The organism is Marinomonas primoryensis (assembly GCF_013372285.1).
GTDB lineage: Bacteria > Pseudomonadota > Gammaproteobacteria > Pseudomonadales > Marinomonadaceae > Marinomonas > Marinomonas primoryensis.
The window spans coordinates 3,882,501-4,068,722 of sequence record NZ_CP054301.1 but is presented as its reverse complement, the minus strand read 5'-3'; the positions used below and the strand labels follow the sequence as shown (position 1 = coordinate 4,068,722).

Annotated in this window: 157 protein-coding genes and 1 tRNA gene (1 of these 158 cut by a window edge); 80 read left to right on the top strand and 78 right to left on the bottom strand. The window is 43.9% G+C overall.

Annotation, left to right across the window (positions count from 1 at the left end; translation table 11 throughout):
- Nucleotides 1-512 precede the first annotated feature (512 nt).
- The 4 genes from rpmH to mnmE all read left to right on the top strand — a co-directional run bounded on the left by rpmH (nucleotide 513) and on the right by mnmE (nucleotide 4,336).
- Nucleotides 513-647: a 50S ribosomal protein L34 gene (gene rpmH / locus MP3633_RS18895; RefSeq protein WP_084035504.1), complete on the top strand. Its 135-nt coding sequence runs from the start codon at nucleotides 513-515 to the stop codon at nucleotides 645-647.
- 8 nt (nucleotides 648-655) lie between these two features.
- Nucleotides 656-1,054 carry a ribonuclease P protein component gene (gene rnpA / locus MP3633_RS18890; protein ID WP_112135447.1) on the top strand — a complete coding sequence of 133 codons (399 nt, stop codon included), beginning with the start codon at nucleotides 656-658 and terminating at the stop codon, nucleotides 1,052-1,054.
- Between the two features lie 94 nt (nucleotides 1,055-1,148).
- A complete protein-coding gene (gene yidC / locus MP3633_RS18885; protein WP_176336671.1) occupies nucleotides 1,149-2,807 on the top strand; it encodes a membrane protein insertase YidC in 1,659 nt (552 codons plus the stop codon).
- Nucleotides 2,808-2,956: 149 nt separating this feature from the next.
- Nucleotides 2,957-4,336: a tRNA uridine-5-carboxymethylaminomethyl(34) synthesis GTPase MnmE gene (mnmE, locus tag MP3633_RS18880; protein ID WP_176336670.1), complete on the top strand. Its 1,380-nt coding sequence runs from the start codon at nucleotides 2,957-2,959 to the stop codon at nucleotides 4,334-4,336.
- A 30-nt stretch (nucleotides 4,337-4,366) separates the two neighbouring features.
- Here mnmE and MP3633_RS18875 read toward each other — a convergent pair whose 3' ends face one another.
- From MP3633_RS18875 to MP3633_RS18850, 6 genes are all read right to left on the bottom strand, one after another.
- Complete coding sequence (locus MP3633_RS18875) at nucleotides 4,367-5,536, bottom strand: glycerate kinase (RefSeq protein WP_176336669.1); 1,170 nt, start codon at nucleotides 5,534-5,536, stop codon at nucleotides 4,367-4,369.
- A gap of 89 nt (nucleotides 5,537-5,625) precedes the next feature.
- Complete coding sequence (locus MP3633_RS18870; protein ID WP_176336668.1) at nucleotides 5,626-6,984, bottom strand: GntP family permease; 1,359 nt, start codon at nucleotides 6,982-6,984, stop codon at nucleotides 5,626-5,628.
- A gap of 189 nt (nucleotides 6,985-7,173) precedes the next feature.
- A complete protein-coding gene (locus MP3633_RS18865) occupies nucleotides 7,174-8,331 on the bottom strand; it encodes a sugar diacid recognition domain-containing protein (protein WP_176336667.1) in 1,158 nt (385 codons plus the stop codon).
- Between the two features lie 124 nt (nucleotides 8,332-8,455).
- Nucleotides 8,456-9,436, bottom strand: a complete 981-nt coding sequence (acuI, locus tag MP3633_RS18860; RefSeq protein WP_176336666.1) for an acrylyl-CoA reductase (NADPH) — start codon at nucleotides 9,434-9,436, stop codon at nucleotides 8,456-8,458.
- 84 nt (nucleotides 9,437-9,520) lie between these two features.
- Nucleotides 9,521-10,186 carry an acrylate utilization transcriptional regulator AcuR gene (acuR, locus tag MP3633_RS18855; protein ID WP_244959749.1) on the bottom strand — a complete coding sequence of 222 codons (666 nt, stop codon included), beginning with the start codon at nucleotides 10,184-10,186 and terminating at the stop codon, nucleotides 9,521-9,523.
- Nucleotides 10,187-10,270: 84 nt separating this feature from the next.
- A complete protein-coding gene (locus tag MP3633_RS18850) occupies nucleotides 10,271-11,149 on the bottom strand; it encodes an AraC family transcriptional regulator (protein WP_112135458.1) in 879 nt (292 codons plus the stop codon).
- A gap of 184 nt (nucleotides 11,150-11,333) precedes the next feature.
- On the opposite strand from MP3633_RS18850, the gene MP3633_RS18845 reads away from it, so the two are divergent.
- The 14 genes from MP3633_RS18845 (at nucleotide 11,334) to MP3633_RS18780 (ending at nucleotide 24,895) form a co-directional block, all read left to right on the top strand.
- On the top strand, nucleotides 11,334-12,389 hold the full coding sequence (locus MP3633_RS18845; RefSeq protein ID WP_112135460.1) for an NAD(P)-dependent alcohol dehydrogenase: 1,056 nt from the start codon (nucleotides 11,334-11,336) through the stop codon (nucleotides 12,387-12,389).
- 950 nt (nucleotides 12,390-13,339) lie between these two features.
- Nucleotides 13,340-15,229, top strand: coding sequence for a tRNA uridine-5-carboxymethylaminomethyl(34) synthesis enzyme MnmG (gene mnmG / locus MP3633_RS18840; RefSeq protein ID WP_176336665.1), 1,890 nt, complete (start codon nucleotides 13,340-13,342; stop codon nucleotides 15,227-15,229).
- 53 nt (nucleotides 15,230-15,282) lie between these two features.
- Nucleotides 15,283-15,909 (top strand): 16S rRNA (guanine(527)-N(7))-methyltransferase RsmG, encoded by a 627-nt coding sequence (gene rsmG, locus MP3633_RS18835; protein ID WP_176336664.1) that lies wholly within the window; start codon nucleotides 15,283-15,285, stop codon nucleotides 15,907-15,909.
- Between the two features lie 3 nt (nucleotides 15,910-15,912).
- Nucleotides 15,913-16,680, top strand: a complete 768-nt coding sequence (locus MP3633_RS18830; RefSeq protein ID WP_112135465.1) for a ParA family protein — start codon at nucleotides 15,913-15,915, stop codon at nucleotides 16,678-16,680.
- A 47-nt stretch (nucleotides 16,681-16,727) separates the two neighbouring features.
- The gene (locus MP3633_RS18825) at nucleotides 16,728-17,612 is read left to right on the top strand and encodes a ParB/RepB/Spo0J family partition protein (RefSeq protein ID WP_176336663.1); all 885 of its coding nucleotides are present in this window, start codon (nucleotides 16,728-16,730) and stop codon (nucleotides 17,610-17,612) included.
- 161 nt (nucleotides 17,613-17,773) lie between these two features.
- On the top strand, nucleotides 17,774-18,181 hold the full coding sequence (locus MP3633_RS18820) for an ATP synthase subunit I (protein WP_176336662.1): 408 nt from the start codon (nucleotides 17,774-17,776) through the stop codon (nucleotides 18,179-18,181).
- Nucleotides 18,182-18,229: 48 nt separating this feature from the next.
- On the top strand, nucleotides 18,230-19,078 hold the full coding sequence (gene atpB, locus MP3633_RS18815) for a F0F1 ATP synthase subunit A (RefSeq protein ID WP_176336661.1): 849 nt from the start codon (nucleotides 18,230-18,232) through the stop codon (nucleotides 19,076-19,078).
- 65 nt (nucleotides 19,079-19,143) lie between these two features.
- Entirely contained in the window at nucleotides 19,144-19,401 is a 258-nt protein-coding gene (atpE, locus tag MP3633_RS18810) for a F0F1 ATP synthase subunit C (protein ID WP_012072127.1), read from the top strand.
- 57 nt (nucleotides 19,402-19,458) lie between these two features.
- Nucleotides 19,459-19,929, top strand: coding sequence for a F0F1 ATP synthase subunit B (locus tag MP3633_RS18805; protein ID WP_176336660.1), 471 nt, complete (start codon nucleotides 19,459-19,461; stop codon nucleotides 19,927-19,929).
- Between the two features lie 11 nt (nucleotides 19,930-19,940).
- Nucleotides 19,941-20,477, top strand: a complete 537-nt coding sequence (locus tag MP3633_RS18800) for a F0F1 ATP synthase subunit delta (RefSeq protein ID WP_176336659.1) — start codon at nucleotides 19,941-19,943, stop codon at nucleotides 20,475-20,477.
- Nucleotides 20,478-20,515: 38 nt separating this feature from the next.
- A complete protein-coding gene (gene atpA / locus MP3633_RS18795; RefSeq protein WP_176336658.1) occupies nucleotides 20,516-22,060 on the top strand; it encodes a F0F1 ATP synthase subunit alpha in 1,545 nt (514 codons plus the stop codon).
- Between the two features lie 85 nt (nucleotides 22,061-22,145).
- On the top strand, nucleotides 22,146-23,006 hold the full coding sequence (atpG, locus tag MP3633_RS18790) for a F0F1 ATP synthase subunit gamma (protein WP_176336657.1): 861 nt from the start codon (nucleotides 22,146-22,148) through the stop codon (nucleotides 23,004-23,006).
- 29 nt (nucleotides 23,007-23,035) lie between these two features.
- Complete coding sequence (gene atpD / locus MP3633_RS18785) at nucleotides 23,036-24,412, top strand: F0F1 ATP synthase subunit beta (protein ID WP_176336656.1); 1,377 nt, start codon at nucleotides 23,036-23,038, stop codon at nucleotides 24,410-24,412.
- Nucleotides 24,413-24,475: 63 nt separating this feature from the next.
- Nucleotides 24,476-24,895, top strand: coding sequence for a F0F1 ATP synthase subunit epsilon (locus MP3633_RS18780; RefSeq protein WP_176336655.1), 420 nt, complete (start codon nucleotides 24,476-24,478; stop codon nucleotides 24,893-24,895).
- 82 nt (nucleotides 24,896-24,977) lie between these two features.
- Here MP3633_RS18780 and MP3633_RS18775 read toward each other — a convergent pair whose 3' ends face one another.
- Nucleotides 24,978-25,718, bottom strand: a complete 741-nt coding sequence (locus tag MP3633_RS18775; RefSeq protein WP_176336654.1) for a TrmB family transcriptional regulator — start codon at nucleotides 25,716-25,718, stop codon at nucleotides 24,978-24,980.
- A 94-nt stretch (nucleotides 25,719-25,812) separates the two neighbouring features.
- Here MP3633_RS18775 and tcdA point away from each other — a divergent pair, with 94 nt between their 5' ends.
- On the top strand, nucleotides 25,813-26,604 hold the full coding sequence (tcdA, locus tag MP3633_RS18770) for a tRNA cyclic N6-threonylcarbamoyladenosine(37) synthase TcdA (protein ID WP_217909028.1): 792 nt from the start codon (nucleotides 25,813-25,815) through the stop codon (nucleotides 26,602-26,604).
- On the opposite strand, the gene MP3633_RS18765 is transcribed toward tcdA, so the two are convergent.
- A complete protein-coding gene (locus MP3633_RS18765; protein WP_176336652.1) occupies nucleotides 26,576-26,974 on the bottom strand; it encodes a SufE family protein in 399 nt (132 codons plus the stop codon). The genes tcdA and MP3633_RS18765 overlap by 29 nt on opposite strands.
- Complete coding sequence (locus MP3633_RS18760) at nucleotides 26,974-28,191, bottom strand: aminotransferase class V-fold PLP-dependent enzyme (protein ID WP_176336651.1); 1,218 nt, start codon at nucleotides 28,189-28,191, stop codon at nucleotides 26,974-26,976. The genes MP3633_RS18765 and MP3633_RS18760 overlap by 1 nt, the downstream gene beginning before the upstream one ends.
- A 207-nt stretch (nucleotides 28,192-28,398) precedes the next feature.
- Here MP3633_RS18760 and MP3633_RS18755 point away from each other — a divergent pair, with 207 nt between their 5' ends.
- Nucleotides 28,399-29,997, top strand: a complete 1,599-nt coding sequence (locus tag MP3633_RS18755; protein ID WP_176336650.1) for a GntR family transcriptional regulator — start codon at nucleotides 28,399-28,401, stop codon at nucleotides 29,995-29,997.
- A gap of 49 nt (nucleotides 29,998-30,046) precedes the next feature.
- On the opposite strand, the gene eptA is transcribed toward MP3633_RS18755, so the two are convergent.
- The gene (eptA, locus tag MP3633_RS18750; protein WP_176336649.1) at nucleotides 30,047-31,681 is read right to left on the bottom strand and encodes a phosphoethanolamine--lipid A transferase EptA; all 1,635 of its coding nucleotides are present in this window, start codon (nucleotides 31,679-31,681) and stop codon (nucleotides 30,047-30,049) included.
- Between the two features lie 346 nt (nucleotides 31,682-32,027).
- Between eptA and MP3633_RS18745 the strand changes: the two genes are divergently transcribed.
- Entirely contained in the window at nucleotides 32,028-32,852 is an 825-nt protein-coding gene (locus MP3633_RS18745; protein ID WP_162690101.1) for a phosphatase PAP2 family protein, read from the top strand.
- 26 nt (nucleotides 32,853-32,878) lie between these two features.
- Here the strand turns inward: MP3633_RS18745 and MP3633_RS18740 are convergent, their stop codons facing one another.
- The 3 genes from MP3633_RS18740 to MP3633_RS18730 form a co-directional block, all read right to left on the bottom strand.
- Nucleotides 32,879-33,505, bottom strand: a complete 627-nt coding sequence (locus tag MP3633_RS18740; protein ID WP_176336648.1) for a DsbA family protein — start codon at nucleotides 33,503-33,505, stop codon at nucleotides 32,879-32,881.
- Nucleotides 33,506-33,661: 156 nt separating this feature from the next.
- Nucleotides 33,662-34,858, bottom strand: coding sequence for an amino acid aminotransferase (locus MP3633_RS18735; RefSeq protein WP_176336647.1), 1,197 nt, complete (start codon nucleotides 34,856-34,858; stop codon nucleotides 33,662-33,664).
- Nucleotides 34,859-35,159: 301 nt separating this feature from the next.
- Nucleotides 35,160-35,354 carry a PA3496 family putative envelope integrity protein gene (locus MP3633_RS18730; RefSeq protein ID WP_176336646.1) on the bottom strand — a complete coding sequence of 65 codons (195 nt, stop codon included), beginning with the start codon at nucleotides 35,352-35,354 and terminating at the stop codon, nucleotides 35,160-35,162.
- Nucleotides 35,355-35,537: 183 nt separating this feature from the next.
- Between MP3633_RS18730 and uvrD the strand changes: the two genes are divergently transcribed.
- From uvrD to MP3633_RS18715, 3 genes are all read left to right on the top strand, one after another.
- The gene (uvrD, locus tag MP3633_RS18725; protein WP_176336645.1) at nucleotides 35,538-37,751 is read left to right on the top strand and encodes a DNA helicase II; all 2,214 of its coding nucleotides are present in this window, start codon (nucleotides 35,538-35,540) and stop codon (nucleotides 37,749-37,751) included.
- A gap of 82 nt (nucleotides 37,752-37,833) precedes the next feature.
- Complete coding sequence (locus MP3633_RS18720; RefSeq protein WP_176336644.1) at nucleotides 37,834-38,892, top strand: Gfo/Idh/MocA family protein; 1,059 nt, start codon at nucleotides 37,834-37,836, stop codon at nucleotides 38,890-38,892.
- Nucleotides 38,893-39,127: 235 nt separating this feature from the next.
- Complete coding sequence (locus MP3633_RS18715; protein ID WP_176336643.1) at nucleotides 39,128-40,240, top strand: TRAP transporter substrate-binding protein; 1,113 nt, start codon at nucleotides 39,128-39,130, stop codon at nucleotides 40,238-40,240.
- Between the two features lie 94 nt (nucleotides 40,241-40,334).
- Here the strand turns inward: MP3633_RS18715 and MP3633_RS18710 are convergent, their stop codons facing one another.
- From MP3633_RS18710 to MP3633_RS18700, 3 genes are read right to left on the bottom strand one after another with little or no spacing between them, the layout of a single operon-like run.
- Nucleotides 40,335-41,822, bottom strand: coding sequence for a tripartite tricarboxylate transporter permease (locus tag MP3633_RS18710; protein ID WP_176336642.1), 1,488 nt, complete (start codon nucleotides 41,820-41,822; stop codon nucleotides 40,335-40,337).
- Nucleotides 41,822-42,262 carry a tripartite tricarboxylate transporter TctB family protein gene (locus MP3633_RS18705; protein WP_176336641.1) on the bottom strand — a complete coding sequence of 147 codons (441 nt, stop codon included), beginning with the start codon at nucleotides 42,260-42,262 and terminating at the stop codon, nucleotides 41,822-41,824. Before MP3633_RS18705 ends, MP3633_RS18710 begins: the two co-directional genes overlap by 1 nt.
- A gap of 17 nt (nucleotides 42,263-42,279) precedes the next feature.
- The gene (locus MP3633_RS18700; protein WP_176336640.1) at nucleotides 42,280-43,257 is read right to left on the bottom strand and encodes a Bug family tripartite tricarboxylate transporter substrate binding protein; all 978 of its coding nucleotides are present in this window, start codon (nucleotides 43,255-43,257) and stop codon (nucleotides 42,280-42,282) included.
- Nucleotides 43,258-43,377: 120 nt separating this feature from the next.
- Here MP3633_RS18700 and MP3633_RS18695 point away from each other — a divergent pair, with 120 nt between their 5' ends.
- Genes MP3633_RS18695 through MP3633_RS18685 form a run of 3 tightly spaced genes read left to right on the top strand, consistent with a single transcriptional unit; the run spans nucleotide 43,378 to nucleotide 46,461 of the window.
- The gene (locus tag MP3633_RS18695) at nucleotides 43,378-44,046 is read left to right on the top strand and encodes a response regulator transcription factor (protein ID WP_176336639.1); all 669 of its coding nucleotides are present in this window, start codon (nucleotides 43,378-43,380) and stop codon (nucleotides 44,044-44,046) included.
- Nucleotides 44,033-45,424 carry a sensor histidine kinase gene (locus MP3633_RS18690; protein WP_176336638.1) on the top strand — a complete coding sequence of 464 codons (1,392 nt, stop codon included), beginning with the start codon at nucleotides 44,033-44,035 and terminating at the stop codon, nucleotides 45,422-45,424. The genes MP3633_RS18695 and MP3633_RS18690 overlap by 14 nt, the downstream gene beginning before the upstream one ends.
- Nucleotides 45,418-46,461, top strand: coding sequence for an ABC transporter substrate-binding protein (locus tag MP3633_RS18685; protein ID WP_244959745.1), 1,044 nt, complete (start codon nucleotides 45,418-45,420; stop codon nucleotides 46,459-46,461). The genes MP3633_RS18690 and MP3633_RS18685 overlap by 7 nt, the downstream gene beginning before the upstream one ends.
- A 67-nt stretch (nucleotides 46,462-46,528) precedes the next feature.
- Here MP3633_RS18685 and MP3633_RS18680 read toward each other — a convergent pair whose 3' ends face one another.
- The 6 genes from MP3633_RS18680 to MP3633_RS18655 all read right to left on the bottom strand — a co-directional run bounded on the left by MP3633_RS18680 (nucleotide 46,529) and on the right by MP3633_RS18655 (nucleotide 54,562).
- Nucleotides 46,529-47,212, bottom strand: a complete 684-nt coding sequence (locus MP3633_RS18680) for a 1-pyrroline-5-carboxylate dehydrogenase (protein ID WP_176336637.1) — start codon at nucleotides 47,210-47,212, stop codon at nucleotides 46,529-46,531.
- A gap of 14 nt (nucleotides 47,213-47,226) precedes the next feature.
- Nucleotides 47,227-50,349: a bifunctional proline dehydrogenase/L-glutamate gamma-semialdehyde dehydrogenase PutA gene (putA, locus tag MP3633_RS18675; protein WP_176336636.1), complete on the bottom strand. Its 3,123-nt coding sequence runs from the start codon at nucleotides 50,347-50,349 to the stop codon at nucleotides 47,227-47,229.
- Between the two features lie 313 nt (nucleotides 50,350-50,662).
- Nucleotides 50,663-51,436, bottom strand: coding sequence for a helix-turn-helix domain-containing protein (locus MP3633_RS18670; RefSeq protein ID WP_112136015.1), 774 nt, complete (start codon nucleotides 51,434-51,436; stop codon nucleotides 50,663-50,665).
- Nucleotides 51,437-51,631: 195 nt separating this feature from the next.
- Nucleotides 51,632-52,594, bottom strand: a complete 963-nt coding sequence (locus MP3633_RS18665; RefSeq protein ID WP_176336635.1) for an NADPH:quinone reductase — start codon at nucleotides 52,592-52,594, stop codon at nucleotides 51,632-51,634.
- A gap of 58 nt (nucleotides 52,595-52,652) precedes the next feature.
- Nucleotides 52,653-54,041: a TRAP transporter large permease gene (locus MP3633_RS18660; RefSeq protein ID WP_112136012.1), complete on the bottom strand. Its 1,389-nt coding sequence runs from the start codon at nucleotides 54,039-54,041 to the stop codon at nucleotides 52,653-52,655.
- Nucleotides 54,041-54,562 carry a TRAP transporter small permease subunit gene (locus MP3633_RS18655; RefSeq protein WP_176336634.1) on the bottom strand — a complete coding sequence of 174 codons (522 nt, stop codon included), beginning with the start codon at nucleotides 54,560-54,562 and terminating at the stop codon, nucleotides 54,041-54,043. The genes MP3633_RS18660 and MP3633_RS18655 overlap by 1 nt, the downstream gene beginning before the upstream one ends.
- Before the next feature lie 629 nt (nucleotides 54,563-55,191).
- On the opposite strand from MP3633_RS18655, the gene MP3633_RS18650 reads away from it, so the two are divergent.
- The 6 genes from MP3633_RS18650 (at nucleotide 55,192) to MP3633_RS18625 (ending at nucleotide 62,556) form a co-directional block, all read left to right on the top strand.
- Complete coding sequence (locus MP3633_RS18650) at nucleotides 55,192-56,160, top strand: PstS family phosphate ABC transporter substrate-binding protein (protein ID WP_112136007.1); 969 nt, start codon at nucleotides 55,192-55,194, stop codon at nucleotides 56,158-56,160.
- A 133-nt stretch (nucleotides 56,161-56,293) separates the two neighbouring features.
- Complete coding sequence (locus MP3633_RS18645) at nucleotides 56,294-58,555, top strand: ABC transporter permease subunit (RefSeq protein WP_176336633.1); 2,262 nt, start codon at nucleotides 56,294-56,296, stop codon at nucleotides 58,553-58,555.
- Nucleotides 58,556-58,566: 11 nt separating this feature from the next.
- Nucleotides 58,567-60,267, top strand: a complete 1,701-nt coding sequence (gene pstA / locus MP3633_RS18640) for a phosphate ABC transporter permease PstA (protein WP_176336632.1) — start codon at nucleotides 58,567-58,569, stop codon at nucleotides 60,265-60,267.
- Between the two features lie 20 nt (nucleotides 60,268-60,287).
- A complete protein-coding gene (gene pstB, locus MP3633_RS18635) occupies nucleotides 60,288-61,118 on the top strand; it encodes a phosphate ABC transporter ATP-binding protein PstB (RefSeq protein WP_176336631.1) in 831 nt (276 codons plus the stop codon).
- Between the two features lie 14 nt (nucleotides 61,119-61,132).
- Nucleotides 61,133-61,846, top strand: a complete 714-nt coding sequence (phoU, locus tag MP3633_RS18630; protein ID WP_112136001.1) for a phosphate signaling complex protein PhoU — start codon at nucleotides 61,133-61,135, stop codon at nucleotides 61,844-61,846.
- Nucleotides 61,847-62,055: 209 nt separating this feature from the next.
- Entirely contained in the window at nucleotides 62,056-62,556 is a 501-nt protein-coding gene (locus tag MP3633_RS18625; protein ID WP_176336630.1) for a GAF domain-containing protein, read from the top strand.
- A 5-nt stretch (nucleotides 62,557-62,561) separates the two neighbouring features.
- Here MP3633_RS18625 and MP3633_RS18620 read toward each other — a convergent pair whose 3' ends face one another.
- From MP3633_RS18620 to MP3633_RS18585, 8 genes are all read right to left on the bottom strand, one after another.
- Nucleotides 62,562-62,894: an Hpt domain-containing protein gene (locus MP3633_RS18620; protein ID WP_176336629.1), complete on the bottom strand. Its 333-nt coding sequence runs from the start codon at nucleotides 62,892-62,894 to the stop codon at nucleotides 62,562-62,564.
- The gene (locus MP3633_RS18615) at nucleotides 62,887-64,710 is read right to left on the bottom strand and encodes a sensor histidine kinase (RefSeq protein WP_176336628.1); all 1,824 of its coding nucleotides are present in this window, start codon (nucleotides 64,708-64,710) and stop codon (nucleotides 62,887-62,889) included. The genes MP3633_RS18620 and MP3633_RS18615 overlap by 8 nt, the downstream gene beginning before the upstream one ends.
- Before the next feature lie 4 nt (nucleotides 64,711-64,714).
- Complete coding sequence (locus MP3633_RS18610) at nucleotides 64,715-65,224, bottom strand: putative pterin-binding protein (RefSeq protein WP_176336627.1); 510 nt, start codon at nucleotides 65,222-65,224, stop codon at nucleotides 64,715-64,717.
- 180 nt (nucleotides 65,225-65,404) lie between these two features.
- Nucleotides 65,405-66,406 carry a murein tripeptide/oligopeptide ABC transporter ATP binding protein OppF gene (oppF, locus tag MP3633_RS18605; RefSeq protein ID WP_176336626.1) on the bottom strand — a complete coding sequence of 334 codons (1,002 nt, stop codon included), beginning with the start codon at nucleotides 66,404-66,406 and terminating at the stop codon, nucleotides 65,405-65,407.
- Nucleotides 66,406-67,395: an oligopeptide ABC transporter ATP-binding protein OppD gene (gene oppD, locus MP3633_RS18600; protein WP_176336625.1), complete on the bottom strand. Its 990-nt coding sequence runs from the start codon at nucleotides 67,393-67,395 to the stop codon at nucleotides 66,406-66,408. Before oppD ends, oppF begins: the two co-directional genes overlap by 1 nt.
- A gap of 9 nt (nucleotides 67,396-67,404) precedes the next feature.
- On the bottom strand, nucleotides 67,405-68,331 hold the full coding sequence (oppC, locus tag MP3633_RS18595) for an oligopeptide ABC transporter permease OppC (RefSeq protein ID WP_112135992.1): 927 nt from the start codon (nucleotides 68,329-68,331) through the stop codon (nucleotides 67,405-67,407).
- Between the two features lie 12 nt (nucleotides 68,332-68,343).
- Nucleotides 68,344-69,264: an oligopeptide ABC transporter permease OppB gene (oppB, locus tag MP3633_RS18590; protein WP_112135990.1), complete on the bottom strand. Its 921-nt coding sequence runs from the start codon at nucleotides 69,262-69,264 to the stop codon at nucleotides 68,344-68,346.
- A 147-nt stretch (nucleotides 69,265-69,411) separates the two neighbouring features.
- Nucleotides 69,412-71,022: a peptide ABC transporter substrate-binding protein gene (locus MP3633_RS18585; protein ID WP_176336624.1), complete on the bottom strand. Its 1,611-nt coding sequence runs from the start codon at nucleotides 71,020-71,022 to the stop codon at nucleotides 69,412-69,414.
- A 328-nt stretch (nucleotides 71,023-71,350) separates the two neighbouring features.
- Between MP3633_RS18585 and cysZ the strand changes: the two genes are divergently transcribed.
- Nucleotides 71,351-72,130, top strand: a complete 780-nt coding sequence (gene cysZ, locus MP3633_RS18580; RefSeq protein WP_112135987.1) for a sulfate transporter CysZ — start codon at nucleotides 71,351-71,353, stop codon at nucleotides 72,128-72,130.
- Nucleotides 72,130-72,972 (top strand): response regulator, encoded by an 843-nt coding sequence (locus MP3633_RS18575; RefSeq protein ID WP_176336623.1) that lies wholly within the window; start codon nucleotides 72,130-72,132, stop codon nucleotides 72,970-72,972. Before cysZ ends, MP3633_RS18575 begins: the two co-directional genes overlap by 1 nt.
- A 137-nt stretch (nucleotides 72,973-73,109) precedes the next feature.
- On the opposite strand, the gene phoR is transcribed toward MP3633_RS18575, so the two are convergent.
- From phoR to MP3633_RS18530, 9 genes are all read right to left on the bottom strand, one after another.
- Nucleotides 73,110-74,453 carry a phosphate regulon sensor histidine kinase PhoR gene (phoR, locus tag MP3633_RS18570; protein WP_176336622.1) on the bottom strand — a complete coding sequence of 448 codons (1,344 nt, stop codon included), beginning with the start codon at nucleotides 74,451-74,453 and terminating at the stop codon, nucleotides 73,110-73,112.
- Nucleotides 74,450-75,145, bottom strand: coding sequence for a phosphate regulon transcriptional regulator PhoB (phoB, locus tag MP3633_RS18565; protein WP_112135983.1), 696 nt, complete (start codon nucleotides 75,143-75,145; stop codon nucleotides 74,450-74,452). Before phoB ends, phoR begins: the two co-directional genes overlap by 4 nt.
- Nucleotides 75,146-75,229: 84 nt before the next feature.
- Nucleotides 75,230-76,084: a 4-hydroxybenzoate octaprenyltransferase gene (ubiA, locus tag MP3633_RS18560; RefSeq protein WP_176336621.1), complete on the bottom strand. Its 855-nt coding sequence runs from the start codon at nucleotides 76,082-76,084 to the stop codon at nucleotides 75,230-75,232.
- Nucleotides 76,081-76,632, bottom strand: a complete 552-nt coding sequence (locus MP3633_RS18555) for a chorismate--pyruvate lyase family protein (protein ID WP_244959743.1) — start codon at nucleotides 76,630-76,632, stop codon at nucleotides 76,081-76,083. The genes ubiA and MP3633_RS18555 overlap by 4 nt, the downstream gene beginning before the upstream one ends.
- Before the next feature lie 15 nt (nucleotides 76,633-76,647).
- A complete protein-coding gene (locus MP3633_RS18550; protein WP_176336620.1) occupies nucleotides 76,648-77,916 on the bottom strand; it encodes an HDOD domain-containing protein in 1,269 nt (422 codons plus the stop codon).
- Nucleotides 77,917-78,011: 95 nt separating this feature from the next.
- The gene (locus tag MP3633_RS18545; RefSeq protein WP_112135976.1) at nucleotides 78,012-78,791 is read right to left on the bottom strand and encodes an amino acid ABC transporter ATP-binding protein; all 780 of its coding nucleotides are present in this window, start codon (nucleotides 78,789-78,791) and stop codon (nucleotides 78,012-78,014) included.
- Nucleotides 78,792-78,813: 22 nt separating this feature from the next.
- The gene (locus tag MP3633_RS18540) at nucleotides 78,814-79,914 is read right to left on the bottom strand and encodes an amino acid ABC transporter permease (RefSeq protein WP_112135974.1); all 1,101 of its coding nucleotides are present in this window, start codon (nucleotides 79,912-79,914) and stop codon (nucleotides 78,814-78,816) included.
- Between the two features lie 10 nt (nucleotides 79,915-79,924).
- Complete coding sequence (locus MP3633_RS18535) at nucleotides 79,925-81,100, bottom strand: amino acid ABC transporter permease (protein ID WP_112135972.1); 1,176 nt, start codon at nucleotides 81,098-81,100, stop codon at nucleotides 79,925-79,927.
- Nucleotides 81,101-81,215: 115 nt separating this feature from the next.
- Nucleotides 81,216-82,238, bottom strand: coding sequence for an amino acid ABC transporter substrate-binding protein (locus MP3633_RS18530; protein WP_176336619.1), 1,023 nt, complete (start codon nucleotides 82,236-82,238; stop codon nucleotides 81,216-81,218).
- A 541-nt stretch (nucleotides 82,239-82,779) separates the two neighbouring features.
- On the opposite strand from MP3633_RS18530, the gene lrp reads away from it, so the two are divergent.
- On the top strand, nucleotides 82,780-83,256 hold the full coding sequence (gene lrp / locus MP3633_RS18525) for a leucine-responsive transcriptional regulator Lrp (RefSeq protein WP_112135968.1): 477 nt from the start codon (nucleotides 82,780-82,782) through the stop codon (nucleotides 83,254-83,256).
- 40 nt (nucleotides 83,257-83,296) lie between these two features.
- On the opposite strand, the gene MP3633_RS18520 is transcribed toward lrp, so the two are convergent.
- From MP3633_RS18520 to MP3633_RS18510, 3 genes are all read right to left on the bottom strand, one after another.
- Nucleotides 83,297-83,983: a ComEA family DNA-binding protein gene (locus tag MP3633_RS18520; RefSeq protein WP_176336618.1), complete on the bottom strand. Its 687-nt coding sequence runs from the start codon at nucleotides 83,981-83,983 to the stop codon at nucleotides 83,297-83,299.
- A gap of 136 nt (nucleotides 83,984-84,119) precedes the next feature.
- A complete protein-coding gene (gene recG, locus MP3633_RS18515) occupies nucleotides 84,120-86,201 on the bottom strand; it encodes an ATP-dependent DNA helicase RecG (protein ID WP_176336617.1) in 2,082 nt (693 codons plus the stop codon).
- An 8-nt stretch (nucleotides 86,202-86,209) separates the two neighbouring features.
- Entirely contained in the window at nucleotides 86,210-87,115 is a 906-nt protein-coding gene (locus MP3633_RS18510) for a hydrogen peroxide-inducible genes activator (RefSeq protein WP_176336616.1), read from the bottom strand.
- A gap of 164 nt (nucleotides 87,116-87,279) precedes the next feature.
- Here MP3633_RS18510 and MP3633_RS18505 point away from each other — a divergent pair, with 164 nt between their 5' ends.
- On the top strand, nucleotides 87,280-88,131 hold the full coding sequence (locus tag MP3633_RS18505) for an NAD-dependent epimerase/dehydratase family protein (RefSeq protein ID WP_176336615.1): 852 nt from the start codon (nucleotides 87,280-87,282) through the stop codon (nucleotides 88,129-88,131).
- 116 nt (nucleotides 88,132-88,247) lie between these two features.
- Here MP3633_RS18505 and MP3633_RS18500 read toward each other — a convergent pair whose 3' ends face one another.
- The 4 genes from MP3633_RS18500 to gmk all read right to left on the bottom strand — a co-directional run bounded on the left by MP3633_RS18500 (nucleotide 88,248) and on the right by gmk (nucleotide 91,773).
- Nucleotides 88,248-88,634, bottom strand: coding sequence for a RidA family protein (locus MP3633_RS18500; RefSeq protein WP_176336614.1), 387 nt, complete (start codon nucleotides 88,632-88,634; stop codon nucleotides 88,248-88,250).
- A gap of 53 nt (nucleotides 88,635-88,687) precedes the next feature.
- Nucleotides 88,688-90,805, bottom strand: coding sequence for a RelA/SpoT family protein (locus MP3633_RS18495; RefSeq protein WP_176336613.1), 2,118 nt, complete (start codon nucleotides 90,803-90,805; stop codon nucleotides 88,688-88,690).
- Between the two features lie 62 nt (nucleotides 90,806-90,867).
- Nucleotides 90,868-91,092: a DNA-directed RNA polymerase subunit omega gene (gene rpoZ, locus MP3633_RS18490; protein WP_112135958.1), complete on the bottom strand. Its 225-nt coding sequence runs from the start codon at nucleotides 91,090-91,092 to the stop codon at nucleotides 90,868-90,870.
- A 57-nt stretch (nucleotides 91,093-91,149) separates the two neighbouring features.
- Nucleotides 91,150-91,773, bottom strand: a complete 624-nt coding sequence (gene gmk, locus MP3633_RS18485) for a guanylate kinase (protein ID WP_112135956.1) — start codon at nucleotides 91,771-91,773, stop codon at nucleotides 91,150-91,152.
- A gap of 315 nt (nucleotides 91,774-92,088) precedes the next feature.
- Here gmk and MP3633_RS18480 point away from each other — a divergent pair, with 315 nt between their 5' ends.
- On the top strand, nucleotides 92,089-94,290 hold the full coding sequence (locus tag MP3633_RS18480) for an EAL domain-containing protein (protein ID WP_176336612.1): 2,202 nt from the start codon (nucleotides 92,089-92,091) through the stop codon (nucleotides 94,288-94,290).
- A 4-nt stretch (nucleotides 94,291-94,294) separates the two neighbouring features.
- A complete protein-coding gene (locus MP3633_RS18475) occupies nucleotides 94,295-96,184 on the top strand; it encodes a sensor histidine kinase (protein WP_176336611.1) in 1,890 nt (629 codons plus the stop codon).
- Nucleotides 96,185-96,301: 117 nt separating this feature from the next.
- Here MP3633_RS18475 and MP3633_RS18470 read toward each other — a convergent pair whose 3' ends face one another.
- On the bottom strand, nucleotides 96,302-97,519 hold the full coding sequence (locus MP3633_RS18470; RefSeq protein WP_176336610.1) for an MFS transporter: 1,218 nt from the start codon (nucleotides 97,517-97,519) through the stop codon (nucleotides 96,302-96,304).
- Nucleotides 97,520-97,626: 107 nt separating this feature from the next.
- On the opposite strand from MP3633_RS18470, the gene MP3633_RS18465 reads away from it, so the two are divergent.
- Complete coding sequence (locus MP3633_RS18465) at nucleotides 97,627-98,433, top strand: AraC family transcriptional regulator (RefSeq protein WP_176336609.1); 807 nt, start codon at nucleotides 97,627-97,629, stop codon at nucleotides 98,431-98,433.
- 228 nt (nucleotides 98,434-98,661) lie between these two features.
- On the opposite strand, the gene MP3633_RS18460 is transcribed toward MP3633_RS18465, so the two are convergent.
- The 3 genes from MP3633_RS18460 to MP3633_RS18450 form a co-directional block, all read right to left on the bottom strand.
- Nucleotides 98,662-100,305 (bottom strand): sensor domain-containing diguanylate cyclase, encoded by a 1,644-nt coding sequence (locus MP3633_RS18460; RefSeq protein ID WP_176336608.1) that lies wholly within the window; start codon nucleotides 100,303-100,305, stop codon nucleotides 98,662-98,664.
- 111 nt (nucleotides 100,306-100,416) lie between these two features.
- Nucleotides 100,417-102,126, bottom strand: coding sequence for a sensor domain-containing diguanylate cyclase (locus tag MP3633_RS18455; RefSeq protein WP_176336607.1), 1,710 nt, complete (start codon nucleotides 102,124-102,126; stop codon nucleotides 100,417-100,419).
- Between the two features lie 363 nt (nucleotides 102,127-102,489).
- Nucleotides 102,490-102,687 (bottom strand): 3-keto-5-aminohexanoate cleavage protein, encoded by a 198-nt coding sequence (locus MP3633_RS18450; RefSeq protein ID WP_217909026.1) that lies wholly within the window; start codon nucleotides 102,685-102,687, stop codon nucleotides 102,490-102,492.
- On the opposite strand from MP3633_RS18450, the gene MP3633_RS18445 reads away from it, so the two are divergent.
- The gene (locus MP3633_RS18445; RefSeq protein WP_280526388.1) at nucleotides 102,613-102,882 is read left to right on the top strand and encodes a helix-turn-helix domain-containing protein; all 270 of its coding nucleotides are present in this window, start codon (nucleotides 102,613-102,615) and stop codon (nucleotides 102,880-102,882) included. The genes MP3633_RS18450 and MP3633_RS18445 overlap by 75 nt on opposite strands.
- Here the strand turns inward: MP3633_RS18445 and MP3633_RS18440 are convergent.
- Nucleotides 102,879-103,196 (bottom strand): DMT family transporter, encoded by a 318-nt coding sequence (locus tag MP3633_RS18440; protein ID WP_176336606.1) that lies wholly within the window; start codon nucleotides 103,194-103,196, stop codon nucleotides 102,879-102,881. The two genes, MP3633_RS18445 and MP3633_RS18440, sit on opposite strands and share 4 nt — an antisense overlap.
- 35 nt (nucleotides 103,197-103,231) lie before the next feature.
- Between MP3633_RS18440 and MP3633_RS18435 the strand changes: the two genes are divergently transcribed.
- The 9 genes from MP3633_RS18435 to MP3633_RS18395 all read left to right on the top strand — a co-directional run bounded on the left by MP3633_RS18435 (nucleotide 103,232) and on the right by MP3633_RS18395 (nucleotide 114,176).
- On the top strand, nucleotides 103,232-104,191 hold the full coding sequence (locus tag MP3633_RS18435; protein ID WP_244959740.1) for a LysR family transcriptional regulator: 960 nt from the start codon (nucleotides 103,232-103,234) through the stop codon (nucleotides 104,189-104,191).
- 108 nt (nucleotides 104,192-104,299) lie between these two features.
- Complete coding sequence (locus tag MP3633_RS18430) at nucleotides 104,300-104,593, top strand: helix-turn-helix domain-containing protein (protein WP_176336605.1); 294 nt, start codon at nucleotides 104,300-104,302, stop codon at nucleotides 104,591-104,593.
- Nucleotides 104,583-105,872 (top strand): type II toxin-antitoxin system HipA family toxin, encoded by a 1,290-nt coding sequence (locus MP3633_RS18425; protein ID WP_176336604.1) that lies wholly within the window; start codon nucleotides 104,583-104,585, stop codon nucleotides 105,870-105,872. The genes MP3633_RS18430 and MP3633_RS18425 overlap by 11 nt, the downstream gene beginning before the upstream one ends.
- Nucleotides 105,873-106,107: 235 nt before the next feature.
- Nucleotides 106,108-106,416 carry a hypothetical protein gene (locus MP3633_RS18420; protein WP_176336603.1) on the top strand — a complete coding sequence of 103 codons (309 nt, stop codon included), beginning with the start codon at nucleotides 106,108-106,110 and terminating at the stop codon, nucleotides 106,414-106,416.
- A 438-nt stretch (nucleotides 106,417-106,854) separates the two neighbouring features.
- Nucleotides 106,855-108,117, top strand: a complete 1,263-nt coding sequence (locus MP3633_RS18415) for a DNA cytosine methyltransferase (protein WP_176336602.1) — start codon at nucleotides 106,855-106,857, stop codon at nucleotides 108,115-108,117.
- Nucleotides 108,104-110,434 carry an McrB family protein gene (locus tag MP3633_RS18410; RefSeq protein WP_176336601.1) on the top strand — a complete coding sequence of 777 codons (2,331 nt, stop codon included), beginning with the start codon at nucleotides 108,104-108,106 and terminating at the stop codon, nucleotides 110,432-110,434. The genes MP3633_RS18415 and MP3633_RS18410 overlap by 14 nt, the downstream gene beginning before the upstream one ends.
- Before the next feature lie 37 nt (nucleotides 110,435-110,471).
- Nucleotides 110,472-112,814: a DUF2357 domain-containing protein gene (locus tag MP3633_RS18405; protein ID WP_176336600.1), complete on the top strand. Its 2,343-nt coding sequence runs from the start codon at nucleotides 110,472-110,474 to the stop codon at nucleotides 112,812-112,814.
- Nucleotides 112,815-112,938: 124 nt separating this feature from the next.
- Nucleotides 112,939-113,073: a hypothetical protein gene (locus MP3633_RS19065; protein ID WP_280526387.1), complete on the top strand. Its 135-nt coding sequence runs from the start codon at nucleotides 112,939-112,941 to the stop codon at nucleotides 113,071-113,073.
- Between the two features lie 269 nt (nucleotides 113,074-113,342).
- Nucleotides 113,343-114,176 carry an ion transporter gene (locus tag MP3633_RS18395; RefSeq protein WP_176336599.1) on the top strand — a complete coding sequence of 278 codons (834 nt, stop codon included), beginning with the start codon at nucleotides 113,343-113,345 and terminating at the stop codon, nucleotides 114,174-114,176.
- 10 nt (nucleotides 114,177-114,186) lie between these two features.
- Here MP3633_RS18395 and MP3633_RS18390 read toward each other — a convergent pair whose 3' ends face one another.
- A complete protein-coding gene (locus MP3633_RS18390) occupies nucleotides 114,187-115,053 on the bottom strand; it encodes a YicC/YloC family endoribonuclease (protein WP_176336598.1) in 867 nt (288 codons plus the stop codon).
- A gap of 178 nt (nucleotides 115,054-115,231) precedes the next feature.
- Between MP3633_RS18390 and rph the strand changes: the two genes are divergently transcribed.
- The 4 genes from rph (at nucleotide 115,232) to MP3633_RS18370 (ending at nucleotide 120,157) form a co-directional block, all read left to right on the top strand.
- A complete protein-coding gene (gene rph / locus MP3633_RS18385) occupies nucleotides 115,232-115,951 on the top strand; it encodes a ribonuclease PH (RefSeq protein ID WP_176336597.1) in 720 nt (239 codons plus the stop codon).
- Nucleotides 115,952-116,159: 208 nt separating this feature from the next.
- On the top strand, nucleotides 116,160-116,954 hold the full coding sequence (locus MP3633_RS18380; RefSeq protein WP_176336596.1) for a substrate-binding periplasmic protein: 795 nt from the start codon (nucleotides 116,160-116,162) through the stop codon (nucleotides 116,952-116,954).
- A gap of 19 nt (nucleotides 116,955-116,973) precedes the next feature.
- Nucleotides 116,974-119,388, top strand: coding sequence for a sensor domain-containing protein (locus tag MP3633_RS18375; protein WP_176336595.1), 2,415 nt, complete (start codon nucleotides 116,974-116,976; stop codon nucleotides 119,386-119,388).
- Between the two features lie 253 nt (nucleotides 119,389-119,641).
- Complete coding sequence (locus MP3633_RS18370; protein ID WP_176336594.1) at nucleotides 119,642-120,157, top strand: hypothetical protein; 516 nt, start codon at nucleotides 119,642-119,644, stop codon at nucleotides 120,155-120,157.
- 100 nt (nucleotides 120,158-120,257) lie between these two features.
- Here MP3633_RS18370 and ushA read toward each other — a convergent pair whose 3' ends face one another.
- The 9 genes from ushA to MP3633_RS18325 all read right to left on the bottom strand — a co-directional run bounded on the left by ushA (nucleotide 120,258) and on the right by MP3633_RS18325 (nucleotide 133,218).
- The gene (gene ushA / locus MP3633_RS18365; RefSeq protein WP_176336593.1) at nucleotides 120,258-121,865 is read right to left on the bottom strand and encodes a bifunctional UDP-sugar hydrolase/5'-nucleotidase UshA; all 1,608 of its coding nucleotides are present in this window, start codon (nucleotides 121,863-121,865) and stop codon (nucleotides 120,258-120,260) included.
- A gap of 246 nt (nucleotides 121,866-122,111) precedes the next feature.
- Entirely contained in the window at nucleotides 122,112-123,191 is a 1,080-nt protein-coding gene (locus MP3633_RS19085; RefSeq protein ID WP_342356106.1) for a hypothetical protein, read from the bottom strand.
- Between the two features lie 12 nt (nucleotides 123,192-123,203).
- A complete protein-coding gene (locus tag MP3633_RS18355; RefSeq protein WP_176336592.1) occupies nucleotides 123,204-126,191 on the bottom strand; it encodes a phospholipase effector Tle1 domain-containing protein in 2,988 nt (995 codons plus the stop codon).
- Nucleotides 126,192-126,407: 216 nt separating this feature from the next.
- Entirely contained in the window at nucleotides 126,408-127,517 is a 1,110-nt protein-coding gene (locus MP3633_RS18350) for an ABC transporter ATP-binding protein (RefSeq protein WP_176336591.1), read from the bottom strand.
- A 90-nt stretch (nucleotides 127,518-127,607) separates the two neighbouring features.
- The gene (locus MP3633_RS18345) at nucleotides 127,608-128,492 is read right to left on the bottom strand and encodes a carbohydrate ABC transporter permease (RefSeq protein WP_112141418.1); all 885 of its coding nucleotides are present in this window, start codon (nucleotides 128,490-128,492) and stop codon (nucleotides 127,608-127,610) included.
- 10 nt (nucleotides 128,493-128,502) lie between these two features.
- A complete protein-coding gene (locus tag MP3633_RS18340; protein ID WP_112135285.1) occupies nucleotides 128,503-129,432 on the bottom strand; it encodes a carbohydrate ABC transporter permease in 930 nt (309 codons plus the stop codon).
- A gap of 92 nt (nucleotides 129,433-129,524) precedes the next feature.
- Nucleotides 129,525-130,772: an ABC transporter substrate-binding protein gene (locus tag MP3633_RS18335; RefSeq protein WP_176336590.1), complete on the bottom strand. Its 1,248-nt coding sequence runs from the start codon at nucleotides 130,770-130,772 to the stop codon at nucleotides 129,525-129,527.
- A 255-nt stretch (nucleotides 130,773-131,027) separates the two neighbouring features.
- Entirely contained in the window at nucleotides 131,028-132,494 is a 1,467-nt protein-coding gene (locus tag MP3633_RS18330) for an ATP-binding protein (protein ID WP_176336589.1), read from the bottom strand.
- Complete coding sequence (locus MP3633_RS18325) at nucleotides 132,484-133,218, bottom strand: response regulator (protein WP_112135280.1); 735 nt, start codon at nucleotides 133,216-133,218, stop codon at nucleotides 132,484-132,486. Before MP3633_RS18325 ends, MP3633_RS18330 begins: the two co-directional genes overlap by 11 nt.
- Before the next feature lie 227 nt (nucleotides 133,219-133,445).
- On the opposite strand from MP3633_RS18325, the gene MP3633_RS18320 reads away from it, so the two are divergent.
- The 7 genes from MP3633_RS18320 (at nucleotide 133,446) to MP3633_RS18290 (ending at nucleotide 142,570) form a co-directional block, all read left to right on the top strand.
- Entirely contained in the window at nucleotides 133,446-134,417 is a 972-nt protein-coding gene (locus MP3633_RS18320) for a carbohydrate kinase family protein (protein WP_176336588.1), read from the top strand.
- Nucleotides 134,418-134,874: 457 nt separating this feature from the next.
- The gene (locus tag MP3633_RS18315; protein WP_176336587.1) at nucleotides 134,875-136,227 is read left to right on the top strand and encodes an ABC transporter substrate-binding protein; all 1,353 of its coding nucleotides are present in this window, start codon (nucleotides 134,875-134,877) and stop codon (nucleotides 136,225-136,227) included.
- Nucleotides 136,228-136,331: 104 nt separating this feature from the next.
- Nucleotides 136,332-137,342, top strand: a complete 1,011-nt coding sequence (locus tag MP3633_RS18310) for a carbohydrate ABC transporter permease (protein WP_176336586.1) — start codon at nucleotides 136,332-136,334, stop codon at nucleotides 137,340-137,342.
- A 1-nt stretch (nucleotide 137,343) separates the two neighbouring features.
- A complete protein-coding gene (locus tag MP3633_RS18305; protein ID WP_176336585.1) occupies nucleotides 137,344-138,486 on the top strand; it encodes a carbohydrate ABC transporter permease in 1,143 nt (380 codons plus the stop codon).
- Nucleotides 138,487-138,558: 72 nt separating this feature from the next.
- Nucleotides 138,559-139,659, top strand: a complete 1,101-nt coding sequence (locus MP3633_RS18300; protein ID WP_176336584.1) for an ABC transporter ATP-binding protein — start codon at nucleotides 138,559-138,561, stop codon at nucleotides 139,657-139,659.
- A 97-nt stretch (nucleotides 139,660-139,756) separates the two neighbouring features.
- Nucleotides 139,757-141,376, top strand: coding sequence for an alpha-glucosidase family protein (locus MP3633_RS18295; RefSeq protein ID WP_176336583.1), 1,620 nt, complete (start codon nucleotides 139,757-139,759; stop codon nucleotides 141,374-141,376).
- Between the two features lie 117 nt (nucleotides 141,377-141,493).
- Complete coding sequence (locus tag MP3633_RS18290; protein WP_176336582.1) at nucleotides 141,494-142,570, top strand: LacI family DNA-binding transcriptional regulator; 1,077 nt, start codon at nucleotides 141,494-141,496, stop codon at nucleotides 142,568-142,570.
- Nucleotides 142,571-142,584: 14 nt separating this feature from the next.
- On the opposite strand, the gene MP3633_RS18285 is transcribed toward MP3633_RS18290, so the two are convergent.
- From MP3633_RS18285 to MP3633_RS18235, 11 genes are all read right to left on the bottom strand, one after another.
- Nucleotides 142,585-143,286, bottom strand: coding sequence for a 3'-5' exonuclease (locus tag MP3633_RS18285; protein WP_239495636.1), 702 nt, complete (start codon nucleotides 143,284-143,286; stop codon nucleotides 142,585-142,587).
- A 15-nt stretch (nucleotides 143,287-143,301) separates the two neighbouring features.
- Nucleotides 143,302-145,158, bottom strand: coding sequence for a putative nucleotidyltransferase substrate binding domain-containing protein (locus tag MP3633_RS18280; RefSeq protein ID WP_112135262.1), 1,857 nt, complete (start codon nucleotides 145,156-145,158; stop codon nucleotides 143,302-143,304).
- A gap of 27 nt (nucleotides 145,159-145,185) precedes the next feature.
- Nucleotides 145,186-145,752 carry a TMEM165/GDT1 family protein gene (locus MP3633_RS18275; RefSeq protein WP_176336581.1) on the bottom strand — a complete coding sequence of 189 codons (567 nt, stop codon included), beginning with the start codon at nucleotides 145,750-145,752 and terminating at the stop codon, nucleotides 145,186-145,188.
- Between the two features lie 298 nt (nucleotides 145,753-146,050).
- On the bottom strand, nucleotides 146,051-147,640 hold the full coding sequence (locus MP3633_RS18270; RefSeq protein WP_176336580.1) for a BCCT family transporter: 1,590 nt from the start codon (nucleotides 147,638-147,640) through the stop codon (nucleotides 146,051-146,053).
- A 432-nt stretch (nucleotides 147,641-148,072) separates the two neighbouring features.
- Nucleotides 148,073-149,242 carry a radical SAM family heme chaperone HemW gene (hemW, locus tag MP3633_RS18265; protein ID WP_176336579.1) on the bottom strand — a complete coding sequence of 390 codons (1,170 nt, stop codon included), beginning with the start codon at nucleotides 149,240-149,242 and terminating at the stop codon, nucleotides 148,073-148,075.
- Complete coding sequence (gene rdgB / locus MP3633_RS18260) at nucleotides 149,239-149,847, bottom strand: RdgB/HAM1 family non-canonical purine NTP pyrophosphatase (RefSeq protein WP_176336578.1); 609 nt, start codon at nucleotides 149,845-149,847, stop codon at nucleotides 149,239-149,241. Before rdgB ends, hemW begins: the two co-directional genes overlap by 4 nt.
- 78 nt (nucleotides 149,848-149,925) lie before the next feature.
- A complete protein-coding gene (gene metW / locus MP3633_RS18255) occupies nucleotides 149,926-150,516 on the bottom strand; it encodes a methionine biosynthesis protein MetW (protein WP_112135253.1) in 591 nt (196 codons plus the stop codon).
- Nucleotides 150,516-151,673 carry a homoserine O-succinyltransferase MetX gene (metX, locus tag MP3633_RS18250; protein WP_176336577.1) on the bottom strand — a complete coding sequence of 386 codons (1,158 nt, stop codon included), beginning with the start codon at nucleotides 151,671-151,673 and terminating at the stop codon, nucleotides 150,516-150,518. Before metX ends, metW begins: the two co-directional genes overlap by 1 nt.
- Nucleotides 151,674-151,907: 234 nt before the next feature.
- The gene (locus tag MP3633_RS18245) at nucleotides 151,908-153,794 is read right to left on the bottom strand and encodes a methyl-accepting chemotaxis protein (protein WP_176336576.1); all 1,887 of its coding nucleotides are present in this window, start codon (nucleotides 153,792-153,794) and stop codon (nucleotides 151,908-151,910) included.
- 218 nt (nucleotides 153,795-154,012) lie between these two features.
- Nucleotides 154,013-154,612 (bottom strand): 16S rRNA (guanine(966)-N(2))-methyltransferase RsmD, encoded by a 600-nt coding sequence (gene rsmD / locus MP3633_RS18240; protein ID WP_176336575.1) that lies wholly within the window; start codon nucleotides 154,610-154,612, stop codon nucleotides 154,013-154,015.
- Entirely contained in the window at nucleotides 154,609-155,925 is a 1,317-nt protein-coding gene (locus MP3633_RS18235; protein ID WP_176336574.1) for an insulinase family protein, read from the bottom strand. Before MP3633_RS18235 ends, rsmD begins: the two co-directional genes overlap by 4 nt.
- Before the next feature lie 174 nt (nucleotides 155,926-156,099).
- On the opposite strand from MP3633_RS18235, the gene ftsY reads away from it, so the two are divergent.
- From ftsY to rpoH, 4 genes are all read left to right on the top strand, one after another.
- Nucleotides 156,100-157,317 carry a signal recognition particle-docking protein FtsY gene (gene ftsY / locus MP3633_RS18230; RefSeq protein ID WP_176336573.1) on the top strand — a complete coding sequence of 406 codons (1,218 nt, stop codon included), beginning with the start codon at nucleotides 156,100-156,102 and terminating at the stop codon, nucleotides 157,315-157,317.
- A 48-nt stretch (nucleotides 157,318-157,365) separates the two neighbouring features.
- Nucleotides 157,366-158,037 (top strand): cell division ATP-binding protein FtsE, encoded by a 672-nt coding sequence (gene ftsE / locus MP3633_RS18225; protein WP_112135244.1) that lies wholly within the window; start codon nucleotides 157,366-157,368, stop codon nucleotides 158,035-158,037.
- On the top strand, nucleotides 158,038-159,045 hold the full coding sequence (gene ftsX / locus MP3633_RS18220; RefSeq protein WP_176336572.1) for a permease-like cell division protein FtsX: 1,008 nt from the start codon (nucleotides 158,038-158,040) through the stop codon (nucleotides 159,043-159,045).
- A 130-nt stretch (nucleotides 159,046-159,175) separates the two neighbouring features.
- The gene (gene rpoH, locus MP3633_RS18215) at nucleotides 159,176-160,042 is read left to right on the top strand and encodes an RNA polymerase sigma factor RpoH (RefSeq protein WP_112135240.1); all 867 of its coding nucleotides are present in this window, start codon (nucleotides 159,176-159,178) and stop codon (nucleotides 160,040-160,042) included.
- Between the two features lie 94 nt (nucleotides 160,043-160,136).
- On the opposite strand, the gene MP3633_RS18210 is transcribed toward rpoH, so the two are convergent.
- From MP3633_RS18210 to metK, 5 genes are all read right to left on the bottom strand, one after another.
- Nucleotides 160,137-160,997 (bottom strand): energy transducer TonB, encoded by an 861-nt coding sequence (locus tag MP3633_RS18210; protein ID WP_176336571.1) that lies wholly within the window; start codon nucleotides 160,995-160,997, stop codon nucleotides 160,137-160,139.
- A 7-nt stretch (nucleotides 160,998-161,004) separates the two neighbouring features.
- On the bottom strand, nucleotides 161,005-161,952 hold the full coding sequence (gshB, locus tag MP3633_RS18205; protein ID WP_176336570.1) for a glutathione synthase: 948 nt from the start codon (nucleotides 161,950-161,952) through the stop codon (nucleotides 161,005-161,007).
- A gap of 294 nt (nucleotides 161,953-162,246) precedes the next feature.
- Nucleotides 162,247-163,749 (bottom strand): TolC family outer membrane protein, encoded by a 1,503-nt coding sequence (locus MP3633_RS18200; RefSeq protein WP_176336569.1) that lies wholly within the window; start codon nucleotides 163,747-163,749, stop codon nucleotides 162,247-162,249.
- Nucleotides 163,750-163,859: 110 nt separating this feature from the next.
- Nucleotides 163,860-164,591 (bottom strand): 16S rRNA (uracil(1498)-N(3))-methyltransferase, encoded by a 732-nt coding sequence (locus MP3633_RS18195; protein WP_176336568.1) that lies wholly within the window; start codon nucleotides 164,589-164,591, stop codon nucleotides 163,860-163,862.
- 120 nt (nucleotides 164,592-164,711) lie between these two features.
- Nucleotides 164,712-165,875: a methionine adenosyltransferase gene (gene metK / locus MP3633_RS18190; RefSeq protein ID WP_112135230.1), complete on the bottom strand. Its 1,164-nt coding sequence runs from the start codon at nucleotides 165,873-165,875 to the stop codon at nucleotides 164,712-164,714.
- A 367-nt stretch (nucleotides 165,876-166,242) separates the two neighbouring features.
- Here metK and tkt point away from each other — a divergent pair, with 367 nt between their 5' ends.
- From tkt to serA, 11 genes are all read left to right on the top strand, one after another.
- Complete coding sequence (gene tkt, locus MP3633_RS18185) at nucleotides 166,243-168,243, top strand: transketolase (protein ID WP_176336567.1); 2,001 nt, start codon at nucleotides 166,243-166,245, stop codon at nucleotides 168,241-168,243.
- A gap of 113 nt (nucleotides 168,244-168,356) precedes the next feature.
- Nucleotides 168,357-169,388 (top strand): type I glyceraldehyde-3-phosphate dehydrogenase, encoded by a 1,032-nt coding sequence (locus MP3633_RS18180; RefSeq protein ID WP_176336566.1) that lies wholly within the window; start codon nucleotides 168,357-168,359, stop codon nucleotides 169,386-169,388.
- A gap of 34 nt (nucleotides 169,389-169,422) precedes the next feature.
- Nucleotides 169,423-170,586: a phosphoglycerate kinase gene (locus tag MP3633_RS18175; protein WP_176336565.1), complete on the top strand. Its 1,164-nt coding sequence runs from the start codon at nucleotides 169,423-169,425 to the stop codon at nucleotides 170,584-170,586.
- Between the two features lie 277 nt (nucleotides 170,587-170,863).
- On the top strand, nucleotides 170,864-171,931 hold the full coding sequence (gene fba, locus MP3633_RS18170; RefSeq protein WP_112135224.1) for a class II fructose-bisphosphate aldolase: 1,068 nt from the start codon (nucleotides 170,864-170,866) through the stop codon (nucleotides 171,929-171,931).
- 137 nt (nucleotides 171,932-172,068) lie between these two features.
- Nucleotides 172,069-172,153: transfer RNA gene (locus tag MP3633_RS18165), tRNA-Leu, on the top strand.
- A gap of 268 nt (nucleotides 172,154-172,421) precedes the next feature.
- Complete coding sequence (locus MP3633_RS18160) at nucleotides 172,422-173,456, top strand: substrate-binding domain-containing protein (RefSeq protein ID WP_244959737.1); 1,035 nt, start codon at nucleotides 172,422-172,424, stop codon at nucleotides 173,454-173,456.
- 32 nt (nucleotides 173,457-173,488) lie between these two features.
- Entirely contained in the window at nucleotides 173,489-176,038 is a 2,550-nt protein-coding gene (locus MP3633_RS18155) for a nitrogen regulation protein NR(II) (RefSeq protein WP_244959735.1), read from the top strand.
- Nucleotides 176,035-176,730 carry a 5'-methylthioadenosine/S-adenosylhomocysteine nucleosidase gene (gene mtnN, locus MP3633_RS18150; protein ID WP_176336562.1) on the top strand — a complete coding sequence of 232 codons (696 nt, stop codon included), beginning with the start codon at nucleotides 176,035-176,037 and terminating at the stop codon, nucleotides 176,728-176,730. Before MP3633_RS18155 ends, mtnN begins: the two co-directional genes overlap by 4 nt.
- Nucleotides 176,731-176,733: 3 nt before the next feature.
- A complete protein-coding gene (locus MP3633_RS18145) occupies nucleotides 176,734-177,729 on the top strand; it encodes a hypothetical protein (protein WP_176336561.1) in 996 nt (331 codons plus the stop codon).
- Between the two features lie 130 nt (nucleotides 177,730-177,859).
- On the top strand, nucleotides 177,860-178,963 hold the full coding sequence (trmA, locus tag MP3633_RS18140; RefSeq protein ID WP_112135217.1) for a tRNA (uridine(54)-C5)-methyltransferase TrmA: 1,104 nt from the start codon (nucleotides 177,860-177,862) through the stop codon (nucleotides 178,961-178,963).
- 158 nt (nucleotides 178,964-179,121) lie between these two features.
- Complete coding sequence (gene serA, locus MP3633_RS18135; protein ID WP_112135216.1) at nucleotides 179,122-180,351, top strand: phosphoglycerate dehydrogenase; 1,230 nt, start codon at nucleotides 179,122-179,124, stop codon at nucleotides 180,349-180,351.
- An 89-nt stretch (nucleotides 180,352-180,440) separates the two neighbouring features.
- Here the strand turns inward: serA and MP3633_RS18130 are convergent, their stop codons facing one another.
- On the bottom strand, nucleotides 180,441-182,327 hold the full coding sequence (locus tag MP3633_RS18130; RefSeq protein ID WP_176336560.1) for a methyl-accepting chemotaxis protein: 1,887 nt from the start codon (nucleotides 182,325-182,327) through the stop codon (nucleotides 180,441-180,443).
- Between the two features lie 419 nt (nucleotides 182,328-182,746).
- On the opposite strand from MP3633_RS18130, the gene MP3633_RS18125 reads away from it, so the two are divergent.
- From MP3633_RS18125 to MP3633_RS18110, 4 genes are all read left to right on the top strand, one after another.
- The gene (locus MP3633_RS18125; RefSeq protein ID WP_112135212.1) at nucleotides 182,747-183,859 is read left to right on the top strand and encodes an extracellular solute-binding protein; all 1,113 of its coding nucleotides are present in this window, start codon (nucleotides 182,747-182,749) and stop codon (nucleotides 183,857-183,859) included.
- Nucleotides 183,860-183,936: 77 nt separating this feature from the next.
- The gene (locus MP3633_RS18120) at nucleotides 183,937-185,019 is read left to right on the top strand and encodes an ABC transporter ATP-binding protein (RefSeq protein ID WP_176336559.1); all 1,083 of its coding nucleotides are present in this window, start codon (nucleotides 183,937-183,939) and stop codon (nucleotides 185,017-185,019) included.
- Nucleotides 185,012-185,899, top strand: coding sequence for an ABC transporter permease (locus tag MP3633_RS18115; RefSeq protein ID WP_112135209.1), 888 nt, complete (start codon nucleotides 185,012-185,014; stop codon nucleotides 185,897-185,899). Before MP3633_RS18120 ends, MP3633_RS18115 begins: the two co-directional genes overlap by 8 nt.
- Nucleotides 185,896-186,222 carry the 5' end (the start) of an ABC transporter permease gene (locus MP3633_RS18110; protein ID WP_112135207.1) on the top strand. The gene runs 471 nt beyond the window's last position, so the window shows 327 of its 798 coding nt (coding positions 1-327); it begins with the start codon at nucleotides 185,896-185,898; the stop codon falls past the right edge of the window. The genes MP3633_RS18115 and MP3633_RS18110 overlap by 4 nt, the downstream gene beginning before the upstream one ends.

Here is a 186,222-nt window from a genome sequence, read left to right as displayed (position 1 = left end):
TGTAGACGTACTCCCTGGTTGAGTGACAGATAAGAAGCGGATTTTACCTCGCCCATTTGAAGTTATCCACACATAAATAGAAAAAATGGAACAACTCAGCCGAAAAGAAAGAAATGTTAATAACAGCCAATGTTATACACACCCGTAGATAACGTTTTTATATGTGTATAAATTGATAGGTTATGCACATGTTTATAGTGAATTATTTTTACGTTATGCACAAGGGTGAGTAGAATTATCTTTTTGATTTTTATGTACATTCGCAAAGTAAAAACTATCCCTGTGGATAACAAAAAATATTCTAATGTCGTTTATCCACCAATAGGGTAAAACTCTGTGCGTAAGTGTCTAATACTTTAGAAGGTCATTTTTTAAATAATAAAACTGTGTTAAGCATTGAATTAACCAGAGAAAGGCACTAAAATCCGCGCCCTGATTTGACGATCAATTGTAGAGGCTTGGCGGTCGCTAACCCTCAAAACTCAAACACTGCATTCAGTGAGAGAATAAAGATGAAAAGAACTTTCCAACCTAGCGTTTTGAAACGCAAACGTAACCACGGCTTCCGTGCTCGTATGGCAACTAAAAGCGGACGCCAAATTGTCGCTCGCCGTCGTGCCCGCGGCCGCAAGGTATTAAGCGCATAAAACCGCTGATGACCGATTATTGTTTTCCCCGGCATGTCAGACTACTGAATGCCGGGGATTATCAATCCGTCTTTAATGACACATCCTCCAAAGTCTTCGCAGGCGAATTCCTTTTATTGGCACGAAAACGAGATGATAACCAAACACGGTTGGGTCTTATTGTGTCTAAGAAAACGGATAAACGTGCGGTGGGCAGGAATCGTATCAAACGCTTGGTACGGGATTCCTTTCGCCATAATAAAACGCTCCTTGAAGGTCTAGACATTGTTTTTCTAGCACGACAAGGTATTAAAGAGTTAGACAACCCTGATCTGCACAAACGCTTGGAAAAAGCATGGGATCAACTGGCGAAAAAAGCACTAAAACCCACTCAAAATAAAAAACGCGATCACTCTAAGCAGAAATAGGCTGAAAAAACTGCCAAAGGCTGGTTTAATAGCGCGTGATTTTAATCAGGGTTCTGTGAACCTATTGTCCAACCAAACAAATTAGTTGAATACCATGGATTTCAGACGTTACTTTTTATGGGGTGCGCTTTTTATCAGTGGCTACCTACTGTTTCTACAGTGGAGCCAAGATTATGGTCCTCAGTCCACTCAAAGCGTAGCTCAAAGCTCTCAATCTCAATCTGAGACAAACACTCAAATGAGCGATGATTTGCCTTTGGCAATTCAAAGCACGACGACCGATGCCAATATCGAAATTCCGCAAAGTGCAACTAATATTGCACCTGGGAAATTGATTGTAGTAACAACCGATACATTACGTGTTGCTATTAACCCTATTGGCGGTGACCTTGTTGAAGCAGCACTTCTTCAGTACAAAAAAGAATTAGACAAACCTGATCCTTTTGTTATCTTAGAAGACGGCCCTGAGCGCACATACGTGACGCAAAGCGGCTTGGTTGGTCAAAATGGTCCCGATGCTTCTACCGAAGGTCGCCCAGTTTACCAAGCAGAAAAGACGTCTTATAATTTGGCTGACGGTGAAGACTCACTTGATGTGAATCTGTATTACACTGATGCGAAAGGTGTGAAATACACAAAAACCTTCCGCTTCATGAAAGGCAAATACCGTATTCGCCAATTGATCACTGTAGACAATACGACGTCTTCAACATGGCGTGGTAATTTGTTTGCGCAGATCAAGCGTGATAACACGCCAGATCCAAGCCAAGCTACCAGCATGGGCCTACAGCCTTATTTAGGTGGTGCGCTATCGGATGAGCAAAACAAGTACAACAAAATATCTTTTTCGGATATGAAAGAAGAACCGGTCAAAACAACCACAACAAAAGGTTGGATTGCCGTACTGCAACATTACTTTGTGACCGCTTGGGTTCCAGAACAAGGTCAAAAAGTAACCTTGCAAGCACGTACAAATGGTGATTTCAACATCATCGGTTTCACGGGTTCTCCTGTTGAAATTGCACCTGGTAAACAAGGTACTTTGAGTTCAACGTTCTACGTTGGCCCAAAACTACAAGATCATCTTGAAAGTACCGCTGAAAACCTAGATTTGACTGTCGATTACGGCTGGTTGTGGTGGTTGGCTAAACCACTATTCTGGTTGCTAACCTTGATCCAATCTTTCGTGATTAACTGGGGTATTGCCATTATCTTGATCGTTGTTTGTGTGAAAGCCATCTTCTTCAAGTTGTCTGCCACAAGCTACCGTTCAATGGCGAAAATGCGTAAATTCGGTCCTGAAATTGCTAAACTGAAAGAACAGTATGGTGATGATAGACAGAAGATGTCGCAAGCCATGATGGCGCTGTACAAAAAAGAGAAGATTAACCCTCTGGGTGGCTGCTTACCTATTTTGGTTCAAATGCCAGTTTTCCTTTCTTTGTACTGGGTATTGATGGAATCGGTTGAGTTACGTCATGCACCATTCTTCCTTTGGATCAATGATTTAGCGGTAATGGATCCGTATTTCATACTGCCTATCTTGATGGGTCTAAGTATGATGGGACAACAAATGTTGAACCCTACGCCTCCAGACCCAATGCAAGCTCGAATCATGAAGATTATGCCTATCGCATTTACCTTCTTCTTCTTATGGTTCCCTGCTGGTCTCGTTCTGTACTGGGTAACCAACAACAGCTTGTCGATCATACAGCAGTACATCATTACCAAACGTATCGAACGAGAAGTGTAACGTACTCGCGTTAATCTGCTCTTCGATAAAAAAAGGCTTCCCAATGGGAGGCCTTTTTTACGTTTAGATTGCCATGATTTCCCTGCTAATAGACAATGGCGATAATTTCTACTCATTCCTTTTTCCAGTTCACCGCACAGAGTTTGATTATGACCGATTTCCAATACGCCACAGACCAAGACACGATCGCCGCACAAGCCACCGCTCCCGGCCGAGGTGGCGTAGGGATAATTCGTTTATCTGGCCCAAAAAGCCTCGCGATTGCCAAACAGATCGTCGGCTTTGAACCTAAACCTCGTTACGCCCATTACGTCCCCTTCAAAGACGCCAGCGACGATCAGCTCGACATGGGCTTAGCGCTGTATTTCCCTGGGCCAAACTCCTTCACAGGCGAAGATGTTTTTGAACTACAAGGACATGGCGGTCCAGTGATTATGGACATGTTGTTGAGTCATTGCGTTGCCCTTGGTGCACGTTTAGCCCGCCCAGGAGAGTTTTCAGAACGCGCCTTCATGAACGACAAAATGGACTTAACCCAAGCGGAAGCCATTGCCGATCTGATCGACAGTACATCTGAACAAGCGGCTAAATGCGCACTGCGTTCCTTGCAGGGTGCCTTTTCAAAACGCGTTGACGAACTGGTCGAAGCCCTGATTCATTTGCGTATTTACGTGGAAGCCGCCATCGATTTCCCAGAAGAAGAAATCGACTTCATCGGTGACGGCAAAGTCGCCGCGGAATTGGCTGGGATTCAAGCCAAGCTGCAAACCGTTTTAAAAGAAGCCAACCAAGGCGCCTTGATTCGTGAAGGCATGAACGTCGTAATCGCAGGACGTCCAAACGCCGGAAAATCCAGCTTGCTAAACGCCTTATCAGGGAAAGAATCCGCCATCGTGACCAACATAGAAGGCACAACGCGTGACGTCTTGCGCGAACATATTCATCTAGATGGTATGCCGCTGCATATTATCGACACCGCTGGCTTGCGCGACAGCCCAGACGAAGTAGAGCGCATCGGTATTCAGCGCGCGTGGGACGAGATCAGCAAAGCCGATCGTATTTTAATGATGGTCGATAGCCAATCTATTGATTCAAAAGACCCAAGCGAGATTTGGCCAGAGTTCATGGAAAAACTCGGCGGTACTCAGCATTTAACATTAGTTCGAAATAAAGTCGATTTAACCAAAGAAAGCACTGGAATCGAAATGGTCTCAGGCGTCCCTGTGATCTCCTTGTCAGCTAAAACAGGTGATGGCATTAATGATCTTACCGATCACCTAAAAGAGGTTATGGGCTTCGACAGCACGACAGAGGGCGGTTTTATCGCTCGTCGTCGACATATCGAAGCGCTCAACAAGGCAAAACGCTTTTTAGACGCGGGGGACGAGCAACTTCACGGCTACGGCGCAGGGGAATTACTGGCAGAAGATCTCAAAGAAGCGCAACAAGCCCTGAGTGAAATCACCGGCGCGTTTACCAGTGATGACTTGCTTGGCCGCATCTTTGGCTCGTTTTGTATTGGGAAGTAGTCATTAAGACAGCGCCTTAGTTGGAAGGCGCTAAGGCTTTTTTCCGAACTGGCCTTGTCCTAATTTAATGGCGGCGGCGATGTTTCGTGATGAATTGATCAGGTTAATTTTCGCTTGAGCTAGCACGTTATCAAGACTATCCAGCGCGGGAATAATCGGAAAAATAGCCAGCATGCCATGGGCCAAAATAGCCTCTGCATCTGTTCCCAAACTACCAGCAATACCAATGGTTGGAACCCCATTTGCGTTGGCTTGTTTCAACACGCCCATTGGGGTTTTTCCAAATACCGTTTGGCCATCGATTCGACCTTCACCAGTAATGACCAAATCTGCGCCTTGAAGCTTTTCAGCTAAGCCGACGGTTTCCATAACAATCTCGATACCCGGTTTTAGTGTCGCATTGAGAAAGACTTTCGCGCCCAATCCCATACCGCCTGCAGCACCTGCACCGGAATCTAATCGGTAATCATCAAAACCATGTTGTACTAAAACATCCGCGAAATGGGCTAACGACTTGTCTAATTGCTCGACCATATCGGGCGTGGCGCCTTTTTGCGGCCCGAAAATAGCAGACGCACCACGTTCACCGCACAAGGGGTTATCGACATCACACGCAACATCAAAGCGACATCCAGCCAAAAGAGGGTGTACTTGGCTCACATCAACATAACTCAATTGCGCCAATGCAATTCCACCAAACGGCAATTCTTGCTGTTTATCGTCTTTAAATTGAATGCCAAGCGCTTGAGCTAAACCTGCACCGGCATCGTTCGTAGCACTGCCACCCAATCCAAGCACTATGTGTTTTATGCCCCGATCAAGTGCGTCTTTTATCAATTCACCAGTACCAAAACTGGTGGTATAGAAAGGTTTACGTTGATCCCGCGGCACCAAATGCAAACCAGAAGCAGACGCCATTTCGATCACGGCAGTTGTCGGTTCTTGATCGTCCTCCGCACCCAAAATGCCATATTGCGCCTTAACTTGATTGCCCAGCGGTCCTGTCACTTCAAGATAGACCAAATGACCTTGCGTCGCGTCGACCATAGATTGCACCGTGCCTTCACCGCCATCTGCCATCGGCACTTTGATGTATTCTGCCTCAGGAAAGACATGGCCAAAGCCCGTCTCAATCGCGATAGCGACGTCAAGCGCAGTTAAGCTTTCTTTAAAAGAATCCGGTGCAATAATAATTTTCATACTTGTCCTTTTGAGTCATTGAGCTTTTGAATCAATCAAAGCAAGAAATGCGCCTATTCGTTCGCCAAGATAAGCGCAAAAGTAATCCTTTAGAGTAAGAACAAGCTAAGAACATACACAAGGCACATTGCAGTGACGCCCTGAATCAGGGTCGCCATCGTTTGCGCTTTATAAGCTTGTGATACGCTCATACGGCTAAATTGAGTCACTACCCAGAAGAAACTATCATTGGCATGAGAAACCGTCATAGCACCCGCACCAATAGCCATTACGGTTAATACGCGGCCCATTTCACTGGCTAAACCAATGTCACCCAACATAGGCGCAACCAAAGCCGATGTTGCGACTAAAGCGACCGTAGAAGACCCTTGTGCTGACTTTAACGCTGCGGCGACAATAAATGGCATAAAGATACCAATACCAAGCGCAGACAATGACGTACCAAGAAATTCACCAATCGGCGTCGCTTTAAGAACCGCACCAAAGGCACCACCGGCACCTGTGATTAATAAAATAGGAGCAGCAACAACCAAACCTTGGCTAATGCGCTCGCTAAACTCTTCTATTTTTTTATCACTTTTTAACAGCAATAAAGATAAAAACAGGCCAATTAACAAGGCATTTACAGGTTGTCCTAAAAACACTAATGCATCATATAAAGTCTCTTTTCCCAGAGGTGCGGAAGGAAAACCAGCAATAGATCCAAAACATATTAATAAAATAGGTACAAAGATCGGCGCAAAGGCTTTAAATGGGCTTGGCAGCGCACCGTAACTTTGTTTTAACGCTTCGTAATCTTCATTTTGAGTTTTTAGTTCATCCGCGCCTTCGCCATCAGGCTCGATATTAGCAAAGCGATTTGCCCACAACATTCCCGCCAAAGCCGCAACAGCAGCGACAAAAATACCCACTAAGATAACCAAACCCAAATTTGACTCTAGGCCTAAGTTCCCTGCCGCCGCAATAGGACCAGGCGTTGGCGGTACAAAGGTATGTGTCGCATAAAGCCCAGTGGCCAGAGCCACACTCATAGACACACTGGAAACTTTCATGCGATTTGCCATGGACTGTTTCAATGAGTTTAAAATAACAAAGCCAGAATCACAGAACACGGGGATGGAAACGATATAACCAATCAAGGACATGGTTAAAGTAGGAAAGCGTTTTCCTAGAAGCTTAATAACGCAATTGGCCATGGTAATGGCTGCACCGCTTTTTTCTAAAATGGTTCCAATAATCGTACCTAGGACGATCACTAGTCCTATGTACCCAAGAATCCCGCCAAAGCCTGATGTAATCGTTTTAGCAATGGTACTGCTAGGTAAACCATAAGCAAACGCTGCAATAAACGCCGCTAATATCAGGGTTAAGAAAGGATGAAGTTTAAATCTGGACGTTGCCAGTACGATAAAGGCGATTACCCCTATCAAGATAAGTACTAAATTCATTGAGTCTGTCCTTTTTATTTTTAGTTTTTGGAGTCAATAACACCAATTTTAAGGACTTTTATTATTCAATAAACAGCCGACTTAAGCTTTAGCCACTTAGCTGGATATAACGTTCTTTTGTATGCTTTTTTTGTTCATTTGCACAAAATTATCGGATTTTATACTCTCAATAAGTAACTTTACTGTCATTTAATCCGCAATTAATTGGCCTAAATAGAGTCTAAAAAGACCATCTAATGCATGAATGTCTAATTGGGTAATGTGTTGAATTTTATCTAAGCGATACCGCAATGTATTACGGTGAATGTGTAAGGCATTAGCACACTGCTGTAAATCCCCAAAATGAGTAATGTAGGCAGCGAGCGTTTTTCGTAACGATCCTTTATTATCAGCGGATTGAAGTTGTTGGTAATGACTAGATAAAATCTCACCACGCCAATTGTGTTTAAGACCAGATAATAAAACCTGCAAAGAATAATCCTCAAACAAATACTTCCTCTCTTCATTGTTAAACTGCTTACCAATGACCAAGGTTTCCTGAGCCGTTTGATAGGAATGCGCTATGCCATCTATATTTGGAAAATAATGCCCTAGGGCAATTTTTGTACAGCCTTTGATATGATGAGGTAAACGTTTTAAGAGTTCATCAATACGCGCACTTTCTAGGGTAGGATCCCAGTTATGTCCATCTAGAAAAGCGGGTTTTAGAATAACCAGTTGATTCAGAGACGTCATAGCGACTAAATTTCCACGCTCAGGATACTGTAGAAGGTGTAATACCTCTTTCAGATTGTTCGCATCATGACCGTTATTCAAAGTTTTAGAGTTTATGTCACTCACTTCTATAATCGCTGCAACTCTAGGCGTTTCAAGTGAAATACCTAATTGAGAAGCCCATTCGATGAGCTGGGATTTATCTCGGAAATCCCCTTTAATCAATTGCAGAATAAACTCTTCTTTTTGGCGATTTTCCCATTGCAGTTTGTCTTGTAAATTGGCTTGCTCAACGATTATCTCAGCGGTCATTTTTAATAACTGCCCGTAAGGCGTTATTTCTTTGAACTCCCCTGTGATACCAATAACACCAATAATTTGACCTTGATAATGAAGAGGTAAATTAATACCGGGTTTTACCCCTATAAGTCCTGATGCAGCTTCTAAGGTAATTTCTACCACTCTATTTTGAGTAATCGCTAATAACGCCCCTTCATGAATAGCACCAATACGCAGATTATCGCCCGAGCCAAGAATCACACCACGATTGTTCATTACATTCACATTGTGTCCCAAAATACTCATGGTACGGCTGACTATTTGCATGGCGATAGCTGGGTCTAAAACGTACATTGAGGCTCCAATCAATAATAAAGGCGAAGTCATGTTACTGAAGTTGAGAAAGGAAAACAGCCAAGATGGCACCACTGATCGTACTTTTACTCGACCATAAACTAAGCTGCTTTCATCACAGAACCTATCTTATTACGACAATCACTCGACCACGTACTTGGCCATCAAGCAATTTATAGGCTGTTTCTACAACGTCCTCTAATACTATTTCTGTGCTTATTACATCAAAATCTTGTGGTTGTAGTAATTCACTTAGACGCTGCCAAGCTTCAATACGATCCGCTTTAGGGCGCATAACGCTGTCGATGCCGATGAGTTTGACGCCACGCAGAATAAACGGTGCGACGGACGCAGGGAAGTCCATACCTTGCGCTAAGCCACAAGCCGTTACGACACCACCATATTGTGTACTCGCACAAGCATTGGCTAAGGTATGACTGCCGACGCAATCAATCACGCCTGCCCAACGCTCTCTTTGCAATGGTTTACCTGGCTCTGAAAGCGTACTGCGATTAATAACCTCACTCGCACCAAGCGCTTTTAAATAATCAACTTCTTCCATTCGCCCTGTTGATGCCACTACGTGATAACCAAGACGATTAAGCAAACGAATCGCAAAGCTGCCCACACCACCATTAGCACCTGTGACAAGAATTTCTCCAGAACCTGGAACAACACCTTGTTTTTCAAGGGCTAAAACCGAAAGCATGGCGGTGTAGCCCGCTGTACCTATTGCCATGGATTGCTTAGCTTCTATACCTTTTGGAAGCGGGATCAACCAATCACTTTTTAAGCGCGCTTTTTCAGCAAGTCCACCCCAATGCATTTCACCCACCCCAAAACCATTCAATAATACCCAATCCCCTTCAGAAAAAGCGTCTGAGTCACACTGAGTCACTTGGCCAACCAAATCAATACCAGGCACCATAGGAAAGGATCGAACAACGGGGGATTTACCAGTAATGGCTAAGCCATCTTTATAATTTAACGTGCTGTAATAAACATCAACCAAGACATCGCCTTCAGGCAACTGGCTTTCATTTAATTCTGTCACAGACGCTGAATTTTTTTTATCTTCTTGAGTAATCAATACACCTTTAAACATACTACCTCCACTTTTAGACCGATCGTCTAGTTAAATAACTAAAAAAAGCCAAGTAATGATGCTTGGCTCCAGCGGACAACAAGGCTATTTCACCTTAATCGCCTGTATAAAGAATTCTAGGAAAAGACTTAAGGGCTGAGTGTCTTTCATTAATCGTGTGCGGTGAACCGCACCTTCCCAGCCAATCCAAAACGCTTGAGAAGTATCTTCAATAGAATTATGCAGGGTAATCTCACCCGCTTTCAATGCCAGCAGAAGGCACGCAGCGACACGAATTTGCCAGCTTTGATAAGTCTCTTGAAGCTGCTCACGAAACACATCGGATAAATTCGGTGATTCTTGCTCTAAATTACCTACTAAACAGCCTCGTTTAAAGTCATGTCGCACAATACCGTCCTGAGCATCCTTTGCAAACCGTTGTAATCGCTCTAAAGGAGAAAAAGCTTCATCTAATAAAAAACAGTCTAATTTGGCTTCAAAGTAACAACGATAGCGCTGAAGAACGGCAAGACCAAACTCCTCTTTACTAGAAAAATAGTGGTAAAAAGACCCTTTAGGAACCCCTACAGATTTTAAAATGGGGTCAATACCACTTCGAGAAAAGCCGATTTCCGTCAGCATTAACATACCTGCTCTTAACAAAGATTCACGCGTATCAACAGAATCAGCTGACAGCTTTTTTGGTCGTCCTCGGCGAGGCTTGCTGGGAGCATTTATTATTAAATCTTGTTCATTAATGAAATTGTGCAAATTGCCACACCTATACTGATAAAACACGAGAGTAATAAATTTAGACCAGTCGTCTACTAAAATCAAATTTCTATATAATTTAATTCACACCGCCACTTCTTCTCTTTGCTTGTCTTTGGTCGGTGGCGCACCAAAATACCGTTTATAATCTCGACTAAATTGATGGATGCTTTTATAGCCGACAACTAAGGCAATTTGGCCAACATTTAGGTGACCTTGATTAAGTAACATTTGCGCTTTCAAAAGGCGGAGTCGCTTTAAATATTGCAGAGGAGAAGATCCAACAATGGCTTTAAAATGATGATGAAAACTGGAGACACTCATATTGGCGCTTTCAGCGAGTTGCTCAATTCGCACCTCTTGATCTAATTGCAGCTGTAACTGTTTCAAAGAGTGAACAATTTGAGAAAAACGGCCTTGGTTTACAACAAGAGCCCGTAAAGCATCGCCTTGTGGGCTTTGTAATGCTTCAAAAATGACTTCTCTCACTCGACTCTGTCCCATGGTTTTTGCGGTTTTTGGATCATGTAGCGCTCTAATAAGCCGTTTAACGGCTTCTTCCATGTCTGGACTCATCGCAACAGATGACATGGGAAAATAAGGTACAGACAGCTTCAAGTCACTTTCAGTAGTATCAGAAACCAACTCAGATAATAATGCAGGATCTATATTAATCGACACGCCAAAAAGTGGTTCTTCTTTACTGGCAAAGGTTTCACATTCAAAAGGTAAAGGAAGGGTTTGTACTAAATAATGACCCGAATTGTAGTGAATTTCACGATCACCTAAATAACCAATTTTTCGACCTTGAACTATGATGGTCAATCCTGGACTGTAAATAAGCGGCATCCTCGGAAATGATTTTTCACTGCGCATTAATCTAACATTGGTAATTGAGGTATCTAAAAAGCCATCCTCTATTACCAGAGGTTTGATCAAATCAACTAAGTTCCTATCGGTCATGTTCGATCCGCCTGTCTATGAAAATCAATGAATTTAGTATCCACTCAAGATTGTGTAGGAAAAGTTAAATTTTCTTTATTTAGAGGAATAGGCAAAACTATAACAAAAATGCACAACATAAATTGAGAAAAATTACTCTAGACTAGATGTCACCTATTTCATGTTAAACACTGGAGTAACATTGATGAGTCAAACAAAAGCGTACGCTGCAAAATCAGCAACAACCCCTTTAGTTCCATTTTCATTTGAACGCCGCGATCTACGAGACAATGACGTCAACATAGACATTCTTTATTGTGGCGTCTGCCATTCAGATATCCATGTGGCAGAAAGTGATTGGGGTCCAAGTGAATACCCTGTCGTTCCTGGCCATGAAATTGTTGGTCGAGTTACAGACATTGGTAATAAAGTGAGTAAGTATAAAGTCGGTGACTTAGTTGGCGTCGGTTGCATGGTCGATTCATGCCAAACATGTTCATCGTGCAAGCAAGATTTGGAACAATATTGCGAGAATAGCTTTGTCGGAACCTACGGTTTTAAAGACTTAATCGATGGTACTTTAACTTATGGCGGTTACTCTGATCATATTGTGGTCCGTGAAGAGTTTGTTTTGTCCATTCCAGAAGCACTTGATGCCAGTAAAGCGGCACCATTATTATGCGCTGGTGTTACCACGTATTCGCCACTACGTCATTACGGCGTCAAAGCAGGCGATAAAGTAGGTATTCTAGGCATGGGCGGCTTAGGTCACATGGGTGTTAAATTCGCCAAAGCATTGGGCGCGGAAGTCACTATTTTTACTCGCTCTGAAAGTAAAATAGCAGAAGCAAAGAAACAAGGCGCCGATCACGTTATTGTTTCAACCGATGATGCTCAAATGCAAGCAGCGGCGATGAATTTTGATTTTTTACTAGACACCATCCCTGTTCAGCATGATTTGAACCCCTATCTAAATTGCTTAAAAGTTGATGGTATGCATATTTTAGTAGGTTTGATTGAGCCTATGGAACCTGCTGTTCATGCTGCAAATTTGGTATTAAAGCGCCGTATTCTGACAGGCTCTTTGATTGGTGGTATCGCAGAAACTCAAGAAGTATTAGATTTTTGTGCAGAACATAATATTGAATGCGATGCTGAGATGATTAATATTCAAGATATTAACGACTCTTATAAACGCATGAAAAAAGGCGATGTGAAGTACCGTTTTATCATTGACATGAAAAGCCTTAAAAACAGCTAATCGTTAAATCTCTTCGTTCTTCTTAGGAACAAAAATCTAGCAACAAAAAGCGTTCTCTATCAAATGTAGAGGGCGCTTTTTTATTTGTCTTTCTCCCCTCAAAACATACCTTCATTTTTACGTGACTTTTTTGTAAGACACGCCCACTAAGAAGGAGCCTTCATTGCTAGTCAGTTACATTCCTATCAATCACGACTCATTCAGCCTTCCTTTCCGACCGACAAGTAGCCATTTTTTATTGCTCTATACAAACGAGCCTTCATTCTGGCAGTAAACCTTCATTGAAGTCACTTTTAAAGAGTCAAAAAATTTAACTTATTCACAGAGTGGCATTTTTAAAAAATTGTCTTTCTTTCTCCACAATGCTTCAAACCCTTTGAAAACCTACATCTATGGAAACTATTCACATTTTGAAGTCATAAAAAAAACAATTAATTAGGTTTTTTTTATTTTTTTGCTTGTGGATTGTTTTTTTTAAACAAAGGCAAAAAAACGCTTATAAAATAAATTAAACTGTTAATAATCAGTAACTTAAATTCTAATATTTTTTAAAAAACACCTGTTGATAAGTATGGTAATAGGTTGATAAGAAGTTTTGCACAGTTTTTAACAACTTAGAGGTAAAAATCAGGTCGTGTATAAGTGGTACTTTTATACACAGGAATAGGTTACCCACAACACAGGAAGAGAGGGGGGTCGTTAACAAGATGTTATCGCTGTATCAATATGATTTATATGTATAAAAAATACTTACTAACAGATTTTTGCTTCCTATATAAACATAACAATAACAAAAGACCTTATATACTACTTATATATATTAATATTGATGACCGGGTAAATCAGATTTCGCTCACTTTCTTTTTAGAATTTTGCCTATATACTAAGCGGCCTTATCGATAGTTGATCGTTTTTCATTCATTTTTCTATTTAGTAATACCGAGGTTCCTGTGGATTTCCCGAGTCGCTTTGATGTGATTGTGGTTGGTGGTGGACATGCTGGTACAGAAGCTGCTTTGGCTTCAGCACGTATGGGCGTTAAAACATTGTTACTTTCCCACAACATTGAAACTTTAGGACAAATGTCCTGTAACCCTGCTATTGGTGGCATTGGCAAATCCCATTTAGTAAAAGAAATTGATGCTTTGGACGGTGCCATGGCGTTGGCAACCGATAAAGCCGGCATTCAATTTCGTACTTTGAACTCTCGAAAAGGCCCAGCTGTTCGAGCAACTCGTGCTCAAGCTGACCGCATATTATATAAAGCGGCTATTCGTTATAAATTAGAAAACCAAGAAAATCTTTGGCTTTTCCAACAATCCGTAGAAGATCTTATTGTTGAAGACGGTGCCGCTCGAGGTGTTATTACCCAGACTGGTATTCGTTTTAATAGCAAAACCGTTGTATTAACCGCGGGAACTTTTTTAGGTGGCATCATACATATTGGTTTACAGAATCATTCTGGTGGCCGAGCTGGAGATCCACCTTCAATCGGTTTGGCCGAAAAATTGCGCGCGCTGCCATTTCGAGTTGATCGTTTAAAAACAGGTACACCACCTAGAATTGATGCACGTTCAGTTGATTTTTCTCAAATGCAAGCACAACCCGGAGATGACACTACGCCCGTTATGTCGTACATGGGAAATAGAGCTATGCATCCTCGTCAAATTGAATGTTTTATTACCCATACGAATGAGCGAACTCACGACATTATTCGTGCTGGTATGGATCGGTCTCCTATGTATACCGGTGTGATTGAAGGGGTAGGGCCGCGTTATTGTCCTTCTATTGAAGACAAAATAGTGCGCTTTGCGGATAAAAATTCACATCAGATTTTCATTGAGCCAGAGGGTTTAACGACACACGAACTTTACCCCAATGGTATTTCGACGTCCTTGCCATTTGATGTTCAAATTGAGCTAGTTCGCTCGATGAAAGGCATGGAAAACGCGCATATTATGCGTCCTGGTTACGCCATTGAATACGATTACTTTAATCCTCAAGATTTAAAATATTCTTTAGAAACCAAACACATGCCTGGTTTGTTTTTCGCCGGACAAATCAACGGTACGACCGGTTATGAAGAAGCGGGGGCGCAAGGTTTATTGGCGGGTTTAAATGCGGCATTACTGGCACAAGATAAAGACGCTTGGACACCTCGTCGTGATGAAGCCTATCTTGGTGTATTGGTAGATGATTTGATTTCTATGGGAACCAAAGAACCTTACCGTATGTTTACTAGTCGTGCGGAATATCGTTTGATCTTACGTGAAGACAACGCCGACATGCGCTTAACAGAGAAAGGCCGTGAATTGGGTCTGGTGTCTGATGAACGTTGGGCCGCGTTTTGTAAAAAACGCGAAGCGATTGAACTTGAAACACAACGATTAAAATCAAGCTGGATTGTACCTAATTCACCGGAATCAGATATTATTAATCCAAAATTGGAAACTCCGATTACGCATGAGTATAACTTGCTCGATTTGCTCAAACGACCCAATATTGTGTATTCCGATGTGGCTGATTTAAAAAATGCGCTTGATGAACCGGTAGATGAACAGGTGTCTGAACAAGTTCAAATAGCGGTAAAATACGCGGGCTACATTACTCGTCAAGCGGAAGATATCGAGCGACTACGTCGTCAAGAAAATACTGCATTACCGGATGATTTGAATTATTCAAAGATGGAAGGTTTGTCGAATGAGATCAAGCAAAAGCTGACTCAGTTGCGTCCTGCGACATTGGCAGCGGCGTCTCGAATCCAAGGTGTAACACCAGCCGCGGTGTCCTTACTGTTAATTCACTTGAAAAAACGTGCGATTGCGCGCAAAAGTGCCTAGAATCATCAGCCGATAATCCCTAATTACTCATTCTTTATAGAAATGGATCGACTGTGACACACTTTGACACCATTCAAAAAGGCGCCCAACAAATGGGCGCTGTTCTCTCTGATGATACCATTCAGATTCTTGTTCGCTATCTTGCTATGCTTGAAAAGTGGAACAAGGCTTATAACCTGACCGCCATTCGTGATGTTGAGCAAATGATTTCTTTGCATTTGTTTGATAGTTTGGCGACGTTACCTTATATCACCGGTGAGCATATTATAGATGTCGGCACAGGCCCTGGCTTACCTGGTATGGTGCTTGCTATATGTTGTCCTGAGAAACGTTTTACTTTGCTTGACAGTAATGGCAAAAAAACACGCTTCCTAACCCAAGTTAAAATGGAACTGGGGATTCATAACGTAACGGTAGAAAATGAACGGGTTGAAAAGCATCCTCATCAAGGTGAATACGATCACGTTATCTCTCGAGCCTTTGCTTCTCTACAAGATATGATTCGGTGGACTCTGCCTCTGCCTAGTAATACGGGTAATTTTTTGGCCATGAAAGGGGTTTACCCTAGTGAAGAAATAGCGGCACTACCGAAAGAGGTTGATTTAGTATCAGTAGAGCCTCTTAATGTGCCAAATATTCAGGCAGAGCGTCACATGGTAGTAATGACGCGTAAAGGATAAAGCATGGCAAGAATCATCGCAGTTACAAACCAAAAAGGTGGTGTTGGTAAAACCACCACCTGTGTCAATTTAGCGGCCTCTCTTGCGGCGATGAAGCGCCGAGTTTTATTAATTGATTTAGATCCGCAAGGTAACGCTACGACAGGAAGTGGCTTGACCAAAGAAGAATTAGACACCAGTGTTTACGATGTATTAATTGGCACTCATGGCGTAAAAGAAGTCATGAAAAAAACCATGCCTGGAGATTATTGGGTATTACCCGCTAATGGTGATTTAACTGGTGCAGAAGTTGTTTTATTAGACTTACCAAGTAAAGAAACACGGCTACGAGCAGGCTTGTATGAAGTCGATAATGACTTTGACTTTATCTTGCTTGACTGTCCTCCTGCATTGAACATGTTAACCGTCAATGCGCTTGCCGCCTCTCAAGGTGTGCTTATTCCTGTACAGTGTGAATATTACGCTTTAGAAGGGTTAACGGCCTTACTGCAAACCATAGAGCGTATTACTCAAGCGTTAAACCCATCGCTAGTGGTCGAAGGGATTCTACGAACCATGTATGATCCTCGTCCAAGTTTAACTCACGATGTTTCCAATCAGCTTCATAAGCATTTTGGGGATAAGGTTTACGACACAGTTATACCTCGAAATATTCGCTTAGCTGAATCGCCAAGTTATGGCTTACCTGTTTTACACTATGAAAAACAATCTCGTGGCGCCATCGCTTATCTTGCTTTAGCGGGTGAGTTTATTCGAAAAACTGTTGTGTGATGATTGCTTAATATAGCGTATTTATAATACCAATTAGGGTTAATGAAATGACGATGAAAAAAAGAGGTCTAGGTCGTGGCTTAGATGCATTATTAGCGCCGCAAAAGGCGGCGACTCACGATGTTGATCGTGGCGCCAATAATGAAGAAATAAAAGGCCTGACTTACTTGCCTGTCGAGTGGCTTTCGAAAGGAAAATTTCAGCCTCGTCGCGACATGAACCCTGCGCAATTAGAAGACTTGGCATCGTCGATTCGCAATCAAGGTATTATGCAGCCTATTGTAGTCCGCCCCAGTGGTCATAACCAATATGAAATTATTGCGGGTGAACGTCGTTGGCGTGCTGCCAAATTAGCTGATTTAACCCAAGTACCTGTTATTGTTCGTCATGTTGAAGACGCCGACGCGGTCGTATTGGCGTTGATCGAAAATATTCAGCGTGAAGACTTAAACCCAGTAGAAGAAGCGTTAGCGTTACAGCGTTTGGTTGAGGATTTTCACCTCACGCAGCAAGAAGTGGCTGATACTGTGGGTAAATCACGTTCAACCGTGGCAAATTTATTGCGTTTATTAGGATTAACACCCGAAGTTCGTCGTTTATTAGAGCATGGCGATATTGAAATGGGTCACGCTAGAGCGTTACTCCCGTTAGAGCATGACAAACAAATCCAGGCAGCATCACAAGTTGTGACTAAATCTTTATCTGTCCGTGAGACAGAAAGATTGGTGAAAAACTTTCAAGTGATTGAAAAAAATGAAGATAGTAAACCTGTCTTGCCTGATTTAAGTGCAGAGGCTGAACGTATCAGTCAAAAAATGAATGCCGCTGTTAAAATTCAGCCTTCCTCCAAAGGAAAAGGTAAGCTTATCATTGAGTATCGTAACCCTGAACACCTAGAGCTCTTGATTAGTGAGCTACTCACCGGAAAATAAAGTAATTATGATTGAAGCTTTTCTATTTAGACAAGATGCTCTGAAAGTGATCTTGCTGTCTAGTTTAAGTTGAACACAGTCGCCATTACCCATATAATGCCTCGAATTTTGTAAATCATCACATTGATTGCACTTTTAGAGTGCAGCTAGAGAGTTAGGTAATGGAGACAAATAAGCCGTTAAGCGCGAGTGCAATCATCAGCGCCAGAAAGAAGGCTGTATTTCGTTTTCTCTTGTTACAATTATTTTTAACTCTTTTTGTATCATTGGGAATTTTTTACATTGCGGGTTGTCTGTATGGGTACTCTTTTATATTGGGTGCATTGACCAGTATATTACCCAGTATTTATATGGCATGGCGGATTTTTGGTTATAGGGGTGTCCGCCCAGCAAAAGATGTTGTTAGATCATTCTATCGAGGAGAAGCCGGTAAGTTGGCTATGACAGTGGTTTTATTGTCGCTGGTTTTTCTTCTGATAAAACCATTAGCTGCAGGTGCTTTTTTTGCAGGTTTTGGAGGCGCAATTTTGAGTCATTGGCTCAGTCCTATCGTGCTAAGAAATACTTAATACGATAGAGAATAGAATTTTAATCATTGAGAGAGCGTGGATATAAGTATGGGTATTGAAAGTCCAACAGCTTCTGCATATATAAAGCATCACCTTCAGAATTTGACTTATGGTCAACATCCTGACGGTACATGGGGTCTTGCCCATGATGCAAAAGAAGCAGCAGATATGGGATTCTGGGCAATTCATGTAGACACTATGGCGGTTTCAATCGCCTTGGGTATATTGTTCTTGTGGTTGTTCCGTAAAGCAGCAAAGAAAATATCAACAGATACACCATCAGGACTGCAAAATTTTGTAGAGCTTATGGTTGAATTTGTTGATAACAGCGTTAAAGAAACCTTTCATGGTAAGAGTAAGGTCATTGCACCTTTGGCTTTGACCATCTTTGTTTGGGTTTTCTTGATGAACTTCATGGATTTGATCCCAGTTGACTTTTTGCCAGCTGTTGCTAAGTGGGTGGGAGTGTCTATATTTGGCGCGGATCCTCATAATGTGTATTTCAAATTTGTTCCTACAACAGACATTAATGCCACGTTAGGTATGTCACTCTCTGTTTTTGCGTTGATTGTGTTCTATAGCATCAAGGTAAAAGGCATTAGTGGATTTGTTGGTGAACTGACGTTACAGCCTTTCGGCAAATGGATGATTCCTTTCAACTTCTTGCTTGAAGGTGTAGGTCTACTTGCTAAGCCTGTTTCATTAGCATTGCGATTGTTCGGTAACTTGTACGCTGGTGAATTGATCTTCATTTTGATTGCTATCTTACCTTGGGGTCTACAATGGGCTCTGTCGGTACCATGGGCAATCTTCCATATTTTGATTATCGTGCTTCAAGCCTTCATCTTTATGATGTTGACTATCGTCTATTTAAGTATGGCGCACGAAGATCACTAAAAGTGTGTTCTTTAAAGTAATATTTTTTAAACCTTATCTAAAACTGTGAAAATGTAGGAGTTAAAATGGAAACTGTAGTTGGTCTTACTGCGATCGCTGTAGCCCTTCTAATCGGTCTAGGTGCCCTAGGTACTGCGATTGGTTTTGGTATATTGGGTGGAAAATTCTTGGAAGGCGCAGCGCGTCAACCAGAAATGGTTCCAATGCTGCAAGTTAAAATGTTCATCGTAGCGGGTCTTCTTGATGCCGTAACTATGATCGGTGTAGGTATCGCATTGTTCTTCACTTTTGCGAATCCTTTTGTTGCTTTGGTCGCTGGTTAATATTCTGCAAAATTCTGCGGGAATGATTTTTAAACGACTAAAAGCGAGGGTATTAGCGTGAACTTAAATCTCACACTTCTAGGCCAAGCTATCTCGTTTGCCATTTTTGTCTGGTTCTGCATGAAATACGTGTGGCCACCAGTAATTGCTGCGCTCGAAGAGCGTAGTAAAAAAATTGCAGACGGTTTGGAAGCAGCGAACCGTGCTTCACGTGATCTTGAGTTGGCACAAGAACAAGCCTCTCAAACTCTACGTGCAAGTAAAGAGAACGCGGCCGAGATTATTGAACAAGCCAACAAACGTGCGAACCAAATTATCGACGAAGCAAACGAACAAGTAATTGCCGATGGCAAACGCTTGCGCGAAGCAGCTCAAGCAGAGATAGAACAAGATGTATTGCGTGCTAAAGAAGCATTGCGTTCACAAGTTTCTGTCCTTGCCTTTGCTGGTGCCGAGAAGATTTTGGGAGCCACTATTGACGAAAAAGCACATAGCGAGATCGTTGAAAAACTCGCTAAAGAGCTTTAAGCGAGGGTCTAATGGCTGAACTAAAAACAGTCGCGCGACCGTACGCTAGAGCAGCTTTCGAAGTTGCCCGTGAGCAAGGCCACGTTACAGAATGGGCTGATATGCTGAGCATATTAGCCGCTGTAACAGTGGAATCTAAGCTTAAGGTGGCACTTGGAAATCCAGCTTTTAGTGCGGAAGAGAAGGCAAACGCTCTAGCGGACGTTTGTGCGGAAGTAACAACAGAGCAGGGCAAAGCATTTTTGCTAGCCCTAGCTGAGAAAAAGCGTTTGACGCTTATTCCAGCGATCTCTGTGTTATATCAACAGTTCAAACTGAATTTTGAAAAAGCAGTGGATGTTGAATTTACCTCTGCTTTTGAATTATCAGCAGAACAGGCACAAGCATTGGCCGCAGCATTGGCGAAAAGGTTGGATCGTACTATCAACCTAACCAATGCAACAGACGCGAGCCTGCTTGGTGGCGTGGTTATCCGTACAGGTGACTTAATCATCGACGGTTCAGTTCGCGGTAAACTGGCGAAACTGTCCGAGGCGATAAACTCCTAGTGTTTCGTTAAATCGAAAACAGGGTTGAGGAATTTAGCATGCAGCAACTGAATCCATCTGAGATCAGCGAGATTATCAAGAAGCGCATCGAGAATCTCGATGTCACTTCTGATGCCCAAAATGAGGGCACAATTGTCAGTGTAGCAGACGGTATCGTTCTGGTTCACGGTTTGGCAGATGTTATGTACGGAGAAATGATTGAATTCTCCGGTGGTGTTTATGGTATTGCTTTGAACCTAGAGCGTGACTCTGTAGGTGCGGTAGTACTAGGTAAATACCAAGACCTTGTAGAAGGTCAAAAAGTTAAATGTACCGGTCGTATATTGGAAGTTCCAATCGGTCCTGAATTGCTTGGTCGTGTTGTTGACGCATTGGGTAACCCAATCGACGGCAAAGGCGATATCAATGCAAAATTAACGGATAAAGTTGAAAAAGTGGCACCAGGCGTTATCGAACGTCAGTCAGTTGATCAACCTATCCAGACTGGTTACAAAGCCATTGATGCCATGGTACCAATTGGTCGCGGTCAACGTGAGTTGATCATCGGTGACCGTCAAATTGGTAAAACGGCGTTGGCTATTGACACCATTATTGCGCAGAAAGACAGTGGCATTAAGTGTGTGTACGTAGCGATTGGTCAGAAACAATCTACTATTGCCAACGTTGTACGTAAGCTTGAAGAAGCGGGTGCAATGAGTTACACCACAGTGGTAGCGGCTGGTGCTTCTGATCCAGCGGCGATGCTTTACCTAGCGCCATACACTGGTTGTACTATGGGTGAATACTTCCGTGACCGCGGTGAAGACGCTTTGATCATTTATGATGATTTGACCAAGCAAGCTTGGGCTTACCGTCAGATCTCTTTGCTTCTTCGTCGTCCACCAGGTCGTGAAGCTTACCCAGGTGATGTATTCTATCTTCACTCTCGTCTTCTTGAGCGTGCTTCTCGTGTAAACGTTGAGTATGTTGAGAAATTCACCAATGGTGAAGTGAAAGGCAAAACCGGTTCTTTGACTGCGTTGCCAATCATCGAGACACAAGGTGGTGACGTATCTGCATTCGTACCAACCAACGTTATCTCCATCACAGATGGTCAGATATTCTTGGAAACGAGCTCGTTTAATGCGGGTATTCGTCCAGCGATGAACGCCGGTATTTCGGTTTCTCGTGTTGGTGGTGCAGCTCAAACTAAGATTGTCAAAAAACTTGGCGGTGGTATTCGTCTTGCTTTGGCTCAGTATCGTGAATTGGCGGCTTTCGCTCAGTTCGCATCTGACCTAGACGAAGCGACTCGTAAGCAGCTAGAGCACGGTAAACAGGTTACTGAACTGATGAAACAAAAGCAGTTCTCTCCTATGGCTGTAGCTGATATGGGCGTAGTTCTTTACGCTGCTAATGATGGCTTCCTTGTAGATGTTGAAACAAGCAAAATTGGTAGTTTTGAAACAGCATTGTTAGGTTATATGAACAGCGAACACGCTGATCTTATGGCTGACATCAACAAAACTGGTAATTTTAACGGCGAGATTGAAGCGACACTTAAAGCGGCAATCGAGAAGTTTAAAGCGACGCAAACTTGGTAATGACTTTGGTGACAAGCTACTAATCTAGCCTGTCACCACTTTCTTGCAGTTTGTGAAATAACATTCTCACAAGGGCAGTTCTATTATGGCAGTCGGAAAAGAGATACGTACTCAGATTTCGAGCATTAACAATACGCGTAAAATTACTCGTGCTATGGAAAAAGTAGCTGCTAGTAAAACGCGTAAAGCTCAGGATCGTATGGCCGCTTCTCGTCCGTATGCGGAACGAATTCGCCAAGTAGTTGGTCATTTGGCCAACGCGAATCCTGAGTATAAACACCGTTACCTTACCGAACGTGAGGCGAATCGTGTTGGTTATATCGTAATCTCTTCTGATCGTGGTTTATGTGGTGGTTTGAACGTTAACGTGTTCAAAAAAGCCATTAAAGATATGAAGCAGTTCGCTGATACGGGTGTTGAAATCGACATCTGTGCCATTGGCGGTAAAGCCGTTTCATTCTTTCGTAACTACGGCGGAAATGTAACAGCAGCGTTCACCGGTTTAGGTGATGCACCCAAAGCTGACGACTTAGTCGGTAGTGTAAAGGTGATGCTAGACGCATTTGACGAAGGTCGCATTGATCGTTTGTATGTGGTTTCTAATGAGTTCGTGAATACGATGACTCAGGTACCAACGGTTGAGCAACTTTTGCCACTGAAAGCGGAAGAGAATACAGAGTTACAGCACCACTGGGATTACATTTATGAGCCAGAAGCCGTTGAAATTTTAAACGAATTATTGGTTCGCTATATTGAATCTCAAGTATATCAGTCAGTCGTTGAAAACATTGCGTGTGAACAAGCATCTCGTATGCTTGCGATGAAAAACGCAACGGACAACGCCGGCGATATCATTGATGAATTGCAGTTGGTGTACAACAAGGCTCGTCAAGCAGCGATTACTCAGGAAATTTCTGAGATAGTCAGCGGCGCGGCAGCGGTTTAAGGTATTTAGGTATTTAAGAGGATCCGAACATGAGTAGCGGACAAATCGTACAAATTATCGGTGCTGTTATCGACGTGGAATTCCCACGTGATAGCGTGCCAAAAGTATATGATGCCCTAACCATTGAAGGCAAAGAGTTGGTGTTGGAAGTTCAACAACAACTAGGCGACGGTATTGTTCGTACCATCGCAATGGGATCTACCGATGGTATGAAGCGTGGATTGGTTGTAGAAAATACAAACAAACCTGTTTCTGTTCCTGTTGGTATTAAAACACTAGGACGTATTATGGACGTTCTAGGTAATCCGATTGATGAAAAAGGCCCAATCGGCGAAGAAGAGCGTTGGTCAATTCACCGTGCTGCGCCTTCTTATGCTGAGCAGTCTTCTAGTAACGAATTGCTAGAGACAGGTATCAAAGTAATCGACCTTGTTTGTCCTTTCGCGAAAGGCGGTAAAGTTGGTTTATTTGGTGGTGCCGGTGTTGGTAAAACCGTAAACATGATGGAGCTTATCCGTAACATCGCTATCGAGCACAGTGGTTATTCTGTATTCGCTGGTGTTGGTGAGCGTACTCGTGAAGGTAACGATTTCTATCATGAGATGACTGACTCGAACGTAATCGACAAAGTATCTCTTGTATACGGTCAGATGAACGAGCCACCAGGTAACCGTTTACGTGTTGCTTTGACTGGTTTGACGATGGCTGAAAAGTTCCGTGACGAAGGTCGTGACGTACTTTTCTTCGTAGATAACATCTACCGTTACACGCTTGCCGGTACGGAAGTATCTGCATTGCTAGGTCGTATGCCATCTGCGGTAGGTTACCAGCCTACACTTGCTGAAGAGATGGGTGTTCTTCAAGAACGTATCACTTCTACTAAGACTGGTTCTATCACGTCTGTTCAAGCGGTATACGTACCTGCGGATGACTTGACTGACCCGTCTCCAGCAACGACGTTCTCTCATTTGGACGCAACCGTTGTATTGTCTCGTGACATCGCATCTTTGGGTATCTACCCAGCGATCGATCCTCTTGACTCTACTTCACGTCAGCTTGATCCTCTTGTTATTGGTCAAGAGCATTATGACGTAGCGCGTGGCGTACAAATGGTATTGCAACGTTATAAAGAGCTTAAAGACATCATCGCGATCTTGGGTATGGACGAGTTATCTGAAGAAGATAAGCAAACGGTTAACCGTTCTCGTAAAATCCAGCGTTTCTTGTCTCAGCCTTTCTTCGTAGCAGAAGTATTTACAGGCTCTCCAGGTAAGTATGTTTCTTTGAAAGACACTATTCGTGGCTTTAAAGGCATCTTGGATGGTGAGTTTGATGATCTTCCAGAGCAAGCGTTCTACATGATTGGTAGTATCGACGAAGCGGTCGAGAAAGCTAAGAAACTTTAACCATCACACGTAGTAAAAGTGCTGTAAGGCACTTTTACTAAGTATGACTAAGAGAGGCAACTTATGGCTATCACAGTACACTGCGATATCGTAAGCGCTGAGCAAGAGATTTTTTCCGGTACGGTTCAATCTCTTGTGGCTGCAGGCAGCTATGGCGATCTAGGTATTATGCCTGGTCACGCGCCATTGTTGACGACTCTGAAAGCAGGCCCTGTTCGTGTGGTTAAAGAAAATGGTGACGAAGAGTTTATCTTCGTGTCCGGTGGCTTCCTAGAAGTTCAACCGCACCGCGTCACCGTCTTGGCTAATACAGCCACTCGTGCAAGAGATCTGGACGAAGAGGCGGCACTAAAAGCTCAGGAACACGCAAGAGAGCTTTTGGCTGACCAAAAACCTGACGTCGACTACACTCGTGCGACAGCGGAACTAGTGCAAGCTATGGCCCGTTTGCGTACTATTCAACAGTTCCGCAATAACAAATAAGCGGTAATGTTGAGTTTGAAAGTCAAAAAAAGCAGCCTAAGGGCTGCTTTTTTATTGTCTTACACTTCTTTAATTTGCTGATTTAAAGCATTTTCCACAGTGTATCGAAGATAATTTGCTGGGCTTTGGCGATGTCTTTGGATTCTAATACGACAGCGGAAGGAAAGTTGTTACTTGCCAATGAGATGATTGCACATTTAGGTGGGTAAATTGCGATGTAGCTCGCGTCCACAGCGCCTTCTGTTTTAATCCACTTACGTTCTGATAATTCTGCTTCTTCGCCGCCATCACCCAGCGCGATGACTTTTACATTAATTCCCAGTTTGACACGTTGTTTTGTGTAGTTTGGAAAAGGACGATACAAAAAGGGACGAATCGGCTTAGACGAAAATACGCAATATTCTTTATGGTCTTGTTCGGATACGACGTTTAAAATATCGCGTAATACCCATTCAATGCCATCATCGCCCTCGTAATAACGCACATTGGTCTGATGATACTCTGGCTGCTGCTGATGCAAGTTAGGAATGATGGTGTTCTTCAGGTTTTCGATGGTTTTGTCGAGGCGGTTGCGTTTTTCTTCCGCTAAATTCAGTAAAATATCGGGATTTTCAGCGCTAAAAAAGCGGCGTTTTCCTTTAGGAAAATAACTAACAACCCCTTTACCCTGTAACTGTTTTAGGGATTCGTAAGCCGTTCCTCGGTTGATACCACTGTGTTCGGCAATATCCCGAATAGAAGAAGGGCCGAGTTTTAATAGAGTTTGGTAAAGTTGAGTTTCTCTTGGCGTTAAACCGAGTTGTTCAAAAGCTTGCTCAATCATAAGGCTCACTGTGCATGTCAGTATGTTTACAGAGTCAAAGAATACACTTATTGAAAGAAAAAGCGCAGGGCGATCTCCCTGTGAGGAGAGAAAAGTGACAGACGAACAACGGTTTGGTGGTATTCGGCGTTTGTATGGAGACGCAGCCTATGAGATTTTTTCTCAAGCTCATGTGTGTGTCATTGGTATTGGTGGTGTAGGTTCTTGGGCAGCAGAAGCTTTAGCTCGTTCAGGTATCGGAAAAATTACACTAATCGACATGGATGACATTTGCGTTACCAATACAAATCGTCAGATACATGCTCTAAGTGACACTATTGGTGAATCTAAAGTCGATGTAATGACTCAAAGAGTTAAACAAATAAACCCGAACTGTGAAATCACTTCGATAGAAGACTTTGCAACTGCCGACAACATGTCTGAGCTCCTCGCTGAGCCATTTGATTATATTATTGATTGCATTGACAGTATCAAACCAAAAGCCGCTCTAATGGCGTGGTGTAAGAGCAATAAGCGTTCTGTTATTACGATTGGTGGTGCCGGCGGGCAAACCGACCCGACTAAAATTCAGACGGCCGATCTGGCTAAAACCGTTGGTGATCCATTAGCGGCTAACCTACGCAATTTTCTACGTCGTTATTATAATTTCAGCCGAAATACCAAAAGGCGTTTTTACATTGAATGTGTGTTTTCCATCGAGCAATTGAATTATCCGCAAGGTGACGGAACCGTCTCTAAGCAAAGATTGAAAGGGGACACAGAAACTAAAATGAACTGCGATACGGGCTTTGGTGCCAGTACCGCAGTAACGGCGACTTTTGGTTTTGTGGCGGTATCGAGAGTATTGGATAAGCTGATTAAGGCTGCTGAAGTTGAGATAAAATAGCCAATACCCCATTGGTTCTTGAACTCGTCAGATAACTGGTGAGATTCAGTGCTGCTAATTCAGATTTAAGGTTTATTTTCTGAATGTTTTCTACGCTTTTTCCTTCTACCAAGCTCAATATCGCGACAAGGACTCCACGCATCAGTTTGGCGTCGCTGTCGGCGTTGAAGTGACGGATACCGTTTGATTCTTCGACGATAAGCCAGACGGCGCTTTCGCAGCCTTTCACCTTGTTCTCTTCGGTTTTTTCTTCCGATGATAGTCGCGGCAATGTTTTGCTCAAGGTAACCAAGATTTTAAACGTTTCTTCTTTGCTGCGGCAAGCTTGCAGCTGTTCTTTTATGGTTAGTGTCTGGTTCGAGTTGTTCATTACTCATCTCCTAATATATCAATCGCGTCGAGCAGAACATCGCAGAATCGGTTAGCTTCTTCCAGGGTGTTGTAACAAGCAAATGACGCACGAAGCGTACCGGCAACGCCGAGTTGTGCCATTAAAGGATGGGCACAGTGACTCCCAGCACGAACACCGATGCCTTGGCTATCTAGATACGCATTCAAATCCAAAATATGAATATTGGGTACACTTAATGATACTAACGTGGTGTTTTTTTCGGGAGAGTAAATATCGATACCGCCTTCCTTATGTAGGCGAAAATAAACGTGCGCAGCGAGGGATTGTTCCCACGCCAATAACGCAGGTCTATCTTGAATATTGAGAAAGTCACACGCAGCCGCTAAACCGATAGCACCTTCGATGTTCGGTGTCCCTGCTTCCAATCGATAGGGTAAAACATTGAACTCTGTCGCTTGGTACGAAACATGACGCACCATTTCTCCGCCCGTTTGGCAGGGTAGTAAAACGTCTAATGCATGACTTTTTCCGTATAAGACGCCGATGCCTGTGGGCCCATACATTTTGTGGCCAGAGAAAACATAAAAATCACAGTCTAGTGCTTGTATATCGATAGGATAGTGCGCCACGGCTTGAGCACCATCTACAAGAGTAAAAGCGCCTTGTAGCTTGGCATTATCAAGCATGGTTTGCAGTGGGGTGCTGGTGCCAATGGCATTGGATATTTGCGTCGCGGCAAAAATACGCGTGCGATCGGTGAAGTAATGACTGAACTCCGACTCCCATTCACCCTTAGAGGTTAATGGTAAAACGCGCAATCGTGCGCCGGTTCGAAAAGCCAATTGTTGCCAAGGAACAAGATTCGCATGGTGTTCTAGGCTAGTAATAAGGATTTCATCACCTTCTTCCAACAGATGTTCTAAGCCAAAGGCCACCATATTAATGGCTTCTGTGGCACCTTTTGTCCAAATAATATGACTTTGCTCAGGTGCATTGATAAAGCGCGCAACGGTGTCTCGTGCTTGTTCAAAACGATTGGTTGCTCGATCGCTGAGGAAGTGTGCGCCGCGATGAACATTGGCGTTGGTGTTTCGATAGTAATCTTGAATGGCATCCAATACAGGTAGCGGCTTTTGCGTAGTGGCTGCGTTATCCAAATAGGTCAAAGGATGATCGTAGGCCTGCAGCGACAAAATAGGAAAAAGGTGACGAAGCGATGAAGGATCAAAAGCCATGGATACTCTACTTTGTATTTGAATAATCAGGGTGTTTAAAGGGCTTCCGGCTTAAGAAAAACCGTAAAAATAGCCGTAAACAGAGTGAAATTGTACCTTAACTCCCATCAACATCGCGAATTATTGGCCTTTTACTTGCGTTTTCTTAAGACAGCTATAATGATTGATAACAGATACTAGATAATAAACTAGAAAAGGTACAAAGCGGTGGCGGATTTTTTATACAAAGGTGTGGTGGATTGGTTTTTGGATCAATTGTCGCAAGACGCGATTTTGCCTGGCGATCGGATGCCATCCTTACGTGTTTTATCGAAACAATTGGGTCTGAGTTTAAACACCATTATTCATGGTTATGAATTGTTGAGTGAAGACGGTTGGATCGAATCACGACCTAAATCTGGCTACTTTGTTTGTCATCGCAGTGAGACGAAGCCCGCCCTTTTACTGACGGGCGAAGCATTAAGAACGTTAAGTCGTGATGGCACTAAGCCTGCGTGGTCTTGCCTTGCTCACCGCGGCGCTTTAGTCGATCAAAGTGATACATTCTTAGCGCCAACGGTTCGCCAAGAAGAGGTGCATTTACCTGTGTTGGGCAAGGGTCATTTAACGGCGCGTGAGTCGGTCAGCGACTATTTAAAAGGACTGGGTATCAAAGCACATGCGTCGCAGCTTTGGTTAGGTCATTCGCCTTTGGCAATGTTTACGCAGAGTGTGCAAACGCTGACGCAACGAGGTGATGCGGTTTTAGTATTGACGCCGTGCGATCCAAGAATCACCACCACATTACAAAGCTTAGGTAGACACGTTATTACTTTAGGAGCGGGCGAGCGTGGTGTCGATTTGGATTTAGCGATTCGTTGTTTACGCGATGACTCGATTCGTTTGATTGTCTTACCGAGCCAGTTCTCATTTCCCGCAGGGCAACTGATTAGTAATTTAAGCCTGCGTCGTTGGCTTGCGATTATTGAAGAAACCAAGCTCCCAGTGATTGAGTGGGATATGTGCTCGCATTTGGCCTATCGCGCGGGCTCTATTATGACTTACAAGTCACTGGATTCGTCTGATCATATTGTTTATATCGGCGGTGTGGAGTCGAAAGGCGTGGGTCGGTCGGCTAGTTGGTGTTTGCCTGGCCGACATCATGGGTTGTTGGAAGGAGCTTTTTTAGGCGCCGATATGTCTTTGAGTGATGCTCAACAGGTGGCATTAAGCGATGCATTGCAGCCAAATAGTAAGCGATCATTAACTCGACGAGCGAGAGAAGTCTGGGCCAATTCAGAGCGTGTTAAGGCGCACCTGGAAGCACGTCTTGGTGAACACGTCAGTTTTGTTGCAAGCAAAGGGGGAATGTCTCTTTGGATGCATTTGTCTACGCCATTGGGCATTGCAGGCACCACTGCCTTATTAGCCAATTTTAGACATGCTTTTGTGCCGGGGACATTGGTGAGTCATGAACCTGATGCGAAACATTGGTTAGCGGTGAATGTTACGTTAGACGATGTACAGCCGTTGGCAAAAGCTTTGGCTGAGCATTTAATCTCTGATGATAATCAACCTGTTGGAAAATCGCTTGATGAGGTGGTTTCCGAGACTATTGAAGCAAGTAATCCTATTGAAGAGACCAAGCAAACAGAAGAAATAGTCGAAGCCATTGAGAGTGATTTAGCGCCGTCTGACGCTATTGAAGTGGAAAAAGAAGAAAAGACCGTTGCCGCTACAAAAGGGGAAGATAAAAAACCTCGAAATGCGACCACGGAGCCACTTTATAACCCGATGCTGGACTTAATCAATCACGATTTTGGTTAAGTTCTAAACGCTAAGGTCAGTAACCGTCTGACCTTGGCGTTTCGACGTGTTATTTATTGGCTGCTGCTTCGAACATGTCTAAGTCTTTATTGTAAATCTCGCTGTCCATATCAAAAGCCCCCATTACGCTGTGGAAGATATTGGCTTGGGTGCTTTGCTCCCTTTGCTTGAGTTTATCGACTGAAATGTGCTTTTGGTCGATAAAGGATTGAGACATCCACACAAAGAAAGGCACTTTCAATTGTTGATCAGGCGCGATGGTGTGGGGCGTTCCATGCAAGTAAATACCGCCTTCGCCAAGAGATTCTCCATGATCAGAGACATACAGGTAAGCGCTAGAGGTCTGTGATAACCCGTCTAAAATTTGCCGTAAGTTATCCAAAAAGTGATCGTTGTATAGGATGGTATTATCGTATGCATTGATCAATTCTTTTTGTGTGCAGTTATTTAATTCAACCGAACGACAGACGGGTTTAAATACTTCAAATTCTTTTGGGTATTTACTGTAATAAGATGGGCCGTGGCTGCCTGTTTGATGCAAAACCACAAACACTTTTTGTTTGTCTGAGGCTCTAATCTGTTCAGTAAGATTGGTTAACAACACGCCATCATAATCGCACTCTAAACCTTCACAGTGTTTTTTCAAATCCCCTGACGTTAGGTAGCTCGACACCTTGATTGGGGCTTCTCCCCAGTTTTTGGTACGCCAGATAACATCAATACCTTGTCTTTGTAAGTAACTAGGCAAGGTCTCAAAGTTTTCGGAAAACACACCACTTGTATTCACATGAGAGAGAATGCATTTTACTGATGCAGTGGTGTAAGTGGCGCAAGATGTGGCCTTTTTTAAGGTAATAACATCGGACGCTGTCAGTAATGGATTCGTCAGTCTATCGTATCCATAAAGCGAGAAATTTTCAGCGCGTGCGGACTCACCGATAACCAACACGACAACGGTCTTTTTATTTGAGCGGAAGGTCGCGTCCGGTAACAACGTTTGTACTATGTTCTGTTTTGCTCGATCACTTTGATAGCGCGCCGCATTTCCCACATAAGACCATGGCATGATCCTACCACCCAACTGCTTGGCATGATCGTCAATCCAAAGCCAGTGACTCTGTGACTGCCAAACCCAAGTAGACGCTACTATGACGGTGATTGTTAGATGCAAAAACAAGCGCACCCTTGATGTTTTTTGAATCGACGTACGAATAATTAACCAAGCTGGTATCAGGCCTAAGACAATAAAATAGGCAATCAGCTTTAGGCTTAAAAACTGCTCGGACTCCGAATATTGGGTATTGAAAATATTTCCCATCATCGTCTTATCTAAGATGACGTTATAGGTCACCACGAAATACGTCGCCAATGAATTGCCTATGGCAAAGATAACGCAAACGGCCTTACCTAAGCGCCTTGAAAGGATAAACAACGGATAAAGAACCAGCGCGGTTACAAGGTAAATGACGGCGAACACGGTCAGTAATGTTTGCATGCCATTTAGTGTCAATATCGCTAGATTCTTGTTAGCAAAAGACAATAATGGCCAGTGATACAATGCCAAATTTAGGATCGTCATTAAGAGAACAAAGGTAGATGTTCTCGGTTTTGATTTTGAAATTTTTTTGAAAAAAGTACATAAATTCGCCGACAATAGCGAAAAAATAGTGAAGTTACTTTTCATTTTTGAATTCGTTCCTATTGACCTTGCTGTTATCTAGAGAAGAAAAGCAGCGGGTATTTCTTCATCATTACGGGGGTGACATCAGCATCGCGAGTGTCTCTTTATGATGTTATTTACTCATTTATATGTGTCTATTAACAGATATCTAGCTTATTCCATCAGTCTACTTTTTTGCATTCCATCTGCTTATCTTACACAAGAAAAAATATAAAGATCCTCTTTCCTTTTTCCATATATCGAAAATATACGTTTCACTATTTTTTCACTCACTGTGCATACAATGTGCAGTAATTCAAAAAAATCCACTTTATTGAATATCTATTATTACCTGAAGAGAAGAGATTTTATGCGTTGCCAATTGATCAAAATGTCGACTAATTATAAATCATTATTAGATCAAGCTAGAACAACCGAGATGGTGGTTCCTCAATTTAGTATTCAAATCTTACTCTTGGTGGCGGTACTATTGGCAAGTATGGCGATGATTGGTGAAGTGGTCGGCGGCTATCAGTTTGCCTTTATGGAGATAAACAGTCTTAGCGTTTATATCCCTGTTGTTATCTTAGAAAATATGACAGTTTTCGGAGATGGGGTGTTTTTATTAGTCTTGGTATTATTATTTTCTTGCCGACACATACGTTTTCATTGGGCGGTTTTATTTACCAGTTTGCTTGGCGTAATCGTAGTGAATTTACTGAAAGACTATTTTGCCATGCCGCGTCCGCCGGCGGTGTTGGATCCTGAGACCTTTAACCTTTTGGGTAGAGCCTATAAAGCGCGTAGCTTCCCGTCTGGACATAGTTTAACGGCATTTCTTTTAGCAAGTGTGTGCTTTTGCTATACAAAAAATGTGTTCTTTAAAGTGGTCCTTATTACACTGGCTGTCTTAGTTGGCCTAAGCCGAGTCTTGATCGGTGTCCATTGGCCAATGGATGTATTGGTTGGCGGTTCATTAGGGATCGTATTGGGTGTGGGTGGCGTCATGATCACCGCGAAATGGAAGTTTGGCTTGTGTGCCTATGTCCATCTATTCATGCTGAGTCTGATGGTGATTGCCTGCATTGCTGTCTTTGTTGCGGGCAACGATTACACACTTGCGTTGCCATTGCTTTACGCCGCTGCTGGAGCGGCTTTGGTTCAGGCGGTGAGAGATTATATTTTGGTTAAATAATGTATAGAAATACAATAAAAAAGGCGCTAAGACAGCGCCTTTTTTATGGCATTCAACATGCTTGAGTGATCTTTATAATCTAATGGAATCGAGGTGAGTTTATCGCCGATGAGTAATGTGAGAGAAGGAAATGAATTCAGTCCAAGATGTCTGGCTTGTTCTATTTCTTCTTCCAATAATCGCTCACTTTTAACGTGCTGCATATTTTTCTGAAAGCCGCTCGGGTTTAGCCCTATGTGTTCTGCGCACTCTGTTAATGTATCGAGATCCGACGGGTTTTTCGCTTTCAAGTAATAGGCTTCTTGAATAGCGTGGTACATCTCTTCTTCCAATCCCATGTCTCTTGCTACATAACACGCTCTGCAGGCGGGGTAAGTGGAGCGACGTGGTGACGCAGTTTGCCAAAAATCAAAATTGAATTCCGTTCCCAGAGACGACTGAATGTTTTTCCAAGTACCCTCTAGTTTATCTTTCATTTCTTCTGCCATAGTTGCATTGGAATCAATCGCGAGGCCACCCAGCATTGGTTGAATGGTTAACTGGTCTGAATCAATCAAGCTCTGCAACGCTTTTTGCAGCTTTGTCCACGTTGGGCGGAATCCCCAGCACCAGCTACACATTGGGTCATAGCAATAAATTAGTGTGGCGGTCATCGATGGCTCCATTATTGAATTGAGTTTAAAAAGGCGAGGCCATAAGGTAACAGCCTCTTTGGTGATAAAACAACTGACAGAAATAATAGTCGTAAAAAAACGGCGTCAGCTCGCGAGCTGAAACCGTTTTTATTCACAACCTTAAAAGACTAAATATTAATCTTTCAAGATGGCGGCAATGGCGTCACACAGTGGGCCCATATTGTCATGAGTCATTCCTGCCACACTAATGCGCCCAGAACCAACAATATAAATACCATATTCTCTACGCAGCTGAGCAACTTGGTCTGGCGTAAGACCAGAAAAAGAGAACATGCCTTGCTGCTTTGAGATAAAAGAGAAGTCTTGCTTAACACCCTTTGCTCGCAGCGTATTCACAAACAAGCTACGCATTTCATGAATACGCAGACGCATGCCTTTCAGCTCACTTTCCCATAGGGCATACAGCTCTTTATCATTGAGTATTTCAGCAACGATCGCTGCGCCATGAGAAGGTGGATTTGAGTAGTTTGTACGAATACAACGCTTGATTTGCGTGAAAGCGGTTTCCGCTTGTTCTTTTGTTTCACACAAAATAGTGAGCGCGCCAACACGTTCGTTATAAAGACCAAAGTTCTTTGAAAATGAGCTCGCTATCAACATCTCTGGAACGTGCTCTAGGAAGGTACGTAACCCTTGAGCATCTTCTGTTAGTCCTTGACCAAAACCTTGATAAGCAAAATCAAACAATGGTAAGAAACCTTGTTTGCTGCAAAGCTTCGCCAATTGATACCATTGCTCTGGCGTTGGGTCTATGCCTGTTGGGTTGTGGCAGCAACCATGAAACAACACCACGTCGCCTTCAGGGATTTGCGACAAGCTAGCCAACATGGCTTCGAAATCTAAAGATTTAGCATTGGCGTCGTAATAGGCGTAGCTACCTACTTCTAAACCAACAGATTGGAAAACAGACTGATGATTTGCCCAGGTTGGGTTACTGACCCAGATGGTGGCTTCAGGCAAATGTTTTTTAATGAATTCTGCTGCGACGCGTAGTGCGCCTGTGCCGCCAGGAGTGTGAGCTGTTTGAGCAAGCTGCTTGGTAATAATGGGGTGATCGTTACCAAATAAAAGCGTTTGCACGGCGGATCGATAAGCGGGTGCGCCTTCGATACTGAGATAACTTTTGGTTTTTTCTTCAGCCAACAAACGCTCTTCTGCTTGTTTTACGGCTTTTAAAATTGGTGTGTTGCCTTGTTCATCTTTAAAGACACCAACGCCCAAGTTGATTTTATTGGGATTTGGATCTTTTTTGTAAGCGTCATTCAGACCAAGAATTGGGTCTGCTGGTGCGGCTTGGATATGTTCAAACATAGTAACTCCCCCAAGAGGGTTATTTTCTTTTTTTATTATGGATTAGAAGATTTAAAAAATCAGTGCGTATGGTACTCCAAGACGTGAATAACCGCCATAAGTTGAGAAAACGGGGAGGTAATTACGGTGTAAAAATGCGGTAATAAATGACATAAAAAGATTTTTCACCCACAAATAGACAGATTACGAATCTATTCATGGGGAAGGCAGTTTGTTTTTTTTGAGTGAAACGAATCTCTAGACCTAGCCATAAGCTAAGTCGAGTTGATTCCGCTGACTGTTGTCGTTTGGTTAGATAACGTTAATCATCCCAACCATTCGATATATCATGGTACAAACGCTTTTGCTCTAAATGCTGCTCAATGGCACGTCTGGCTTTTAACAACCGTAGTGCCTCTTCCTTTTTACTCAGCTCTTTTGTTTCATTTTCTAAGCTAATGGAAGCGTGCATTATGTCGGTTTTTACTTCAGTTAGTGTTTCAGTAAAATAGTTCATCGTTATACCCTTTTGGACGTTCGACGACATGAAGTGCATAGATCACTGTCATCGACAGATAAAAAAAGTCAAAATAGACAGACAACTCATTTCAAGCTAATAAAAAACGGAATCAGATTAAAAATCAACCTATTTTTACACGCTTGATATGACAAAAATATTAATTAACCATGGCAGAATGTAATGGACGTTTCTTTTATCCTCGACTCACTGAATGACAAACAGCGTGAAGCCGTCGCCGCGCCGTTGCAAAATAGCCTTGTTTTGGCGGGGGCTGGGTCAGGTAAAACCCGTGTCTTGGTGCACCGTATTGCGTGGTTGATGCACGCTTATGAATTATCTCCTTACAGTTTGATGGCGGTAACGTTTACCAATAAAGCCGCGCGTGAAATGCAAGGACGTATCGAACAACTTGTTGGCGTTCCTCCTCAAGGCATGTGGGTTGGTACTTTTCATGGTTTGGCTCACCGTTTATTACGCGCTCATTGGCGTGACGCAGGACTGAAAGAAAACTTTCAGATCATGGACAGTGATGACCAATTACGTCTCATCAAACGCATTATGCGCGAACTCAGTATTGACGATACTCGCTGGCCACCGAAACAAGTGTCTTGGTTTATCAATGGACAAAAAGACGAAGGCCGTCGTGCGGCTCATGTGCCAGACAGCCATGACCCTTTCACCAAAGGTATGCGAGAGCTGTATTACCACTATGAAGAAGCCTGTGAACGCAGCGGCTTGCTCGATTTTGGTGAGTTACTGTTGCGTGCTCATGAGTTGATGCTCAGCACACCAGCGTTACTTCGTCATTATCAAGATCGCTTCCGCCATGTGCTGGTGGACGAGTTTCAAGACACCAACACCATTCAATACGCTTGGCTACGCATCATGGTCGGTGACCACGGTACGATTACCGCAGTGGGGGACGATGATCAGTCTATTTACGGCTGGCGTGGCGCGAAAATCGAGAATATTCAAAGCTTTACGAAAGATTTTAAAGACGTTGGTACGATTCGACTAGAGCAAAACTACCGCTCTACTGGCCATATATTGAACGCGGCCAATGGGCTGATTAAGCATAACGACGATCGCTTAGGAAAAGAGCTTTGGACCGAAAGCGGCGAAGGCGATCCTATATCGCTTTATGCGGGGTTCAATGAACAGGATGAAGCACGTTTTATCGTTGGCATTATTAAACAGTGGCGCGACAAGGGATCGTCGTTGACTGGCATGGCAATCCTCTATCGTTCCAATGCACAATCTCGTGTCATCGAGGAATGCTTAGTTAGGGAACAGATTGCTTATCGTATTTATGGTGGGCACAGGTTCTACGACCGTCTCGAAATTAAAAACGCCTTGGCGTACGCTCGTTTAGCGCTTGATCCTAATGACGACGGCGCCATGGAGCGTGTCGTCAATGTACCGCCGCGCGGCATTGGCGAGCGCAGCATTGGAACGTTACGAGAATTCGCCCGTGATCACGGTTGCTCTATGTGGAAAGCCGCGCAAGAAGTGGTTAGTCAGTCTTTGATGACGGCTCGTGCAACCAATGCGATTAAAACGTTTCTGCATCTTATCGAAGGTTTGAGCACCACAGTGCAACAGCCAGATTTGAACTTGAATGACATTTTTGAGCAGATCATCGAAGAAGCCGGTCTGATCCCTTTCCATGAAAAAGAGAAAGGTGAAAAAGGTGAAGCACGCATTGAAAACTTAAAAGAGTTGGTTGGTGCCGCGGGTGGATTCAGCTGGAGCGATGAAGACGAAGAACTCAGTTCACCGTTGATGGCTTTCTTGGATAAAGCGGTTTTGGATGCTGGCGATGCGCAAGCAGACGAATACCAAGATGCAGTGCAACTGATGACGCTTCACTCTGCCAAAGGTTTGGAATTCCCATTAGTCTTCTTAACCGGTGTGGAAGAAAATATTTTCCCAAGCAAAATGTCGTTTGAAGAGCCGGGACGGCTCGCAGAAGAACGCCGACTTTGTTACGTGGGTATTACTCGGGCGATGGAAAAGCTTTACATCACCTACGCAGAATCTCGCCGATTGTTTGGTAGCGAATCTTTTAACAGTCCATCACGTTTTATCAAAGAGTTACCGCCGGAATGTTTGGAAGAAGTGCGTCTTCGCTCACAAGTGAGCCGACCTATTTCGTTGCAACGACCAGATTACAGTTTTGAAAAAAATAAACTGCAAAACAGCAGTGTGTTGAATAACTATAAAGCGCCTGAAATCACTGTCAGCATGGGCGATCGAGTGAATCATCCCGTGTTCGGTGAAGGCTTGGTCATCAACTACGAAGGTCAAGGTCCGCAAGCACGCGTGCAGGTTAACTTCGACGACGAAGGCACCAAGTGGCTGGTATTGTCGTTTGCTAAGTTGGAAGTTATTTAGTCTATTGTGTTCTGGTTTATGTTGATTTGTTTGTCTATAAGACTGTCCATAAATATAAAGTTTAGGTGAAAGAGGGTAAGGGATGGCTATTCGTGTTGGTTTGATCGGCTTTGGTTTGTCTGGGCGAGTGTTTCACGCACCTTTTGTGATGAACGACCCTGGCATGACGATGGCGTATGTTTGCAGTTCCAAGGCGGGTGAAGTGAAAGCAGTTTTGCCTGATGCCATGGTTGTGTCGTCTGCCGAGGCTGTGTTTATGGCGTCTGATGTGGATTTGGTGGTGATTACCACACCAAACGTGTTGCATTTTGATCAGGCGAAACAAGCGTTGGAAAGCGGCAAGCACGTGTTGCTAGAAAAACCCTCTGTTACTGATTTATCTCAGATAGAAGCCTTGTGTACCCTTGCTAAGAAAAAAAGCTTGGTGTTTTGTGTTTATCAAAATCGTCGCTTTGATGGCGATTTTCTGCGTCTTAAAGCCTTGATCGAAAGCGGAGAGTTGGGTGAGTTGAAGCATATTGATTCTCGCTTTGATCGTTTCCGTCCGACAGCTCAAGCGCGTTGGCGTGAAGAACCTGGAGTGGGAACGGGGATTTTTTGGGATCTAGGCCCGCATATATTAGATCAAGCTTTGTGTTTGTTTGGGCCGCCAAAATGGATGCACGCCAGTATTGATCGTTTGCGTGAAGGCAGCCAAACCCATGATTGGTTTGAGGTTGAGTTAGGCTACGATGATAAACGTGTTCGTATCGCGTCAACGCCATTTGAAGCGGGCGAAATGCGCCGTTTTAATGCCAGATTCACCAAAGGCAGTTGGCAATGTGTTGGTTTAGATCCGCAAGAAGAAGCTTTACGAGCAGGGCAAATGCCGTGGGATACGAGCTTCCCATCACGAGCGGCACAACAGCGAAATACGCGATTTATTGCGCATTCCCAAGATGATATTGATGTTGTTCCAGAAGAGGCCACACAAGGCGAGTACGCCGCGTTTTATGCTCAGCTGCGTGATGCGATTCTTGGCAAAGGTGAGGCTCCGGTATCGATGGAGCATGCTTGTCAGTTAATTTATGGTTTGTGTTTAGCGGAACAGTCTGCAGAGAGCGGTCAACGTATGTCGTGGAGTTATTCTCCAACGTTATGAGTGGAAAATGAATAATAACGAGGCACATAAAAAAGAAATAAAATTAAAAAGGCCTTGAGAGCTGAGACGGCAATTCATACTATCTAATGCACTTAGTGCACAGAATGTGTCTAAAGGGTCAATATTACTTCATAATGCTGACCCGAATCGCACAATTAGGGTTGTGTGATGAGCTGAGCTGGAAGGCTAGGTCTTATAACAATAAATTTAACGCGTCTCCTGAGGGATAAAGTGAATGAATAAAATAAAATTGTGGAGCAAGCTGGCATTAGTCGGTTTGACAGCAGCCACCTTGGTGGCTTGTGGCGGATCCGAAAAAGCGGAAGAAACGGCAAAAGTAGAGAAAAAAGCCGACGTCATTAACTGGAAAATGGTCACAACGTGGCCAAAGAACTTTCCAGGTCTAGGAACGGGTGCAGAAGCCCTTGCCAAAAATATTAATGAAATGTCCGGTGGTCGCTTAAACATTAAAGTGTATGCGGCGGGTGAACTTGTTCCACCATTGGAAGTGTTTGATGCTGTATCTCGTGGTACGGCGCAAATGGGTCACGGTGCAGCGTATTACTGGAAAGGTAAAGCGCCAGCGGCTCAGTTCTTTACCGCGGTACCATTTGGTTTTACTGCACAAGAGATCAACTCTTGGATTCACCACGGTGGCGGTTTAAAACTATGGGAAGAAATCTACGCCCCGTTTAACCTAATCCCAATGGCCGCCGGTAACACTGGGGTACAGATGGGTGGTTGGTTCAATAAAGAGATTAATTCTCTTGAAGACTTCCAAGGTCTAAAAATGCGTATTCCAGGTCTTGGCGGAGAAGTCTTGAAGAAAGTGGGTGGTACACCAATTAACTTACCTGGTGGCGAAATCTTCACTTCTTTACAGACTGGCGCTATTGATGCGACGGAATGGGTTGGACCATACAATGATTTAGCATTTGGCTTATACAAAGCGGCGAAATACTACTACTACCCAGGTTGGCATGAGCCAGGTTCAACAATGGAAGCGCTTTACAATAAAGAAGCGTTTGAAGCCTTGCCAAAAGATCTTCAGTTGATCGTGCGTGCGGCGACTCGCCAAGCGAACGCTGACATGCTAGATGAGTTCACTGCCTTGAACAACACGGCACTAGAGACGTTGGTTAATGAGCATAACGTCATACTTAAACCTTTCCCTAATGATGTTTTGTCGGCGCTGAAAAAAGCCTCTACTGAAACATTAGAAGAAGTGGCAGCAGCGGATCCAATGAGCCAGAAAGTGTATGACTCATTCAAAGACTTTGGCAGCAAAGTAAGAGCGTGGCACGAAGTGTCTGAACGCGCTTACATCAATGCTCGCGAGATTGATTAATCTTTTTTGATTTAGGACTTTTTGCTTAGTAAAAAACCTTCATGATTATGTTGATCATGAAGGTTTTTTTTGAATAAAAGACAACGAGTAATTGTTATTTTTTAAACACTTTCAATAATCTAGGTGCAATTAATGCTGCGATAGTGGCAATCGCCAAGACATAAGTCATGGTGCCATTCAGTAAAATAGACCAATCACCACCACTAATAGACAGTGCACGGCGTAAGTTTTCTTCCAACACTTCTCCCAATACCAAACCTAAAATGACCGGTGCAAGAGAAAAGCCTAACTTGCGAAAAATGAAAGCAAAAACACCCAATAAAATCATGAAGAAGAGATCGAACGTATCCCCATGAATGGAGTAGATTCCAACAAACGTTAACATCACAATAATCGGTACAAGATAAGATTGTTTGATAGACAGCAACCGAACAAATACACCAATTAACGGTAAATTCATCACCAACAAGGCGATATTACCGATAAACATAGAAGCGATCAGGCCCCAAGCGATATTTGGTTGTTGTTCAAACAAAAGAGGACCCGGTGTAATATTAAACATCATCAAGGCACCCAATAAAATAGCTGTAGTGCCGCTGCCTGGAATACCCAGCGTCAGCATCGGAACCATAGAGCCTGCCGCCGCTGCATTGTTTGCCGCCTCTGGCGCCGCTAAACCTCGAATATCCCCCTCGCCAAAGTGGTCGTCCTTTCCTGCTGCGAAACGTTTTTCTGTACCGTAAGCTACGGCACTGGCAATGGATGCCCCTGTTCCTGGCAAGACGCCAATTAAAAAACCAGAAATTGTCGAGCGTAAAATGACCCATTTCACTGCCATGATGTCAGAAAAACTGATAAAGCTTTTTCCCACAGGCGTGAGTTTTAAATCGTTACGAGCCCAGCTTTCTAGCAGTATCAATACTTCGCTGATGGCAAACATACCAATGACGACAACCAGAAAGTCGACACCGTCGAATAGGTTTGGAATCCCCATGGTAAAACGTAAAATACCGGTTCCAGAATCAATGCCTACGGTCGCGAAAAGCAGACCAATAACCACACCAATAACGGTTTTGATTGGGCGTTTACCCACCATGGTAGCCAAACAAGTGAAGGCAAAAATCATCAGCCAGACATATTCGGAAGGGCCAAATTGAATGGCTAATTTACTGAGTAAAGGAGCAAAAATGACCATCAAAAGTAATGCGCCCATACTTCCAAAGAAAGAGGAAACCGCCGATAACGCCAAGGCTCTGCCACCTTCTCCTCGCTTGGCCATAGGGTAGCCATCTAAGGTGGTCATAATAGCACCAGCGTCCCCGGGAACATTGAGCAATATACTTGAAATCCGGCCGCCATACTCAGCGCCATAATAGACGCCGGCTAGCAGAATAAGAGCTGATTCTGGTGGTAAACCAATGGAATAGGCTAATGGCAATAAAATGGCGACGCCATTGATAGGACCAATACCAGGTAATGAACCAATTAAGGTGCCGATAAAGCATCCTGCTAAAACCAACCCCAAATTCAATGGCGTCAGGGCGACAGAAAATCCGATTGATAAGTAGTGTAAAACGTCCATTAGAAGTCTCCGAAAAGTAGGCCGGTTGGGACATTAAGCTGCATTAAATCAGCTAATAAAAAATAGCTAATTAAACTTAGGACGAAAGCATACAAAAAGGCTTTTAAAGGCTTTTCACCAAACAGCCAACTAAAAATAGTACCGACTAACGTGGTGGAAATAATGAAGCCTGCTTCTTCAAATAGAACGGCATACAGCACCATAATAACTAGACCAATAACGATCTTGGTGAGAACCTCTTTGGTTGGATGCCAAGTATTTTGATCGGGCTTAATCATCATCCAAATACAACAGGCTGCCAAAATAATCGACAAAATAATAGGAAAGGCTTTTGGCCCTAAGGGCTCATACTGAAACGGAACGTCGAAGTAGTAAGCTGTCCAGGCGACTAGCCCGGACAGTACCAAAAAAACGCCCGCGAAAATGCGGTCATATAACATGTTAATGCCTCAATTCACTACTTAATTAAGCCAGCTTCTTTTGCTAAACCACGCATATAAGCGACTCGTTCTTTAATGTAGTTGTCTAGTGTGTCGCCAGACATGGTAAACGGTACTAGATTTTGATCGACGACAACTTTTTCAAACGCTGGGCTTTTATAGGCTTTTTGAAATTGAGCCGCCCAATAGTTGTAGGCTTCATCAGACACTTTTGGCCCTAAATAATAACCTCGAATAATGGTCCATTCTGCATCGTAACCTTGTTCGATAGCGGTTGGGTATTTGGAATATTCACCCTTCAAACGTTCAGGAGACATAATGGCAAGCACTTTTACCTTGCCTGATTCAACCAAACCTTTCATTTCGCCGACATCACCTGGGTACACTTTAATGTGTCCGCCGAGTAACGCTGCCAATGCTTCACCGCCGCCTTCATAAGCGACATAGCGCATTTTCTTTGGATCGACACCAGAGGACTTCATTAGGATGGCCGCTTTCATCCAATCTTGGCTACCGACACCACCTCCGGCACCAAGCACGAATTTAGTTGGGTCTTTTTTGATATCATCGACCAATTCATTCAACGTATTCCACGGTGCGTCAGCTCGAACCATGATCGCGCCATAGTCGACACCAGCCGTACCTACCCAGCGAGCGTTATTTTCATCTAGGTTTTTACCAAATTTTCCTTGCGCAAGATTCAGTAATGAACCGGAACTGAAAGCAACTAACTTGTTTGGGTCATCTGGTGTGGTGGAATTAATATAGTTGTAGGCAACAGCGCCTACGCCGCCAGGCATAAAAGTTACTGCCATAGGAATTTTTGTGATGTCTGCATTGGCAAAGCCAGTGGATAAAATACGGCAGGTTAAATCGAAACCACCACCGGGTTTTGCAGGTGCAATACAGCTTGGTTTGGATGGCTCAAACGCGCTTGCGTTGAACGCAGCAGAAATGCCACTAACAAGTAATAAAGAGGCGATATGGGATTTCATATTTTTCATTCTCCAAATTTCTTTTTGTTTTATTTTGCTGTACAAGGTTGCACAGTAGTTGGCAAAGCTACTCCTTTAAACTGACACTAACCTGACAAGAATAAGATAAAGGGTTCCGTCATGCGTATGTTATTGATTGAAGATAATGAAAGTTTGGCTGACTCGATTCGAATTTATTTTCGGAATTTAGGTCATCCGATTGACTGGATTGATTCAGTTGAAAAAGCGGAGACAAGTTTGTCGTTTGATGATTTTGACTTGCTGATTTTAGACATTAACTTACCTGGAAAAAGCGGTTTCCAGCTTTTGCAGAGCTTACGCAACCAAGGGAATCGCGTCCCCGTTCTTGTGCTAACAGCGCGAACAGAAGTAGACGATAGAGTGAGTTCATTAGACTTTGGTGCGGATGATTATCTTGCGAAGCCATTTGATTTTCGTGAGCTAGCAGCACGGTGCCGTGCGCTTTATCGTCGTGGACGTGGCGGCGCCAGCAATGAAATTCGGTGTGGTAACTTAGTCTACAATTTAGCGTCACATTCGGCGAAAATAAGTGATATAACGCTAGATTTACGGCCAAGAGAGTTACAGTTGTTAGAGCTTTTTTTAAAAAACATTGATCGTGTGCTCAACAAAGACGATATATCTAATCGTCTTTATCGTTACGATGAAGCGTATACACCCAATGCTATAGAGCAGACATTAACGCGGTTACGAAAACAACTAGATGGCTCCACGTTGATTATTAAAACCATTCGTGGCTTAGGGTATTTAGCTCATGTCGATGATTGAGAAAAGTTATTCGTTACGTCTTCGAATGCTGACTCGCTCGGCCTTTTTATTATTGTCGATTTTTTTAATATTAAGTATTGGTGTTTGGCATTACGCGCGTGAAGCTTCAAATTATTCTTATGATCGATTACTAAATAGTGCCAGTTTATCGATCATGGAAGGGCTCCATGTGTATGGTAAAAAAGTGGATTTAGATTTGCCATATGCGGCTTTTGAAATGATGCAATTGGCAGCACAAGATAAGGTGTTTTATCAGGTGTTGGGAACGCAAGGAGAGCTCATTACCGGTTACGTAGATATGCCCTTGTTTGAAAAACTTAAGGGAGAATCTCATCTTAAGTTTTATAACGCGCATTATTTGTCCGAGGATGTTCGGGTGGTTGTTCGTCATAAAAGGCTGTCTGAGCCAGCGGTATCTGGTTGGGTAACGGTCGTACTTGCGCATACGTTAATAGCTCGGCAACAAATGATGAATGACATTCTTTATCGAAGTTTTGCTGTGCTTTTAGGCATTATGGTATTTGTCATGATTGTGCTTTGGGTTGCAATCAATCGTGCGCTTGAACCGCTTAGTTCTATTTCAAAAACACTCGTGTCCCATTCTGTTTTGTCAGCAGAACCGATTCAATCAACACCGATCCAAGAAGTCTTTCCTTTGGTTAAAGCAATCAATGATTATCAGGCTCAATTATTGTCAAATTTAGCAAGCATGAAGCGCTTTATTGCGGATGCTAGTCATCAAATTCGAACGGCACAAAGTTCGACACAAGCCCAACTTGATATCGCTAGCCAAAGCAAAAATGTGGATGAACTGCCAGAGTATTTAAGCAAAATACGTGAAGAGCATGTGCGTCTAACGCGGTTAACTAATCAGCTACTGACACACGCGATGGTTGTGCATCGGGGAGATACGAAAATCATTGAAGAAATGAATGTCGAGGTTATTATGAAACAGTTGTTAACGGAGTGTGTTCGAGACAACGCCCATAGAATGATCGATTTTTCTTATCAATGTGAGCAAGCATTACCTCTTGTTATGGGTGACCCTATTAGCTTACGGGAGGCGGTTCGAAATTTGCTGGAGAATGCGGTGTATTACGGACCAGAACAGAATCAGATTGAAATTTTTTTACAATCCAATAGCCGCAGTCTTGATATTATTATTGATGATGCAGGCCCTGGCATTCCAAATGAATTAAGAGACAAAGCCAAAGCGCGTTTCCAACGACTGGCGAATGATCTTAATGGCTCAGGTTTGGGTTTGTCGATTGTGGCCAGTGTCGCAGAAGCTCACGGCGGGGCTTTTTTTTTAGAAGATAGCCCGTTAGGCGGATTGAGAACACGAATACATCTAACAATAGGAAGCGCATTATGTTGAAAAATATGAGTGCATTGATCGTTATTTTTATGACGCTTTCTAGTCCAAGTTTTGCGGAGCCCTCGGTATGGGAAAGCAATAAGCTAACGATATACAGTGCAACGGATTTGGATGCAATTGCGCCAGTGCTTGCAGCGTTTAGAGCGAATTACCCTAATATGGAAGTCGTGTATCGCGAGTTTAATACTCAAGAATTGGATAAGGCAATAAGAGCAAACCCTTTGCAGGATCAGCCTGATGTTGTGATTAGTTCTGCCATGGATCTTCAGGTTCGTCTTGTTAATGATGGTTATGCGCAACCGGTTTTGGATACGGCTGTTGAAACACTTCCCAGTTGGGCTAATTGGCGCAATGAAGTTATCGGCTTTACTTACGAGCCGATTGTTTTTGTCTATAACAAAGCGGCGTTTAAAAACAAACCTGTTCCTCTTACTCACGAATCATTAGCCAGTGTCATGCGCAGTGAAGATGCTTTTTTTGCCCATAAAGTGGGGTCTTATGATGCGCGTCGCTCAGGCATTGGCTATCTTGTTGCAACGCAAGATGAAGTCACTTCCAGTATCAGCGGACGCTTACAAGAAAGCTTAGGCCGTGCGCATACAAAGGTATTTGGGCAGACTTCAAGCCTGTTAGATGGTCTTGCTTCTGGAGAATTAATCTTTGGTTATAATCTATTGGGTTCTTATTCATTCGCTCGTGAAAGGCGAGATAATCGAATTGGAGTAGTGATTCCGCAAGACTATGCTCTTGTTGTTAGCCGAGCTGTCTTCATATCAAAGCACGCAAGGCATGAATTAAATGCACAGCGTTTTGTGAGTTTCTTGATCTCTAAGGAGGGGCAAGAGGTCATTGCCAAGCACAGTGAGCTGGTGGCCTTGAATCCCGACATAGACGCATTGTTATCTCAACAGAAGCTGCAAGACCATACTATCAATTTTCACCCTATACCTTTGGGGCCCGCCCTGATGGTTTACCTTGATAATTCGAAACGACGACGTTTTCTCAAAGCGTGGGAAAATGCACTTTTACCGGAATAAAAACAGCCCTACTTTGTGTCCAAAGAAGGGCTGTTTTTTTAAATACCGAGAGCTTACAGCGAAGGTTTTAGTCGTTCATGCTACCCAGTTCAAGCAAGGTAGCGTTGCCGCCGATTGCTGTGGTGTTGTTCGACACAGTGCGTTCGGTAACAAAGCGCAGTAAGTAATGCGGTTTGGCGATGACACTGAGGTTCTCGCTGTCGACTTCTTCGATCAATTGACAGATGAGACCGCCTTTCGCTGCAAGACGCTGGCTAAGCAATTGCGCTTGCATAGGGTCGCAAAGCGTTGCAATTCCAGCCAAGTGATTGGCTTCAATCAAAGAGTCTTGTGCGGACTCCGCGATATTTTGGATAACGCCTTCTGGCACGAAAGGTGAAATCAGGTCCATGATTTCTTGGCCCGTTGGACCAACAGTAATCACCGGGTTGCCAGCGATTAATGCGGTAAATACCTGACCTACTAAACCGACTTTTGCTTTGCCGCTTTCTACGAAAGACATGCAGAGGAACGGGCCACGGCCTTGGTTTGATAGCTCGTTTCGTTCACCGGTTGGACCAGGCATCACGCGAGTTTCAGCTATTTCTTTTTGTGCATTATTGATCTGCCAAGCGGCCATTTTCTTTTCTTCATTAGAAAACGACACCAGCGTGTTAAGCAGCTTTTCCGCTCGACCATTTACCCCAATCTTGTCCCATGATTCGAAGACTTTTTGAGCGACCTGAATTTGGATAGGTTGTACGATTGTCATAATAGTGTCTCCCCTTAAAGGTCTTGCTCAATGGCGAAGCGTTGTAGATAGTGCGGGCCACCGGCTTTCGGGCCAGTACCAGACATGCCTTGTCCACCAAAAGGCTGAACGCCAACAACAGCACCAACTTGATCTCGGTTGATGTACAAGTTACCCACGCGAGCTCGGCTTGCAATACGAGCACAGGTGGTTTCATTACGGCTATGAACGCCTAACGTCAGACCAAACCCTGAGTTGTTAATCGTATCAATGATCTTGTCTAAGTCGCGTGCTTTGTAGCGTACAACGTGAAGAATTGGGCCGAATTTTTCATCGGTAAGCTGATCGATACTGGCAATTTCAAATGCCGTTGGCGCAACATACGTGCCTTTGTTTGCAAATGATGGCAGTTCTGATTGAGCAATCAGCTTGGCTTCTTTTGTCATGTGTTCGATGTGTTCTAGCAACATGGTTTGAGCTTTTTTATCGATAACTGGACCCACATCTGTGCTGTGTAAATACGGCAAGCCTACAGACTGTTCTTGCATCGCACCTTTGATCATCGGAATAACTCGATCGGCAATGTCTTCTTGTACGAACAAGACACGCAATGCGGAACAACGTTGACCAGCTGACGCGAAAGCAGAACGAACAGCATCACGTACGACTTGCTCTGGTAATGACGTAGAGTCCACCAACATTGCGTTTTGACCGCCGGTTTCTGCGATGATAGGCACAGGCGCCACGCCACGTGCCGCGAGTGTGCGGTTAATCAATTGTGCCGTGCCGGTCGAGCCCGTGAACGCCAAACCTGCAATGCGTTTGTCGCTGGTGAGCGGAGCACCAACCGTCGCGCCATCGCCCGGTAGAAGATGCAGAACATCGGCTGGTACGCCTGCTTGATGTAATAACTCAATGGCACGAAAGGCGATCAAACTGGTTTGTTCCGCTGGTTTTGCCACTACGGTGTTACCAACCACAAGTGCCGCCACGATTTGGCCGGTGAAAATCGCCAATGGGAAGTTCCAAGGGCTGATACAAGTAAAAACGCCACGGCCATTTAGCTTGGCGTGTTTTTCTTGTCCTAAGAAATCTGTGTAAGTCGCTGGCGTCGCAAAATGACTGCGTGCTTGTTGCGCGTAGTAGCGGCAGAAGTCGACGGCCTCGCGTACTTCATCGATGCTGTCTTGAATGGTTTTACCCGCTTCACGGTGGCAAAGTGCCATCAGTTCTGCGTAGTTTTCTTCCATCAAGTCTGCCATTTTGTCTAGGCAATCAGCACGTTCCGTCGCTGGACGAGTAGACCACGCAGGGAAAGCCGCTTCCGCAAGGTCAATGGCTTTTGTGACGGTGGTTGTGTCTGCCCAGTCAATTTGACCCGCTGACTCACTGTGATCGTAAGGACTAAGTACCGCGTGAGTGTGTCCCGTTTCCACTTTTTCGCCACCGACGATAGGGAAAGCGCGCCATTGGGTGTCTTGTCCCATGAAAACGTCGATTTTAGCTTTGAACGGTGCCCAGTCAGAATCGATCTCAATATTGGGTCCAAATGAGTTCTTACGATCATCAAACAAGCTAGATGGTAGGCTGATATGAGGATTCGCCAGTGATTTTCGACTTTCTAGCGTCGTCACTGGGTGATCGATCAAATCCGCAATTGGGTAGCTGGCGTCGATCAAACGGTGTACGAATGAGCTGTTGGCGCCATTTTCTAACAGACGACGCACCAAGTAAGGAAGCAAGTCTTTGTGACTACCGACCGGCGCGTAAATACGTACGCAGATGTCGCTGTCTTTGATTAAGCGGTTATAAAGCGCATCGCCCATGCCGTGTAAGCGTTGGAACTCGAATTCTTTTGTCGTTGCGCCCAATTGTGTTGCGATGCAATTAATGGTCGCAATGGTGTGCGCATTATGGCTGGCAAACTGTGGAAAGATATTCGCGCGAGTGTGCTCGCTGAGTAAGAAGTGAGCGCACGCTAGGTAAGACACATCGGTCGATTCTTTGCGTGTGTAAACAGGATAACCATCAATGCCGCGTTGTTGGCAAAGTTTAATTTCAGAATCCCAATAAGCGCCCTTTACAAGGCGAACAGGCACTCGATCACCATGTTGTTTAGCAAGTGCTGCCAACCATACCAAAACAGGCAGTGCGCGCTTTGAGTAAGCCTGAACGACTATGCCAAATAATCCCCAGCCTTTCGTTGCTTCGTCACAATAAAGTTTTTCAAATAAGTGCAAAGAAAGTTCTAGGCGATCTGCTTCTTCCGCATCGATAGTAATGCCGACGTTCAAGGCTCGAGCCTTAGTGATTAAGCCTTTAACGCTGTCAAAAAGCTCGGTCATCACACGCTCTTCACAACCCACTTCATAACGAGGGTGAAGGGCAGATAGCTTAATAGAGATTGTAGGGCGGTGGCCTTTGCTGTAGGTATCTTTGCCTACAGACTCGACGGCTTGCTCGTAAGACTTGAGGTATTTATCGGCGTCTGCGGCGGTTAATGCCGCTTCGCCCAACATATCAAAAGAGTAGGTGTAACCTTTGTCTCGGTAGCTTTTACCACGAGACAAGGCTTCTGTGATGTTGCGGCCTAAAACAAACTGATGTCCCATAATTTTCATCGCTTGGTTCATCGCTTTACGAATCACAGGCTCAGAAACACGGTTTACCATACGATTAACAAGATTAGCGGGTGTGCCGTCTTGGTTTTCGTCCATGGTGACGATTTTGCCTGTCAACAAGAGACCCCATGTGGATGCATTAACAAAAAAGGAATCAGAATTCTTAGCGTGAGAAGCCCAGTCGGCCACACTCAAACGGTCTTTAATGAAAGCGTCTGCGGTTTCTTTGTCTGGTACACGCATGAGCGCTTCAGCCAAACACATCAACAAAATACCTTCTTTGGTGTCTAGACTGTATTCCAACAGTAAAGCGTCAATCATTGACATGCTATCGTCATCATTACGAACTTCAGCAATCAGCTTAGAAGCCGCATTAGTGTGGTCTGCGAGCGCTTCGTCTGTTGGTTTTGCTAACGGTAATAACTCTTTCAACCACTTTTCTTCATCCATCTTATAAAGAGGGGAAATCAGCTGCCACAATTCATTAAGTGGTCGCTGAATAAAGTTAGGTTGTAACACCTCAATCGCTTTAAACATGGTTGGACTCTCCCGCGTTAACATAAAAAGCTGCATGGCTTTTTATTAAGGCCGCGCATATTGTTATAGAGCATTAAACGCTTTTTTGACTATTTTTCATCAGGTAAAAAATGAAAAGCGCATATCTGGATAATGCTGACACTTTAGTGACAGAAGGGATAAAGTGTCTTTCGAAAAAGTCGTTTTTTTTTATAAGAAAGTCCGACTTATTCAGAATACATTAAAAGATGGCGTGTTTTTGTGTCGATATAAAGGGAAAGAGAGAGAAAAGATGACGAGCGAGAAATTTTATTAACGTGGAAGAAAAGACACGTTAGCGGCCACCAAATTGCTTCTGGTATTTTAAGGGGGTGATGGAAAGCGTTTGAGAAAAAACATTAGTCATCGCACTTTGACTCGAAAACCCGCACATTTCGGCGACTTGAATGGGTGGATGGCCTTCTCTTAATAGCGATTGAGCGCGTTCTAAACGTTTTCGCATCAAGTACTGATGAGGTGTCATGCCTATTCTATCTTTAAAACGCTCGTGAAATTGGCTGACACTCAAAAAGCAAAAATTAGCGAGTTGGTCGATGTGGACACGACGCGACAAGTTGAGCTCAATAAATTGATCGAGTTTATCGATATCAAGATGATTACCTCGAGTGCGAACGTCTTTGTTGTTGATTTGATGACGAATGGCACTGAGTAACGTGTTGCCACACGCTCGGGCTAAGATCATGTCATTTGGGTATTGTTGTAATTCGCCGGATAATGCCGAGGCTAAGATTTGTAAGCGCGGATTTAACTGAAAATACGCCGCTTGATCAAACAAGCGGGACACAATTTCATATTCTTCGTCGGTAATGCCTTTTTGCGGTGGAATAGGCAGGTTAATCACCATGATGCGATTATCACCCAGACCCGCAAACGCATGGCTGTTCTCTGACGGAAGGATACACCCTTCGCCAGTATGCAGCTGCTTGCCTTTGCCTTGAATATCAAAATCGGTATTGCCATCTAATACGACCACCAATTGATGAAAGTCGTGATCATGGATATCCGCTTCATTCGGCAGGCTGAAAACGTCGGAATCAGGCTGAGTCAAAATGTGCCTTTTGGATAGATTAAGAGGGAAAGTATAGCGGCCTTATAGACGCTTTAGTAGCGTATTTTTTTGAAGATATCCGACTTTAGGGTGTTTTTACTACTTTGAGGGCGGGATAATCAGATAAATAGGTAGGGAAAGCAAACTCGACGTTTTGTCTTATCAACGCGTCGAGTTTACCAAAGTGCGTACTTACTACTCGCCAATACGAATGACAAGATTGCCCAATGCACCAGACTTTAGAACGTCTTCATGGGCTTGTGCTAGTTCCGTTAATGCGTAGCTATGACGAACCACAGGTTTCAATACGCCTTTTTCAAAAAGAGGGCGCAAAGACTTCGCGATCAAGGCGAGCTCTTTTGGCTGCACATTGGCCAACGCAACACCAACCACAGACGCATCACGGGCCATTAAATCACGAGGGTTAATCTCAACCGTGCCACGGTTACCAATGACCGCCACGCAACCACCAAAGGCCAAGGCTTTTAAATCTTGGTCCAAGTTATGGTTAGCGAGCATCTCAATGACGATGTCGAAACCGCTGGCTAACGTTTGGAAAGGCGCAAGGTGATCGGCTTCATTGTGCATGATGACGGTTGTAACGCCTTGTTGGCGCAATAAATCTGCGCCTGCTTCTGTGCCGGCACTGGCCACCACATCCATACCTGCCGCTAACGCTAATTGAACCGTCGCAATGCCAACCGCACCGGTCGCACCATGGACTAAGACTTTATCGCCTGCTTTGGCATTGGCTCGGCCAAACAAAGCACGATGAGCCGTAGTGTAAGGTACGCCTAAACACGCGCCTTCTTCGAACGACAAGGCATCGGCCAAAGGATAAGTATGAGTCGCTGCACACACAGTGAATTCTGCCGAAGAACCGCCAAGGTTACGGCTAAAGTAAACGCGCTGACCCACCTCAAACTCGGTGACATTTTTGCCCACCTCAACAATGGTGCCTGCACCGTCAGAACCCGGTGTATGGGGAAACGTCGTTTTGTAATTATTGGTGCCTGAGCGAATGTAGGTATCGACGGGGTTTACACCCGCTGCGCCAACTTGAACCAACATTTGATCTTCATTAATGCTCGGTTTACTGGCGTCTGCCAGCGTTAAATCGCTGGCTGGACCGTAGTCTTTCATTTGCATTGCTTTCATATTTTTGTCCTTACTTAATGAGTGTCTTTTTTTGCTATGTCAAAAGTCACTTCGTTTATCAGTTTGCATAGACTTGTTCTGGTAACCAGGTTGCCAGTTCAGGCCAGATCGATAACATTAATAGCACGAAAAGCTGAATCAAAATAAATGGCAATACGCCTTTGTAAATTGACTGGGTCTTAAGTTCTGGTGGTGCTACGCCGCGTAAGTAAAACAGAGCAAAGCCAAATGGCGGCGTTAGGAAAGACGTTTGTAAATTGATTGCCATCATTATGCCTAACCAAACTGGATCTAGGCCCATTGCGAGTAAAACCGGCGCAACAATCGGTACCACGACGAAGGTAATTTCAATGAAGTCTAAAATGAAGCCAAGGAAAAACATTAGCAACATAACCACAATCATAGCGCCGACAACACCGCCAGGAAGTTGAGAGAAGAAGTCTTGAATCAACTCTTCGCCACCAAAGCCACGGAATACCAAGGAGAAAAGCGACGCACCGATGAGGATCATGAACACCATGCAGGTCACTTTCGTGGTCGAATGCACGGCTTCTTTTAAGGTTGGAAAACTAAGTTTGCCGCTTCCCCACGCCAACAACGCCGCGCCTAATGCCCCAACGCCTGCCGCTTCTGTTGGTGTGGCAATACCGCTTAGGATAGAACCTAGCACCGCAAAAATAAGCACCAAAGGCGGTAATAAGCCTTTTATAATTTGTATTGCGAGAGGTTCCGTAGAGCCATTGCGTAATTCTTCACGTGACACCGCGGGTGCCTTGTGAGGCTGTAACCACGCTACGACGATGACGTAAAGAATGTAGAGACCAACAAGGATCAATCCAGGAATCAGCGCACCAATAAATAGGTCGCCTACAGAAACTGTTTTTGGTGAAAAAATACCCATTTCCAACTGCGCTTTCTGGAACGCATTGGACATCACATCGCCCAATAAAACCAACGCAATAGACGGCGGAATGATTTGGCCCAATGTACCGGTTGCGCAAATGGTACCTGCCGCTAACGCTGGATCATAGCCACGGCGCAACATAGTCGGTAGCGAAATCATGCCCATGGTAACCACCGTCGCACCGACAATACCGGTACTCGCGGCCAGCAGCATGCCGACCAAAATAACCGAAATGCCCAAACCGCCACGCAAGGTACCAAATAGCATCGCCATGGAATCGAGCAACTTCTCAGCCAGCTTCGATTTTTCTAGCAGAACACCCATTAAGACAAAGAGAGGCACCGCCATGAGGGTTTCATTGCCGACAATACCGAACAAACGATTGGGTAACGCTTCTAGAAAAACACCATCAAAAGTGCCAAAAAAGGAACCCACCGCCGCAAAAATCAACGCGGTGCCGCCCAGTGAAAACGCCACAGGGTAGCCAAATAATAAGCAGACACAAACGCCGGCAAAGAGCCATAAAGGGATAAATTCAGCCATTAGTTCTGTCCTTTAGCGGTACGAGCCGCATTTACAACGCCAATATTTTTCAGGATATCGGCCGTCCCTTGAATGATCAGACTAATCATCATCATCGGAATCAGAGTCTTTAGTAGATACACGAAAGGCAAACCGCCTGGTTCTGGAGACGTTTCGAATACGCGCCAAGACGCACTAACGTAATCCATACTTAAATACGCGGTATAAAGCGTAAAAGGTAATAGAAAGAAGATACCGCCAATGATATTGACCCATGCTTTTTTAGAGGCAGAAAAATCGCGATAAAAAACATCAACACGAACGTGTTCATCGTCTTTAAAGGTATAAGCCGCGCCCAGCATAAAAACCATCGCGTGAAGATAAAGGACAGATTCTTGTAGCGCGATAGAGCCAATATCAAAACCATAGCGCAACAGTACGATGAGACAGGTAATTAGCATCATCGCTAACGTAAGCCAAGCAACACATTTCCCCGTGTAATAGGAAACGGCCTCAGCGGAACAGACCAGTTTGTTAAACATTAAAGTACCCACAGTTTTAATCATTATTATCGGATGTGTCTCTAGTGGACTTAATCCGGACGGCTAGTCTATTGGATAACGCCACGCTTGGGAATATTGCAGGCGTCTACATAAAGGCCTTCGACGCCTTTATCGTATAAAACGGCTCTGAAATAGGGAGTTCATACGATTTAAGCACTCAGTTCACTCCCTTTACTTCAGGCTGAGGGTTAGGGATAGGTGGTTTATTACTTTTCCCGCTCTACTAAGTGGGTAGTTTTTGACCAGATCCGAAAAACTTAATTTTTTGAAAAAAAGTAAAAGGTCTCTTTTAAGAGCGTAAGGTATGGATTAGCTTTGATTGATTGGGAGCATATCATCATTAAATGACTCGTAATTTTCGGGTCCTGTGGGTTGGGATTTATCTCAACAGATGTATCTTTAAATGCAGACTTACCTGTTGTGAGAAGTCCGAAAGTTGTGGGAGCCGATATGATCCCTTTAGCCTGTTTCTTAAATCCCCAAAAACTTTTTTTGAAATATTTCATTGTGTAACATTTTTGTCACAAGACTTTTTTATAGTAGCTCTATCGAACGAGCTATGGGCACTTGCCCATAAATATTTGACTATAACCACTGAGGTTTATGTGATGAAAAAACTAGTTGCAGGTTTAGCAATGACAGCAGCAGTAGGCGTTTCTTTTAACGCTTTTGCCGATGTTGATTCAAATTTAATGTCTTACAACAAGGCAAGCGGCGTTTCAGGAAATATTTCAAGTGTTGGCTCTGATACTCTAGCGAACTTGATGACATTGTGGGCTGAAGACTTCAAGCGTCTATACCCAAATGTAAACATTCAAATTCAAGCGGCCGGTTCTTCTACTGCGCCACCAGCATTGACGGAAGGTACATCAAACTTCGGTCCTATGTCTCGTATGATGAAAGACAAAGAAATCGCTTCTTTTGAGAAAAAATACGGCTATAAGCCAACCGCGGTTCCAGTAGCGATTGATGCACTAGCGGTTTTCGTACATAAAGATAACCCAATCAAAGGTTTGTCACTTCCAGAAGTGGATGCGATCTTCTCTTCTACTCGTAAAGGTGGTCACAGCGAAGATATCACTAACTGGGGTAAAACTGGTCTAACGGGCGCTTGGGCGAACCGTGACATTCAATTGTTTGGTCGTAACTCAGTATCTGGTACTTATGGTTACTTTAAAGAGCACGCGCTTTTTAAAGGTGACTTCAAAAACAGTGTAAATGAGCAACCAGGTTCTGCGTCTGTTGTTCAGTCTGTTTCTACTTCTCTTAATGGTATTGGTTACTCTGGAATCGGTTACAAAACGTCTTCAGTACGTGCAGTGGCGTTAACTAAGAAAGAAGGCGGCGCGTTCATTGACGCAACGATTGAGAACGCGGCAACGGGTAAATATCCTCTATCTCGCTTCTTATACGTTTATGTAAACAAAGCACCTAACAAGCCACTTGCACCGTTGCAGCGTGAGTTTGTTAAAATGGTCCTTTCTAAAATGGGCCAAGAGGTTGTCGTAAAAGACGGTTATGTACCTCTACCAGCAAAAGTAGCGAACAAGTACCTAAAAGATCTAGGTATTAACTAAGCAACGCTGTAGCGAGCTTACGGATGAGATGCTTAAAGTAGGAGGGCCGAAACGCTCTCCTGCTTTTCTCTGTGCAGTAGGCTGTCACACTACTGTCACATAAAAAAATGTCACACAACAAAGATGAATGCGGATGACTAAATCAACTGACCATCAGATGCCTGAACTGGATTTCAATACACCAGCTTTAAAGCGTCATCGTAAAATTCGCGCCCTGAAAGACCGTATGGCTGGAATGGGTATTGCCGTGGGAGGCAGCAGTGTTATTTTGGCTGTGCTGCTCATTTGCTTCTATTTACTCTACGAAGTGGCGCCTTTGTTCTCAAGCGCTAGTATTGATGCTGAGGCCAGTTATACGCTACCAGCAGAAGATCAAGGTGAAAGTCTCTACTTAACGACAGAAGAACAAGCTGAAGTCGGCATGCGAGTGACGAGTAATGGCAGTATTGTGTTCTTCTCTGTTGCGGATGGCAGCGTGATCGACACGGTTAAAAACCTTCGTACTGAAAAAGTCACCGCCTTTGCTGTTGAATCCGATACCAGTCGTTTGATGGCGTTTGGTTATGAAGACGGTAAAGCGTTAATTGTGAAACACGATTACCGTATCTCCTACCCAGATAGTAAACGTAAAATCACTCCCGTTGTTGAATACCCTTATGGTGAAGATGCCGTTGACGTTACTGATTTTGCGATCAGAAAACTGACACTTCGTGATGGCAGCGACAGTCTAACCATGGCTGCGATTGGCGATACGAGCAGTGCCATTACTAAGGTGACTAAGGACGTTAATTTTATCACCGAAGAAGTGGAACTGAGCGAGCAAAGCGAACCGTTACCGTTTGTTCCTGATGTGGCCAGCATGTTGCTGAGTGGTAATCAGCGTTACCTTTATGTGGCAACACGTTCTGGTGCGATGAGTGAATTTGATCTGCGTGATTTCGATAACATCGAACTGAAAAATGAACTGTCCTTGTTTAAAGACGACGCCACTAAGCTGGTTTCAATGAGCTATTTATTGGGCAAGTCTTCTATCATGGTGGCGGATTCCTCTGGTCGTGTGAGCCAGTGGTTTAATGTTCGAAATGATGAGACCAACGAAGAAAAACTCACTTTTATTCGTGATGTTAAACAACCTGTTGCCTTAGTTGATTTGGCGATGGAGCAACGTCGTAAAGGTTTTGCTACGTTGGATGAGCGCGGTTTGGTGGCGATTTACAATGCCACTTCTACTCGCCAAGTTCTTAATGAGAAATTGAGTGATAATAGCGCTCGACTAATCAGCTTTGCACCGCGTGCGAATGGCTTACTGTTGGAAGACAGCAAAGGTTTGCATTTCTTCCGTGTGGACAATGAACACCCAGAAGTGTCTTGGTCTTCTTTGTGGGGCAAAGTGTGGTACGAAGGCTATCAAGAGCCGACTTACACCTGGCAGTCTTCTGCAGCAAATAACGATTTTGAACCAAAATACAGCTTGATGCCATTGGCATTTGGTACTTTAAAAGCCGCATTCTACGCCATGTTGATGGCGGTGCCATTGGCGATTTGTGGTGCGATTTACACCGCTTATTTTATGGCGCCAGCGCTGCGTCGTAAGATCAAGCCTGTGATCGAGTTGATGGAAGCTTTGCCTACGGTTATTTTGGGCTTCTTAGCGGGGTTGTTCTTCGCGCCTTTTCTGGAAGAGAACCTAGTGGCTACTTTCAGTATTTTGGTGATATTACCGGTCGGTATTCTCCTTTTTGCCTACATTTGGTCTCGCTTACCTCAGCAAATTCGATGGCTGGTACCTGAAGGTTGGCAACCGTTGGTGTTGATTCCTGTGGTCGTTTTCCTTGCGTGGTTCTGTTTAGCGTTGAGCCCGATCGTTGAATTGAACGTCTTTGACGGTAACGTTCGAGGCTGGATCACTAATGATCTGGGCATCACTTTCGACCAACGTAATGCGCTGGTGGTGGGTTTTGCGATGGGCTTTGCGGTTATCCCAACAATTTTCTCTATTACCGAAGATGCCATTTTTAGTGTGCCAAAATCGTTAACTCAAGGATCATTGGCATTGGGTGCAACCTACTGGCAAACCATGACACGTGTTGTCTTACCAACCGCAAGCCCAGGGATTTTCTCTGCGATCATGATTGGTATGGGACGCGCAGTTGGTGAAACCATGATTGTCTTGATGGCAACGGGTAATACGCCAATTATGGACGTGAATATTTTTGAAGGAATGCGGACTTTAGCGGCCAACTTGGCGGTGGAAGTGCCAGAATCTGAAGTGGGAAGTTCTCACTATCGTATCTTGTTCTTAGCGGCATTTGTGCTCTTTATCTTCACCTTTATCGTGAACACAATCGCCGAAACCGTGCGTCAGCACCTACGCAAAAAATACGGGTCGCTATAATGAGTACTGAGATGAAAATGAAGAAAAAATCCGTATCCGAATGGGTCAAATCAGGTGATCCATGGGTGTGGCTAAATGCTGGTGCTGTGGCGATTTCAGTCATCATGGTGCTTGGTTTGTTATTACTGATTGCGGTACGTGGTTTAGGGCATTTTTGGCCTGCGGACGTTGTGGAGTCTCATTACGCTTTGCCGGGTGAATCTGAATACAACATCGTGGCGGAACGGGTAGAAAGTGTTGAGGTATCTGCTGCGCAGTTGCGTGGAGCGGGAATTGATATTCCTGACAAGCATCAGTTGATGCAGCGTACTTTGATGAAAACGGGTAACCGTGATGTGTACGGTTCAGATTTTCGTTGGGTAATCGATGAGTACCTTACGAAAACTCAGCGTCCAGAGATGCTATTTACGGCGGAGCGTCGCGAGTGGGGGAATTTGTACGGTTACTTAAAAGCCGTTAAGGAAGACGGAAAAATTGCTTCTCAAACCAATGATCTAATGCCTACCGAGTCTGCTATAGCGACGTGGAACACGTTTGAGAAAAGTATTGAACGTGTGGAAAGGATTCACGACAACATTAGTGACATTGAGAAAGGCGACATCGGCAAGATCAACTATGCCCTTGAACGTATTCGTCTTACGCAGCGTCGTCTTGAACTTGAAGGTAAGTTAACGCCAGCGGCGGAAGCGGACCTTGCAGTAGAACGCAGTCAATACGATGAAGAGTACAAAGGGCTACAGCAGAGCTTGATCGACCTTTATGCTCAAATTAATCGCGATACTTTTGTGGTACAAGTGATGGATGGTACTGAGCACGAAATGCCAGTCGCCAAAATTGTTCATGCTTACCGTGCAAACTCGATGAACGTCGGTCAGAAGATGAGTTTCTACTTTACTAAATTGTGGGAGTTTTTGTCGGATGAGCCTCGTGAAGCCAATACAGAAGGTGGTGTGTTCCCTGCTATTTTCGGTACGGTGATGATGGTGTTGTTGATGACTGTCTTGGTCACACCGTTTGGTGTGGTGGCTGCCGTGTATTTGCGTGAATACGCATCGCAAGGTTGGGTGACTCGCATTATTCGCATCGCGGTAAACAACTTAGCAGGCGTGCCGTCTATTGTTTATGGTGTGTTTGGCTTAGGTTTCTTTATTTACTTCCTAGGGTCAGGCATTGACCAAGCGTTCTTCCCTGAAGCCTTACCGTCACCAACATTTGGTACCGGTGGTTTAATGTGGGCATCTATCACACTGGCTCTCTTAACAGTTCCTGTGGTGATTGTGGCGACCGAAGAAGGATTGTCTCGTATTCCTCGCAATGTTCGTGAGGGGAGCTTGGCACTGGGCGCAACGAAAGCGGAAACGTTATGGCGTGTGGTGTTGCCGATGGCAAGCCCTGCGATCATGACGGGTGTTATTCTTGCTGTCGCTCGAGCGGCCGGTGAAGTGGCGCCATTGATGTTGGTGGGTGTGGTGAAACTCGCGCCATCATTGCCGTTAGATGGCAATTACCCTTACATCCATTTAGACCAAAAATTCATGCATTTAGGGTTTCATATTTACGACGTTGGTTTCCAAAGTCCGAATGTGGAAGCGGCACGACCTCTTGTGTACGCAACGGCCTTATTGCTCGTGATTGTTATTGCTTTGCTTAACCTATCAGCAGTAACGATTCGTAACCATTTACGTGAAAAATACAAATCGCTGGAAATGTAAGCGGCTAAGAAGAGACTATTATGAGCGACGTAAAAACACACTCTATCGATATTTCAGCATTACAGCGCAGCCAACAGGCATTGCGCATTGAGAATGAAACCGTTTGCCTTGCGGTGAATGATTTGCACCTTTATTACGGTGAAAAAGAAGCGCTAAAAGGGGTAAATATGATTATCCCTGAGAAAAAGGTAACAGCATTTATCGGACCATCTGGTTGTGGTAAATCGACTTTATTGCGCTGTTTTAATCGCATGAACGATTTGGTCGATGGCTGCCGTATTACGGGTGAAATCAATCTACGTGACCAAAATATTTATGCCAAAGGAACCGATGTGGCAGAGCTGCGTCGTCGCGTTGGTATGGTGTTTCAAAAGCCCAACCCATTCCCAAAAAGTATTTACGAGAACGTCGCTTATGGCTTGCGTATTCAAGGCATTAATAAAAAACGTCTTTTAGACGAAACCGTCGAATGGGCATTGCGCTCTGCCGCGTTATGGGACGAAGTAAAAGATCGTCTACACGAAAGTGCGTTGGGTATGTCTGGTGGTCAGCAGCAGCGTTTGGTGATTGCGCGCACGGTTGCGGTAAAACCAGAAGTCCTTTTGTTGGATGAGCCAGCGTCGGCATTGGATCCAATTTCAACCTTGAAGATTGAAGAATTGATTCATGAGTTGAAGAACGAGTTCACCATTGCGATTGTGACTCACAATATGCAGCAGGCGGCGCGTGTGTCTGATTATACGGCGTTTATGTACATGGGGGATTTGATCGAGTTTGGTGATACCAACTCTTTATTTACGAATCCAAGTAAGCAGCAAACAGAAGACTACATCACGGGTCGCTACGGCTAGAGGGAGGACGCATTATGAAAGAGTTAACAACGGATCATATTTCTAAGCAGTTTAATCATGAGCTAGAAATGCTACGCCAACACTTTTTGACCATGGGTGGGGTAGTAGAGACCCAGGTACAGTATGCGGTTCAAGCTTTGCTCGAAAGCAATGGCTCTTTGGCCGAAGACGTGAAAGATAAAGATGTGACAGTGAATCAGCTAGACGGTCTGATTGACGAAGAATGCCGACGAATTTTAGCGAAACGCCAGCCAGCAGCGTCTGATTTACGCATGATTTTATCTATCAGCAAAGCCGTGAGTGAATTAGAGCGCATTGGTGATGAAGCGAAGAAAATCGCTAATCTTACCTTGAACTTGGTTAATGAAGGGGAATCTCCACGCGGGTATGTGGAGATCAACCGAATTGGTCAAATGGTGTCACGTATGATTCATGACACATTGGATGCTTATGCTCGTCTTGACATTGATGCGGCCATCAAAGTCGCCAAACAAGACCGTCTTGTAGACCAAGAGTATAATACGGCCATGCGATCATTGGTAACCTACATGATGGAAGATCCGCGTAGTATTTCACGTGTGATTAATGTGATTTGGGTACTTCGTTCACTTGAACGCATTGGTGATCATGCGCGTTACACTTGTCAGCATTTAATCTTTATGGTTAAAGGTGTCGACGTTCGCCATATTCATGTGAATGATCTTGCTAGCGAAATAGAAGACAAATAGTACAAACGGTTTTGTGTTACTGAAAGTATGAGCCATCGCTCTCTTGTGACTTGCTAAAAGTGAGCAAGGGAGTCGATGGTTTTTTTTGCATTTTTTATCGATATGCTCTTCTTTTCCTCTATTTTTTCTTTCATTCACAGTGTTTAGTCATTGGTTCAGATGTGGACTTTGCTATTATCAGACTTTCGTTTTATCTGGTGCAAAATGCGATGTTTACCATAGAAGTTGATTCAACCGTTTCCCTCGAGATTGCTTATCAAGAGCTCAATGCCCAGCTGGCGGCGTTGTTAGGTGGAGAGCGAGACCTTATCTGTAATGCGGCTCAGTTTTCTGCCTTTGTTATGCAAACGATTCCTGATCTGAATTGGTCTGGCTTCTATTTTGCTCGTAACGAAGAGTTGGTATTGGGGCCTTATGTAGGGAAAGTGGCTTGCACGCGGATCCCGTTTGGTCGTGGCGTATGTGGTAAAGCGGCTCAAACCTTACAGGTTCAGCGCATCGACGATGTACATGCATTTGATGGGCATATTGCGTGTGATGCCGTGTCGGCTTCTGAATTGGTAGTTCCGGTTGTCGTAGACGGTAAGCTGGTGGCTGTTTTTGATATGGACAGCCCAAAAGTAGGCCGGTTTTCTGAGATCGATCAAGCTGGAATTGCGTCCTTTTTGGCTACGTTTATCAAGGCCACAGACGTCACTTGGTCACTATAAATGCATTATGAAAAATACGCCGCCAGCGCTTTTAATGAGATTTTATGCAGGGCAAGCAGGTCATCTATGATGGCTTGTATTTCCTGTTCATTGTGTTGTGATGCAAATTTTTCGATCAGCTGACATTGTTTAGCAAAGACTAACATCGCCATATTTAAGCTGGAGGATTTGAGTGAATGACTCACGTTCTGCAATTCTTGATAGTTTCTTTCCTCCCAAGCGTCCAATAATGTCGTCATTTTTTGACGACTGTCTTGAACATATTCTAAGCGTATTTGATTGATGGTGTCTTTGCCTAATAACTGGGTGAGCGTGTCCAGCTGTGCGTGATCAATCATGAGTATTGGCCTTTGGAGATCTGCTTTGGTTAGTAAACACACTCGCAATAAGCGGCTCTAGTTGGCTTTGTGTTAACGGAAAATGCAACGCTATGATTGGGTATTCTGAGGTGTTAATAGCCTGAGGGTGATAGCTGAATATCGGACATGCTTTTGCTTGTCGTTGCAAGATTGCGTCGTTGGCTTCTCGTTCGAATTTTGGCGTGTTACCTATGATGACAAGATCAAAGTCTTTGTGTTCTTGGAAACTACCATCCTTTGAAAAGGAGACATCAATATTAAACGTCGCCAGCTGTAAGCTGATCACTTTGGCGAGGTGTGCATCCGTTTCTATGAGTAAGGCGTGTGTTTTATCCGGACAACTAAAAGTGGTTTGTTGTGGTGTTAGGTTGGTGTTTGGTACATAGAATGGGATATCAATCCAGAATTCACAGCCTTTTTGTGGCGCGCTGGAAAAATGCATTTCACCTTGCATCAAGTAAACCAATTTATGACACAGCGCCAAACTTAACCCGACCTTGCTTGGCATAGGTCCTTCTTGTTGCATGGGTAAAGCGGGGTTGATTCTTAAATTCTGCTGTAAATCATTTGGCATGCCAAGGCCTGTGTCTCGAAGGGCAATTTGCAGGACACTTGCTTCTTTCATACCAGTTGGGAGTGAAATTTTAGGCGCACTTAATGCGGATGGCCTGATTTGTAAACTGATGCTACCGGAGGGCGTATGTGCGATGGCATTTTGAAGTAAGGCAATGATGATTTCTTTGGTGCGAATAAAATCTAAGTGGATGAGCTTAGACAGAAGAGGGTCTATGTAGACAACGCTCTGCAGGTCTTTTCGAGCCATCTGAGGTTCAAAAATAGTAAGACAATCTTCGATGATACTGGGTAGGTGTTCAGTGGTTGGCGTTAGTGTCAATTTTTTTGCGTCAATAAGCGCCAGATCAGACAGCATTTCTATGGTTTGAAGAAGCTGATGTCCCGATTCTTCAATATGCTTCGAGAGGGCTTTCGTATCGTTTTTTGAGGTTGGGTTATTTAATGTGTTAGCGACACCCATAATGACATTAACGGGGAAGCGTATTTCTTGGTTAATAAAGGACAACATGTTGGCTTTGTCTTCATGAACGGTCTGTATGCCTAGTGTGAGGTTTTTATTGTGTCTAAAGACCCTTTTTAGCTCAGATAGTCCCTTGATGGTAAAAAAGCAGAAGAGCAATAAGCACACTAAGAGCGCCATCGATAAAAGCTGAATGTAGTTTAAATTCTTTTGAAGTATTTGATGTTCAGTCGTGATGTATTTATTGCTGCCTTTGTTGACTAGAGTGACAAACTCATTAATTTGACTTTCAATACGTTGAACACGATCAATTAAATTTGGGAGATAAGACGAGTCGCCGCCTTCCATCCTGGACAAATTGAAACTGAGTAATTCGAGTTCGCCGTTAATGATGTTCAGTAGTCTTATTGTTCGTCCACCCTCAAAGGTGCGGATAAGTGATCCTACCGCCCCTTCTCTTAATAAATCGACCCGACTCATTAACAGGTCATATTCAAAGAAAGCGTTACCGTTAAGAGGGTAGTCGTTTTCGTCTAATGCAATTAAGTAGTTGAGAAAACGATAAGACTGTACTTGAAGTTGCAGGGCATTCCATAAAGAGCTTTCAAAAATGCGACGGCTGTTATCTTTTGAACTGTCACTGGTGTAGGTAATGATGCCAAACACAGCGATAGAAATAGCAATGATAAAAGCAATAAAGCCGTAAAGAACCGATTGTTTAAATTTTGATTGCCAAGCACTTTCCTTGAATAAGCGCATTGTTTTACTCCGCTAAAGCAATCAATTTGATGCGGTCTACTTGCCAGATTGAGCGACCGTAAAACACTTCAGATTTCAGATCTTCACGCTCATCAAACGGATAGATCATCATAATGGGACCAAGATTTCTAACGCTCATTGGCTTACCGTCTTGATGCGTGGCAAAAATAGCCCCATTTTCTATAAAATCCCTGAGTGGGATTTCCGTCATGTACTCATTGAGCGCAGTGACTTTCAAGAGAGTGCCTTGGCTTTCTAAGCGTTTTAATAGGTCGATGGCGGAAAAACCTTGATAGGTATGTATGCCTTTTGTCCATGGATTATGGGTGGTGATCACGTACTGGGGTAATGCTTGTAACATGGCCATATCAAAAGTTGCATATTGTTCTACGTTAGTCGTTTTGATGGCTCCCGATACCGTTAGCATTACTCTGCCTTTCGGTTTTTCTAGGGCATAAGACGAAGTTGAACTAAGGCCGAAGAAAAGCAATACAAGAAGAGAGAGTGGACGCATAGATGAGGGCCTTAACGCAGTTTAATAAGAGGTTTTCCACATGATAGACAAAAATAGCGGGCTTTTGTCGTTAATACTAGGCGGATATGAAATAACATCGTATTCGAAATACAAAAAAGCCGCTTTGAGTGACGTCAAAGCGGCTTTTTATGTTATGTCTTGATCGCATTTACTTTCTTGTCATGTGATTTCAGCTAAACGCGAACAGGCTACCTGATGCTCTTTGGACAGCACTTGCAAGAGAGGTTTTTGTTGCGCACAGCCTTCGTTTGCATGCGGGCAACGGGTACGGAAGACACAACCCGAAGGCGGGCTGATTGGAGAAGGTAAATCTCCCGTTAATAACTGTATTTTTTTACCGCGTTCTACTTTTGGGTCGGGTACTGGTACCGCTGACAGCAATGCTTTGGTGTATGGATGCTGGGGATTATCATACAGTGCTCGTTTACTGGCTAACTCGACTGCATTGCCTAAGTACATCACCAAAACGCGATCTGAAATGTGTTTTACCACACTTAAATCGTGTGCGATAAACACCAAAGACAAGCCCATTTCCGCTTGTAGCTCTTTTAGTAAATTGACCACCTGAGCTTGGATCGATACATCCAAAGCAGACACTGGCTCGTCGCATACGACTAACTTTGGTTTCAGAATCAAAGCACGTGCAATGCCAATACGTTGGCATTGTCCACCTGAGAACTCATGTGGGTAGCGGTTAATCACATTGGGTAACAAGCCAACGCGATCCATAATTTTACGAACCTCAGTTTTCACCTCGTCTTTTGAAAGTTCTGGTTTAAAGGTATTGAGCGGCTCGGCGATAATGTCGCCCACCGTCATACGAGGATCCAGAGAGGCTAATGGATCTTGAAAGATCATTTGCAGCTCTTGGCGTTTGCTGCGCATTTGTTTTTTATCAAGATCCGTTAGATCTTGGCCAAGCCACACCACATTGCCTTCCGTAATGGGTACAAGACGTAACAAAGCGCGGGCGAGTGTGGATTTACCGCAACCGGATTCCCCCACCACACCCAGCGTTTCGCCTTCATAAATGGTTAAATTGACGCCATCCACTGCTTTTAGTGCTTGGCCTTTTTCCCACGGCCACGCGTTATCGGACTTGATATTGAAGTGGACTTTTAAGTTGTTCACTTCCATTAAAATAGTATCTGAGGTGTTCATTAGGCAACCCACCCATCAAGGGATTTATGACAAGCACGTAGCTGACCCGGTGCAAATTCTTGCAAGGTTGGCATACTTTCTAAGCAGCGATCTTTGGCGAACTCACAGCGTGCGTGGAACGGGCAGCCCGGTGGTAAATGCAATAAGTTAGGTGGATTTCCTGGAATGGTTGCCAACATTTCATCATTGGCATCTAGGCGCGGAATGGCTTTTAGCAGACCTTGCGTATAAGGGTGTGTTGGGCGATAAAATACGTCTTCTGCGGTACCGTATTCCATGGTTTGCCCAGCGTACATCACCAATACTTTGTCGCATAATCCTGCGACGACACCCAGATCATGAGTGATCATGATGATGGACGTATTGAAGTCGTCTTTTAACTCGTTCAGCAAGGTCAGAATCTGAGCTTGCACCGTCACGTCTAACGCTGTGGTGGGTTCATCTGCGATCAGAAGTTTAGGTTGACACAATAACGCCATGGCGATCATCACACGCTGCCTCATGCCGCCGGAAAACTCGTGTGGGTACATGTTCATGCGCTTGCGTGCTTCTGGCATCTTCACCGCGTCGAGCATCTTGACCGACGCTTCAAACGCCTCCGCTTTGCTCATGCCTTTGTGTAGGGTCAACACTTCCATTAGCTGCTTGCCGACTTTCATATAAGGATTCAATGACGTCATTGGGTCTTGGAAGATCATCGCAATTTCTTTAGAACGAATGCGGTTCATGGCTTTTTCATTCAGGGTGAGAATGTTTTGCTCGTTAAAGCGCGCTTCTCCTTCGATAACGCCATTGCCGGCCAGCAAACCCATGAGAGCAAAGGCGGTTTGGCTTTTGCCAGAACCCGATTCGCCAACGATGCCTAACGTCTCGCCTTGCGCTAAAGTAAAATTTAGGTCATTCACTGCCGTCACAAAACCATCTGGCGTTCTGAAATTCACGCGCAAGTTAGTGACCTCTAATAAATTTTTTGTCTGTAATACGTTCATAAGGTCTCCTTAGCGGTCTTTTGGGTCAAGCGCATCGCGTAAGCCATCGCCGAGGAAGTTAAAACAAAATAAGGTGACGACTAAGAAACCGAGTGGCCAAGCCAATTGCCAGATAGCAATTTCCATATTCTGAGCACCTTCTGATATCAACGCCCCCCAGCTGGTCATAGGTTCTTGAACCCCTAAGCCTAAGAAGCTGATGAAAGATTCCAGCAAGATCATGTTTGGTACTAGCAGCGTGGCGTAAACCACCACAATCCCGAGCACATTTGGCACAATGTGACGCAAAATGATTTTCGGCGTCGACACGCCACAGGCGTAAGCGGCCTCAATGTATTCTTTGTTTTTCAAGCTTAGGGTTTGTCCACGAACGATCCGCGCCATGTCCAACCAAGAGATGGCGCCGATGGCGACAAAAATTAAAAAGATATGACGACCAAACAAGGTCATCAAAATGATCACAAAGAACATGAAAGGAAAAGAATTTAGAATCTCTAAAAAACGCATCATAACGCTGTCGACACGTCCGCCAATGTAACCAGACGTGGCACCGTAAAGCGTGCCAATAACAATGGCCACGGCGCTGCCCATGATGCCAACTAAGAGGGAGATTTGGCCGCCTTGCATAGTGCGCACAAAGATATCGCGACCTAAGGTGTCTGTTCCAAAATAGTGGCCATTTTCTATATTTGGGCGACCTAATACCGAAATATCGGAGAGCGCTTCCCAATCGATATCTTCGTAATGCCATTGGCTGAATAATGGTGCCAATAGGGCAATGGCAGCAATTAAAGAGAGCATAACTAAGCTGATTACCGCGGCGTGGTTAGAAAAAAAGCGACGACGAGCGTCTTGCCATAAACTGCGACCTTCTACGTCCACCACTTTTTCGGCGAACTGTTCGACGGCCTGAATTTTGTCTTTTGTAGTCATCATATTCACGAGGCCTTAGTAGCGAATTTTTGGGTCAATAACAGCGTATAAAACATCGACGATGGCATTGAAAATAATCGTGAGTGTGCCAACCAAAATAGTGACCCCCATGACCATGGAATAGTCGCGATTCAATGCGCCATTAATGAAATGCTGGCCAATACCGCCAGTTCCAAAATACACATCCACAATCACGGAACCTGTCACAATGCCGACAAACGCAGGCCCAAGATAAGAAATGACGGGCAACATGGCGGGACGCAATGCATGCTGGAGAATAATTCGATATTTCGGCAAGCCTTTTGCCCGCGCGGTGCGGATAAAATTGGAATGCATGGTTTCAATCATGCTGCCGCGAGTGATGCGGGCGATTTGTGCAATATAGCTGGTGGACATGGCGATCACCGGCATAACCAAATAAGGCCACGCGCCGCCATTCCAACCACCTGGTGGAAGCCAATGATTATAAATGGAGAAAAATAGGATACACAAAGGTGCTAAAACAAAATTTGGCAACACAATCCCGAGATTGGCAAAGCCCATGACACTGTAATCCAACCACGAGTTCTGGCGCAGTGCGGCGACAATACCGCAACCCACACCAATAATAAGCGCGATAAGAAAAGACCAAATACCAATTTCAGCAGAGACAGGAAAGCTCTGCGCAATCAGTTCGTTAATGGTGAAATCTTTATAGCGAAAAGACGGACCTAAATCCCCTTGCAGTAAACCGCCTAGATAGTAAAAGTACTGGTTAATCACCGGCTCATCTAAGTGATATTTTGCATTAATGTTTGCTAGCACTTCAGGTGGCAAAGTGCGCTCGCTAGAAAACGGGCTTCCTGGTGCAGAGTGCATTAAGAAAAAAGAAACCGTGATCAAAATTAACAAGGTTGGAATGGCTTCTAAAATGCGTTTTGAAATAAATGTAAACATAAAAATTACCGGATTAGACACGCTGTTCGGCGGCTAATACTAGGAACCTGTGGGAGTTCAAGAGATGCCCAGCGACGACGTGCCGCCGGGCATGGTTTTCAACATCGGCTTTTCATATTGGAAAAACTCAATTTATAAAACAAAGCGTTAGTGTTTGATAATGTACATATCACGCACGTAAACGTTGTCTTCTGGGTTAGGCATGTAGCCGCCTAAGTAGCTTTTCACTAAACGCTTTTCGGTATATTGGTAAATAGGCGCGACCGCCATGTCTTGTTCAATAGCGATTTCTTCGGCTTTGTTGTAGTTCGCCGCAGGGTGCTGCATGGTACGAGCATCGTGCAGTAGCTTGTCGTATTTCGTGTTGCTGTATTTACCGTCGTTATTACCGTGAGTAGTGGTTAGAAGATCTAGCATAGTAGAGGCTTCGTTGTAGTCACCAATCCAACCTGCACGCGCTATATCAAATTGCTGATGTTTTTTTGTTTCTAGATAAGTCTTCCACTCTTGGTTTTCCAATGTGACGCTAACGCCCAAGGTTTTTTTCCACATAGAAGCAATTGCTATGGCAATCTTTTTATGATTTTCATTGGTGTTGTAAAGCAAGCTAAAAGACAGAGGGTTGCTTGAGGTGAATCCTGCTTCTTTTAATAACTCTTTGGCTTTTTCATTACGTTCTTTCTGTGTCCATGTTGCGTATTCTGGCGTTGCGGGTGAAAAATCGTTTACCACTTCAGGCGTGAATGAATACGCAGGAAGTTCACCTGTACCGGTGACAAACTTGGTGATCACGTCACGGTCAATGGCATAAGACAAGGCTTTACGAACGCGAACGTCATTGTAGGGTGCTTTGGTGATGTTGTACTGGTAGTAGTAGGTGCCCAACTTTGGCGTTACAACAACTTCGTCTGGTATATCGCGCATCAGTTGTTTGAAGTGGTCATTTGGTATCTCATAACTCAGGTCCATTTGGCCCGCTTGGAAGCGTTTTAGCTCAGCGTTTGGAGATTCAATTGGCAAATAGGTCACTTTGTTGATGATGGTTTTGGCATCATTCCAATAGTTGGCATTGCGAGTGAATACCATTTTTTCGTTGACGATCCATTCGTCCATTTTGTACGCACCGTTAGACACCATGTGTTCTGGTTTTGTCCAATCATTGCCCCATTTCTCAACCACTTTTTTCGGTACTGGAAACATGGTTTGGTGAGAGGTCATTTTTACAAAATAAGGTACAGGGCGTTCAAGTGTCACTTGGAATGTATAAGCGTCTAGGGCTTTAACTCCCAGCGAGGATGGTTTTGCTTCACCGGCAATAATCTTAGTGGCGTTAACAATGGATGGGATTTCCATGAACCATGCGTATGGTGAAGCAAGAGCGGGGTCGACAGCGCGCGTGAAAGCGTAAACAAAGTCTTCGGCGGTGACTGGATCGCCGTTAGACCATTTCGCATCTTTACGAAGGTGGAATGTGTATTGTGTATTGTCAGCGTTTACGTCGTAGCTTGTTGCAACACCTGGGATTTGGTTGCCATCGCCATCTTGATTATACAAACCTTCGAAAAGGTCTTTTGAGCGAATAGAACCCGGCGTGCCTTCCATTTTTTGCGGATCGAGTGTTGCGGGTTCTGCACCACCACCACGAACGAGTTCTTGTTTCGCGGCTAACTCTACACCGGCTGGTACGTCGGCAGCTTGGGCTTGCAGAGCAATAAATGACGTGGCTATGATGGCACTGGCGAGCAATGTTTTTTTCATTTTGATAATGTCCCTTTTTAGTTGTTTTGGGTGTGCACTTTTTTATATCTAAAAGCTCTATCTGCACAGATTTTTATCCGTCTTACATTTTCATAGTTCCCCAATTCACTAAAGGTCACAATCGAAATTGCGTATCAGGTTATGCGTCTGATAAAGGTAAGATTCATAAGCGTATGATAAAAAATGACTTCTTATGTCTATAAGGCTTGAAAATACGATTGATTCGGATGATTGACTCCTTTAATTGGAAAGGCGTTGTGGAGCCGTGAAAGTCCTCATGATATTCTTTGTTTCTTAATATAAATTAGAAAAAAGGTAATACGACATCGTGATAACACACCCATTTAAAGCCGCCGGGGCTTTTTTAAGAGCGTTCCCTTTGGTCTTATCGAAAGAGTTAAGGTTGTTTATATTGGCGCCTCTGTTGGCCAATTTTATATTAGTGGGTCTGTTGTACATGGTCGCCTTTAGCTATTTTCAAACGCTAATGGATTCTGCAATGGGGTACTTACCTGAATGGATTTCTTTTTTGAATTGGCTGTTTTATCTAATTTTCGCCGCTATTATTAGTGTGCTTTTGTTTTATAGCTTTTCTGTAGGTGTTAATATTTTAGCCGCGCCTTTTATGGCATTTTTAGCGGAAAAAGTGGAAGAAAAAGAAACCGGAAAAGTCTTTGATGAAAGCCTAAACACCAGTGTTATCATGGCCATTATTGGGCGTAGTTTGCAAAGAGAATGTCAAAAAATACTGTATTTTTTACCCCGTTTTATTTTATTGCTTTTGCTGTCTTTTATTCCGCTTGTTAATGTTATTGCGCCTGTGTTGTTATTATTGTTTTCAGCTTGGATGTTGTCGCTTCAATATATGGATTATGCCTTTGATAATAATAAGGTTAAATTTCATGATATGAGAATGGCATTACGCTCTAAGCCTTTGTTATGTTGGACGTTTGGCGCAATAGTAATGGTTGGTCTGACGATTCCGTTCTTCAATTTATTTGTTATGCCGATTGCTGTTGTGGCAGCCACGTTGTTGTGGATTTCGGTTTTCCGGTCAGAGCATGGTGATTTTTCCGCTTTGTTAGATCGCACTGATGGTACTTTTTAATGTCGTTAAAAATTTTGGTAGTAGATGATGCCTCTTTTACACGTGACTTGATTCGACGAACTTTGCGTAAGCAGTTTCCGGCGGTTGAAATCGAAGAAGCGGTGAACGGTCGTAAAGCTCAGCAAATGCTGACGAAAGTACAGTTTGATATGGTGTTGTGTGACTGGGAAATGCCTGAAGTAACGGGCGTTGAATTGCTTAAGTGGTGCCGAGAGCAGCCAAAATATAAAAAAGAAGACGTTCCTTTTGTGATGATTACCAGCCGAGGTGATAAAAGCCACGTGGTGGAAGCGGTTCAGTCTGGTGTGACGGATTATCTAGGTAAGCCATTTTCGAGCGAGCAACTGATCAATAAAGTAGTATCTGCTGCGAAGAAGCATAAAATCGATGGCAAGTTATCGTCACAAAAACCTCGCGAATCCATTGCGCCTGGCGGCGTTAGCTCTGCGTCATTGGATGTATTGATGGGGGCTGGAAAATCCACGCCAGTGCAAGCGACGAAGTTTACTAATCCTGATGCCCCCGCCGTCGTTGTTAAGGATGTCAAAATCCCTACCTTGGTACGATTTGAGGCCAAGCAGTTTCGTTGCATGATTGTCCAGTTTAGCAAGACCGAAGCGACCATGTTCATTAAAAGCGATGATGTGGTACCACAGGTGCTGGGGCAAGCGGTATTAGACTTAGAGTTTGGCGGTAAGATAAATAGACTTAACTACTACATACAATCGGTTGCCACGACAGAGAAAAAACACGACTCCACGTTTTTGACTGTGATACTGAGTTTGATCGATCAAGACAGTGAGAAAGAAACGTTTATAAAGCAGTTATTCGACAGTTTATAATCCCACCCCCCCCTTCCCTTAATAAGGGGAAGGAACAAGTCTGTACGCTACCCATCCCTTTGAAAAGTGAAGAAACAAGTCTGTACAGTACATTGCTCCTCCCCCTGATAAGGGGGAGGCTGGGAGGGGGTTATGTTTTATTCTTGTACATTTGAAGGTGTTTCACTGTGGGATGTGATGGCTGGAATGTTGTCTGTGCGTGTTCTACTCGCGGGAAAATGACAGGAAAAAGTGCTTCCTTGGCCAGGCTCACTGCGTATTTGCAGTTTGGCATCATGGTGTAATAAAACATGCTTCACGATTGCCAACCCAAGACCCGTACCACCTGTTTTTGATCCTCGTCCCTTATCAACTCTGAAAAAGCGCTCTGTTAAGCGTGGAATGTATCTTGGGTCGATACCCAGTCCAGAATCTTTGACTGAAAAAACGCCGTTGAATTCGCTCGATTCCCACTTAATCGTGATGTCGCCGCCATCCGGTGAATATTTAATAGCATTGACGATAAGGTTCGAGAAGACACTGTATAGCTCTTTATAGGAGCCGTACAGACGGGCTTCCTCAGGAATATTGACTATCAGCGTATGTTTGTCATTCAAGATGGCTTCTGTGGCGTTGGTAACGGACTGTACGAAGTCTGAGACCCTGTGCCACTGGTTTTCCTCGCGCTTGTCGTCACTTTCTAAACGAGACAACAGCAAGAGATCCTCAATGAGTTGCTCCATCCGCTCAGATTGCTCAGACATATTCACAATGCCTTTTTGCATGCTTTTCGGCAGACTGTCCTTAAACATGTCGAGTGTTTCTAAATAGCCTTTTATGACGGTGAGCGGCGTTTTTAATTCATGGGAAGCGTTGGCAACAAAGTCTTTGCGCATTTGCTCCAGCAAATGTAGGCGGGTCACGTCACGCACAAAAATCAGGTGATCGTTCTTATCGTACAAGGTGGTTTGAATTTCCAAATAGACGCCGTCTTTCGCAGGAGATTTGATAATCAAGGGTTCGCCAAATCGCTTTTGGCTGAAATAACGGAAAAATTCAGGACTACGGACAATATTAGTGATCACTTGGCCGCGATCAACAGGACGCATCAGGCCAAGAAAATGCGCTGCAGAGTTATTCCACCACTCTAAATTACCTTGGTTGTCGGCCATGATAACGCCTTCTTTTAAGGCGGTCGTGGAGCTTTCTATTCGCGTTAGTGCTTGGCGCATCCGACGCTTGGACTTACGTTGTTTCTTATGCAGACGATAGACGGCATCAAAGACTTCGCCCCAAATGCCGCTGGCTTCTGGTGGCGCTGCGCGACCAGAATGGCGTAACCAATAATGAAATTGATACAGTTGATACAGCTGCCAGTATAAAGATCCCAAAACATACAGCAGTAAAACACCTAACAATTGCCCAATAATAAGGCCTATTACAACGCAAGCCGTTAGGCCTGCTAACCAAGTAATAATGGTGTTTCGCCAAATCGTTTTCATAGGGGCCTTTTTGCTGAGAAGCGGTAGCCAGTACCTCGTACCGTTTGTATCAGGGAATCGTGGGTGCTACCAATGGCTTTGCGTAAGCGACGTATATGTACATCAACCGTACGCTCTTCAACGTAGACATTTCCACCCCATACTTGATCCAACAGCTGAGCTCTTGAATAAGCACGTTCTTGGTGGGTCATCAAAAATTTTAACAAGCGATACTCTGTTGGTCCCATTTCTAATGGGCGAGTACCAATAGTGACTCGCTGGCTGATCGGATCAAGGACCAAGCCTTCTATTTCGATAGGCTCGTCAACGCCTTGAGGTGTCGCTCGTCGTAATACTGCTTTGAGTCGCGCAACCAGCTCACGTGGAGAGAAAGGTTTGGTGATGTAGTCATCAGCACCCACTTCGAGACCTTGGATTTTATTGTCTTCTTCGCTTTTTGCGGTCAGCATTATGACCGGAATTTCGGCGGTTGTGCTGTCTTTTTTGAGTCGGCGAGTCAGTTCAATACCGCTACCACCAGGCATCATCCAATCGACCAGAATAAGATCTGGTCGATGATCGACAATGATTTCATGGGCTTGCTGAATGTTTTCAGCTTCTAAATATTCGTAGCCCGCCATTTCGAGTGCTATAGCGATCATTTCGCGTATAGACGACTCGTCATCAATAATTAATACTTTTTTACCGGTCACAGGATTTATCCTCATCTCAGGAACGGTTTCATTAAAGCGGCCTAATGTGACAGTTTGGTTAAAATGTCACAACTTTGCCATATATTACAAAAAATAGTTTGCTGCTAGGCCGATAAAAACACAGTAACCAACGCGGTTATTGTCTAAAAAAGATCGAAAACAGGCTTGTCGATCGCGATTTTTTGCTTGTTTAAACTGCAAATAAAAGAGTCCTACACAAACGAACAAGGACACAAAATAGGGCCAACTCAGTCCTGCGAGTAAGCCAATCCATGTCAATAATGACAGGGTTAACCCTTGCAAACAAAGAATGACGAATAAGTCGTATTCTGCAAATAATATAGCAGTAGATTTCACACCAATTTTGAGGTCATCTGGACGATCTGTTATTGCATAATACGTATCGTATGCAATAGTCCAAAAGCAGTTTGCTACGAACAACATCCATAATTCTGGATCGGCTAAATCACCGCCTTGCGCACTGTATGCCATAGGGATAGCCCAAGAAAAAGCCAATCCAAGAAAAAGCTGTGGCAGATGGGTGTATCGTTTCATAAAAGGGTACAGAGCTGCCAGCCCTAAGCCGACGAACGACAGCAAGATGGTCTGTAGATCGGTAAACAGTACCAAGATAAAACTCAGTACACAGAGTGCGGAAAAGAGTAAAAGGGCTTCTTTTTCTGACACTCGACCAGATGGTAAAGGCCGATTTTTTGTGCGATCAACGCTTCCATCGATTTTTCTATCGGCGTAATCATTGATCACACAACCCGCTGAACGCATGCTAAAAACGCCCAATATAAAAATGATGAGCAAATGCCATTCAGGCATGCCATCAGCGGCAAGCAATAATGCCCACAACGTCGGCCACATTAATAAAAATGAACCAATAGGGCGGTTAAATCTCGTTAATTCTGCGTAATCTTTTAGTTTACTCATAAAAATCCAAACAGCGGTTTTAGGTGGTTAATATCATCGAAGAATGCTTCGTTCACTAATATGCCGGGTCCAAACTGATGAAATACAGAGCGTCTTGCCCATAAGGCACTTTGTTGATTGGGAAACATACTTCTTGGCAATTGCGTTATTTCAATGGCGCTTCGAGTCAGTGCACGATGTTGAAACAAATAACCGCCTAAGGGCTTGTCTTTTAGGTGCTTTACTTGACGCCAATGGCCTCGTAGGGATTTGGCTGGGATAATCGAGCGAGCATATATGACGGCCTTACCATCCACCTTGAGTAGTACGGTGCGAATTCGAGCCGCTTCCCTTGGGCGCAACTTGAGACATTTTCGCTCTCGAGCTGTTGGTGCCCCCCAAGCGTCTTCGATGACGTGAACCGTTAATGTGCCGAGGCTTTGTAGTTTTGCTGTCAAAGAGTCGTGAGTGACCAGCCAAGGCCAGAGCGTTTTAGGTACTTTTACTTTATTGATTCGATGAACAGGCGCCCATCGATAGTCAAATTGCTGGGCGGCTGAGGGGTTCATTAATGTCATAAGAGGTTAAGCATTCATTTTATTAATCAAAGCGACCATTTTATACAGCTCTGGAGATTTTTGATAAACCGCATCACGACACGCTTCGGCCTCTTCTAGTGTCAGGCCTATTTCCTGCAGAACGGATGGCTCAATGATCCCTTCATTGCGTAGCTGGAATGAGACATACAGCAGTTTTGCTAAAATGGCATGTTCGCCGTAATAATGTGGTTTTTTACTGTATCGGATGGCGGTCCAAATATTGTCTGGCAAGCTCCAGTAACGCAATAACCAGGAACCTAATTGTTCTTTGGTAAAGTGCAGTATCTGCATTTCAATCAGCTCAGAAGACAGATGCGCGTTCGCTTCTTGATACCGAGAAAGGATAGAAAAATGTGGCGGTAAAATAGTGCTTATGGCCAAGTAGCCAAAGTTATGCAGCAAGCCAGCAAGATAGGCATGACCGATTTTTGGGCGGCCTTGATTTGGCATGGCTTTGACCAAGGATTCCACGAGCACGGCATTAGAGACAGAGTCGAGCCAAAAGTCTTCATAGTGACGTGGACCATCTTCGGGCGCTTGAAATGCATTTCCCATCGAAAGTCCAAGCGCTAGGTTCATTACCATATCAAAGCCTAGGACTCGAATAATAGCGTCTTCTACTGATTCTATGGCGCCTGGAGCACCATAGTAGGGTGATGACGCCCAGCTGACGACTTGTGCCGCTAGGCTTGGGTCAAGAGCGATAACGTCACACAGTTCATCGGTTCCCGCCTTTGTGTCAGATGACAGGCGAATAATTCTATGTGAAGACGCCGGTAAAGGAGGGATCTCTAGAGTCTCTTCTAAGCGCTGTTTAAGCCTAATAGACTGGAAGCGTCCGAGTGCTTGGAGAATCTGCTCCTCATCGTCTTCATGATTGTCTACGGGTTGTTTTATTAGTTGCGTACTAATGGAGATGTTTTCGAAGCGGTTTAGTGGACCAGAAAACATACTTTCTAATTCTGCCGATGTCGTATCGCGATAGAACCCATTCACTTTTGTTCGAATTGACACAGAAGTTTCTTTGAGAATATTGGCTTCTAATATAGTCGTTATACTGTTGGGTTTGATGAGAGGGTCGCCCGAACTGTGATAGTTGGTAACGGGCTCAAAACGCCGCTTAGTTATTCGTGATACCGCAGCAATATCGAGCATATTGCTATCAGGAAAAATAACCTGCAATCGACCTGTGTGATCAGCTAAATGCACAACCCGTAATTTCTTGTTTGGCTGAAGGTCTCGAGACGATTCCATTAAATTCCTTGTAAACAATGGTTAAGCTGCATAAATAAAAAAGCCCCTAACAGGGGCTTTTGTCAATATAACAGATTTTAAAACCAAGTAACTGTTTAGTGATTTAGAATTTGGCTTAAAAACATTTGTGTACGGTCATGTTGCGGGTTATCAAAGAATTGATGTGGCTCATTTGCCTCAACAATTTCCCCTGCGTCCATGAAGACAACACGGTCGGCAACGGTTTTCGCAAAGCCCATTTCATGTGTTACACATATCATGGTCATGCCTTCCTCCGCTAACTGAACCATAACATCCAGTACTTCCTTGATCATTTCTGGATCAAGTGCTGATGTAGGTTCATCAAACAACATGATGCGAGGCTGCATACAAAGACCGCGAGCGATCGCCACACGTTGCTGTTGACCACCAGATAACTGACCAGGGTATTTCAATGCTTGGTTGGCGATTTTGACGCGTTCCAAGTAATGCATTGCCATTTCTTCAGCTTCTTTTTTAGGTGTTTTACGAACCCAAATTGGTGCTAGCGTTAGGTTTTCCAGAATCGACAAGTGTGGAAATAGGTTAAAATGCTGAAAAACCATACCCACATCCTTACGGATTGCTTCAATGTTTTTCAGATTGTTGTTCATTTCAACACCATCAACCAGAATCGAACCTTTTTGGTGTTCTTCTAGACGGTTGACGCAACGTATCATTGTCGACTTACCAGAACCAGAAGGACCACAAACAACGATGCGTTCGCCTTTTTTGATGCTGAAGTTAATGTTCTTTAGTACGTGAAAATCACCGTACCATTTATTAACATCATTAAACTCGATGATTGCTTCTTCGCCCTGCTCAAGTTGGGCACGAGCCATATTTGTATCTGTCATTATAAAGACCTCAAATTCTTAACTAATTTCGCTTGTGCCCAGTTTCTAACTTGCGCTCGATTCTCATACTGTAACGTGACATACCAAAGCAGGCCGCCCAGAAAACAAACCCAGCGAAGGCATAACCTTCAATTGTTGTTCCTAACCAGCTTGAATCATGTGTAGCGGCTTGGACCCTACCTAGTAAATCAAACATACCCACAATGTAAACGAGGGTTGTGTCTTTAAACAAACCAATGAAGGTGTTTACGATACCAGGTATAACCAATTTCAATGCTTGTGGCAAAATCACCAAAATCATGGATTGCCAGTAGTTTAATCCCATTGAGTCGGCAGCTTCGTATTGACCTTTTGGAATGGCTTGTAAACCACCACGAATTACCTCTGCCATGTAAGCAGAAGAGAATAAGGTAATACCGATCAGAACACGTAATAGCTTGTTGAAGTTCATACCTTCAGGCAGGAATAATGGAATCATTACTGACGCCATAAACAAGATAGTGATCAAAGGAACAGCACGAACAGTTTCAATGAAGACGATACAAATAGACTTCGCTATCGGCATGTTTGATTGACGACCAAGCGCCAACAAAACACCTAAAGGAAACGAAGCTACAATACCCACTACGCCGATGAGTGTGGTTAAGAACAAGCCACCCCATAAAGAGGTTTCAACGACTTCTAGTCCGAATACACCGCCAGCAAATAGGAAATAAGCAATAACTGGGTAAATAATTAAAATCCCAATGGAGAGGAATAGTTTATTAACCGTTTTTACAGCGAAAGTACCAATCAAAACCACCAATAGAATCAAGGCTAAGTTAATACGCCACGTTTCTTCTGATGGATATAGACCATACATAAACTGTTCAAAGTACACACCGATGAAAGCCCAGCATGCTCCTCCACCCGTACAGTCTGCTTTAGATGCACCTTCAAATGTTGCAGTAAGAATGCCCCATTCTATTACCGGTGGAACAAGCAAATACAAAACATAAAAGCTGAACAAGGTTAAAAATATATTGAGAGGGGACGACAATAAGTTTTGACGAACCCATGCCACAGCACCAACAGAATTCACTGGTGGTGGAAGGCTTGGTGATGGTTTAAATTCAATAGCCATGATCTTCCTCCTAGCGCTCTGTTAACGACATTTTTTTGTTGTACCAGTTCATAAATAGAGAAATAGTCAAACTCAATGTACCGTAAACCAGCATACAAAGACCGATACTTTCTACCGCTTGACCTGTTTGATTCAGTGTCGTGCCCATTACTACAGCGACTAACTCAGGGTACGCAATAGCGGCACCAAGTGATGAGTTCTTCGCTAAGTTTAGGAATTGGCTAGTAAGTGGTGGAATAATAACTCGTAACGCTTGAGGTAAAACAATCAAACGTTGAGTCAAGCTGTCTCTTAGCCCTAAAGAGCGAGCGGCTTCAGTTTGCCCCCAATTTACAGACAAAATACCGGCACGAACGATTTCTGCAATAAAAGCACCAGTATAAGTAGACAGTGCTACAAGCACAGCAACAAACTCTGGCGGAAGAACCATCCCGCCGGTGACGTTAAAGCGGCTTTTTTGTGGAAGATCAAACTCGATAGGGAAGCCTGATACAGCCAACGCTAAAAAGGTAATAACAACGATTGTACCTAGAGAAGCCCAATAAGCAGGAAACCAAAGGCCTGTTTTTGTCTGACGTTTCTTCGCCCAAACGACTAAAGCAATAGATGCAATAATCGACAGTACAAACCCTGCCACTACAAAACCAAAACCGTCTTGAGCTATTGGATTTGGAGAATAGATTCCGCGTTTATTTAAGAAAAAATCCGCAAATACTATACTGTTTTTAGGTGTGGGCAAGGCTGCAAGAACAGCGAAATACCAGAAAAACATTTGTAACAATAAGGGGATATTACGCAACGTTTCAACGTATACCGTTGCTAAGCGCGCTACCAACCAATTATTAGAAAGACGGGCTAAGCCCATTACAACACCAATAATGGTCGCTAATACGATCCCCATTAAGGAAATAACAACCGTATTAATTAGGGCTACAAAAAACGCTCGCCCGTAGGTGTCAGCCTCAGTGTATTCAATTAGGTGAATGAGAACGGGAAATCCAGCTGGTTGGTTTAAAAATGCAAAACCAGTGGAAATACCTTGGTCAGCTCGGTTTGCTTGTAAGTTACTAAATAAGTAATAACCTACGAAGACAACCACTGCTAGAAGCACAATTTGAAAGATTAGGGCACGAGTGCCAGCATCATGCAAAATGCTTTTATTACTTGAAGTTGTTTTATCGCTCATCTTAGTTCAGGCAATTGAAATGCTCGTCAGATGTGTAAGGAAGGGGGGAGAAACCCAGCGACTCTAGTGTTTTAGAGTCGCTGGGTAAATACCCGAAGCAGGTAGCTTTTAGGTATTAACGTACTGGTGGCGCGTACATAACACCACCGTCAGTCCATAATTTGTTAATACCACGTGGAAGACCTACTGGTGTAGATGGTCCAACGTTACGTTCAAACACTTCGCCGTAGTTACCTACTTCAGCGATGACGTTGTAAGCCCAGTCAGCAGATAGGCCTAGTTGAGCACCCATATCGCCTTCAGCACCTAATAAACGCTTGATACCTGGATCATTTGATTCTTTCTTGATTTTAGCAACATTCTTAGAAGTAATGTTCATTTCTTCAGCATTAACCTGAACGAACATTGCCCAAGTCACAATATCTTTCCACTGGTTGTCGCCATGACGCACAACAGGACCTAGAGGTTCTTTAGAAATAGTTTCTTCAAGAATAATGTGAGCTGCTGGATCGGCTAACTTAGAACGGTGAGCCGCTAGACCTGATTTATCCGTAGTGAAAACGTCACAACGACCTGAAGCGTACGCTGCCAAAGCTTCATCTGCTTTTTGAACAACAACAGGAACGTAAGACATTTTATGTTTACGGAAGAAGTCAGCCATATTCAATTCTGTCGTTGTACCCTGTTCTGTACAAACCGTTGCACCATCAAGATCTAGTGCAGATGTAACCCCAAGCGCTTTACGAGCCATGAAGCCTTGACCGTCATAGAAGTTAACCGCAGTGAAATCTAGACCTAGAGATGCGTCACGAGTATAAGTCCACGTCGTGTTACGAGTTAGTACGTCGATTTCTCCTGACTGTAGTGCAGTGAAACGCTCTTTCGCTGAAAGAGGGGTGAATTTTGCTTTTTGAGCATCACCGAAGATTGCAGCAGCGGTTGCGCGACAAGCGTCAACATCAATACCAGACCAATTACCGTTTGAATCGGCGTTTGAGAATCCTGGTACGCCTAGGCTTACGCCACATTGAACAAAACCTTTTGCTTTTACATCTTCAAGAGTAGATGCGGCTGCACCAGCGCTGATAGTTACGGCGATGGCTGCAGTAGACAGTAGTTTACCAACATTCGATTTCATTATATTGAGCCTCCCAGGCGTTTTTATATATGTTGTTATCTTGCTGAACTTTAGATACCAGATCCTAAGATCTGCTTGTTAAGCAAAGCAAAGTTAGTGCCAACATTTAATTATTCTTGTTGTTTGGAATATGTAGATGATTCCTCTACAAAGGTCATCACATTCCCCTATAGAATTACTCTTTGGAGGCGTAGTCAAGGATAAAATATCAGCAAGGAGGTGTTCCATACTCATTTTTTGCACTTTCAGTAGATTAAAGCGTGAATTTTTATATTTTTGTGAAGAGATACGATTTTTTCAAAGTCGCGGGGAACAAGGGCTGTAGCCTATTCTGAATAAGAGTTGTGCACAGTAGTGGGGCGATTATGACCGTGGCGTGTTCTATTTTGTTCGAAAATATTTTTTCGCAACATTTTGGTGCTTTTTTGTAACCTGTTCAAATACCCGTATTAAATATATTGAATAAAGCACTTTCCATACTTCGTAACCTGCATGGTAGACTTAAACATCAATTGAAGTCATGTAAGGAGATCCACATCAGATGGATAACTCATCAAAACCGCTCGATCGCCTAGATAAAAAAATTCTACGTGAACTGCAGATTAATGGTCGCTTATCGAATGTTGAATTGGCGAGTCGAGTAGGATTAAGTGCCACTCCTTGTTTAGAGCGGGTGCGTCGTTTAGAGCGTAATGGTTATATTACAGGCTACTGTGCTTTAGTAAATCCAAAGAAAGTGGACGCGGGATTACTTGTTTTTGTCGAGATTCGTCTTAAGACAACGTCACCTGAAGGTTTTAATGAATTTAAAACGGCCGTTTCAGAAATTCCAGAAATTTTAGAGTGTCATCTCATTGCTGGGGATTTCGAATACCTTCTAAAAGCACGTGTCTCCAATATGGATACGTATCGTTTGCTATTAGGAGAAACTTTATTAACTCTGCCGCATGTTCGAGAGTCTCGGACCTATGTCGCAATGGAAGAAGTAAAAAACACCACGGTCGTTAATATTCCTTAAGTAATTAACGAATGGCTGCTGATTCGAAATAACGTATTTATTAGCTTGTTAACTCGGCGATTATTTTGTTTAACATGGCGGGCCCCATTCCTTTGACATTGAGTACGGCCTTTTCTGAACGAAAAGGGCGCTCTGCTACCAATTTATCGAGTAATTTTTTCGGCACACCTTTCACCTTTAAAATCTTTTCCACTTTTGATTTATTGATGGCGCGATAACCATTGACGTAACCAATGACGTTTTTTTTTACAACTTTCTGCGTTGTAGGTACTTTTGGGGATGGCGTCACGCTTTCTTTTACTTTCTCATCAACATTTATTGTCGGTTCAAAATTAGCCGGAATGGCTTGTACCTGATAAAGCGTGTCGAAATAGGCAGAATTGCACAGCGTGTATTCTGCTCCGTCCCATTCGCTGAGTTGCAGTGCTAGCTGCCAAGTACCGGTAGTTGGCAGTTGAAAAAATAGGTCATAGTGACAATCGGTAAGAAAGTGTTGTCCTTTTATTTCACCAATGGTGGTGGACGCTAATACGAGCTGTTCTGAACGCTTGTCGACGTCCTGAAGAAAGGCGCACAGTTGAAGGCGTAAAGTGCCACTTAGATTGTCTTCGGTTCTCTCATTACCAATACGCTGAATAGAAATAATGACACGATCATTTTCGATCCTATAGCCACAGTTTTGCAGGGTTAGGCTCGTACCTTGAGGTGCGTGATTTAAAATAGTCATGTCAGTTCCTTCTAGCGAATCAATTAAGTAAGAGAAAATATAGATTCTTTTAAGCTAAGTGAATTCTTGATCAAATTTCGCTCATCTGCAAGTAAATACAATGTCTCATTAGATGAATATGTCATCACTGAGGTGTTTAGACGTTTAAGTATTGATCGTGGTTAGGTAACCATCGAGAAAGCAGCGGTGAAATACGGTCTGGATAACGGTTATGCAGAAGTGCAGCGGCTTTTTGAACGTCATCAAGTAAGTTTTTATCGCGTTGTAAATCCGCTACTTTAAATTCCCAAAGGCCTGTTTGCCTTGTGCCAAGTAATTCACCTGGCCCACGTAACTCAAGGTCTTTTTCTGCTATTTTGAAACCATCGCTGGTTTCTCTCATGGTAGAAAGACGTTCTTTACCTTGTTGTCCTAAAGGCGCTTTATAAAGCAGCACACAGTGACTTGCCGCCCGCCCTCGGCCAACACGACCACGCAGCTGATGAAGCTGTGCAAGCCCAAGTCTCTCAGGGTTTTCAATTACCATTAAACTGGAATTTGGCACATCCACACCCACTTCGATCACGGTTGTGGCCACTAAAAGCTGAATGTCACCGGCCTTAAATTTTGCCATGATGTCGGCTTTTTCTTGTGACTTGAGTCGACCATGCACCAATCCAATGGTTAAATTGCCAAGCTGTTCTTGTAATAAAATAGCGGTGTCTTCTGCGGCTTGGCATTGCAGCGCTTCAGACTCTTCAATCAGTGTACAAACCCAATACGCTTGCTTGCCTTCTTCGCAGCCACTCTTCACCCGATCAATGACTTCTTGCCGGCGATGATCCGATACGACAATGGTATTGACGGGGGTTCGACCTGGTGGCAGTTCATCAATGATTGAGCAATCTAAATCGGCATAAGCGGACATGGCCAAAGTACGAGGAATGGGTGTCGCCGTCATGATCAATTGGTGTGGCTGAAAACCGTGCTTCATGCCTTTTTCACGTAAAGCCATACGCTGGTGAACCCCGAAGCGGTGCTGCTCATCGATGATGGCCAGTGCTAAGCGATCAAAATCGACCGAGTCTTGAAACAAGGCATGAGTTCCAACCACAATTTGAGCCGCGCCAGAAGCAATATCAGCGCGCTCTTTTTCTCGAATCTTGCCTTTAAGCTTACCCGTCATCCATGCGACTTTAAGACCAAGAGGCTCAAACCACTGAGTGAAATTAATGTAGTGTTGCTCGGCAAGAATTTCCGTTGGCGCCATAATGGCGACTTGATAGCCAGCCTGTACCACAGAGGCAGCAGCTAGTGCAGCAACGAGTGTTTTGCCTGAGCCTACGTCACCTTGCACTAAGCGCAGCATAGGGTGGCCAGTCTTTAGGTCGTTAAGAATTTCTTGAAAGACACGCTGCTGGGCGTTGGTTGGCGAAAAAGGCAACTGCTGCAAGAATCGATGACTTAATTCACCGGCGCTCTGTACTTGGATCGCCACATCTTGCTTTGCCTTCACTCGCTTGCTGATAAGGGACAGCTGATGTGCCATGAGCTCTTCAAACGAGAGACGATATTGTGCGGGATGACTTCCTGATCTTAGCAGTTCTAAATCGGCGTCTCGTGATGGATGATGTAGAAATTGAATGGCATCACAAAGCGGCGGTAAGCTGAACTGCTCACGTATTTCGTCAGGCAGCCACTCTTGTAGGTTATAAGGCGTTAAGCGTTCTAACGCTTGCTCACAAAGTTGACGGATCTTAGTTTGCGTCAGCCCTTCGGTAAGCGGATAAATTGGCGTAAGCTGCGCCGACTCTTCTTGTGTTTCCTCGTCACCAATGACCTTGTACTCAGGGTGATATATTTCAAACCCTGAACTGCCTCGGCGAATCTCACCAAAACAACGCACGCGCTTACCGGGCTCTAATTGTTTTTTTTGTGCGGCAGAGAAATGGAAAAACCGCAAACATAATGTGCCGGTATGATCTTTGATTCGACACAGGAGGCTCCGGCGTTTGCCCATCTTTATTTCGCTGCCCGTGACTTGCCCTTCAATGACGGCTTCGTCGCCAAAGTGAAGTTGGCCTATTGGCACAACTCGCGTTCTGTCTTGATAGCGAATAGGCAAATGAAACAGTAAGTCTTGTACTGTGTTCAAATGGAGCTTAGCCAGCTTTTCAGCCATCGCATCTCCAACGCCTTTTAGGTCACGAACATCTTGAGTATCTAATCCGTCGATCATACTGGTCTCTATAGATTTAGATGCTTACACGCGTCACGAATTGATTGGCTAACGGCTTCAATGGCTTTAGGTCGAGGAAAACTGACTCGCCAAGCTAACGCCACAGTGCGTTTTGGTGCAGGTGCCGTAAAGGGACGTACTTCCAGAAGATCGTGATTGATATTCGTCACCGCTGATTTTGGTAACACCGTTACGCCTAAACCAGAAGCCACCATGTAGCGAATGGTTTCTAATGAGCTGCCATTAACGATGGTGCGACCATCACCAAACGCACTCTCTGTAACCAAAGGGCAAGCCTCCAATACTTGTTCACTAAAGCAGTGACCTTTGCCTAGTAATAAAAGATTGTCGGTAGAAAGTTGGTCCGTTTTTATACTTTCAAGCTTGGTCCATGGGTGATTTTTTGGCATCAGCACCACAAACTCTTCTTCGTAAATTGGTTGCGTCACCACATCGGTTTCCCGAAAAGGCAGCGCCACAATAATAGCGTCTAGTTCGCCGTTACGGAGTTTAGGACGTAAGTTTTCTGTGAGATCTTCTTCAATAATCAATGGCATCCCAGGGGCCATCTTATTTAAAGATGGAATCATAAAGGGAAACAAATACGGTGCAATAGTGAAAATAGCCCCGACTTTGAGGGGGCCTTTTAATTGATTCTTACCGGAATTTGCTAGCTCTTTTATCACGCTTGCTTGATCTAAAACACGCTTGGCTTGCGTAATAATTTGCTCACCCAGTGGTGTGATATAAACAGAACTTTTACTGCGTTCAAAAATCGCGGTGCCGAGTTCTTCTTCTAGCTTTTTAACCGCGACACTTAATGTTGGCTGTGACACATAGCAGCGATCTGCAGCACGGCCAAAATGTTTTTCATCTGCCAGCATTACAATGTATTTCAATTCCGTTAATGTCATATCGCACCATTTACCTAGGCTGATTCATTGTTAATAACTATGATAATACATAATTTGATAAAGTATACTCGTTCCTTTTTGATTGCTGAGGATTTCTTTTTTTAGGCCGCTTTATCAAGGCTCGAAGATCACGTTAGTTCATCGTAAGAATTTGGAGAAGATAAATGGCAAAGATACTGATCGCGGGTTGTGGTGATTTAGGCTCAGGTTTGGCAACGAACTTAGTGGCACAAGGCCATACGATTACTGGCATACGTCGGACGAAACATGACTTTCCTGATGGTGTGAAGGGAATAACCGGTGATCTTGTGACTATGAGTGATGAGGCGCTGCCAGACGCGGATCTCATTTTTTTGATCATGACGCCCAAGGGTCGGCACGAAGCGGCTTATCGCGCTGCTTACTTTGATACGGCGCAGGTATTGATTCGTCGATACAAAAACATGCCCAAGCCGCCTAAGGTCTTTTTCGTTTCCAGCACCAGTGTGTACGGACAAAGCCAAGGTGAATGGATAGATGAAACCACACCAGCACAACCTGAGTCGGCAACCGCTAATATTTTACTTGAAACGGAGCAGGCTCTGGCTGCCGTTTTACCCAGCGTGGCGGTACGTTGTTCTGGCATTTATGGTGCCGGACGCTTTAGATTGTTAGAAAAAGTACTGAGTGGTGAAAATTGGCAAGCGAACAGCTGGACCAATCGAGTGCATCGAGACGACGTTGTATCGGCTCTCGTGTTACTGGCAAACGTGGCACTGGCGAACGCGGCACTGATGGATAAACCATTGCCTCAACAGGTGATTGTGACCGACCAGACACCGGTTTCCATGTGGGAAGTCAAACTTTGGTTAGCCACCTGCCTTGGCGCAAAAATAGCGGTGAGCGACAGCGGTCAATTTACACCAACGTCAGGAAAACGCATTCAAGGCCAATATCTGCTTTCGCAAGGCTGGACGCTGCGTTATCCAAGTTATGTCGTGGGCTATCAGGCTTTATTAGCTGAATTTAAGCCATAAACTCGCTTCTTTCTCTTTTCTAAGCACTACATGTTTTAAGCGCAAGATGCACAGCATAAAAAAAGAGGCCGCGGCCTCTTTTTTTATTTTTGACTCAAATTATGGAGTTGAAGAGATTAGTCTTCCAACACCATGATACCTTCGATTTCTACTTGAACGCCTTTTGGCAATGCGCGAACGCCCATCGCGGCACGAGCAGGGTAAGGCTGTTTAACGAATTGAGTCATGACTTCGTTAACTGTGGCGAAGTTACCCAAGTCAGTCATGAAGATGTTGAATTTCACAACATTTTCTAAAGAGCCACCACCGGCTTCGCAGACTGCTTGTAGGTTTTTAAAGACCTGCGTCGTTTGCTCAACGATGTCTTCACTGATGACTTCCATCGTTTCAGGAACCAAAGGAATTTGGCCGGATAAGTAAACCGTATTGCCAGCGCGAACGGCTTGTGAATATGGGCCAATAGCAGCTGGTGCGTTTTCTGTATGAATTACTTGTTTTGACATAATGAGCATCCTTTTTCGAGAAAGTGGTAAATAAAAGGGTGAATTAAGGCAGGTTAGCGCCCTACAATGGTTTCGCGCGATACTTTTTCCACACAGCGAACCGCTTTTATGCGACGCATGACATCGGCCAAACCAATGCGACTGGAAATGGTGATACTTAATCGTAAGCGACTGACTCGACCTCGTTCAATAATATCAAGATTCGATACTTGGAAATCGGTGTCACTGATCGAGCTGGCAATTTTTGCCACGGCGCCGCGCTCGTTGATGTAAGTGACGATGAGGCTAATGTGTAGCTCTTCTTCAATGTCTTTACCCCATGCCATATGAATAAATCGCTCAGGATTGGACAGATGATCTTGAACGTTAGGGCAATTAAGGTGATGAATGACGATGCCTTTATCCACCTGAACATAGCCAACAATCGGGTCGCCAGGTATGGGAGCACAGCATTTGGCATAGGAAATCAGCATGCCTTCAGAGCCATTGACCTTGAAGGACTTGGGTGTCACTAAGGTATCTTCATCAATGTTTGGAAACAGTTCTCTGGCCACTAGGTAACCAACATAGCGACCTTTGCCTATCGACTCTAATAGATCGTCCATTGCAGCGAGTTGGTGGTTTTCTAATACTTGTGTAATTTGTGCAGTGGTCAACTCATCAATGTTGGTTTTAAACGCGTTTAAAGAGCGTGTTAACAGACGATGACCTATAGAAATGGCATTTTCGCGTTGTTTGTCTTTTAAATAATGGCGGATATTAGTGCGTGCTTTACCCGTAATGGCAAAACTCAACCAAGCAACGTTCGGTTGAGCATTCTTCGCAGTAATGATCTCGACGGTCTGACCGCTTTCTAATTGCGTACTTAACGGTGCAAGTCGGCGGTTAATGCGACAAGAAATACAGGTATTGCCAATTTCCGTGTGAACACCGTAGGCAAAATCAACAGGCGTTGCACCAGAAGGCAGCTCGATGATTTGGCCGTTTGGTGTGAATACATACACTTCATCAGGAAATAAATCACTTTTCACGTTATCAACAAATTCAATAGGGTTACGTGCTTTTTGTTGAATTTCTAATAAGCTTTTCACCCATTTTGTGGCGCGATCATGGTTGCTTGGTGTGTTGGAAGAACCACCAATTTTATAAGCCCAGTGAGCTGCAATGCCATTGTTGGCAACCAAGTCCATTTCTTCTGTGCGTATTTGGACTTCCATTGGGATGCCGTTGGAGCCTAATACCGTAGTATGAAGTGATTGGTAACCGTTGGATTTTGGTACGGCGATGTAATCTTTGAAGCGACCTTCAATGGGTTTGAAGAGGGCGTGAATAACCCCGAGGATTCGATAACAGCTGTCGTGACGGTCGGTGACAATACGTACGCCCATGACGTCCATAATTTCATCTAAAGAACGACGCTTCTTGTCCATCTTCTGATAAATACTATAAATGTGTTTTTCTCGAACACTGATACTGGCTTCGATATAGTCGGCGGCCAGTTCAGATCGAATCGTGTCTTCCAGTTTTTGGGTGTCTTTAATGCGTTGCTGGCCATATTTTTTATGGATAGCCCGTTGTAGCATTCGAGCGCGCATTGGGTAATAAGCTTGAAAAGCGAGAGATTCTAAATCAACCCGAACCTTGTACATGCCCAGACGATTTGCGATGGGAGCATAAATATCTAAGGTTTCGCGGGCAATACGGCGCTTTTTATGGGCTGGCATGGCATCTAATGTGCGCATGTTGTGCAATCGATCTGCCAACTTTACCAAGATGACGCGAATGTCATCGGCCATGGCCATGGCCATTTTTTGGAAATTGTGGGCTTGCTTTTCGACTTGGCTATTGAATTCAAGATGCGTCAGCTTACTGACGCCATCAACAAGACTTGCGACGCCTTCCCCAAATTGTTCGGTAAGTGCCTCACGGCTGATGCCAGTGTCTTCGATTACGTCGTGCAGAAGTGCCGCCGTCAATCCATCACAATCCATCCGAAGTTCAGACAGAATTTCAGCGACAGCGAGAGGATGGGTGACATAGGGCTCGCCACTTTTACGCCGCTGCCCATCGTGGGCTTGTTCGGCATAATAATAGGCGCGTTTTACCTTAGCGACTTGATCGTAAGGTAAATATTGACTCAAGGTCAGTGCTAAATCTTCAACGGTATACATCGCTCACCTCACAAAGGTAAAAAGGAAGTGCGACAGTTGTGCTATGAGCGACACCATTGAGATTAAAACTCGTGAATTGGGCGTTTTTGCAGATCAACATTGCCTGCGTTGATCAAGTTCGCTGCTATTTCACGTAGTGCAATAACGGTTACTTTGTCCCCTTCAGCAGGCACTTTCGCTTCTTCACCACCAGTTGCTAGTTGGCGTGCGCGTTTTGATGACACCATCACTAATTCGAAGCGGTTATCAACGTTTTCTAAACAATCTTCTACGGTAACTCGAGCCATTTTGACCTCTGTGTTCGGTTATCTATTTATCCAAGGGTAATTCTACTTAACGGCTTCTCATAATGACAAGAGATCATTTATAAGATTGCCACTTTTTTCTTGCATAACGGGTGTTTTTGCTCTCATTGCCATAAATATGGCCGCCATTTGAGAAAGTGCCGCATCAAAATCATCATTTACGATGACAAAGTCGTATTCGTGGTAGTGAGACATTTCATTTACGGCTTTCGCCATGCGGCGCTGAATGACATCGTCGGTGTCGGTTGCTCGACTTCTTAGTCGTTCTTCTAAGGCTGGTAATGACGGCGGTAAGATGAATATTCCGATGGCCTCAGGGTAAAATTGACGGATTTGGCGTGCGCCTTGCCAGTCTATTTCTAAAATGACATCTAAGCCTTGTTCTAACATGCCAAAAATAGATTCTTTCGACGTGCCGTAATAATTATCAAAGACCTGAGCGTGCTCGAAAAAGGCGTCTTCCGCAATCATATCTAGGAAGGATTCATCGTCGATAAAATAGTATTCTCGACCATGCTCTTCGCCGGTTCTTGGCGCACGCGTTGTATGAGAAATCGAAATGCGCACCTTATCGTCTTGGTTCAGTAGCGCCTTGTACAAGGTCGATTTACCTGCTCCAGAAGGAGCTGATAAGATGAATAAATTGCCTTTATGTTTGTCCATGAGGTTCTTTTAATCCGCCTGCCAGTGTCTTTTTCAACGTTCTACTATATCACAAACAAATCATCTGAATATTTGTGTCTAGTATCGTTAACATTCTCGAAAAAATAGTAAAAACTTGGTATTTCTTAACAGTGAAACTTGATGTGTAAACGAACAAACTTACGCGCTAACCTGCCAAGGGTTGATAATGAAGGCAATTAATAATATTTCGTTACAAAATTTGTTATTGCCCTATGAGGCAGTTTTTATATAAAGCGCTAAGCTTCAAGAACTATTTAATAGATAAAACCACGAAAGACAAGGATGGAAAATGCAATGGATTTATCCTCTGATACAAAGCAATACCAATCAACGTTCAACTCCAAAAAATACTGTAAAGTCTTATCGGTAGAGGATGATCCTGATTATCAAGCGGCGTTAATGAACGGTTTAAGTGCGCTTAATTATGATGATAAGCAGGTAGAGTTTCTTACCGCATCGTCCGCCAGCGAGGCGGCGACCGTGATTGCGGCGAACCCAGACATCTCGGTAATCTTTCTTGATGTGGTGATGGAAACGGATAAAGCTGGCTTACGCTTAATTCGTACTATTCGTGACGTCATTGGAAATGACCTAGTGCGCATTGTTTTGTTGACAGGGCAGCCAGGTATGGCGCCAGTGGATGATCTCATCGGACAATATGATATTGACGATTATTGGTGTAAATCGGACCTTACCCAAGCGCATTTGCAAACGATAGTGTTGAGTAACCTACGCACGTGGGAGCACCTTTCGGACATGAAGGAAGCTCGTCACGGAATGCAGTTGTTGCTTGCAGCGAGTCAACGCATTGCCTCAAAGAGTGATATTTTAGAATATACGCATTCTATTTTGGATGAAATTAGTCTGCTATTGAAAATGAATCAAGGCGGGATAGTGTGCTTTTTTCACCCTGAAGAGGAGCCGCTAGAAAAAGCGTTAATTGTTGCTGCCAGTGGCGAATTTGCATCTCATATACATCGATATATTTTATCCGTAATTCAAGAAACTGTTTTAAAAGAAGCGATTGAACAAGCGAATACAAAGAAGAGTCATGTTTTTTTGGATGGCTTCTCTGTGTTGTATTTTTCGAACAAAGAATTAGACGGTCGAGAATATATGATCGTGGTGAAGTTGGACCGTAGACTCGCCACAAATGAAATTAACTTACTTCAAGTTTTTTGTGAAAATATTAGTGCCGGTTTTCGTAATGTCGCACTACACAGTAAATTAACTGAGTTGGCTTATATTGACCCCGCTTTAGGCATTCACAATAAAAACTGGTTGGTAAGAGAAATACGTGACATGTTCTCTTGGGAACGGGAAAAAGCCACCTTATTAATGTTATATGTCGAAGATTTGGCCTATATCGAATCGGTTCTAGGGTCTAAGTATTGCGACCAGCTTACGTTGTCTTTGTATGATCACTTAAGTCATTTCTTTGATAAATCGGTTGATATTGCTTTACTAGAGCGAGACACTTTAGTGCTGATTGTGTATGACGATCAGGATTACTGCGAATCGTCACTCGAATCTATTATTCATACCAGCATTGAAGTAGAGAGCTCCACGCACTCTCTCGACTTGACCATTAGCTTGGTGAAGTTTTCAGACTTTCCTACCTATAAAGCCGAGCAATTAGTCAGTGTCGGAAAAAGTACGTTAGAAAGAGCCAAATATGAGGGCGTTTCTTATTTGGCCTTTTCTGAAACACTCGCCACCGCCATGTTTGGCCGCTATGAATTATTAAAAGATTTGCGCGAAGCGATCTTAAATAACGACATCGTTGCCTATTTTCAGCCTAAGGTAAGTTTAAAAGACAACACACTGATTGGGTTTGAAGCACTGGCTCGGTGGACTCATAAAAACGGAAGTTCTATCCCACCAGATCAATTTATCGTCTTGGCTGAGAACAGTGGCCTTATTGATAAATTGGATCAACAAATGCTACAGCAGTCTTGTAAAGCCATTAATACGCTTAAAAGCATGGGGATTCATGTGCCTATTTCTGTCAATGTCGCTGGTAATGAAATCATCCGTCCCAATTACTTCGATCGTTTTAAAGCCTTGCTTGAAGAAGAAGATGTCCCTAATGAAATGATAGAACTGGAAATTACCGAGTCTCAATTCATAAAAGAGAAAGGCACCATTAACAAACACTTGTCTGTTTTAAAGACGTTAGGTGTGCGGGTCAATATTGATGACTTTGGCACGGGTTATTCTTCCTTGGCCTATTTATCTACCTTGTCGGTTTCAACGATTAAAATTGACCATAGTTTTGTGTGGAGAATGGAGGAATCTGAAAAAGATTGGCAAATCTTGAAAATGATCATAGAGCTGGGAAATTCTCTAGGGTTGAATGTTATTGCTGAAGGAATTGAGACAGATCAGCAAAAAGAGCACCTTCTTGCTTTGGGCTGTGGCGATGGACAAGGCTATTTATTTGCCAAGCCGATGTCATTAGACGATACGATAAACTGGATTCAATCAGGCCTGTAACCCTATGACTTTTGGTGGATGTTTCTCACGGGAAAAACCATTATTGCTGGTGTGTCTATCCGGTATTATGATTTTTATATTGTTGCTTAGCTGGGGAGGGTATCGATTATTTTTAGACAATAAAACCAGTCAGTTGGCGTGGAATGAATCGGAAGTTTTGTCCCGTAGCGCGAATGTTTTTAGTCGTGAAATGGGGCACATCAAGCGTGTTACCTTGTTGTTGAGAAACAGCGTTAATGCGCGATTGACTTCGAAAGATCACACCGCTTTCTCGGCTGATTGGGAGGATCTGGTTGTCGATGAATTTAGTCAATTCGCTCAAACGTCTAGTTTGATTTCACAAGTGCGCTGGATCATGCCGAATGGCCGAGAGCGGATTAGAATCAACTCTCAAGCAGGCGTAATTACTCGTGTTGAAAACTCTCAACTACAAGATAAATCCGATCGAAATTATATTAAAAATGCCCCCCGCGGTACAGAAAATGATGTGTATATCTCATCTCTGGATTTGAATATAGAGAATAAAGAAATAGTTCGTCCTTTTCAGCCAACGGTGCGTGGTGTCGTAAAAATCACCGGTGATCAGTCAGGTTTTTTGGTGGTTAATTACGACTTGAGTAAGTTGTTTGAACTGATTCGCACATTTAGTACTGAAGAGGTGTCTTTAGAAATAGTGGATACAACTGGTCAGTGGGTATTAGCAGCAGACAGCAGCCTTGAATGGGGGGCGTTACTTCACTCTAATGACTCTCGGCTTAATATAAAAACGCACTTGCCTATTATTTGGCAATCAATGAATGCGACCGATGGATTAGAAAGGGTTTTTAATAATGGCCGCTTATGGAGCTTTCTTAAACAGAACATTGATGATGATGTAATAGGCACTCAAAGCGAACAGGTTTCCTCTTTGTATTTTGTTGCTCGCTCTCATTCTGAGGCGTTTTCCATGTGGCGGGGGAGGTTACTCCTCGTTATTATTGGAGTTGCAGGGTTTAGCTTTATCGCTATTGCTTGGCTTGTTTGGCGAAAAATTACCGCACAATTTGAGACCTATCGATTATTAACATTACTCCAAGAAGAAAAGGCTCAAGCGGAACATGCTAATCGAAAGCTCAATCTAACAAATAAACGGTTGGTAGATCTACAGGATGAGCTGGTAGAGACCAGTAAGCTGTCTTCATTGGGGTTAATGGTCGCAGGCTTAGCCCATGAAATGCATACGCCGCTTGGAGGCGTCAGAATGGCGATGTCGTCTTGTAAGGTCTGGCTAGACAAAGAAATCGGCCGATCACCTTCTGATGGTCTAGATAAAATGAATGAATCTCTTCTTATAGCGGACAAGAACCTCACTCGAGCGCTCGATATTGTTTCTAGTTTTAAGCGAATTGTTTCGGATAGAACGGCGCAAGATGCACAACTTTTCTTTTTTCATAATGTGTTAAACGATATTGTATTAACCTATAAATCCACCTTTAAAAACCGTGTAGGGATTAGCCTTGTAATCGAATGCCCAGATGACATTGAAATGATAGGGTATCCTGGCGCGATGTCTCAGATTATACAAAACCTTTTTGATAATGCCTTTGAATATGCTTTTCAGCGCTCAGCAAAGGGTCAGATATCGATTATGGCCTCAAAAGAAAAGGAGAGTTTAATATTCTCTTTTGAAGACAGTGGCAATGGAATATCGCCAGATGTTTTAGACAGTGTTTTTGAACCATTCATCACCACTGGCCGTCAAAATAACCACACAGGTTTAGGGTTGCACCTAGTGAACCAATGGGTCTATCAACTGATGAAAGGACGCATTGACGTCACTTCTGAGGTGGGGGTTGGTACTAAATTTGTCTTCACCATTCCTTTAAAGCTGAGCCTTGAAGACGTCGCAACCTAATTCGTCTTTTAGGTCAGTGGGTCGCATTCTTTAGTGTATGGGTTGTGTTGTCGCGACGTTATTTGGTGTTCTCATATTCCCTTTACGAACCGCACGTTACGACGCCAACATAAAACGTTAGCTTTTTGGCTTAGGGCTGGCCATCCACCCCAGCATCATCCAGATAACACAAATCACAAGAATGACATACAAAGGCGCTTGCCAAGATCTCTGCCAATCATAAAGCGCACCGATCAGTACCGGCCCGACGGCCGCAAGTGTATAGCCAATGAGCTGCGCCATACCGGATAATGCCGCCGCTTGCTTTGGGCTGTTTGTTCTTAAACCAACGAAAGACAATCCTAAGATAAAGCCCATGCTGGTACCGAAGCCGAAACAAACGGACCAAAGACCAGACCAGTTGGGTAGAAACAAAAAACCAAAAACACTCAAGCAAGTTAAGCTCGTCGCAGATAAACAGAGCCGTCTATGGCTTCCTAAACGACTGAGAAAAGGCGCTAGAATCAACGAGGGCAACGCCCCCGCGAGTTGCAAATACCCCTGATACAGTCCAGCGGTTGAATCTGTGTAGCCATTGTTTATTAAAATAGACGGCACCCAAGCCACCACGATGTAGTTAATCAGCGAATTGAACGCGAGAAACCCAGCCACTTGCCAAGCCGTGACAGAGCGCCAAACCTTTTGAGTGATCTCGACTGTGCCTGTTTGTGGTATTTGATGTTGAGTGATTTTAAAACAAAACCACGCGATCAAAGGCAAGAGAATCAGCGCCATTTGGCAAATTAGCGCAAATGACCAGCCACTCATACTTGATGATGCCATCGGCAGTACGATGGGGTTTTGCTCTGCGAATAGGCTTAATGGTACGGCGAAACTCGACATCAAAAAACCGCCGATGCTCATCATTAATACATAAATCGCCGTAAGCTGAACAATGTGATTCGGGAACTCACGCTTTAATAAACTGGGCAGTAACACATTACCAATGGCAATCCCGGCACCAATAAACACGGCGCCCAAATACAAGGTGTTGATTGAGCCAAAAGAACGAATAATCATGCCAATGGCAATTAGGCCGACACCCGAGGCAAGAAGGCGTTCAATCTGAAAATACCGTGTGAGCCAAGAAGTGACAGGAGCGAACAGAGCGAATGCTAATAATGGTAAGCTGGTCATCAACCCCAATTGAGTACTGCTGAGTTGTAAATCTTGGCTAATCCGATCCAATAATGGCGGGAGTCCTGTCACCGGCCCTCGCAAATTTAACGCCACTAAAAAAATAAATAATAATAAATACGCAGCATCGTGTTGCGCTAAGCGCTGTAAACGTTTCATCTCTGTTCCATCAAGGTATTGGGTAAATACAACCCGTAACGTGTGGTTGTTGGGTGCGTATTATAGGTGTTAGTCTCTTAACTTAATTAAGACACTTGGACAAAAAATTGCTAAATACAGACAATGAATCATCGCGTCTTGTAACAGATCTAAATTTTGCAGACGAGTACCCTCAGCGAGTCTTGGTATTACGCTCAAAAGCGGCTCCGCATATTGAAGAAACTCCGTGGCACCGTCATCAAAAAGGCCAGCTTGTCATGCCATTGACGGGGGTTGTGACCAGCTTTATTGACGATAAAATGTGGCTGGTTCCACCACGTTGCGCCGTTTGGATTCCTAGTATGGTGATACATCGAAATCAGATTTCACCCTGTGCGGATGTTTGTATGCTGTTTGTGGATTCAACCGATCTTTCTATGCCTGATAAGGCCTGTACCCTAACGGTCACGTCGTTATTAAGAGAACTGACCACGTCATTGGCCACCCAAGAACCAGACTACGAAGCAGGCTCTGCGACGGATAGACTGGTCACGGTTTTACTCGATCAATTGGTTGAACAAGAGCGCGAAGCGTTTGATTTTCCTATTCCTGATGAGCCAATACTTAATCGTCTTGCTTTAGCCTTGCTGGCCAACCCCAGTGAAAAGCGCACGTTGGGGCAATGGGCTAACGATTTTGCCATGAGCGAACGAACGTTGGCGCGGATGATTAAACGCCATGTTCAACTCACTTTTGGCCAATGGCGCAGCCAGCTTCACATCGTTCTCGCGTTACAGAAGCTCGCCGTTAATACACCAGTGCAAACCATATCAGAAGAGCTTGGTTATGAATCTGTCAGCGCGTTTATTACCTTTTTTAAAAAGGCGTTGGGAAAATCACCAAGGCAATATCGAGTCGAACGATGGGGAAGTTAGTGTGCAAATTTCAATACAACGTGAGTGCGTGGCAGTGCTCTAGTAATTATGCTGTTTGGGCATTGGTGAAGCCGCGGATAAATTAGATCTATTTACCTGAGTCTTTGATTCAGCGGTTTATTGAGTAAGGCGATATGTACGATCCATGTGCTATTTGATCAGCACCTGTATATCTGTGACTTTTAAAGTTCTTTCAACATGAAACGGAACATATGATTAAGTTATCCCTTAACCCCAAATAACGTTATTTCTCCCTGACGCTTTCGCTTCATACATGGCTTTATCCGCCCTTTGAAACCACGCTTTAAAGGGCTCATCTGGCGCTCTTGTTGCAACGCCTGCACTAAACGTTAATGCTTCAACGGGGGCAAAGTTTGCTTGCGATATTTTAGTCCGCAACGCGTCCAAGTATGTTGAAACCATATCTGGTGTGGTGTTGGGAATTAGTATGACAAATTCCTCACCCCCCCAACGACAAATGATGTTTTCATCATCATTATTCGATAACTCTTGAGCGGTACGGCACAAAATATCGTCGCCAACATCGTGTCCAAATAGGTCGTTTATTTTTTTGAAATGGTCAATGTCTAGCACAATCAGAGTGGGCGAAAGTGCACCTTGGTTGTCGGCTAAAATATTCTTTTCAATCAGGGCGTTAAACGCACGACGGTTGTACAGTTGAGTGAGAGGGTCTATTGAGGCAATGTTTTCCAGCGCATTGTTTTGGCTTTTCAGAATCACATTTTTTGCGTGGATTTCTTGTGTTCGACGACCGACGACCTCTTCTAAATACGCGGTATGAGAGTGTATTTTTTTGAAGGCATCATCAAACGCTTTAGACAACTGGCCAATTTCATCGTCGGATTGAATGACGTTAAAGTGGTGGTGTTTATTATTTACCGATGCTTTGACGTCTTTAGAAAGTTGGATCAGTGGACGAATTAATTTTTTCGATAACCTATTGATGAGCAATAGAAAAATTATCATTAACACAAATGATGTAATGATGACATTGTATAATATTTCGTAAATTTCATGAAAAATTTCAGATTCTTGAGTGGTGACAAAAAGATTCCAACCGGGCAAGTTGCTTATTTTGGCGAAGGTAACCACTTTGGATTCGTTGATTCTGGTGTCTAAATAATGGCCATAACCATGGTCTTCTAACTGTGTTTTTCGGACGATGTCGCCAAAACCTGGGAAAGTATCGCTGTTGGTGGTGGACAGTTGCACCTTCATTATAAAGCTTTCATCTGGGTGAGAGACTATCATGCCATTTGCATCAGCTAACCAAGCGTAGCTGCCTTTTGTTAACTTCATAAAAGACAGTTTCTTATTAATCGTACTGAGAGGAACCGCAACGGCAATGGTGCCCATCCATTCTTTCAAGGTGTTTAAAATAGGAACCGCAACGATAATAACAGGCATTTTTTCGAATCGACTAAAGAGCGGCATACTGATGTTGAAGTCTTTTCCAGCCCAGTCATTGCCTTTTTTAAACGCGGGGTGAGTGACTTTATTAGTGTTTCCTTTTGCGTCCGTCAGTATTAGGTTTTTATCGATATAAATAGTATTGACGAAGTCGCCATCACCTACTTCGAGTAGTTTCTTTAATTGAAATTCGATGCTGTCTTTATTCCTGAGTTGTATTTCAGGATTGTAGCTCACCATTTGCAACATGGTGATATAGCGACTGAATTCGTTGCCTAGTACTTCGGCGTGCATTCTGGATATTTCGATGGATTTTTCTAATTCCAAATCCAGTACGCGGTTGCGCTCAGTGAGAAATGTGGTCAATAACAGGGTGGACGTGAACGCGATCATAACCAAAGAGTATGTCGTGATAATCTTGGTCTTTATTGTCTTTAACATATTACTTCTCAAAAAATGTAAGGCTAATACCCATGGCTTTAGTCATTCTTTACTGGGTGTTCTATGGCCATACACCAAGGCTCAATACATGAGCAGAATACGCAGTGAACGTTAGAGTGAAAATCGCTGAGACTGATTCCGGCCATTATTTTTTGCTTTATAAAGGGCTTTGTCGGCTCGGTTAATGGCGGCTTGAAGATCTGGTGTCTCTGCGTCTACCTCGGCAATGCCTATACTGACAGTAAAGCTGACGGATTGCTGTTGGTCAATTGGAATCACAACGTTTTCAAGCTCTTGGCGGATACGCTCAGCCAAAGTATAGGCTTCGTTGAGGTAAGTATTCGGCATTAAAATGACAAATTCTTCTCCGCCATAACGTGCAAAAAGATCTTGGCGACGGCACTGAGCTCTTAGTGCATCGGCAACGCGTATGATGACTTTGTCGCCTAACCCGTGTCCGTAGGTATCATTAATTTTTTTGAAAAAATCAATATCAAGCACCGCTACTGTGATCGCTTCTTTGGCGCGTTTGTTTTTTTCCAGAATGGCATTCGCTTCGTTGCTGAAATAGCGACGGTTAAACAGCTGTGTTAGCGAGTCTGTGGAAGCCAATAATTTGAGCTCGACTTGCGCTATTTTTAAGTTTTCTAGCAAACGAATACGATAGGCAATAATGAGCGATAACACCAGCGCCTCAACCATGATGCCAATGCCAACGCCGTGACTGTTAATGTAGTTGAACTCGATAATGCCTTTGTAAAACAGTACGGACAATGTGCTGAAAAACACAAATAAGCCGTGGCCTAATAAAAAGAAAAGCGCCATGGGGTGTTTTCGTATCAGCATCGACAGGGTGACAGAAAGACTGATCACCATCATGATTGCGGCTAAGGTGCTGGCATAGTGAAGGGCAGTGACGATATCAAATAAACCATAGATTGAATTTGCGACCAACAAGGTAATATTCAACAACAGCGCCCAGTGTTCAACCGGATAATTCTTCTTCGTTTCGAAAATATGAATCATGAACAATAATAGGAAAATAGGCATGGCGCCTAATGAAAGATGCCACTTCAATGTCATTGTCCCGTAGACATCGAATAGGTTGGCCAGTAAGCCATAAGTGAGCGCGATCCAAAAGCCGCCTGAAACAAGGTAACAGGCATAAAAAAAGTGCTCTCTTAAACGTGATGAGAAAAACAGCAACAAATTATAAATCATCAGCGCGAGCAACATGCCAACGAGTAAGGCGATGTCTGTGTATAGACTTAATAACGCCCTTTTAGATTGGTCTTCATCATAAATATTGAGAGTGAACCATTGGTGTGAGAACGACACGCTTTTTATATACAGCGTTTTGTGTTGTTTCGGAGGCAATGCGATATCAAACACGGCGCTTCCGCGATACATCCATTGCAGGGTTTCTCTACGATCCATGTCCAGAGTGCGGGTCTGGATTAAATCGCCATCGACGACTTCATAAAGTTCAAGGATATGATTGTGGTACGCATACGGATCGTGAAGGTACAGTTTTACGGTGGATGAGCGTGTATTCTTAAGCTCGATTTTTGCCCACGCAGTATTGGCATTAATGCCTAACGATAAACGGTTTGATGATACTTCGAAGACTTGTTGTCGAGCTTCAGAAAAAGGCATTTTTTCTGTTGGATCAACAAAGTACCCCATTTGAAACTGTTCAAGCTTTACGGCTGTGCCGTCAATGACTTGCACTGGAATGGTCGCGAAAGTGGCGGAGGACAATAACCAAAGCCAGAAAATAAGCGATGTACGGCTAAATAAGTGGCGGTATGTGGTGGTCATGAATCATCTTCCGTAACGAAATTTGTATGCGATGGTTAAATAATAGGGGACAGATATTAACCGATCAAATCTTATAATATGCCGATTTAATTGTTTGGTTTTGTAGTAATGGCTTTCGTGAAGCGTGGCGATGATACGCGGTAACTCATTGGCGAGACGAATGATTATCTTTTAATAAAACGGGATTGAAGCCGTAGAATCTAATGTGGTGTGTTTTATCTCATTATTTGAGGTGTTTTTTTACGGTGATGTATTTTGATGGGATGCTTAATGATAAACCACTTGAGCCATCACACAGTCGTATTAAGACTCTGCCTCTAGATAGAACGGCTCAAGCGGTACTATTGTTGGTATTCCGGAGTACTAAAAATTCACCGCATCTTTGCCTTTAAGGCCCAGCATGAAGCGAGCTTCTTCTGGCGTCGCGATTTCCATGGAAAGCTCTTCAAGAATACGTCGGATCTTTCGTACTTGGTCAGCGCAGGAATGCGCGAGCTGGGGCAATGGGCTAACGATTTTGCCATGAGCGAGCGAACGTTGGCGCGGATGATTAAACGCCATGTTCAACTGACTTTTGGTCAATGGCGCAGCCAGCTTCACATCGTTCTCGCGTTACAGAAGCTCGCCGTTAACACACCAGTGCAAACCATATCAGAAGAGCTTGGTTATGAATCTGTCAGCGCGTTTATTACCTTTTTTAAAAAGGCGTTGGGAAAATCACCAAGGCAATATCGAGTAGAACGATGGGGAAGTTAGTGCGCAAATTTCAATACAACCACGCCGAGAATGATGAACAATACGCCAAGATAACGCGTTAATGACGTTGGATCGCCATACAGCCAAATCCCTATCAGAAAAGTGCCCGACGCCCCAATCCCAGTCCAAACAGCGTAAGCGGTCCCCATCGGAATCTCTTTTTGCGCCAACCAAAGAAGCATGCCGCTAATCGTCATAAAGAAAATCGCGACGGCAATGCCCGTGACTTTCGATTCTCCAGATTGCGCCATCTTTAATCCAATAGGCCAACCAATTTCTGTCATGCCAGCAAGCAGCAAATATAACCAGCTCATTTTTATGATTCCTTACGACGAATAGTGGGGGATGAGTGAACAAGTTTGATTTTTATAGTATCAATAATTATGATGATTCAAAGTTAATAACTATCGATATTATTCATATGTTAAGTTTAGAACAAATCAAAATGCTGGTGTTATCCGCAGAGCTAGGGTCCTTTTCAGCGTGCGCAAGAAAGCTTGGCAAAGTGCAGTCTGCTGTTAGTCATGGGATAAGCAATCTAGAAGTCGATTTGGGCGTCGAGCTGTTTGATCGATCGTCACGCAGCCCGACATTAACCCCAGAGGGAGAGCGTTTACTACGCAGTGCGAAAGCCCTTTTAGCGCAATCCCATGAGTTTGAAAAAATCGCCGAATCCATCCTGCGCAAAGAAGAAAGTGCGCTAACCATAGCCGTGGACGACGCGTTATTGGCGTCAAATGTGTCGGCGGCTCTTAAGCTATTTGCGCTTACTTTTCCCTATGTTCAGCTCGACCTCGTGTCTCTGGCTTCCCCCGATATCATCCACGTGGTTGCCGATGGCAATATTGACATTGGTGTGATGTTTTCAGAAGTGGAAGCGAACAAACAAGTCGATTTTTGCTACGTGGGCGGTGTGGATTTCATTGCTGTTTGCCATGTGGATTTTCCGTTAGCGGGGCTGCGAGTATTGTCTGAATCAGACCTTGTACCATTTCGACAAATTGCCGTGCGTGGATCGTTAAAAAAAGAGCCTCAAGCCCTGATTAGCATGACGCCCAGTGCATGGTGGTGTTCCAGTAATTACGCTGTTTTAGAACTGGTGAAACAGCAAATAGGCTGGGCCTACTTACCTGCATCTTTGGTTCAGCCGCTGGTTGAACAAGGAGATATTTGTAAGATTGATGTGGCGTTTGACCACAAACCTTGGTCGGCACCTGTGGACCTTGTGTTTAAAAAAGGCGCCAAACGCGGGCCTGCACATCAATGGCTTTTTGAAGCATTAAAAAATGCGTTTTCGGCGACGGGATAGAAAACATAAAAAATAATAAATTATTTTATGGATACAATAGTGTCCAAAAATTTCATTATTAATCTATAATAGATACCATTGTATCTATTAAGCTGGACGCTTATTTCTATGAATCACTTTCTGTTACTAGATGATAACGATGTACAGCACGAGTTTGCGGCTCATCTTCGTCGTCTGCGGGAGCAGGCAAAGCTGTCTCGCGATGGGTTGGCCGAGCGCAGTGGTGTACCCGCGTCCACCATTAAAAAGTTCGAACTGACAGGACAAATTTCCTTTCGCCAGTTATTACTACTCTGGCAAAGCCTCGATGATCTATCGCGGCTCTTTGCCCTGACTCAAAACACCAGCAACCAACCTAGCATGCCAACGTCCATAGAAGAGGTGCTGAAAGATGGCTTTTAAACCGATTCAAAAACTGGTGGTTCAGCGCACGCTATCAACAGGAAATAGAGTAAATATTGGTAGATTAGCGCAAAACCAACAAGGCGTTTTTTTTCAGTACGACGCGGATTATATTCAGCAATTTGGTAACGTATCGCCTATTACTCTAAACGCTAATACTGATTTACAACGGGCGCCAAAAACGCCCCATCACGGCGTTCATGGTGTGTTTGGCGACAGCTTACCCGATGGCTGGGGGCTGCTATTACAAGACAGAATATTTCGTCAGCATGATATTTTGCCTGCACAAATTACGGCAATGGACAGGCTCACTTTTGTCGGAGATTCTGCGATGGGCGCGCTTTCCTTTAGCCCTGAGTCGGACTTTAAGCAATACGATGATAGCGATATAGATATTCAGATACTTGGTTTAGAAGCGCAAAGCCTGTTTGACGGACAAACCGAAGAGGTATTGGCTGCTTTGGTTGCTGCTGGTAGCTCTGGTGGAGCAAGGCCAAAAGCCCAAGTGTATCTTGGTCCAGATCAACCAACTCGTTGGCGGACTCAAGCTCAAAAAAATGATGAAGCTTGGTTAGTAAAGTTCACCTCAAAAAATCTAGCGCTCGGTCATGAGGAAGGGGTATGTGAAGCGGCTTATCTTTCATTGGCTGCAAACGCAGGACTTCAACCTCAAGAGTGGAAGCTAATAGAGGCGCCTGCGAAATCTGGCGCTAGCCATTGGCTGGCTTTAAAACGCTTTGATCGAGTGTTAAACAGACAAGGTTCGCTAGGTCGATTACACATGCACAGTGTATGCGGCTTATTAGATTCTGACTTTCGGACGCCAAGTTTAGATTACGAAGATTTGATTAAACTCAGTCGACACCTTTGTAAATCGCCTATGGTCGGTCAAATGCAATTTCGTCGTGCCATGTTTAACCTATTTGCCTGTAATCAGGACGACCACAGTAAAAACTGGGCCTTCTTACAAGACGATAAGGGCACTTGGCAACCAGCCCCTTTTTACGATGTTACTTTTAGCCCTCATCCATTTGGCGAACAAGCCACGTCATTTGCGGGTTACGGCAAAAAACCACCATTAAAAGCCATTCAAAAACTCGCTACGACCGCCAGCTTTGCGAACTGGAAACAAGCCCAACACGCGATAGAAGAAGTCGTAGAATCTCTTTCTGGCTTTCGTGATACCGCTTTATCACTAGGTGTGAAAGCCGATACTGTGCGTCTGATAGAGAAACAACTGGATGCCTGTTGGCAAGACAATAAAGGCTTGTTGGACTGATTTTAGATATGTTTAAAAAAACATGAAAAATCGACATATCATGTGGATTTGAATTTTTCATGTCGAAAAAGTAAAAGAATTTCGACATGAAAACTTGATGTGTCGATGACATCGACATACGACACAAGATAGCAACGACGTGAGTTCTCACGATGCAGAGTGAGTCTTGGGATCTATTGCATTACTTGAACTTGGGAAGCCGTTTTATATACCGTTAATATGATTTTAAGGATAAATGATGAGCCGATTTGAGTTGGGTTTTAAGTCAAGCGATCTACCCGTAACGCTAAAAGGTTGCCGCTATGAGAATGACACTTGTCCCTCATTCTATTTTCGAGTGGACGATCAGTACTACCAACTGTGGGTGGAACATAAAGAAAAAGCCCAACGAGAAGACCCTGATAGTCCTCGTTATACGGTGTGCAAGGCGATTAATGAAGGGTATGACGCTTCCCCAGAAATCTATACGGATCATGATTTTACAGACCTTTTTCAAGCTGAAGAGGTAAGTTCAATGATTCGGTTTGTGAGTGAGATGCAGTGATCAATTTTATGTCTGATTTTGGCGCTGTTTTCTTCTAAAAGTAATGCGGAACTGACCTTTTTCTATCAGAAGTTCTTCCACGAATACCCTATCTTAAGCTTGCTCATTCATCATCAGTTGATAAGATTCTCGATTTTTTATAAAAATCCGGCTTAGGTTGACGTATTATGGCGTCAGAGTCTCTCTAGAGCATTTCGTATAGGCAAGATATTGATTTCTACTTACACCAATATGTTATCAGTAGAACCTCCTGTACTTGTTCAATGACATCGTCGAATAGTAGTCGTTTGTCACTGAGTTTGTGGCACGACGGACACGCAAAGTGTGATGTGCCTAGAATATTGAATACTTAGAATACACAATTTGGCAGATAAGCAGGGCACGAAATAGTGTTTTGTTCTAAGGCCATCCATCAAGAATTTTTAGCAGTAGTAAATAATGAAAAGCGAATTAAGTGTGCTTCAGCAAGCGGAAGAATTAATCAGGCCTTTAGCCATAGATCACGCACCTGATGGCACGGAAGTTCAAGCTGTAATCGACCAATGGATTCACGCGATTGCAACAGGGAGTCAGTTTTACTGTGATCGAGCGATAATTGATCCTGATCAACTTCGTACTGATGTTGAGTTCTCCTTGAGTATTAACGGACTGTTTAAAGATAGAAAAAGCTTCTTTAATGAGGTGTTTGGTTATGTAAAACTAAAACCAGTAGAAAATGCATCATTTCGATTTATTGATTTGTTTGCTGGTATTGGTGGTGTAAGGCTAGGGTTTCAGCAAGCTGGTGGAGCTTGTGTGTTTTCTTCAGAATTTGATAAACATGCGCAGCTTACATATAAAAAAAACCATGGAGAATTCCCATTTGGCGATATTACGTTAATTTCTCCTGAGACCATTCCAGATCATGATGTCTTACTTGCTGGTTTTCCTTGTCAGCCTTTTTCTCACGCGGGTTTAAAGCTTGGTATTGAAGATACTCGAGGAACTTTATTTCATGATATAGCCAGAATTATTGAAGAAAAAGGCCCTCGTTTTGCAGTACTTGAAAATGTGAAGGGTCTTATTAGTCACGATAAAGGTCATACTCTTAAAGTTATTTTAAAAACACTTACAAATATTGGTTACAGCTGCAATATTCCCAAAAGCATTATTGAAAATGGCAGTACCAAAGAAATTCAGAATTTAGCCAAATCTATGATATTGAAATCAGTAGAGTTTGGTGTACCTCAGAATAGACAAAGAATTTATATTGTACTTTGGAAAGATGGTGAGATTGATAAATTTGATTATCCAGAGTCAATGGGTCTCGACACAAGAGTTGGAGATGTATTAGAAGCTAACCCCAATCCAAAGTTAACTATTTCTGATCGTTTGTGGGAAGGTCATCAAAGGCGGAAAATACAGAACAAAATTAATGGTAAAGGTTTTGGGTATGGACTTGTTACAGAAGACTCTCTTTACACAAATACCATCTCTGCTAGATATTATAAAGATGGTAGTGAAGTATTAATTGAGCAAGTGAATAAAAACCCTAGAAAAATCAGTCCTAGAGAAGCGGCTAGACTTCAAGGATTTCCTGATGAATTTGAGTATAGTGATTCTACCGTTCAAGCCTATAAACAATTCGGTAACAGTGTGACTGTAACTGTCATTAATGCTTTGGCATTTAAAATAAAGGAGAATTTGGGTGGCACTAATTGATTTAAACCAGAAGTTTAAAGAAATAAAGGAAGCAGTTGAAAAAGTTAGATTTTCAGATGTGAAATTACCCGAGTCTTTCAAAGCCGAGTATGAAAAATATTTGAGTGAAAATAAAGCTAATGGCTATGCCAAAGTAGAGTGGACTACGTTTTCTACTAAAATTACTACATCTACAGGTAAAGCTATTTTTATAACCAATTTTTGGTTTTATATCGCATCAGAGCTATCTAATTATTTGGATAGCTTATCTCAGCAAAAAGAAATTTTTTGTAAAATATATAAAGGTGATGACCTCCAAAATATTGCTGATTCCTTGAGAAAAGAAGGAATACCTGATGACGAGAAAAGAAAAATACGTGAATATTTTTTATCTAATGAATTAAGTGAAGATAGTCTGAAGTACTTCTTCTCTTTTGTTTCAGATTACAAAAGTTGGGGGGGAGGGAAAACAATAGATAGAAATGATTACTATGTGTCACCTTTACTTCAAGCCGGAAACCTTTTAGCTGAAACTCAAAGTGCTATTGCCGAAATAGCCAAGCAAATGTCGGAATACCCATCGCTAAAGAGCTCTTTTAAACCGATATTTTTGCCATCAAAAAAAGATGAATCAGAAGGTGTTTTGATAACACTATCAAATATAAGAAATTTTGTTAGAGAAGTGTTGTCTTATATATTCAAAAATGATCTATCTAGTCAGTTTTTATGTTATACAAAAGAAGTGCAAGGTGGGAGTAATGGAAGAAAATATTTAGATTTAGTTTCCGGAGTTCGAAAAATTCACAAGCTTTTTTTGCTTTCCGATCGACCTTTAAGTAGTGAAGATTTGACATCTGGTAGAGCCGAAAGATACTTTAATGAACCATTTATAGATAATAGCAAATACTTATACCTTAGCAATCAATGGGCATATAATAATATTGAAGTGAGCACGAGTCGAGATTTGGTGGTTTTCGCTTCAATTTTCAACGAAATATTCGATCATTTAAAGATCGAGTCGACTAAAGACATATCTACCTTAATTCATTTAAAAGAAGCATCTATTGCTTTTTTACCTCTATCAAAGCCCTTCCTTCTTTTAGCTGGTATCTCTGGTACAGGTAAAACGCGTTTTGTACGTGAACAAGCTAAGATATCAAATAATGGAACAGAGGATAACTATTGTTTAGTGCCTGTTCGTCCAGATTGGCATGAACCCAGTGATTTACTTGGTTATGTCTCACGTCTTGGTAATAAACCAGAATATGTGGCTACCGATGTACTGCGTTTCATAGTACAAGCTTGGAAAGAAATAATAATAGAAATTGAACGTGACAAGACAGGCAAAGGATTACCTTTTGATTGGCGCGGTAAAGCACTCCACAAAATTAAACCTTTTTGGTTATGTCTTGATGAGATGAATCTCGCGCCTGTTGAACAGTACTTTTCTGACTATTTATCCATTCTTGAAACTCGCAGCTGGAGTTATGACTCCGAAAGATTGGAAGCTAGTGACCGTGATTATATTTATGAATGCGATCCGCTTATTAAAGGCGAGCTTTTTCGATCATTGGATAAGGGCTTCGATGAGGGCGACACTAATAAACCTTCAAATTTACTTGCCGAAAACCTTGGGCTGAATTTGGGTGTTGATCTTGAACGTGACATCTGGTGTTACTTCCTCCAGCATGGCATTGCTATTCCGTTTAATTTGATTGTCGCGGGTACGGTGAACATGGATGAAACCACCCATGGTTTTTCCCGTAAAGTAATCGACAGGGCCTTAAGCTTTGATTTTGGTGAGTTCTTTCCAAATGAAATCGATGAATTCTTTCAGCCAACAGTAAAGTCTAAAACGCTGAGTTATCCTGTTTATAGCCAAGCGACAATAGCGTTATTTAAGGATGTCGAGGCTGATAAAGATGCAGGCAAAACCAAAACCTTCTTTAATGCTATTAATGATGTGTTAAAAAACACTCCTTTTGAATTGGCATACCGCGCTTTTAACGAACTATGTTTGTCTGTTATTAGTTTTTCACCAACAGATGAGGTGGAATTAGCTGCTGTATTTGATGATTTTTTAATGTGCAAAGTGTTGCCACGCATAGAAGGCGATGAAGATAAGCTGACCAGTGAACCTGGCGACAATGTGCTGGCACAGCTTTCTACTGTGTTAGAAACCGAGTTAGCGAGTATTTGGCAAACAACGCGTCCTGATTTGCTGCGTGGAAAGCTTGATAAACCGGAAGAGGTTGTTACCACACCTTGCCGTTCTCGCCAAAAAATTGAACGGATGCAAAGGCAATTAAATAATGGTTTTACGTCTTTTTGGCCTTAATTTGACTGCGAAATGTTATTGGGATGGTAGTTAAGGAATGGCTAAAAAAACACGTGAAACCATTTGTTTTAAGCATGATGACTTCGAGCTTTATGTCACCTGTGAAGATTTAACCTCACCGCGCTCTAAATTAGAGCGAACGTATTCACAGCGAGGAATGTCTTCACCGAGTGGTGAGAACGTTGCGGTATTAGTTGATGGAAGCTCAGTAACTGTTCCCTCTGTCGGTGAGTTGGCTCAACCCTTCTTTTTCGAAAATCGCCAATATTGGTTTGATATTGAGTTTGCTGCGCATGTTGTAAAAGACTCGCCAGCGGTTAGTCATAAGTATCGTTTAATTGAACAAAGTTTTAGTCCGAGCCCAAGAAGAAATACCTTACAAGCAATGCTTAACTTTGGTAATGATGTAGGGAAATGTGTTTTTCATATCAACTACACAACGAACGAGGGTAGCAAGTCGGTGCCTGTGCAATTCACCATTTTTGCAACAAAAATGGTAGTGCATGAAGATCTCGGGTTGATGAATCAGAAAATAGACACGGTTTATCCTTTTTGGCGCTATGCCATTAGCGGAAAAACTACACAGTCCCAAGGTAAATCGATTAAGCGGTCTGAAAAGTTTGAGTTGTTTTGGTTGGCTCAATTTGAACGTTTAGTTACCGAGCTGAATCAAGGGCTGAAGCGTATTATCAACGCCCCTCACAATCGTTTACAGTCGTTTGATAAAGTTCAAAAGTTAGACCGCATCAATAAAAGAGTGACAGCCAAACAGCAAGAGTTGGCGAAAGAACTGATTGCAGAGAAACGCTCAACCAGACGAATGCGCATCGCGTATAAACGCTTACATGTAGACACGCCAGAAAATCGTTTTATAAAAATGGTGCTAAAACGTACGAAGATGAATCTAACGCAATTGATTCAAAATGTTGCGAATGACAAAGAAACCAAAGTGTCAGAGTCCTTTTTACTTACCTTAGGAAAGTGGCGTCAGCAAATCAGTAAAATAGTTCAACATAAGCTTTGGGAAGAAGTGGGGGCATTTGAAGGACTAACTTCTGACTCCAAAGTCTTGCAACAAGGTGCTGGTTATTCAAAGGTTTATAAAGTCTGGCAACAATTGAAATATTATCTCAATCAAGACAATGGTGAATCTCAGCTATCCATTAAATCAGTGGCTGATATTTATGAGGTCTGGTGTTTTATTGAGGTAATGTCCATTGTTAAGAGTTTAGGTTTTGTAGAGGAAGAGCGAACTCTTAACCATTTAAAACAAGTGCAATTTGAAAAACACTTTCCAGATGATGAAATGGCAGCGGCGTTTGTTTACTTTCGTGAAAGTGATGGGATGACAATAGAACTCGCTCATGAGCCTTCTTTCACACCAAAAGGAATGGTAAATCGAACTTGGCTTGCTAAGCAGCGTCCCGACATTGTACTTCGTGTTACCTTAGCTAATCATGAGTCATTTTTTATTCTGTTTGATGCTAAGTATCGTATTGACTCTACACAATTCAAAAGTAAAGACGGTGTGCCTGAGGATGCCCTTAATCAGATGCACCGATACCGAGACGCCATTATTCACCAACATCGATTTGAGTATGAATCACCGTTGAAAAGTCGTCCTGTAATGGGGGCTTTTGCCTTATACCCAGGTTTTTTTGATAATCAAAAAGATCAAGAAAACCCTTATAAAGATGCTATCAGAGAGATTGGTATTGGGGCATTTGCATTGTTGCCTAGTAAGGGTTCTGAGGGTTCGCATAATCATTGGCTACGCAGTTACTTAACGCAAAAAATTGGTGATAGAAAAACAGAACTTTCTTATTCACCGACTACATCAAACGATTACTATTTTGTTGAGGATGCTGCTCGTATCACACCTTATGGTGTGAATACTGTGAGGCACAATGGACTAACTATGATTGCGCCCATCAATGAAATAGAGCGTGATGATGAGTACCTAGAAAAAGCGAGAACAGGAAAGTTACAGGGCTACCATACGCAACTGGTAGCGACAAATCGTCAAAACGTACATAGAAATATCGTGCGCGAAATTCGCTATGTCATTGTTACTGTTCGCGAAAAAATCTCGGATAGAAATCAGATTGGTAAATATCTATATCGCGTTGCTAATGTAAAACTCTTACCAAGGCATGATATTGATAGAAGCTTAACAGGCAAGGAAAGTACTGATAATCGTCATTACTGGGTATTTGAGTTCACTGGTTCGCCAATCGTGCTTAGTAAATATATAGAAAAATCATACGTTGAGAGCTTCCAACTCAAACTGACTAAAGCGGAGTATCTGCAGAAGTTTGAGCATTGGAACGATGTTAAGGGCGACTTGCAACTTTATGCTGAATTTGATCTGAGTTGGTGAAGCTTTTCAAAGTAGGCAAATGGGGGCTTTATGAATATCCAAACCGTGTCATACCAACCTGAAAGAAAATGCCAATAATCTCTCCTTAGAAGATCCTTTGCACATCACTCAGAACGGAAAAGAAGTGAATGTTGTACAAGACTCGCAGGCCTACTATGAGCAGCAAGAAACCATTGCTTTGCTTAAACTGATTAACTTTTCTGAGCGTAGTTTGAATCAAAAGGGCGAACTGTCTTTGGATGAGGCACTTGATGCTTAAGTCAAATATTGAGCTATCGTGGCCGAAGACGTTTGTAGCCTGGTAAAAGTCTTTTGATCGCATATTTCTCAAGTATTTTTCATGACTCGAAAGCCTAATTGTCTATTTTTCGGTTCCTTTCTTTTTGAAAGCCACAGGAAGCAGGGCATTTTTACCATCCTCTAATAGGTCAATTTGTTTACATCAAAAGAGATTGACCTTCTTCTGCTCTGGCATAAAATGGCGTCAATTTAATCCCCGTTTGGGACAGTTTAGGATTGAGGTAGCTCATGGCCAGTACATCGCTTGTTTCAACAGATTCAATTCGTCAGCGCTTAAAGATGTTCATTGAAAACATTACGATACAGCGTTTTTTATTGGCGTTGATTTTAATCAATGCCATTATTCTCGGTTTAGAAACCTCGCCTGAGGTGATGACAGCCGTTGGCCCGTTTTTAATGGCATTAGATAAGGCCATATTGGCGGTGTTTGTTATTGAACTTACCATTCGTTTGCTTGTACACCGTTTTGCTTTTTTCAAAGACGGCTGGAATGTGTTTGATTTTATTGTCGTGGGGATAGCATTAGTCCCTGCTAGTGGACCGTTTGCTGTGTTGCGCGCGCTCAGAGTATTGCGTGTATTACGCGTACTCACTTTCGTACCATCGATGAGAAAAATTGTCGGTGCCTTAATCAAATCCCTGAATGGCATGTTGTCCATCGCCATGGTGTTGGGTCTTGTGTATTACGTGGCTGCTGTGATGGTAACCAAGCTATTTGGTGAAGCTTTTCCTGACTGGTTTGGCAGCCTAGGCGCTTCACTGTATACGCTGTTCCAAGTGATGACCCTAGAAAGCTGGTCCATGGGCATTGCGCGGCCCGTAATGGAAGCCTTTCCTTATGCTTGGGTGTTTTTTATTCCCTTTATCCTCATTGCTACCTTCACCATGTTAAACCTTTTCATTGCTGTCATCGTCAACGCAGTACAGACCATGCATGACGATGATAACAAAGACGAGCTAGACGCTGAAAAAGCCACACAGCAACAGCTATTGGAGCAAATGCAACAACTCCAGCTCGAACTACAGGCGCTGCGTCGTGATATGAACAAGCCGCAAGAATAAGAGAGAAAAATTACTCAATATTTTGTATCTGCTCTCTCATTTGTTCGATCAAGACTTTCAATTCCACGGCGCTTTGTGTGGTTTCCACGACGATGGATTTAGAAGAAAGGGTGTTGGCTTCGCGGTTGAGTTCTTGCATTAAGAAGTCTAGGCGACGGCCGATTGGACCTGATTGTTGTAGCTGACGGCGTACTTCTTTGTTGTGTGTTGCTAGGCGGTCGAGTTCTTCGGCGACGTCGGCTTTTTGTGCCAATAGTACGATTTCAGCTTCGACGCGCATTGGGTCAAGGTCGACTTTGGCTGCTTCTAGTTTGTTTATGAGGTTTTGCTTTTGCGCGGCGATGATTTCTGGCAGCTTGGCTTGTACTTCGACAACGATGGCGTCGATCGCATCGAGGCGCTGTTCGATGATTTCTTTCAGTTGCGTACCTTCGCGAAGTCGAACTTGAATTAGCTCTTCGACAGATTTGTTAAAGAGTTCTATGACGGCTTTTTTCATGATGTCGGCGTCTGTGCCTGAGTCGCTTAAAATACCAGGCCATTTTAAAATGTCGAGCGGGTTGGCTGGGTCTAAGTCTTTGAACCAAGTACCAAGAGTGTCGATGGCGCTTGCTAGGGCTTGGGCGTTGTCAGGGTTAATGGTTAGGCTAGTGGCGGCTTTGTCGACGGCTTGAAAGCGCAGTTGGCACTCCAGCTTGCCTCGATTGATCTTCTTACGCAGCACGTCACGAAATGCAAATTCAAGCTCGCGAAAGTTTTCTGGCAGGCGGAAGTTAGGTTCTAGGTAGCGTTGATTTACTGAGCGGACTTCCCAGCTGATGGTGCCCCAATCGTATACGGCTTCTTGGCGTGAGAAGGCGGTCATGCTTGCAGTCATGTTGAATACCTAAATGTAGAGGTGATGTGAGATAAAAGTAAAGGCGATAGTGTAACGCAAGGAAGGCGTGTTCGACAGTTTCGCTTATTGTTGCGTTTTCCTATCGCTGGGGGCGCAATTTTGTGTAGGTTCGTTATAATTGCGACTTTATGATGGTTGACCAATAGAGAGAACCAGTATGCGCCCAAGCGGAAGAGCAGTAGATCAATTACGTCCCCTTAAAATCACTCGTAATTTTACAAAACACGCGGAAGGTTCCGTTTTAATTGAGTGTGGCGATACCAAAGTTATTTGTACTGCTACCGTAGTTTCTGGCGTGCCGCGTTTTTTGAAAGGCAAAGGCCAAGGTTGGATTACGGCAGAATACGGCATGTTGCCTCGTTCAACACACAGTCGTATGGACCGCGAAGCGGCTCGTGGTAAGCAAAGTGGCCGTACTGTTGAGATTCAGCGTTTGATTGGTCGTTCTTTGCGCGCGGCGGTGGACCTTAAAAAACTCGGTGAAAACACGATTACAATCGACTGTGATGTCATTCAAGCCGATGGCGGTACTCGTACGGCGTCTATCACTGGTGGTTTTGTTGCTTTGTCGGACGCTATGCGCGTTTTAGTTGAAAAAAAGAAGGTTAAAGAAAACCCAATTGTTTCTCAAATCGCGGCGATTTCTGTTGGTGTTTATAAAGGCGTACCTGTTTTAGATTTGGATTACCCTGAAGATTCCAATGCGGAAACCGATATGAACGTCATTATGAACGACAAAGGTGGCTTCATTGAGATTCAAGGCACCGCTGAAGGTGAAGCCTTTAGCGACGAGCATATGATGGGCATGCTGGCAGTGGCGCGTAAAGGCATTGCGGAAATTATGGAAGCGCAGCGCGCGGCTTTATCCGATAAGTAATGGATGTGGTGTATTTAATAAAATCTAGCTTCGGCTAGATTTTTTTTGTCTGATTGTTACAGGGCGGCACTTTATTTTTTGCTTTAACTTGGTATGTCAGTTGCTGATAAAGCTTGAGCATAGCGGTATAGTCCTTCATATTTAAGTGAGGCAATGACATTTTCTTGGTTATGTTCAAATTAGCTTTAATCAAGTCTAGGAGCGGAGAGTGAAGGTAGTACGTCGATATTGGGTTACTTGTGTTTTCGTTATTTTTGGTTTTTCGACGGCGAATGCCAGTGCGGAAGAGATTGTGCTGTACACCATACATTTGCCACCTCATATTATCGATGCCTCTTTACTGGCGCCGCCTTCTGGTTTTGGTGAGGTGGAAGACGTATACGGCTCGGATGTTGAGGTACTGCGAGCGGCGTACGCCACGCAAGGTGTGTCTGTTCGTATTGAGCTTAGACCTTGGAAGCGCATTATGCGTGATGTCGAGGCTGGTTTGGTGCTCGGTGCGGTGTCGTGTCGCCCGATTCCTTCACGAGAAAGATTTGCAATATTTTCTGATGACCTGAGTGATTCAGCCAATGCGTTTGTGACTCGTCGATTTTTTCTGGATGATGAGGTTCCTACTTTAGGTATTCTTAAAAAATACAATGTTGCGGCTGTAAATGGTTGGTCTCAAACCAACATTTTAGACAGTGCTGATATTCCTTACTCTTCTGTGTCAGGGCTAGAGCAAGGAATTAATGTGCTATTACGTCGTAATCAAGATGTTTTCATGACGGAGCGTGATAGTGCTATTTTTGCGGCTAAACGTATGCAGGTTATCGATTCCCTTAGTTTCTATGATGTGTCAGAGTTGGGTTTAGACCATTACACCACGTGTTTTAGCAGGTCGTACCCAGAAGCAGAGAAGTGGCGAGACGTACTGAATAAAGGCTTAAAAGAGTTGGGTGCGAGTGGAAAGAGAGAGGAAATACTAAAGAAATACAGCGATTTTTTCGAGCGCCAATAGGCTAATGCAGTGAGGGATTATGCTAGCTTTACGTAAGCGACTGTCTTATAAACAAGCAAAATGGGCATTGGTGATTTTGCTACTGCTAAGCCTTTCTATGAGTGCTTTTCAGATTCTTATCGATTGGAAAGAAGAGCAGGTAATCATTGAAAATCAGATCATGTCGACGTTACGTATTGTCGAAAGTTCGGCATCAGAAGCGGCTTACTATTTAGATGATGATTTAGCTAAGACCGTTTTGACTGGCTTGATGCGCTCCAATAGTTTTCATAAAGCGAGATTAGAGGATGATTTAGGTTACGAGTTGGCAAGCATGTATCGGTCATTAGCCCCTTTACCATTACGCTGGTTATCTTCAAATATTTTTAGTGGGTTACCCGCACGTTTTAGCTTGCCTTTAAAACGTGACGATCAATTGGTGGTGGGGACTCTTGTTGTTTCAATTGATAATGCAGCGGCAACGAATGGCTTTATTCGTCGAAGTATTCGTTTAGTTACCACGTCCTTTATATCCGCGTCTTTGCTTAGCTTAGCCATGTTTATGCTGTTTTATTTCCAAATATCGCGGCCGCTTTATCGTGTTATTGAGCAACTAAACTGGCTCGAAAAAGAAGAAGACGAACCAGCCGAATTGAAGTTTAAACAGACGTCCCGTGAAGACGAACTGGGCATCTTAGCTCGAACTATTACGGCACTTTGGCATAAGCGTAAGAAAGTAGAGAGTGAGCTGGCGAAAAGCGAGGAGTACTTTAAAGCGGTGTTGCATCAATCCAGCGAGTGCATGTTACTCACCAACTTAAAAGGCCAAATATTGGATTGTAATGGCGAAACTTGCCGACTATTAGACTATGACGCCCCCACGTTACTGACGTTAAATATTCAAGATATCGATCCAGAGCAAGAGCCGAGCACATTGAAAGGGTGGACGAGAAATTCGCAGGGAGACCCCAAAATATATGAGACGCAATATCATAAAAGTAATGGTGAATGCTTTCCTGTTGAAGTGTGTGGAAACATCATTACGCTAGACAATGAGGCTTTTTTCTTAGCGTCCTTTAGAGACATTACCCAGCGTAAAAAAGACCAAGAACAAGTGGATTTTTTGGCCTATTACGATGCGCTAACCAATCTACCCAACCGACGTTTTTTAAATCAAAACTTACAGCAAGTCATCACCACGGCTCGAGATAATGGGCAAATAGGGGGGTTGTTATTTATTGATCTAGACCGTTTTAAAAACATTAATGACTCCATGGGGCACCATATGGGGGATGCCCTTTTAGTTGAAGCGGCTAAGCGCATTGTTTCCTGTTTGTCTGAAGCGGATACGGCGGTGCGCATTGGTGGCGATGAATTCGTTTTGTTGATACCAATGCTTGATATAGAACTTAATGAAGCACAAAAAAAAGTAACCTCGCTGGCTGAGACCTTGTTGGCTCAGATGTCTCAAGTGTTCCGCTTAGAGCAAAATGACTTATTTATTTCAGCAAGTATTGGCATTAGTTTGTTTCCTTTAGGCGATGTGGATGACATGCAGGTTCTCCGTCAAGCGGACACGGCTATGTATGAGGCGAAAGAGAAAGGGCGTAATGGCTTCCGCTTTTATCGTCAAGAAATGCAAGTACAAGTAGCCGAGCGGGCAGCGTTAGAAAAAGCCTTACACAGTGCGGTTCGCAACGATGAGTTCTACTTAGTCTATCAACCACAAGTGAATAAAAACGGAAGGTTGATAGGTTTTGAAGTGTTATTACGTTGGTTCAGTGAAGAGCTTGGCTTAGTTCCTCCCTCTCGCTTTATACCCATTGCAGAAGAAATTGGCATCATCGATGAAGTTGGATACTGGGTGTTAGACAATGCCTGTCAGCAATTAAAGACATGGCAAGACCTGGGTTTACCTGCATCTTTTGAAGGCATAGCCATTAACATTAGCCCTTATCAATTCGCCAAGGACAGTTTTGTAGACACAGTGAAAGAAGTCATAGAAAACACGCAGATAGAGCCTAGATTGCTCGATTTAGAAATCACTGAAGGCATGTTGGTTGAAAACATCGCGTCGGTCGCGGAAAAAATGTGGCACCTTAAAGAACATCAAGTTCGGTTTTCTATTGATGACTTTGGAACGGGTTATTCTTCATTGCGTTATTTACAGCATTTCCCTATCAATCAATTAAAGATCGATCAATCCTTTGTTCGCGACCTTTCTAACGATCCAAACAGTCATGTCATCATCAATACGATTGTGTCGATGGCGGATCACATGAATCTGTCTGTCTTGGCGGAAGGGGTAGAAAATCCGATAGAAAAAAATATTTTAGAAAAAATAGGCTGTGCGAGATATCAAGGCTATTACTTCTCTAAACCTGTTACAGGTGATATTGCCACTCAATATCTGTGTGGCAGCGTTTCTTTCCCATTAGAGCGTCAAGGAATCTAAAGCCATCTTCGTGGCGCTAAATGTCAGTTATTGTGCGCGTTTTTGCGCCTTACAATCTTGTGGTTCTTTGCCATTATCTATTCACGAGATTTCCGCATGGCTACTGTGCTCGTCAATACCTTGTTAAAAACAGACTCAAAATGCTCATTTACAACCTATAGACTCCGCTTTTCGTCTGTTTTTGCCTCGTATTGGTTTCACTCGTGATGCCGTGCAAAGGTCTCTAACGACAATAAAAATAAGGAGAAATAAGGTGAACAGACTGATTGGTGTTGGTGTATTAAGCGTTGCGCTCAGTTCAGGTGTGCAAGCAGCAGGTGTAGACTTAGATGGTCAATGGGTATTGCAGGATGCTGACAGCACGCAAGCTAAGTTAGATGTCGCCGTTGAGAATGTGGCACAGGAAATGAATTTCTTTATTCGCGCTTTGGCGAGGCCAGTATTAAAAAAACAGACGCAAATCTGTCAACAGTGGTTATTAGGTGTGCAGGAGAAGCAATTTCAGTGGCAATGTGATGATGCGGAAGTGGATACCATTCCGCTAACCGCCAGCGCAGAAGTGATAAAGAAAGACGAAGAAGGTGTTGAAATCTCTGGTACTTACCAGCAAACGAGCGATTCCGTCGTTGTTATCCTTGAGTCCGAACGAGGCAAACGTACCAATACGTGGAAGCAGGTAACCGATAGCGAATTACTGTTTACCGTTAAGCTAGAGTCTGAAAAACTACCGACACCGCTGACTTGGTCATTAACCTATAAGAAGCAGTAACCTTTTTTGATTTTGTGACGTATTAAGCGAAAAAAGCGCCAGTAGATAAATACTCTACTGGCGCTTTTTTATGTCTGTTATTTATTTGTGTTTGCTGATATTAACGCTTCACTGCGCCCGTTGGCGCAAACTTAGCACCATCAAGCGGAGAGTGTTTTTGAATGTATTCCACCAACACATCGGCATCAACATAACCTGAGTTTACATAGTTTGGATGATCGACGATTTTAGGGTAACCGTCACCACCTGATGCCGTGTAATTGTTCATCGCGATACGGTACGTTTTGCTAGCATTTAGTGCTTTGCCATTTACCATGATGTTGGTTGCTTTGCCGTCTTTTAGCATTAAAGAAACGCCATCAAACTGTGCAAAAGCCCCTGTACCGGCTTGTTTTGCCGCTGCGGCAGTCAGGTAATCCGTTAACTCCGTTGCACTAAAGTCGACATAAGACACCATGTTTCCAAAAGGTTGTACTTTCAATACGCTTTTGTAAGTAACGATGCCTTTTTCTAAGTTGTCACGTATACCACCAGAGTTCATTACACCGATGTCTGCGTTCACTTTTTCTTTCATCGCAACAGAAATCAAGTTACCTAGGTTGGTTTCTTGATTACGAACAACGCTACGCTCGCCGATGAAGTCGTCGGTTGAAAAACCGATTTCAACGTTCAGCTCGCTCTGACCTTTTTCTTGATAAGGCGATAGCATTTCAAGCATGGTTGGGTCTTGTGCGATTTCGTCTTCAATGAAAACACGTACAGAATTGCCTTCCGCGTCTTTGACTTTTTTCTTCAAGTTAACAGGAATTAGTTGGTATTCAGACCACACAATGGCGCCATTTTTGTAGACAAAGTCTAAACGGCCAACGTATTTACCCCATTCGTGCGCTTGCAGAATCAATGTGCCATTTTGCTCATCAGGCTGGAATAATGGATTCTGAGAGTGTCCACCCACTACAATGTCAATACCAGGAACAGCACGCGCTAGGGCGACATCACCGGGTGCATTGCCGCCGTGGTTGCCATCTTGATAGTGGCCCATGTGCGTTACCGCGATAATGATATCGGCTTTTTTACGTAGCTCTGGAACCAATTTCTGAGCTACTTTAATCGGTGACTCGATTCGGATACCTTCTAGGAATTCAGGATTACCCAATTTCGCAGTATCGTCTGTGGTTAGCCCCATAACAGCAATTTTAAGGTCATTTACTTGAAAAATCTTGTACGCTTCAAACAGTGGTTTGCCTGTTTTCGCGTCTAGAATGTTGGCAGATAGGAAAGGAAAACCGGCCCATTCTTTTTGTTTCTTCAATACAGAAAGCGGGTTGTCGAATTCATGATTACCCAATGCCATGGCATCGTATTTCAGCATGTTCATGCCGCGAAAGTCTGGTTCAGCGTCTTGTAGATCAGACTCTGGAACGCCGGTGTTGATGTCGCCACCGGAAAGCAACAAAGAGTTGCCATCGTCTAGTGCGACTTCTTCACGGATGTTGTCGATCAAGGTTTTGCGAGCGGCCATGCCGTATTCGCCTTTGCTGTTTTGCCAGAAGCGACCGTGGTGGTCATTGGTGTGCAAAATCGTCACGCGGTATTCTTTGTCTTCTTGCCAGTCTGGCTTTTGCGGTCCCATCATAGAACACGCGGTTACGGAGAGCGCGACACCAGTAATGGCTAGATGCGTGATAAAACGCTTTGGTAATTTCATGGTTTAGTTCCCTTCATGATATTTGTCGACAGTACTTCGATTCTTAATAATCAAGTGTCACTATAGAGTGGCTTGTTTGATTACAGTTATGAAAATGTATCTCATATTTGTGACAAGTTCGAGAGACTGTGCAGTAATTTTGACCATTTGTGCAGTAATACAGTGTTTTTGGCAAAAAAAAGCCTGCGAGAGGAATAAACTCTGTCGCAGGCATACCTGTTAAATGGAAAGAACAGCGTAGACTCTTTATTGTGAGTGGCTTAGTCCTTCAAAGGGGGCGTCTAGTTCTTCGGCTTTGCCTTCAAACAGTAAAATATCGAGATCGTAATCAGAGGAGCGAATAATGAAAGGGGATGCTCGGCTTTCTTTGAGGCTGTCGCATAACTTACTATTGCTCGTACAAATAAGTCGGTAATAGATTTTGATGTTGCCGTCATCATCAATCTCTATGAAAGTTACTGTTCCAAAGTATTTGTGGGCTAAGCCCTTACGCATGATCTGTATTTTTTCTTTTACGACGTTGGTGTCAATCGGCGCATCAATATGGAAATAATGATCTATGAATACAGTAGGATCAGCGGTCTTTTCATAGACCACCCAATCCCCTTGTATTCGGGTTAAGTCGCCAATGACTCTTCCATTTGTGGCAGTGTTACCTTCTGTATCGGTTAGGGTAATTTTGTTTGCCAAACGAAAGGGCTCTACTAAGACTCTACGTTCGTCATAAGGGGAGCCGGGGAAAGGGGTGAGTGAGGATTCACCTTGGCCATCGAAAAGGACGGTCACATCTCTAATTGAGCCAGGCGCTTTGACAATCCAACCATTAGGATCGGCTTCTTCTTTGGGAGTGCAGTCGTTTGTTTTCAGCGAAGGTGAACAGCCTCTATCAAAAAAAACTCTAATACGACTTTTTTCCACCTCAACTTGCATGACGCCCCAAATAGTTTCATAGTTTTGGTAGTAATTTTGCAGCGTCCGAATTTTTCTTTCTGCCAGTTCACTGTCTATGTCGGCGGAAATTCGATAGTAGGATTGGAACCCTGGGCCCTCTTCATTTTCCTTCGCCCAATAACCTTTTATGTGTCTAGGAACGCCTATGCCGATGCTGGCACTGGGTCCTGGATAGCCATTGACAGCCCCATAGCCGAACCCAGCGCTGCCTCCGTTCACACTGGTGACCCAGATATCAGATAGATTGTAGGCGCCATCTAAACTGCCGCCGTTGCCGATTTTTGCGATGGTTCCTAATCCATTCCCCATGGATTGGCAGCCAGTTAGGCTAAGAAGAGGCGTTATCATGCATAGGCTTATGATCATGTACTTCATGCGGTTGCTTCCTTACGTGTTTGGGTCTGCTTTAATTGGCGGGCAGGGTGAATTATTGTCGTACACAGTACGCACAGGCGTGCCAACAACTTGATCTGGTGTGCGTTGAATAAAGTGCTCGTTGTCTTTTACGCCATTAACAAGTATTTCTTTCATACTGTTAAACCCAATGTGGATCGCAAGATCATGAGAGCGGTGAATCACTTGATGAGCCATTGGCGCGATGCCCGCTTGCCAGTCCGGTGCCTGTATGGTGCCAATGGATTTACTTGATAATGTCTCCCACAAGGCTTGGACAGGTTTATTGTTCATGTAATCTTCCGTTTGGGTGTATTTATCCATGTTCCATTCAACCCCAACGAGTTCGGCTTGTTGCTTAAGGCGTTCTTGGGCGAGTCCTGCTAAGCTGGCGTCCATGGGTTGTAGGTAGTAATAATATGCATTGGTGTGGTCATGGGTGACTCGGCCGTGCATGCCAAGACCTTTGAACGATTGGGTATCCCATTCGATACTAATACGCTTAACCGTTTCATGGCGGATAATATCGATATCAGGGTCATTTCCACCATGAACTCTTGCCTTCCATCTATCTTCCAATGTGCTGTTTACTGTGTGCAGAGGCGTCACTTTGACCAATTCCAGTTGATAGGTTGCATAAGTGGGGGAGCCAAACACAGGTGCCAATTCTGTCGCTTTATATTGCGAACTAAATGGGTAGCCGCCACCTATATCGGAATGAGCGCCAGGAAAGACTTCTTCAAAGAAGTTTGGGGGTAGTTTTCCTTTGGTTTTCAGCGAGGTGAGTGGAAACTTAGTACGGTACTCATTATGGGCGGTAATATGAAAAACGCGTTTAGCACTTTTTGCGAAGAGCTCGAGCTCAATCTCGCCTTCTTTTTCATTGCCGGGCCAATAAAAAGACCCTACGGTGTCCAGTAAACCCACAAAGCGGACGCTTGAGGTGCGAGTATTGTCCGCATGGTGGCCATCGTTATTGGCGTTGTACCTTTCGTAATGAGTCCCTCCTAATAAATTGGGATGAGTGCCTGGCGGGGTGTGATACCAATCTGTTTCTCTAATACTGTCGTAATCTGGAAGGCCCATTTTGTTGAGGGCATTAATAAAGTGACGAGCTAAGGCGGCACCGCGACTGAAACCGAACACATCAAAGGCGATGTGCGTGATGTCTTGATAAATATCTTTATCTTTTGTCTGCGTAATAATTTTCTTGAGCTGAGTGAGTAAACTTTGCCATTTTATAAACGCGCTACCGGCATCAAACAGGCCTGTTGCTAAGCTGGCTGAGAACATGTCATCGCCGGCATCGATGATTGCCTTTCTTTCGTCCTCGGGTTTCTCGTCCAGGTCTAATGTGCCCACCCCGGAGACATAAATTTTATCGGATTCACCGAGCTTTTGTGGGTAAGCCTCAAATAATCTGGCTATGTTGGTGCGAGAATGATCGCCATATTTTTCTTTATAAGCATCGTTGGTTTTGTTGTTTGCTGTACCGTCAAAAAAAACACCAATGCGTAGAATACGTTCGGGTTTGATGTTGACCAGCGGCAGGCCTTTTTTTACCTTGCGCTTTTCCAATGGAAGAACGAGTGCGCTGTTGGTGACCGTTATGCTTTTTTCACTGCAGACGTAGTGGCTGTTGTGTGGGTTGTTGTAGGTGCTAGGCGTCTCCGGCGGGCATTCAGATAGCTCGAAGACGACAGGTTGTTCTTCCGCCGTTTGTTTGGCGCGTAAGGTATCGCCTATTTTGAGCGCCCCTGGGTTTTTATCGTAACGGAGGTTTTGATTCAGAAGCTCCTTGGCCGATAGGCCATATTGTTTGGCAATGTCCAACCAAGTTTCACGCTGCTGAGTGTTTGGGTCTTCTATGACGGTGTGGGTGGATGAATTAGTTTTAGTGGTGGCTTTTTCTTGCGCGTCTCTTTCAAGTATTGGTGTTTGGGTGACCTTCAATAAAGCGTCGATGTCTAAGTGAACGCCATGTTTGTCCAACCATTCTGGTGAAACTTGACTCAACTCGGTATCAGGCATCGATTCGGCTCGGTAGACGAGGTATTGATCTTTCACCACATTGCCAGCCATTTTCCAATACACCAACAGCGCCATACTAGCGTGATGGAAGGTGTAATTCGCTGTGTTATTCGGCATTGGGCTAAAGGTGCCGTCATCTTGCCATTGGTATTTCTGGATGAGGGAGTTGCCTTTGAAATGGTAAAGATAGCCTGTGGTGGCTAACCCTAAGCGTTCGCCCCGCTGCATAGTAGGCATGATGGGAATAAAGGCGTCATTAATCTTGCCCGACCCTAATGTCACCATTTCAACATTTTTTAGTGAAAGCCCCATAGTGTTGGTTGTGGCCAGAAAGTTTAGATTGTGAAAAGCGTTAGAATTGCTTTTTATTGTGTATCTCGTGCCATACTTTGTTGGGCTGGCATCCCATTTTCCCACAGGATTTTTGCCTTTGGTGTCCGTTAAAACTGTATTCAGATTAACGGGGTGGTTGGGGTTGTTTGCTGAAAAAGCGATTTCTATGTTGTATTCGTAAGCCAAAGGCGCTTGACGTTGTTGAGTGCTGCTGTCTGGTACGACAGGTTCCGGTGTGTAATGAATCGGTTGGGCTGGGTGAAGGTTGCCATTATTTTGGTTGGCGAAAGCGGATGCTCCACCACCTACACCCCCCATATTAAGACGATTTTGCAGTGCGAGTAAGGCGCTGGGCTGAAAGTTTGACTCTGCATCAGGGTTGATTTGCCACTCACCTGATATGAAATTACTTGAGTCTTGAAGCAGCAGAGGTGTGATGGGAATATCCGTCAGAAGAGCGTATTCCCCTGCGGCAAATTTTTCTAATAGAGCGTCGGCGGTTATTCCTTTTGGCAATATAGACTGAAGGTCACGTTTGTCTATTTGGCTTAGACCACCTTCTACATAGTGGTACTCAAACGCCATGAGCTTATCCAGCTCAATCTTGCTATACGTCATCAACAAATCCTTGTCGTGGCTAGTTTTTTTAAGTAGGCAGATTCTATTTCTTATAGAAAAAGTAATCAAATCTAAGGCGCAACGTTTTGAATATGTGTAATTAAGAAAAAGGGAGTACTCAAAAGGCACGGCGTTTTGACAAAAAAAAGCCTGCGAGAGGAATAAACTCTGTCGCAGGCGTGCTTTAAATAGCTAAACCGTTATAAAAATGGGCAATTAGAGGTCTAGACGTCGACCTGATTCTTTATCAAAGACAACCGCTTTGGATGTGTCAAACATCATCTTGATGATTGAACCTGCTTCAGCTGGGTACATAGGGTTAGAGCGACAGTTGATCTCTGCATTGTTCACACGCGTCAGGATCATGGTGTCGGCACCCATTGGTTCAGTCACTTCTACTTCCACGTCGGTCGTGGTAACAAAAGGCTGACCTTCTTTGTGTGGCTGAGGTTCTGTGATCATCTCTGGACGCAAGCCCAATAAGATGGTTTTGCCAACATAGTCTTTTAGCGATTCTGGTTTAGGGAATGGCAAGGCGACGGTTGTGTTGGTGGCCAGTTCCAACATAGGTACGCCATTTTGTTCGACGACTTTGGTTGGAATGAAGTTCATCGCAGGTGACCCCATGAAGCCCGCAACAAACAGGTTGGCTGGGTTATCGTAAATTTCTTGCGGAGAACCTAGTTGTTGTACTTCACCGTCTTTCATTACCGCGATGCGATCTGCCAAGGTCATAGCTTCAATCTGATCGTGTGTTACATAAACGATGGTTGTGCCTAGCTTCTTATGCAGCTTCTTGATCTCTGTACGCATCTCTACACGCAATTTAGCGTCTAGGTTAGACAATGGCTCATCAAACAGATAAAGCTGAGGGCGACGAGCTAAGGCGCGCCCCATGGCAACACGTTGGCGTTGACCACCAGATAATTGTGCTGGCTTACGATTTAGCAAGTGATCAATTTGTAACATATCAGCAACGCGCTGAACTTCAATTTGGCGCTCTGCTTTTGGCACTTTACGCATTTCCAAACCAAAAGAGATATTTTGCTCTACCGTCATGTTTGGATACAAAGCGTAAGACTGAAACACCATCGCAATATCACGGTCTTTCGGGCTTGTGTAAGTTACGTCGTTATCGGCGATCAGAATGCGGCCTTCGGTTACATCTTCAAGACCGGCAATCGAGTTCATCAGGGTGGATTTACCACAACCAGAAGGCCCAACCAAAATCAGAAATTCACCCGCTTTGATGGAAATATTGATGCCTTTTAGTATCTCTGTACTGCCGTAGCTCTTTTTAACATTTTCAATGACGAGGTTTGCCATGTTATTACTCCAAATTTTATCGAGTCACTCGTGTGGTAAAAAAATGAAAAGCACGAGTGCGTTGTTCGCTAGTTTTTGTAAATGTCGCGGTTAGCCTTTCACCGCACCAGCGGTTAAACCACGTACAAAGTATTTTCCTGCGAATACATAAACAGCCAGTGTAGGCAAAGCGGCGATAATGGCAGCGGCCATGTCGACGTTGTATTCTTTGCCGCCAAAACTGGTATTGACCAAATTGTTTAATGCCACGGTTACTGGTTGAGTGTCAAAGCCGGAGAACGCCACCCCGAAGAGGAAGTCATTCCAAATTTGAGTGAACTGCCAAATCACAGTGACCACAATAATAGGGGTCGATACTGGCAAAATAATGCGGTAGAAAATAGTAAAGAAACCAGCGCCATCAAGGCGTGCTGCTTTGACCAATTCATTCGGAATTGACTGGTAGAAGTTACGGAAGAACAGTGTCGTGAACGCCACACCGTAAACCACATGCACAAATACCAAACCGGAGGTCGTGTTAGCAATGCCTAACCAACCCAATGTACGAGCCATTGGCAACAAGATTACTTGGAATGGGACGAAACAGCCCAACAACAACAACGCGAAGAACAAATCACTTCCACGGAACTTCCATAGGGAAATTACGTAACCGTTAATCGCACCCAGCAGTGTTGAAATCAGCACGGCTGGTATCACGATTTGAAACGAGTTCATGAAGTAAGGCGAAATACCGCCACAGCTACTGCCTGTACAGGCGCTGGACCACGCTTTTACCCAAGAATCAAAATGCAATGAAGCCGGTAGAGAAAGTAACGTTCCAGTACGAATCTCTTCAACGTCTTTTAGCGATGTAATGAGCATGACGATAAACGGGATGAGATAGAAGGCCGCAACGATGGTCAATACGGTGTACAAGGCAACGCGTAATACTTTGTCTAGGCCAGACGTCTTACGGCCAACGGTACTTTTATTCATAGAATTACCGTTACTCATGGCGTTCACCTCGCAATTCTGAGTACAAATAAGGAACCAAAATCGCCAACACACAACCCAACATAATCATGGCAGAAGCCGACCCTAGGCCAACTTGGCTACGGGTAAAGGTGTGGGCATACATGAAGTTCGCCGGCAAATCAGAAGAGTAACCCGGGCCACCATTGGTTAAAGCGGCTACCAAGTCGAAACTCTTAATCGCAATGTGCGATAAAATAACCATGGCGCTAAAGAAAACAGGTTTTAGTGACGGCAAAATGATACGACGGTACGTTGTAAATATGCCCGCGCCATCAAGGTGTGCGGCTTTAATAAGGTCGCCATCAACACCACGAAGACCGGCTAAGAACAAGGCCATAACAAAGCCAGATGCTTGCCAAACAGCAGCGATAACCAAACAGTAAATAACCATGTCTGGATCCGCTAGCCAATTAAACGTGAAGTCTTCGAAACCCAAATTCACCATCATTTTTTCTAGGCCATTGGTTGGGTTTAGCAACCATTTCCACGCGGTACCTGTGACGATGAAAGAAATCGCCATAGGGTAAAGATAAATAGTACGAAGTGCGCCTTCTGCGCGAATTTTTTGATCCAAGAAAATGGCCAGCGTAACGCCAAGGAACAAACAAATAGCAATGAACATCCCACCGAAGACACCTAGGTTCGTCAGTGCCACCATCCAACGGTCATTGTTGAATAGGCGTTCATATTGATCAAAGCCGACAAAGTCGTAAGACGGCAGCATACGAGAATTGGTAAAAGAGAGGACAGCGGTCCAAATCATATAGCCATAGATGCACACCAAGGTGACGATCACCGTGGGGGCCATGACGATTTTCGGCATCCAGTCGGCCAAGTTTAGGCGCGCAGGACGTCCTGACTGAGTCTGTCCTGACCCAGAATTGGCGGCTTTAGTATTCATAATTGATGCTTCACTACAGGGAGAAACGAAGAGGCTGACCAGAGGGCCAGCCTCGTATGCTTATTTGCAAACTTAATGTTGCAAATGGGATCTTACATACTTGCTTTAACAGCGCGAGCTAGTTTGTCTACGGCTTCTTTAGATGTCATTTTGTCATCATTGAAGAAGTTTGTGACGACGTCAAAGATAGCGCCTTGAACCATAGAGTTCACAGCCATGCCGTGAGCCATACTTGGTAATAGGCTGTTAGTCGTTGAGCTTGCTAGGAAGGCATCCATTGAAGACTGCGCACAAGCGTCAAACTTCTCACGAGACATGTTCAAACGTGTAGGAATAGAACCCTTGTTCAAGTTGAATGTTTCTTGGAATTTAGGTTCAAGAATCAAACGAGCAAGGTCTTTCTGAGCTGCTTGTTTTTCTTTACCGTCCACTTTAAACATGGCTAGAGAGTCAATGTTGAACGTGAATGAACCGCTTGTGCCTGGTGCAGGGTAACAAACGTAATCAATACCGGCTTTTTTACCTGCAGCGGTAAATTCACCTTTCGCCCAGTCACCCATGATTTGCATTGCTGCGTCACCATTGATAACCATTGACGTTGCGATGTTCCAATCACGTCCAGAGAAACCTGGATCAACGAATTCGCGCATTTGTTTGAAGGTATCAAATACGTCTAACATCTCTTTGCTGCGTAGTGCTTTATCAGACAAGCCGATGAACGCGCTGCTGTAGAATTGAGCGCCTTTAGACAAAGCAATGGCTTCGAATAAAGTCGCGTCTTGCCAAGCTTGACCACCATGAGCAAGTGGTGTGAAACCCGCTGCTTTGATTTTTTTCGCTTCAACAATGAATTGTTTCCAAGTCGTCGGGATAGACGCGCCTGACTTACGGAATACTTCAGGGTTCGCCCACATCCAGTTTACACGGTGAACGTTAACTGGCGCCGCAACATAATGGCCATCGTATTTCATTGTATCGCTAACAACGCGAGGAAGAACAACATCCCACTCGCCTGCTTTTGCAACGTCATCAAGATTGGTTAGGAAGCCTAGATCGCCCCACTCTTGAATAGTTGGACCTTTGATTTGAGCCGCAGAAGGAGGATTGCCTGCAATGGCACGAGACTTTAGAACTGTCATGGCAGATTCACCACCACCACCGGCGACTGCGAAGTCTTTCCAAGTGTGGCCTGCACCAACCATTTCTTCTTTAAGCACATTGATCGCAGCGGCTTCGCCACCTGATGTCCACCAATGTAGAACTTCTACTTCACCAGCTTGAGAAGTAGCAGCGGCTAGAGAAAGTGCAACTGTGGTTAAACCGAAAGCAATTTTTTTCATGATAGCAACCTTTGTTATTGTTATGTCGTCCAATCAAATACATCAACATGTTTTGATATTGCGTTATTCGTCTCGACGTCGCCATCTGAATATCAGCGTATGCGTACGTTCGAGTTACAGAATTTAGCAAAGGAATTAACAAGTAGGGGTAAAGTAGAGCAACCTATTGTAACGAAGTCTTGCAATGTTGCTTTTTCGTGTCGATTTTATTGCGCTTTGCTTGCACAAATAAAGCGTGCCAAGTTCCACAAGAGGTCAGTGCCTTGGCAGCCAGAGCTTGGCTTCTAGCCCTTGTTCAATATGGTTGCTTAGGGTTACTTCGCCACCGTGGGCGCGGGCAATGTTTCGGGCAATGCTGAGCCCTAATCCCATGCCGCCTGGATGACCTGAGTGATCGGGCGTGAGGCGAGTGTAAGGTTGAAAGACTTTATCCATTTTATCAATCGGGATGCCGGGACCTTGATCACAGATGCGAATGCACACTTCGTCTTCATCGTCTTCGATGTAAACCGTGGCGGTTTTGCCGTAGTACAAAGCATTGTCGACCAGGTTGCCGAGGCAGCGTTTGATGGCCAGTGGTTTACCAATAAAAGGATGCTCTAACTCACCGACAACGGTGAGTTTGGTCTCGTGTATATTCGCGGTGGACTGCATGTCTGTGAGCATTCGAGAAATATTTACTTCGATACGATTTTCATGAATATCGGTTTCTTTGACGCTTTGCAATGCGCCTTTTACTAACATATCCAAATCTTCCAAATCGCGGATCATCGCATCGCGAATGTCATCTTCATCCAGCATTTCTGCCCGTAAGCGTAAGCGTGTAATCGGGGTTTTTAAGTCATGAGAGATGGACGCAAACAATCTTTCACGATCATTTAAGTAGCGCTGAATACGCCGTTGCATGTCGTTAAAGGCTTTGGCGGTATTGCGCACTTCGACGCTGCCGACTTCTTTAATGGGTCTCCAATCACCTTGCCCAAAGCGTTCCGCCGCGCGAGCGAGTGTAGCCAAGGGGCGAGTGACGCGTCTGAGTATAAGAATAGTGAGTAGTAATACGGTAATGACGGACATCGCCATGGAAAACAAACGGTCGCCACTGAGTGCCGACGTACCATCTAAGAAATAAGGGTCAGGCATTAAACTGGCAAGGTACAACCAATCGGTGTCATTGACGGGAATTTGAATGACAATAATCGGTGGTGTTAGCGGTTTCACTAATAAGCTGTGGTGTCCCCAGCGTTCTGGTAAATCCACCAAGCGAGTCTGGTTGTTGATGACGTGCAGATCGCTTGGGTTGGAAAAGGCGATTTTGGCATCACGAATGCCCAGTTGTTTAATAAGAGTCGATTGCACCTCGTTTTTAACAATATCTTTGAGTGGTGAATTGGGAATGTTATTGATGCGAATCTCTTCCTTGTTGAGAGTCACAAAGAAGCGTGTTCCACCCATGTCTTGTAGCTGATCGATGACAATGTGGCGATAATTAGTGGGTAAAGACGTGAAGTAACTGACGGTTGCCGCGATACGAAATGCCATGTGTTTAGACACTTCACGTACATTCTCTTCGGTATCGGATTCGAGTTGTCGTAGCCAGATGGTCGAGCTGATGAATTGAGCGCTGGCAACGCCCAGCGCCATGATGATCAGGATTTGCCCAGTAAGCGACTGAGACCAGCGCTTGATGCGCGAACTGTTGCTCAGCGGTGTGCTAGTGGACATCGCTGATCGTTTCGACATTAGCGGTTAAAATATAGCCTTGGCCACGAACGGTTTTAATTAATTGTGGGTGGCGAGCGTCTTCTCGCAAACGTTGGCGCAAGCGGCTGACATGCACATCAATAAAACGATCAAGTGGTGCGCTGTCACGCCCACGTGTGTTTTCCGCGATGAGGTCTCGCGTTAGTACGGCACCGGGGTGGGTTAAAAATAACATAAGAAGGTTGTAATCAGCGCCGGACAAAGACTCTTTTTCGTCCTCAAAGTGTAACTCGCGCGAGATTGTATCCAGTGTGAAGTGTGAGAACCGGTAAAAGCGATGGGCAACGGGTGCCATCTCCACAACTTCACTGTGTTCCATGCGTCTTAGGATTGCTTTGATGCGAGCGAGCAGTTCACGAGGGTTGAAAGGTTTCGCAAGATAATCGTCGGCGCCAATTTCTAGGCCAATAATCCGATCCATTTCATCAGAATTTGCTGTAAGCATGATCACGGGGACTTGCGATTGTGTTCGTAAGGAACGGCACACCGCAAAACCATCTTGACCGGGCAGCATGATGTCTAAAATGACAAGATCAATATTTTGCTCTGCTCGAAAATCGGCTAAAAATGCTTCGCCAGAATCGGCGGTTAACACCGTAAATTGGTGTTTTTCTAAGTAAGTTTTGAGCAGGGTGCGAATCTCGTCGTCATCGTCTACAACATAGATACATTTAGCGTGGTTCATTCTCTTGCTCAGTGAAAGGTTAGTGTTTTATTTGTTATAAACAGTGTTACATAATTTCGAGTCTAACAAGAAAGTGTCAGTGAACCAATTGCCCATATTGGGTTGCTGGGTATAGTGGTTAAATAAATTAAATTGATTTAATGCTGTTGTCACTGCATAATTTTTAACCTGACCTTATTTATACCCGCGTAGCGACTGTCTGCGTACCAAAAAAAGAGAACACAACAATGACAACAAAAGTAATGGCGTTCGGCGAAGCCTTAATCGATTTTCTTTCTAATGGGGCCATTCAAGCTGGAGAGCTTGAATCCTTTACTAAGTTTCCGGGTGGCGCGCCGGCGAATGTTGCTGTTGCGGTGGCTCGTTTGGGTGGCAATAGTCACTTTGTGGGTCAAGTTGGCGACGACGCGTTTGGTCATTTCTTGAAAACCTCGCTTGATGAGTACGGCGTGAATACCAGTAACATGCTGATGACAAAAGAAGCAAAAACCGCCTTGGCTTTCGTCAGTTTAGACAATACCGGCGAACGTAGTTTTGAATTTTACCGTAGTCCATCGGCTGATATTTTGTTTAAAGAAGCAGATTTTGATGCGGCTTGGTTCGCAGACAGCAAAGGTGTTTTTCATACGTGTTCTAATACCTTGACGGACGCTGATATTACCAAGGCGACGTTGGCCGGTGTCAGCATGGCGCGTGCGGCGAATTGGATTGTCAGTATCGATGTGAATTTACGCATGAACCTTTGGCCGAATGAGCAAGTCGATATTCAACGAGTGATCGATTGGATGCAAAGCGGTGATGTTGTAAAAGCCAGTTTGGAAGAGCTTGTCGTATTGGCAGAAGACCCATTCTTGTTGATTGAACAGACCCTTGCGGCTGGCGTGACCTTATTTGTGTTGACGGACGGCGGTAACGCTATTCGATTTTATACGCTGGAACACGGAGTCTGTGAGGTGGTTACGCCTAAAGTAGAAGTAAAAGATACCACCGCCGCGGGCGATGCATTCGTTGGCGGCTTGCTTTATCAGTTGGCAGAAAAAGGCGGAGACCGTGCCTCTTTGGCGGTATTCTCTCAGCAGCAACTCGTGGATATTATTCGTTTTGCCGCCGCTTGTGGTGCGGATTCAGTAACGAAATTAGGCGCCTATCCATCATTGCCGTCTTTAGAGCAAGCTCAGGCTCAGCTAGATCGTTTTTAATAAATACAGGCATTCAAAAAATATGAAGGCGTATTAGTTAAACGGTTAAGAATCCATTTAGTGTGTTAAGTCGAACGACAAAGCGTGGCCATGTCCACGCTTTTTTTATGCCTGTAAATCTCTTTTTAATGTGTAAGAAAAAAGTAAAAAAATGATGTTTTTGACGGATTTTTTTATACTTAACTTGCTGAATTCATAATAAATTCTCTTCTTTGCTGGTTTTTTGTACAAAACAGACCCGTAAAACGAGATTCGCACTTTCGTCATAATCTACTAAATTTTAAAAACAATTAAGTCGATATTAAGGAGGTTAGGCGCTTGAAGCTCTGTGTTTGATTGTTAATAATCAAATTCCTTCTTAATCCTTATAGAAGACATGTTTTACCTTGTTTCGTCCTATGATAATAAAAACAAAGGCGTGCTAGGGGTTTCCCGAGCGAGCCTGTAAGGAGCAATGATGAAAAAATCTCTATTGTCCGCGGCAGTAGCCCTGACACTTTCCGTAAATGCTGTGCATGCAGCAGACCTCTTATTTAAACCAGGTGAGGATTCTCGCTTTAGCTGGGACAGTTATGAAGCGTTAAAATCTGTCGACCTTTCTGGTGAAACAATTTCTGTGTTTGGTCCTTGGACTGGCGACGAAAAAAACAATTTTGAGCGCGTTACTGCTTACTTTGAAAAAGCAACGGGCGCTAAAGTGAAATACGCTGGTTCAGATTCTTTCGAGCAGCAAGTCGTGATTGATACGCAAGCGGGCAGCGCGCCGAACATTTCGGTTTTTCCTCAGCCGGGCTTAGCCGCTGATTTGGCCGCAAAAGGTTTTCTGACGCCGCTTAGCGATACCGTAAAAAATGACGTTGTAAAAGACTACGCAGCGGGCCAATCTTGGGTTGATCTAGCGACCTTTAAAGACAAAAAAGGCGCAAAAGAATTTTACGGTGTATTTTACCGTGCTGATTTGAAGTCCTTGGTTTGGTATTCGCCTGACAACTTTGAAGATGCAGGTTACGACGTACCAGAAACCATGGAAGATCTGAAAGCGCTAACGGAAGAGATCGTCGCAGATGGCGGCACGCCTTGGTGTATTGGTTTGGGTTCGGGTGCCGCAACAGGTTGGCCTGCAACAGATTGGGTAGAAGATTTATTGCTTCGCACACAACCTGCATCGGTTTATGACAAATGGGTAACCAACGAGATTAAATTTGACGACCCTCGTGTTGTCGGTGCCATCGAAGAGTTTGGCTGGTTTGCTCGTAATGATGCGTTTGTTGATGGCGGTGCCGGCGCGGTTGCGTCTACAGATTTCCGTGATAGCCCAAAAGGCATGTTCCAATCACCGCCTAAATGTTATCTACATCGTCAAGCATCATTCATTCCTGCTTTCTTCCCCGAAGGAACCAAGTTAGGTCTAGACGCCGATTTCTTCTACTTCCCAGCGTACGCCTCTAAAGATTTGGGCAACCCAGTATTGGGCGCCGGAACGTTGATGAGCATCACCAATGATTCTAAAGGCGCACGTGCCTTTATTGATTTCATTCGCTCGCCAATCTCTCATGAATTGTGGATGGCGCAAACGGGCTTTATCTCTGCTCACTTGAAAGCGAACCCAGAGGTTTACTCAAGCGAAGCGGCGAAAAAACAAGGTGAAATCATACGTTATGCAACGACGTTCCGTTTTGATGGATCGGATTTGATGCCAGGTAAGATTGGTGCCGGTTCCTTCTGGACAGGCATGGTCGATTACACGGGTGGTAAAGACGCCAAAGAAGTCGCTCACGACATCCAAAAAACATGGGATGCGTTGAAGTAACTTCGTGAGAAGCCCTAGCGTGAACTCTCACTCTAGGGCTTTTTTGTATGTGAAGCGGATGACGGCTTTTAATGTGTCACTGCATTGATATTTTTGGAGATTCTATGGGACAGCTTGCCACAGCGTTAGTGACCATGATCCTAGGTGTTATGGGATGTGCCGCTTATTTTTATGGCTCAAACTTCCTGCTAGATAAAATTTTCCCGACGAAAAACTGTTCCGCTAACGTGGTAACGAAAAATTTACGCACGTCGAATGCGATTCGCCCTTGGTTGTTTTTAGGCCCAGCGGTCTTACTGCTGACGTTTTATCTGTTCTACCCTGTGATTGAGTCTATTCGCTTGTCCTTTTATGGTCGTAGCGGCGAAGAGTTTGTCGGACTTGCTAATTACAAATGGCTATTTGGCAGCGATGAGTTTTATGAATCTTTTCGTAACAACATGCTTTGGCTGATTGTTGTTCCAACGGCAGCGACTTTTTTTGGCCTTATCATTGCGACCATGACGGATCGTATTTGGTGGGGCAACATTGCCAAAAGCCTGATTTTTATGCCCATGGCCATTTCTTTTGTTGGCGCGTCGGTTATTTGGAAATTTATTTACGATTTTCGCACTGGTGGTGAAGACCAAATAGGGCTGTTGAATGCCTTGGTCGTGTTCTTCGGTGGAGAACCTCAGACTTGGCTTACTATTCCGATTTGGAATAATTTCTTTTTAATGATTATTTTAGTCTGGATTCAAACGGGTTTTGCCATGGTGATTTTATCCGCGGCATTACGGGGTATTCCGGATGAAACCATTGAAGCTGCCGTGTTAGACGGCGCGAATGGTTTTCAAATTTTCTACAAAATTATGGTGCCACAAATCTGGGGAACCATTGCCGTTGTTTGGACCACCATTACTATTTTGGTTTTGAAGGTATTCGATATTGTCTTGGCGATGACGAATGCCCAATGGGGAACACAAGTATTGGCCAATCAAATGTTTAGTTGGATGTTTAATGGCGGTGGTGATTTTGGCCGTGGCGCGGTGATTGCGTTGGTTATTATGGTGCTGGTTATTCCTATCATGGTGTGGAACATTCGTCGCGCCAATGCAGAAATGGAGGGCCGTTAATATGATTACCTCTTCTAAACGCACGCCGTTAACCTATTTAGTTCATGCGACCGTGTTGTTCCTTGTCATTATTTGGACTATTCCTACAGCAGGTTTGTTTATCTCGTCGATTCGAGATAAAAACCAACTGTCTACGTCTGGCTGGTGGACCGCATTGTCGACGTCAGAACAGCGCCTTATTGCTCGAGCTCATGAGCCAAAGGCTCAAGTTCAAGAGGGCGACCGCTTTGTTATTCGCGGTAATCTTTTCGAAGGATCGGCAGGCCAAATAATCCAATTTGGCGCTAGTTCATTAAGGCCTGATGAATTTGATGTCGGCACGGTTGCTGAACTTAAAAAAGGTGAGACCTTACAGGTTCTGGAGAATGGCGATTATGCATTTTCTTCGCCGACGCAATGGAAAGGTTCCCGCGGTGACCGTATTTTTTACACTGCCGAGATTCCACCACGCTTTACGTTAGAAAACTATCGTGAAGTATTAAATGCAGAAGGTTTGGGCAAGTCTTTCATTAATTCGTTAACCGTCACAATACCAGCGACCATTATTCCTATTTTGGTGGCGGCGTTTGCGGCCTATGCGCTTGCTTGGATGCGTTTTCCTGGTCGTGCGTTACTGGTGGCGGCTGTGGTGGGTTTGCTGGTTGTGCCGTTGCAAATGTCATTGATTCCGTTGCTAAAAAGCTACAACATGATTGGTGAATTTTTCGGCGTAGGCTCCAAAACCTATGTGGGGATTTGGCTTGCGCATACGGGCTTTGGTTTGCCTTTAGCGATTTATTTACTGCGCAATTATATTGTTGGTTTGCCGAGGGAAATTATTGAATCGGCACGGGTTGATGGTGCATCGGACTTCGATATTTTCCGTAAAATAGTGTTGCCATTATCATTTCCTGCCTTAGCGTCTTTTGCCATCTTCCAGTTTCTTTGGGTATGGAATGATTTGCTGATTGCCATGGTGTTCCTTGGTAACGATGCTGAGCACATGGTGTTAACCGGTCAGCTGCGTGAGTTGTTAGGTTCGCGTGGTGGTAACTGGGAAATTCTGACGGCGTCTGCGTTTATTACCATCATTATTCCTTTGTGTGTCTTCTTTAGCTTACAGCGTTATTTAGTGCGCGGTTTGCTGGCAGGCTCGGTGAAATAACACAACCTAAGCAGGTGGGTGGAGCGTTTGCTCCTCACCTAAGGTATGAATTTAGATTGAGGCAGTAGAATCATGGCTGATGTTAAGTTAACCCACGTTAAGAAAATTTATTCGAATAACGTTGAAGTATTAAGCGATATCAATTTGGACATCAAACAAGGCGAGTTTATCGTTTTTGTTGGTCCATCCGGCTGCGGTAAGTCGACGTTGTTGCGGATGATTTCTGGCCTAGAAGAGATTTCTGCAGGAACGTTAGAGATTGATGGAGAAGTCGTGAACGACACTCCTCCAGCATTGCGTGGTATCGCAATGGTGTTCCAAAGTTATGCTTTGTATCCGCACATGACGGTGTACGACAATATGGCGTTCAGCTTGCAAATTGCTAAGGTGAAAAAAGCCGATATCGATCAGCAAGTGCGTAAAGCGGCTGACATGCTGCAATTAACGCCGTACCTAGACCGTTTGCCAAAAGCGCTTTCGGGTGGTCAGCGTCAGCGTGTGGCGATTGGTCGTGCGATTGTTCGCCGTCCGAAAGTATTTTTATTTGATGAACCTTTGTCTAACTTGGATGCGGCTTTGCGCGTGGCAACGCGTATGGAAATTGCCAACCTTAAAGACAGTATGCCTGACTCGACGATGATCTATGTAACCCACGATCAAGTAGAAGCCATGACCTTGGCGGATCGTATTGTGCTTTTGTCCGGCGGTAACATTGAACAAGTGGGTTCGCCTCTCGAACTTTATGAGCACCCAGCCAATGTGTTTGTTGCTAAGTTTATTGGCTCGCCTGCGATGAACATAGTGCCTTGTCATATTGAACAGGCGGGTTTACAAACTTTAGTTTCCTTGTCTGCCTCCGCATCGATTCAGACGACTATCGTGACTGAGCCAAGTGAACAAGCCAAACCTGCGTTCTTTGGTATTCGCCCAGAAGATCTGACGGTCGTAGCGGCAGAAGATAAGAGCCTTTTCTCTGGCGATGTGGCGTTTGTTGAATCTCTAGGGGAAGCGACCTTGCTGTACGTGAGCATACCGGGCGCTGAAGAGATGGTGATCACAAAGCAAGCCGGCACATTGGCCATTAAACGGGGCGATAAAGTGTATTTATCCGCATCGCCTGAAAAAATGCATTTGTTTGATGAGAACGAACAGTCTTATCTGCGCCAAGGTTAATGAACTAAGATGTTTTGAATGGTTAGCAATACTGTAATTTTCAATAGGGGTAATGCGTTGGCATTGCCCCATGTTTTATCTTTTTTGGAGAGTCTTGATGACAACCAATCTGAATTGGTGGAAAGGTGGGATAATTTATCAAATTTACCCACGTAGTTTTATGGACGCGAATGGCGATGGTGTCGGCGATTTAGCGGGCATTACGAGTAAGCTGGATTATGTCGCGTCATTAGGTGTGGATGCTATCTGGTTATCGCCTATTTTTACGTCGCCAATGAAGGACTTTGGTTACGATGTATCTGATTATTGCAATATCGATCCAATGTTCGGCAGTTTAGCGGATTTTAAAACCTTAGTTGACCGTTCTCATGAACTGGGTCTTAAGGTCATGATTGACCAAGTAATCAGTCATTCAGCAGATGTTCATCCTTGGTTTGAGGAAAGCCGTCAGGATAAAACGAACCCTAAAGCCGATTGGTATGTTTGGGCCGACCCAAAGCCAGACGGTTCACCGCCAAACAATTGGCTGTCTATTTTTGGTGGCAGCGCGTGGAAATGGGACAGTCGTCGTTTGCAGTATTACCTGCATAACTTCTTAGAATCTCAACCGGACTTTAATTTCCATAATCCAGATGTTCGTAAAGCGCATTTGGATAATATGCGTTTTTGGTTGGAATTAGGGGTCGAAGGCTTCCGTTTGGATACGGTGAATTTCTATTTCCACAGCGAAGGGTTAGAAGACAATCCTCCCGTGCCAGCAGGTGAGCCTAAAACCATGGGCGCGCCACACGATAACCCATACACCTACCAACGACATGTGTACGATTTGAGTCGCCCTGAGAACTTGGATTTCTTAAAAGACTTACGGGTCATGATGAACGAGTTTCCAGGCAGCACCATGGTGGGTGAAATTGGCGATGACTTTCCACTGAAACGCATGGCGGAATACACATCAGGTGGCGATAAGTTGCACATGGCGTATACCTTCGATTTCTTGAATACGCCGCACTCTCCAGCATACATCCGAAAAACCTTAGCCAACATGAACGACATTGTGGGCGACGGTTGGCCTTGTTGGGCCTTGTCTAACCATGACGTAGTGCGTTCTCGTACTCGCTGGGGCGCGGAAGAAGATGGCGAGGCGTATCCACTGATTGCGATGGCGCTTATTTTATCGCTGCGTGGCAGTGTGTGTTTGTATCAAGGCGAAGAACTTGGTTTGCCGGAAGCGGACGTGCCGTTTGAACGCATTCAAGATCCTTATGGCATTCCGTTGTGGCCTGTCTTTAAAGGCCGTGATGGCTGTCGTACGCCAATGGTTTGGGAAAACAAACCTCAAGGTGGGTTCTCAACGATTGAACCTTGGTTGCCAGTTGATAACGCGCATTTGCCTTTGAGTGTGGCGGCGCAAGAAGCGAATCCAAATTCCTTGTTACACAAGGTTCGTCAGCTGATTCATTGGCGTCAAGCGCAACCCGCGTTGGTCAATGGTGAGTTGTCTCAAGTGGATGTGGGCAACGCTCAGTTGATAGCGTTGGTTCGTGAATACGAAGGTACTCGCCTTTTGGTGGTGTTGAACATGACAAGTGACACTCAGCACGCGACATTAACCACAGATGTGATGGATGTCTTACAAGGTCATGGTTTTTCGCCGACATTAGAGGGTCAAAATTTGACATTACCGGCTTATCAAGCGTTTTACGCTACGTTGTCTTAAGCCGTATTGAACCATTCCATGCGCTTTTAATTGATGTTCTGTCATCAACAAGCCGATTTTCGTTTTACGTAAATCGGCTTGTTTGTCGAAGTTCTTTATTGCTTACGAGTCGTTAGTATGACAAAAAATATAAAAAAACTGACTTTAAAAGACGTCGCAGATCGACTGAAGGTGTCCACGGCAACGATTTCGAATGCCTTCAATAGACCGGATCAGTTATCGGCTATCTTGCGTGAAAATATTCTTAGCGAATGCGAAAAAATGGGCTATTTTGGTCCTAATGCAGCGGCTCGCAGTTTGCGTACAGGTCGTACAGGCATTGTTGGTGTGGTTTTGTCTGATGATTTGAGTTACAGCCTGACAGACCCTGTTGCTAATCAATTTTTGAAAGGCATGGCGGAAGTATTTGAAGCCAATGAGTACAATATGTTGCTGTTGTCTTCTGATCAAGTTGAGCAGGACGCACAAAGCCGTATGCAATCGTCTATGGTGGATGGTTTTATTGTTTACGGTCACAAACCTCAGCAATGTATTAATGCGCCTTGGTTGATGCCGAATAAAAATATCATCACCGTTGACAGTTTTCTCCCTGGAACGACCTCGGTAAACATAGAAAATCACAGCGGGGCTTATACGATTGCCTGTCACGCGTTGACTCATAAGCCCAAAAATATCGTTATTTTAGGCTTATGCCTTTTGGACACTGATCGCGTATGTCGGGTTCGAGAGGATGAGCTGTATGATCGAGCCGCCTCGATTTCTATTCAACGGCTATATGGTTATTTTGACGCATTGAAGGAGCATGAAGCCTCGGTTTCTTCAGAGCATATTTGGAACATACCTGAAAACAATCACAAGTTAGCGTATCAAGCGGCGCGTGAAGCGCTGACCATGGCACAACGTCCCCAGTTGTTATTGTGTATGAGTGATTGTATTGCGATTGCAGCGGTCCAAGCCGCATTACACATGGGTTTACGTGTGCCAGAAGACTTACATGTTGTTGGTTTTGATGGCATTGCTGAAAGTGCCAATATTCACCCTTCAATCACCACGATCCATCAGCAAACGGTAGAAAAAGGTCGCGTTGCTGCTGAGGTGTTTTTAGGGCTTCGAGAAGCAAAAGATGTGGTATTAGAAACAGAGCTGATTATTCGCGAAAGTTGTCCTTCGTTCATTGAACCAGCGCTTGTCTAATGTTTATAGCGTCGTCAAACCCAGTAGTTTGAAATATCGGCAGTAGGGTCGAGATGATAGGCAATTTGCGCTTGTAATAATTCTGCCGAAGACAAGGCGTCTGTTAGGGCGTGATGCGCCTTGTAGCGAGGTAATTTATAACGCTGTCGACAAGCATCTAAGCGCAGAGATGGAGGTCTTCCAAAACGTTTCCACCACGGTTTATAGACGGCTTGACGCTCAATATCCATGGTATCAAGCACAGGAAAATAGAACGGATAACCGTATATGTCCATGGCGGCTTTGAGTAAAAACTGGCGTTCGATGGCCACGCAATGTACGACAATGACTTGGTTGGCTAATGCCACCAATATCTCATCTAAAATGGCGTGCAGAGGAGGCGCTTCAGCTAATTCTGCATGAGTGATTTCATGAATGGTGACGGATTCTGCATTTAGCGATCGTTCTGGTTTTGCCATCCAATATTTCGCACCTTGACAGCGAATGGTTTTATTATTAAGCGGAATTAAGCCAAGACTGATGATTTCATCTGTGCTGGGGTCGAGGCCTGTGGTTTCTAAATCCAATGCCAATAAGGGCGTGTCTTTCAAAGCGGTATTAGGTGGAACCATTCCCGCCTGATAATAGCGTTTTAAAGGGCCTTCTGGTGCTTCTTCGGCCCATTCTGCAAACATGGATTGCCAGTCCTGTACATCGACTTTAGGCTTGTTGTTCAATGCAATTCTCCCCATTTAACTGCGCTTTCCAGCGTAGCGGAATTTAATAAACTCTTGTTGGCGAGAAACGATGTGAAAAGCGTCTCGTAAATGGCGTTTTTCGAATGAAGACAAGTTTTCAGGATTGACGTTGTTATTAGGTTCTTCACCAGCTTCTATTTGATCTTTCTGATTTCGAATGCGAACCATGCCGATCATTTCTAACGCCAAAGCAAGGTCTTTGGCACGACCATCAGGTAACAAACCGGCGGCTTCAATATCTTCGATACGCTCTAGTGTGTTGAGCTTGTCGCTGCCACAAGCAAGGGCATGCACGCGGACGATATCAATAATCGGCGCAATGCCTCTTTCCTTGAGGTTAAAAGTGCGTGACTGCTTGCCTTCACCATCTAAGACAAACTGTCTAAAAAATCCCAACGGCGGTTTTCGTTGATTGGCATTACGAGCCATAAAGGTTAAAAAACCAGAGTGTTGCTTGGCTTCTTTGCGTATATGTTGATTTAGCTGTTTTGCTAAGGTTTTATCGCCGTAGATCCCTCGTAAATCAAAGAAGATAGACAGACGCAGTAGCGCTTCTGCTTTGGGTTTTTGAATCCACTCGCTGAAGTTCTCTTTCCATACGTTAAGAGGCTGACGCCAGCGTAGGTTAGATGCCATGATGTCACCAGTGCAAAGCGTGTAGCCGCAAAGGTCGAGGTTTTTACAAACCCAGTCGCTCAGATTTTTGAAGTATTCCCCATGCAATGACTCATCGTATTTATCGCTTAAAATTAGGGCGTTATCTTGATCCGTTTTGATGGTTTGTTCTTCTCTTGCCTGTGAGCCAAGGGCAATAAAACAATAGGGGACAGGTGCTGGGCCAAATTTTTCCTCACCAAGCTGTAAGAGACGCTTTACAAAGGCCGTACCAATGTGCGTCATGGCATTACCTATCATTTGAGTATTGGCGTCTGCGACGACGAGCTGGTTAAAGGTGTGCGTCATCTTATGGCTAATGGCTTGTAAGCCTTCGATGTTGCTTTGTTTGAAAATATCGCTGATTAAATAGACGCTGCCATGGCTCTCTTTTTGGATGATGTCACCAGTACTCACGACGCCGATAGGGCGGCCATTTTTAATAATGGGGATATGGTGAACATTACGCGCCATCATTTTTAACACGGCTTCCGAGGCGTAATCACGGCTGTCCATGACAATGGGATCCCGTGTCATGATACTGGAAATAGGGGTGTCGTAAGCAAGGCCTTTGGCAACGGCTCGGGTGCGCAAGTCGCGGTCTGTGACGATGCCGATGAGCTCATCATTATCGGTAATCAATAAACTGGAGACTCGATGCTCTGACATGATTTGTGCTGCTAGACGAATATCAGAGTCAATATGTGTGCTAATAGGAGGTCGTCTTAATAAACTGATCACTGGGCAGGTCATTAAGGATACATCTGAGTTTTGTGAATCCATCGCAACGCGCAGACGCACTTCTCGGGCTAGTTGGAAAAAATCAGAAAAAGTATCGTTTTCCTCGTACAGCTTGAGAAACCAACGGGCTGGAATGCAATACAGTAAACTGTCTTCTATGGTGCGCATCGATTGTGACGATTTTCCACCACGTAAGAGAGAGGCGTAGCCAAATAACTCGCCTTCATTCATACGTCGAATTAATTTTTCTTCTTTGCTGAGTACTTCAATCGCGCCACTACGAATAAAGAAAAGTGTATTATTTAACGCACTGGGAGCGATTACCCACTCTCCTGCTCTAACATACTGAATCTCTATTTCTTTGGTCATATCATTGAGTTGCGGGTCTTCGGCAATCTCATTGAAAGGCGAGTGCTGACAAAGTGCTTCGAGTATCTCTGTTAATTCGACGTCCATTTTACCATTCCTGTTCAGTGAACCTATTTATTGAAGCAGTGGTGACGCTATGGTGACAACGCCCATAATGAGAAAGAGTACACAAGCAAGTTGTCGGGTTCGATCTGCATTGATCTTGTCCATGATCCATCGACCTGCAAACACAACGGGTACATTCGCTAGCATCATACCAAGGGTTGAGCCTAACAAGACCATCCAAACACTGCCATAGTGAGCGCCTAATAAAATCGTGGCGATTTGTGTCTTGTCGCCTATTTCAGCAAGAAAAAACAGCACAAACGTCGCGCCAAACGCGCCATATTTCAGTATGGTATTTTCTTCGCTGTCATCTTTATCTGGGATTAATAACCATAAACCCACAGCAATAAAACTTAAACCGATAATCCAACTGATTGCACTGTCGGGAATCCAGCGTGCAATTTCGACACCGAGCCAAGCAGATAAAAGATGATTGAGTAGAGTCGCAAAAAGAATGCCTAGAACAATCGACATTTTGGAGGCAAATCGGGTGGCAAGAAATAAAGCTAAGAGTTGGGTTTTATCGCCCATTTCAGCAAGAGCAACGGTAGAGATAGAAGTGAGTAGAGCTTCCATTTTTTGATGGGTCCTAGGTGGGCTATAAAACAAAAGACAATCTACCTGTGCCCACCTGAGCCAAGTCATTGTCTTAAGTCTCACCAATCCCGTCGATTCACATCGTATCAGGACTTCTTTGCCACGAGCTTGAGGCCCAATTATGTTGACAAAGAATCTTTGCAGTACACAGATTCGTACGTACAAAGAAGATTACTCCCCTAAGAAGGTGCTGATAATAGAGTATTCGGCAAAAAAAAACAACGCGAGCGGTAATGGCCGCTCGCGTTGTTTTTAGTAGAAATTGCTCTTTATATTTTTACGTTTTTTTATAAAGATGCATGTCGCTATGTAAACCTTTCCACAAACTCACACACATTATCAACATAAGCACGGTGAACGGTAAGCCAATCGTGATGGCTGCCGCTTGAATCGCGCCTAATGCTTCAGAACCGCCACCAACAAGTAGGGCAATCGCAATGATGCCTTCTAGAACGGCCCAAAATACACGCTGTATCATAGGTGCGTCAGTCTTACCGCCGGCTGTGATGCCATCGATAACCAAAGAACCTGAGTCAGAAGAGGTCACAAAGAAGACCAAGACTAGAATGATACCAACGAAGGACGTCAAAGACGTGAGTGGTAGGCTGGCAAACATTTGGAACATCGCAAGTGAAGAATCCGTGATGCCATTTGCGAGGGAACCTACGCCATTTTCTACTTGCTCAATGGCAGAACCACCGAAAATAGACATCCATACTAAGGACACAACGGTTGGTACTAACAACACAGCAACAATGAATTCACGTACCGTACGACCACGAGAAACACGCGCGATAAACATGCCGACAAATGGGGACCAGGAAATCCACCAAGCCCAATAGAACACAGTCCAACCGTGATAGAAGGTTTCGTCATCACGACCAATCCAGTTACTCAGAGGAATGATATTTTCAACGTAGCTTAAAAAGAAAGAACCCATAGCCGCGAAGATCGCGCCGGTATTACCAACGATGACAATAAACAACGCCAAGCCACCAGCAATGATCATGTTGACATTAGAAAGCAGTTTAACACCGCCTTCTAGACCACGTGCAACCGAGATAATGGCCACCGCCGTTACCGCACAAATCACAACAATTTGTGTCATTAACGTGTTGGGAATGCCGAATAAGAAATTGAGACCACTTGTTGCTTGCTGTGCACCAAAGCCAAGTGATGTTGCCAAACCAAAGATAGTGGCAATAACTGCGATTACGTCGATTACGTGACCGACACCGCCCCATACTTTTTCACCTAATAGTGGGTAAAAAGCAGAACGAATGGTCAGTGGCAAACCTTTGTTATAAGCGAAGAACGCTAAAGAAAGGCCAACAACCGCATAGATAGCCCAAGGATGAAGACCCCAATGGAACATGGTTGCGCCCATGGCCAAGTCTTTCGCTTCAGGCGTGTTTGCAACCACATCAAATGGCGTACCGTACCAACCTGTATAGTAGGCAACAGGTTCTGCAACACTCCAGAACATTAAGCCAATACCCATACCAGCCGCGAACAGCATGGAAAACCAAGTGATGGTTGAATGCTCTGCTTTTGCCTCGGTACCGCCAAGACGAATCTTACCTAAAGGAAGAACAATCAAAAGGAGGCAGAAGAGCACAAAGATATTGCCAGATACCATAAAGAACCAATCAAAATTATTGATTGACCAATTTTTTCCTGCTGACAATAGTGCACTTGCATCTGCTGGGAATAAAATACTACCAAGTATGAAAGCAAAAATGATGATGGCACTTGTGCTAAAGACAGGGTTGAGTACATCTAGGCCAAGAAACTGAACGTTATCTTGCCCTACTTTGTACGACGTGTTGTATTCTGCCCGACCGCTGTCAGGTACTTTGTTACTCATAAATATTCTCCTGAATTAGTGAAATTTTCCAAACCTTCCAAACTAAAACCAACGTGAGCGTTTTTTATACAATTTCGCTACCTTACACTAAAAGTATTCCCATTATAGGACTGTTCTTAATGCGACGTATTTTGTTCTATTTTAGCAATTAACCGATAATTTAGCGTTGTAAATTCGCAAGTTATGCTTTTTTAAAACTGAGCCCAACGAAGAGGTAGACTGCATGCCGAGAATGATTAAATTGTTAAAATAGAACAAAGCGGCCGTGTTGATTGTTGTGCTTGAAAAGATAATGTCTATTGGAAATTCACTAGATTTATATCTCCAATGAAGCAAAAAAAGGCCATCAATGATGGCCTTTTTTTGTTCTTAACTGGACAAGGATTACACCAATTTAGTTAGATGTCAAATTATAGTAAATAAAGTGACGTGTTATGGAAGGAACAGTTCAAGCAATTCATTGAGGAATAATTTGCCTTTTTCGGTGGTTTTAACACGATTGTTTTTCCATGCCTCGGAGTCTAATAAACCCTGTTTCAATGCAGTTTCACAGGCTTTTATCAAAGACGTTGGTAACTTTTGGTAGGTAAATCGCTCATAGTCATTTAGATCGAATGTTTCGAATAAGCGTAACCGGTTCATCATGAATTCCAGTGGCAGGTCTTCTTGTTCTATGGCGTCTTTGATGACAAGCGCTTCTGGTAGATTGTTGAGGTAATGGTTTGGGTGTCTGGTCTTTCGTGTACGAAATATTTGACCATTACTCAATGTGATCTTGCCATGGGCTCCAGCGCCAATGCCGATGTAATCGCCAAAACGCCAATAGTTAAGATTGTGTTCGGCACGGCGGTTTATTTTTGAGTTGGCTGATACTTCATACTGAACGTATCCATGTTGGGTGAGCAAAGCTTGGCCTTCATCTTGAATGCCCCATAAGGTGTTGTCTTCTGGCAATGTGGGAGGGCGGCGATAAAACTCGGTGTTTGGCTCAATGGTTAATTGATACCAAGATAAGTGCTCAGGGTTAAGCTTTATCGCGAGAGATAAGTCTTCCATGGCCATTTCTAGGCTTTGATCGGGTAAGCCGTGCATCAAATCGAGGTTGATATTGTCGAAGCCAGCAGCTCTAGACTTATCCACAGCGTGTATGGCTTCGTCTCGGTTGTGGATTCTTCCTAGGGTTTTCAACAGGTTTGGCTGGAAACTTTGAATGCCAATGGAAAGCCGATTAATGCCTGCTTGGCGAAAATGGCTGAATTTTTCCTGCTCAAACGTGCCCGGATTGGCTTCCATGGTAATTTCGGCATTGTCCGCCCACGTGAGTTTCTCGCGTAAAGCGTCCATCAAACGGTAGTAAAAGTCTTCGCTCATTAAGCTGGGCGTGCCGCCGCCAATGAATGCCGTTTGAATCGGACGGCCAGCAACATAAGGCAAATCGGCGTCTAGATCGGCGAGCAATTGCGCCAAATAAGCGTCTTCAGGCAGTTTTCCATTGGTTTCAAAACGATCAGCTTGATGAGAATTGAAATCGCAATAAGGACACTTGCGAACGCACCAAGGTAAATGGATATACAAACTCAATGGTGGCAACAGAATGCTCACAGTAGACTGCTTTGTTGCTGGAACGCTGCGAAAAGTTGCTTTAATGCTTTTGCTCGATGGCTTATTTGGTTTTTAACTTCTTTTGGCAGGCTTGCTGCACTGCAACCACATTCAGGAACGTAAAACACGGGATCATAACCAAAGCCTTCTTGACCTTCGTTTGATGTCATTATTCGTCCTTCCCAAACGCCGTGGAATACTTTTGGAGTAGGGTCATTTTCATGGCGCATATAGGCTAAAACACAATGAAAGCGTGCGGTGCGTTCGAGTTCAGCGACGCCGTCTAATTTTTCCAATAGCAGGGTGTTATTCGCTTCATTGTTACCGTGTTCTCCAGCAAAACGCGCAGAGTAAATACCGGGAGCACCATTTAGGTAATCTACTTCAATACCGGAATCATCCGCCAGAGCTGGCAAGCCTGTTTGGGCGCAAGCATTACGTGCTTTTAGAATCGCATTTTCAATAAAGCTTAAACCATTCTCTTCGGCTTCTTCGACATTAAATTCGCTTTGCGGTTTAACGTCGATGCCCATGTCGCTGAGCAATGCATTAAATTCTTTGATTTTACCGGCATTGTTGCTGGCTAAAACGATGGTTTTGTTCACCGGAGTTCCTCTTGATATTCTGCTACGAAGACGGCTGATTGACCGTCTTGTCGCTTAATTTATGGTTCAATGTACGGCTTAACGACTGATGTGGAAAATCGCCGTTTCACTGAATAGATTTGGCATAGAACGAATCCACCAGTGGTCTTTTAGATGCCCATCAACTGCGGCCCAGCGCAGAATTTTGATATCTTTTTCACGGCATAAACGCTCAAAATCTTGAAAGGTGAAAAAGTGGATGTTGGGTGTGTCGTACCAATTGTAGGGTAAAAAATCCGAAACCGGCATGCGGCCTTTTAGTGCAAGATGGAGTCGGCTGCGCCAGTGACCAAAGTTTGGAAAGGTAATGATGCATTCTTTACCAATTCGTAACATTTCATCGATTAAAAGATCAGGCCGGCGAAATTGTTGTAGGGCATGAGTCATCAGTACTAGATCAAAGCTTTGATCTTCAAAGTTCTGTAACCCTTCGTCTATGTTTTGCTCTAAAACAGAAATGCCTTTTTCTATACAAGTATTCAAATCCTCGGGACCGATCTCTAATCCATAGCCGTTGACCTGCTTGTTTTCAATCAGGTGATGGAGTAATTCTCCTGGGCCACAAGCCAAGTCGAGCACGCGTATGTTGGGCTGGATCCATTCATCGATCATTTCTAAGTCAGAGCGCATTAGTTGGCCTCCGTCGTTAAGCGATTGGCAACGCGAGTTAAAAAAGTACTCAACACCGCCATGTAGCGCGGAATAGGGAAAAGAAACGCATCATGACCTTCTTCAGCTTCTATTTTTGCGTACGAAACAGACTTACCCGCTTTGACGAGCGCATTGACAATTTCTTCACTGCGTTCCGGTGCAAAACGCCAGTCGGTGGTAAAAGAAACCAACAGGAATTCGCATTGCGCTTTGCTCAGCACTCCAGCCAAATCGCCATCGGCTTGCGCGGCAGGATCAAAGTAGTCGAGTGCTTTGGTCATCAACATGTAGGTGTTGGCATCAAAACGTTTAGTGAAGGCTTCGCCTTGATAACGTAGATAACTTTCTACTTCAAACTCAATGCCGTAATTGTATTGGTAACTGTCGTGACGCATTTGGCGACCAAACTTGGCGCCCATGGCATCGTCCGATAAATAGGTGATGTGACCTAGCATGCGAGCAAGGCCAAGGCCGTTGGTAGGCACGGACTTGTTGTCTAAATAATTCCCGTCAAAAAAATCTGGATCACGGCGAATAGACTGGCGCGCTACTTCGTTGAAAGCGATATTTTGAGTAGACAGTTTTGGTGCAGAAGCGACAATGACAGCGGCTTTCAAGCGATCAGGGAAACGGATACTCCATTCTAAAACCTGCATGCCGCCAAGGCTGCCACCGACAATGGCCGCAAAGGTTTTAATGCCGAGTAAATCGGCTAAGCGGGCTTGGCTTTGAACCCAGTCTTCTACGGTGACAATGGGAAAGCTTGCCTCCCAGCGTTGTCCTGTTTCAGGATTAATGGTGGTTGGGCCGGTAGAGCCACCACAGCCCCCCAAATTATTAAGAGCGACCACAAAAAAATGTGTGGTATCGATGGCTTTGCCGGGGCCAATAGCAGAATCCCACCAGCCTGGTTTGGTATCCGTGATTGCATGATAGCCTGCCGCGTGATGGTCGCCGCTTAAAGCATGACAAATCAAAATGGCATTAGACGCATTTTGATTCAGTGTGCCATAGGTTTCGTAAGTGAGTTGATAAGAAGACAAAGTTTGTCCGCAGCACAGCGCCAACGGTGTTTCAAATTGCGCAATCTGTGGCGTAACAATACCAACAGAGTCGGCTGGAATGACGTCCGGCATAGGTTTTTTTATATCCTAAAGTAAAGCCCTAATGAAGGTGCTCGAATTCCCGTGAAGAAGCGTGGGAAGGTTCATCGATGAATGATGCCACACAGTCTAGCGTTTGCGCCTAGTGTCATCAAGAGGTTGATAGCGCCATCAAGGGATTGAAGGAGAAAATAGCCGTGATTTTAAAAACGCTTCTATCATTCGTCGATGACATGTTAGAAGCGTTTCGGGTGGGTTAATTGCGTTTTAAACGAGCGTAAATACTTGCGTTTTATCGGCAAGCTGTTCTGAAACTTGCTGAATTTGTTTGGTTTTATCGGCCATAATATTAATGGAGCGAGTGTCTTCATTTAATTGCTTAGCGATCTGCTCCATCTCTGCGCTCATTTGAATGGCCGTGCTGGCAACCTCTTGAATGGCGTTTGCCATCGAATCGGTTGATTGCGACCCTGTCATGGCGTTGCTTTCAATGTCTCGCATGGCTTCTTCTGCTTTGCTGCCATTTTCACTGATGATTTTCAGGTTATCTTGGCCACTTTCCATGGTAGTGATAGCGGTTTGTGTTGAATGTTGAATCGTATTGACGATGTCGGTAATTTTAGACGTGGCATCAACGGTTTTTTCCGCTAACGCTCTGACTTCATCGGCCACCACGGAGAAACCTCGACCCGCTTCGCCTGCTCGTGCCGCTTCAATGGCGGCATTTAGTGCAAGCAAGTTAGTTTGACTGGCAAGATCATTGATCATCGCAATGACGTTATCGATGTTTTTAGATAAACGGCCAAGCTCATTGAGTTGTTGGCTCGTTATATTAACGATATTTACCGTATCCGTGATGCTGTTCAGTACCATTTGGATGGTGTCTGCTCCAGATTTGGCGGACTGGTAGGTTTCGTTGGAGTGGGATCTTAAGGTATTGGTTGTACTTGATAACTCATTTAACCGACTTGATATGTCATCAGTTGCACTGGCTAATGAATGCGTGCGCTGGTTCACTAGATGGTTGCTGTTGGTAATGCTGAGAATAGTGCTGTTTAGGTCAGTTGACATGGTGCTAACGTGACTTGTTGTGGACACAACGTCTTTTAATACGTTGCCAAGACCGTCAGTCATTTCATTTAGAGATTGGCTCAGTTGGTCGAATTCATCATTGCGTTTTTTGTTGACCAGTGATTTGGAGGACATGTCGCCTTGTTTGACTTTATTTAAATCCGTAATGATATTGTGCAGAGTGCTATTTACACTGCGTCCAATGGTGATCATTAGTAGTGCAGCAGCGATGCTCACAGCAATACTGACACCGAGAAGAGTGGCATTGGCTTGAGCTGAGCTGGTTTCGGCGTCAGCTTCAGCTTGCAATATATTCTCATTGATCAGTTGGTTTGCTTTTAGCTGGCCTTCATCAAATTCGTTCTTTTTAGCGGTAAACTCCGCTTCTGTGTCGTTGAGGGTTTGGTACTCTTTACCGTATTGAAGTAGCGCATCTCGATAGGCGTTGGCTTTCACTCCGTGAGTATCTTGAAAGCCAAAATTCTCGATTCGAGTGTCAAACCGCGTGAAGCTGGAGGTGAATTCTTCTAAATTACTCTCTGTTGGGTCGGACAGATAACTGGCTTCGCCCTTGCGAACATTCGTGAACTCACGCTTTAAAAGGCTGAGTTTATTAATGTCTTCACTGATCTGCGTCCCCATTTTATCTATGTTGCCACGCAGTCCAGAGGACGAGTCAAAGCCAATAATATAGCGCTTATTGATCAGTGCAATGAGCGCTTGGCTGTAGTCGTTTATTTTAATAAGGTCTTCTTCGAGGACTTGTTTTAAGGCTTGGCTGTGGGCTCGTTCAATACTAGTACTAATGAGGCTGCCATTCTTTTCTATTTGTTTATTCGCACTGGCTAGATAGTCATCATAATTGTCCACGGATATGGATCTTATGCTATCGGCTATTTCTAGCATGTGGATGCGAACTTGATCGTTTGACGCTTGAATTTTCGAAAGGTTACGCAATTCATTATTGGCTTTTTGCTGAGAGGATAGGCCTCCCATGGCCACAAACGTCACAATAACAAACCCCAGCACGGCGGTAATCAGTAGGAATAATAGTTTTGCTTTAAAGGATAAGTTTGCCAACATAATGACCTTCCTGTGAGTCGAGTCGGTTAAATGGTGTGCGTACTACTGGCACGTCGTTATATTAGCTTATGCAAGCATCGTGCTAAGAACACAACTTTTAATATAGCTTGTTTTAAGCGAGTGTTGGTAACAAAATATTCCGTAATGCTCTATTTTAGTGCGAGGGTTTAGATTAGGGCGTAATGTAAGCCCTGTTTTGATCAGGGCTTTAATGGGGCTTATTTGACGATTTCAAATAAACGATAAACCAACTGTCCCGCTGTTTTTTCTTTCATCAAAGACCAGTGCGCGGGCAAGATAGGAAGTGCGGCTTCTTTCTCCATTTCAATGTAAACAAGCGCTCGTTTTGCGAGCCAGCCTTTTTCAAGCAAAGGAACGATTTGGGCGAGCCAACCTTTACGAAACGGCGGATCTAAAAATACGATATCCAGCGGAGTAGGCGTTGCAGTGTCTAGAAAAACGGCCGCATTTTGTGCCGTGACATCTGCATTTTCTGCCTTTAATGTCGCTAAGTTGTCGGTCATTTGCTGGATAACCACTCTTGAATTATCGACAAAAATGGCGTGCTTCGCGCCTCGTGAGAGCGCTTCTAGCCCTAATGCGCCAGAGCCACAAAAAAAATCGCCACAAACGGCTCCCGGAATAGAATAATTAATCCAGTTAAATAAGGTTTCTCGGACTTTATCTGGCGTCGGCCGTAATCCTTGAACATCGGGGATGGGTAACTGGCGTGAGCGCCATTCACCTGCGATGATGCGAAGCTTGGATGCCTTTGTCTTGGTTTGGATCGAGGCATGGTTAGGGGTGTGTTTTTTCATTGGTAAACCTGAATCTCTTGGTAGGATGATGGTTTTAATAGATATTTTAGGGCCGTTTGATAGTCTTCGATCGTGAAGCTATCAATGGCTTCTTGATAGCTGTTAGCAAATTGCTCTAAGGTGAGTTGCCCATCTTCATGGGTGACTTGAGTCGCGATAGTACTCCACCATGTTGGTGACAGCGTTTGTTGTTCGAGTTGTTGTTTGAACGTGTTGAGAAGCGTTTGAAACGCTTTTTTGTCACTCACTGAGGGAACTTGATCAGCGAAGGCCAGACTTTTAGCATTGATAAAACGGTTTTCTTCTTCTGATGGTTGGTTTGGCACGGCTGCTATCTTGTCGCCATATTGAATATTCCACCACGCCCAAGGACGCTGAGGTGACAGTGTTAGAGCAAGCTGTACAAAGTCGATGTGTTGCTGTTTGTTGAGGGTGGAAACTAAATCTGTCCCCCAAAGCTGTAGACTTATCCATTCTTTTACAGAGGAAACCGGCATCAACGCCATAGCGCTTCGAGTTTGCCAGAGGTCTCCTTCATTTTTTTGAATAACGGTACTGAGTGGTTCGTAGATAATGGACTCTGCTGATGCGTTCGATAAACGATAATCTTGACTGATAAGGTTGATTGCGTTTTGGACGGTTTGCTTTGCACCAGGCGACATTTCACCAATAATAAAAATGGTAGCCGCAGACGTTTTTAAACTGTGGTAATAATTAGAGACCTGTTCCAGTGATACATTGACCATTTCTGAAGCATCTTGTTGTTTGTTTTTATCCAAAAATAAAACGCGTTCAAGTTGATGTTGAGCGGGGAGGCTGTTCTGGTGTTGACGTTGCCAGTTGTCGAAGGTACGGTGCTTGAAAACGGGGTTCTTCAGCCAGTTACTTACCAAAGTCAGAGTGGGAATTAAATACTTAGGCTCGTTACTTAAGGTTAAGCCAATTGTTTGGTTTTCATGGTCATAATAACTGCTTGCGCGGGCGGCTAAAGGCGTTAGTCTTTGGTTGATTGACGCGGTGCTAAGTGGCAGTGAATCACTCATTAACATAGCCAGCGTGGTTTGAATGAGTGTTGTGTTGGTGGTGACGGAGCGAAATGAAAACCGAATCTCTAGTTTGTTACTATTTTTCCATTGCTCTTGTTTTAACCAGATAACCGGAATGCCAGATGTCGTGGTCCATGTTTCAATGTGGGGTGTTGGTAGCTTGGAGCTTGGTACGGCTAGATTTAATAGCCAAATAGCCAGCGTACAAAGCAGCATAATGGCCGCTAAAACCGGTCGGCTAAAGAGAGGTTTGTTACTATCGGACATAATGGACCTTGAGACGATGTCTGTTAAGCGTGCGTTTGCTAAAACTAAGCCTGTTTGCGAGCCGGAATAATGTTAAAATAATCGTTTTAAAGTGTCCATGTATGTGGCGCAATGTCTAATCATAGCATTATCGCTGGTGCTTACTGTATCAGTCAAAATAAAGAGACCAATTGAATGGAATTTGTTAACCAAATTATTGTTTTTTTTGCACCGTATCTTGGTGAATATGCTCGTTATGTTCCTATTGCAATAGGAACACTGTTAGCGATCATAGCATTTGTTATTCGCCGTCGTTTTGTGAATAAAATGAATGCAGATATTACAGCAGCCAAGAAAAAGGATATAGATACGTTCGATTCACCAGAAACTTCGATTTCTGATGAATCGCTGGTTGATGTTGAGGCTGATGAATCGGCGAGTATCAATAATCAAGTGGTAGAAGAGACACCCGTCGAATCGCAACAGCCTTCTTTATCTTGGTCCCAACGCATCAAATCGGGATTGTCTCGTACACGTGGTGGTTTAGGGAATGGTTTGGCTTCTGTTATTGGTGGCCATAAAAAAGTCGATGACGATCTACTAGAAGAACTGGAAACGCAGTTGTTGATGGCAGATGTTGGGATTGATGCAACGCAGACATTGATGAGCGGACTAACAGACAAATTGAACCGCAAAGAATTGAAAGATTCGACGACGTTGCTAGCCCATTTAAAAGCGGAGATGGAAGGCATTCTTAGTCAGTCTCAAAAAGAACTTGAACCAGTGAGCCAAGATGGGCCTTTTGTTATTTTGATGGTGGGTGTGAATGGTGTCGGAAAAACAACGACCATTGGCAAGCTGGCTAAAAAATATCAGGCTGAAGGCAAAAGTGTTATGTTGGCGGCGGGTGACACATTTCGTGCGGCGGCCGTTGAACAGCTCCAAGTATGGGGCGAGCGTAATAATGTGCCTGTTGTTGCACAGCACACAGGTGCGGATTCAGCGTCGGTTATTTATGATGCCATCGAGTCCGCTAAAGCCAAAGGCATTGACATTGTGATTGCCGATACGGCCGGCCGATTACAAAATAAAGCCAATTTGATGAACGAGTTATCAAAAGTCGTTCGAGTGATGAAAAAACTTGATGAAAATGCGCCTCATGAAGTCATGTTGGTTTTGGACGCTGGCACTGGTCAAAATGCCATCAGTCAGGCTAAGCTGTTTTCCGAAGCGGTTGGTGTGAGCGGCATAACGCTAACCAAACTGGATGGAACCGCCAAAGGCGGTATTATTTTTGCGATTTCGAAGCAATTTGGGATTCCTATACGTTACATAGGTGTGGGTGAGCAAGTTGATGATTTGCGTCCTTTTGTTGCTCAAGAATTTGTGGATGCCCTGTTTGATAGTGAATAAGTGGCAATTAGATCTTTCTTCTTTCTAATCTAAGGATGCTGAATTAGCGTGGAAATCGAATTTCAACGAGTGGGCAAAAAGTACGAGAGCGGGCAAGAAGCATTATCGCAAGTGAGTTTTCATTTGCGCCAAGGTGAAATGGCGTTTCTTACTGGGCATTCTGGTGCGGGTAAAAGTACTTTAATGAAACTCATGATGATGATTGAGCGCCAAACTTCTGGGCAGATCTTGGTTGATGGTATCGATTTACGCACTTTGAGCCGCCGAGCTATTCCGCATCATCGACGTCGAGTCGGTGTTGTTTTTCAAAACCACCAATTGTTATTAGATCGAAGTGTTTTTCATAACGTGGCGTTGCCTCTACAGGTGAGCGGGGCGGACCCTCAACAGATAGCAAAGCGAGTTCGTGCCGCATTGGATAAAGTGGGCTTGCTGGATAAAGAAAAATACAATCCAATGGCGTTGTCCGGTGGTGAGCAGCAGCGTGTTGGTATTGCCAGAGCGGTGGTGAATAAACCGCAACTGTTGTTAGCCGATGAACCAACGGGTAATTTGGACCCTAAACTATCCGCAGAGATCATGAATCTCTTCCAAGAATTCAATCGAGTTGGTGTGACTGTCTTAGTCGCCAGTCATGATTTGGCGTTGGTGGCGCGTATGCGTCATCGCGTATTGACCTTGAATCAAGGCCGAATGGTGAACGATGGAGGGTTTGGCTAAATGGCACAAAAGCCGAATCAACGAGGCGCGACACGCGAGTCGATTAAAGCGACCAAACATCATTGGCCGACACGGACCTCCTTTCACCCCGGTAAGTATTTCCGTCAGCATCAAGCAACATTAATGGAAAGCTTCATGCGTCTGGTGGGTTACCCATTGGCCAGTATTATGACCGTTATGGTTATCGCCATTGCATTATCGTTACCGGGCGGCTTGTATGTTTTATTGAAGAACGTGCAATCTGTTACCGATCAGTGGGAGCAGCAATCGGTTATTACGCTCTATCTTTTCCCTGGCTTAGAAGACACGCAAGCATTGGCGTTATCGCATCGTATTTCCGCGCAAAAAGATGTGGCATCGGTTGAGTACATTTCTAAAGAAGAAGGCCTTAGATATTTCGAACGATCAAGCGGATATGAGCAGATCATGTCTTCTTTACCAGAGAATCCGTTGCCGATTGTCTTACGAGTCATTCCCAAAGAAGCGGTAGACGTAACGACCTTGTCCAACTTACAAGCGTTACGTGACCAATTGGATGCGCAAAAAGAAGTGGAATACGCAGAGCTGGATGCACAATGGTTACAGCGCCTTGCCAATATACTGAGTTTTGGTCAGAGATTTGTGTATGCTTTATCTGTCTTGTTGGTGGTTGCGGTGTTTCTGATTGTGGGGAACACGATCAGAATGGCGGTCGAAAGTCGCCGTAATGAAGTCTTGGTGATGAAGTTGGTTGGTGCGACCGATGCGTATATTCGTCGACCATTTTTGTACATGGGTTTTTGGTTTGGTGTGCTTGGTGGTTTTTTTGCCAGTCTATGTATTCTCTTGCTTAGCTGGTGGGTAAGCGCACCAGCAGAAAGATTGATCGAGCTCTATCAAAGTGGTTTTCAGCTGCAGACTTTTAATGCAGATGAGATTGTTTTATGTTTAACTATTAGCGCATTTGTTGGTGTGGTCGGGGCGTGGATTGCCGTTAATCGACACATAACAAATATTGAACTGCAGTGAACATAAAGGGCTAAAATCAGTATTAAGACAATAGCCATGATTTATTCACATTTATGTCACACACCCGCAGACTTTACTTGATAGTATTTTGTCATACACAGTATGAACAATTAGAAAGGTGGAAATAGAGATGGGTAAAACTCTCCAGCCTACGGATATTATGATTCCAGGCCAGAACCTAGAGTCCTACATACAAGCCGTTAGCCGAATTCCGATTTTAACCGCTGACGAAGAAAAAACCTTGGCTGAGCGTCTTTATTATCAAGAAGACCTTGAAGCCGCGCGTACCTTGGTTATGTCGCATTTAAGGTTTGTTGTGCATATTGCAAAAAGTTACTCTGGCTACGGTTTAGCCCAAGGTGATTTGATTCAGGAAGGCAATGTTGGCTTGATGAAAGCTGTGAAGCGCTTTAATCCTGAAGTTGGCGTGCGCCTTGTTTCTTTCGCCGTGCATTGGATTAAAGCTGAGATCCATGAATTTATTTTGAAAAACTGGCGTATCGTTAAAGTAGCAACCACGAAAGCTCAGCGCAAAATGTTCTTTAATTTGCGCAGCGCGAAAAAGACACTGTCTTGGTTCAGTAACTCAGAAGTCGAGTCTGTCGCTAGCGATTTAGGCGTAACGCCTGAAGTGGTTCGTCAAATGGAAGGCCGTTTAAGTTCTTCTGATATGGCATTCGATGCTTCAGCAGACGATGATGATGAAAGTGCTTTTAAAGCGCCGTCACAATATTTAGAAGATCATCGAGCTGATCCTGCGACCTTACTTGAAAACGGTAACTGGGAAGAAGACTCGAATCAGCGACTCGAAGTGGCTATGTCTGATCTTGATGAACGCAGCCGTAATATTCTTGTCCAGCGCTGGTTGTCTGATGCGAAATCAACCTTACATGAGTTGGCCGATGAATACGGAGTGTCAGCAGAACGTATTCGACAACTTGAAAAGAACGCAATGAAAAAAATACGTCTTGCAATGGGCGATGGTCAATTTGATTGATGCTTAATTAACCGCCTGTTAGTAACGACGATTAAGCCCTCTTCGGAGGGCTTTTTTGTGGCTGTGCTTTATGATGAATAGGCTTGCTTCGAGGTCATTGGCTTTGTAATTGGTCGCCAGTAACAAATCGCCATGTGCGAATGATTTCCAGTTGATCCACTTCTTTTTTTAACTCCGTTGGAAAAACTTGAAAAGGTTCGGCTAAACGAACGATTCGCATGGCGGCATCATCTAATACTCTAACGCCTGAGGAGTGAAGTACTTCAATATCATCCACATGGCCATTAGGCAGTAAAATAACGGCTAAGCGCAGCTCTCCATAGAGGTGGTTGCGCTTCGCTTCTTCTGGGTAGTGTATGTTGCCAATGCGTTCGATTCTCCGCCGCCAATCATCTAGGTATTGAGCGTCCATAGCTGCTTTGGCTGAAACTGAGGTGAGTCGTCGTATTCTTGGGCGTTTTGCATAGGATTGACGTTGTTGGTCGAGTAAGGCCTCTAGAGTCGCAATATCATTAGATAGATGACTCGGAATTTGTGTTTCACCACGAAATTGTTCTTCAAGGGTTTTGGGTTCTTTCTCTGATTCCTTGGCTATTTCAAAGACGGCTTTTTGGTTTTTTGTGGCTAATAAGCTTGGCTCGTCAATCGGTTCTGCAGAAGCCAATTGTGGTTGCACGGGTGGCGAAATTTCTTGAATCGTATCCGATAAAAAACGTGAGTTTTCTGTGGTGGTAAGCTTTTTCTTACGCAGCTCAGTTCCGCTTGCTTGTTGATTTGCTTGGGCAATGAAGTCAGCATCCTTTGGTGCTTTCGTTGTATGTTGAACCAAGGTCACTTCAAGCGTTTTTGGCTTAGGCGCTGGTAGTTCAAAGTCGAAGCCAATCAGCATCACCATTAGCACATGAGCGCTAATGGCGATGAAGAGTGCGACAGAAAACTTGTCTATTGTTCGCATGCTGATATTACTGAAGACGCTTTTCTATGGCTTCTATCAATGTCATGGCGATATTTAAGCCAAATTGAGTGTCTAATTCACGGACACAGGTTGGGCTTGTCACATTGATTTCGGTGAGATAATCACCGATCACGTCTAAGCCGACAAACATTAATCCTTTCTCTTTTAGTGATGGGATAACTTGATCACAAATCCAACGGTCACGATCGGTTAGTGGTCGGCCTTCCCCACGACCGCCTGCGGCTAGGTTTCCTCTGGTCTCGCCTGATGCTGGAATTCGTGCCAGCGCAAAAGGTACAGGCTCCCCATTCACAACGAGAATACGTTTATCGCCTTGTTTTATTTCAGGGATAAACTTTTGCGCCATAATTTGCTCTACGCCCATGTTTGTTAATGTTTCAATAATAACGCTAACATTTGAATCGTCAGGTTTAATGCGGAAAATAGACGTACCACCCATGCCATCTAGTGGTTTAAAGATCACATCGCCGTGTTCTTTATGAAAGCTTTTCAGTAAATCGGCGCGTCGGGTAACCAATACCGGAGGACAGCATTGTGGAAATTGAGTGGCAAAAAGCTTTTCATTGCAGTCGCGTAAGCTTTTGGGATTGTTGACAACAAGAGCGCCGTCTCTTTCTGCTTGTTCCAAAATCATGGTGCTGTAGACGAATTCGCTATCAAATGGCGGATCTTTTCGCATTAAGATCACATCCAGCTCGCCTAATGGCATTTTGCTTTCTTCACCTAGATCATAAAAATGAGCCGGGTCTTTATGAACATTCAGTGGGCGAGTCATGGCATACGCTTTGCCATTGTCTAGAAATAAGTCTTTTTGCTCCATGTAAATAAGTTGCCAGCCCTTTTCGGCCGCAGCCCATAGCATGGCGAGTGACGTGTCTTTTTTGTAGTTAATGGATGAAATTGGATCCATTACAATGCCGAGCTTGATAGTCATAGAGTGGTTCCTAAAGCGAAAGCAACGTTTTAGTGCGTTGAAACGTCTGTTAATAGATATTGATGCTATAGAAATATGGGGGCGCTGAGAAGAAAAAACACCCATGACGTGCAGATAGTTACCTTGGCGAACAAGAATACTGAGCGAGATGGCTTGAATGTAAAAGTTCACCAGCGTAAGCATTTTTTAAATGACGACGCTGGCTTGTTTTTAAAAGTAAAATCATTGGTTATTTGGTTATAAAATGGTGCCCAATAATGTGTGTTTTCAAAGTATGCTGCGCTTTTTTAATAATTACCAACTTCCTGCATTGCCACCGGCATCAAGAAAAAGCTCACTTTCTTGTGTGTTCTTAGTGCTATTTGTTGGTGGAGTTTGAGGTGATGTAGAGGAATCCTCTTGTATCGTATTTTCAGCCGCTTTTAGCTCATCAACGGCGCTTGGGCGACCCGTCGGTGGTGCTTGTTTTTTATCAAACTCATCATTAAAACCAAGCAACTGAGGGCGATAAATACGAAAGGCACGCATCAGCTCACCTTTTGCATTAAAGAGACGAAATTCAGAGAAGAGTTCATCATAGTCTGCATTTACGTAGTCTTGGCGAGCTTGGAACAGCTCATTTTCACTATCAAGTACGTCTAACAGTGTACGACGCCCTAGGCGAAATTGTTTTTCATACGCTATTTGAGACTCTTTCGTAGCAATAACATATTGTCGGATGTGTTCTTTCTGGCCATTAGTGGCTTCAAAAGCCGCCCATGACAGTCGAACGGTGAGTTCTGTGTCTCTAATGGTTTGACGTCGTATTTCTGTTGCTTGAACATTTTTCTGAACTGCGACTTCTTTTTTACGTTTGTGTGCACCACCGCTGTACAGGTTATAGTTTAGGCGCACCATAGCGAGCAAGTCTTCGCTTGGGCCTTCGCTACCGTCTATATTATTATTCCATGTCCGCTCTACGACAAAGTTCACGCTAGGGTAGTTGTCAGCATCGGTGATTTTTTGGAGACTTTCTGTTGCGGCAACATCCCAATATGCTCCTTCGATTGCTGGGTTTTTCTTCAGTGCTTCATTGATGGCAGAATCCAGATCCTTTGGCAGCAAGTCATTATCAGGTACGGGGTAAATGAGATTTTTAGGTGGAAACTCTCCAACGATATTGTAATAGTTACTTTCCGCATCTGTCAGGTTGTTGATTGCCGCGAAGTGATTCGCGTGCGCCTTAGCAAGACGAGCGGTTATTTGGCTCAGGTCTGATTGACGTCCAATGCCAGAATCACTTTTTAGTTTGATTTGCCCGTAAATGCGTTCGTGTGTTTTTAAGTTCAGTTCGGCAAGAGTAACGAGTTCACGGTATCGTAAAATGTTGGCGTAAACTTGAGCGACTTCGAGTGCGGTATTTTCTACTGCAATCAGCGCAGCCCAGCGCTGGGCTTCTGCTTCACTGGACAGTCGTTCCACTTCGTTTTGTGTCGAAAAGCCATTGAAAAGAGGCTGATTAAGCGACAGTGTTAACTCTCGGCGAGTCAGGTCGATGTCTTCCGAGGTAGCGTTGTCCGCGTAGGTGGTTTCGTGTCCTATCCCAGCGGAGATGTCCGCGCTTGGGTAATAGCCGGAACGACGAGCTAACTCAGTGTTTTCTTTAAACTCGCGGTATTCTGCAATAGATTGTCTAACGGTAGGGCTGTTTTCTATTGCGGTATACGTTGCCTCTTCAAGAGAGATTGCTTGTGCGGTTGCCGGTAAAAAAAGCGTCCCTGTATAAACCGTGCAAATCATAACTATTCGGTAAAACATGCGATCATTTGTCCTTTAATATGTTCAGCTCAAATCTTAACGCTATTTATGCCGTGAATATGTAGCGATTCTGTTAGTGATCTCTACATTGGGCTTTTATATTAATACGATTAAATATCGCCCCACAAAGTATTAATAACACTAAGAGCAACCACAGGAGCGGTTTCAGTTCTTAGTACTCTTGGGCCTAAAGAAATAGCATTAAAACCATTGTTTTCAGCGAGTTGGACTTCATCACTGCTTAAACCACCTTCAGGTCCTATGAGTAAACAAACTCTGTTGTTTGTTGGGCGTTCAAAGTAGCGAATGGGTTTTGCACTGTGATGATGCAATGTTAGCTTTAACATTTCATTACAATTCACGATCCAATAGCTCAATTCTAATGGCGCACAGACAATAGGGACAATACCTCGACCACATTGTTCCGTTGCGCTAATTGCTACTTGCTGCCAATGCTGTAAGCGCTTCTCGGCTCGGCTGTCTTGTAATTTAACTTCACAGCGTTCACTGAACAGTGGCTGAATGGCGTAGACGCCAGCTTCGACTGCTTTTTGAATAGCATAGTCCATTCGCTCGCCTCGGGATAATGTTTGCCCGATGGTAACTTGTATTGGTGATTCATTATTCAGTGCTTCAAAGCCGGCAATACGGATGTTTGCGCTACGTTTCTCTACATCACATAAGGTGGCATTAAACTGACCTCCTTTGCCGTTAAAGACTCTAATAGGATGATCTGACTTTAATCGTAGCACTTTGCATAAATGCTGAAATGACGAATCAGGTAGGGCAAGGGTCGTATTCTCATTGAGTTCTGTATCGATAAAAATTCTTGGAATACGCATACTTATCCTATGTTTCCTATTGTTTGAAAAAGAGGTAGAAATAAAAAAGCCTTCTTCTGCAACGTCACTCTTATAAAGAGAGTTATACAGAAGAAGGCTTTATAACGGAAAATCAGAAAATTATAAACCAGCGGCTTTACGTAATGCGTCTGCTTTGTCTGTTTTTTCCCAAGTGAAATTCTCGTCTTCGCGACCAAAGTGCCCGTAAGCCGCCGTTGGCAGATAAATTGGACGTTTTAGATCGAGCATTTTTATTAAACCCGCTGGGCGTAATTCAAAGTGCTCGCGAACCAATTGTGAGATAACTGTATCGCTTACTTTGCCAGTACCGAAAGTATTAATGCTAATCGATGTTGGCTCTGCTACACCAATGGCGTAGGAAATCTGGATTTCACATTTGTCTGCAAGACCAGCGGCAACGATATTTTTCGCCACATAGCGACCGGCGTAAGCCGCAGAACGATCAACCTTAGATGGGTCTTTACCAGAGAAAGCGCCGCCGCCATGGCGTGCCATGCCGCCGTAAGTATCAACAATGATTTTACGACCGGTTAAACCACAATCGCCCACTGGTCCACCAATGATGAATTGTCCCGTTGGGTTGATGAAATATTTGGTGTCTTTTGATAACCATTCAGCTGGAAGAACGGGTTTGATGATTTCTTCCATTACCGCTTCACGAAGGTCAGCTTGTTTTATCGATTTGCTGTGCTGCGTTGACAAAACAACCGCATCAATCGCGCAAGGCTTACCGTTTTCATCGTAGCGGAACGTGACTTGGCTTTTCGCGTCTGGGCGAAGAAAGTCTAATGTGCCATTTTTGCGGACTTCGGCTTGGCGTTTAACCAGGCGATGCGCATAAGTAATCGGAGCAGGCATTAACACGTCGGTTTCATTGGTCGCAAAACCGAACATTAAGCCTTGGTCGCCTGCGCCTTGTTCGTGTTCATCTGCTTCATCAACGCCCATCGCGATTTCTGCCGACTGTTTACCAATGGCGTTCATCACGGCACAAGACTCCCAATCGAATCCCATGTCTGAACTGTTGTAGCCAATTTCGCGGATAACGCCGCGAGCTATCTCTTCGATGTCGACCCAAGCGTTGGTGCGCACTTCACCCGCCACCAATACCATGCCTGTTTTTACTAGGGTTTCACACGCCACACGGGCTTCTGGGTCTTTTGCTAGGATGGCGTCTAGAATGGCGTCAGATACTTGGTCTGCAATTTTATCTGGATGACCTTCAGACACGGATTCTGAGGTAAATAAAGAATATTCGGACATGTTGAGTGTTCCTCTTTAGCTGAGTTAGTCGCTAAACAGGCATAAAAAAACCTGTTTTGCATAAAATGCTAAACAGGTTCTTGCGTATCTGTTTAGCTGAGTTTATATAGCGCCCGCAAGCCGAGACAAATCGACGCTTTTATAGTGTGTCGAATGATGAACTAGAGCTGGTCGAATATCAACCCGACAGGGCTATTTTAATGAGGCAAAAGGCCGTTTTTTTGTTAGGATGGTACAGATTCTTGTGTGATTTCATTTTCTTTGCTCAATCTTTGGGTGTAAAGGGTGGGGCCAGCATTGCATGCTGACTTCATCCTGTAGAGAATGTTCCTTCATTGTTCGTTAAGCTATCAGGAGTGGAATAACCATGCCGTCTCGGAAACAACTCGCTAACGCCATACGTGCATTAAGTATGGATGCCGTTCAAAAAGCTAATTCAGGTCACCCAGGCGCGCCAATGGGTATGGCCGATATCGCTGAAGTATTATGGAATGATTTTTTAAAGCATAACCCGAACAATTCTAAATGGGTTGATCGTGACCGCTTTGTATTGTCTAACGGTCATGGCTCCATGTTGATCTATTCTCTTTTACACCTTTCTGGCTATAAATTGCCAATTGAAGAGCTAAAACAATTTCGCCAGCTTCACTCTAAAACACCAGGTCACCCAGAATACGGCTACACCGATGGCGTAGAAACCACCACGGGCCCTTTAGGCGCGGGTGTTAGTAACGCGGTAGGTATGGCCATTGCTGAGAAGACCTTGGCCGCGCAGTTTAACCGTGAAGGTCATACGGTAGTTGACCACAATACTTATTGCTTCCTTGGCGATGGCTGTTTGATGGAAGGCATTTCCCACGAAGTCTGTTCATTAGCGGGTACATTGAAATTAGGTAAATTGGTCGCTTTTTGGGATGACAACGGTATTTCTATCGATGGTCATGTTGAAGGCTGGTTTACAGACAACACACCACAACGCTTTGAAGCTTACGGCTGGCACGTTATTGCAGACGTAGATGGTCACGATCCAGTGGCAATTAAAGCGGCGATCGAAGCCGCGAAAGCAGAAACTAGCAAGCCTACTTTGATTTGCTGCAAAACAGTGATTGGTTTTGGCTCACCTAATAAGTCTGGTAGCCATGATTGTCACGGCGCACCATTAGGTGATGCTGAAATTGCTGCCGCGCGTGAATTTCTTGAATGGCCTTATGCTCCTTTCGAAATCCCCGCTGATGTATATTCTGGTTGGGATGCGAAAGAAGACGGCGCGGCTCGTGAAGTTGAATGGGACGCGAAATTTGCAGCGTATCAAGCGGCTTTCCCAGAGTTGGCGGCAGAATTTGAACGTCGTGTGATTAAAGGCGAGTTGCCTGCCGATTTTGAAGCCAAAGCACAAGCCTTTGTTCAAGAAAGCCAAGACAAAGGCGAGAACATCGCTAGCCGTAAAGCATCACAAAATGCGATCGGATTCTTTGGTGCAATGTTGCCTGAATTGTTAGGTGGTTCTGCAGATCTTGCTGGTTCTAACTTGACGCTATGGTCTGGCTCAAAAGGCATTCAAGATGATCCTGCTGGCAACTACATTTATTACGGTGTTCGTGAATTTGGTATGAGCGGCATCATGAATGGTGCGTCCTTGCACGGTGGTTTTATCAACTACGGCGCGACTTTCATGATGTTCATGGAATACGCACGTAATGCGGTTCGTATGTCTGCGTTGATGGGCATCCAAAACGTATTTGTGTATACCCATGACTCCATTGGTCAGGGTGAAGATGGGCCAACGCATCAGCCTGTTGAGCAATTGGCTAACTTGCGCATGACACCAAACATGATGGTTTGGCGTCCATGTGATGCTGCAGAAACTGCAGTGGCTTGGAAAGCAGCGGTAGAGCGTCGTGACGGTCCAACGTCATTGATCTTCTCTCGCCAAGGTTTACCAGCTCAAGCACGTGATGCTGAACAGTTAGCAAATGTCGCCAAAGGCGGTTATGTCCTTCAGGATTGCGCTGGTACGGCAGATCTTATTTTGATCGCGACCGGCTCTGAAATCGGTTTAGCGATGGCGTCTGCTGAAGCATTAACAGCGAAAGGTAACAAGGTGCGTGTTGTGTCTATGCCATCAACTAATGTGTTTGATGCTCAAGATGCCGCGTATAAAGCGTCTGTACTGCCAAGTAACGTGACTAAACGTGTTGCTATTGAAGCGGCGCATGCTGACTACTGGTACAAGTACGTTGGGTTTGAGGGCGCGATGGTAGGTATGACCACATTTGGTGAGTCTGCGCCTGGTGGCGATCTTCTGAAACACTTCGGCTTTACCGTAGAAAATGTTGTCGAAACTGCCGAGAAGATCTTAGTAGTGTAAGTGCGTTGCTTGATAAGAAAAGAGGTGTGCAATGTGTACGCCTCTTTTTTCTTTTATTAAGGAAGCGGGTGGTGACGTGTTTACCATTCTCTTTGCGATGAAGTAGTAGGAATATGTTGCGAGTCGCTATCAATGGTTATGGTCGAATAGGTCGTTCGGTATTGCGAGCGCTTTATGAAAACGGCTACCGCGATCACATTCAAGTGGTTGCTATTAATGAATTGTCCGACATCGAGACAATCAGTTATCTAACGCGCTATGACACCACGCATGGCCGCTTTCCTAAACCTGTATCCACAAAAGACAACGCGCTGATCATCGATGACGATGCGATCCTGTGTTTTTCCTGTGCTACACCAGATGAAATGGATTGGGCGTCTCTTGAGCTGGATATGGTGATTGAGTGCTCAGGGAGTTTTTCTGATCGCTATGGTGCGCAGGCGTATTTGGATGCGGGGGTGCCGAGGATGTTACTTTCTCAGCCGGCGGCGGCGGATGTGGACGCGACGATTGTCTACGGTTTTAATCATCAGGATATCCAGCCACATCATGATATTGTCTCGGCGGCGTCTTGTACCACGAATTGCTTGATTCCTGTATTGGATATTATTAAGCAATTTTCTGGTGTGGTGCATGGCATGACTCAGACGATTCATTCTGCAATGAATGATCAGCCTGTTATTGATGGATACCATAAGAAAGATTTACGTTTGACGCGCGCCGCGTTGAGCTCAATTATTCCGGTGGATACGGGGCTAGCGAAAGGGATTACGCGCATGATGCCAGAACTAGAAGGCAAAATGGGCTGTAACGCGGTGCGTGTGCCGACCTTGAACGTCTCCGTTATCGATTTAGTGTTGCGCACAGAGCGGGACGTGACAGTAGAACAAATTAATCAGCAATTAGAGCAAGCGGCAAACTCAAAATACGCAGGCCTAATGGGATTTACTAAAGAAGCGCATGCTTCTGTGGATTTCAACCACGATCCACGATCGGTGATTATTGACAGCACGCAAACTCAGGTTATTGATCAGCGTATGGTGAAGTTACTGTGCTGGTTTGATAATGAATGGGGCTATGCTAACCGTATGTTGGATGTGGCGACGTATTGGGCGGGTGTGATTAAACAATCGAATTTAGATTAGTGCATTGGCACGTTAAACGACGAGGACATCGTACATGACGGTAATTAATATGAAAAACGTAGATCTGACGAATAAACGAGTGTTAATTCGTGAAGACCTAAATGTACCAGTAAAAAACGGCAAAGTAACCAGCGATGCGCGTATTCGTGCCGCATTGCCAACCATTAAATTGGCGTTGGCGGCGGGCGCAAAAGTCATGGTGATGTCTCACCTTGGTCGTCCAACAGAAGGTCAGTACGAAGACGCCTACTCGCTTCAACCTGTTGCTACACATTTAGCGAGTTTGTTAGGGCAAGACGTTCCTCTTGTCAAAGATTGGCTAGATGGTGTTGATGTTGAATCGGGTCAATTGGTCTTGGTTGAAAATGTTCGTTTTAATTTAGGTGAAGCGAATGATGACGATGCCTTATCTAGAAAAATGGCGGCGTTGTGCGATGTGTTTGTGATGGATGCGTTTGGTACCGCGCACCGCGCACAAGCGTCAACTCATGGCGTGGCGAAGTTCGCCCCCATCGCTTGTGCAGGACCATTATTGTCAGCAGAGTTAGAGGCGTTAGAAAAAGCGTTGGCAAAACCTGCCCGCCCGATGGCGGCAATCGTTGGCGGGTCGAAAGTATCGACTAAACTGATCGTTCTTGAGTCTTTATCTGACAAGGTTGACCAATTGATTGTGGGTGGCGGTATTGCGAATACCTTCTTGGCCGCTGCGGGTTTTCCTGTTGGCAAATCGTTGTACGAAAAAGATTTAATACCGCAGGCTAAAGCCTTAATGGCGAAAACCAGTATTCCGCTACCTGAAGATGTTGTCGTTGCGACAGCGTTTGCTTCTGATGCGGTAGCAACCGTTAAAAATGCTGCCGATGTTGCTCCTGATGACATGATTTTAGATATTGGGCCAAAAGCAGCGATTGCCTTTGCGGCTTTACTTGAAAAATCCCAGACGATTATCTGGAACGGTCCAGTGGGTGTGTTTGAGTTTGATCAGTTCGGCGGTGGAACCAAAGCATTAGCGATGGCCATTGCGAACAGTAAAGGTTTTTCAATTGCCGGTGGTGGCGATACATTGGCCGCGGTTGATAAGTATGATATTGCGGATCAAGTGTCTTATATATCAACGGGTGGTGGCGCATTTCTAGAATTTGTTGAAGGAAAAGTGCTTCCAGCTGTTGCGATGTTGGAATCTCGCGCGCAAAATTAGTATCAAAGAATGACAAAGATTGTTCTAAATAATAAGGCGTAAAGCCAATATCACTGGTTTCACTAAATGTTGAATGGTTGTTCTACAAAAAGTGACACTGGTGATCATAAAACTAGAGAGTGCCCTATTCGACAGTAGTTGAATAGAATACTAACGATAAGGCGTAAGCCACATGACCTGTGATAAGCAAGGTTGTGATAAAAAATTCGAGTGAGCTTAATCTCTTAACTCAATCCGTTATAAATAGAATATAAGAAAATTGCAGAGGAAATTTATTATGCCTTTAATTAGTATGCGTCAACTGCTGGATCATGCCGCGGAGCACAGCTATGGCTTACCAGCCTTCAATGTGAACAACATGGAGCAGGTTAAAGCCATCATGGAAGCCGCTAACGAAGTGAATTCACCTGTTATCATGCAGGCGTCGGCAGGAGCTCGACAATATGCGGGTTCGCATTTTTTGCGCCACTTGATTTCAGCTGCCATTGAAGATTATCCACATATCCCTGTGGTAATGCATCAGGATCATGGTACATCTCCAGCTATTTGCCAACGTTCAATCCAGTTAGGTTTCTCATCTGTGATGATGGATGGTTCCTTGATGGCTGACGGCAAAACCCCTGCTAGTTATGACTACAATGTGGATGTGACTCGTCGTACGGTTGAGTTCGCTCACGCTTGTGGTGTGTCTGTGGAAGGAGAGTTGGGCGTTTTGGGTTCACTCGAAACGGGTGAAGCGGGCGAAGAAGACGGTGTTGGCGCGGAAGGCATTTTGACAATGGATCAAATGTTAACGGATCCACAAGAAGCTGTTGATTTTGTTAATGCGACAGGTATCGATGCTTTGGCAGTTGCGATTGGTACCAGCCACGGTGCGTACAAGTTTACACGCCCACCAACGGGTGACATTCTTGATATCGAGCGTATCGCGAAGATCGTTGAATTGTTACCTAATACTCACATTGTATTGCATGGTTCTTCTTCTGTACCTCAAGACTGGTTAGAAATCATCAATCAATTCGGTGGCGAAATTCCAGAGACGTATGGTGTACCGATTGACGAGATCGTAAAAGCGATTCGTTATGGTGTTCGTAAGGTCAATATTGATACGGATTTACGTTTAGCGGCAACAGGGGCTATTCGTCGTAGTTTGGCTGAGCACAAAGGTAACTTTGATCCACGTAAATATTTAACAGAAAGTATCAAGGCGATGAAGGCGGTTTGTATTGATCGTTATGAAGCGTTTGGTTCTGCCGGTCAAGCTTCCCGTATCCAAACTATGGATCTTGAAGAAATGGCTGTGCGTTATGAGCGTGGTGAATATTCAGGTGGACGCACTTTTTAAGCGTTGTTTGAAAAGAATGTCGCTTTAATGATGGCGAGCGAAAATAGGAAAAAAGATATCTTTTTAAGTTTTTTAATAAAAAAGTAAAAAAACTATTGACCGAAAGATTCAATTACCTATAATGCTCGCCATTCCTTGCGGGAGTGGTGGAATTGGTAGACACGCTGGATTTAGGTTCCAGTGCTTCACGGCGTGAGAGTTCGAGTCTCTCCTTCCGCACCAAATTATAAAAAAAGCTGACTTTATGTCGGCTTTTTTTATGTCTGAAATTTACGACAACTTCTTATTTCTTCGTTATTTATTCTATTCTAAGCATGTTTTCTCTGCTTGATCGTATTTTCTTGTTCCTGTTATCACTAAAGTTCGTTAATTTGGTTAGAATAATTCTTTCTATGATGTTTAATCGGGCTCAGTAATGCGCAGATTTCGTTATTTTATCGTGTGGGTTGTTCTTCTAGGATGCTCCGCTTTCACTGCACAAGCAGCGAGCATGTCGCTTGATCTGATGGACAGTTATGATTTTTATCAACTTAGTCCAAGGCAAGGGCCTTTGGCAGAACAGTTTACAACCGTAGTAAACTCGCCTCCTAGTCCAATTCGAGTCCCTCAAAAAAGAGCGGTGCGTATTGCGTTGCTATTATTTGGGGATATAAATGCTATAGACAATAGATCGTTGTTAATGTCATTTAAAAAACGCATGCGAGAGTTAGGAATCGATTATCGACTTGATACTTACATTGGCAGCTCTCAGAATAGCAGCGACATAACGCCTTATTTCAAAATAGCAGAAGCTCAGCCTGATTATATTGTGATGACTGAGCTGGGCTTTGTTCAGCGCCGCTTCTTAGAGCGCTTTTTACGCACCAGTAAAGCTCCGAAGGTGATTCTTTATGATTTTGCCTCGCCGTTGGCTCATTGGATGAATCACCCTCCTCTAATGTACATTGGTTTTGATCAAAAAAAGGCAACCATCATGCTTGCCAGTTATCTCGATCGCCAGCTGCCTCCAGACGCAAGTATCTCAGCATTGGTTTTACCATCAGGCTATCTTGGCTATGTACGCTGCGATGTATTTCTAAATGAAATGATGAAATACAATCGTCGTATCAGTCACATTAGAGTGGTTTCAGACAATAAAAAAAGTGCTTTTGAGGCGGCCCAATCATTATTGAAAAAGGATCCATCAGACTTTATTTTTAGTTGCTCTCAGAATATTTCTGATGGTGTCGTGGCCGCACTAAAAGAAAAGAGTCTCGCTCCAAACATTCAAACAAATTCGTGGGGACTACCTTTGCATGGGATATCTGATCTGGTAAGCCGTCGGGTGAAAGTGAGCGTTCTCTTTATGAAGGATGATCTATCTATCGCGTTAGCAGAAGCAATTAAAATGGACCTTGAAGGAAAGAATATGCCCAATCTTTATGTCGCACATTCTACGTTAATGCCTGCTGAGCTAGACGCTGAAAGTATTCGTTTGATGGTGCAGCAGGCCTACCATTACTCGGTGGAACTATGGCAAGAGTAAGTATTAGTTTACGGCGCCGTCTACGGAAAAGGGTGTTAGCATCGATCGGAGTGGCCTTTTTAGTCATTGCTTTGATGATTCTGTATTTTATTGAAGCCTTGAATCAATCGGCTGCAGAAAAAGGTTTGGTTTTAAAGCATCGAGTGGTTGAACAGGCTTTTAATGGCTATTTGGCTCGCGCTGAAGATGAAATGAAGTTTATTGGGCAGGATCTTTCTTTACGCGATTATACCTCTGGTCATGAACTAGATTTGCTATTTAGTCATCATGAGGTATTGCTATTCGGTGGTTTAGATTTCTTTTATATCGAATGGAAAAATGGCCTGCACTCAATGGACCCGAGGGCGCGCTTATTTACAAAAGTAAATTTTCAACCTCTATTGCGAGAAGGGCTTATCAACAGGTGGACGTCTATTATGACAAAAGACGGTACCATTTTGCTTATGTACAAAAAAAAATTACTGTCGTCTGAGCAAGAGAATATTGGTTTTTTGTATGGTTTTATTTCATTAAATGACAACTTAACGTTGGCACATGAACTACTTGAAAGCGCTCAAGTCAGTGCCGTACAAATTTATGACAAGGTTAATGATCGTGTTTTGTTAGAAGAGCATAAGGCCAGTGTGGACTTATCTGGCTCGATATTACGCTCGCGTTTACCTTTAGTTTCGCCTGTCCAGTCAGAACTACAACTCGATATTATTCAAAAACACGCATTTTCTTCTACTCTGTTAACAAATGCACTGCCCTTAATTGTTGCGGTTGGTTTTGTTTTATTGTGCTTCTATTTCTTTTTGACACGTTTAGTGAAAACGTTACTTTTCCATCCTCTTGAAGCCATAGCGTATCGCCCTGAAGAGGACTTGTTGACGTTTAGCGAGTTGCAACCTTTTAAGCTGCAAAGTAATCAATATAAGGCCTTTATTAAAGCCAAAGAACGTAGATTTACGCTTCTTGCAGAATCGATACACAGTGCCATCATTTTCTGTAACGAGGTAGCGGAAGTTGAGCTTATCAATACAGAAGCTAAGCGTATTTTTCCTGACTCAGATAGAGCACGAACCCTTTTTGATTTTATGCCTATTTCTTGTCATCAATCTATTCAAGAGGCGTTAAAAGGTGGTCTTGGTGTTCATTTTGACTTAACCATTAATAATCTAGGGCGGATATATCAATGGCAGGCCTATTCATTTCAAAATGAGAGTACTTATCGAGGCTTATTATTAGTAGGTCAAAATGTTACCCAAGAAACCAGTCTAACGTGGCAACTTGAGCAGTTACAGCCACTATCATCCGTTGTGCAAAAGAAGGTGGACACGGATGCCATATTAAATGAGCTGACGTACCTTTCCATGCTACCTAGCCATACAAACACAACGCATTTACAGGGCTGGATTGCGTTGTTGGTATCAGTATTAGACGAAATTAGCACGGTAGAAAGCGATGTGTCTTATCTCCCGATAGGAGATGTTTTTTGTCAGGAAAGTGCTCGAGTTATGGTAGCGATGGGCGTAGAAGCAAATCGAGTACAATTGGATTGCTCAGTAATGACTGGAGCAAGGGTTGTTGCAGTGGATGCGAGTTTTAGAGGTCTGGTGCGTGTTTTATTTATGATGGTCATGTCGAACGATATGGCTGAGCGTCGTCTAACGGTTCGTTTTGATGACTCTGGACTTGAAATGATAGCAATGAACGATATGGCTTTCAGGCCTCTTTTTTGCTGGATGGTTAATATGTTACTAGCTCACCTTGGTGGCCAGCAAAAGACCTTACAAAATAATGCATTACAACTTAATTTAATAATTGAAGAGTCTGAGTCTAAAGACGAGTTCAAGCCGTTAGCACCAAATCATGTGGTGGCCTGGGTGTCGAATGACTACTCAAATGCAGAAGCGGTAAAGGAAGCTCTAGAGAGGTTAGGTTTACAGGTTGAAGAATATATTTCAACGGACAGTTTTTTCACTCAGTCTAGTGCCGTCAAGAAATTCGATGCTGTCTTGATTGGGTGTGATAGCGATGTGGATGCGCAGTCGGATATGACCCAGGCGCTGAAACTAAAATACAATCGAGATCAGCTTCCAATCGTTTGGTTAAATAGCACATTGCCGGTCAAAGCCGATCCGCATGTTTTTACCCTAATGGGATGTTCTTTTGATTATAGCCTGCATCAAATATTGGTAAAAGCATGCGCATTGGAGGGGGTTGTTCCTACATACTCTAATGGGCAATATGAGTCTTGGGTAATGGTGGGTGGAAGTCGTGTCACCAAAGCAATCTGGTATACAGAGTTAGAAAACTATGGCATTACGACGCAATGGCTAGTGGACTTATCTAACTATTATGTCGTTTTGTCGTACCACCCTGATGCGGTTGTTGTGTTGTTGGTGCCTCAGCCAGAGACCCTTTTATTGTCGATTCAGGCCGCTTTTCCAAAGGTACGGTTTTTTTCGGTACAAAGGTGGCCGGAAATGCCGGATAATGTGGCCCTTTTCGAGATGGCCTTGCCTTATTCTGGCGATCAAATACGGTTATTTACACAAGACGTTATGCATAATAATGCAAATATTAGGAGCAATGAATGAGCGTAATCGGGTTAATTGGCGCCATGGACGAAGAAGTGGCCGTCATCAAAGCGTGGATGACAGATGTTCGTGAACAGACCATTGCAGGTTGTGATTTTTTTGTTGGATCTTTTGAAGGCAAAGAAGTGGTTTTGCTTAAATCCGGTATTGGTAAGGTAAATGCGGCTGTGTCGACTACTTTGTTGCTTTCTCAGTTCCAGCCAGAATATGTGATAAACATTGGTTCTGCTGGTGGCTTTGATGTTGATTTACAAGTTGGAGATGTCGTGATTTCGGATCAAGTGGTTCATCATGATGTGGATGTCACTGCGTTTGGTTATGTGATGGGGCAGGTTCCAAACATGCCTGCGACGTATGCAGCGAACACAGATTTAGTGAATCAGGCGAAAAAAGCCTTACAGACCGTGACTCAAGTACAAGCCAAAGTTGGTTTGATTGGAACAGGGGATAGTTTTATGAATGATCCTGTTCGAGTGGAAGCGGTTAGAGCTATTTTTCCTGAACTTGTGGCGGTCGAAATGGAAGCCGCTGCTGTTGCGCAGGTGTGTTTCAAGTTTGGAACGCCTTTTGTTGTGGTGCGTTCATTGTCTGATATCGCGGGTAAGGAGTCTTCTCAGAGTTTTGAGGAGTATCTTCAAGTTGCGGCGGAAAATTCATCTCTGATGATTCAGCAAATGCTTAAAGGCTACTAAGTTATGTTCGTAAGCAAGGGGCGTTTTGCAATGCTTTGTTTGGCTGCTTTTTGCTCCTTGCCCGTTTCTTCTGCTGAAGAGGAGGTTAGTAATACGGTTGCTCAATTTGAAAACAGTGAGCAGGTAGGAAAAAATACTGAACCTTCTTGGTGGTTGAGTTCACATGAGACGGTTTCAAAAACAATTGGCAGTTGGTCGACAAATATAGATTCCTTTTTATCCGGAACTGAACGCAGCCAACCTTCAGATAGTTATTTAGACGTGCGATTTGGCACGGTATTAAGTGGAAGTGACCGTTCTGGCTTTTTTGATTTTCGTACTAGGCTTAAATTGCCAAATACTCAAGATAGATTACGCTTAATCATCGAGTCTGAACCTGACTCTTTGGCACCTGAAAGTTTGCGAGGCGAATCGTCTCAACAAAATGGCATTGTAAATTCTGCCTTGAAATCGAATATCTCGGCTGCTGTGCGTTATATACAAGAAGACATAGGGTTAGATCTTGATGCTGGTATAAAAGTAGACTTTCCTCTTGATCCATTTTTACGATTACGCCTTAAACAGAGTGACGTTACTGGATCGTGGAATTGGTGGCAAAATCAAGAAGCATTTGCTTATTATTCTAAAGGCATTGGCGCACGTTATGGCCTAGGTTTAGGTTACGCTACGAGCCCTACTTTGAATTTCAGTACAGACTTTGGCGTAACTTGGCTTGATAAAGAAGGGCTATTTTATGTCCGTGAAAATTTTATTATTCAGCATTCATTGAATGAAAAAAATCGGATGGCGTATCAATTGAGCTTTCTTCAATCAGGCGAGCAGTCTATTGAGCCAGACAGTTTTTTATATAACATTCAATATGAGCGTCTTCTCTACAAAGATTGGCTTATTGGTCAGGTGACGCCTCAGTTTACCCATGAAGAAGAAGACGACTACGACGGTACGTTTTCGCTGACATTATCGCTCGCTATTCTACTGGGACCTCAATATCTTCATTAATTCGGTTTACTTCATTTATTTGGGTCATTAGATTTGTGAAGAGGGAACTCGTATAATGCCGCGCTTAAAGATAACTAGTGCCAATTGTTTTTAAGCTAGCTAGTTCCTATCGCTTTTAAGAGAATGAGTCATGAGACCGGATCAAATCCAACCAGAAATGTATGAAAAGCAGCTGCAAGATAAGCAAGCTGAATTAGCCAAATTAATGGTGAGTTTGTCATTGCCTGAGATGGAAGTATACGCGAGCCAGCCTTCTCACTATCGTATGCGCGCTGAGTTTCGAATTTGGCATGAAGGCGATGACTTATATTATGCGATGTTTGATCCTGCGGATCCTAGAACCCCAATTCGTACCGATCAGTTTCTTGCTGCTTCTCATCTTATTAATGAGTTGATGCCAAAATTGATTGATGCAGTACGAGATACGCCGATATTGCGACATAAACTTTTCCAGGTCGATTTTTTAACGACCACTACAGGAGAAGCTTTGATTAGCTTGCTTTATCATAAGCCGATTGATGATGAGTGGAATGCCGCCGCACAGCAGCTTAATGACGCGTTTCCGGCTTGCCATTTTATTGGTCGTAGTCGTAAGAAAAAGCAAATTTTGACCCGTGATTTTGTCATGGAAACCTTGACCGTACATGGCCAAAAATTTCATTATCAGCAGGTAGAAAATAGCTTCACTCAGCCTAATGCCAGCATCAGTGAAAAAATGTTGGAATGGGCATTGGACGTAACAAAAGAAGCGTCAGGCGATTTGTTAGAAATGTATTGTGGTAATGGTAATTTTTCCATTCCTCTGGCTCGACGTTTTGACCGCGTGGTGGCGACGGAAATTTCAAAAGTCTCGGTTAACTCGGCACAGTTAAACATTGCGATTAACGGCATGCATAATGTTCAAGTGGTCAAAATGGCCAGTGAAGACGTTTCTGCCGCGTTAAACGGTGATGTTGAGTTGCCAAAGGGCCTTGTTCAAGCGGGTGTTAGTGAACTTACCCCTTCTGTTGTGCTGGTTGATCCACCTCGTGCAGGTTTGGATGACGCAACGGTTGAATTGATTCGCAAGATAGATTCCATTCTTTATATTTCATGTAACCCTGAAACACTGAAGTCAAACTTAGAGTCATTGTCGAGTACACATGAAGTAGTGCGTTTCGCCATGTTTGATCAGTTTCCCTATACTCATCATGTAGAAACAGGTGTGTATTTACAGAGAAAACAACCCGTCTAAAAATACTCGCATAGAGAGGCCGTTATTTACGGTTTCTCTATGAACGTTCCTCTTGTCATAATGAAAGACATTCCCTTATCGGCATTAAGGTAAGCGCTTTATTTGTGTTAACATACGTCAACTTTTTCCCCCACCACCATAGAGAAGTCGAACGAGCCATGAGTAGTAACTCACTAGACAAAGACAAAATCAAAATCTTGTTATTAGAAGGCGTTCATCAATCTGCACTGGATGCATTGCATGACGCAGGCTATAGCAACATTGAGTATCATAAAACCGCATTAGCAGAGGATGAATTGATCGAAAAAATCGCGGAAGCGCATTTTATTGGCATTCGATCTCGTACTCAATTAACCGAGAAGGTGTTAGAACATGCCAATAAATTGGTTGCTATTGGTTGTTTCTGCATTGGTACTAACCAAGTTAATTTAGACGCAGCAAGTGCAAAAGGCATCGTTGTCTTCAATGCACCGTTCTCGAATACGCGTAGCGTAGCAGAGTTAGTGCTTGGTCAATTGATTCTATTGCTTCGAGGTATTCCTGCAAAAAATGCAGCGTGTCATCGTGGTGGCTGGATTAAATCTGCCGTCGGTTCTTATGAGACTCGTGGTAAGCGTTTAGGTATTATTGGTTATGGCAGCATCGGTACACAGTTGAGCGTACTAGCAGAATCTCTAGGCATGGACGTTTGCTTTTACGACATTGTTACTAAATTGCCTTTGGGTAATGCGCGCCAAATCAAAAGCCTGAAAGAATTGTTGTCTACCAGCGATATTATCAGTCTGCATGTGCCAGAAACCAACTCGACTAAAATGATGATCGGCGCGAAAGAAGTGTCTCAAATGAAGAAAGGTTCTATCTTCATTAACGCTTCTCGTGGCACGGTTGCGGATCTTGATGCGGTGGCTGACGCCATTAAATCTGGAAATCTAGGCGGCGCAGCGGTCGATGTGTTTCCTGTTGAGCCAAAAGGTAATGACGAAGAGTTCGTTTCTCCATTGCGCGGTTTAGACAATGTGATTCTAACGCCTCATGTTGGTGGTAGCACCATGGAAGCGCAAGAGAACATCGGTGTTGAAGTGGCTGATAAACTGATTAAATACTCTGATGTGGGTACCACAACGGCTGCGGTTAACTTCCCTGAAGTGGCATTGCCTGCTCAAGCAGACAATCATCGTATCTTGCACATTCACGAGAACCGTCCTGGTGTACTGTCTAAGATCAACGCTATTTTCTCTGAACATAACATTAACATTACAGGCCAGTATCTTCGTACCACGGAGAAACTTGGCTATATGGTGATGGATGTTGATGCAGAAGAAGGTGAATTGGCTCTTGAGAAAGTCAAAGAAGTTGAAGGAACAGTTAAAGCTCGTGTTTTGTTTTAAGCTTGTGCTGTGAGCTTATGATGTAAAAAATCCAGCGTAAGCTGGATTTTTTTGTCTTTACCTTTTGTATCGCCCATCGTCTTTAATCGTTATTTGATACCCAGCGTTGTGGTGATGTCTTGAATTTTTTGCTTGATACTATCTGTCACTTTAGACATAAACTCTTCAGACTCATTGGCTTGCTCCCTCACTTTGACGACAGCGTCATTAAGGTCACTCATGCCAAGTTTTTGCTCCGCAGCATAGCCAGTTGATTTTTTTGCGAGCTGAGTAGATTGCTTAGACTTTTCAAGCACCTCTTGAGCAGATTGCCCCAATGTTTGAGTTAAGCTTATCTGTTCTGTCGAGGCGCTTTCAATAAGCTCTAGGTTGTTTTTAAGTTTGCTGGTGGCGGAGGAGAGAAGGGCAAAAATTTCAGTGATTTCTTCTAATGATTGTTGTGTTCGACTCGATAGTGTTCGAACTTCCGATGCGACAACGGCAAAACCTCGCCCATGTTCTCCCGCTCGTGCGGCTTCAATGGCTGCGTTTAAAGCCAGTAAGTTAGTTTGCTCTGAAATATCTCTGATGCCGCTAACAATTGAGGTAGCACTAGACACGGACGACTCTAGATTCAGTAAAGACTTCTTACTACTGTTTAATCTCTCAACGGTGGTTTGGTTGGCCACAGCCAGTGATGCGGCTTGACCGACGCTGTGTGTCATGGCGGTATTTGTTTCTATTGCGTAGGTCTCTACCTCACGTGCTCGGACTTCAGCCTTGTTCGCCAGCACTTCGATGTGGTTGGACATTTTTAGAGTGCTGTCTAATTCTCGGTTCGAGGCGGTACTTAGTTCGTGCACTTGCCCAAAGGCGTTCAACATGTCGTTGAGTGAAATCGAAATGTTGTTGAGCTCGGTGTCTCTTTGTTGTCGCTGAACCGCTATTTGCTCTAAATAACGGTTTAGGTAATGCGCTACGTCAGAGAGCTCATTTTTGTTTTTTCCTACTTTGAGCGTGTTGATATTTTGGTGCTCGACTAATTCTTTGACGGCAATGTATAAATCTTTGGCGCTTTTTACGACGACTTTATTTTGAAAAACATGTACCAAGATAGTGGTCAATACCATCAGAATAACAAATATAGAAAAGGCCAGTAGTGTCTGCTCTTGAGTGGTTTGAGCGCTTTTTTGAATGTCCTGAGTGCCAGCCTTTAAAATATTTTCAAGCTGGCTGATCAATGTACGTATCCGATTTTGTGCTTCAATGGCTTGTTGAATACTTGCGAGACTAGAGTCAACGTCTTTTAAATAGCGGCTAGACCAAGTACGGAGTTCGCTTTTGGTTTCTTCTAGAGGGTCGGTTGCCTCATCATTGATTTCTGATTCATTCGCCCATCCCATTAAGGAGGATAAGTCATCGGCTGTGTCTGTGTTTTGCTCTTCATCTAATACAAGTATAGGCAGGTTGCTAAACTCTTTGATGTGAGATTGAAAGGTTAAAACAGACTGTTTTAGGCGTTGATAATTGTCTGGTGTGTTGTTGGCTAAATAATCGTTTTTAGCACTGTTTACATGAGCAAGGTCAGCATATAAAAAGGCTTGGCTTGCGATATAAGGTGCAGCAGTTTGTAAATTGTTTTTTGCTTGAAGCAACTGTACTTTGTCAGCTAAGGAATCTAAAGACAGCAGGGTTTGGCGCTCGTTGTTTTCGATTAGTGCAAAAGGGCTGCCAGATAATTTTCCGGCGGCTCTTACATCGGATTGAAGACTTTTCTCGATTTCAATCAGCTGTTCATTTATGGGGTTTTTAATCGAGTTTGGCAAGGTGCTGAGTGCTGGGCGGATTTGCTGTTGAATAAACCCTTCTGCTGTCTGTAAGGCAGAGGCCTCCCCTGAAGATAAATAGCCTTCGATTTGTTGTTTTAAGTCGATAGATGAGTACTCCCACACTTGCGTATAAGTGTCGCTTTGCTCAAAGGCGCTACGAAATTTCATTAAGCTCCAAAGCAGTAAGACAATAAGCATAACTGCAATCACTAAATAACTTATTGTCGTCGTTCGTGTTACATGGGAAATTTTCAATCAAGAACCTACTTTATTCACATAATGTTACGGGTTGGACTACTTTAATCTGTGTGTGTGACAAAAATGTGACAAGAAAGGGGGGTGATAGGGTTTGCGTGAGACAGAATTTAAAACACCTAAAATCACCAATAAATTGACCATTAACGACAATGTTAGAGATTAGCTTAGCCATTTCGAAAAAATATCTTCCATGGTCACTTTTTCGTCATTATTTTGTATTAAATTGAAAAAGATATTAAACAAGCGTTTAATAAAAGTGTGTTTGAAGCGTTGAGACGCTTCTCTAATGAAATAATAAAACAATGACTTAAAGCTTAAGGAGCTCAAAAATGACCCTTTCCCGTCGTCAATTCGTGAAAGGCGCCTCTGTTGCAGGTGCTGTTGCCGCTACCCCGTTTTCAATTAATCAAGCCATTGCTGCTAATAAAGAGCTGCGTATTTATGCGTGGGCTGGTTACATTACCGATGAAATGTTATCCGACTTTAAAGCAAAAACAGGCATCAATGCCACGTTTACTCCCTACGGTACAAACGATGAGTTGATGAACTCTTTGCGTGCTACGGATGGAACAGGTTTCGATATCATTATGCCAACCGTTGACCGTGTTCCTGGTTATGTTGACTATGATTTGATTCAGCCACTTGATGTGAAACGAGTGAACTGGGGCGGCTGTTTAGAAAGTGCTCTTGCTGGTTCAGATGTAGGGGGAATTGTAAACGGTAAGCGTTATTTTGCGCCATCCGATTGGGGGACGGAAGCCATAGCTTATAACACTCAAGATGCGAGTGTTAACCCTAAAAGCCTAAGCTACGGTGACTTGTGGAAGCCTGAAAATGCTGGTGGCGTTACAGTGCGTGGACATTCGGCTTTGGTTGGAATCGGCTTGTGGTTGGAGAAAGCTGGTAAGCTTCCTTTCCCACTACTTGACTCTTATAAAACTGAAAAAGCGATGCGTGCGAACTTTGAAGTCATTCTAAAAGTAGCTGCTGAACATAAGAGCTCTATTGCTCAGTTTTGGTCTACAGAGAATGAAGCGCAAGGAGCATTCCGTACCAATGGTGCCGTTATTGGTCAAACTTGGGACAGCACTGCATTCAAACTTAAAACAGAAGGTGAGCCTATTGCTTACGGTGCGCCCAAAGAAGGTGCATTGGCTTGGATGGAAGGTTTTGTTATTCCTAAAAATGCCAACAATACTGATTCAGTGTATGAGTTTATTAATTGGTATTATACGCCAGAAGCGGGTGCCATGTTTGTAAAAGCGACGGGCTATAACTCAACCGCTAAAGGTGCCGATGCATTATTGCCTGCAGCAACGAAACAGTTCTTTCAAGATTCTTACAGCAAGCAAGATCTTGCTAATCTTTGGTGGTGGCCAATTCAAGAACCTTGGTATGTTGCGCTTCGTAACGAATACCAAGACCGTTACTTGTCAGCATAAATAGAACCTCGAAAGCCCCTTGTGATTTTTGAACAAGGGGCTTTTTGTATCGAGAAAAAATAATTAGTGAGAGAAATATGGATAGTAGTGTTCATTTAGATAATACCGTTATGCAATTTGGCGATTTTACTGCCATCCAGAAAACTGACTTAAAAATAGAATCGGGTGAATTTTTTAGTTTCTTAGGCCCGTCCGGTTGTGGCAAAACAACTATCTTGAACATGATCAGTGGTTTTTTAGATCCTACGGAAGGTGATGTTAAAATTGGTGGCCAAAGTATGCGTGGTGTGCCAGCCAATAAACGCCCGACTTCGATGATTTTTCAAAATCTCGCACTTTTTCCTCTTATGACTGTGGCTGAAAATATAGAATTTGGCTTAGAGGTTCGCGGCGTTTCGAAAAGTGAGCGCAAAAAAGCTTCTGACCGATTACTTGAGTTGGTGGCATTGGAAGACAGTGGTGCGAAAAAAATATCAGAGTTATCTGGTGGTCAAAAGCAACGTATTGCGATTGCCCGCGCGTTGGCCGTTGAACCACAAGTGTTACTACTTGATGAGCCGTTATCTGCACTTGATTTAAAGCTGCGTCAGCATATGCGTCTAGAGTTGAAAGAAATTCAGCGTAAAACAGGCATTACCTTTATTTATATTACTCATGACCAAGGTGAAGCGTTGACAATGTCGGATCGAGTCGCGGTTATGTCTGCTGGACAAATACAGCAAGTTGCCGATCCCATTACTCTTTACCGTGACCCTAAAACGGCTTTTGTCGCCTCCTTTGTGGGAGAAAATAATGGTATCCGAGGCAAGGTAATTGATAGCAACCCTAATTTCGTTGTCCTAGACTGCGGGCCGTTAGGCAAATTAGCAGGACGCGCTCAAGGTGATTTAGCGATTGGCAGTGATGCGACTTTATTTGTTCGTCCTGAGCATTTCAGACTGCAGGCAGAAGATGGGATGCATACATTAAAAGCCAGTATAAATGAAGTGAACTTTGAAGGCGCGTATTTGACGTTGAACGCAAGTACACCGGCGGATCAAGCGTTGTCTATTCAGCTTGCGACACATCAATATTCGGAATCCTTGAAGAAAGGAACGCCTGTTAGTCTTTCTTATAGTGAGCAAGATGCCATTGTCATTGCAGGAGAGGATCATGTTTAGTCAGCTCAAAGCACGGTTTGGTAGTGGCCTTGCCGTTGGTATTCTCGGCATAATTGCTATTTGGATTATTGCCTTGGTGATTTTACCGCAACTGCTTATGGTCGATTATTCATTTCGTCCAAATTTATTGCCTGCTGATATTGGAGGCCCAGAAGATACCTATTCTCTGGTCAATTATGAAACGTTGTTTAACAACAAGATACATTTAACCATCTTCTTTAAAACAATTTGGTCGAGTGTGTTGGTTGCTTCGCTCACTTTATTAGTTAGCTATCCCATTGCATTTTATCTTGCCAAGGTAGCAACGCCGCAAAAGGCCGCTTTATGCTTGCTCCTATTGATTATTCCTTTTTGGATTAACGAAATCCTACGAACGTTTTCTTGGTACATTATTTTGGCCTATAAGGGCCCATTAAATGCGTTACTGCTGGGGTTAGGGTTTATTGATCGTCCGATTCGATTTTTATCGGGTGATGGTGCCGTTTTAATCGGTATGGTGTACGCCTATATCCTGTTTATGATTTTTCCTATTTATAATGCCATCGAAAGCTTAGATACAAATCAAATCAAAGCGGCGCGTAATTTAGGAGCAGGTTGGATCCGTACTCATTGGCGAGTGGTGATTCCTCACGCTAAGCCCGGTATTGCAACCGGCTGCATTATGACCTTTATGTTGGCGGCGGGCAGTTATGCGGTGCCAGCGCTACTCGGTTCACCAGGGAGTCGTTGGTTTACTCAGATTATTTACAACTGGTTTTTTGAGGGTGGTAATTGGAACCAAGGGGCCGCTTATGCATTCTTGCTTTTGGTGATTTGTATCGGATTTATTGCCTTGGTTATGCGTATCTTTAAGGTCGGTTTGGGAGACATTGCAAAATGAAGTCTGAAACCATTATGCGATTTGGGGTGCGTTTTTATATTGGTGTATTTTTTCTATACCTATTTACGCCGCTTATTATCATGGGGCTGGCAACATTCAATGACAGTCGATTTCCTACTGTATCGCCATGGAAGGGAGCGACACTAAAGTGGTTTGCCGCCTTAGCAGAAGATGGTGCAATGTGGCAGGCTTTATGGACGAGCGTAATTGTGGCCGCCGGCGTCTTAGTCGTTGCGGTTCCTATTGGTATTTGCTGCGCTCTTTTCCTTTCTACTTTTCAAGGAAGAGGGAAGACCTTTTTGTATTCGTTAATGATGTCCCCA

What these genes read in the sequence shown, in the direction of transcription:
- MP3633_RS18610 (WP_176336627.1), bottom strand. Translation starts at nt 65,224, where the DNA reads ATGCGTCCACTCTCTCTTCTTGTATTGCTTTTCTTCGGCCTTAGTTCA.
- MP3633_RS18290 (WP_176336582.1), top strand. Translation starts at nt 141,494, where the DNA reads ATGACAAAAAATATAAAAAAACTGACTTTAAAAGACGTCGCAGATCGA.
- trmA (WP_112135217.1), top strand. Translation starts at nt 177,860, where the DNA reads ATGAGACCGGATCAAATCCAACCAGAAATGTATGAAAAGCAGCTGCAA.
- atpD (WP_176336656.1), top strand. Translation starts at nt 23,036, where the DNA reads ATGAGTAGCGGACAAATCGTACAAATTATCGGTGCTGTTATCGACGTG.
- MP3633_RS18820 (WP_176336662.1), top strand. Translation starts at nt 17,774, where the DNA reads ATGGAGACAAATAAGCCGTTAAGCGCGAGTGCAATCATCAGCGCCAGA.
- rph (WP_176336597.1), top strand. Translation starts at nt 115,232, where the DNA reads ATGCGCCCAAGCGGAAGAGCAGTAGATCAATTACGTCCCCTTAAAATC.
- pstB (WP_176336631.1), top strand. Translation starts at nt 60,288, where the DNA reads ATGAGCGACGTAAAAACACACTCTATCGATATTTCAGCATTACAGCGC.
- MP3633_RS18700 (WP_176336640.1), bottom strand. Translation starts at nt 43,257, where the DNA reads ATGAAATCCCATATCGCCTCTTTATTACTTGTTAGTGGCATTTCTGCT.
- MP3633_RS18315 (WP_176336587.1), top strand. Translation starts at nt 134,875, where the DNA reads ATGAAAAAATCTCTATTGTCCGCGGCAGTAGCCCTGACACTTTCCGTA.
- MP3633_RS18745 (WP_162690101.1), top strand. Translation starts at nt 32,028, where the DNA reads ATGCGTTGCCAATTGATCAAAATGTCGACTAATTATAAATCATTATTA.
- MP3633_RS18495 (WP_176336613.1), bottom strand. Translation starts at nt 90,805, where the DNA reads ATGTATACCGTTGAAGATTTAGCACTGACCTTGAGTCAATATTTACCT.
- MP3633_RS18705 (WP_176336641.1), bottom strand. Translation starts at nt 42,262, where the DNA reads ATGTTATATGACCGCATTTTCGCGGGCGTTTTTTTGGTACTGTCCGGG.
- MP3633_RS18125 (WP_112135212.1), top strand. Translation starts at nt 182,747, where the DNA reads ATGACCCTTTCCCGTCGTCAATTCGTGAAAGGCGCCTCTGTTGCAGGT.
- MP3633_RS18345 (WP_112141418.1), bottom strand. Translation starts at nt 128,492, where the DNA reads ATGAATAAAAGTACCGTTGGCCGTAAGACGTCTGGCCTAGACAAAGTA.
- MP3633_RS18685 (WP_244959745.1), top strand. Translation starts at nt 45,418, where the DNA reads ATGTTGAAAAATATGAGTGCATTGATCGTTATTTTTATGACGCTTTCT.
- MP3633_RS18665 (WP_176336635.1), bottom strand. Translation starts at nt 52,594, where the DNA reads ATGAAAGCAATGCAAATGAAAGACTACGGTCCAGCCAGCGATTTAACG.
- MP3633_RS18330 (WP_176336589.1), bottom strand. Translation starts at nt 132,494, where the DNA reads ATGTCCACTAGCACACCGCTGAGCAACAGTTCGCGCATCAAGCGCTGG.
- MP3633_RS18830 (WP_112135465.1), top strand. Translation starts at nt 15,913, where the DNA reads ATGGCAAGAATCATCGCAGTTACAAACCAAAAAGGTGGTGTTGGTAAA.
- MP3633_RS18430 (WP_176336605.1), top strand. Translation starts at nt 104,300, where the DNA reads ATGAATCACTTTCTGTTACTAGATGATAACGATGTACAGCACGAGTTT.
- rsmD (WP_176336575.1), bottom strand. Translation starts at nt 154,612, where the DNA reads ATGAAAAAACACACCCCTAACCATGCCTCGATCCAAACCAAGACAAAG.
- MP3633_RS18655 (WP_176336634.1), bottom strand. Translation starts at nt 54,562, where the DNA reads ATGTTTAACAAACTGGTCTGTTCCGCTGAGGCCGTTTCCTATTACACG.
- MP3633_RS18295 (WP_176336583.1), top strand. Translation starts at nt 139,757, where the DNA reads ATGACAACCAATCTGAATTGGTGGAAAGGTGGGATAATTTATCAAATT.
- rpoZ (WP_112135958.1), bottom strand. Translation starts at nt 91,092, where the DNA reads ATGGCTCGAGTTACCGTAGAAGATTGTTTAGAAAACGTTGATAACCGC.
- MP3633_RS18540 (WP_112135974.1), bottom strand. Translation starts at nt 79,914, where the DNA reads ATGGCTATTGAATTTAAACCATCACCAAGCCTTCCACCACCAGTGAAT.
- phoR (WP_176336622.1), bottom strand. Translation starts at nt 74,453, where the DNA reads ATGAAAACGATTTGGCGAAACACCATTATTACTTGGTTAGCAGGCCTA.
- MP3633_RS18715 (WP_176336643.1), top strand. Translation starts at nt 39,128, where the DNA reads ATGAATAAAATAAAATTGTGGAGCAAGCTGGCATTAGTCGGTTTGACA.
- MP3633_RS18305 (WP_176336585.1), top strand. Translation starts at nt 137,344, where the DNA reads ATGATTACCTCTTCTAAACGCACGCCGTTAACCTATTTAGTTCATGCG.
- MP3633_RS19085 (WP_342356106.1), bottom strand. Translation starts at nt 123,191, where the DNA reads ATGAAGTACATGATCATAAGCCTATGCATGATAACGCCTCTTCTTAGC.
- MP3633_RS18695 (WP_176336639.1), top strand. Translation starts at nt 43,378, where the DNA reads ATGCGTATGTTATTGATTGAAGATAATGAAAGTTTGGCTGACTCGATT.
- uvrD (WP_176336645.1), top strand. Translation starts at nt 35,538, where the DNA reads ATGGACGTTTCTTTTATCCTCGACTCACTGAATGACAAACAGCGTGAA.
- MP3633_RS18160 (WP_244959737.1), top strand. Translation starts at nt 172,422, where the DNA reads ATGTCGCTTGATCTGATGGACAGTTATGATTTTTATCAACTTAGTCCA.
- MP3633_RS18530 (WP_176336619.1), bottom strand. Translation starts at nt 82,238, where the DNA reads ATGAAATCGAATGTTGGTAAACTACTGTCTACTGCAGCCATCGCCGTA.
- MP3633_RS18405 (WP_176336600.1), top strand. Translation starts at nt 110,472, where the DNA reads ATGGCTAAAAAAACACGTGAAACCATTTGTTTTAAGCATGATGACTTC.
- oppC (WP_112135992.1), bottom strand. Translation starts at nt 68,331, where the DNA reads ATGATGACTACAAAAGACAAAATTCAGGCCGTCGAACAGTTCGCCGAA.
- MP3633_RS18620 (WP_176336629.1), bottom strand. Translation starts at nt 62,894, where the DNA reads ATGATTGATCACGCACAGCTGGACACGCTCACCCAGTTATTAGGCAAA.
- MP3633_RS18475 (WP_176336611.1), top strand. Translation starts at nt 94,295, where the DNA reads ATGACTTTTGGTGGATGTTTCTCACGGGAAAAACCATTATTGCTGGTG.
- MP3633_RS18470 (WP_176336610.1), bottom strand. Translation starts at nt 97,519, where the DNA reads ATGAAACGTTTACAGCGCTTAGCGCAACACGATGCTGCGTATTTATTA.
- MP3633_RS18575 (WP_176336623.1), top strand. Translation starts at nt 72,130, where the DNA reads ATGTCGTTAAAAATTTTGGTAGTAGATGATGCCTCTTTTACACGTGAC.
- MP3633_RS18545 (WP_112135976.1), bottom strand. Translation starts at nt 78,791, where the DNA reads ATGACAGATACAAATATGGCTCGTGCCCAACTTGAGCAGGGCGAAGAA.
- MP3633_RS18340 (WP_112135285.1), bottom strand. Translation starts at nt 129,432, where the DNA reads ATGAATACTAAAGCCGCCAATTCTGGGTCAGGACAGACTCAGTCAGGA.
- rnpA (WP_112135447.1), top strand. Translation starts at nt 656, where the DNA reads ATGACCGATTATTGTTTTCCCCGGCATGTCAGACTACTGAATGCCGGG.
- serA (WP_112135216.1), top strand. Translation starts at nt 179,122, where the DNA reads ATGAGTAGTAACTCACTAGACAAAGACAAAATCAAAATCTTGTTATTA.
- MP3633_RS18690 (WP_176336638.1), top strand. Translation starts at nt 44,033, where the DNA reads ATGTCGATGATTGAGAAAAGTTATTCGTTACGTCTTCGAATGCTGACT.
- metK (WP_112135230.1), bottom strand. Translation starts at nt 165,875, where the DNA reads ATGTCCGAATATTCTTTATTTACCTCAGAATCCGTGTCTGAAGGTCAT.
- MP3633_RS18875 (WP_176336669.1), bottom strand. Translation starts at nt 5,536, where the DNA reads ATGAAAATTATTATTGCACCGGATTCTTTTAAAGAAAGCTTAACTGCG.
- MP3633_RS18505 (WP_176336615.1), top strand. Translation starts at nt 87,280, where the DNA reads ATGGCAAAGATACTGATCGCGGGTTGTGGTGATTTAGGCTCAGGTTTG.
- MP3633_RS18625 (WP_176336630.1), top strand. Translation starts at nt 62,056, where the DNA reads ATGTTTACCATAGAAGTTGATTCAACCGTTTCCCTCGAGATTGCTTAT.
- MP3633_RS18455 (WP_176336607.1), bottom strand. Translation starts at nt 102,126, where the DNA reads ATGACCACCACATACCGCCACTTATTTAGCCGTACATCGCTTATTTTC.
- MP3633_RS18415 (WP_176336602.1), top strand. Translation starts at nt 106,855, where the DNA reads ATGAAAAGCGAATTAAGTGTGCTTCAGCAAGCGGAAGAATTAATCAGG.
- gmk (WP_112135956.1), bottom strand. Translation starts at nt 91,773, where the DNA reads ATGGACAAACATAAAGGCAATTTATTCATCTTATCAGCTCCTTCTGGA.
- MP3633_RS18280 (WP_112135262.1), bottom strand. Translation starts at nt 145,158, where the DNA reads ATGGACGTCGAATTAACAGAGATACTCGAAGCACTTTGTCAGCACTCG.
- MP3633_RS18200 (WP_176336569.1), bottom strand. Translation starts at nt 163,749, where the DNA reads ATGTTTTACCGAATAGTTATGATTTGCACGGTTTATACAGGGACGCTT.
- MP3633_RS18270 (WP_176336580.1), bottom strand. Translation starts at nt 147,640, where the DNA reads ATGAGTAACAAAGTACCTGACAGCGGTCGGGCAGAATACAACACGTCG.
- MP3633_RS18500 (WP_176336614.1), bottom strand. Translation starts at nt 88,634, where the DNA reads ATGTCAAAACAAGTAATTCATACAGAAAACGCACCAGCTGCTATTGGC.
- MP3633_RS18195 (WP_176336568.1), bottom strand. Translation starts at nt 164,591, where the DNA reads ATGCGTATTCCAAGAATTTTTATCGATACAGAACTCAATGAGAATACG.
- MP3633_RS18210 (WP_176336571.1), bottom strand. Translation starts at nt 160,997, where the DNA reads ATGCGAACAATAGACAAGTTTTCTGTCGCACTCTTCATCGCCATTAGC.
- oppD (WP_176336625.1), bottom strand. Translation starts at nt 67,395, where the DNA reads ATGAACGTATTACAGACAAAAAATTTATTAGAGGTCACTAACTTGCGC.
- ushA (WP_176336593.1), bottom strand. Translation starts at nt 121,865, where the DNA reads ATGAAATTACCAAAGCGTTTTATCACGCATCTAGCCATTACTGGTGTC.
- lrp (WP_112135968.1), top strand. Translation starts at nt 82,780, where the DNA reads ATGGATAACTCATCAAAACCGCTCGATCGCCTAGATAAAAAAATTCTA.
- recG (WP_176336617.1), bottom strand. Translation starts at nt 86,201, where the DNA reads ATGATCGACGGATTAGATACTCAAGATGTTCGTGACCTAAAAGGCGTT.
- MP3633_RS18175 (WP_176336565.1), top strand. Translation starts at nt 169,423, where the DNA reads ATGACGGTAATTAATATGAAAAACGTAGATCTGACGAATAAACGAGTG.
- MP3633_RS18585 (WP_176336624.1), bottom strand. Translation starts at nt 71,022, where the DNA reads ATGAAAAAAACATTGCTCGCCAGTGCCATCATAGCCACGTCATTTATT.
- MP3633_RS18355 (WP_176336592.1), bottom strand. Translation starts at nt 126,191, where the DNA reads ATGACGTATAGCAAGATTGAGCTGGATAAGCTCATGGCGTTTGAGTAC.
- MP3633_RS18115 (WP_112135209.1), top strand. Translation starts at nt 185,012, where the DNA reads ATGTTTAGTCAGCTCAAAGCACGGTTTGGTAGTGGCCTTGCCGTTGGT.
- MP3633_RS18480 (WP_176336612.1), top strand. Translation starts at nt 92,089, where the DNA reads ATGGATTTATCCTCTGATACAAAGCAATACCAATCAACGTTCAACTCC.
- atpG (WP_176336657.1), top strand. Translation starts at nt 22,146, where the DNA reads ATGGCAGTCGGAAAAGAGATACGTACTCAGATTTCGAGCATTAACAAT.
- MP3633_RS18615 (WP_176336628.1), bottom strand. Translation starts at nt 64,710, where the DNA reads ATGCGCTTATTCAAGGAAAGTGCTTGGCAATCAAAATTTAAACAATCG.
- MP3633_RS18275 (WP_176336581.1), bottom strand. Translation starts at nt 145,752, where the DNA reads ATGGAAGCTCTACTCACTTCTATCTCTACCGTTGCTCTTGCTGAAATG.
- atpE (WP_012072127.1), top strand. Translation starts at nt 19,144, where the DNA reads ATGGAAACTGTAGTTGGTCTTACTGCGATCGCTGTAGCCCTTCTAATC.
- phoU (WP_112136001.1), top strand. Translation starts at nt 61,133, where the DNA reads ATGAAAGAGTTAACAACGGATCATATTTCTAAGCAGTTTAATCATGAG.
- MP3633_RS18320 (WP_176336588.1), top strand. Translation starts at nt 133,446, where the DNA reads ATGACAACAAAAGTAATGGCGTTCGGCGAAGCCTTAATCGATTTTCTT.
- MP3633_RS18120 (WP_176336559.1), top strand. Translation starts at nt 183,937, where the DNA reads ATGGATAGTAGTGTTCATTTAGATAATACCGTTATGCAATTTGGCGAT.
- MP3633_RS18335 (WP_176336590.1), bottom strand. Translation starts at nt 130,772, where the DNA reads ATGAAAAAAATTGCTTTCGGTTTAACCACAGTTGCACTTTCTCTAGCC.
- MP3633_RS18300 (WP_176336584.1), top strand. Translation starts at nt 138,559, where the DNA reads ATGGCTGATGTTAAGTTAACCCACGTTAAGAAAATTTATTCGAATAAC.
- MP3633_RS18850 (WP_112135458.1), bottom strand. Translation starts at nt 11,149, where the DNA reads ATGACCGATAGGAACTTAGTTGATTTGATCAAACCTCTGGTAATAGAG.
- eptA (WP_176336649.1), bottom strand. Translation starts at nt 31,681, where the DNA reads ATGAAAAGTAACTTCACTATTTTTTCGCTATTGTCGGCGAATTTATGT.
- MP3633_RS18145 (WP_176336561.1), top strand. Translation starts at nt 176,734, where the DNA reads ATGTTCGTAAGCAAGGGGCGTTTTGCAATGCTTTGTTTGGCTGCTTTT.
- MP3633_RS18425 (WP_176336604.1), top strand. Translation starts at nt 104,583, where the DNA reads ATGGCTTTTAAACCGATTCAAAAACTGGTGGTTCAGCGCACGCTATCA.
- MP3633_RS18395 (WP_176336599.1), top strand. Translation starts at nt 113,343, where the DNA reads ATGGCCAGTACATCGCTTGTTTCAACAGATTCAATTCGTCAGCGCTTA.
- MP3633_RS18680 (WP_176336637.1), bottom strand. Translation starts at nt 47,212, where the DNA reads ATGACAATCGTACAACCTATCCAAATTCAGGTCGCTCAAAAAGTCTTC.
- MP3633_RS18845 (WP_112135460.1), top strand. Translation starts at nt 11,334, where the DNA reads ATGAGTCAAACAAAAGCGTACGCTGCAAAATCAGCAACAACCCCTTTA.
- MP3633_RS18760 (WP_176336651.1), bottom strand. Translation starts at nt 28,191, where the DNA reads ATGGCTTTTGATCCTTCATCGCTTCGTCACCTTTTTCCTATTTTGTCG.
- MP3633_RS18735 (WP_176336647.1), bottom strand. Translation starts at nt 34,858, where the DNA reads ATGTTTGAACATATCCAAGCCGCACCAGCAGACCCAATTCTTGGTCTG.
- MP3633_RS18555 (WP_244959743.1), bottom strand. Translation starts at nt 76,632, where the DNA reads ATGAACCCCTCAGCCGCCCAGCAATTTGACTATCGATGGGCGCCTGTT.
- rpmH (WP_084035504.1), top strand. Translation starts at nt 513, where the DNA reads ATGAAAAGAACTTTCCAACCTAGCGTTTTGAAACGCAAACGTAACCAC.
- mtnN (WP_176336562.1), top strand. Translation starts at nt 176,035, where the DNA reads ATGAGCGTAATCGGGTTAATTGGCGCCATGGACGAAGAAGTGGCCGTC.
- metX (WP_176336577.1), bottom strand. Translation starts at nt 151,673, where the DNA reads ATGCCGGACGTCATTCCAGCCGACTCTGTTGGTATTGTTACGCCACAG.
- putA (WP_176336636.1), bottom strand. Translation starts at nt 50,349, where the DNA reads ATGTTTAAAGCGATTGAGGTGTTACAACCTAACTTTATTCAGCGACCA.
- MP3633_RS18130 (WP_176336560.1), bottom strand. Translation starts at nt 182,327, where the DNA reads ATGAAATTTCGTAGCGCCTTTGAGCAAAGCGACACTTATACGCAAGTG.
- oppB (WP_112135990.1), bottom strand. Translation starts at nt 69,264, where the DNA reads ATGTTTACATTTATTTCAAAACGCATTTTAGAAGCCATTCCAACCTTG.
- fba (WP_112135224.1), top strand. Translation starts at nt 170,864, where the DNA reads ATGCCTTTAATTAGTATGCGTCAACTGCTGGATCATGCCGCGGAGCAC.
- MP3633_RS18775 (WP_176336654.1), bottom strand. Translation starts at nt 25,718, where the DNA reads ATGATTGAGCAAGCTTTTGAACAACTCGGTTTAACGCCAAGAGAAACT.
- MP3633_RS18325 (WP_112135280.1), bottom strand. Translation starts at nt 133,218, where the DNA reads ATGAACCACGCTAAATGTATCTATGTTGTAGACGATGACGACGAGATT.
- MP3633_RS18645 (WP_176336633.1), top strand. Translation starts at nt 56,294, where the DNA reads ATGACTAAATCAACTGACCATCAGATGCCTGAACTGGATTTCAATACA.
- MP3633_RS18445 (WP_280526388.1), top strand. Translation starts at nt 102,613, where the DNA reads ATGCGCGAGCTGGGGCAATGGGCTAACGATTTTGCCATGAGCGAGCGA.
- atpB (WP_176336661.1), top strand. Translation starts at nt 18,230, where the DNA reads ATGGGTATTGAAAGTCCAACAGCTTCTGCATATATAAAGCATCACCTT.
- MP3633_RS18460 (WP_176336608.1), bottom strand. Translation starts at nt 100,305, where the DNA reads ATGTTAAAGACAATAAAGACCAAGATTATCACGACATACTCTTTGGTT.
- mnmE (WP_176336670.1), top strand. Translation starts at nt 2,957, where the DNA reads ATGACCGATTTCCAATACGCCACAGACCAAGACACGATCGCCGCACAA.
- MP3633_RS18390 (WP_176336598.1), bottom strand. Translation starts at nt 115,053, where the DNA reads ATGACTGCAAGCATGACCGCCTTCTCACGCCAAGAAGCCGTATACGAT.
- MP3633_RS18450 (WP_217909026.1), bottom strand. Translation starts at nt 102,687, where the DNA reads ATGGCGTTTAATCATCCGCGCCAACGTTCGCTCGCTCATGGCAAAATC.
- tkt (WP_176336567.1), top strand. Translation starts at nt 166,243, where the DNA reads ATGCCGTCTCGGAAACAACTCGCTAACGCCATACGTGCATTAAGTATG.
- MP3633_RS18660 (WP_112136012.1), bottom strand. Translation starts at nt 54,041, where the DNA reads ATGGCTGAATTTATCCCTTTATGGCTCTTTGCCGGCGTTTGTGTCTGC.
- atpA (WP_176336658.1), top strand. Translation starts at nt 20,516, where the DNA reads ATGCAGCAACTGAATCCATCTGAGATCAGCGAGATTATCAAGAAGCGC.
- pstA (WP_176336632.1), top strand. Translation starts at nt 58,567, where the DNA reads ATGAAAATGAAGAAAAAATCCGTATCCGAATGGGTCAAATCAGGTGAT.
- MP3633_RS18535 (WP_112135972.1), bottom strand. Translation starts at nt 81,100, where the DNA reads ATGAGCGATAAAACAACTTCAAGTAATAAAAGCATTTTGCATGATGCT.
- ftsX (WP_176336572.1), top strand. Translation starts at nt 158,038, where the DNA reads ATGGCACAAAAGCCGAATCAACGAGGCGCGACACGCGAGTCGATTAAA.
- metW (WP_112135253.1), bottom strand. Translation starts at nt 150,516, where the DNA reads ATGCGCTCTGACTTAGAAATGATCGATGAATGGATCCAGCCCAACATA.
- MP3633_RS18780 (WP_176336655.1), top strand. Translation starts at nt 24,476, where the DNA reads ATGGCTATCACAGTACACTGCGATATCGTAAGCGCTGAGCAAGAGATT.
- MP3633_RS18520 (WP_176336618.1), bottom strand. Translation starts at nt 83,983, where the DNA reads ATGACTATTTTAAATCACGCACCTCAAGGTACGAGCCTAACCCTGCAA.
- MP3633_RS18310 (WP_176336586.1), top strand. Translation starts at nt 136,332, where the DNA reads ATGGGACAGCTTGCCACAGCGTTAGTGACCATGATCCTAGGTGTTATG.
- gshB (WP_176336570.1), bottom strand. Translation starts at nt 161,952, where the DNA reads ATGACTATCAAGCTCGGCATTGTAATGGATCCAATTTCATCCATTAAC.
- MP3633_RS18825 (WP_176336663.1), top strand. Translation starts at nt 16,728, where the DNA reads ATGACGATGAAAAAAAGAGGTCTAGGTCGTGGCTTAGATGCATTATTA.
- MP3633_RS18710 (WP_176336642.1), bottom strand. Translation starts at nt 41,822, where the DNA reads ATGGACGTTTTACACTACTTATCAATCGGATTTTCTGTCGCCCTGACG.
- MP3633_RS18420 (WP_176336603.1), top strand. Translation starts at nt 106,108, where the DNA reads ATGATGAGCCGATTTGAGTTGGGTTTTAAGTCAAGCGATCTACCCGTA.
- MP3633_RS18510 (WP_176336616.1), bottom strand. Translation starts at nt 87,115, where the DNA reads ATGACATTAACGGAATTGAAATACATTGTAATGCTGGCAGATGAAAAA.
- MP3633_RS18765 (WP_176336652.1), bottom strand. Translation starts at nt 26,974, where the DNA reads ATGAACAACTCGAACCAGACACTAACCATAAAAGAACAGCTGCAAGCT.
- MP3633_RS18440 (WP_176336606.1), bottom strand. Translation starts at nt 103,196, where the DNA reads ATGAGCTGGTTATATTTGCTGCTTGCTGGCATGACAGAAATTGGTTGG.
- MP3633_RS18800 (WP_176336659.1), top strand. Translation starts at nt 19,941, where the DNA reads ATGGCTGAACTAAAAACAGTCGCGCGACCGTACGCTAGAGCAGCTTTC.
- MP3633_RS18870 (WP_176336668.1), bottom strand. Translation starts at nt 6,984, where the DNA reads ATGAATTTAGTACTTATCTTGATAGGGGTAATCGCCTTTATCGTACTG.
- ftsY (WP_176336573.1), top strand. Translation starts at nt 156,100, where the DNA reads ATGGAATTTGTTAACCAAATTATTGTTTTTTTTGCACCGTATCTTGGT.
- MP3633_RS18865 (WP_176336667.1), bottom strand. Translation starts at nt 8,331, where the DNA reads ATGTACGTTTTAGACCCAGCTATCGCCATGCAAATAGTCAGCCGTACC.
- yidC (WP_176336671.1), top strand. Translation starts at nt 1,149, where the DNA reads ATGGATTTCAGACGTTACTTTTTATGGGGTGCGCTTTTTATCAGTGGC.
- ubiA (WP_176336621.1), bottom strand. Translation starts at nt 76,084, where the DNA reads ATGAGTAAACTAAAAGATTACGCAGAATTAACGAGATTTAACCGCCCT.
- MP3633_RS18375 (WP_176336595.1), top strand. Translation starts at nt 116,974, where the DNA reads ATGCTAGCTTTACGTAAGCGACTGTCTTATAAACAAGCAAAATGGGCA.
- MP3633_RS18550 (WP_176336620.1), bottom strand. Translation starts at nt 77,916, where the DNA reads ATGGAATCGTCTCGAGACCTTCAGCCAAACAAGAAATTACGGGTTGTG.
- rpoH (WP_112135240.1), top strand. Translation starts at nt 159,176, where the DNA reads ATGGGTAAAACTCTCCAGCCTACGGATATTATGATTCCAGGCCAGAAC.
- oppF (WP_176336626.1), bottom strand. Translation starts at nt 66,406, where the DNA reads ATGAACACCTCAGATACTATTTTAATGGAAGTGAACAACTTAAAAGTC.
- MP3633_RS18650 (WP_112136007.1), top strand. Translation starts at nt 55,192, where the DNA reads ATGAAAAAACTAGTTGCAGGTTTAGCAATGACAGCAGCAGTAGGCGTT.
- MP3633_RS18730 (WP_176336646.1), bottom strand. Translation starts at nt 35,354, where the DNA reads ATGAACTATTTTACTGAAACACTAACTGAAGTAAAAACCGACATAATG.
- MP3633_RS18720 (WP_176336644.1), top strand. Translation starts at nt 37,834, where the DNA reads ATGGCTATTCGTGTTGGTTTGATCGGCTTTGGTTTGTCTGGGCGAGTG.
- acuI (WP_176336666.1), bottom strand. Translation starts at nt 9,436, where the DNA reads ATGTTTAAAGGTGTATTGATTACTCAAGAAGATAAAAAAAATTCAGCG.
- MP3633_RS18180 (WP_176336566.1), top strand. Translation starts at nt 168,357, where the DNA reads ATGTTGCGAGTCGCTATCAATGGTTATGGTCGAATAGGTCGTTCGGTA.
- MP3633_RS18350 (WP_176336591.1), bottom strand. Translation starts at nt 127,517, where the DNA reads ATGGCAAACCTCGTCATTGAAAATGTTAAAAAGAGCTACGGCAGTACA.
- MP3633_RS18245 (WP_176336576.1), bottom strand. Translation starts at nt 153,794, where the DNA reads ATGTTGGCAAACTTATCCTTTAAAGCAAAACTATTATTCCTACTGATT.
- MP3633_RS18740 (WP_176336648.1), bottom strand. Translation starts at nt 33,505, where the DNA reads ATGACCGCCACACTAATTTATTGCTATGACCCAATGTGTAGCTGGTGC.
- MP3633_RS18235 (WP_176336574.1), bottom strand. Translation starts at nt 155,925, where the DNA reads ATGTCCGATAGTAACAAACCTCTCTTTAGCCGACCGGTTTTAGCGGCC.